Annotated in this window: 227 protein-coding genes, 9 tRNA genes, 1 other RNA gene, 1 pseudogene, 1 riboswitch and 1 other annotated feature (1 of these 240 only partly in view); of the genes and pseudogenes, 130 read left to right on the top strand and 108 right to left on the bottom strand. The window is 59.4% G+C overall.

Going from position 1 to position 223,315, the window contains the following annotated elements; genetic code table 11:
- The 8 genes from tig to SSARUM2_RS04780 all read left to right on the top strand — a co-directional run.
- A protein-coding gene (gene tig / locus SSARUM2_RS04745) for a trigger factor (protein ID WP_004940358.1) crosses the window boundary here: on the top strand, positions 1-3 show its 3' end. It extends 1,302 nt beyond the left edge of the window; the window shows 3 of its 1,305 coding nt (coding positions 1,303-1,305); the start codon falls outside the window, past its left edge; the stop codon is at positions 1-3.
- 438 nt (positions 4-441) lie between these two features.
- Positions 442-1,065, top strand: a complete 624-nt coding sequence (gene clpP, locus SSARUM2_RS04750) for an ATP-dependent Clp endopeptidase proteolytic subunit ClpP (RefSeq protein ID WP_016928858.1) — start codon at positions 442-444, stop codon at positions 1,063-1,065.
- 143 nt (positions 1,066-1,208) lie between these two features.
- The gene (gene clpX, locus SSARUM2_RS04755) at positions 1,209-2,480 is read left to right on the top strand and encodes an ATP-dependent protease ATP-binding subunit ClpX (protein ID WP_004940354.1); all 1,272 of its coding nucleotides are present in this window, start codon (positions 1,209-1,211) and stop codon (positions 2,478-2,480) included.
- 194 nt (positions 2,481-2,674) lie between these two features.
- Complete coding sequence (lon, locus tag SSARUM2_RS04760) at positions 2,675-5,029, top strand: endopeptidase La (protein ID WP_033653263.1); 2,355 nt, start codon at positions 2,675-2,677, stop codon at positions 5,027-5,029.
- 216 nt (positions 5,030-5,245) lie between these two features.
- Positions 5,246-5,518, top strand: coding sequence for a nucleoid-associated protein HU-beta (gene hupB / locus SSARUM2_RS04765; RefSeq protein ID WP_004940351.1), 273 nt, complete (start codon positions 5,246-5,248; stop codon positions 5,516-5,518).
- A gap of 178 nt (positions 5,519-5,696) precedes the next feature.
- Positions 5,697-7,580: a peptidylprolyl isomerase gene (ppiD, locus tag SSARUM2_RS04770; RefSeq protein WP_033637316.1), complete on the top strand. Its 1,884-nt coding sequence runs from the start codon at positions 5,697-5,699 to the stop codon at positions 7,578-7,580.
- Between the two features lie 138 nt (positions 7,581-7,718).
- A complete protein-coding gene (locus SSARUM2_RS04775; RefSeq protein ID WP_041033647.1) occupies positions 7,719-8,099 on the top strand; it encodes a helix-hairpin-helix domain-containing protein in 381 nt (126 codons plus the stop codon).
- A 154-nt stretch (positions 8,100-8,253) separates the two neighbouring features.
- Positions 8,254-8,667 (top strand): YbgC/FadM family acyl-CoA thioesterase, encoded by a 414-nt coding sequence (locus SSARUM2_RS04780; protein WP_033637318.1) that lies wholly within the window; start codon positions 8,254-8,256, stop codon positions 8,665-8,667.
- Positions 8,668-8,709: 42 nt separating this feature from the next.
- On the opposite strand, the gene queC is transcribed toward SSARUM2_RS04780, so the two are convergent.
- Entirely contained in the window at positions 8,710-9,408 is a 699-nt protein-coding gene (gene queC, locus SSARUM2_RS04785) for a 7-cyano-7-deazaguanine synthase QueC (RefSeq protein ID WP_004940343.1), read from the bottom strand.
- A gap of 114 nt (positions 9,409-9,522) precedes the next feature.
- On the bottom strand, positions 9,523-11,238 hold the full coding sequence (locus SSARUM2_RS04790; RefSeq protein WP_041033649.1) for an SgrR family transcriptional regulator: 1,716 nt from the start codon (positions 11,236-11,238) through the stop codon (positions 9,523-9,525).
- Positions 11,239-11,342: 104 nt separating this feature from the next.
- Here SSARUM2_RS04790 and cof point away from each other — a divergent pair, with 104 nt between their 5' ends.
- Positions 11,343-12,167 carry an HMP-PP phosphatase gene (gene cof, locus SSARUM2_RS04795; protein WP_033647299.1) on the top strand — a complete coding sequence of 275 codons (825 nt, stop codon included), beginning with the start codon at positions 11,343-11,345 and terminating at the stop codon, positions 12,165-12,167.
- A 60-nt stretch (positions 12,168-12,227) separates the two neighbouring features.
- Here cof and SSARUM2_RS04800 read toward each other — a convergent pair whose 3' ends face one another.
- Positions 12,228-13,268 (bottom strand): PLP-dependent cysteine synthase family protein, encoded by a 1,041-nt coding sequence (locus tag SSARUM2_RS04800; protein WP_060439022.1) that lies wholly within the window; start codon positions 13,266-13,268, stop codon positions 12,228-12,230.
- A gap of 122 nt (positions 13,269-13,390) precedes the next feature.
- Here SSARUM2_RS04800 and SSARUM2_RS04805 point away from each other — a divergent pair, with 122 nt between their 5' ends.
- The 5 genes from SSARUM2_RS04805 to amtB all read left to right on the top strand — a co-directional run bounded on the left by SSARUM2_RS04805 (position 13,391) and on the right by amtB (position 19,430).
- Positions 13,391-13,852, top strand: a complete 462-nt coding sequence (locus SSARUM2_RS04805; RefSeq protein ID WP_004940330.1) for an Lrp/AsnC family transcriptional regulator — start codon at positions 13,391-13,393, stop codon at positions 13,850-13,852.
- A 92-nt stretch (positions 13,853-13,944) separates the two neighbouring features.
- Positions 13,945-15,720, top strand: a complete 1,776-nt coding sequence (gene smdA, locus SSARUM2_RS04810; RefSeq protein ID WP_060439021.1) for a multidrug efflux ABC transporter permease/ATP-binding subunit SmdA — start codon at positions 13,945-13,947, stop codon at positions 15,718-15,720.
- A complete protein-coding gene (gene smdB / locus SSARUM2_RS04815; RefSeq protein WP_060420377.1) occupies positions 15,713-17,491 on the top strand; it encodes a multidrug efflux ABC transporter permease/ATP-binding subunit SmdB in 1,779 nt (592 codons plus the stop codon). Before smdA ends, smdB begins: the two co-directional genes overlap by 8 nt.
- Positions 17,492-17,769: 278 nt before the next feature.
- Positions 17,770-18,108, top strand: a complete 339-nt coding sequence (gene glnK, locus SSARUM2_RS04820; RefSeq protein WP_004940327.1) for a P-II family nitrogen regulator — start codon at positions 17,770-17,772, stop codon at positions 18,106-18,108.
- A gap of 35 nt (positions 18,109-18,143) precedes the next feature.
- On the top strand, positions 18,144-19,430 hold the full coding sequence (gene amtB, locus SSARUM2_RS04825) for an ammonium transporter AmtB (protein ID WP_004940322.1): 1,287 nt from the start codon (positions 18,144-18,146) through the stop codon (positions 19,428-19,430).
- Positions 19,431-19,520: 90 nt separating this feature from the next.
- On the opposite strand, the gene tesB is transcribed toward amtB, so the two are convergent.
- Positions 19,521-20,384, bottom strand: coding sequence for an acyl-CoA thioesterase II (gene tesB, locus SSARUM2_RS04830; RefSeq protein ID WP_004940320.1), 864 nt, complete (start codon positions 20,382-20,384; stop codon positions 19,521-19,523).
- A gap of 231 nt (positions 20,385-20,615) precedes the next feature.
- Here tesB and SSARUM2_RS04835 point away from each other — a divergent pair, with 231 nt between their 5' ends.
- Positions 20,616-21,107, top strand: coding sequence for a YbaY family lipoprotein (locus SSARUM2_RS04835; protein WP_016928846.1), 492 nt, complete (start codon positions 20,616-20,618; stop codon positions 21,105-21,107).
- Between the two features lie 64 nt (positions 21,108-21,171).
- Here SSARUM2_RS04835 and SSARUM2_RS04840 read toward each other — a convergent pair whose 3' ends face one another.
- Entirely contained in the window at positions 21,172-21,486 is a 315-nt protein-coding gene (locus SSARUM2_RS04840; protein WP_033647296.1) for an MGMT family protein, read from the bottom strand.
- A 156-nt stretch (positions 21,487-21,642) separates the two neighbouring features.
- On the opposite strand from SSARUM2_RS04840, the gene ffs reads away from it, so the two are divergent.
- From ffs to SSARUM2_RS04920, 16 genes are all read left to right on the top strand, one after another.
- An RNA gene (gene ffs / locus SSARUM2_RS04845) (signal recognition particle sRNA small type) lies at positions 21,643-21,739 on the top strand.
- Between the two features lie 368 nt (positions 21,740-22,107).
- Complete coding sequence (locus tag SSARUM2_RS04850; RefSeq protein WP_041033661.1) at positions 22,108-22,905, top strand: winged helix-turn-helix domain-containing protein; 798 nt, start codon at positions 22,108-22,110, stop codon at positions 22,903-22,905.
- The gene (locus SSARUM2_RS04855) at positions 22,890-23,384 is read left to right on the top strand and encodes a FidL-like protein (RefSeq protein WP_049235187.1); all 495 of its coding nucleotides are present in this window, start codon (positions 22,890-22,892) and stop codon (positions 23,382-23,384) included. The genes SSARUM2_RS04850 and SSARUM2_RS04855 overlap by 16 nt, the downstream gene beginning before the upstream one ends.
- A 400-nt stretch (positions 23,385-23,784) precedes the next feature.
- Positions 23,785-24,270, top strand: a complete 486-nt coding sequence (locus tag SSARUM2_RS04860; RefSeq protein ID WP_049235188.1) for a CadC family transcriptional regulator — start codon at positions 23,785-23,787, stop codon at positions 24,268-24,270.
- 30 nt (positions 24,271-24,300) lie between these two features.
- Positions 24,301-24,804, top strand: a complete 504-nt coding sequence (locus SSARUM2_RS04865; protein WP_065404218.1) for a type II secretion system protein N — start codon at positions 24,301-24,303, stop codon at positions 24,802-24,804.
- Between the two features lie 126 nt (positions 24,805-24,930).
- On the top strand, positions 24,931-26,820 hold the full coding sequence (gene gspD / locus SSARUM2_RS04870; protein ID WP_060439075.1) for a type II secretion system secretin GspD: 1,890 nt from the start codon (positions 24,931-24,933) through the stop codon (positions 26,818-26,820).
- The gene (gene gspE, locus SSARUM2_RS04875) at positions 26,817-28,313 is read left to right on the top strand and encodes a type II secretion system ATPase GspE (protein ID WP_060439020.1); all 1,497 of its coding nucleotides are present in this window, start codon (positions 26,817-26,819) and stop codon (positions 28,311-28,313) included. Before gspD ends, gspE begins: the two co-directional genes overlap by 4 nt.
- The gene (gspF, locus tag SSARUM2_RS04880; protein ID WP_060439019.1) at positions 28,303-29,514 is read left to right on the top strand and encodes a type II secretion system inner membrane protein GspF; all 1,212 of its coding nucleotides are present in this window, start codon (positions 28,303-28,305) and stop codon (positions 29,512-29,514) included. Before gspE ends, gspF begins: the two co-directional genes overlap by 11 nt.
- 11 nt (positions 29,515-29,525) lie before the next feature.
- Positions 29,526-29,990 (top strand): type II secretion system major pseudopilin GspG, encoded by a 465-nt coding sequence (gene gspG, locus SSARUM2_RS04885; protein ID WP_052475389.1) that lies wholly within the window; start codon positions 29,526-29,528, stop codon positions 29,988-29,990.
- Complete coding sequence (locus SSARUM2_RS04890) at positions 29,987-30,457, top strand: prepilin-type N-terminal cleavage/methylation domain-containing protein (protein WP_060439018.1); 471 nt, start codon at positions 29,987-29,989, stop codon at positions 30,455-30,457. The genes gspG and SSARUM2_RS04890 overlap by 4 nt, the downstream gene beginning before the upstream one ends.
- Positions 30,441-30,818, top strand: a complete 378-nt coding sequence (gspI, locus tag SSARUM2_RS04895; RefSeq protein WP_223307169.1) for a type II secretion system minor pseudopilin GspI — start codon at positions 30,441-30,443, stop codon at positions 30,816-30,818. The genes SSARUM2_RS04890 and gspI overlap by 17 nt, the downstream gene beginning before the upstream one ends.
- Entirely contained in the window at positions 30,815-31,426 is a 612-nt protein-coding gene (gene gspJ, locus SSARUM2_RS04900; protein ID WP_060439017.1) for a type II secretion system minor pseudopilin GspJ, read from the top strand. The genes gspI and gspJ overlap by 4 nt, the downstream gene beginning before the upstream one ends.
- The gene (gene gspK, locus SSARUM2_RS04905) at positions 31,423-32,325 is read left to right on the top strand and encodes a type II secretion system minor pseudopilin GspK (protein WP_060439016.1); all 903 of its coding nucleotides are present in this window, start codon (positions 31,423-31,425) and stop codon (positions 32,323-32,325) included. The genes gspJ and gspK overlap by 4 nt, the downstream gene beginning before the upstream one ends.
- A gap of 3 nt (positions 32,326-32,328) precedes the next feature.
- Positions 32,329-33,459 (top strand): type II secretion system protein GspL, encoded by a 1,131-nt coding sequence (gspL, locus tag SSARUM2_RS04910; protein WP_060439015.1) that lies wholly within the window; start codon positions 32,329-32,331, stop codon positions 33,457-33,459.
- A complete protein-coding gene (gspM, locus tag SSARUM2_RS04915; RefSeq protein ID WP_060439014.1) occupies positions 33,456-33,902 on the top strand; it encodes a type II secretion system protein GspM in 447 nt (148 codons plus the stop codon). Before gspL ends, gspM begins: the two co-directional genes overlap by 4 nt.
- Before the next feature lie 36 nt (positions 33,903-33,938).
- A complete protein-coding gene (locus SSARUM2_RS04920) occupies positions 33,939-34,754 on the top strand; it encodes an A24 family peptidase (protein WP_060439013.1) in 816 nt (271 codons plus the stop codon).
- Here the strand turns inward: SSARUM2_RS04920 and gspS are convergent.
- On the bottom strand, positions 34,751-35,113 hold the full coding sequence (gene gspS, locus SSARUM2_RS04925) for a type II secretion system pilot lipoprotein GspS (RefSeq protein WP_060452704.1): 363 nt from the start codon (positions 35,111-35,113) through the stop codon (positions 34,751-34,753). The two genes, SSARUM2_RS04920 and gspS, sit on opposite strands and share 4 nt — an antisense overlap.
- A 253-nt stretch (positions 35,114-35,366) precedes the next feature.
- Between gspS and gbpA the strand changes: the two genes are divergently transcribed.
- On the top strand, positions 35,367-36,797 hold the full coding sequence (gene gbpA / locus SSARUM2_RS04930) for an N-acetylglucosamine-binding protein GbpA (RefSeq protein ID WP_033637339.1): 1,431 nt from the start codon (positions 35,367-35,369) through the stop codon (positions 36,795-36,797).
- Between the two features lie 52 nt (positions 36,798-36,849).
- Positions 36,850-37,368: a cytochrome b/b6 domain-containing protein gene (locus SSARUM2_RS04935; protein ID WP_043146740.1), complete on the top strand. Its 519-nt coding sequence runs from the start codon at positions 36,850-36,852 to the stop codon at positions 37,366-37,368.
- Positions 37,369-37,664: 296 nt separating this feature from the next.
- On the opposite strand, the gene SSARUM2_RS04940 is transcribed toward SSARUM2_RS04935, so the two are convergent.
- The 3 genes from SSARUM2_RS04940 to SSARUM2_RS04950 all read right to left on the bottom strand — a co-directional run bounded on the left by SSARUM2_RS04940 (position 37,665) and on the right by SSARUM2_RS04950 (position 38,798).
- The gene (locus tag SSARUM2_RS04940) at positions 37,665-37,868 is read right to left on the bottom strand and encodes an HHA domain-containing protein (RefSeq protein WP_004940313.1); all 204 of its coding nucleotides are present in this window, start codon (positions 37,866-37,868) and stop codon (positions 37,665-37,667) included.
- Positions 37,869-37,917: 49 nt separating this feature from the next.
- On the bottom strand, positions 37,918-38,286 hold the full coding sequence (gene tomB, locus SSARUM2_RS04945; RefSeq protein WP_004940312.1) for an Hha toxicity modulator TomB: 369 nt from the start codon (positions 38,284-38,286) through the stop codon (positions 37,918-37,920).
- A 158-nt stretch (positions 38,287-38,444) separates the two neighbouring features.
- Positions 38,445-38,798, bottom strand: coding sequence for a hypothetical protein (locus SSARUM2_RS04950; RefSeq protein WP_033653245.1), 354 nt, complete (start codon positions 38,796-38,798; stop codon positions 38,445-38,447).
- Between the two features lie 407 nt (positions 38,799-39,205).
- On the opposite strand from SSARUM2_RS04950, the gene SSARUM2_RS04955 reads away from it, so the two are divergent.
- From SSARUM2_RS04955 to SSARUM2_RS04965, 3 genes are read left to right on the top strand one after another with little or no spacing between them, the layout of a single operon-like run.
- On the top strand, positions 39,206-39,919 hold the full coding sequence (locus SSARUM2_RS04955; RefSeq protein WP_033647273.1) for an ABC transporter ATP-binding protein: 714 nt from the start codon (positions 39,206-39,208) through the stop codon (positions 39,917-39,919).
- Entirely contained in the window at positions 39,916-40,773 is an 858-nt protein-coding gene (locus tag SSARUM2_RS04960) for a metal ABC transporter permease (protein ID WP_033637343.1), read from the top strand. The genes SSARUM2_RS04955 and SSARUM2_RS04960 overlap by 4 nt, the downstream gene beginning before the upstream one ends.
- Positions 40,774-40,798: 25 nt before the next feature.
- Entirely contained in the window at positions 40,799-41,677 is an 879-nt protein-coding gene (locus SSARUM2_RS04965; protein ID WP_041033680.1) for a metal ABC transporter substrate-binding protein, read from the top strand.
- A gap of 106 nt (positions 41,678-41,783) precedes the next feature.
- Here SSARUM2_RS04965 and ykgO read toward each other — a convergent pair whose 3' ends face one another.
- The 4 genes from ykgO to sdeX all read right to left on the bottom strand — a co-directional run bounded on the left by ykgO (position 41,784) and on the right by sdeX (position 46,729).
- Entirely contained in the window at positions 41,784-41,924 is a 141-nt protein-coding gene (ykgO, locus tag SSARUM2_RS04970; RefSeq protein WP_004940304.1) for a type B 50S ribosomal protein L36, read from the bottom strand.
- Between the two features lie 12 nt (positions 41,925-41,936).
- Entirely contained in the window at positions 41,937-42,191 is a 255-nt protein-coding gene (locus tag SSARUM2_RS04975) for a type B 50S ribosomal protein L31 (protein WP_004940303.1), read from the bottom strand.
- 186 nt (positions 42,192-42,377) lie between these two features.
- Positions 42,378-45,524 carry a multidrug efflux RND transporter permease subunit SdeY gene (gene sdeY / locus SSARUM2_RS04980; protein ID WP_033637346.1) on the bottom strand — a complete coding sequence of 1,049 codons (3,147 nt, stop codon included), beginning with the start codon at positions 45,522-45,524 and terminating at the stop codon, positions 42,378-42,380.
- Between the two features lie 17 nt (positions 45,525-45,541).
- Positions 45,542-46,729, bottom strand: coding sequence for a multidrug efflux RND transporter periplasmic adaptor subunit SdeX (sdeX, locus tag SSARUM2_RS04985; protein WP_033637347.1), 1,188 nt, complete (start codon positions 46,727-46,729; stop codon positions 45,542-45,544).
- A gap of 142 nt (positions 46,730-46,871) precedes the next feature.
- Here sdeX and acrR point away from each other — a divergent pair, with 142 nt between their 5' ends.
- Together acrR and SSARUM2_RS04995 are read left to right on the top strand one after the other, a co-directional pair.
- On the top strand, positions 46,872-47,546 hold the full coding sequence (gene acrR, locus SSARUM2_RS04990; protein ID WP_033653243.1) for a multidrug efflux transporter transcriptional repressor AcrR: 675 nt from the start codon (positions 46,872-46,874) through the stop codon (positions 47,544-47,546).
- An 11-nt stretch (positions 47,547-47,557) separates the two neighbouring features.
- Positions 47,558-47,911: a DsrE/DsrF/TusD sulfur relay family protein gene (locus SSARUM2_RS04995; protein ID WP_033647269.1), complete on the top strand. Its 354-nt coding sequence runs from the start codon at positions 47,558-47,560 to the stop codon at positions 47,909-47,911.
- Positions 47,912-48,187: 276 nt separating this feature from the next.
- On the opposite strand, the gene rsmS is transcribed toward SSARUM2_RS04995, so the two are convergent.
- Together rsmS and SSARUM2_RS05005 are read right to left on the bottom strand one after the other, a co-directional pair.
- Positions 48,188-48,367, bottom strand: coding sequence for a pleiotropic regulatory protein RsmS (rsmS, locus tag SSARUM2_RS05000; protein ID WP_016928837.1), 180 nt, complete (start codon positions 48,365-48,367; stop codon positions 48,188-48,190).
- A gap of 103 nt (positions 48,368-48,470) precedes the next feature.
- Positions 48,471-49,007, bottom strand: a complete 537-nt coding sequence (locus SSARUM2_RS05005; RefSeq protein ID WP_033653242.1) for a primosomal replication protein — start codon at positions 49,005-49,007, stop codon at positions 48,471-48,473.
- Between the two features lie 134 nt (positions 49,008-49,141).
- On the opposite strand from SSARUM2_RS05005, the gene SSARUM2_RS05010 reads away from it, so the two are divergent.
- The 12 genes from SSARUM2_RS05010 (at position 49,142) to SSARUM2_RS05065 (ending at position 62,569) form a co-directional block, all read left to right on the top strand.
- On the top strand, positions 49,142-49,522 hold the full coding sequence (locus SSARUM2_RS05010; protein WP_060452705.1) for a DUF454 family protein: 381 nt from the start codon (positions 49,142-49,144) through the stop codon (positions 49,520-49,522).
- A gap of 278 nt (positions 49,523-49,800) precedes the next feature.
- Positions 49,801-50,352 (top strand): adenine phosphoribosyltransferase, encoded by a 552-nt coding sequence (gene apt, locus SSARUM2_RS05015; protein WP_015376864.1) that lies wholly within the window; start codon positions 49,801-49,803, stop codon positions 50,350-50,352.
- 92 nt (positions 50,353-50,444) lie between these two features.
- Positions 50,445-52,403 (top strand): DNA polymerase III subunit gamma/tau, encoded by a 1,959-nt coding sequence (gene dnaX, locus SSARUM2_RS05020; protein WP_047568984.1) that lies wholly within the window; start codon positions 50,445-50,447, stop codon positions 52,401-52,403.
- Positions 51,736-51,800: a sequence feature (DnaX frameshifting element), on the top strand. (Overlaps the previous gene by 65 nt.)
- A 41-nt stretch (positions 52,404-52,444) precedes the next feature.
- Positions 52,445-52,774 (top strand): YbaB/EbfC family nucleoid-associated protein, encoded by a 330-nt coding sequence (locus tag SSARUM2_RS05025; protein WP_004940264.1) that lies wholly within the window; start codon positions 52,445-52,447, stop codon positions 52,772-52,774.
- The gene (recR, locus tag SSARUM2_RS05030) at positions 52,774-53,379 is read left to right on the top strand and encodes a recombination mediator RecR (RefSeq protein ID WP_004940263.1); all 606 of its coding nucleotides are present in this window, start codon (positions 52,774-52,776) and stop codon (positions 53,377-53,379) included. Before SSARUM2_RS05025 ends, recR begins: the two co-directional genes overlap by 1 nt.
- 144 nt (positions 53,380-53,523) lie before the next feature.
- Positions 53,524-55,389 carry a molecular chaperone HtpG gene (gene htpG / locus SSARUM2_RS05035; protein ID WP_033637352.1) on the top strand — a complete coding sequence of 622 codons (1,866 nt, stop codon included), beginning with the start codon at positions 53,524-53,526 and terminating at the stop codon, positions 55,387-55,389.
- Between the two features lie 202 nt (positions 55,390-55,591).
- Positions 55,592-56,236, top strand: a complete 645-nt coding sequence (adk, locus tag SSARUM2_RS05040; protein WP_004940261.1) for an adenylate kinase — start codon at positions 55,592-55,594, stop codon at positions 56,234-56,236.
- A gap of 164 nt (positions 56,237-56,400) precedes the next feature.
- A complete protein-coding gene (locus SSARUM2_RS05045; protein WP_039566980.1) occupies positions 56,401-57,534 on the top strand; it encodes a sugar diacid recognition domain-containing protein in 1,134 nt (377 codons plus the stop codon).
- Positions 57,535-57,653: 119 nt separating this feature from the next.
- Positions 57,654-58,919 (top strand): SLC13 family permease, encoded by a 1,266-nt coding sequence (locus SSARUM2_RS05050; protein WP_015376868.1) that lies wholly within the window; start codon positions 57,654-57,656, stop codon positions 58,917-58,919.
- Between the two features lie 9 nt (positions 58,920-58,928).
- Positions 58,929-60,092: a glycerate kinase gene (locus SSARUM2_RS05055; protein ID WP_033647266.1), complete on the top strand. Its 1,164-nt coding sequence runs from the start codon at positions 58,929-58,931 to the stop codon at positions 60,090-60,092.
- Between the two features lie 119 nt (positions 60,093-60,211).
- A complete protein-coding gene (hemH, locus tag SSARUM2_RS05060; protein WP_033637355.1) occupies positions 60,212-61,174 on the top strand; it encodes a ferrochelatase in 963 nt (320 codons plus the stop codon).
- A 90-nt stretch (positions 61,175-61,264) separates the two neighbouring features.
- Complete coding sequence (locus tag SSARUM2_RS05065; protein WP_060421981.1) at positions 61,265-62,569, top strand: inosine/guanosine kinase; 1,305 nt, start codon at positions 61,265-61,267, stop codon at positions 62,567-62,569.
- Between the two features lie 55 nt (positions 62,570-62,624).
- On the opposite strand, the gene ybaL is transcribed toward SSARUM2_RS05065, so the two are convergent.
- Together ybaL and SSARUM2_RS05075 are read right to left on the bottom strand one after the other, a co-directional pair.
- Complete coding sequence (gene ybaL, locus SSARUM2_RS05070; RefSeq protein WP_033637356.1) at positions 62,625-64,316, bottom strand: YbaL family putative K(+) efflux transporter; 1,692 nt, start codon at positions 64,314-64,316, stop codon at positions 62,625-62,627.
- 245 nt (positions 64,317-64,561) lie between these two features.
- A complete protein-coding gene (locus SSARUM2_RS05075; protein ID WP_033637357.1) occupies positions 64,562-65,782 on the bottom strand; it encodes an MFS transporter in 1,221 nt (406 codons plus the stop codon).
- Between the two features lie 178 nt (positions 65,783-65,960).
- On the opposite strand from SSARUM2_RS05075, the gene ushA reads away from it, so the two are divergent.
- Positions 65,961-67,613, top strand: coding sequence for a bifunctional UDP-sugar hydrolase/5'-nucleotidase UshA (ushA, locus tag SSARUM2_RS05080; protein ID WP_060452706.1), 1,653 nt, complete (start codon positions 65,961-65,963; stop codon positions 67,611-67,613).
- Positions 67,614-67,722: 109 nt separating this feature from the next.
- On the opposite strand, the gene SSARUM2_RS05085 is transcribed toward ushA, so the two are convergent.
- Positions 67,723-68,490 (bottom strand): helix-turn-helix transcriptional regulator, encoded by a 768-nt coding sequence (locus tag SSARUM2_RS05085; protein ID WP_060452707.1) that lies wholly within the window; start codon positions 68,488-68,490, stop codon positions 67,723-67,725.
- Between the two features lie 99 nt (positions 68,491-68,589).
- Here SSARUM2_RS05085 and SSARUM2_RS05090 point away from each other — a divergent pair, with 99 nt between their 5' ends.
- Positions 68,590-69,753: a multidrug effflux MFS transporter gene (locus SSARUM2_RS05090; RefSeq protein WP_047568972.1), complete on the top strand. Its 1,164-nt coding sequence runs from the start codon at positions 68,590-68,592 to the stop codon at positions 69,751-69,753.
- 3 nt (positions 69,754-69,756) lie between these two features.
- Here the strand turns inward: SSARUM2_RS05090 and SSARUM2_RS05095 are convergent, their stop codons facing one another.
- From SSARUM2_RS05095 to SSARUM2_RS05120, 6 genes are all read right to left on the bottom strand, one after another.
- Positions 69,757-70,524 carry an alpha/beta fold hydrolase gene (locus tag SSARUM2_RS05095; protein WP_060452708.1) on the bottom strand — a complete coding sequence of 256 codons (768 nt, stop codon included), beginning with the start codon at positions 70,522-70,524 and terminating at the stop codon, positions 69,757-69,759.
- Positions 70,525-70,590: 66 nt separating this feature from the next.
- A complete protein-coding gene (locus SSARUM2_RS05100) occupies positions 70,591-71,328 on the bottom strand; it encodes a tryptophan 2,3-dioxygenase family protein (RefSeq protein ID WP_033647260.1) in 738 nt (245 codons plus the stop codon).
- Positions 71,325-72,137, bottom strand: a complete 813-nt coding sequence (locus tag SSARUM2_RS05105) for a cyclase family protein (RefSeq protein ID WP_041033694.1) — start codon at positions 72,135-72,137, stop codon at positions 71,325-71,327. Before SSARUM2_RS05105 ends, SSARUM2_RS05100 begins: the two co-directional genes overlap by 4 nt.
- Positions 72,124-77,832: a non-ribosomal peptide synthetase gene (locus tag SSARUM2_RS05110; RefSeq protein ID WP_060452709.1), complete on the bottom strand. Its 5,709-nt coding sequence runs from the start codon at positions 77,830-77,832 to the stop codon at positions 72,124-72,126. Before SSARUM2_RS05110 ends, SSARUM2_RS05105 begins: the two co-directional genes overlap by 14 nt.
- A gap of 69 nt (positions 77,833-77,901) precedes the next feature.
- Positions 77,902-78,837, bottom strand: a complete 936-nt coding sequence (locus SSARUM2_RS05115; RefSeq protein WP_033647255.1) for a diiron oxygenase — start codon at positions 78,835-78,837, stop codon at positions 77,902-77,904.
- Positions 78,838-78,850: 13 nt separating this feature from the next.
- Positions 78,851-79,135: a 2Fe-2S iron-sulfur cluster binding domain-containing protein gene (locus tag SSARUM2_RS05120; protein ID WP_071883774.1), complete on the bottom strand. Its 285-nt coding sequence runs from the start codon at positions 79,133-79,135 to the stop codon at positions 78,851-78,853.
- A gap of 354 nt (positions 79,136-79,489) precedes the next feature.
- Between SSARUM2_RS05120 and dacB the strand changes: the two genes are divergently transcribed.
- Positions 79,490-80,959, top strand: a complete 1,470-nt coding sequence (gene dacB / locus SSARUM2_RS05125; RefSeq protein ID WP_041033700.1) for a D-alanyl-D-alanine carboxypeptidase/D-alanyl-D-alanine-endopeptidase — start codon at positions 79,490-79,492, stop codon at positions 80,957-80,959.
- Positions 80,960-80,969: 10 nt separating this feature from the next.
- On the opposite strand, the gene ybaK is transcribed toward dacB, so the two are convergent.
- The 3 genes from ybaK to copA all read right to left on the bottom strand — a co-directional run bounded on the left by ybaK (position 80,970) and on the right by copA (position 85,329).
- Positions 80,970-81,449 carry a Cys-tRNA(Pro)/Cys-tRNA(Cys) deacylase YbaK gene (gene ybaK, locus SSARUM2_RS05130; RefSeq protein WP_004940240.1) on the bottom strand — a complete coding sequence of 160 codons (480 nt, stop codon included), beginning with the start codon at positions 81,447-81,449 and terminating at the stop codon, positions 80,970-80,972.
- A gap of 228 nt (positions 81,450-81,677) precedes the next feature.
- Positions 81,678-82,484, bottom strand: a complete 807-nt coding sequence (locus tag SSARUM2_RS05135) for a TraB/GumN family protein (protein ID WP_043146751.1) — start codon at positions 82,482-82,484, stop codon at positions 81,678-81,680.
- Positions 82,485-82,617: 133 nt separating this feature from the next.
- Complete coding sequence (copA, locus tag SSARUM2_RS05140) at positions 82,618-85,329, bottom strand: copper-exporting P-type ATPase CopA (RefSeq protein ID WP_060452711.1); 2,712 nt, start codon at positions 85,327-85,329, stop codon at positions 82,618-82,620.
- A 108-nt stretch (positions 85,330-85,437) separates the two neighbouring features.
- Here copA and cueR point away from each other — a divergent pair, with 108 nt between their 5' ends.
- Entirely contained in the window at positions 85,438-85,839 is a 402-nt protein-coding gene (cueR, locus tag SSARUM2_RS05145; protein WP_033637368.1) for a Cu(I)-responsive transcriptional regulator, read from the top strand.
- On the opposite strand, the gene SSARUM2_RS05150 is transcribed toward cueR, so the two are convergent.
- From SSARUM2_RS05150 to allS, 3 genes are all read right to left on the bottom strand, one after another.
- The gene (locus tag SSARUM2_RS05150; protein WP_033637369.1) at positions 85,836-86,297 is read right to left on the bottom strand and encodes an NfeD family protein; all 462 of its coding nucleotides are present in this window, start codon (positions 86,295-86,297) and stop codon (positions 85,836-85,838) included. The genes cueR and SSARUM2_RS05150 overlap by 4 nt on opposite strands.
- A 2-nt stretch (positions 86,298-86,299) precedes the next feature.
- Entirely contained in the window at positions 86,300-87,205 is a 906-nt protein-coding gene (locus tag SSARUM2_RS05155; protein WP_004940203.1) for an SPFH domain-containing protein, read from the bottom strand.
- Between the two features lie 72 nt (positions 87,206-87,277).
- Positions 87,278-88,192, bottom strand: a complete 915-nt coding sequence (gene allS / locus SSARUM2_RS05160) for an HTH-type transcriptional activator AllS (RefSeq protein WP_033653232.1) — start codon at positions 88,190-88,192, stop codon at positions 87,278-87,280.
- Positions 88,193-88,545: 353 nt separating this feature from the next.
- Here allS and SSARUM2_RS05165 point away from each other — a divergent pair, with 353 nt between their 5' ends.
- The 7 genes from SSARUM2_RS05165 to SSARUM2_RS05195 all read left to right on the top strand — a co-directional run bounded on the left by SSARUM2_RS05165 (position 88,546) and on the right by SSARUM2_RS05195 (position 96,280).
- On the top strand, positions 88,546-89,031 hold the full coding sequence (locus SSARUM2_RS05165) for an ureidoglycolate lyase (protein ID WP_033653231.1): 486 nt from the start codon (positions 88,546-88,548) through the stop codon (positions 89,029-89,031).
- A gap of 70 nt (positions 89,032-89,101) precedes the next feature.
- Positions 89,102-89,917, top strand: coding sequence for an HTH-type transcriptional repressor AllR (gene allR, locus SSARUM2_RS05170; protein ID WP_015376892.1), 816 nt, complete (start codon positions 89,102-89,104; stop codon positions 89,915-89,917).
- A gap of 119 nt (positions 89,918-90,036) precedes the next feature.
- Positions 90,037-91,818 carry a glyoxylate carboligase gene (gcl, locus tag SSARUM2_RS05175; RefSeq protein ID WP_060452712.1) on the top strand — a complete coding sequence of 594 codons (1,782 nt, stop codon included), beginning with the start codon at positions 90,037-90,039 and terminating at the stop codon, positions 91,816-91,818.
- An 11-nt stretch (positions 91,819-91,829) separates the two neighbouring features.
- Positions 91,830-92,609, top strand: coding sequence for a hydroxypyruvate isomerase (gene hyi / locus SSARUM2_RS05180; protein WP_060452713.1), 780 nt, complete (start codon positions 91,830-91,832; stop codon positions 92,607-92,609).
- A gap of 10 nt (positions 92,610-92,619) precedes the next feature.
- The gene (gene glxR / locus SSARUM2_RS05185; protein WP_060452714.1) at positions 92,620-93,501 is read left to right on the top strand and encodes a 2-hydroxy-3-oxopropionate reductase; all 882 of its coding nucleotides are present in this window, start codon (positions 92,620-92,622) and stop codon (positions 93,499-93,501) included.
- Between the two features lie 254 nt (positions 93,502-93,755).
- Positions 93,756-95,009, top strand: coding sequence for an MFS transporter (locus SSARUM2_RS05190; RefSeq protein ID WP_223307168.1), 1,254 nt, complete (start codon positions 93,756-93,758; stop codon positions 95,007-95,009).
- 128 nt (positions 95,010-95,137) lie between these two features.
- Complete coding sequence (locus tag SSARUM2_RS05195) at positions 95,138-96,280, top strand: glycerate kinase (RefSeq protein ID WP_060452715.1); 1,143 nt, start codon at positions 95,138-95,140, stop codon at positions 96,278-96,280.
- Between the two features lie 53 nt (positions 96,281-96,333).
- On the opposite strand, the gene allE is transcribed toward SSARUM2_RS05195, so the two are convergent.
- The 4 genes from allE to allD all read right to left on the bottom strand — a co-directional run bounded on the left by allE (position 96,334) and on the right by allD (position 100,902).
- A complete protein-coding gene (gene allE / locus SSARUM2_RS05200; protein WP_033637377.1) occupies positions 96,334-97,119 on the bottom strand; it encodes a (S)-ureidoglycine aminohydrolase in 786 nt (261 codons plus the stop codon).
- Between the two features lie 57 nt (positions 97,120-97,176).
- Positions 97,177-98,436 (bottom strand): MFS transporter, encoded by a 1,260-nt coding sequence (locus SSARUM2_RS05205; protein ID WP_033653227.1) that lies wholly within the window; start codon positions 98,434-98,436, stop codon positions 97,177-97,179.
- The gene (gene allC, locus SSARUM2_RS05210) at positions 98,433-99,680 is read right to left on the bottom strand and encodes an allantoate deiminase (RefSeq protein WP_060452716.1); all 1,248 of its coding nucleotides are present in this window, start codon (positions 99,678-99,680) and stop codon (positions 98,433-98,435) included. The genes SSARUM2_RS05205 and allC overlap by 4 nt, the downstream gene beginning before the upstream one ends.
- A 172-nt stretch (positions 99,681-99,852) precedes the next feature.
- Complete coding sequence (gene allD / locus SSARUM2_RS05215; RefSeq protein ID WP_015376901.1) at positions 99,853-100,902, bottom strand: ureidoglycolate dehydrogenase; 1,050 nt, start codon at positions 100,900-100,902, stop codon at positions 99,853-99,855.
- 358 nt (positions 100,903-101,260) lie between these two features.
- Between allD and SSARUM2_RS05220 the strand changes: the two genes are divergently transcribed.
- The 5 genes from SSARUM2_RS05220 to cfa all read left to right on the top strand — a co-directional run bounded on the left by SSARUM2_RS05220 (position 101,261) and on the right by cfa (position 107,359).
- Positions 101,261-102,928, top strand: coding sequence for an acyl-CoA synthetase FdrA (locus SSARUM2_RS05220; RefSeq protein WP_060452717.1), 1,668 nt, complete (start codon positions 101,261-101,263; stop codon positions 102,926-102,928).
- Positions 102,929-102,937: 9 nt separating this feature from the next.
- On the top strand, positions 102,938-104,203 hold the full coding sequence (locus tag SSARUM2_RS05225; protein ID WP_041033722.1) for a DUF1116 domain-containing protein: 1,266 nt from the start codon (positions 102,938-102,940) through the stop codon (positions 104,201-104,203).
- Between the two features lie 16 nt (positions 104,204-104,219).
- Entirely contained in the window at positions 104,220-105,089 is an 870-nt protein-coding gene (locus SSARUM2_RS05230; protein ID WP_060452718.1) for a DUF2877 domain-containing protein, read from the top strand.
- Between the two features lie 21 nt (positions 105,090-105,110).
- A complete protein-coding gene (locus SSARUM2_RS05235) occupies positions 105,111-106,013 on the top strand; it encodes a carbamate kinase (protein WP_060452719.1) in 903 nt (300 codons plus the stop codon).
- Positions 106,014-106,207: 194 nt separating this feature from the next.
- Positions 106,208-107,359, top strand: coding sequence for a cyclopropane fatty acyl phospholipid synthase (cfa, locus tag SSARUM2_RS05240; RefSeq protein ID WP_033637384.1), 1,152 nt, complete (start codon positions 106,208-106,210; stop codon positions 107,357-107,359).
- Between the two features lie 283 nt (positions 107,360-107,642).
- On the opposite strand, the gene SSARUM2_RS05245 is transcribed toward cfa, so the two are convergent.
- The 3 genes from SSARUM2_RS05245 to tesA form a co-directional block, all read right to left on the bottom strand.
- Entirely contained in the window at positions 107,643-108,497 is an 855-nt protein-coding gene (locus SSARUM2_RS05245; RefSeq protein WP_033647233.1) for a co-chaperone YbbN, read from the bottom strand.
- Positions 108,498-108,574: 77 nt separating this feature from the next.
- Entirely contained in the window at positions 108,575-109,351 is a 777-nt protein-coding gene (locus SSARUM2_RS05250; protein ID WP_033637386.1) for an SDR family oxidoreductase, read from the bottom strand.
- 26 nt (positions 109,352-109,377) lie between these two features.
- Positions 109,378-110,016 carry a multifunctional acyl-CoA thioesterase I/protease I/lysophospholipase L1 gene (gene tesA / locus SSARUM2_RS05255; protein ID WP_185744069.1) on the bottom strand — a complete coding sequence of 213 codons (639 nt, stop codon included), beginning with the start codon at positions 110,014-110,016 and terminating at the stop codon, positions 109,378-109,380.
- Here tesA and ybbA point away from each other — a divergent pair.
- The 3 genes from ybbA (at position 109,987) to SSARUM2_RS05270 (ending at position 114,880) form a co-directional block, all read left to right on the top strand.
- Positions 109,987-110,673: a putative ABC transporter ATP-binding protein YbbA gene (gene ybbA, locus SSARUM2_RS05260; RefSeq protein WP_004940192.1), complete on the top strand. Its 687-nt coding sequence runs from the start codon at positions 109,987-109,989 to the stop codon at positions 110,671-110,673. The genes tesA and ybbA overlap by 30 nt on opposite strands.
- Positions 110,670-113,102 carry a putative ABC transporter permease subunit YbbP gene (gene ybbP, locus SSARUM2_RS05265; protein ID WP_060439001.1) on the top strand — a complete coding sequence of 811 codons (2,433 nt, stop codon included), beginning with the start codon at positions 110,670-110,672 and terminating at the stop codon, positions 113,100-113,102. The genes ybbA and ybbP overlap by 4 nt, the downstream gene beginning before the upstream one ends.
- 371 nt (positions 113,103-113,473) lie before the next feature.
- Entirely contained in the window at positions 113,474-114,880 is a 1,407-nt protein-coding gene (locus tag SSARUM2_RS05270) for a sugar porter family MFS transporter (RefSeq protein WP_033647230.1), read from the top strand.
- A 63-nt stretch (positions 114,881-114,943) separates the two neighbouring features.
- Here the strand turns inward: SSARUM2_RS05270 and purK are convergent, their stop codons facing one another.
- From purK to ppiB, 4 genes are all read right to left on the bottom strand, one after another.
- Positions 114,944-116,011, bottom strand: a complete 1,068-nt coding sequence (gene purK / locus SSARUM2_RS05275; RefSeq protein WP_060439000.1) for a 5-(carboxyamino)imidazole ribonucleotide synthase — start codon at positions 116,009-116,011, stop codon at positions 114,944-114,946.
- The gene (gene purE, locus SSARUM2_RS05280) at positions 116,008-116,532 is read right to left on the bottom strand and encodes a 5-(carboxyamino)imidazole ribonucleotide mutase (RefSeq protein WP_033653219.1); all 525 of its coding nucleotides are present in this window, start codon (positions 116,530-116,532) and stop codon (positions 116,008-116,010) included. Before purE ends, purK begins: the two co-directional genes overlap by 4 nt.
- Before the next feature lie 149 nt (positions 116,533-116,681).
- Entirely contained in the window at positions 116,682-117,404 is a 723-nt protein-coding gene (locus SSARUM2_RS05285) for a UDP-2,3-diacylglucosamine diphosphatase (protein WP_060387367.1), read from the bottom strand.
- Between the two features lie 10 nt (positions 117,405-117,414).
- Positions 117,415-117,909 carry a peptidylprolyl isomerase B gene (gene ppiB, locus SSARUM2_RS05290; protein ID WP_016928800.1) on the bottom strand — a complete coding sequence of 165 codons (495 nt, stop codon included), beginning with the start codon at positions 117,907-117,909 and terminating at the stop codon, positions 117,415-117,417.
- A 308-nt stretch (positions 117,910-118,217) separates the two neighbouring features.
- On the opposite strand from ppiB, the gene cysS reads away from it, so the two are divergent.
- The gene (cysS, locus tag SSARUM2_RS05295; RefSeq protein ID WP_033637393.1) at positions 118,218-119,603 is read left to right on the top strand and encodes a cysteine--tRNA ligase; all 1,386 of its coding nucleotides are present in this window, start codon (positions 118,218-118,220) and stop codon (positions 119,601-119,603) included.
- A 61-nt stretch (positions 119,604-119,664) separates the two neighbouring features.
- On the opposite strand, the gene ybcJ is transcribed toward cysS, so the two are convergent.
- Both ybcJ and folD read right to left on the bottom strand, forming a co-directional pair.
- Entirely contained in the window at positions 119,665-119,877 is a 213-nt protein-coding gene (gene ybcJ, locus SSARUM2_RS05300) for a ribosome-associated protein YbcJ (protein ID WP_033637394.1), read from the bottom strand.
- 10 nt (positions 119,878-119,887) lie between these two features.
- Entirely contained in the window at positions 119,888-120,754 is an 867-nt protein-coding gene (gene folD / locus SSARUM2_RS05305) for a bifunctional methylenetetrahydrofolate dehydrogenase/methenyltetrahydrofolate cyclohydrolase FolD (RefSeq protein WP_033637396.1), read from the bottom strand.
- A gap of 205 nt (positions 120,755-120,959) precedes the next feature.
- Between folD and SSARUM2_RS05310 the strand changes: the two genes are divergently transcribed.
- The 7 genes from SSARUM2_RS05310 to SSARUM2_RS05340 all read left to right on the top strand — a co-directional run bounded on the left by SSARUM2_RS05310 (position 120,960) and on the right by SSARUM2_RS05340 (position 125,448).
- A complete protein-coding gene (locus SSARUM2_RS05310) occupies positions 120,960-121,169 on the top strand; it encodes a hypothetical protein (protein ID WP_033637398.1) in 210 nt (69 codons plus the stop codon).
- The gene (locus SSARUM2_RS05315; RefSeq protein ID WP_125460786.1) at positions 121,148-121,486 is read left to right on the top strand and encodes a hypothetical protein; all 339 of its coding nucleotides are present in this window, start codon (positions 121,148-121,150) and stop codon (positions 121,484-121,486) included. The genes SSARUM2_RS05310 and SSARUM2_RS05315 overlap by 22 nt, the downstream gene beginning before the upstream one ends.
- A 96-nt stretch (positions 121,487-121,582) precedes the next feature.
- A tRNA-Arg gene (locus tag SSARUM2_RS05320) sits at positions 121,583-121,659 on the top strand.
- A gap of 132 nt (positions 121,660-121,791) precedes the next feature.
- On the top strand, positions 121,792-122,118 hold the full coding sequence (locus SSARUM2_RS05325; protein ID WP_033647222.1) for a gamma-glutamylcyclotransferase: 327 nt from the start codon (positions 121,792-121,794) through the stop codon (positions 122,116-122,118).
- Positions 122,119-122,227: 109 nt separating this feature from the next.
- Positions 122,228-122,371: a hypothetical protein gene (locus SSARUM2_RS05330; RefSeq protein WP_165877150.1), complete on the top strand. Its 144-nt coding sequence runs from the start codon at positions 122,228-122,230 to the stop codon at positions 122,369-122,371.
- Between the two features lie 446 nt (positions 122,372-122,817).
- Positions 122,818-123,369, top strand: a complete 552-nt coding sequence (locus tag SSARUM2_RS05335; protein ID WP_033653217.1) for a flavodoxin family protein — start codon at positions 122,818-122,820, stop codon at positions 123,367-123,369.
- 630 nt (positions 123,370-123,999) lie between these two features.
- Positions 124,000-125,448 (top strand): GGDEF domain-containing protein, encoded by a 1,449-nt coding sequence (locus tag SSARUM2_RS05340; protein WP_049235234.1) that lies wholly within the window; start codon positions 124,000-124,002, stop codon positions 125,446-125,448.
- A 24-nt stretch (positions 125,449-125,472) separates the two neighbouring features.
- On the opposite strand, the gene SSARUM2_RS05345 is transcribed toward SSARUM2_RS05340, so the two are convergent.
- Positions 125,473-125,952: a cold shock domain-containing protein gene (locus SSARUM2_RS05345; protein WP_033647218.1), complete on the bottom strand. Its 480-nt coding sequence runs from the start codon at positions 125,950-125,952 to the stop codon at positions 125,473-125,475.
- A gap of 165 nt (positions 125,953-126,117) precedes the next feature.
- Here SSARUM2_RS05345 and SSARUM2_RS05350 point away from each other — a divergent pair, with 165 nt between their 5' ends.
- Positions 126,118-126,627, top strand: a complete 510-nt coding sequence (locus tag SSARUM2_RS05350; protein ID WP_049235220.1) for a VOC family protein — start codon at positions 126,118-126,120, stop codon at positions 126,625-126,627.
- Between the two features lie 36 nt (positions 126,628-126,663).
- Here the strand turns inward: SSARUM2_RS05350 and SSARUM2_RS05355 are convergent, their stop codons facing one another.
- From SSARUM2_RS05355 to SSARUM2_RS05375, 5 genes and pseudogenes are all read right to left on the bottom strand, one after another.
- Entirely contained in the window at positions 126,664-127,491 is an 828-nt protein-coding gene (locus SSARUM2_RS05355) for an amino acid ABC transporter ATP-binding protein (RefSeq protein WP_041033838.1), read from the bottom strand.
- A 9-nt stretch (positions 127,492-127,500) separates the two neighbouring features.
- Positions 127,501-128,388 carry an amino acid ABC transporter permease gene (locus SSARUM2_RS05360; RefSeq protein ID WP_060438998.1) on the bottom strand — a complete coding sequence of 296 codons (888 nt, stop codon included), beginning with the start codon at positions 128,386-128,388 and terminating at the stop codon, positions 127,501-127,503.
- Between the two features lie 29 nt (positions 128,389-128,417).
- A complete protein-coding gene (locus SSARUM2_RS05365) occupies positions 128,418-128,945 on the bottom strand; it encodes a GNAT family N-acetyltransferase (protein ID WP_060438997.1) in 528 nt (175 codons plus the stop codon).
- A gap of 274 nt (positions 128,946-129,219) precedes the next feature.
- A pseudogene (locus SSARUM2_RS05370) lies at positions 129,220-130,515 on the bottom strand (LLM class flavin-dependent oxidoreductase); the annotation flags it as partial.
- Between the two features lie 188 nt (positions 130,516-130,703).
- Complete coding sequence (locus SSARUM2_RS05375; RefSeq protein WP_060438995.1) at positions 130,704-131,867, bottom strand: M20 peptidase aminoacylase family protein; 1,164 nt, start codon at positions 131,865-131,867, stop codon at positions 130,704-130,706.
- Positions 131,868-132,213: 346 nt separating this feature from the next.
- Here SSARUM2_RS05375 and cspE point away from each other — a divergent pair, with 346 nt between their 5' ends.
- Positions 132,214-132,423: a transcription antiterminator/RNA stability regulator CspE gene (cspE, locus tag SSARUM2_RS05380; RefSeq protein WP_004940030.1), complete on the top strand. Its 210-nt coding sequence runs from the start codon at positions 132,214-132,216 to the stop codon at positions 132,421-132,423.
- Positions 132,424-132,480: 57 nt separating this feature from the next.
- Here cspE and SSARUM2_RS05385 read toward each other — a convergent pair whose 3' ends face one another.
- The 4 genes from SSARUM2_RS05385 to SSARUM2_RS05400 form a co-directional block, all read right to left on the bottom strand.
- Positions 132,481-133,671 carry a multidrug effflux MFS transporter gene (locus SSARUM2_RS05385; protein ID WP_060445678.1) on the bottom strand — a complete coding sequence of 397 codons (1,191 nt, stop codon included), beginning with the start codon at positions 133,669-133,671 and terminating at the stop codon, positions 132,481-132,483.
- Positions 133,672-133,677: 6 nt separating this feature from the next.
- Complete coding sequence (locus tag SSARUM2_RS05390; protein ID WP_033637421.1) at positions 133,678-134,274, bottom strand: TetR/AcrR family transcriptional regulator; 597 nt, start codon at positions 134,272-134,274, stop codon at positions 133,678-133,680.
- Positions 134,275-134,562: 288 nt separating this feature from the next.
- A complete protein-coding gene (crcB, locus tag SSARUM2_RS05395; protein WP_060452722.1) occupies positions 134,563-134,946 on the bottom strand; it encodes a fluoride efflux transporter CrcB in 384 nt (127 codons plus the stop codon).
- A 79-nt stretch (positions 134,947-135,025) separates the two neighbouring features.
- Positions 135,026-135,088: riboswitch (Fluoride riboswitch) on the bottom strand.
- A gap of 255 nt (positions 135,089-135,343) precedes the next feature.
- Positions 135,344-136,411 (bottom strand): diguanylate cyclase, encoded by a 1,068-nt coding sequence (locus tag SSARUM2_RS05400; protein ID WP_060452723.1) that lies wholly within the window; start codon positions 136,409-136,411, stop codon positions 135,344-135,346.
- 218 nt (positions 136,412-136,629) lie between these two features.
- On the opposite strand from SSARUM2_RS05400, the gene tatA reads away from it, so the two are divergent.
- A complete protein-coding gene (gene tatA, locus SSARUM2_RS05405) occupies positions 136,630-136,845 on the top strand; it encodes a Sec-independent protein translocase subunit TatA (RefSeq protein ID WP_004940019.1) in 216 nt (71 codons plus the stop codon).
- 94 nt (positions 136,846-136,939) lie between these two features.
- On the opposite strand, the gene lipA is transcribed toward tatA, so the two are convergent.
- The 16 genes from lipA to SSARUM2_RS05485 form a co-directional block, all read right to left on the bottom strand.
- Positions 136,940-137,905 carry a lipoyl synthase gene (lipA, locus tag SSARUM2_RS05410; protein WP_025301835.1) on the bottom strand — a complete coding sequence of 322 codons (966 nt, stop codon included), beginning with the start codon at positions 137,903-137,905 and terminating at the stop codon, positions 136,940-136,942.
- A 101-nt stretch (positions 137,906-138,006) separates the two neighbouring features.
- Positions 138,007-139,092: a tyrosine-type recombinase/integrase gene (locus SSARUM2_RS05415; RefSeq protein ID WP_282488609.1), complete on the bottom strand. Its 1,086-nt coding sequence runs from the start codon at positions 139,090-139,092 to the stop codon at positions 138,007-138,009.
- Complete coding sequence (locus SSARUM2_RS05420; RefSeq protein WP_282488610.1) at positions 139,070-139,318, bottom strand: excisionase; 249 nt, start codon at positions 139,316-139,318, stop codon at positions 139,070-139,072. The genes SSARUM2_RS05415 and SSARUM2_RS05420 overlap by 23 nt, the downstream gene beginning before the upstream one ends.
- 45 nt (positions 139,319-139,363) lie before the next feature.
- A complete protein-coding gene (locus SSARUM2_RS05425) occupies positions 139,364-139,942 on the bottom strand; it encodes a 3'-5' exonuclease (protein WP_282488611.1) in 579 nt (192 codons plus the stop codon).
- On the bottom strand, positions 139,935-140,120 hold the full coding sequence (locus tag SSARUM2_RS05430) for a hypothetical protein (protein ID WP_282488612.1): 186 nt from the start codon (positions 140,118-140,120) through the stop codon (positions 139,935-139,937). The genes SSARUM2_RS05425 and SSARUM2_RS05430 overlap by 8 nt, the downstream gene beginning before the upstream one ends.
- A gap of 131 nt (positions 140,121-140,251) precedes the next feature.
- On the bottom strand, positions 140,252-140,584 hold the full coding sequence (locus tag SSARUM2_RS05435; RefSeq protein ID WP_282488613.1) for a hypothetical protein: 333 nt from the start codon (positions 140,582-140,584) through the stop codon (positions 140,252-140,254).
- A complete protein-coding gene (locus SSARUM2_RS05440; protein ID WP_048797345.1) occupies positions 140,584-140,898 on the bottom strand; it encodes a hypothetical protein in 315 nt (104 codons plus the stop codon). The genes SSARUM2_RS05435 and SSARUM2_RS05440 overlap by 1 nt, the downstream gene beginning before the upstream one ends.
- A complete protein-coding gene (locus SSARUM2_RS05445; protein ID WP_282488614.1) occupies positions 140,898-141,416 on the bottom strand; it encodes a hypothetical protein in 519 nt (172 codons plus the stop codon). Before SSARUM2_RS05445 ends, SSARUM2_RS05440 begins: the two co-directional genes overlap by 1 nt.
- Before the next feature lie 18 nt (positions 141,417-141,434).
- Complete coding sequence (locus tag SSARUM2_RS05450) at positions 141,435-141,695, bottom strand: hypothetical protein (RefSeq protein WP_060559504.1); 261 nt, start codon at positions 141,693-141,695, stop codon at positions 141,435-141,437.
- On the bottom strand, positions 141,688-142,173 hold the full coding sequence (locus SSARUM2_RS05455; protein ID WP_282488681.1) for a class I SAM-dependent methyltransferase: 486 nt from the start codon (positions 142,171-142,173) through the stop codon (positions 141,688-141,690). The genes SSARUM2_RS05450 and SSARUM2_RS05455 overlap by 8 nt, the downstream gene beginning before the upstream one ends.
- Positions 142,166-142,357 carry a DUF1482 family protein gene (locus SSARUM2_RS05460; protein ID WP_282488682.1) on the bottom strand — a complete coding sequence of 64 codons (192 nt, stop codon included), beginning with the start codon at positions 142,355-142,357 and terminating at the stop codon, positions 142,166-142,168. The genes SSARUM2_RS05455 and SSARUM2_RS05460 overlap by 8 nt, the downstream gene beginning before the upstream one ends.
- The gene (locus SSARUM2_RS05465; RefSeq protein ID WP_282488615.1) at positions 142,357-142,890 is read right to left on the bottom strand and encodes an HD family hydrolase; all 534 of its coding nucleotides are present in this window, start codon (positions 142,888-142,890) and stop codon (positions 142,357-142,359) included. The genes SSARUM2_RS05460 and SSARUM2_RS05465 overlap by 1 nt, the downstream gene beginning before the upstream one ends.
- An 85-nt stretch (positions 142,891-142,975) precedes the next feature.
- Positions 142,976-143,803, bottom strand: coding sequence for a DUF2303 family protein (locus SSARUM2_RS05470; protein WP_282488616.1), 828 nt, complete (start codon positions 143,801-143,803; stop codon positions 142,976-142,978).
- A 53-nt stretch (positions 143,804-143,856) separates the two neighbouring features.
- Positions 143,857-144,228, bottom strand: a complete 372-nt coding sequence (locus tag SSARUM2_RS05475; protein WP_049193629.1) for a hypothetical protein — start codon at positions 144,226-144,228, stop codon at positions 143,857-143,859.
- A 383-nt stretch (positions 144,229-144,611) separates the two neighbouring features.
- A complete protein-coding gene (locus SSARUM2_RS05480) occupies positions 144,612-145,145 on the bottom strand; it encodes a hypothetical protein (protein ID WP_282488617.1) in 534 nt (177 codons plus the stop codon).
- 242 nt (positions 145,146-145,387) lie between these two features.
- Positions 145,388-145,939, bottom strand: a complete 552-nt coding sequence (locus SSARUM2_RS05485) for a hypothetical protein (RefSeq protein WP_282488618.1) — start codon at positions 145,937-145,939, stop codon at positions 145,388-145,390.
- A 28-nt stretch (positions 145,940-145,967) separates the two neighbouring features.
- Here SSARUM2_RS05485 and SSARUM2_RS05490 point away from each other — a divergent pair, with 28 nt between their 5' ends.
- From SSARUM2_RS05490 to SSARUM2_RS05700, 43 genes are all read left to right on the top strand, one after another.
- Positions 145,968-146,219, top strand: coding sequence for a helix-turn-helix domain-containing protein (locus SSARUM2_RS05490; protein ID WP_282488619.1), 252 nt, complete (start codon positions 145,968-145,970; stop codon positions 146,217-146,219).
- 59 nt (positions 146,220-146,278) lie between these two features.
- Positions 146,279-146,752, top strand: coding sequence for a YmfL family putative regulatory protein (locus SSARUM2_RS05495; protein ID WP_025303602.1), 474 nt, complete (start codon positions 146,279-146,281; stop codon positions 146,750-146,752).
- Between the two features lie 250 nt (positions 146,753-147,002).
- Positions 147,003-147,824, top strand: a complete 822-nt coding sequence (locus SSARUM2_RS05500) for a hypothetical protein (protein ID WP_060559516.1) — start codon at positions 147,003-147,005, stop codon at positions 147,822-147,824.
- Positions 147,824-148,006 (top strand): DUF4222 domain-containing protein, encoded by a 183-nt coding sequence (locus SSARUM2_RS05505; protein WP_055312896.1) that lies wholly within the window; start codon positions 147,824-147,826, stop codon positions 148,004-148,006. Before SSARUM2_RS05500 ends, SSARUM2_RS05505 begins: the two co-directional genes overlap by 1 nt.
- Positions 148,003-148,191: a DUF4222 domain-containing protein gene (locus SSARUM2_RS05510; protein WP_055312899.1), complete on the top strand. Its 189-nt coding sequence runs from the start codon at positions 148,003-148,005 to the stop codon at positions 148,189-148,191. Before SSARUM2_RS05505 ends, SSARUM2_RS05510 begins: the two co-directional genes overlap by 4 nt.
- Positions 148,188-149,279, top strand: coding sequence for a conserved phage C-terminal domain-containing protein (locus tag SSARUM2_RS05515; protein ID WP_282488620.1), 1,092 nt, complete (start codon positions 148,188-148,190; stop codon positions 149,277-149,279). Before SSARUM2_RS05510 ends, SSARUM2_RS05515 begins: the two co-directional genes overlap by 4 nt.
- A complete protein-coding gene (locus SSARUM2_RS05520; RefSeq protein ID WP_282488621.1) occupies positions 149,276-149,518 on the top strand; it encodes a hypothetical protein in 243 nt (80 codons plus the stop codon). The genes SSARUM2_RS05515 and SSARUM2_RS05520 overlap by 4 nt, the downstream gene beginning before the upstream one ends.
- Positions 149,515-150,645 (top strand): site-specific DNA-methyltransferase, encoded by a 1,131-nt coding sequence (locus tag SSARUM2_RS05525; protein WP_282488622.1) that lies wholly within the window; start codon positions 149,515-149,517, stop codon positions 150,643-150,645. The genes SSARUM2_RS05520 and SSARUM2_RS05525 overlap by 4 nt, the downstream gene beginning before the upstream one ends.
- On the top strand, positions 150,642-151,679 hold the full coding sequence (locus SSARUM2_RS05530; protein WP_282488623.1) for a DUF968 domain-containing protein: 1,038 nt from the start codon (positions 150,642-150,644) through the stop codon (positions 151,677-151,679). The genes SSARUM2_RS05525 and SSARUM2_RS05530 overlap by 4 nt, the downstream gene beginning before the upstream one ends.
- Positions 151,676-152,497: an antitermination protein gene (locus SSARUM2_RS05535; RefSeq protein ID WP_282488624.1), complete on the top strand. Its 822-nt coding sequence runs from the start codon at positions 151,676-151,678 to the stop codon at positions 152,495-152,497. Before SSARUM2_RS05530 ends, SSARUM2_RS05535 begins: the two co-directional genes overlap by 4 nt.
- 175 nt (positions 152,498-152,672) lie before the next feature.
- Positions 152,673-152,749, top strand: a tRNA-Ile gene (locus SSARUM2_RS05540).
- A 2-nt stretch (positions 152,750-152,751) separates the two neighbouring features.
- Positions 152,752-152,826 (top strand) — tRNA-Gly (locus SSARUM2_RS05545).
- 346 nt (positions 152,827-153,172) lie between these two features.
- Positions 153,173-153,487: a phage holin family protein gene (locus SSARUM2_RS05550; protein WP_164057476.1), complete on the top strand. Its 315-nt coding sequence runs from the start codon at positions 153,173-153,175 to the stop codon at positions 153,485-153,487.
- Positions 153,471-153,905, top strand: a complete 435-nt coding sequence (locus tag SSARUM2_RS05555; RefSeq protein WP_282488625.1) for a lysozyme — start codon at positions 153,471-153,473, stop codon at positions 153,903-153,905. Before SSARUM2_RS05550 ends, SSARUM2_RS05555 begins: the two co-directional genes overlap by 17 nt.
- Complete coding sequence (locus tag SSARUM2_RS05560) at positions 153,902-154,438, top strand: hypothetical protein (RefSeq protein WP_282488626.1); 537 nt, start codon at positions 153,902-153,904, stop codon at positions 154,436-154,438. The genes SSARUM2_RS05555 and SSARUM2_RS05560 overlap by 4 nt, the downstream gene beginning before the upstream one ends.
- Positions 154,439-154,872: 434 nt before the next feature.
- Positions 154,873-155,421, top strand: coding sequence for a hypothetical protein (locus tag SSARUM2_RS05565; protein WP_282488627.1), 549 nt, complete (start codon positions 154,873-154,875; stop codon positions 155,419-155,421).
- A gap of 8 nt (positions 155,422-155,429) precedes the next feature.
- Complete coding sequence (locus SSARUM2_RS05570; RefSeq protein ID WP_282488628.1) at positions 155,430-156,302, top strand: hypothetical protein; 873 nt, start codon at positions 155,430-155,432, stop codon at positions 156,300-156,302.
- The gene (locus SSARUM2_RS05575) at positions 156,277-156,906 is read left to right on the top strand and encodes a methyltransferase domain-containing protein (RefSeq protein ID WP_282488629.1); all 630 of its coding nucleotides are present in this window, start codon (positions 156,277-156,279) and stop codon (positions 156,904-156,906) included. Before SSARUM2_RS05570 ends, SSARUM2_RS05575 begins: the two co-directional genes overlap by 26 nt.
- Complete coding sequence (locus SSARUM2_RS05580; protein ID WP_049193572.1) at positions 156,903-157,265, top strand: hypothetical protein; 363 nt, start codon at positions 156,903-156,905, stop codon at positions 157,263-157,265. Before SSARUM2_RS05575 ends, SSARUM2_RS05580 begins: the two co-directional genes overlap by 4 nt.
- Positions 157,246-157,602, top strand: coding sequence for an HNH endonuclease (locus SSARUM2_RS05585; RefSeq protein ID WP_282488630.1), 357 nt, complete (start codon positions 157,246-157,248; stop codon positions 157,600-157,602). Before SSARUM2_RS05580 ends, SSARUM2_RS05585 begins: the two co-directional genes overlap by 20 nt.
- A 95-nt stretch (positions 157,603-157,697) precedes the next feature.
- On the top strand, positions 157,698-158,192 hold the full coding sequence (locus SSARUM2_RS05590; protein WP_048796489.1) for a phage terminase small subunit P27 family: 495 nt from the start codon (positions 157,698-157,700) through the stop codon (positions 158,190-158,192).
- Positions 158,189-159,922: a terminase large subunit gene (locus tag SSARUM2_RS05595; RefSeq protein ID WP_049193569.1), complete on the top strand. Its 1,734-nt coding sequence runs from the start codon at positions 158,189-158,191 to the stop codon at positions 159,920-159,922. Before SSARUM2_RS05590 ends, SSARUM2_RS05595 begins: the two co-directional genes overlap by 4 nt.
- The gene (locus tag SSARUM2_RS05600) at positions 159,919-160,080 is read left to right on the top strand and encodes a hypothetical protein (RefSeq protein ID WP_025303584.1); all 162 of its coding nucleotides are present in this window, start codon (positions 159,919-159,921) and stop codon (positions 160,078-160,080) included. The genes SSARUM2_RS05595 and SSARUM2_RS05600 overlap by 4 nt, the downstream gene beginning before the upstream one ends.
- Positions 160,070-161,296 (top strand): phage portal protein, encoded by a 1,227-nt coding sequence (locus SSARUM2_RS05605; protein ID WP_025303583.1) that lies wholly within the window; start codon positions 160,070-160,072, stop codon positions 161,294-161,296. The genes SSARUM2_RS05600 and SSARUM2_RS05605 overlap by 11 nt, the downstream gene beginning before the upstream one ends.
- Positions 161,289-161,888: an HK97 family phage prohead protease gene (locus tag SSARUM2_RS05610; RefSeq protein ID WP_049193565.1), complete on the top strand. Its 600-nt coding sequence runs from the start codon at positions 161,289-161,291 to the stop codon at positions 161,886-161,888. The genes SSARUM2_RS05605 and SSARUM2_RS05610 overlap by 8 nt, the downstream gene beginning before the upstream one ends.
- A gap of 9 nt (positions 161,889-161,897) precedes the next feature.
- A complete protein-coding gene (locus SSARUM2_RS05615; protein WP_282488631.1) occupies positions 161,898-163,136 on the top strand; it encodes a phage major capsid protein in 1,239 nt (412 codons plus the stop codon).
- A gap of 80 nt (positions 163,137-163,216) precedes the next feature.
- A complete protein-coding gene (locus tag SSARUM2_RS05620) occupies positions 163,217-163,540 on the top strand; it encodes a head-tail connector protein (protein WP_025303580.1) in 324 nt (107 codons plus the stop codon).
- Positions 163,537-163,947: a phage head closure protein gene (locus SSARUM2_RS05625; RefSeq protein ID WP_282488632.1), complete on the top strand. Its 411-nt coding sequence runs from the start codon at positions 163,537-163,539 to the stop codon at positions 163,945-163,947. The genes SSARUM2_RS05620 and SSARUM2_RS05625 overlap by 4 nt, the downstream gene beginning before the upstream one ends.
- Entirely contained in the window at positions 163,919-164,437 is a 519-nt protein-coding gene (locus tag SSARUM2_RS05630) for a hypothetical protein (RefSeq protein ID WP_282488633.1), read from the top strand. The genes SSARUM2_RS05625 and SSARUM2_RS05630 overlap by 29 nt, the downstream gene beginning before the upstream one ends.
- Positions 164,434-164,994 carry a hypothetical protein gene (locus SSARUM2_RS05635; protein WP_055312934.1) on the top strand — a complete coding sequence of 187 codons (561 nt, stop codon included), beginning with the start codon at positions 164,434-164,436 and terminating at the stop codon, positions 164,992-164,994. The genes SSARUM2_RS05630 and SSARUM2_RS05635 overlap by 4 nt, the downstream gene beginning before the upstream one ends.
- A gap of 3 nt (positions 164,995-164,997) precedes the next feature.
- Positions 164,998-165,171: a DUF2635 domain-containing protein gene (locus SSARUM2_RS05640; protein ID WP_071826132.1), complete on the top strand. Its 174-nt coding sequence runs from the start codon at positions 164,998-165,000 to the stop codon at positions 165,169-165,171.
- Positions 165,168-166,685 carry a phage tail sheath subtilisin-like domain-containing protein gene (locus tag SSARUM2_RS05645; protein WP_282488635.1) on the top strand — a complete coding sequence of 506 codons (1,518 nt, stop codon included), beginning with the start codon at positions 165,168-165,170 and terminating at the stop codon, positions 166,683-166,685. Before SSARUM2_RS05640 ends, SSARUM2_RS05645 begins: the two co-directional genes overlap by 4 nt.
- Positions 166,685-167,041, top strand: coding sequence for a phage tail tube protein (locus tag SSARUM2_RS05650; protein WP_025303576.1), 357 nt, complete (start codon positions 166,685-166,687; stop codon positions 167,039-167,041). The genes SSARUM2_RS05645 and SSARUM2_RS05650 overlap by 1 nt, the downstream gene beginning before the upstream one ends.
- Complete coding sequence (locus SSARUM2_RS05655) at positions 167,038-167,361, top strand: phage tail assembly protein (protein WP_049193558.1); 324 nt, start codon at positions 167,038-167,040, stop codon at positions 167,359-167,361. Before SSARUM2_RS05650 ends, SSARUM2_RS05655 begins: the two co-directional genes overlap by 4 nt.
- Positions 167,362-167,445: 84 nt before the next feature.
- The gene (locus SSARUM2_RS05660; RefSeq protein ID WP_282488636.1) at positions 167,446-169,344 is read left to right on the top strand and encodes a phage tail tape measure protein; all 1,899 of its coding nucleotides are present in this window, start codon (positions 167,446-167,448) and stop codon (positions 169,342-169,344) included.
- A gap of 36 nt (positions 169,345-169,380) precedes the next feature.
- Positions 169,381-170,682, top strand: a complete 1,302-nt coding sequence (locus SSARUM2_RS05665; protein WP_282488637.1) for a DNA circularization N-terminal domain-containing protein — start codon at positions 169,381-169,383, stop codon at positions 170,680-170,682.
- Entirely contained in the window at positions 170,679-171,749 is a 1,071-nt protein-coding gene (locus SSARUM2_RS05670) for a phage baseplate assembly protein (protein WP_147095216.1), read from the top strand. Before SSARUM2_RS05665 ends, SSARUM2_RS05670 begins: the two co-directional genes overlap by 4 nt.
- Positions 171,749-172,285 (top strand): phage baseplate assembly protein V, encoded by a 537-nt coding sequence (locus tag SSARUM2_RS05675; protein ID WP_025303571.1) that lies wholly within the window; start codon positions 171,749-171,751, stop codon positions 172,283-172,285. The genes SSARUM2_RS05670 and SSARUM2_RS05675 overlap by 1 nt, the downstream gene beginning before the upstream one ends.
- Positions 172,285-172,698, top strand: coding sequence for a phage GP46 family protein (locus SSARUM2_RS05680; RefSeq protein WP_025303570.1), 414 nt, complete (start codon positions 172,285-172,287; stop codon positions 172,696-172,698). The genes SSARUM2_RS05675 and SSARUM2_RS05680 overlap by 1 nt, the downstream gene beginning before the upstream one ends.
- A complete protein-coding gene (locus SSARUM2_RS05685) occupies positions 172,691-173,764 on the top strand; it encodes a baseplate J/gp47 family protein (RefSeq protein ID WP_282488638.1) in 1,074 nt (357 codons plus the stop codon). Before SSARUM2_RS05680 ends, SSARUM2_RS05685 begins: the two co-directional genes overlap by 8 nt.
- Positions 173,765-173,767: 3 nt before the next feature.
- Positions 173,768-174,355 carry a putative phage tail protein gene (locus tag SSARUM2_RS05690; protein ID WP_282488639.1) on the top strand — a complete coding sequence of 196 codons (588 nt, stop codon included), beginning with the start codon at positions 173,768-173,770 and terminating at the stop codon, positions 174,353-174,355.
- Positions 174,342-175,616, top strand: coding sequence for a hypothetical protein (locus tag SSARUM2_RS05695; RefSeq protein ID WP_282488640.1), 1,275 nt, complete (start codon positions 174,342-174,344; stop codon positions 175,614-175,616). The genes SSARUM2_RS05690 and SSARUM2_RS05695 overlap by 14 nt, the downstream gene beginning before the upstream one ends.
- An 8-nt stretch (positions 175,617-175,624) precedes the next feature.
- The gene (locus SSARUM2_RS05700; RefSeq protein ID WP_282488641.1) at positions 175,625-176,056 is read left to right on the top strand and encodes a tail fiber assembly protein; all 432 of its coding nucleotides are present in this window, start codon (positions 175,625-175,627) and stop codon (positions 176,054-176,056) included.
- Between the two features lie 59 nt (positions 176,057-176,115).
- Here SSARUM2_RS05700 and SSARUM2_RS05705 read toward each other — a convergent pair whose 3' ends face one another.
- From SSARUM2_RS05705 to leuS, 13 genes are all read right to left on the bottom strand, one after another.
- Positions 176,116-177,108, bottom strand: a complete 993-nt coding sequence (locus tag SSARUM2_RS05705; protein ID WP_282488642.1) for an acyltransferase — start codon at positions 177,106-177,108, stop codon at positions 176,116-176,118.
- Positions 177,109-177,392: 284 nt separating this feature from the next.
- Positions 177,393-178,061 (bottom strand): lipoyl(octanoyl) transferase LipB, encoded by a 669-nt coding sequence (gene lipB / locus SSARUM2_RS05710; protein ID WP_282488643.1) that lies wholly within the window; start codon positions 178,059-178,061, stop codon positions 177,393-177,395.
- A gap of 134 nt (positions 178,062-178,195) precedes the next feature.
- Entirely contained in the window at positions 178,196-178,462 is a 267-nt protein-coding gene (gene ybeD, locus SSARUM2_RS05715; RefSeq protein WP_033637425.1) for a DUF493 family protein YbeD, read from the bottom strand.
- A 104-nt stretch (positions 178,463-178,566) separates the two neighbouring features.
- The gene (gene dacA / locus SSARUM2_RS05720) at positions 178,567-179,778 is read right to left on the bottom strand and encodes a D-alanyl-D-alanine carboxypeptidase DacA (RefSeq protein ID WP_033637426.1); all 1,212 of its coding nucleotides are present in this window, start codon (positions 179,776-179,778) and stop codon (positions 178,567-178,569) included.
- 180 nt (positions 179,779-179,958) lie between these two features.
- A complete protein-coding gene (gene rlpA / locus SSARUM2_RS05725) occupies positions 179,959-181,032 on the bottom strand; it encodes an endolytic peptidoglycan transglycosylase RlpA (protein ID WP_041033851.1) in 1,074 nt (357 codons plus the stop codon).
- 10 nt (positions 181,033-181,042) lie between these two features.
- Entirely contained in the window at positions 181,043-182,155 is a 1,113-nt protein-coding gene (gene mrdB, locus SSARUM2_RS05730) for a peptidoglycan glycosyltransferase MrdB (protein WP_004940006.1), read from the bottom strand.
- 8 nt (positions 182,156-182,163) lie between these two features.
- Positions 182,164-184,059: a peptidoglycan DD-transpeptidase MrdA gene (mrdA, locus tag SSARUM2_RS05735; protein WP_033637428.1), complete on the bottom strand. Its 1,896-nt coding sequence runs from the start codon at positions 184,057-184,059 to the stop codon at positions 182,164-182,166.
- Positions 184,060-184,097: 38 nt separating this feature from the next.
- Positions 184,098-184,568: a 23S rRNA (pseudouridine(1915)-N(3))-methyltransferase RlmH gene (gene rlmH / locus SSARUM2_RS05740; protein ID WP_004940002.1), complete on the bottom strand. Its 471-nt coding sequence runs from the start codon at positions 184,566-184,568 to the stop codon at positions 184,098-184,100.
- 3 nt (positions 184,569-184,571) lie between these two features.
- Positions 184,572-184,889 (bottom strand): ribosome silencing factor, encoded by a 318-nt coding sequence (gene rsfS / locus SSARUM2_RS05745; RefSeq protein WP_016928774.1) that lies wholly within the window; start codon positions 184,887-184,889, stop codon positions 184,572-184,574.
- A 194-nt stretch (positions 184,890-185,083) separates the two neighbouring features.
- Positions 185,084-185,746: a nicotinate-nucleotide adenylyltransferase gene (nadD, locus tag SSARUM2_RS05750; protein ID WP_041033853.1), complete on the bottom strand. Its 663-nt coding sequence runs from the start codon at positions 185,744-185,746 to the stop codon at positions 185,084-185,086.
- Positions 185,736-186,770, bottom strand: a complete 1,035-nt coding sequence (gene holA, locus SSARUM2_RS05755; protein WP_041033856.1) for a DNA polymerase III subunit delta — start codon at positions 186,768-186,770, stop codon at positions 185,736-185,738. The genes nadD and holA overlap by 11 nt, the downstream gene beginning before the upstream one ends.
- Positions 186,767-187,327, bottom strand: a complete 561-nt coding sequence (gene lptE, locus SSARUM2_RS05760) for an LPS assembly lipoprotein LptE (RefSeq protein ID WP_033637431.1) — start codon at positions 187,325-187,327, stop codon at positions 186,767-186,769. The genes holA and lptE overlap by 4 nt, the downstream gene beginning before the upstream one ends.
- Positions 187,328-187,341: 14 nt before the next feature.
- Complete coding sequence (gene leuS, locus SSARUM2_RS05765) at positions 187,342-189,924, bottom strand: leucine--tRNA ligase (protein ID WP_060452724.1); 2,583 nt, start codon at positions 189,922-189,924, stop codon at positions 187,342-187,344.
- Positions 189,925-190,209: 285 nt separating this feature from the next.
- On the opposite strand from leuS, the gene SSARUM2_RS05770 reads away from it, so the two are divergent.
- Positions 190,210-190,692 carry a zinc ribbon-containing protein gene (locus SSARUM2_RS05770; protein ID WP_025301844.1) on the top strand — a complete coding sequence of 161 codons (483 nt, stop codon included), beginning with the start codon at positions 190,210-190,212 and terminating at the stop codon, positions 190,690-190,692.
- Positions 190,693-190,732: 40 nt separating this feature from the next.
- Here the strand turns inward: SSARUM2_RS05770 and SSARUM2_RS05775 are convergent, their stop codons facing one another.
- The 12 genes from SSARUM2_RS05775 to miaB form a co-directional block, all read right to left on the bottom strand.
- Complete coding sequence (locus SSARUM2_RS05775) at positions 190,733-191,437, bottom strand: FMN-dependent NADH-azoreductase (RefSeq protein ID WP_049235225.1); 705 nt, start codon at positions 191,435-191,437, stop codon at positions 190,733-190,735.
- A 148-nt stretch (positions 191,438-191,585) separates the two neighbouring features.
- Positions 191,586-192,518: a pyrimidine-specific ribonucleoside hydrolase RihA gene (gene rihA / locus SSARUM2_RS05780; protein WP_049235226.1), complete on the bottom strand. Its 933-nt coding sequence runs from the start codon at positions 192,516-192,518 to the stop codon at positions 191,586-191,588.
- Positions 192,519-192,633: 115 nt separating this feature from the next.
- Positions 192,634-193,359 carry an amino acid ABC transporter ATP-binding protein gene (locus SSARUM2_RS05785; RefSeq protein WP_033637437.1) on the bottom strand — a complete coding sequence of 242 codons (726 nt, stop codon included), beginning with the start codon at positions 193,357-193,359 and terminating at the stop codon, positions 192,634-192,636.
- A complete protein-coding gene (gltK, locus tag SSARUM2_RS05790) occupies positions 193,359-194,033 on the bottom strand; it encodes a glutamate/aspartate ABC transporter permease GltK (protein ID WP_033637438.1) in 675 nt (224 codons plus the stop codon). The genes SSARUM2_RS05785 and gltK overlap by 1 nt, the downstream gene beginning before the upstream one ends.
- Complete coding sequence (locus SSARUM2_RS05795; RefSeq protein ID WP_033647195.1) at positions 194,033-194,773, bottom strand: amino acid ABC transporter permease; 741 nt, start codon at positions 194,771-194,773, stop codon at positions 194,033-194,035. The genes gltK and SSARUM2_RS05795 overlap by 1 nt, the downstream gene beginning before the upstream one ends.
- A 213-nt stretch (positions 194,774-194,986) precedes the next feature.
- Positions 194,987-195,883, bottom strand: coding sequence for an amino acid ABC transporter substrate-binding protein (locus SSARUM2_RS05800; protein ID WP_033637439.1), 897 nt, complete (start codon positions 195,881-195,883; stop codon positions 194,987-194,989).
- Positions 195,884-196,276: 393 nt separating this feature from the next.
- Complete coding sequence (lnt, locus tag SSARUM2_RS05805; RefSeq protein ID WP_033647194.1) at positions 196,277-197,806, bottom strand: apolipoprotein N-acyltransferase; 1,530 nt, start codon at positions 197,804-197,806, stop codon at positions 196,277-196,279.
- A 7-nt stretch (positions 197,807-197,813) separates the two neighbouring features.
- Positions 197,814-198,692 (bottom strand): CNNM family magnesium/cobalt transport protein CorC, encoded by an 879-nt coding sequence (gene corC, locus SSARUM2_RS05810; RefSeq protein WP_004939973.1) that lies wholly within the window; start codon positions 198,690-198,692, stop codon positions 197,814-197,816.
- A gap of 84 nt (positions 198,693-198,776) precedes the next feature.
- Positions 198,777-199,250, bottom strand: a complete 474-nt coding sequence (ybeY, locus tag SSARUM2_RS05815; RefSeq protein WP_033637441.1) for an rRNA maturation RNase YbeY — start codon at positions 199,248-199,250, stop codon at positions 198,777-198,779.
- Positions 199,247-200,302, bottom strand: a complete 1,056-nt coding sequence (locus SSARUM2_RS05820) for a PhoH family protein (protein ID WP_033637443.1) — start codon at positions 200,300-200,302, stop codon at positions 199,247-199,249. The genes ybeY and SSARUM2_RS05820 overlap by 4 nt, the downstream gene beginning before the upstream one ends.
- A gap of 234 nt (positions 200,303-200,536) precedes the next feature.
- On the bottom strand, positions 200,537-200,872 hold the full coding sequence (locus SSARUM2_RS05825) for a zinc ribbon domain-containing protein YjdM (RefSeq protein WP_049195580.1): 336 nt from the start codon (positions 200,870-200,872) through the stop codon (positions 200,537-200,539).
- Between the two features lie 118 nt (positions 200,873-200,990).
- Positions 200,991-202,415 (bottom strand): tRNA (N6-isopentenyl adenosine(37)-C2)-methylthiotransferase MiaB, encoded by a 1,425-nt coding sequence (gene miaB / locus SSARUM2_RS05830; protein WP_033633929.1) that lies wholly within the window; start codon positions 202,413-202,415, stop codon positions 200,991-200,993.
- Between the two features lie 197 nt (positions 202,416-202,612).
- On the opposite strand from miaB, the gene ubiF reads away from it, so the two are divergent.
- Positions 202,613-203,794: a 3-demethoxyubiquinol 3-hydroxylase gene (gene ubiF / locus SSARUM2_RS05835; RefSeq protein WP_060438991.1), complete on the top strand. Its 1,182-nt coding sequence runs from the start codon at positions 202,613-202,615 to the stop codon at positions 203,792-203,794.
- Positions 203,795-203,880: 86 nt separating this feature from the next.
- Here the strand turns inward: ubiF and SSARUM2_RS05840 are convergent.
- The 12 genes from SSARUM2_RS05840 to nagB form a co-directional block, all read right to left on the bottom strand.
- Positions 203,881-203,955 (bottom strand) — tRNA-Gln (locus SSARUM2_RS05840).
- Between the two features lie 4 nt (positions 203,956-203,959).
- A tRNA-Met gene (locus SSARUM2_RS05845) sits at positions 203,960-204,036 on the bottom strand.
- Between the two features lie 41 nt (positions 204,037-204,077).
- Positions 204,078-204,152 (bottom strand) — tRNA-Gln (locus SSARUM2_RS05850).
- A 44-nt stretch (positions 204,153-204,196) separates the two neighbouring features.
- A tRNA-Gln gene (locus SSARUM2_RS05855) sits at positions 204,197-204,271 on the bottom strand.
- Between the two features lie 30 nt (positions 204,272-204,301).
- Positions 204,302-204,386 (bottom strand) — tRNA-Leu (locus SSARUM2_RS05860).
- A 16-nt stretch (positions 204,387-204,402) separates the two neighbouring features.
- Positions 204,403-204,479 (bottom strand) — tRNA-Met (locus SSARUM2_RS05865).
- A gap of 219 nt (positions 204,480-204,698) precedes the next feature.
- Positions 204,699-206,363, bottom strand: a complete 1,665-nt coding sequence (asnB, locus tag SSARUM2_RS05870) for an asparagine synthase B (protein WP_033637446.1) — start codon at positions 206,361-206,363, stop codon at positions 204,699-204,701.
- Positions 206,364-206,637: 274 nt separating this feature from the next.
- A complete protein-coding gene (locus SSARUM2_RS05875) occupies positions 206,638-208,086 on the bottom strand; it encodes a glycosyl hydrolase family 18 protein (protein ID WP_060452725.1) in 1,449 nt (482 codons plus the stop codon).
- Positions 208,087-208,274: 188 nt separating this feature from the next.
- On the bottom strand, positions 208,275-209,027 hold the full coding sequence (locus tag SSARUM2_RS05880; RefSeq protein WP_004939957.1) for an HAD-IIA family hydrolase: 753 nt from the start codon (positions 209,025-209,027) through the stop codon (positions 208,275-208,277).
- Between the two features lie 67 nt (positions 209,028-209,094).
- Positions 209,095-210,315 (bottom strand): N-acetylglucosamine repressor, encoded by a 1,221-nt coding sequence (locus SSARUM2_RS05885; RefSeq protein WP_033637448.1) that lies wholly within the window; start codon positions 210,313-210,315, stop codon positions 209,095-209,097.
- A gap of 27 nt (positions 210,316-210,342) precedes the next feature.
- On the bottom strand, positions 210,343-211,482 hold the full coding sequence (nagA, locus tag SSARUM2_RS05890) for an N-acetylglucosamine-6-phosphate deacetylase (protein WP_033637449.1): 1,140 nt from the start codon (positions 211,480-211,482) through the stop codon (positions 210,343-210,345).
- Between the two features lie 18 nt (positions 211,483-211,500).
- Complete coding sequence (nagB, locus tag SSARUM2_RS05895) at positions 211,501-212,301, bottom strand: glucosamine-6-phosphate deaminase (protein ID WP_004939952.1); 801 nt, start codon at positions 212,299-212,301, stop codon at positions 211,501-211,503.
- Positions 212,302-212,635: 334 nt separating this feature from the next.
- On the opposite strand from nagB, the gene nagE reads away from it, so the two are divergent.
- The 5 genes from nagE (at position 212,636) to SSARUM2_RS05920 (ending at position 221,603) form a co-directional block, all read left to right on the top strand.
- Positions 212,636-214,672: an N-acetylglucosamine-specific PTS transporter subunit IIBC gene (gene nagE, locus SSARUM2_RS05900; protein ID WP_047568893.1), complete on the top strand. Its 2,037-nt coding sequence runs from the start codon at positions 212,636-212,638 to the stop codon at positions 214,670-214,672.
- 240 nt (positions 214,673-214,912) lie between these two features.
- The gene (gene glnS, locus SSARUM2_RS05905; RefSeq protein WP_033655303.1) at positions 214,913-216,577 is read left to right on the top strand and encodes a glutamine--tRNA ligase; all 1,665 of its coding nucleotides are present in this window, start codon (positions 214,913-214,915) and stop codon (positions 216,575-216,577) included.
- A gap of 578 nt (positions 216,578-217,155) precedes the next feature.
- Positions 217,156-218,559, top strand: a complete 1,404-nt coding sequence (locus tag SSARUM2_RS05910; RefSeq protein ID WP_047568891.1) for an OprD family outer membrane porin — start codon at positions 217,156-217,158, stop codon at positions 218,557-218,559.
- A 46-nt stretch (positions 218,560-218,605) separates the two neighbouring features.
- On the top strand, positions 218,606-218,932 hold the full coding sequence (gene chiQ / locus SSARUM2_RS05915) for a ChiQ/YbfN family lipoprotein (protein WP_004939944.1): 327 nt from the start codon (positions 218,606-218,608) through the stop codon (positions 218,930-218,932).
- A 13-nt stretch (positions 218,933-218,945) separates the two neighbouring features.
- The gene (locus SSARUM2_RS05920; protein WP_060452726.1) at positions 218,946-221,603 is read left to right on the top strand and encodes a beta-N-acetylhexosaminidase; all 2,658 of its coding nucleotides are present in this window, start codon (positions 218,946-218,948) and stop codon (positions 221,601-221,603) included.
- 246 nt (positions 221,604-221,849) lie between these two features.
- Here SSARUM2_RS05920 and fur read toward each other — a convergent pair whose 3' ends face one another.
- Complete coding sequence (gene fur, locus SSARUM2_RS05925) at positions 221,850-222,296, bottom strand: ferric iron uptake transcriptional regulator (protein WP_019454058.1); 447 nt, start codon at positions 222,294-222,296, stop codon at positions 221,850-221,852.
- Positions 222,297-222,625: 329 nt separating this feature from the next.
- Positions 222,626-223,165 (bottom strand): flavodoxin FldA, encoded by a 540-nt coding sequence (gene fldA, locus SSARUM2_RS05930; RefSeq protein WP_025301862.1) that lies wholly within the window; start codon positions 223,163-223,165, stop codon positions 222,626-222,628.
- Positions 223,166-223,315 lie beyond the last annotated feature (150 nt).

A 223,315-nucleotide genomic window follows, 5' to 3' on the forward strand; every position in this document is an offset into this window, starting at 1 on the left:
TAATGCCGGCGTGCCGGGCGCGATGAACGGCGCCCCCGGTTTCGCCTGGCGAACCGGCGCACGATGAAAAAGCCCGCAACCTCAGGTTGCGGGCTTTTCTTTTTGCCACGTTGCTGATTAATCTCAGGTTAAGCGGGGCAATATGCACTATATTTACCCTGTTGCCTGGGGAACTGGCTGGCATGATAACGGTCAGATTAACGGCATCGTTTTCGGCGCGCGGAGAAAATCGGCCTCTGGGCTTGAAATCGCGCCGGGATCCCCCAATCTGTAAAGAATAATTCTGGGGCTGTTTGCCAAAGTGCGCGGGATGAAATAACCGTCGGGTACGTGCGGCGCGGGTCGAATGCTTGAGCATAGTCATCATGGCCGTTCTCAAGTAGAATCGGCGTATTAGGGTGACACCCTGGCCGCCAAGGCAATTTCTATTAGGAGACGGTAATGTCATACAGTGGCGAACGAGATCAATTTGCACCGAACATGGCGCTGGTGCCGATGGTGGTAGAGCAGACTTCACGCGGGGAGCGTTCTTACGACATCTATTCCCGCCTGCTGAAAGAGCGCATCATTTTCCTGACCGGCCAGGTGGAAGATCACATGGCCAACCTGATCGTGGCGCAAATGCTGTTCCTCGAAGCGGAAAGCCCGGAAAAAGACATTTTCCTCTACATCAACTCGCCGGGCGGGGTGATCACCGCGGGCATGTCGATTTACGACACCATGAAGTTCATCAAGCCGGACGTCAGCACCATCTGTATGGGGCAGGCGTGCTCGATGGGCTCCTTCCTGCTGACCGCGGGCGCCAAAGGCAAACGTTTCTGCCTGCCGAACTCGCGCGTGATGATTCACCAGCCGCTGGGCGGCTACCAAGGCCAGGCGACGGACATCGAAATCCATGCGCGTGAAATCCTCAAGGTGAAAGCGCGCATGAACGAACTGATGGCGGAACATACCGGCCAGCCGCTGGAGCAGATCGAGCGCGACACCGAGCGCGATCGCTTTATGACCGCGGAAGAAGCCGTGGAATACGGCCTGGTTGACGGCATTCTGACACACCGCAGCTAGAACCACGCGGCGCCGATGGACTATAGTAATCAGAGTGGGCAGGGGCTCGCTCTGCTGTGGCCACTCGGCGTTCCCGATATGAGTTTGGGCGCACTGCCGCCGTGATTTTCCTGCGGGACAAGACTAAAGAAGAGGTTTGACTGATGACAGATAAGCGCAAAGACGGTTCAGGAAAGCTGCTGTACTGCTCTTTTTGCGGCAAAAGCCAGCATGAAGTGCGTAAGCTGATTGCCGGGCCGTCAGTGTATATCTGCGATGAATGTGTCGATCTGTGTAACGACATTATTCGCGAAGAGATTAAAGAAGTTGCCCCGCATCGTGAGCGCAGTGCGCTGCCGACGCCGCACGAGATCCGCCACCACCTGGATGACTACGTCATCGGCCAGGAGCAGGCGAAGAAAGTGCTGGCGGTTGCGGTGTACAACCACTACAAACGCCTGCGCAACGGCGATACCAGCAACGGTATCGAGTTGGGCAAGAGCAACATCTTGCTGATCGGCCCGACCGGCAGCGGCAAAACCCTGCTGGCGGAAACGCTGGCGCGCTTCCTGGACGTGCCGTTCACCATGGCCGACGCCACCACGCTGACCGAAGCCGGTTACGTGGGCGAGGACGTGGAAAATATTATCCAGAAGCTGTTGCAAAAATGTGACTATGACGTGCAGAAAGCGCAGCGCGGCATCGTTTATATCGATGAAATCGATAAGATTTCCCGCAAGTCCGACAACCCGTCGATCACGCGTGACGTCTCGGGTGAGGGCGTGCAGCAGGCGCTGCTGAAGCTGATTGAAGGCACCATCGCCGCGGTTCCGCCGCAGGGTGGGCGCAAGCATCCGCAACAGGAGTTCCTGCAGGTCGATACCTCCAAGATCCTGTTTATCTGCGGCGGCGCATTTGCGGGCCTGGATAAGGTGATCGGCCAGCGCGTCAACACCGGCTCCGGCATCGGCTTCGGCGCGACCGTCAAGGGCGAGTCCGAGAAGGCGACCGAAGGCGAACTGCTGCTGCAGGCCGAACCGGAAGACCTGATCAAGTTCGGCCTGATCCCTGAGTTCATCGGCCGTCTGCCGGTGGTGGCGACCCTGAGCGAGCTGAGCGAAGACGCGCTGATTCAGATCCTGAAAGAGCCGAAGAACGCCCTGACCAAGCAGTATCAGGCGCTGTTCAACCTGGAAGGCGTCGAGCTGGAGTTCCGCGACGAAGCGTTGAACGCCATCGCCAAGAAAGCCATGGCGCGCAAAACCGGCGCCCGCGGCCTGCGTTCCATCGTGGAAGGCGCGCTGCTCGACACCATGTACGATCTGCCGTCGATGGACAGCGTAGACAAAGTGGTGATCGACGAGTCGGTCATCGCCGGCCAATCCAAACCGCTGCTGATTTACGGCAAGCCGGAAGCTCAGGCGTCTGGCGAATAATTAGCCAGTCAAACCAGGGCGTTATCAGCAAAATGGGGGATTTTATCCCCCATTTCTTTTTCCTGCATTCTTGCCGTTGAATGTAAGAGATTCATCCCCATATACTCGTTAACCAGATTTTATGAAACGTTAGATGCTTGCGTCTCATGAGATTCCCCCTCAACCTGGCGGAAATTAAACTAAGAGAGAGCTCTATGAACCCTGAGCGTTCCGAACGCATTGAAATCCCCGTTCTGCCATTGCGCGACGTGGTGGTTTATCCGCACATGGTGATCCCGTTATTTGTTGGCCGGGAAAAATCGATTCGGTGCCTCGAAGCCGCAATGGATCACGATAAGAAGATCATGCTGGTGGCACAGAAAGAGGCCTCAACGGATGAACCTGGCATTAACGACTTGTTCTCGGTTGGCACCGTAGCGTCGATCCTGCAGATGCTGAAGCTGCCGGACGGCACGGTAAAAGTGCTGGTCGAGGGGCTGCAGCGCGCGCGCATCACTACGCTGTCCGACAGCGGTGAGCATTTCGCCGCGCAGGCGGAATACCTTGAGTCGCCGTCGATCGACGAGCGCGAGCAGGAAGTGCTGGTGCGCACCGCGATCAATCAGTTTGAAGGCTATATCAAGCTGAACAAAAAAATCCCGCCGGAGGTGCTGACTTCACTGAACAGCATCGACGACGCCGCGCGCCTGGCGGACACCATCGCCGCCCACATGCCGCTGAAACTCAGCGACAAGCAGTCGGTGCTCGAGATGTCCGACATCACCGAGCGCCTGGAATACCTGATGGCGATGATGGAATCGGAGATCGACCTGCTGCAGGTCGAGAAACGCATCCGCAACCGCGTCAAGAAGCAGATGGAGAAGAGCCAGCGCGAGTACTATCTGAATGAGCAGATGAAGGCGATTCAGAAAGAACTGGGCGAGATGGACGACGCGCCGGACGAGCACGAAGCGCTGAAGCGCAAGATCGATGCGGCGAAAATGCCGAAAGAGGCGCGCGAGAAAACCGAAGCGGAACTGCAAAAGCTGAAGATGATGTCGCCGATGTCGGCGGAAGCGACCGTGGTGCGCGGCTACATCGACTGGATGCTGCAGGTGCCGTGGAATGCGCGCAGCAAGGTGAAAAAAGACCTGAACAAGGCGCAGGAAGTGCTCGATACCGATCACTACGGCTTGGAGCGCGTCAAGGATCGCATTCTCGAGTACCTCGCGGTGCAGAGCCGCGTCAGCAAAATCAAGGGGCCGATCCTGTGTCTGGTGGGGCCGCCGGGCGTGGGTAAAACCTCGCTGGGGCAGTCGATCGCCAAAGCGACCGGCCGCCAGTACGTGCGCATGGCGCTGGGCGGCGTGCGTGACGAAGCGGAAATCCGCGGCCACCGTCGTACCTACATCGGTTCGATGCCGGGCAAACTGATCCAGAAGATGGCCAAGGTCGGGGTGAAGAACCCGCTGTTCCTGCTGGATGAGATCGACAAGATGTCTTCCGACATGCGCGGCGATCCGGCCTCCGCTCTGCTGGAGGTGCTGGATCCGGAACAGAACGTGGCGTTCAACGACCACTACCTGGAAGTGGATTACGATCTGTCCGACGTGATGTTCGTCGCCACCTCGAACTCGATGAACATTCCTGCGCCGCTGCTGGACCGTATGGAAGTGATCCGCCTGTCGGGTTACACCGAGGACGAGAAGCTCAACATCGCCAAGCAGCACCTGCTGCCGAAGCAGCTTGAGCGCAACGCGCTGAAAAAAGGCGAGCTGACGGTCGACGACAGCGCCATCATCGGCATCATTCGCTTCTACACCCGTGAAGCCGGGGTGCGCAGCCTAGAGCGTGAAATCTCCAAGCTGTGCCGTAAAGCGGTGAAAACGCTGCTGATGGACAAGAAGCTCAAGCATCTCGAGATCAACGGCGACAACCTGAAGGATTACCTGGGCGTGCAGCGCGTCGATTACGGCCGTGCGGATACCGAAAACCGCGTGGGCGAAGTCACCGGGCTGGCGTGGACGGAAGTGGGCGGCGATCTGCTGACCATCGAAACCGCCTGCGTGCCGGGCAAAGGCAAGCTGACCTACACCGGTTCCCTGGGGGAAGTGATGCAGGAATCGATTCAGGCGGCGCTGACCGTGGTGCGCGCGCGCGCGGAGAAATTGGGCATCAACGCCGATTTCTACGAGAAACGCGACATCCACGTGCACGTGCCGGAAGGGGCGACGCCGAAAGACGGCCCGAGCGCCGGTATTGCGATGTGCACCGCGCTGGTCTCCTGCCTGACCGGCAACCCGGTACGCGCCGATGTGGCGATGACCGGGGAGATCACGCTGCGCGGCCAGGTGTTGCCGATCGGCGGCCTGAAAGAGAAGCTGTTGGCGGCGCATCGCGGCGGCATCAAAACCGTGCTGATCCCTTACGAGAACAAGCGCGATCTGGAAGAGATTCCGGACAATGTTATCGCCGATCTGGAGATTCATCCGGTGCAGCGAATCGATGAAGTTTTGAACATTGCGTTGCAAAACCCGGCCTTCGGCGCACTGCCGGTAGCGGCAAAATAGTGACGAATCGCAAAAACCATTGATAAAACTTATACTGGCAAGCCATTTCGGACTTGCCAGTATTTTTTTGTACCGCTAAGTTAGATCTCTGTCGGCCCGCGTTTTGCCACGCAGTCGGTGGCTTGCCAAGGTTCGATGGGATTGATATAACAGCTGCGCTGTCGCAACCGTAGGGATTTTTCGGTGCGACGATAGAATTCTAGAGGGGATGATAGAGTGAATAAGTCACAACTGATCGACAAGATTGCCGCAGGTGCTGATATTTCCAAAGCGGCAGCGGGACGTGCTTTAGACGCAGTAATCGCTTCCGTTACCGACTCTCTGAAAGCAGGGGATGACGTGGCTCTGGTAGGTTTCGGTTCCTTCACCGTGCGTGAACGTTCGGCTCGTACCGGCCGCAACCCGCAGACCGGTAAAGAGATCAAAATCGCGGCAGCCAAAGTACCGGCCTTCCGTGCAGGGAAAGCGCTGAAAGACGCTGTAAACTGATTTAGCGTCTAACCGTTTAGCGTAACAGGGTTTTGTAATAAACAATCACCTGACGCAGCGGTGCTGGTAAGGTAAGATACAAGGCGCATCGGACTGATGCGCTTTTTTTATTTTTGTCGCAGGGAACGCGCCTGCACAAGGGTTGTTAATCCACATCACAGCGGAGTGTTGTCACACTATGATGGACAATTTACGCGCGGCTGCTAATCACGTCGTGCTCAAAATCATCCTGGCCCTGATCATCCTGTCATTCGTTCTGACCGGGGTGGGTAACTACCTGATCGGCGGCTCCGGCGATTATGCTGCGAAAGTAAATGGTCAGACGATCGAGCGCGCTCAGCTGGAACAGGCGTTCCAAAGCGAGCGTAGCCGCATGCAGCAGCAGCTGGGTGACCAGTTCTCCGCGCTGGCCGGCAACGAAGGCTATATGCAGCAGATGCGCCGTCAGGTGTTGTCCCAGTTGATCGACAACATGCTGCTCGACCAGTACGCCAAGAAGCTGGGCCTGGCGGTCAGCGACGATCAGATCAAGGACGCCATCCGCAAGGCGCCTTACTTCCAGACCAACGGCCAGTTCGATAACGCCAAATACCTCGACCTGATCGGCCGCATGGGCTACACCGCCGACAACTTCGCGCAGTCGATGCGCCAGCAGTTGGTCAATCAGCAGGTGATCCAGGCCTTCGGCGATTCCGGCTTCGTGCTGCCGTCTGAATCGCAAGCCATGGCGGCGTTGGTGCTGCAGGAGCGCGACGTGCGCTTGGCGACCATCGATTTGAAAGCGCTGCAGGCGAAACAGAGCGCCGGCGACGACGAACTGAAGGCGTATTACGATCAGAACAAGAACAGCTTCATCGCACCTGAGCAGGTGAAGGTGAGCTATATCCCGCTGGACGCTGCGTCCATGCAGGACAAGGTGAAAGTGAGCGAAGAAGACATCAGCGCTTACTACGACCAGCACAAGAGCAGCTACGGCCAGCCGGAGCGTAAAAACTACAGCGTGATCCAGCTGAAAACCGAGGCGGAAGCCAACGCGGCGCTGGACGAGCTGAAGAAGGGCGCCGATTTCGCCACGCTGGCGAAAGAGAAATCCACCGATATCATCTCACGCCGCACCGGCGGCGAGCTGGGTTGGCTGGAGCCGGAAACCACCGCCGACGAACTGAAGCAGGCTAACCTGACCGAGAAAGGGCAGCTGTCCGGCGTGGTGAAGTCTTCCGTCGGCTACCTGATCGTGCGTTTGAACGATATCGAACCTGAGAAAGTGAAGCCGCTGAGCGAAGTGCATGACGCCATCGCCAAGCAGGTGCAGCAGGAGAAAGCGGTAGACGCGTATTACGCGCTGCAGCAGAAGGTGAGCGAAGCGGCGACCAGCGACAACGAATCTCTGGCCTCGGCTGAAGAAGCGGCCGGCGTGAAAGCGGCGCAAAGCGACTGGTTCACCCGTGACAACATTCCTGCCGCGCTGAACTTCAAGCCGGTCGTGCAGGCGATCTTCGACGGCTCGCTGATCGGCGAGAACGGCGCGCCGGGCAGCAACTCCGACGTGATCACCGTAGACGGCGACCGCGCCTTCGTGGTGCGCGTGAGCGGCCACAAGCCGGAAGGCATCGAACCGTTCGACCAGGTGAAAGACCGCGTGGCGGAACTGGTGAAGCGCAACAAGGCGCTGCAGGCAGCGAAACTGCAGGGCGAGAAGCTGCTGGTTGAGCTGAAGCAGGGCAAGGGCGACGAGGCGATGAAAGCCGCCGGCCTGAGCTTTGGCGCCGTGCAGAAGATGGCGCGCGCGCCGGAAGACAGCCAGCTGGTAGAGAGCGTGTTCGCGCTGCCGCACCCGCAGGACGGTAAACCGGTATACGGCATGTCGCAGGATCGTCAGGACAACGTGGTGCTGATCGCGCTCGATGCGGTGAAGCCAGGCACGTTGCCGGAAGACGAAATGAAAACCTTCGTTGGCAAGATGGAAGAGGGCGCGACCGGCGTCTCCTTCGATTCGCTGCTGGCGAGCCTGCGTAAAGAAGCCGAGATCAAAATGGGCGCCGCTGAGCAACAGCCTCAGTAATCGCCGCATTTTTCTGCAACGCAGTGCAACAAACAAAGGCCGCTTTCGCGGCCTTTTCCACATCTGATATCCGCCGATTGCTGAATATCCGCCGCCGCGGCAAGGTAACCGTGCTGTCACACACAAGGAGGATACAGCATGCAACATTCAGAGAAAAAAGCGTTTTTCGGTTACCGTCGTCACGTTAACGCCGCGCTGACCGCGCTGTTGTTATGCCTGGCTGGGCCGGGCGCCGCGGCGGAAAAAACCGAGGCGCCGGCCCCCATGCTCTCAGCACCGGCGAGCAATGGCGGGCAACAGACGATGACCAGGGTGGCCGAAGAAACGGCGGTCAGCATCAATCAGGCTACCGCCGAACAGCTGGCCGCCGCCTTGAGCGGCGTCGGCCTGAAGAAGGCGGAAGGCATCGTGCGCTACCGCGAGCAGAATGGGCCATTCACCCAGGTTGAGCAGTTGCAGGAGGTGCCGGGCATCGGGCCGGCGCTGTTTGAGAAGAACCGCGCCCGGCTGAAAATGTGATCCCGGTCGCGGCTGCGTGGCAAAATGCCGCTGAGGCCGAAACTCCTCTGCTACATTTTACAGGTCTTACCAGTTTGGCGCGTTGACCAAGCGGGCGAGGGAGCCAGCGCGGCTCCCTCTTTCTGTAATCACCAGGCAGGAGCGATCGTTCCCTATGCAAACCTTTATCAAAGTTCGCGGTTATCATCTTGATGTTTACCAGCACGTTAACAATGCTCGCTATCTGGAGTTTCTGGAAGAGGCGCGTTGGGAGTGGCTGGAGAACGAGGCCGGGTTCCGCTGGATGACGGAAAACAACATCGCTTTCATCGTGGTGAACATCAATATCAATTACCGCAGCCCGGCAGTATTGGGGGATAAGCTGCGTATCGACAGCCAGATGGTGCAGCTCAACGGCAAGAGCGGCGTGCTGAGCCAAAAGGTGACGCAGGATCCGGCGGGGACGCCGGTGGCCGACGCGCTGCTGACTTTCGTGTGCGTCGATCTGAAAACGCAGCGTGCGCTGCCGCTCGAGGGGGAACTGCGTGCGCATCTGGAGGCGCTTGTGCCGCAGGAAAACTCACGGTAAACAGGGGGAGAACGGGCGGCAGAAGCTGCCGCCGTCACTGCCTCAGGCCAGACCGGCCTTTTGTTTCAACGCGGCCATCACTTCCGCCTGATTGGCGCGATACTGCGTCAGGCCATTGGCGCGCAGGTTGCAGGCGGCGCACTCGCCGCAGCCGTCACCCTTGATGCCGTTGTAGCAGGTCAGCGTATCCTGGCGCACGCGATCCAGCTGGTGGTAATAGTCCGCCAGCGCCCAGGTCTCGGCCTTGTTCAGCCACATCAGCGGCGTTTCGAAGCGGATATCGCGGGCGATGCCCAGCGTCACCGCCTTGTTCAACGCTTTAACGAACTCGTCGCGGCAATCGGGGTAGCCGGAGAAATCGGTTTCACACACGCCGGTGATCACCGCTTCCGCTTCCACCTGGTAGGCGTAGATCGCCGCCAGCGTCAGGAACAGGATGTTGCGGCCCGGCACGAAGGTGCTCGGCAGCGCATTTTTCTGATTGGGATCGTAGGCGGGAACCGGGATATTGTCACGCGTCAGGCTGCTGACGGCCAGCTCGTTGAGCAGCGTTACGTCCAGCACCTTGTGCGCCTTGGCGCCGAGGGCCACCGACAGCTCCTGAGCCACTTCAATCTCGGCGCGATGGCGCTGGCCGTAATCGAACGTGACGCAGTGAACTTCGTCATACTGTTGCAATGCCTGGATCAAGCAGGTCGTGGAGTCTTGTCCACCGCTGAAAACGACAACCGCGCGCTTCATAAAATCACCTTTTTGGGCTTTGGCCTCTCCCGATACACATTCGGGCGGCAGGATAAAATTGCGTTGCGGCGACAATAGTAGCAGAAAGGGCCGCCAGGCGCAGGGCGGTTCGGCTCAGGCCGGGGCGTCGTCCACCGGCGGCGGCAGCCACGCCTGGCAAAAATCGAACCAGCCGTGAGCGGTCAGCGTGACGCCATGCATGCGCGGCGGCGCGCTGATCTGATACTGGTAGTGAAACAGCGGCGTGATGATGGCGGCGGCCATCAGCCGTTGATAATAAGCCTGCAGTTGTGCGAAGCGCGGTTGCTGCGCCTGCAGCTGCTGGATCTGCCGCAGCGTGTCCTGTTGCTGTTGCCAGCGGCTTTCCGTCAGGATGCCGCGCCACAGCGTATCCTGCCGCAGCCAGCTCTCCAGCGTCGCCTCCGGCGCTTCGCCGATCAGGTTGTCCGCCAGCAGCAGGTCGGCCTGGGCGATCTGTTCCTCGCTTTGCCAGCGCTTGCCGGCGTAGTAGCGCACTTCCAGCTCGCAGCCGTGCTGCGCGAGCAGCCGCTGTAGCGCGGCCGTCACCGTTTCCAGCTCGACCGGCGGCCGATACAGCAGCGTCAGCCGGGCGGGCAGGGCGACGTCCTCTTCGACCTGTTGGCGGGGGATGCGCCAGCCGGGCAGCATTTCATGGCTGGGGGTGATCACGCTGTTGGGGATCGGCAGATGGCTCAGCAGGCCGGACTGCTGGATCAGCATCAGCAGCTTTTGCCCCTGGGCTTCGCTCAGCACGCCGTGGCGCAGGTTCAGCGCCAGATAACACCAGCCCAGGCTCATGCTGCGCTGCACCGGCCGGGCCTGCGCCAAATCGTCTTGTTGACCGATGGTGATGCGCACCGGATGCTGGCAGCTGGTGTAGGGGGCGGCGGTGGGCAGATCGGGAGTGATCCAGTATTCGATGGTGTCCAGATACGGATGCTGCAGGTGGTAACCGGCGTGCTGTTCCAGCCGCACCAGCTGCGGTTCATTCAGCGTCAGCTTGAACGGGCCGGCACCGATGGCCGGCAGCTCCGGGTGGGTCATCAGGCAAGGCAGTTCCGCCAGCCGGTGGGCCAGCCAGTAATCCGGCAGATGCAGATCGAACTGAACGCACAGCGGATGCGGCAGGCTGATGCGCGCGACGTTGGCCAGGCTCGGTTGGCTGCGCGGATGGTGTTGCAGTTTTTCCAGCGTTTGCAGCAGCTGGTGGCCGGTCAACGGTTCGCTGTTGTGCCAGCGCAGCTGGCTGCGCAGAAAGAAGCGCCAGCGCAGGCCGCGATCGCTAATCTGCCAATGGTGCGCCAGATCGGGCTGCGGTTCCGGGTTACCGGTCATCAGGCGCGTCAGCCCGGCGTGCAGGGTCGACACCAGGTGTTGCTCGGCGCGGCCGGTCAGCGTGAGCGGGTCGAGCGCTTCCAGCGTGCGGTAATAGGGAATGCGCAGCGTCGGGCTGCCGGCCTGCCATTGCCCGCCGAGGTGCGGGCTGAGCAGATCCTGCAGGTGCTGCGGATCGAGCTGCGCCATCTCCAGCGCCCCCTGATGGTTGCCCTGTTGCAGCAGCTGTTGCAACAGCTGAGCGCGCAGTTCATCCGGGGTTTTCAGGCAATGCAGGCGAGCGCGTTTGCCCCGGCCGGGCTGCGAATGCCAGCTCAGCCAGCCCTGATCCTGCAGCTGTTGCACCAGCGTGCGGGCGTGCCGCTCGCTGCAGTAGAACATCGCCGCCAGCTCGCCGATGGTCACGGCGACCGGCGCGCTGCCGAGCTGATGGTACAGGCGTTGATATTGGCTGAGGCGGTGAACCAGGCGCATGGGCAGAAATCCGGAACGGTTTTTTCAAATTGTTCACTATTACTTCCGCAAATACCATTCCATACTGCACGGATTGTAATCGCGTTCACATTCAAGAGGTCTTTATGTATCGCCTGGCAGCTTTCGATATGGACGGCACGCTGTTGATGCCGGATCACCGGGTTGGCCCGGAAACGCTGGCGGTGCTGAACCAGCTGGTAGAGCGGGAAATGGTGGTGACGTTCGCCACCGGGCGGCACTACCTCGACGCGCAGCCGATCATGGCGCAGCTGGGGCTGCAGGGGTACCTGATCACCGGCAACGGCACGCGAGTGTATGACAACCGCGGCCAACAGCTGCACGCCACCGATTTGCCGGCGGCGGTCGCCGAAGAGGTGCTGCATCATCATTGGCGCACCCGCGCCAGCATGCATGTGTTCCGCGACGAAGGCTGGCTGACCGAGTTTCCCGTGCCGGAAGAGATGCTGCGGGCGCACCACCTGAGCGGCTTTCGTTTTCAGCTGGCCGACGTGCGCCGCCTGCCGGCGTTCGGCAACAGCAAGGTGTGCTTTGTCGCGCCGCACGAGGAACTGCTGGCGTTGCAGGTGCAGCTGCGGGCGCAGTTGGGTGACGAGGCAGACCTGTGCTTTTCCGCCTACGACTGCCTGGAGGTGCTGCCGCTCGGTTGCAACAAAGGCACGGCGCTGGACCGGCTGAGCCGCCATCTGGGGCTGACGATGGCCGACTGCATGGCGTTCGGCGACGCGATGAACGACAAAGAGATGCTGGGGGCGGTGGGGCACGGCGTGGTGATGGGCAACGCCCTGCCGCAGCTGAAATCCCTGCTGCCGCAGCTACCGGTTATCGGCCATTGCCAGCAGCAGGCGGTGGCCCACTATTTACAACATTGGCTGCGTTCACCTTGCCTCACCTATTCCCCCGAAGAATGAGGTTCTCCTTACAGCCGGCCGGGTATGACTACCCGGCTTTTTTTTATCCGCAGCCTGGCGTTACAAATCCGCCAGCTGCGCCAGATACGGCTGCAGATCGCCGATGTTATTGCTGACCCATTCCGGGTTGTAATAGGTATCCAGATAACGCTCGCCGCTGTCGCACAGCAGGGTGACGATCGACCCTTGCTCGCCGTTTTCCCGCATCTGCTTCGCCAGCTGCAGCGCACCCCAGACGTTGGTGCCGGTGGAAGCGCCAACCTTGCGGCCGAGCACGCCTTCCAGCCAGTGAATGGTGGCGACGCTGGCGGCATCCGGCACCCGCAGCATGTTGTCGACCACCGACGGGATGAACGACGGCTCGGCGCGCGGGCGGCCGATGCCTTCGATACGGCTGCCGCAGTTGCCGATCAGGGTGCGATCGCCGTGGTGGAAGCAGTCATAGAACACCGAATTTTCCGGATCGACCACCGTCAATTGGGTGTCGTGCCCCTGATAGCGGATGTAGCGCCCCAGCGTAGCGGAGGTGCCGCCGGTGCCGGCGCTCATCACGATGTGTTTCGGCACCGGGAAAGGTTCGCGTGCCATCTGGCGGAAGATGCTGTCGGCGATGTTGTTGTTGCCGCGCCAGTCGGTGGCGCGTTCGGCATAGGTGAACTGATCCATATAGTGGCCGTTCAGCTCTTTCGCCAGCTGTTCGGAGGCGGCGTAGATCTGGGCGGCGTGATCGACGAAGTGACAGCGGCCGCCGTAAAAGGCGATCTGCTCCACCTTGCGGCGCGCGGTGCAGGATGGCATCACCGCGATGAACGGCAGGCCGATCAGACGAGCGAAGTAGGCTTCGGACACCGCGGTGCTGCCGGAAGAGGCCTCGATGATGGTGGTGTTCTCGGTGATCCAGCCGTTGCACAGGCCATAAAGGAACAGCGAGCGCGCCAGGCGGTGTTTCAGGCTGCCGGTCGGGTGGGTGCTCTCGTCCTTCAAATACAGGCAGATGCCTGGAAACGCCGGCAGGTTCAGGCGAATCAGGTGCGTATCGGCGGAGCGCTGAAAATCCGCTTCTATTTCACCGATAGCATATTTTACCCAAGAGTTTGTCATGATTTGGCCTCAGAATAGGGGGCTGGTTTATGGCGTAGCATAGCCTGTCGGCAGGAAAAAAGGATTGCCATTTTCCCTGTTTAATCGCCTAATGGGAGAAAATTTTTCTCCTGGTAGCCGCTATGTTAGATAAAACAGACCGTAAGCTGCTGTGCATGCTGCAGCAAGATTGCACCCAGTCGCTGCAGGCGCTGGCCGATGCGGTCAATTTGACCTCGACGCCGTGCTGGAAACGGCTGAAGCGCCTGGAAGACGAGGGCTATATCCGCGGCCGGGTGGCGCTGCTGGATAACGAAAAGCTCGGCCTGGGGCTGACGGCGTTTGTGCTGATCAAGACCCAGCAGCACAGCAGCGAGTGGTATCAGGCGTTTGTGCAGTTGACCAGCCAGATGCCCGAGGTGCTGGCGTTCTACCGCATGGCGGGGGAGTACGATTACCTGATGCAGGTCGAAGTGGCGGACATGAAAAGCTACGACGGCTTTTATAAGCGCCTGGTGAACGGCGTACCGGGCCTCATCGACGTCACCTCGAGCTTTGCCATGGAAAAAATCAAATACACCACTGCATTGCCGGTGCCGGAGTGAAAAGTTCACCGGACGGGCGGCTCAACGGTGGTATCCTGCTCCTCTGAAGCAGAAAAAGAGACAAATCCCATAAAATCCTGGAATCAAACTGCGTGAGATTATTTGCTCAAATCGGCTGGTACTTCCGCCGGGAGTGGCGCCGCTACCTCGGGGCGGTGGTGCTGCTGATCGTCATCGCCATCCTGCAACTGTTGCCGCCTAAGCTGGTCGGCATCATCGTGGACGGCGTCACCGAAAAACAAATGTCTACCGGCGTGCTGATGGCCTGGCTCGGGCTGATGATCGGCACCGCGATCGTCGTTTACCTGCTGCGCTATGTGTGGCGGGTATTGCTGTTCGGCGCGTCCTACCAGCTGGCGGTCGAGCTGCGCGAGAACTTTTACCGCCAGCTCAGCCGGCAAAACCCGGCGTTCTACCTGCGCCACCGCACCGGCGATCTGATGGCGCGCGCCACCAACGACGTGGACCGCGTGGTGTTCGCCGCCGGCGAAGGCGTGCTGACGCTGGTGGATTCGCTGGTGATGGGGTTGGTGGTGCTGGTGGTGATGAGCACCCAAATCAGCTGGCAGCTGACGGTGCTGGCGTTGATCCCGATGCCGCTGATGGCGATCGCCATCAAATATTACGGCGACCAGCTGCACCAGCGCTTTAAATCGGCGCAGGCGGCGTTTTCCAGCCTGAACGATCAGGCGCAGGAAAGCATGACCAGCATCCGCATGATCAAGGCCTTTGGGCTGGAAGATCACCAATCCAACCGCTTTGCCGACGTCGCGGCGCAGACCGGCGCCAAGAACATGCACGTGGCGCGGGTGGATGCGCGCTTCGATCCGACCATTTATATCGCCATCGGCGCCTCTAACCTGCTGGCCATCGGCGGCGGCAGCTGGATGGTGGTGAACGGGTCGCTGACGCTCGGGCAACTGACCAGCTTTGTGATGTACCTCGGCCTGATGATCTGGCCAATGCTGGCGCTGGCCTGGATGTTCAACATCGTCGAGCGCGGCAGCGCGGCCTACAGCCGCATCCGCAGCCTGCTCGACGAGGCGCCGGCGGTGCAGGACGGCCCGCAGGCGCTGCCGGCCGGGCGCGGCGTGCTGGATGCGGATATCCGCGCGTTCCACTACCCGGAAAATCCGCACCCGGCGCTGCATGATGTGGCGCTGACGCTGAAACCGGGGCAGATGCTGGGGCTGTGCGGGCCGACCGGCGCCGGCAAATCGACGCTGCTGTCGCTGATCCAGCGCCAGTTCGACGTCGGTCAAGGGCAGATCCGCTATCACGGCCTGCCGCTGCCGCAGGTCAAACTCGACGACTGGCGTTCGCGGCTGTCGGTGGTGAGCCAGACGCCGTTCCTGTTCTCCGATACCGTGGCGAACAACATCGCGCTGGGTCATCCGGGCGCGACGCAGGCGCAGATCGAACAGGCGGCGCGGTTGGCCAGCGTCCATGAGGACATTCTGCGGCTGCCGCAGGGCTATGACACCGAGGTGGGCGAACGCGGCGTGATGCTGTCGGGCGGGCAGAAACAGCGTATCTCCATTGCGCGCGCGCTGCTGCTGGATGCGGAGATCCTGATCCTCGACGACGCGCTGTCGGCGGTGGACGGCCGCACCGAACACCAGATCCTGCACAACCTGCGCAGCTGGGGGCAAGATCGCACGGTGATCATCAGCGCGCACCGGCTGTCGGCGTTGACCGAAGCCGGCGAGATCCTGGTGATGCAGCACGGTGGCGTGGCGCAGCGCGGCGATCATGCGGCGCTGGCGGCGCAGCCGGGCTGGTATCGCGATATGTACCGTTATCAGCAGCTGGAAGCGGCGCTGGACGAAGCGCCGGAAAACGGCGAGGAGGCGTTGGCCGATGAATAAAGTGCAAAAGCTGTGGCCGACGCTGAAGCGGCTGCTGGCCTACGGCTCGCCGTACCGCAAACCGCTGGGACTGGCGGTGCTGATGCTGTGGATCGCGGCGGCGGCGGAAGTCGCCGGGCCGATCCTGGTGAGCTATTTCATCGATAACTACGTCGCCAAAGGGCAGCTGCCGCTGACGATCGTCGGCGGGCTGGCGGCGGCTTACATTCTGCTGGAGCTGCTGGCGGCGGCGCTGCATTACTTCCAGGCGCTGCTGTTCAACCAGGCTGCGGTGGGCGTGGTGCAGCGGCTGCGCACCGACGTGATGGACGCCGCGCTGCGCCAGCCGCTCAGCGCCTTCGACACGCAGCCGGTCGGGCAATTGATCTCGCGCGTCACCAACGACACCGAGGTGATCAAGGATCTGTACGTGATGGTGGTCTCCACGGTGCTGAAAAGCGCCGCGCTGATCGGCGCCATGCTGGTGGCGATGTTCAGCCTCGACTGGCGCATGGCGCTGGTGGCGGTCTGCATCTTCCCGGCGGTGTTCGTGGTGATGGGCATCTATCAATACTACAGCACGCCGATCGTGCGCCGGGTGCGCAGCTATCTGGCGGACATCAACGACGGCTTCAACGAAGTGATCAACGGCATGGGCGTGATTCAGCAGTTCCGCCAGCAGGTGCGCTTCGGCGAGCGCATGAGCGCTGCCAGCCAGTCGCACTATCTGGCGCGTATGCAGACCCTGCGGCTCGACGGTTTTCTGCTGCGGCCGCTGCTCAGCCTGTTTTCGGCGCTGGTGCTGTGCGGCCTGCTGATGCTGTTCGGCTTCAGCGGCGAAGGCGTGATTGGCGTCGGCGTGCTCTACGCCTTCATCAATTACCTGGGGCGCCTAAACGAACCGCTGATCGAGCTGACTTCGCAGCAGTCGATCCTGCAGCAGGCGGTGGTGGCCGGCGAACGCATCTTCGAGCTGATGGATCGCAGCCAGCAGAGTTACGGCGCCGACGATCGTCCGTTGGCCGGTGGCCGCATCGACATCACCGATCTGAGCTTCGCCTACCGCGCGGACAAAAAGGTGCTGCAGCACATTTCGCTGGCGGTGCCGTCGCGCGGCTTCGTGGCGCTGGTCGGGCATACCGGCAGCGGCAAGAGCACCTTGGCCAACCTGCTGATGGGCTATTACCCGGTCAGCGAGGGGGAAGTGCGCCTCGATGGCCGCCCGATCTCCAGCCTGTCGCACCGCACGCTGCGCCAGGGGGTGGCGATGGTGCAGCAGGATCCGGTGGTGATCGCCGATTCGGTGCTGGCTAACGTCACGCTGGGGCGTAACATCGAGGAAGAGGCCGTGTGGCGGGCGCTGGAAACGGTGCAGCTGGCGGATCTGGTGCGCGGCTTCCCGCAGGGTATTCACACCCGGCTGGGGGAGCAGGGCAATAACCTGTCGGTCGGGCAGAAACAGCTGCTGGCGATGGCGCGAGTATTGGTGCAGGCGCCGCAGATCCTGATCCTCGACGAGGCGACCGCCAATATCGACTCGGGCACCGAACAGGCGATCCAGCGCGCGCTGCGTGCGATCCGCGAGCACACCACGCTGGTGGTGATCGCCCACCGATTGTCGACCATCGTCGATGCCGACTCCATTCTGGTGCTGCATCGCGGCCAGGCGGTGGAGCAGGGCAATCATCAGCAGCTGCTGGCGCAGCAGGGGCGCTACTACCAGATGTACCAGCTGCAGCTGGCGGGCGAGCAGTTGGCGGAAGCGGTGCGCGAGGAGAGCCAACCCGCCTGAACATGGGCCGCGATCGCGGCCCTTGTTTCTTTCCAACGCACCACAAGCAGGCACCCCGCCAGAGCTATGCCCCCTTTCTGCACTCTTTCGACGCGATGCGCACCAAATCAGTGCGCATTATTTAACCCATTCAAGGTATCGGTGCGGCGCTGCGTCGCGGGGGCGCCCGCGCGCCCGCTAATCCGCTGAATCGCCATGAAAAATTAAATTTGGCACAGCCCTTGCTACACAAGAGGCGTACCAGGGGTGAGTTTGGGCTTAATTCGTGGAGGGGCAATATGAAGCTGGTGACCGTGGTAATCAAACCGTTCAAGCTGGAGGACGTGCGCGAGGCCCTGTCCTCCGTGGGCATTCAGGGGTTGACCGTAACCGAAGTGAAGGGCTTTGGCCGCCAGAAGGGGCACGCCGAGCTGTATCGCGGCGCTGAATATAACGTCAACTTCCTGCCCAAGGTCAAAATCGACATCGCCATCGCCGACGATCAGTTGGATGAAGTGGTTGATGTAATTAGCAAAGCCGCCTACACCGGCAAAATCGGCGACGGCAAAATTTTCGTTGCCGAGTTGCAACGCGTGATCCGCATTCGCACCGGCGAAACCGACGAATCGGCACTGTAACCGCGAACTCAGTTAAGTGATGGGGATGATTGATAATGAAAAGACTGTTATCCATGTTGGGCCTGAGTTCGGTAACCCTGGTTCCTTCTTTGGCCCTGGCCGCTCCGGCGGTCGCTGATAAGGCCGACAACGCCTTTATGATGATCTGCACCGCGTTGGTGCTGTTCATGACGCTGCCCGGCATCGCGCTGTTTTACGGCGGCCTGCTGCGCGGCAAAAACGTGCTGTCGATGCTGACGCAGGTCACCGTCACCTTCGCGCTGGTTTGCGTGCTGTGGGTGCTGTATGGCTACAGCCTGGCGTTCAGCGAGGGCAATGCGGTGTTCGGCGGGTTCGAGACGGCGATGCTGAAAGGCATCGGTATCGACAGCGTCACCGGCAGCATCAGCCAGATGATCCACGTCGCCTTCCAGGCCTCCTTCGCCTGTATCACCGTGGCGCTGGTGGTGGGCGGCTTCGCCGAACGCATTCGCTTCTCGGCGGTGCTGATCTTCGCGATCCTGTGGTTCACGTTGTCTTACCTGCCGATCGCGCACATGGTGTGGGGCGGCGGCTACCTGGCCGCCGACGGCGCATTGGACTTCGCCGGCGGCACCGTGGTGCACATCAACGCCGCCAGCGCCGGGTTGATCGGCGCCTACCTGATCGGCAAGCGCGCCGGCTTCGGTAAAGAGGCCTTCAAACCGCACAACCTGCCGATGGTGTTTACCGGGGCGTCGATCCTGTATATCGGCTGGTTCGGCTTTAACGCCGGCTCCGCCAGCGCGGCCAACGGCATTGCGGCCCTGGCATTCCTCAACACCGTGGTTGCCACCGCGGGCGCCATTCTCTCCTGGACCTTCGCCGAATGGGTGCTGCGTGGCAAGCCTTCGCTGCTGGGCGCCTGCTCCGGCATGATCGCCGGGTTGGTTGCGGTGACGCCGGCGGCGGGCACCGTGGGCGTGGGCGGGGCGTTGATCATCGGCCTGGTGGGCGGCGTCGCCGGTCTGTGGGGCGTCGTAACGCTGAAAAAATGGCTGAAAGTGGACGACACCTGCGACGTATTCGGCGTGCACGGGGTGTGCGGCATCGTCGGCTGCCTGCTGACGGGCGTGTTCACCGCCTCTTCACTGGGCGGCACCGGCTACGCCGAAGGCGTGACGATGGGCCACCAGGTCTGGATCCAGCTGGTGAGCGTGCTGATCACGCTGGTGTGGTCGAGCGTCGCCGCCTTTATCGCCTTCAAGATCGCGGGCGCCATGGTGGGGCTGAGAGTGCCGGAAGAGCAGGAACGCGAGGGGCTGGATGTCAACAGCCACGGCGAGAGCGCCTACAACCAATAAGACTCGAAGCAGGGCAGTGCGCTAAAGACTAAAATAATGATGAAGCCAAAAGGGGCGATGGAAACATCGCCCCTTTCTTTATATTGCGGATCAGGCGTCGCGCTGGCGAATCACCCCTTCCTGCACGGTGGTGGCGACCAGTACGCCGTCGCGGGTATAGATCTGGCCGCGCACAAAGCCCCGTGCGCCGGAGGCGGAGGAGCTCTCCACCGCGTACAGCAGCCAGTCATCCATGCGGAACGGACGGTGGAACCACATCGAGTGGTCAATGGTGGCCACCTGCATGCCCGGCTCGAGGAAGCCGACGCCGTGCGGCTGCAGCGCCGTCGGCAGGAAGTTAAAGTCCGACGCGTAGCCCAGCAGATATTGGTGGATGCGTTGATCGTCCGGCATGCTGCCGTTGGCGCGGAACCACACGTAGCGATGCGGTTCTTCCACGCTGCCTTTCAGCGGGTTGTGGAATTTCACCGGGCGCATTTCGATCGGCTTCTGGCCGATAAATTTTTCGCGCACTTTTTCCGGCAGCATATGCGCCAGTTTCTGGGCGATCTCTGACTCGGACAGCAGCCCTTCCGGCGGCGGCACGTCCGGCATCAGGTTCTGATGCTCGAAACCCGCTTCCGGGCTCTGGAAGGAAGCGGTCATATAGAAGATAGGTTTGCCGTGCTGGATGGCGCTGACGCGGCGCGCGCTGAAACTGTTGCCGTCGCGCAGGGTTTCCACGTCGTAAACGATAGGCTTGCTGCTGTCGCCTGGGCGCAGGAAGTAACTGTGGAACGAATGCACGCTGCGTTCGTCCGGCACCGTCTGTTTGGCTGCGTACAGCGCCTGGCCGACCACTTGCCCGCCGAACACCTGGCGCAGCCCCAGATCTTCACTCTGGCCGCGGAACAGCCCTTCTTCGATTTTCTCCAGATCCAGCAGATCGAGGAGGTTTTGCAATGCCTGGCTCATAAAGTTATTACCTTTCTAATAATCATTTTGCGCAGTGTGCGGAATATCACGGCGCGGCGTCAACATTTTGCGTTAAAGGGCCGATGAGAATGCTCTTAATCGTGGACGCCTTGGGTTGTTTAAGTGATTAATAGGCGGGGCAAAGTGGATTTATCAGTGTTTTGTGCTAGGTTTAATAGGTGAGGTGGTGAAAGCCACCAACATGTTGATAATAAAAAAGGAGACCGATCCATGAAACTCTGGCAAATCGTAGGCGGTGCTGCGGCACTGACGATCACGCTGGCGGGATGCGCGCAAAAGAGTGCTGATGTGCCTACCCAGGCGGCCGGTAACCCGGCGGCTGCGCAAACGCAGATTCAGGGCCCGGCGGTGACAGGTTCGGTTAATATACGTCAGCGCATTGCGCTGCCGCCGGACGCCGTACTGACGGTCACCCTCTCTGATGCCTCGCTGGCAGATGCGCCGTCCAAAGTGATTGCACAGCGCGCGGTACGTACTGAAGGGCAGCAGGCGCCATTCAGCTTTACGCTGCCGTACAACCCGTCCGACATCCAACCGAATGCGCGTATCATTCTGAGCGCGGCGGTGACGGTCAACGGGCGACTGATGTTTATTACCGACACCATCCAGGAAGTGGTTAACCGCAACGGCACCCGTGCCGATCTGCTGCTGGTGCCGGTTCAGGGTGTGCCGATTCAGGCTGCGCCAACCGCCATGCAGTAAGCTTACTGCGGTACAGCAAGATGAAATCAGCAGCCTTTGCGCTTCGGCCAAAGGCTGTTTTGTTTTACCAGCGCCAGCCGTAGCGATCGAAATCGACCGTGCTGTGCGGGCCGAAAATAATCCCCTCCGCCAGCAATGCCTGCCGTTGCCGTTGAAAATCCTCCCCCTGCTGCGAGATCTGTCCGTGCCGGTTGATCACCCGGTGCCAGGGCAGCGTGCTGCCTTCCGGCAAACGCCGCAGCACGCCCCCGACCTGACGCGCGGCGCGCGGCGAGCCGGCCAGCCGGGCGACTTCGCCGTAGGTGGTGACTTTGCCGAACGGGATGGCGGCCACGATATGGAAAACCCGCTGGCTGAAAGAGGCGTCTTCTGGTTGCATATTGCTGTTCCTGCGTGACTCAAAACCCAGGCGAAGAGTGTGCCACAGCGCAGGTGGGTAAGAAAACAGCGGTTAACCCCGGTTGGCTTGCTATTTGATGGGGCATCGCCGATAATGCCCACCGCTTCGGAGTACAGAAGCCGTCAATGGGGGCCCTGTTGGTTCTCCCGCAACACTAACTTGTGAACTCGGTCAGGTCCGGAAGGAAGCAGCCGCAGCAGGTGACGTGTGTGCCGGGATGTAGCTGGCAGGGTCCCCACCCATTTTGCGGCCCGCAAAATGCTTATCCCCGTTATTCCTCATGTCGACAAGCTGCGCAAGCGTCATTTCGCACGCCGCGAGCGTGAATCTTTTCCTCTGCGCCGTTTTTGCCCTTCTCCTCCCGTGACCAAATGTATTGTTGCCAACAGATCCGATGACGGTGAAAAAATAGCGTTTATATCGTTATTTGTGGGACAAATAATGACGCAGGGATAGGGAAAATTCTTAAAGTTGCACGCCTGTTGGGATGGCGTTAGTATGGTTTATTCTCGTTGCGAAAAAACTATCCGCGCTTCGCGGCGGTCGACGAACTGGCTGAATAAGTTTAAATAATAACCCGTGTGCGCTGTCAGGCTGAACATGATTTATATCATTGATAAAGATATTACATTTAACACTGAAAACGGTTCATTGAAGAGTATAAAGAAGGGACGGGAAGTTTTCTTATCCAGCGTCAATTCGAGAGTATTCAAATGCTTGCTCGAGCATGGCCACGAGGCGGTAAGCCGGGAAACGCTGTTGCAACAGGTTTGGAGCGATCACGGCTTGAGCGCTTCTTCCGCGACGTTAAATCAATATATCAGCCTGACGCGGCGGGCCTTGACGTCTGTCGGTTTCAACGAGCGCCTGATCGTTACCCTCTCTAAAAAGGGGTATAGACTCAATAGAATAATATCGATAGAGCGGCTGCGGATTGATTTGCCTGAGCCTCCCCACGCCGCGGACGTTCCCACTACATCGCCCGCATCCGCCGCGGCGTCAAAAAATACCCACCATTATTTTTTTATTCTGCTGCGCAGCTTATCGATCGTCGTGCCATTATCTTTTCTGGCGCTGTGCTTCATCTATTACAAACATCATCGCGACAGTGAAAAGAAGCAGGTATTGTCTTACGTCGGTACGGTGAACGGCTGCCCGATCTACTATGCCGGCCATTTTTTGGAGAATCATCAGGACGACTATTTGCAGTTCTTGATCCGTAAGGATCTTTATGGCCAGCGTTGCCGCCCCGGTGAGATTATCATCACCAAGGTTAACCGTTCTCATAATGCCAGTGAAGACAGCGGACGCCAGTTTATCGCCAAATGCACGAAGGACAGTGCGGCCGTTTTGCATAATTGTGAGAGCGAGTACATCCGGGCATGGAAAAAAAGTTAAATATCTTGTCAGCCACGCTGGTCGGCCTGTGCGTGTTGACCGGCAGCGTGGTGTATTCCCTGGTGCGCAGCCATCATGGCTTCGGCGATTTGTCCTGCGAAGCGAACGCCACGTTTAATTATTTCAATTCGCTGGACGCGCAGGCGGCGCACGATGAAATCCAGCTGTCGCTAAAAATAAACTACATCTTTTTGTCCGGCGATAAGGGCGTGATGATGCTGTCGGGCCTGGCCAACGATGGCGAAGAGAAGTATTTCGTCAACCGACGGGTTAACTTCAGCTACGTCTCGCAAGGCAGTTTTTATCGCTTCCACTATGGCGAGGTGAATTATTCGCCGCGTGATACCTTGCCGGACGAGGTGTATACTTACTTTTTCAGCACTGAATCGACGTTTTATCATATTCGCAGCGTGGATAAGAATACGTTGATGTTTAGCGATGCCTACTCGCCGATGTTTTTATGCAATATTGAATCCTGATGTGCATGTTATTTTTATATGGGGTTAAGGTGTATTCTGGTTACCTTTTATATCCTCGGGCCCTGCCTTTTCCGCACACGGCTAATAACATGGGTTATTATGCGTGAATGCCTATTTTTTCATTGTTAATCAAATTTAATGGTGATCTAGCTATTTTATAAAAATGGCTATCATCATGTTTTTAAATGATTTAATGAATCTAAGGCGATGCGGTATGGCCATATTAATTTTATATTGTTTATTTTAAAGAAATAAGTTGCATGAATGTTTTTCGCATGATTAATTGAGGCCGCTCTTGAAACGGCGAACTATTAATTTTCATTGAAAATGCATCTCGCCGCATGCGTGCAAAGGTGATGGCACAAGAGTCTTTGGACTTCATTAAACTGATAGGCGAGAGATGGACATACATAACATTGCCCTGAACGAGACTCTGTTGGAAAATGAGTTGGTGATATTAAACAACAATGAAAAAACGCTGTTGTTTAAAAAAGAGAATGTGCTCATTGAAATGACCGAATTACAGCGGCGCTTCATGCTGTGCCTGTTGAGCGGTATTTATAAGAAGAACGACATTATTCGCGCGGTCTGGTTTTGCAATCATGAGACCATCAGCGACAACAATTATTATCAGATGATATTCCAATGCCGTTCTTTGCTCTCACGCCACGGTATTCCCGGCGAGGTGATCAAGACCATTCCCCGATTTGGCGTGATGCTGAGCTTTCAGGCCTGCGAGCGCGCGGCCGCTAATTTGCAGGAGGAATGCCCGTCGCCATCGGCTAATAAGCGCCGGCGAACGTGGTTGGACGCCGTGAATTATAAAGTGGCCCTGATCATCACGCTGCTGTTTTCTGTCGCGATGGTGGTCGGTATTTCCGCTTAGCGTTGACACCGTTGAATAACCGGGGGGCACGTGAGCAAGCGGTTGACAGACCTTCTTATTCTACTTTTCTGCCTGATAAATCTGGCATTCATGCTCCAGCTGGGATGGCGAATGGTGGCCGGGGATGGCGCGCCCGTTGAGCCGAGCCGTGAAAACGCGCGCGGGCCGGTGCGTCATAGTGTCTTTCCTCAGGAAGATGACATCGGAAAAATTAATGACGCGCACTGGTTTGGCAGCTATCAAGCGGCGAAAAACGGCGAAAAGGCGCACGGGTATAAAGTCGGCGAATGGGCGATCGGTGCCGAGCTGCTGGCTAACGCGCCGGAAGCCGCAGCGCTCGGCAAGATAGCCGGCCTGCTGTTCAGCGACAACGCCAAAAAAAGCCTGGTCATCGTCGAGCATGGCGGCAAGCAAACCGGTTATGGCGTTGGCGACCGTCTGGCCGGCAGCAATGCCGTTATCGTGCGGATAGTGAAAAATAAAATACTGCTCGATGAAAACGGCTATTACGCCACGCTGACGTTTAAAGAGTAGCCGGCGCGCCGTTTCGGCGCGGGGTGTTTCATAGCATAAGGCGACATTGTGATTACGCATTTCATTTATCGTTCTGGCCCAGGCTGGAGCGCCGGCTTATGGCGCGCATTAGCGGCGGCGGCCGTCATGATCGCGCTGGGCGGCGTGGCGCGCGCGGAGCAATTCTCTGCCAATTTCAAAGGCACGGACATTCAGGAATTTATCAATACGGTCAGTAAAAACCTGGGCAAAACCATCATTATCGATCCGGCGGTGAAAGGTAAGGTCACGGTGCGCAGCTACGAACAGCTCGACGAGAAACAGTATTACCAGTTCTTTCTCAACGTGCTGGACGTCCATGGCTATACGGTCATCGGCATGCCCAACAACGTCCTGAAGGTGATTGCCGCCAAAGAGGGAAAAAGAGCCGCGCTGGCGCAAAACGGCGCAGAGGCGATCGCCGAAGGGGATGAGGTGGTGATGCGCGTGGTGCCGCTGCGCAATATCGCGGCCAAGGACGTTTCGCCGATATTGCGCCAGCTTAACGACAGCATCGGCGTGGGCAGCGTGGCGCATTACGAGCAGGGCAACGCGCTGTTGATCACCGGGCGGGCCAGCGTGGTCAACGGCCTGCTCGAGCTGGTCAGGGAGATGGATCAGGACGACGGCAATCGGGTCGAGACCCTCGCGCTGAAGCATGCGGCGGCGCCGGAGATCGCGCGCATGGTGAATGAACTGTTTCGCGAAGAGGGCAAGCGGCGTACGGCCGGCGCGAGCTCGCTGCGGCTGGTGGCGGATGAGCGAACCAACAGCGTGATGATCGCCGGGGACGATCGGGCCCGCGAACACGCCAAAGAACTGATTGATCAGCTGGATAACAAGAGCGTCACCCAGGGCAATACCCAGGTTATTCCGCTCAAATACGCCAAGGCGCAGAGCCTGGTCGAGGTATTGACCGGCGTGAGTGCAGGCCTGCAAAACGAGAAAGAGAGCGCCGCCGCCAACGTGGCGCTGCTGAAAAACGTGGTGCTCAAGGCCGATGAGCAGACCAATGCGCTGATCATCACCGCCGCGCCGGACGTGATGCGCGATCTGGAGGCGGTGGTCGCCAAGCTCGACGTGCGCCGCGCGCAGGTGCTGGTCGAAGCGGTGATCGTCGAAGTGCAGGATGGGCAGGGGCTGAACATCGGCGTGCAGTGGGCCAACAAATACGGCGGCGGCACGCAGTTCGCCGGCTCGGCGCCCGGGGTGTCGGCGGGGTTCGAAAACGGCATGAGCGACGTGTTCGGCAAGGCCAACGGCCTGATGACCGGTTTCTACAGCGGTAACTGGGGCGTATTGCTGTCCGCCATCGCCAGCAACAACCAAAACAATATCCTGGCCACGCCGAGCATCGTCACGCTGGATAACGCCGAGGCGGAGTTCAGCGTCGGGCAGGATGTGCCGATCCTGACCGGTTCGCAAACCACCAACAGCGATAACGTCTTCAACACCGTGTCGCGCAAGACGGTGGGGATCAAACTCAAGGTCAAACCGCAGATTAACCAGGGCCAGTCCGTGTTGCTGCAGATCGAACAGGAGGTCTCCAGCGTTGCCGACAGCGCCGGCGCCACGCCGGATTCGCTGGGGGCGACCTTCAATATCCGCACGGTCAACAACACGGTGCTGGTGGACAGCGGCGAAACCGTGGTGGTGGGCGGCCTGTTGGACAAGTCCAACTCGGAGCTGGAGAGCAGCGTGCCGATCCTCGGCAAGATCCCGCTGGTGGGGGCGCTGTTTCGCTCGACCGCCACCAAAGCGAGCAAGCGCAATTTGATGCTGTTTATCCGCCCGACCATCATTCGCAGCACTGAGGGATATGCCCGGCAGAGCCAACGCAAGTTAGGCAAGTTCGACGCCGAGCAGCAGGACGATCGTGAGCTGAATGACGCGCTGCGCGGCGAGATCGCCGGCGATAAGAAGGCGCTCGACAATCGGGCGTTTCTCGCCACCGTTGCCAGTATCGACGCGTTTTATCCGCGGGGAGCCCGCCCGTGAAGCGCCATTCCGCGGGGCCGCTGCTGCCTTTCGCCTGGGCGCGCCAGCATGGCGTGCTGGCCGTCGATGGGCAGAGCGGCATCCAAATGTATTGCCACCCTGAAACGAGCCACGCAGGGTTGATGGAGGCCTACCGCTGCCTGCCCGGCGAGCCGGCGCTGGCCCGGCTGGAGGTGGAGGCTTTTGATCAACGGCTGGTGGCGCACTACCAGCAGGAAAGCGGCCAGGCGCAGAAAATGATCGACGACCTGGGCGGCGAACTGGATTTTTACGCGCTGGCCGAGGAGCTGCCGCAGCAGCAAGACCTGTTGGACGAACAGGACGATGCGCCGATTATCCGCCTGATCAACGCCTTACTGAGCGAGGCGATCAAAGAGCGCGCCTCCGATATCCACATCGAAACCTACGAGAGCGAGCTGGTGATCCGCTTTCGCATCGACGGCGCGCTGCGGCGGATTCTGGCGCCGCAGCGCAAGCTGGCGGCGCTGCTGGTGTCGCGCATCAAGGTGATGTCGAAGCTGGATATCGCCGAGAAGCGCGTGCCGCAGGACGGGCGCATGGCGCTGAAGGTCGGCGGGCGGGCGATCGACGTGCGGGTGTCGGTGATGCCGGCCAGCCACGGTGAGCGCGTGGTCATGCGCCTGTTGGACAAACAGGGCGTGCGGCTCGAACTGCCCAGCCTGGGTATGGCGCCGGCGCACCAGCAGGCGTTGCTGCGCCTGATCCGCCAGCCGCACGGCATCATTTTGGTCACCGGGCCGACCGGCTCCGGCAAGAGCACCACGCTCTATACCTTGCTGAGCCAGATCAACGATGAACAGCGCAACATCATGACGATCGAAGATCCCGTCGAGTATGAGTTGGCCGGCATTGCGCAGACGCAGGTGAATCCCAAGGTGGACATGACCTTCGCGCGCGGGCTGCGCGCGCTGTTGCGGCAGGATCCCGATGTGGTGCTGATCGGCGAGATCCGCGACGGCGAAACGGCGCAGATCGCGGTGCAGGCCTCATTGACCGGGCATTTGGTGCTGTCGACCCTGCATACCAACACGGCGATCGGCGCCGTGACCCGGCTGCGGGACATGGGGGTCGAACCGTTTCTGCTTTCGAGTTCGCTCAGCGGCGTGTTGGCGCAGCGCCTGGTGCGTCGGCTGTGCCCGCAGTGCCGCGAGCCCTATGCGCTGTCTGACGCGCAGCGGCGCCTGCTGGGGCTGCCACCGACGCAGGCGGTGACCTGCTGGCGCCCGTTGGGGTGCGAGGCCTGCGGCGGGCAGGGATATCACGGTCGAATCGGCTTGCACGAACTGTTGGTGCTGGATGAACCGATGCGCATGGCGATCCATCGCGGTGACGGCGAGCTGGACATCGCGAAACTGGCCGCCGAACGCTACCTGCCGCTGCGCCAGGATGGGATCGCCAAAATGCGCGCCGGGGAGACCAGCCTGGAGGAAGTGCTGCGGGTGACGCGCGAAGGGGACGGCGATGAAGTTTGATTATCGCGCCTGCGACCGAGAGGGGCGCGCCCAGCGCGGCGTGTTGGAGGCGGATTCTCTGCGCCACGCCCGCGATCGGCTGCGTGAAAAGGGGTGGCAGGTGCTGGCGGTGCAAGCGCGCGGGCGGCCCGCTTTCGCCGGCATGTTTGCCGGCCGCTGGATGAGCGGCGTGAGCAGCGGCGATGTGGCGCTGTTGACCCGGCAGCTGGCGACGCTGCTCTCCGCTGCGCTGCCGCTCGAGGAAGCGTTGATGGCGGTGGCGCGGCAAACGGAGAAAAAAGGCCTGCAGGCGGCGTTGGCTCAGGTGCGGCAGCGCATTCTGGAGGGCTTCCCGCTGGCGCAGGCTCTAGGGCAGCATCCGCGAATTTTTGACCGTCTCTACTGCGCCATGGTGGCGGCCGGTGAGATTTCCGGCCATCTGGCGCCGGTGCTGGAGCGGCTGGCCGACTACGTCGAACAGCGCCAGCAAATGAAGAACAAGATCGTGCAGGCGCTGGTGTACCCGATGGTGCTGACGGCGGTGGCGATCGGCGTGGTGGCGATCCTGTTGACGGCGGTGGTGCCGAAGGTGATCGAACAGTTTGTGCATATGAAACAGACCTTGCCGCTGTCGACCCGGATGCTGCTCGGCGCCAGCGACGGGCTGCGCCAATGGGGGGCATTGGCGCTGATGTTGGCGCTGGCGAGTCTCGGCGCTTTCCGCTATCGCCTGCGGGATCCGGCGCGGCGCGTGCGCTGGCATGCGTTCATCCTGCGGTTGCCGGTGGTCGGCAAGCTGTCGCTGGCGGTGAATACGGCGCGCTACGCCAAAACGCTGAGCATTTTGAACGCCAGCGCGGTGCCGTTGCTGGAGGCGATGCGCATCAGCGCCGGCGTGTTGGGCAACGACGCCGCCCGCGAACGGCTGCTGGCGGCGATGGAGCGGGTGCGGGAGGGCGAAGGGTTATCGCCGTCGCTCGAGGGCACCGCGCTGTTCTCGCCGATGATGCGGCACATGATCATGTCCGGCGAGCGCAGCGGTGAGCTGGACATGATGCTCGAGCGGGCGGCGGCTATGCAGCAGGAGGCCTTCAGCCGGCAAATCACGCTGGCGCTGGGGCTGTTCGAGCCTTTATTGGTGATCGCGATGGCCGGTTCGGTGCTGTTCATCATTTTGGCCATCCTGCAGCCGATATTGCAGCTCAATAATATGGTCGGCTAATCATGCCGTTAATGGAGAGTAAAGTGAGTCATATCAGCAAGATACGCAGGTCGCGGCAGCGAGGGTTTACGCTGCTGGAAATCATGGTGGTGATCGTCATTCTGGGGCTGTTGGCCAGCCTGACCATTCCAAGCCTGATGGGAAACAAAGAGAAGGCCGATCGGCAAAAGGCCGCCAGCGATATCGTGGCGCTGGAGAATGCGCTGGATATGTACAAGCTGGATAACGGGCGTTATCCCAGCGCGGAGCAGGGGCTGGCGGCGCTGGTGACCCGGCCGGTGCTGGCGCCGATCCCGAGGAATTATCCCGAAGACGGCTATATTCGCCGGTTGCCGCAAGATCCCTGGGGGCAGGAGTACCGTCTGCGCAACCCGGGGCGCCACGGCAAGCTGGACGTGTTTTCTCTGGGGCCGGACGGCGTTGCCGACACCGATGACGACATCGGCAACTGGGTGGCCGACGCCGACGCGCCATGAGGCGCATACGCGGCTTTACGCTGCTGGAGATCATGCTGGTATTGCTGTTGCTGGGAGTGACCAGCGGCCTGGTGATGCTGAGTTTTCCTGCGGATGAGAAGCCGCTGGCGCGGCAGGGGGAGCGGCTGAACCATTGGCTGTATGCCCTCGCCGAGCGGGCCGAACGTGAAGGGGTGAGTTATGGCGTGGCGTTCGCCAGCGGCGGTTGGCGCAGCGTCGTCGCCGAAGAGGGGCGGGATGAATACGTTTTGCCGGAGGGCATCGCGCTGCGGCTGAGCGTTGAAGGGCAAACCGTCACGCTTGACGACGCGGCGGCGCAGATGCCGCAGGTGTGGCTGTATCCGGGGGGCGAAACCACCGCGTTCAGCGTGGCGCTGTCGCAGGGCAAGTGCCAGTGGCGATTGCAGGCACCCGGTTACTTCGTATTTGAAACGACGGATATTCGTTGCGATGACGCGGAAAATTAAACGCCAGCGGGGTATGACGCTGCTGGAGGTAATGGTGGCCTTGATGATCTTCGCCATCGGCTGCCTGGCGCTGATCAACAGCACCGGCGGCCAGGTGCGCAGCCTGAGCGCGATCGAAGCCAAGACCGTTGCGCTGTGGGTGGCGGACAACCAGTTGACGCTGCTGCAGCTCGACCCGTATCCGCCGACGCTGGCCTGGCATTCGGGCACTGCGGCGATGGCCGGTGAAACCTGGCACTGGCGCTATCGCGGGCAGGAGACCAGCGACGCCGGAATGCGGGCGATCGCGATTGAAGTCCGGCGCGATCCGCAGGATCGCAACGCGCTGGTGGAGATGCTGGCCTACAGGGCACTGCCATGAAACGCGGTTCGCAATGCGGTTTTACGCTGGTGGAAATGCTGCTGGCCATCGCCCTGTTCGCCATGCTGTTGCTCACCGCGCTGGCGGTCTTTAGGGGCGTGCTGAAAAGCGATGAAATCACCCGGCGCAAATCGACGCAGCTGACCCAGCTGCAACGGGCGCTGGCGATCGTCGAACGCGATTTCACTCATGCGCAGGCGCGGGCGCCGATTGGCGATAAGCGCTTGCCGGCGGTGCCGGAGTTCGCGGTGCGGCAGACGGTGGGCGAGGACGCGGATATACAGCTGCTGCTGATCCGAAACGGCTGGCCGAATCCACACGCTCGGCTGCCGCGCGCCACGCTGGAGCGGGTGGTGTATCGCTACCGGCAGGGGCGGCTCGAGCGTCTCAGCTATCCGAGTTTGGACAGCCCGCAGGCGGCGGCGCGCAGCGTGCTGCTGCTGCCGGAGGTGACGCGGTTCCGCCTGCGTTTTTACCTGCAGGGCGAATGGTTGACGGCCTGGCGCGCCAGCGGGCTGCTGCCGCAGGCGGTGGAGATCGTCGTCGAAACCCCCGCGCTGGGGGAGGTGCGCCGCATCGTCACGGTGCCCGCCGCGAGGCCATCATGAAAAAACAACGCGGTATGGCGCTGTTGATGGTGCTGCTGCTGATGTCGCTGATGGCGATCGTGGCGATCAATATCAACGACAACTGGCAGCGTTCGCTGGCGCGCACCCAGTCTCAACAGGATCGGCTGAAGGCCAAATGGCTGCTGCTGGGCGGGGAGATCTACGCCCAACAGCGATTGCGTCAGGCGGGAGAGAAGCGCAAGGCCTGGGGAGCATCAGGAGCGGCGTTCAGTATGCGTACCGAAGAGGGGGAGGTGGCGATACGCCTGCGCCGCGTCGATGCCTGTTTCAACCTAAATGCCCTGATCCGCGCCGCCGGCCCAACGGAGGCCGGGGATAGCGAGGGGGTTCCCCCCAATAAGGAGAGGCGGATATTCATGCTGTTACTGAACAACCTGGGGATCGCCGACGCGCAGGCGGGCGCGATTGCCGAGGCCATCGTCGCCAGGGGCGATGACGAGGGGTATCTGATGGGGAATGTCAGCGAACTGCGGGAGCTGGCCGGCATCGATCGTGAGCTTTACCTGCGCCTGGCACCGCAGCTTTGTGCGGCGCCGGATGCCGAACTGCGCATCAACCCGGATGCCGTGAGCGAGGCGCAATTACCGCTGCTGCGGGCGATGCTGATGAACGCCCTGAGCGATGAACGGCTGCGGGCGCTGCTGGCGGCCCGTCCGCCGCAGGGCTGGCAGACGCTGGCGTTTTTGTCGCAGGAAAAAGCGCTGCAAGACTTGGGTGACGACGATCTCGGCGAGCGATTGACGTTCGACGATAGCCGCTGGATTGCGCAGCTGCAGCTGACGCTGAACGACGGGCGCTATCGGCTCGTCAGCGCGTTGCAACCGGGCCAGTCAGGCGTCACGGTCAGCGGACGCCTGTTCGACAGAGGGGAGGGGTAAAGGGTGGCGAATACAATCCTGCTTATCGCGCTGAGCGAGGACTTGATGGCCGATGTGCGCTGGGGCCGCGTCGGCGAGACGAGTTGCCGCTTTGGCGCCCACCTCGATCTGACCGAAGGCGGCGGCGAGTTGGCGGCCATGGCGCAGGGCAGCCGCGTCGTGGTGTTGGTGCCTGCCCGTCATGTGGCGCTGAGGCAAACGACATTCCAGGGCAAGGCCCGGCAGGCGACGCCGCTGGCGCTGGCCTTCGCCCATGAGGCCGGGTTATTGGCCGATGCTGAGCAGATGCACTGGGCGGTGCTGGACAAGGCGCAGCGCGATTTCACCCTCGCCGGCGTCGCGCTGACGCAGATGCAGGAATGGGTCGAGCGCCTGAGCGCCAGCGGCATTCGCGCCGATAAAATGCTGCCCGACGTGCTGGCATTGCCGCTGCCCGGCCAATGCAGCGCGCTGCATTGGCGCAACCACTGGTTGATCCGAACGGGAAGCGGGCAGGGAATGCAGCTGCCCGACGCCTGGCTGGGCTGCGCTTCACTGCCGACGCCGGACTGGTGTCTGCACCGCGGCGGGGAGGTTCCGGCGGGCTGGGAAGCGGCGCGCATTGACGAGGATCCGCTCTGGCGACTGGCGGAAGAGGCCTGGAACAGTACATTCACGCTGCTGCAGGGACGTTTCAAACCGAGCGTACGCTGGCCGCGCCGCCTGCCCGACAAGACCGCCTGCGCGCTGCTGTTGCTCAGCGGTTCGCTGCTGGTGGGCGGTTTGCATCACCAACAGATGGCCCGGCAGAACGAGAGCCAGATTGCGGCGCTCTCACGGCACCTGCTGCCGGGCCAGGCCGCGTCGGCGTTTGCCGAGCAGGCGGCGAAAGCGCGGGTGCGGCGTATGCAGGATGCCCTGAATGCGCCGCAGCTGTTCAGGCTGTTGCCCTACGCGGCCGGGGCGCTCGCGTTATGGGCGCCCCCGCAGCTGCAGGCACTGGCTTTCGACGCCGCCGACGATCGTCTGGTGGTGACGGTGAACAGAAACGACGTGCCGCTGCCGGCGCCGGTTAACGACGGCGAGGTCAGCATGGCGTTCAACGAAGGCGGTGCGTCCAACCAGGCGATCCTGACGGTGAGAGGTGAGCGATGAATATCGGGTGGCGCGATAAGGCGTTGCGGCGGGCGGTGCTGTTAAGCCTGTTGCTGCTGGCAGCCTGCGGCTACTGCCTGTATCAGTTTTCACAGGCGCAGAAAAGCGCACAGCGCCTGGCCGCGCTGCAGGGGCAGGCACGCGTCATCCAGCAACTGCAGGCGCGCTTGCCGCCGGATGCCGCTGCGCGCGAGCAACTGCCGGAGCGGCTGCGGCAGAGCGCGCAGGTGTTCCGCATCCCCATCGTCGCCCTGACGGAAAGTGATGCGCAGATGCAGGTGGGGCTGCCGCCCGTGCCGTTTGAAAGCCTGCTGTCGTGGCTGGCCGCCCTGCAGCGTGAGCATGGCATCCGCGTGCTGGCGCTCGCCGTGGAGCGCGCGGAGCAGGCGCCGGGCGTAGTGCAGGTCAACCTGCTGCGGGTAACGACGCAGCCGTCGATGTAACCAACGCGAAAGAATCATCAGGGATCAGAAAAAATCATGCTATTTGCTATAAACGCGGCGGCAGATGAACACTGGCTGTTATTTAGCGCCGTGTTGAGTCTGTGCGTCGGTAGTTTTATTAACGTAGTCGTTTATCGGCTGCCCATTATGCTTGAGCGCGAAATGGAAACGGCGCAGGCCGAGCGGTTCGATCTCTTTTGGCCGCGTTCATTCTGTCCGTCATGCACAAAAAAATTATCGGCGTTCGATAATATTCCTTTATTAAGTTGGCTGCTGTTGCGTGGCCGCTGTCGTTATTGCCGCCGTCCTATTGCCGTGCGTTATCCACTGCTGGAATTATTTCTGATGCTGATGGGGATAACGCTGGCCTGGCGGCTCGGCATCGGGGTGGATTGGTTTTTCATGCTGGCGTTGGTTGCGCTGTTGCTGGCGTTGGCGGCGATCGACAACCAATGTCAGCTGCTGCCGGATTGCCTGACGCTGTCGCTGCTGTGGATCGGCTTACTGTGGCATTGCCTGGCGCACCCGGCCTTTTTGCCGGCGGCGGTCATTGGCGCGATGGCGGGCTATCTGGCGCTCTGGCTATTGTATTGGGGATTTCGTTTGGCGACCGGCCGCGAGGGGCTGGGATACGGCGATTTCAAACTGTTGGCGGCGCTTGGCGCCTGGGGCGGTTATGCCGCTTTGCCGTCGATCCTGCTGTTCGCCTCCGCCGGCAGCCTGCTGTGGCTGTTGCTGCGCGCGTGGCGCGGCGGCGATGCGGTCCAACCCCTGCCCTTCGGGCCGGGGCTGGCGACGGCGGGCACCGGCGCGGTGGCCTGTCAGTGGCTTGCGCTGCCGATAGGGGGCTAACGCAGCTGGGCTAAAAAAGGCGCCAGCGAGCGGTTGAGTTCATGGCACTTTTCCTGCAGCGGCGTGGCGTCGGCCTCCAGCTGCGCGGCGACATGTTTACCCGCCGCAAGCAGTTGGGCGCGATTGAGCGCCGGCGTCCAATCTTTTTCCTTCGCTTCCTGCAGCGCCGCCGCCGCGAGCTTATCGCCGGCCGGAATATCGGTGCGGTTGCACCTGTCTCTTAGAAATTGACCGGCGCCGACCAGCGACGACAGCTGGTCGCGTTGGGTGGCGGCGTCAGGAGCCGATTTGGCGGCGTGCTGGCAGCCGGATAACAGCAGGGATGCCATGATCGCTGCGGCAATATTTTTCAATGTCACGTTATTTTCTCTGCGGTGTTGGTACGGTGTATTTATTTTCTTGCTCGGTGCTACGGTATTTCACGCTTTCCGGATTATTTTAAACGTTTGTCATGCCATTTAATATCATGACGATATTAGGTTTTATTATTTTAATGCATTCTAAGTGCCGGGCGTTCAGGGCTTCTACTTATTATTCCTCTCGCGGTATCGCCGCATCTCTTTGAGTTTCTTCTCACTCAGTTGGAATCCAATAAATTTAACTGGAGTCGTAATGAAATTATCCAAAATCGCCCTGATGATGGCAACGCTCGCGGCCTCCTCGGCCGCTTGGTCGCACGGTTATATCGAAGTGCCCGAGAGCCGCGCCTACAAGTGCAAGCTGGGCAGCAACACCGACTGCGGCCGGGCGCAGTGGGAACCGCAGAGCGTCGAGCAGGTTTCCGGCTTCCCTGGCGGCGCGACGCCGCTCGACGGCCAGCTGGCCAGCGGCGGGGTGAACGGCTTCGAGTCGTTGGATCGCCAGGGCGTCAACGTCTGGGCGTTGAATACCATGAAGCCGGGGCCACAGACGTTCACCTGGTACCACACCGCCAAGCACAAAACCAATAACTGGCGTTACTACATCACCAAACAAGACTGGGACGTGAACAAGCCGCTGTCGCGCGAGGCCTTCGAAAAAGAGCCGTTCTGCGAGATTGATGGCCATGCCAAGCCGCCAAAAGATCGCGAAGTGCACCAGTGCGTGGTGCCGGAGAGAACCGGCTATCAGGTGATTTACGGCGTGTGGGAAATCAATGACACGGTAAACAGTTTCTATCAGGTGGTTGACGTTAACTTCGAAGACGACGGCGTCGTGTCGGAATGGCGCAAGCAGCTGCAAGGTTCCCTCACCGGTAAAAACCTGCAGGTTGGCGACAAGGTGATCGCCCGCTTCTTCGATGCGGACGGTGAAGTGCTGACGATGAAAACCGAACTGGCGATCGACAGTGAGACGCTGACCGACAAAAACCGCTGGGGTCACGCGCTGGCCAGCAAGATCAACGCCGAACAGAAAGCGGTGCGTGCCGGGGTGAAAGACGGCAAAGGCAACGTCAATCCGGTGTTTGGCAACAACGCGGTCTACGCCAAGCAGGGCAGCACGATGAAGAGCGTGGTGATTTCCTATGAGGAAGAAACCCCGGCTATCACCGAAGAGATCCGCATCGGCAACCTGTCCAGCACCAAAATCAAGGACGGCAAAGCTCAGCTGACTTTCAATGCCGAGGTCAAAGGCAAACTGACGGTTGAAGCGCGCGTTTACGACCACGGCCAGACGGAAAAAGGCTATGTGAAAGCGACGCTGGAAGACGCCAGCCAGCCGCTGACTATGGCGCTGAGCAACGTCAGCGAAGGCCACCACATGCTGAAAGTGATCGCCAGCAACGACAACGGGCAGAGCATTCAGCCAGATATCGAAAACTTCAACCTGGAAGCGGAATCCACCGGCGGTGGCGGCGGCAACGGCGACTATAACTTCGTCTTCCCGAACGCGCTGAGTAAATACACTGCCGGCACCACAGTGCTGCAACCGAAAGACGGCAAGGTATATCAGTGCAAACCTTTCCCTTACAGCGGTTACTGCATGCAGTGGAACAGCGGCGCGACTCACTTTGAGCCGGGCGTGGGTTCCAACTGGCAGGATGCCTGGGTCGTGAAAAAGTAAGCGTAAATCGGATAGCCAAGCGGCCAGCGATGGCCGCTTTTAAAGGAGTTTTATGTCACACGAACCTGCCCGTTACGATCTTTTCAGTCGGTTACTGCATTGGGGTATTGCCGCCGTGATGATCTACGTAATGATCGTTGGTTATTCACTGCATTTTATGACGGATGCGCGCATCTTCGCCTTTTTCTCCGTGACCAATATGTCGCTGGCCTTGGTGCTGACACCGCTGATGGCGGCGCGCTTTATCTGGCGTTTTTTCCGGCCTAAGGTGCCCTATGGCGATATGCTGCAAGGGCACGAGAAGGGATTGGTGCATTTGCTGCACGAAATATTCTACCTGCTGATTTTCGTGGTGCTGCTCAGTGGATTCCTTATGCTGGAGCACGGCTTTGCCGTTTTCGGCGCGATCGACTTCCCTCGCCCGATAGCAAATCTCGACGTTAACCGCTTCTTTTTCGCCGTGCACCGTTATTCGTGCATCGCGCTGTCGGCCATGATCGTGCTGCACATAGCGGCGGTGATTAAACACCACTGCTTCGCCGGGCAGGCGATTTTGCGCCGCATGCTCTGATTTTACGGGGCGATCACGCCGCCCGGCGAGGCAGTGCGGCGGCGTGGCCGCGAAGGTAATAGGGAAGAGCGACGGCATGACCGTGACGCGTGTGGCCGATAAGCAGGGAGTGCGAGAGACAGCACGCGTTAATCGCGTTAAGGCGTAATACCCCGGACAGGAACAGAGAATTGTTTCTATTTATTATTAACGATAAAAATGAACGTAATTAACATTTCATTGTCAATAGGAAAAATACGTATTCAGTTTGAACATTGAAGCCGATAAAAGCATCGGCTCAACGCGTTGGGGGATGATTATCTGACATATTTCCAAACGGAGGTGGGGATTTTGTCATACAGTTTGTTCATGGTGAGCTCCGCCAGACGGTGATCGGCCGCTGAGTAAAACAGCTCCAGTTCATCATCGGAAAGCTCGTACTTATTTTTCTCAATAACACGTTCGAGAGTATCAATCGTGGTGCATTTACGTAAACGCATCAGATAGTCGGTTTTAGTCATGGTGGCCTTTAGTTTAATAACCGTAAAATAGCTCGGGAATAATTATCCCCTAAGTTTTCATTGTCGTACAGATGTCCTCTCCTGAGAACATTCTGAATAATCTCGCCTTGGTTTTTTGCCAGCGGCGCAGGTCGGAATCATTGATACCGTAGCTGCTGAACAGCGTATAGGTATCGTCGAGATATTCTTCGACTAACTCCGACAGGTCTGATTCGTCCATGTATTTAATTTTATAACTCATCACAAACGAAGCGATATGTTCGATCAACTCATTAAGCTGCAGGTTGACGGAGGACGTCGGATCGTTGACCCACCCATGGTGACTGTCTCCCAGGGTAGCGATACCTTCATCATACAAATTTTCGCACAAGAATTTGAGCTGAGCAATGTCGTGTCGCTTAGGCGAATACTCATCCATATCATCCCCTCCGTAAGTCTTAATTGCGGTGTGATAACACTATGTGAGTAAGCTGATTTACATCATGGACGGAGGCAGCTTAACGGTGGTTAAATAAACTTCCCGTAAAATGAATATAAATCATTTTTTCGCGTTTGGCCTGCAGTTATTACGTAAACTTACAATTCATCCGCAGTTGATGGCCGTGAGTTATCAATGATGTCGAAGATTAAACCCCGCTCCGTCACTCGGAACCGTACGCTGTCGTTGATGATATCTTCGCTGTTGATATCCAGACAGGCATTAAAAATGCCCCACTTATAGCGATAACTCATTGAATAATCGCCGTCACCTTGTCGTACTATATCAAGTATTTCTAATGAATCTTCGGCATAGCGTGCGCTTTCAGAATAAAAACTCAGTCCGCTGGTCAGCGCCGGCACTAACTCCGCTATATTGTCATTAATCACTTTCTTTAATTTTTTAACAGAAAGTGCGTTGACGTCCAGGTTACAGGCAAGGGTAACAAGCATTAATCTCGGCCAACAGCAATGTTATCTGCTTATCTTACTCCTTTTTCACTCACGCCGGTAAATTTTTCGATTTACCGCTGTTCTTTACCTTATGCCAACATTTCAACCGAATGGGAATATCCCTGGATTTGATAAGGAGGCTGCGGGGGGAAGCGCCGCTGCGCGAAGGACTGTTACGTTCCGTTGCATTATTGTCGCGCCATAGCTTGAGATGTGGTAGTGGGTGTGATGTTATATTATAACTATTAACCCATCATTTTGGTCACCACATTGACTCCCTCTTCACAACATGACGCCGCGCCGTCACTGAATTCGTTGTTTACCACCTCCGCCGCCGCGCGCTGTGCGGGGGCCGTTGCGCTGCTGGCCCTGCTGTGGCTCGGCATCTTCTGGGCGGTATCGCTGCCATGATCTCCTTGCGCCAACTGGCGATAGGCTATGGCGTCACGCCGCTTTTCCCGCCGCTGAGCGGGCAGTTCAGCGCCGGTTCGTTAACCGCGGTGGTGGGCGTCAACGGGGCCGGGAAATCGACGTTGCTGAAAACGCTCGCCGGATTGTTGCCGCCGCTGGGCGGCAGTCTGAGTTTTAGCGGCGGCAAGCCACCGCGCAGGGCTTATTTACCGCAGCAGGCCGAGTTGGATCGGCAATTCCCGATCGCGGTAAGCGATCTGGTGGCGATGGGCTGTTGGCCGCAAAGCGGCATGTTCGGCGGTATGAACAGGCGCGCGGCAAGCCAGGTCAATGAGGCGCTGGCGAACGTTGGCATGAGCGCGCTGGCGCGCAGCCCGGTGGGCGAACTGTCCGGCGGCCAGCTGCAGCGGGTGCTGTTTGCGCGCCTGCTGGTTCAACCGGCGCCGCTGATTTTGCTGGATGAACCTTTCACCGGCATCGACAGCGCCACCACGCAGATCCTGCTGCAGGCGATCGCGCAACTGCATCGGCAGGGGAAAACGGTGATCGCCGTGCTGCACGATATGTCGATGGTCGCCGAGCATTTTCCACAGGTGCTGTTGCTGACGCCGCAGGCTTGCCACTGGGGCGCGGCCGAGCGGGTATTGGAACAGGTGCCGAGGTATCACGCCGCCGAACGGCAGCCGGATCTGCGGGCGGTGGCGCCATGATGCTGTGGCATGGGCTTATCGATCCTTTTCTCTCTTTCGGTTTTATGCGCCGCGCGCTCATGGCGTGCCTGGCGTTGTCGCTCAGCGCCGCCCCGCTGGGCGTGTTTTTGCTGCTGCGCCGCATGAGTCTGGTGGGGGATGCCTTGTCCCACGCGGTGTTGCCGGGTGCGGCGATCGGCTATCTGATCTCTGGTATGTCGCTGGTGGCGATGGGGGTGGGCGGCTTTATCGCCGGGCTGGCGGTGGCGATGCTGTCCGGCCTGGTGAGCCGCCGCACGCCGCTGAAAGAGGACGCCAGCTTCGCCGGGTTCTATCTGGGCTCACTGGCGCTGGGGGTCACGCTGGTCTCGCTGCGCGGCTCCAGCGTGGATCTGCTGCACGTATTGTTCGGTTCGATCCTGGCGGTGGATGCGCAGGCGATGCTGATGGTCGGAGCGATCGCCTCGGTTTCGCTGCTGGCGCTGGCGGCGCTGTACCGTGCATTGGTGATCGAGTCCTTCGACGTCACGTTCCTGCGTGTCAACGCGCCGCGCCGGTTGGCGCTGATCCACGGCCTGTTTCTGGCGCTGGTGGTGGTCAATCTGGTGGCGGGATTCCAGATCCTCGGCACCCTGATGTCGGTGGGGCTGATGATGCTGCCCGCCGCCAGCGCGCGCTTCTGGGCGCGCAATCTGCCGCAGACGCTGGCGACGGCGATGGGCATCGGCGCGCTTTCCAGCCTGATTGGGTTGGTGTGGTCCTATTACGCTTCGCTGCCCGCCGGCCCGGCGATCGTGCTCAGCGCCAGCGTCATCTTTTTCGTCTCGATCCTGTTTGGAACGCGCGGAGGCATTTACGCCTTCGCGCGCCGTTGAGAAGTGCCATTTGCAAGGAGAAAGTATGAAACGTTTACCTATATCGCTGGCGGTCGCTGCGCTGCTGGCCAGCCCATTGGCGATGGCGAAGACCGTCGACGCCGTCGCCAGCTTTTCCATTCTGGGGGATATCGTCAAACAGGTGGGGGGCGATCACGTCAAGGTCAGCACGCTGGTGGGGCCGGATGGCGATCCGCACAGTTTCGAGCCTTCGCCGCAGGACGGCAAAAAGTTGGCTCAGGCTGATGTGGTATTCGTCAGCGGACTGGGGCTGGAAGGGTGGATCGATCGCCTGGTCAGCGCTTCGGGTTATAAAGGGCAGGTGATCACCGCTTCACAGGGCATCAGCACCCGCCAGATGGAGGAGGACGGCAAAGCGATTACCGATCCTCACGCCTGGAACAGCATGAAAAACGGCGTGCAGTACGCCACCAACGTGATGAACGCCCTGATTGCCGCCGATCCCGAGGATGCCAACTATTTTCGCCAGCGCGGGGCCGAATACATTCAGCAACTGCAAAAGCTGGACCTGTGGGCCAAAACCCAGTTCGCCGCAGTGCCGCCACAGAAACGTAAAGTGCTGACCAGCCATGATGCTTTTGGTTACTTTGGGCAAGAGTATGGCGTCACCTTCCTTGCCCCGGTCGGATTTTCCACCGAGGCCGAAGCCAGCGCCAGCGACGTGGCCGGCCTGATCAAGCAGATCAAACAGGAAAAGGTCAACGCTTACTTTATCGAGAATCAGACCGATCCGCGGTTGGTGAAACAGATTGCCGCCGCCACCGGCGCCAAGGCGGGCGGCGAGCTGTACCCTGAAGCGCTCTCCCGTACGGGCGGCCCGGCGGCCACCTATGAACAGGCGTTCAAACACAATGTCGACGCGCTGCTGAGTAGCATGAAGTAACCTCTGCCCCCGCCTGCCGGCGGGGGACAGCTTGCAGGCACTTTCTCGCCATAAAAAAAGCCCCGTTGAGCAGCAACGGGGCTTTGCGACAGATGACACTGGGGAGTTAACGCTTTTTCTTACGTCCCTGTACCGCTTTGAATCGCGGATTGCTTTTACAGATCACATAGATGCGGCCACGACGACGCACGACTTTGCAATCCGGGTGGCGATTTTTCGCCGAACGCAATGAACTCAATACCTGCATGGGATTTCCTTGTTACTTATTGCCGATAAAGCGGCCAAAGCGCTGCTGGAAGCGCGCCGTGCTGCCTTCTTTGGAATAGTCTTTCTGCTTGCCGGTGTAGTACGGATGCGAAGCGGAAGAGACGTCGAGGGTGACATACGGCCAGCTTTCGCCGTCCAGCTCGATGGTGCGATCGGTTTTGATGGTCGATCCCACTTTAAAGTAGGCGTTGGCGCTGACGTCGTGGAAGACCACGGTGCGGTAATCGGGATGGATGCCGGGTTTCATAATGGCCCTCTCGTGTAATGTTATACTATAACAATAATTATGCGCCGACCCGGCGTCGCGATCAAGCGTAAATTGCGCCCACGAGTGAATTAATGAGAACGGTTTGCATTAAGCAACTGAAGCAAAAGAAAAAGGCCGCATGTGCGGCCTTTTCGATTATCGGGTGAAGCTCATATCACTGAGCGATCAGTGGTGCTCTACCGGATGGCTGTGTTCCAGGTCTTCGTTCTTCTTGCTGAAGCGGCGGCGAACCACCACGAAGAACACCGGTACGAAGAAGATCGCCAAGACGGTGGCGGTGATCATCCCGCCCATTACGCCGGTACCTACCGCGTTCTGTGCGCCGGAGCCCGCACCGCTGCTGATAACCAGCGGCAGAACCCCGAGGATGAAGGCCAGAGACGTCATCAGGATTGGACGCAGACGCATACGCACCGCTTCCAACGTTGCTTCGATCAGGCCTTTGCCTTCTTTCTCCATCAGATCCTTGGCGAATTCCACGATCAGGATGGCGTTCTTCGCCGATAGACCGATGGTGGTCAGCAGCCCCACCTGGAAGTACACGTCGTTGTTCATGCCGCGCATCGTCGCGGCCAGCAACGCACCGATAACCCCCAGCGGCAATACCAGCATGACCGAGAACGGCACGGACCAGCTTTCATACAGCGCCGCCAGACACAGGAACACCACCAGAATCGAGATGGCGTACAGCGCCGGCGCCTGGTTACCCGACAGACGTTCCTGATAGGACATGCCGGTCCAGTCGTAACCGATGCCGCTTGGCAGTTTGGACGCCAGCTGTTCCATCAGGTTCATCGCTTCACCGGTACTCTTGCCCGGTGCGGCCTGGCCCAGAATTTCCATCGACGGCAAGCCGTTATAGCGTTCCAGGCGCGGTGAGCCGTATTCCCATTTCGCCGAAGAGAAGGCGGAGAATGGCACCATCTGGCCGCTCGTGCCGCGCACGTACCACTTGTTGATGTCTTCCGGCAGCATACGGAACGGCGCGTCGGCCTGTACGTATACCTTCTTCACACGACCGCGGTCGATGAAGTCGTTGACGTACGAGCCGCCCAGCGCGGTGCTCAGCGTGCTGTTGATGGTGGTGATGCTGACGCCCAGCGCCTTGGCTTTCTCCTGATCGACGATCAGTTTGAACTGCGGCGTATCTTCCAGGCCGTTCGGGCGCACGCCCACCAGCACGTCCGGATGTTGAGCAACCATGCCCAACAGCTGGTTACGCGCTTCGGTCAGTTTCTCGTGCCCCAGGCCGCCCTGGTCAATCAGCTCGAAGTCGAAGCCGGTGGCGGTACCGAGTTCGATGATCGCCGGCAGGTTGAACGGGAATACCAGGCCTTCTTTAATCTGCGAGAATGCGCCCATGGCGCGACCCGCGATCGCTTCGACCTTGTTCTCGCTCCCTGGACGCTCGCCCCAGTCTTTCAGGCTGACAAATGCCAGGCCGTTGTTCTGGCCGTTACCGTTGAAGCCGAAGCCCGCGACGGTAAACACCGAAACCACGTTGTCCTTTTCCTTGTTCAGGAAGTAGTCGGAGACTTCTTCCAGCACTTTGTTGGTGCGGGACTCGGTGGCGCCGGCAGGCAGCTGCACCATGGTTAACAGGATGCCCTGATCTTCGTCCGGCAGGAACGAGGAAGGCAGGCGCAGGAACAGCAGGCCCATGCCAACCACGATCAGCAGGTAGATGATCAGATAGCGACCGGTGCTGCGCAGGATGTTGCCCACGCTGTCGGTATAGTGATGCGTGCTTTTCTCGAACATGCGGTTAAACCAGCCGAAGAAGCCTGTTTTAACCCCGTGATCGCCTTTCGGGATCGGTTTGAGCATGGTGGCGCACAGCGCCGGCGTCAGGATCAAGGCCACCAGCACCGACAGCGCCATCGCGGACACGATGGTGATCGAGAACTGGCGATAGATGGCGCCGGTTGAACCGCCGAAGAACGCCATCGGCACGAATACCGCCGACAGCACCATGGCGATACCTACCAGCGCGCCCTGAATCTGGCCCATCGATTTACGGGTGGCTTCTTTCGGCGGCAGCCCCTCTTCGGCCATGACGCGCTCGACGTTTTCCACCACCACGATGGCGTCATCCACCAGCAGGCCGATCGCCAACACCATGCCGAACATCGTCAGGGTGTTTATCGAGAAGCCGAACGCCGCGAGTATCGCAAAGGTCCCCAGCAGCACCACCGGCACCGCGATGGTTGGGATCAGCGTCGCGCGGAAGTTCTGCAGGAACAGATACATCACCAGGAATACCAGGATGATGGCTTCGATCAGCGTTTTCACCACTTCGTTGATGGAGATCTTAACGAACGGGGTGGTGTCGTACGGATAAACCACTTTCATCCCTTGCGGGAAGAATGGCGTCATCTTGGCCAGCTCATCTTTCACACCTTTGGCGGTGTTCAAGGCGTTGGCGCCGGTTGCCAGTTTGATACCCAGACCGGCGGCAGGCTTACCGTTATAGCGAGCGGTAACGGCATAGCTTTCCGCGCCGCGCTCGATGTGAGCGACGTCGCGCAGGCGTACCTGGGAACCGTCGGTATTCACCTTCAGCAGGATCTTGCCGAACTCTTCCGGCGAAGTCAGACGGGTCTGCGCGATGATCGAGGCGTTCAACTGCTGCCCCGGTACCGGCGGCAGGCCGCCCAGCTGGCCTGCGGCGATCTGGTTGTTCTGCTCGGTGATGGCGGAGGTCACGTCCGTGGTCGTCAGCTGGTAGTTGTTCAGCTTGTTCGGATCCAGCCAGATACGCATCGCGTACTGGGCACCGAACAGCTGCACTTCACCCACGCCGGACGAACGGCTGATCGGATCCTTGATGTTGGACGCCACGTAGTCCGCAATATCGTCCTGAGTCATGTTCGGATCGTCGGAAACGAAGCCGGCCACCATCAGGAAGCTGCTGCTGGATTTTTCTACTTTCAGGCCCTGTTGCTGAACTTCTTGCGGCAGCAACGGGGTGGCCAACGACAGTTTGTTCTGGACCTGAACCTGCGCGATGTCAGGATCGGTGCCGGATTCAAACGTCAGGGTAATGGTGACGCTACCAGAGGAATCACTGGTGGAGGACATGTACATCAGGTTATCGATACCGTTCATGTTCTGTTCGATAATCTGCGTGACGGTATCCTGCACCGTTTTGGCATCTGCGCCCGGGTAGTTGGCGGAAATACTCACCGCCGGCGGTGCAATAGTGGGATACTGCGCGATCGGCAGTTTCATTATTGCAAGCACCCCCGCCAACATGACGATGATGGCGATTACCCAGGCGAAAATTGGGCGGTCTATAAAGAACTTAGCCATGTATTACAGGCTCCTTTTTATGACTTCTGCGCTTCAGACTGCGGCTGTTTTTGCGCCTGAGTGTCAACTTCCTGCACTTTTACCTGCGCGCCCGGATGCACTTTCATCAGGCCGGAGACGATCACGCGATCGCCGGCTTTCAGGCCATCGGTAACCAGCCATTTGTCGCCAATCGCCTGATCCGCCTTCAGCGTGCGCAGCTCAACTTTGTCGTCTGCCCCTACCACCAACGCCGTCGCTTCGCCGCGCGGGTTGCGGGTGACGCCTTGCTGAGGCACCAGCAGCGCATCGCTGCGCACGCCTTCGTCCAGACGGGCGCGCACGAACATGCCCGGCAGCAGCGTATCGTTCGGGTTAGGGAACAGGGCGCGAATGGTGATGGAGCCGGTGGTCTCGTCGACGGTGACGTCGGAGAATTCCAGCGTGCCTTCCTGCGCGTATTCGGTGCCGTTTTCCAACAGCAGTTTCACTTTAGCCTTGCCGTTTTCCTGCTTCAGCGCGCCGCTGGCCAACTCTTGCTTCAGGCGCAGGAAGTCGGTGCTCGACTGGGTGACGTCGACATACATCGGATCCAGCTGCTGCACGGTGGACAGGGCGGTCGCCTGGCCGTTGCTGACCAGCGCGCCTTCGGTCACGGCGGACTTGCCGATGCGGCCGGAGATCGGGGAGGTCACCTTGGTGTACGCCAGGTTGATGCGCGCGGTTTCCACGGCGGCCTTGGCGGCCACCACGGCGGCATCCGCCTGCTGCAGGGTGGAGACGGCGTTGTCGTAGTCCTGCTTGCTGATGTAGCTGGTACCCAGCAATGGCTTGTAGCGGTTTACCGTCACGCGTGCGATGGAAGCGCTGGCCTGTGCTTTGGCCAAATCGCCTTTCGCGCTGTCGTAGCTGGCTTGATAGGTGGCGGGATCGATTTGGTACAGAGACGTCCCGGCCTTGATATCGCTGCCTTCAACGAAGTTGCGCTTCAGGATGATGCCGCTGACCTGAGGGCGAACTTCGGCGATACGATACGCAGCGGTGCGGCCAGGAAGATCGGTAGTGATGTTGAGAGGCTCGGCCTTCAAGGTGACTACGCCCACTTCAGGCGCCTGTTGTTGGGCGCCTTGCTGTTGGGTTTCTTTATCGTTACATCCTGTTAGCACTAAGCTGCCTGAAAGCATCAGAACGGCCGCCAGAGGCGTTAACCCTCTGTTTTTGTTCATAGAAAAACCTCAAGTGTCCGATTTCAAAATGATCAATGGATCACAAGCTTTAAAACCCATTGCTGCGTTAATTATATGTGCGTGCTATGGTACATACATTCGCGAATGTATGTAAATCACACTCCCCCTAAATAACAATGCCATGGCACGAAAAACCAAACAGCAGGCGCAAGAAACCCGACAGCAAATCCTTGATGCTGCGGTGAGAGAGTTCTCTGAACGTGGCGTTGCTGCAACGTCACTGACAGATATTGCCACCGCTGCCGGGGTTACGCGTGGAGCCATTTACTGGCACTTCAAGAATAAGGTAGACCTGTTTAATGAAGTTTGGGAATCTACCGAGCCGAAAATTGACCAGCTCGAAACAGAGTATCAGGCAAAGTTTCCCGATAATCCACTGCGGGTTATCCGAGAAATTCTGATTTACATTCTGACGTCTACGGTTGAAGACGGCCGTAGGCGGGCGTTGATGGAAATTATATTCCACAAATGCGAGTTTGTCGGTGAAATGATGCCGCTGCTGGATTCGCGCAAGGTGCTGTATCTCGCCGGCTACGAACGCATCGAAGCGGTGCTGTATAACTGCATTCACCACGGGCAATTACCCGCCGATTTACATACCCGCCGCGCGGCGATCATCCTGCGCGGTTATATCACCGGCCTGATGGAAAACTGGCTGTTTATGCCGGAAAGTTTCGATCTGCGGGCCGAAGCCGAAGCGCTGGTGGACGCGTTTTTGGAAATGCTGCAGTTTTGCCCCACCTTGCGCCTCAAACCCGACGCGGCGACGCCTGACGCCGACCGCCTTCCTTTATAAGGAGAGATTTCATGTCATCCATTGTTCTCATCGCCAATGGCGCCGCCTATGGCCATGAATCCTTGTTCAATGCGCTGCGGCTGGCCATCGCCATGAAAGAGCAGCAGAGCAGTCTCGACCTGCGGCTGTTTCTGATGTCCGATGCGGTGGTGGCCGGGCTGGCCGGGCAGCAGCCGCACGAGGGATACCACCTGCAGCAGATGCTGGAGATCCTCACCGCGCAGCAGGTGCCGGTCAAGCTGTGCAAGACCTGTGCCGACGCGCGCGGCGTCAGCCGCTTGCCGCTGGCGGACGGCGTGGCGATCGGTACGTTGGTCGAGCTGGCGCAGTGGACGCTGGCGGCGGAAAAAGTGCTGACTTTCTGATTCCGCTGCAACGGGCCATCAGCTGCAACGCTTTTGTTGTTCGTTGCCCGCCGGTGGCCGTGACAATCTTCAGGCTTCTTAACCGATCCGAAGCTAAATCATGCAGCGCTGATTGATTCTGCCTTCTCTGGCGCCGCTCACGTTTGTCGGCGCATCGCCGCCGCGATACGCTTTTTTTTCCTTGTTTATTTGCGCGCTCAGCTCGCCGGACGAAGGCGGCCAGACGGCGGGCTGATGAGCGTTGAAAGACGAAAGGGACAGCGGCGCTGTCCCTGATTACTGTCCGGCAGGCAGATAGGGAGAGGTGACGCCGGCGCGCTGCAGTTTTTCCTGATAATCCCGTTTGACGATATCCAGCGCCGCCAGCGCGGTGGCCGGATCGATCTCGTTGCATTCCAGCAGGTAAATCAAGTCTACCGCCAGCTGCAGTTCGGGTGAGGCGTTTTCCAGAGACATAGCACCTGCGCTTAATTAATGGAATGAATAACTCGCGTACCGGCAGAGTATAGTGAACCCGGCGCGCAACCGGGAATAATCATTAAAATATTGTGATAAATCTTCAAAAACCGTTTTCTTTGCGCTCGATATTGCGCTCGATGCGCGCCAGCGCCTGGCGGCAGCGCATCAGGCGCCCCTCCAGCGCCGCCAGCTCGTGCTGCAGCTTTTGCTGTGCCGCCAGCGTGGTCTGGCGGCCGAGCAGGCTTTCCCGATCCTGAATCATGGCGATCAGCCGGCGTTCGTAGTCCTGATGCTCGGCCAGCTTGTGGTACAGATCGGCCTCGGGGGCTTCTTTCGGCTGGTTCTTGCGCCGCAGCGCCTGGGTGGCCAACTCGCGCTGCAGGGCAGCGATCTGAGCCACCAGTTTTTCGGCCAGAAAGGCCACCTGGCTGGTACGGCTGTCGTTGGCGGCGCTTTGCAGCTGGGCGAAATTCTTCTCCACCTCGGCCAGGTAGTCGCGCAGCCGCGTGCCGCGGTTGGCGAACAGGGCGGCGTCGAAGCGCGCCTGCGGGATCGGAACGTCGCCGCGCGGGGTCACTTCGGCCGCCAGCGCCGCGATCTGCTGTGCCAACACCTGTAATAGACGCTGAGTGCTCACATAAGCTCCCTCTTGATTTCAACAGGCGTAAGCTTGCCCGCGATCCTGCCGTGAAACAAGCGCTGCACGCATATTCCGCCGGCGCGGCGCCGATGCTACAGTAGGCGGCAACCGATTGAGGAGCGAAGAGCCGCATGACGCGTGGGGTATTGATCATTTTGGGCTGGCTGGCGGTGGTGCTGGCGACGTTGGGCGTGGTGCTGCCGCTGTTGCCGACCACGCCGTTTCTGCTGTTGGCCGCCTGGTGTTTCGCCCGCTCTTCGCCGCGCTTTCATCACTGGCTGCTGCACCGCTCCTGGTTCGGCCCCTACCTGCGCCACTGGCAACAGCATCGCGCGCTGCCGCCGGGAGCGAAGTGGAAGGCGGTGCTGGTGATCGTGCTCACCTTCGCCTGTTCGCTGTGGCTGGTGAAAATTTGGTGGGTGCGCGGGCTGTTGCTGCTGATGCTGGTCATTTTGCTGACCTTTATGCTGCGCCTGCCGGTTATTGACCTGCCGCAACAAAAACAGCGCTGATTGTCCCTTAAACTCCCCAATAGCTTTCAAGCCGCAGCTAGACGACAAACGCAGGCATCCCCGGGAGCTTACTTAGGTAAGTGACCGGGGGGAATGCGTGCAGTCAACAACGCTGCGGGTTGAAAGATGCAGGGGAGAGTTGCATTTGTCCGCCAGTTTGCATAGATTTGGGCGTTTTCGTGCGCGGATCGCCTGCCATTTCATCTCCGGTGTGTTTCACCCGGCGGCGGCGGGTGAGCGGCGCGCCGGTTTTCAGGCAGTTTTATCAGGCAACAATTATGACCGCTACTGCGCAGCAGCTTCAGTTTATTAAAGACAGTATCAAAACCATCCCGGATTATCCGAAGCCGGGCATCCTGTTCCGCGACGTGACCAGCCTGCTGGAAAACCCGTTGGCCTACGCCGCCAGCATCGAGCTGTTGGTTGAGCGCTATCGCGAAGCGGGCGTGACCAAGGTGGTGGGTACCGAAGCGCGTGGTTTCCTGTTCGGCGCGCCCGTCGCGCTGGCGTTGGGCGTCGGTTTCGTGCCGGTGCGCAAACCGGGCAAACTGCCGCGCGCCACGCTCAGCGAAAGCTATGAGCTGGAGTACGGCACCGACAAGCTGGAGATCCACACCGACGCCATCACCGCGGGTGACAAAGTGCTGGTGGTGGACGATCTGCTGGCGACCGGCGGCACCATCGAAGCGACCACCAAACTGATCCGCCGCCTGGGCGGTGAAGTGAACGACGCCGCATTCATCATCAACCTGCCGGATCTGGGCGGGGAAGCGCGTCTGAACAAGCTGGGCATCGACTGCTACTGCCTGGTGGACTTCGCCGGCCATTGATGCGGCATCGCCCCTTGGGCACAACGGCCTCGCGGATCGCCGCGGGGCTGTGTTAGCATGACCCTCCAGATTCCTCGACTTCTCCGGTATTAATGAGCTATCAGGTTCTCGCCCGTAAGTGGCGCCCTCAAACGTTCGCAGACGTGGTCGGCCAGGAACATGTCCTGACCGCGCTGGCCAACGGCCTCTCGCTGGGGCGGATCCATCACGCCTATCTGTTCTCGGGCACGCGCGGCGTGGGGAAAACCACCATCGCGCGCCTGCTGGCCAAAGGCCTGAACTGTGAAACCGGCATCACCGCCACGCCGTGCGGCCAATGCGACAACTGCCGCGAGATCGAGCAGGGGCGCTTCGTCGATCTGATCGAGATCGACGCCGCTTCCCGAACCAAGGTTGAAGATACCCGCGATCTGCTGGACAACGTTCAGTACGCGCCGGCGCGCGGCCGCTTCAAGGTCTACCTGATCGATGAAGTGCACATGCTCTCGCGCCACAGCTTCAACGCGTTGCTCAAGACGCTGGAAGAGCCGCCGCCGCACGTCAAATTCCTGTTGGCCACCACCGATCCGCAAAAGCTGCCGGTGACCATTCTCTCGCGCTGTCTGCAATTCCACCTCAAGGCGCTGGACGTCGATCAGATCCGCCAGCAGCTGGAAACGGTGCTGACGGCGGAGCAGATCACCAGCGACGCCCGCGCGCTGCAGCTGCTGGCGCGCGCCGCCGACGGCAGCATGCGCGATGCGCTGAGCCTGACCGATCAGGCGATCGCCATGGGGCAGGGGCAGGTGACCGCCGCCACCGTCAGCCAGATGCTCGGCACGCTCGATGATGAACAGCCGCTGGCGATCCTCGAAGCGCTGGTCAGCGCCGACGGCGAAAAGGTGATGGCTCAGGTCGCACAGGCCGCTTCGCGCGGCGTGGACTGGGAAAACCTGCTGGTGGAGACGCTGGCGCTGCTGCACCGCATTGCGATGGTGCAGCTGCTGCCTTCGATGCTCGACAATCAGTACGCCGCCGTGGAACAACGGCTGCGCGAGCTGGCGCGCACCCTGCCGCCGGCCGATGTGCAACTTTACTACCAGACGCTGTTGGTCGGCCGCAAAGAGCTGGCCTATGCGCCGGATCGCCGCATGGGGGTTGAGATGACCCTGCTGCGCGCGCTGGCGTTTCACCCGAAAGCGGTGATCCCGGAGCCGGTGGCGTTGGTGCAGACCGCGCCGGCGCCGATGGCGCAACCGCAGGCCGCCGCATCGCAACAGCCGCCGCAGTTTCAGGACGCGCCGCCGCCGCTAGGGCAGCCGGCCGCGCCGTCGCGGCAATCATCGACCCCATTACCGGATGCCACCGCCCAGCTGTTGAAAGCGCGGTCCCAGCTGCAGCGGCAGCAGGGAGCATCCACACCAAAAAAGAATGAGCCGGCGGCGCCAGGAATAGCGCGGCCGGCAAACTCGGCGCTGGGGCGTTTGGCTTCCGTGACCGAGCGTAGCCAGCAGCGTCTGGCGGAGAAGAAGGTGCCGGAAAAACCGGCCAAGCCGGAAGCCTATCGCTGGCGCGCGCAGACCGAGCCGGAAGCGGCACCGGAACCGCTGGCGACGCCGAAAGCGTTGCGCACGGCGTTGGAGCACGAGAAAACGCCGGAGCTGGCCGCCAAGCTGGTGGTGGAGTCGCTGGAGCGCGACGCCTGGGCGGCGGAAATCGACAGGCTGAAGATCCCGAAACTGGTGCAGCAGCTGGCGTTGAACGCCTTCAAGCAGCAGCCGGAAGCGGGCAAGATTTGCCTCCATCTGCGGTCTTCGCAGCGTCATCTGAATTCGCCTTCGGCGCAGAAGACGCTGGCCGAAGCGCTCGGCGAGCTGTACGGCAGCCCGATCGAGCTGACCGTGATAGAGGACGATAATCCGGCGGAGCGCACCCCGCTGGAGTGGCGACAAGCCATCTATGAAGAAAAGCTGGCGCAGGCGCGCCAGTCCATCGTTGCGGATACCCATATTCAGACGCTGTGCCGGTTCTTCGACGCGGATCTGGATGAAGAGAGTATTCGCCCCCTTTAAACGCCGCGCGAGGTGCGCGGCCCTAGCGACGAGAGACGACTATGTTTGGTAAAGGCGGTCTGGGCAACCTGATGAAGCAAGCCCAGCAAATGCAAGAAAAAATGCAGCAGATGCAGGAAGAAGTCGCCAAATTGGAAGTGACCGGCGAGTCTGGCGCGGGCCTGGTGAAGGTCACCATCAACGGCGCGCACAACTGCCGCCGCGTGGAGATCGATCCTAGCCTGATGGAAGACGACAAAGAGATGCTGGAAGATCTGATCGCCGCCGCGTTCAACGACGCCGCGCGCCGCATCGAAGAGACCCAGAAAGAGAAGATGGCCTCCGTCTCCAGCGGCATGCAGTTGCCGCCTGGCTTCAAGATGCCGTTCTGATGCAAACCAGCCCGCTCCTTGAATCCCTGATGGAGGCGCTGCGCTGCCTGCCGGGCGTCGGCCCGAAATCGGCGCAGCGCATGGCGTTTCAGCTGCTGCAGCGCGATCGCAGCGGCGGCATGCGCCTGGCGCAGGCGTTGACGCGCGCGATGTCGGAAATCGGCCACTGCGCCGACTGCCGCACCTTCACCGAGCAGGACGTCTGCACCATCTGCGCCAATCCGCGCCGTCAGCAAAACGGCCAGATTTGCGTGGTGGAAAGCCCGGCGGATATCCATGCCATCGAGCAGACCGGCCAGTTCGCCGGGCGCTACTTTGTGCTAATGGGGCATCTGTCGCCGCTGGACGGCATCGGGCCGGGCGATATCGGTCTGGATCGCCTGGAGCAACGGCTGGAAAAGGAGAGCATCACCGAAGTGATCCTCGCCACCAACCCGACGGTGGAAGGGGAAGCGACCGCCAACTACATCGCCGAGATGTGCGGCCAGTATGGCGTGCTCGCCAGCCGCATCGCCCACGGCGTGCCGGTGGGCGGCGAGCTGGAGATGGTCGACGGCACCACGCTGTCGCATTCGCTGGCCGGGCGTCACGCCATCAAGTTCTGATGTTTTCCCGGATGGGGCCGTTCGGCCCCGTCATTTTTTTGCCAAAAATCTCCCGCCGTCCGCTTGAAAAACAAGACCCTGACCCTCATCTGATCCTCATTGTTCGATTTTGGTAGCCATTGTCTTTTGAGGTAATCAATGAGTATGAAAGGTCAAGAAACCCGCGGGTTCCAGTCTGAAGTAAAACAGCTGCTTCATTTGATGATCCATTCGCTGTACTCCAACAAAGAAATTTTCCTGCGCGAGCTGATTTCCAACGCCTCTGACGCCGCCGACAAGCTGCGTTTCCGCGCCCTGTCCGCGCCAGAGCTGTACGCCGGCGACGGCGAGCTGCGCGTCCGCTTGTCCTTCGATAAAGAGCAGCGCACCCTGACCATCGCCGACAACGGCATCGGCATGCGCCGCGAAGAAGTGATCGAAAACCTCGGCACCATCGCCAAGTCCGGCACCAAAGCGTTCCTGGAATCCATCGGTTCCGACCAGGCGAAAGACAGCCAGCTGATCGGCCAGTTCGGCGTCGGTTTCTACTCGGCGTTCATCGTGGCGGACAAAGTGACCGTGCGCACCCGCGCCGCCGGCGCCGCCGATGACGAAGGCGTGTTCTGGGAGTCCGCCGGCGAAGGCGACTACACCATCGCCGACATCACCAAAGAGACGCGCGGTACCGAAATCACCCTGCATCTGCGCGAAGGCGAAGATGAATACCTCGACGCCTGGCGCCTGCGCTCGGTGATCGGCAAATATTCCGATCACATCGCCTTGCCGGTAGAGATCGAAAGCAAAAACGAAGAAGACGACACCGTCACCTGGGAGAAGATCAACAAGGCGCAGGCCCTGTGGACCCGCAGCAAGGCTGACGTGACCGACGAAGAGTACAAAGAGTTCTACAAGCACATCGCCCACGACTTCACCGATCCGCTGAGCTGGAGCCACAACCGGGTAGAAGGCAAGCAGGAGTACACCAGCCTGCTGTATATCCCGGCGCAGGCGCCGTGGGACATGTGGAACCGCGATCACAAGCATGGCTTGAAGCTGTACGTGCAGCGCGTGTTCATCATGGACGACGCCGAGCAGTTCATGCCGAACTACCTGCGCTTCGTGCGCGGCCTGATCGACTCCAACGATCTGCCGCTGAACGTGTCGCGCGAGATCCTGCAAGACAGCCGCGTGACGCAAAACCTGCGCGGCGCGCTGACCAAGCGCGTGCTGCAGATGCTGGATAAGCTGGCCAAAGATGACGCCGAAGGCTACCAGAAATTCTGGCAGCAGTTCGGTCTGGTGCTGAAAGAGGGCCCGGCGGAAGACCACGGCAACCAGGAAGCGATCGCCAAGCTGCTGCGCTTTGCCTCCACCCACGGCGACAGCTCGGCGCAGACCGTGTCGCTGGAAGAGTACGTCGGCCGCATGGCGGAAGGGCAGGAGAAGATTTACTACATCACCGCCGACAGCTACGCCGCCGCCAAGAGCAGCCCGCACCTGGAGCTGTTCCGCAAGAAAGGCATCGAAGTGCTGTTGCTGTCCGATCGCATCGACGAGTGGATGATGAGCTATCTGACCGAATTCGACGGCAAGCCGTTCCAGTCGGTTAGCAAAGCGGATGAAACGCTGGATAAACTGGCGGATGAAACCGAAGAGCAGAAGGCCGCCGAGAAGCAGCTGGAGCCGTTCATCGAACGCGTGAAAACCCTGCTGGGCGAGCGGGTGAAGGATGTGCGCCTGACGCACCGCCTGACCGATACGCCGGCGATCGTGGTGACCGACGCCGACGAAATGAGCACCCAGATGGCCAAGCTGTTCGCCGCCGCCGGCCAGCAGGCGCCGGAAGTGAAGTACATTTTCGAGCTTAATCCGGAGCATGCTCTGGTCAAACGCGCATCCGATGTGGGCGATAACGAACATTTCGCCGAATGGATCGACCTGTTATTGGATCAGGCGCTGCTGGCTGAACGCGGCACGCTGGAAGATCCGAACCTGTTCATCCGTCGCATGAACAAGTTGCTGTCCGCCTGAAACTGAAAATATGCGCCCTTAACGGCACCGTTAGGGGCGCATTGCCGATTTTTCCCCGCTTTTTCTCGCCTTTTGCTTGCCCGCTTTTTTGCACATTCCGCAATCGATTTCCTTCGCGCGCCTTGAGCCTGCCCCCCCTGAAATGGTATCGTTGAGCGTTTTCGCAATTTTATAAAAACTACATAGCAAGGGGATTTACGCAATGCGTATCATTCTGCTGGGCGCTCCGGGCGCTGGTAAAGGTACTCAGGCTCAATTCATCATGGAGAAATACGGCATTCCGCAAATCTCCACCGGTGATATGTTGCGCGCAGCCGTGAAGGCCGGCAGTGAACTGGGCAAGCAGGCGAAAGAGATCATGGACGCCGGCAAGCTGGTGACCGATGAGCTGGTGATCGCGCTGGTCAAAGAGCGCATCGCTCAGGAAGATTGCCGCAAGGGCTTCCTGCTGGACGGTTTCCCACGCACCATTCCGCAGGCTGACGCGATGAAAGAAGCCGGCATCAACGTGGACTTCGTGCTGGAGTTCGACGTGCCGGACGAGCTGATCGTTGACCGTATCGTTGGCCGCCGCGTGCACGCGCCGTCCGGCCGCGTATACCACGTGAAGTTCAACCCGCCGCAGGTGGAAGGCAAAGACGACGTGACCGGCGAAGAGCTGACCACGCGCAAGGACGATCAGGAAGAGACCGTGCGCAAGCGCCTGGTGGAATACCATCAGATGACCGCGCCGCTGATCTCTTACTACAGCAAAGAAGCGGCGGCGGGCAACACCCAATACCGCAAAATCGACGGCACCCGCAAGGTGGCCGAAGTGAGCGCAGAGCTGGCGACCATCCTCGGTTGATCGCAAGCACGTTGTGCATGACGCCGGGCCTGTGGCCCGGCGTTTTTTTTGCCGTTTTCCCGCCAAATTGTGATCGCGGCGGCTTGTTGCGGCCGAGCCCGTTAATCGCCCGCGCCAAATAGCGTATAACAAGCCTGCGTTTTCACCCTCAGCAGGGAGCGGGCATGCTCAGACAAACCAATCTTCTGGCGGAAGCCACCGCGCGCCAGATCGTCCAGCGGGCGATGGGCATCATCAGCCATTCCGTCAACGTGATGGACAGCAACGGCGTGATCATCGCCTCCGGCAACCCGCAGCGCCTGTTCCAGCGCCATGAAGGCGCCGTGCTGGCGCTGGCGGAAAATCGGGTGGTGGAAATCGACCGCGCCACCGCCGAACATCTGAAGGGCGTGCGGCCCGGCATCAACCTGCCGTTCAGCTTTCGCAACCAGCGGGTGGGGGTGATCGGCATCTCCGGCGAACCGGCCGAGGTGCGCGCCTACGCCGAGCTGGTGAAGATGGCGGCGGAGATGATGGTGGAGCAGGCGGCGCTGCTGGATCAGCACCAGTGGGAAAAACGCTACCGGGAAGAGCTGGCGAACCAGCTGCTGCAGCCCCAGCCGAACACCGCGTCGCTGGCGGCGATGGCGGCGTATTTGGGGTTGGATCTGCGCCAGGCGCGCATCGTGTGGATCGTCGAGCTGCAAGAGGCGCAGCCGCACCTGCTGCGCGAGCTGCTGGCGGAGCTGGAGGCCACCCAGCGCGACGCGTTGATCGCCATTACCGGCTTCAATGAAATGACCCTGCTGCGACCGGCCTGCATGGTGCAGGGCGAATGGAGCCTGAAGCTGGAGCGCCAACAGGCCCAGCGTTTGCAAAACCAACTCAAACACCGCTTCCGGGTGCGGCTGATCGTCGGCGGTTTTTATGACGATCCGCAAAGCGCCTATCGTTCCAGCCTGACGGCGCGCGCCACTCAGGCGATGGCGCAGCGCCTGAAACTGCGTCACGCCACGCTGTTCTACCACGACTACCCGCTGCCGTCGCTGTTGTGCGATCTGGGGGAGGATTGGCGCGCGCAGGAGCTGGGTCGCCCCTGGCGGACGCTGGGCGAACAGGACGAAAAAGGCGTGCTGCGCGGCACGCTGCGCCACTATTTTTCGCAGAATTGTGATCAGACGCAGACCGCCGCACAGCTGCATATCCACGTCAATACCCTGCGCTATCGCCTGCAGCGTATCGAAGCGATAACTGGCATGAAAATCAACCAATTAACCGACGCTCTGCGGTTATATATCGGCATGCTGATGCACGACTGAGTTGTGCCAACCCACAAATTCCACGCCGTTCCCCCGGCGATTTTTTGTTGTTTCCCCTCAGGCCAACGCCGGGTGCGCGGGATATGTTGGCCTGCACATCAACCACGGAGAAAACAACAATGACAACCGTATCCACTCTGGGGGCGCTGGTGGCGTTAGCCGTCGCCATCGTCCTGATTCTACGCAAGGTGCCGCCGGCTTACGGCATGATCGCCGGCGCGCTGGCGGGCGGGCTGTGCGGCGGCGCCGACCTGGTGCAGACCGTAACGCTGATGATCGGCGGGGCGCAGGGCATCACCAACGCCGTGATGCGCATCCTGGCGGCGGGGGTGCTGGCCGGGGTGCTGATCGAATCCGGCGCGGCGCATACCATCGCCGAAACTATCGTGCGCAAGGTGGGCGAAACCCGCGCGCTGCTGGCGCTGGCGGTGGCTACACTGATCCTGACGGCGGTGGGGGTATTTATCGACGTGGCGGTGATCACCGTCGCGCCGATCGCGCTGTCGATAGCCCAAAAGGCCGGCATTTCGCGCGCGGCGATCCTGCTGGCGATGATCGGCGGCGGCAAGGCCGGCAACGTGATGTCGCCCAACCCGAACACCATCGCGGCGGCGGACAATTTCCACGTGCCGCTCACCTCGGTAATGATGGCCGGCATCGTGCCGGGGCTGTGCGGCCTGGTGGTGGCCTATCTGCTGGCGCGCCGCCTGAGCGATAAAGGCAGCAAAGTGATGGCCGAAGAGCTGACTCAGCATGCCGAAGGGGCGCGGCCGGGCTTCGCTGCAGCGATCAGCGCGCCGCTGGTGGCGATCCTGCTGCTGTCGCTGCGGCCGATCGCCGGCATCGCCGTCGATCCGCTGATCGCGCTGCCGGCCGGCGGCTTGGCGGGCGCGCTGCTGATGGGGCGCATCCGCCAGTGCAATCAGTTTATGGTCTCCGGCCTGTCGCGCATGGCGCCGGTGGCGATCATGCTGCTCGGCACCGGCACGCTGGCGGGCATTATCGCCAACTCGGCGCTGAAGGATGTCTTGATTAACGGCTTAACGCACACCGGGCTGCCGGCCTGGCTGCTGGCGCCGCTGTCCGGCGCGCTGATGTCGATGGCGACCGCGTCGACCACCGCCGGCACCGCCGTGGCTTCCGGGGTGTTCAGCTCCACGCTGCTTGAGCTGGGCGTGAGCGGGCTGGCCGGCGCAGCGATGATCCATGCGGGCGCCACGGTGCTGGATCATCTGCCGCACGGCAGCTTCTTCCACGCCACCGGCGGCAGCGTCAATATGGCGGTGCACGAGCGGCTGAAGCTGCTGCCGTACGAAACGCTGGTGGGGTTCACCATTGCGGCAATCTCGGCGCTGATGTTTGGCGTATTTAACCTGGCGGGATAAGGAACAGTGATGAAAACGCTGAAAAAAGTGGTTATTGCCCCGGATTCTTTCAAAGAGAGCCTGAGCGCGCTCGGCGTCGCCGACGCCATCGAGCGGGGGTTCCGCCAAATTTACCCGCAGGCGCACTACGTGAAGCTGCCGATGGCGGACGGCGGCGAAGGCACGGTGGAGTCGATGGTGGCGGCCACCGGCGGTGAAATCGTCCAGGTGACGGTCACCGGGCCGCTGGGGGAGCCGGTGCAGGGGTTCTATGGCCTGCTGGGCGACGGCGAAACCGCGGTGATTGAAATGGCCGCCGCCTCAGGGCTGCACCTGGCGCCGCCCGGCCGGCGCGATCCGCGCATCACCACCAGCTACGGCACCGGCGAACTGATGCTGGCGGCGTTGGAACGCGGCGTGAAGGCGGTCATTCTCGGCATCGGCGGCAGCGCCACCAACGACGGCGGCGCCGGGATGATGCAGGCGCTGGGCGTGAAGTTGCTGGATAAGGCACGCCGGCCGCTGCCGGCGGGCGGAGCGGCGCTGGCGCAGCTGGCGCATCTCGATCTCGCCGGGCTGGATGCGCGTTGGCAACGGGTGAGCGTGACCGCCGCCTGCGACGTCGATAACCCGCTGTGCGGCGAAAAGGGCGCCTCGGCGGTGTTCGGGCCGCAGAAGGGAGCGACGCCGGAGATGGTGGCGCAGCTCGATGCGGCGCTGTATCACTATGGCGAGCTGCTGGAACGGGAAACCGGCCGCGCGGTGCTCACCCAGCCAGGGGCGGGCGCGGCGGGCGGCATGGGGGCGGCGCTGCTCGGCATGCTCAATGCGCGTTTGCGGCCGGGCATCGAGATCGTCACCGAAACCCTGCGCCTGGATGAGGCGGTGCGCGATGCCGATCTGGTGATCACCGGGGAAGGCCGGCTGGACAGCCAGTCGATCCACGGCAAAACGCCGATCGGCGTGGCGCGGGTGGCCAAGCGCCACGGCGTGCCGGTGATCGCCATCGCCGGCAGCCTGACGTCGGATTACCAGGTGGTGCATCAACACGGCATCGACGCGGCGTTTTCGGTGCTCGATGGCATCGTGACGCTGGAAGAAGCGCTGGCGGGCGCCGATCGCAATCTGCAGGTGACGGCGCGCAACGTGGCGGCGGTGTGGCGACTGGCGCAAGGGGGAGGCCCACAGGCATAGCCTGTTGCTGTTATCGGTTTCGATGCACGACTTTTCCGTTACAATAGCCGGCATTAATGGCTGCTGACATCCCGACCCAGAACGGAATGCCGGCCGGAAAGGAAATGAGGGGAACTGAGATGAAGCAAGAGAAACACGGCGTATTGCTGGTGAACCTGGGCACGCCAGATGCGCCGACCTCGTCGGCGGTCAAACGCTATCTGAAGGAATTCCTCAGTGACGATCGCGTGGTCGACACGGCGCCGCTGATCTGGTGGCCGATCCTCAACGGCGCGATCTTGCCGATCCGTTCGCCGCGCGTGGCGAAGCTCTATCAGTCGGTGTGGATGGAAGAAGGCTCGCCGCTGCTGGTGTACAGCCGCCGCCAACAGCGGGCGCTGGCGGCGCGCATGCCGAATACGCCGGTGGAGCTGGGCATGAGCTACGGCTCGCCGAGCCTGGCGGAAGCCATCGACAAGCTGCTGGCGCAGGGCGTGACCAACCTGGTGGTGCTGCCGCTCTATCCGCAATATTCCTGTTCCACCAGCGCGGCGGTATGGGATGGCGTAGCGCGGGTGCTGAAAGGCTATCGTCGCTTGCCTTCTGTGGCCTTCATCCGCGATTACGCCGAACACCCGGCCTACATCGCCGCGCTGCAGCAAAGCGTGGAGCGCTCGTTCGCCGAGCATGGCCAGCCGGATCGGTTGGTGCTGTCGTTCCACGGCATCCCCAAACGCTATGCGCGCCTGGGCGACGACTACCCGCAGCGCTGCGAGGATACGCTGCGAGCGCTGAGCGCCACGCTGCCGCTGGCGCCGGAGCGAGTGATGATGACGTACCAATCGCGCTTCGGCCGCGAGCCGTGGCTGACGCCGTACACCGATGAGACCCTGAAGGGGCTGCCGGCGCAGGGCGTGAAGCACATTCAGCTGATTTGCCCGGGTTTCTCGGCGGACTGCCTGGAAACGCTGGAAGAGATCAAGGAGCAGAACCGCGAGATCTTCCTCGAGGCCGGCGGCGAGAAGTTTGAGTATATCTCTGCGTTGAACGACGAGCCGGCGCATATCGATATGATGCAGCAGCTGGTGGCGCAGCGCCTCTAATCATCAATAATCTGTATATTAGAATCATCGTGATCGGGCGGGAATGTGTTAACATTCTCCGCTTGTTAAACCGCCACCACCGCCAATCACATGAAATTTCCTGGTAAACGCAAGTCCAAACACTATTTCCCGGTGAGCGCCCGCGATCCGCTTCTGCAGCAGGCCCAGCCCGAAAGTGAAATCAGCACCTCGTATATCGTCGGCATCGACCAGACGCTGGTGGATATCGAGGCGAAGGTGGACGACGTTTTTGTCCAGCGCTACGGCCTGAGCCTGGGCCACTCTCTGGTGATCGAAGACGACGTCGCCGAGGCGCTGTATCAGGAACTGAATGAAAACAACCTGGTTACCCATCAGTTCGCCGGCGGCACCATCGGCAATACCATGCACAACTATTCGGTGCTGGCGGACGATCGCTCGGTGCTGCTCGGCGTGATGTGCAGCAACGTGAAAATCGGCAGCTACGCCTACCGTTACCTGTGCAATACCTCCAGCCGTACCGATCTCAACTATCTGCAGGGCGTAGACGGCGCCATCGGCCGCTGTTTCACGCTGATTGGCGAAAGCGGCGAGCGCACCTTCGCCATCAACCCGGGCCAAATGAACCAGCTGCGCCCGGAAAGCATTCCTGAAGAGGTGATCGCCGGCGCGTCGGCACTGGTGCTGAGCTCTTATCTGGTGCGCTGCAAGGAAGGGGAGCCAATGAAGGCCGCCACCCTGCAGGCGATCGAATACGCCAAAAAGCACGACGTGCCGGTGGTGTTGACGCTGGGCACCAAGTACGTCATTGCCGACAACCCACAGTGGTGGCGCGACTTCCTGAAGGAAAACGTGACGATTCTGGCGATGAACGAAGACGAAGCGCTGGAGCTGACCGGGCTGAGCGATCCGCTGACCGCCTCGGACATGGCGCTGGAGTGGGTGGATCTGGTGCTGTGCACCGCCGGGCCGAACGGCCTGTATATGGCGGGTTACACCGAAGAGGCCAACAAGCGCCAGACCCAGCACCCGCTGCTGCCGGGGCATATCGCCGAGTTCAACCGCTACGAATTCAGCCGCGCCATGCGCCGCGAACACTGTGAAAATCCGCTGCGCGTTTATTCGCACATCGCGCCGTATATGGGCGGGCCGGAGAAGATCATGAACACCAACGGCGCCGGCGACGGCGCGCTGTCGGCGTTGCTGCACGATATCGCCGCCAACGGCTATCACCGCCACAACGTGCCGAACTCCAGCAAGCACGTGCGCAGCTACCTGACTTACTCCTCCCTGGCGCAGGTGTGCAAATACGCCAACCGCGTCAGCTACCAGGTGTTGAACCAGCATTCGCCGCGCCTCACTCGCGGCCTGCCGGAGCGGGAAGACAGCCTGGAAGAGTCTTACTGGGAGCGTTAACCCGCTGAAAAAGAAAAGGTCCGGCATGCCGGACCTTTTTTGCGCGCGTGGCGCTTCAGATAGGGCAGCCGCCCATTTTTTCTTCTTCGCTCAGGGTGTCCAGCTGCAGGATGTTCAGCATGCTGTTGGCGATCTCCCGTTCGCCCATCACCACCTGGTTGGCGCCGCGATCGGTGATGTAGGCCACCTCGTCGTCGTAGTGGGCGCGGGCAATGATCTCGATATTCGGCCGCTTGGCGCGCGCCGAGGCGACGATCTCGCCGGCCTCATAGCCGTTGGGGATGGTCAGCAGCAGCCAGCGCGCGCAGTCGAGCCGCGCCAGATCCATCACTTCCGGATTGGCGGCATTGCCCAGCACCGTCTTGATGCCCTGTTCGCGCAGCGCTTCCACCCGCGGGCGGGAGTTCTCGATCACCACCAGCGGGATGCCCGCTTCGGCCAGTTTGCCGCCCAGCAGGCTGCCGACGCGGCCATAGCCGACCACCAGCGCGTGATTGCACATATCCACCGGGATTTGCTTCTCTTCTTCCACCGCCTCTTCGAGGATTTGGTCTTCGATGGTTTCGGTCTTGGCCAGATAGCGTTCCAGCAGGGTGAACAACAGCGGATTGAGCATGATGGACAGAATGGCGCCGGCCAGTACCAGATTGCGGCCGTGTTCCGACATCATGCCGAGCGCAATGCCGAGGCCCGCCAGAATAAAGGCGAACTCGCCGATTTGCGCCAGGCTGGCGGAAATGGTCAGCGCGGTGCGCTTGGAGTGACCGAACATTTTCACCAGCAGGAACGCGGCGGCGGATTTGCCGAACACGATGATCGCCAGCGTCGCCAGCACCGCCAGCGGTTCGTTAATCACGATCATCGGATCGAACAGCATGCCGACCGAGACGAAGAACAGCACTGCGAATGCGTCGCGCAGCGGCAGGGTGTCGTGCGCCGCGCGGTGGCTCAGTTCGGACTCGTTCAGCACCATGCCGGCGAAGAAAGCGCCCAGCGCGAAGGAGACGTCGAACAGCTTCACCGCGCCGTAGGCGATGCCGAGCGCCAGCGCCAATACCGCCAGGGTGAACAGCTCGCGCGAGCCGGTGCTGGCGGTTTTTGACAGGATCCACGGCACCAGCCGGCGGCCGACCACGATCATCAGCGCGATAAAGGCGATGACCTTACCGATGGTCAGCGCCAGCTCCATCAGCAGCTGGCTGCTGCTGGCGTTGTCGTTGCCCAGCATGTTGCCGAAGGCCGGCAGCAATACCAGCGTCAGCACCATCGCCAAATCTTCGACGATCAGCCAGCCGATGGCGATTTGCCCGCGCTGGCTGTCGATCAGCTGCCGCTCCTCCAGCGCGCGCAGCAGCACCACGGTGCTGGCGGTGGAGAGGCAGAGGCCGAACACCAGGCCGGAGATCAGATCCCAGCCGAGCAGCTTGGACAGCCCCATGCCGAGCAGGGTGGCGACGGCTATTTGCGCTACGGCGCCGGGAATGGCGATAGATTTTACTGCGAGGAGGTCTTTCAAAGAGAAGTGCAGGCCAACACCGAACATCAACAGGATAACGCCGATTTCCGCCAGTTCCGGCGCCAATGAGGTATCGGCGACGAAACCGGGGGTGAACGGGCCGGCGAGCACGCCTGCGGCCAGATACCCCACCAGAGGGGAGATGCGCAGGCGGTTCGCCAGCATGCCGAGGAGGAAGGCGAGTACTAACCCTCCGACGATGGTGGTAATGAGCGGTGTTGAATTATGCATCCATACTCCTTCTGGTTATGCATCGCGGCACGGGAGAAACGCAACAAAGTTACGAAAAGATACATTTAGTTTATTGCATTTGTGCGCGACTTGCTTGGCTAATTTGGCCTTTTTTGTAAAAAGGCAGAGGATTTCACTTAAGGCGCGGCAATGAGGGGGTTTTGTGCCAGATATGGAAAATAACATTGATTTATCCGTAAGATAACCCGGACGAATAAGTAATTTCATCCGGGCTAGTCGCGGGGTTATTGCGGTTTATGCTCCATATTGGGCAGCAGTGCGGTGATAATGCCGATCAGCGGCAGGAAAGCACAGATTTGGTAGACCAGTTCGATACTGGTCAAATCCGCGACATAACCAAGAACTGCCGCGCCTAATCCGCCCATACCGAAAGCAAAACCGAAGAATAAGCCGGAAACCATGCCCACCTTGCCGGGGATCAGCTCCTGGGCGTAGACCAAAATGGCGGAGAACGCCGAGGCGAGAATAACCCCGATAATCACCGTTAAAATGCCGGTCCAATAGAGCGATGCATAAGGTAAAACAAGGGTAAACGGCGCAGCGCCGAGAATAGAGCCCCAAATAACGTATTTTCGTCCTATCTTGTCGCCGAGAGGCCCACCGATAATGGTGCCTGCCGCCACCGCGAACAGGAAGGCGAACAGGTGAATTTGCGCATTCTGCACCGAAACGCCGAATTTATGTATCAGATAAAAGGTGTAATAGCTGCTGATGCTGGCCAGATAGAAGTATTTAGAGAAAATCAGCACCAGCAGGATGCCCAGCGAGTAGACTACGGTACGTTTTGGCAGCGGTTTCAGCGTTGATGGGCTTTTCGGCTGCCCTTTAGTTGCCCGGTGCTGATGTTGATACCACTTGCTGACCTGCAGCAACACCACGATCGCCAGCAGCGCCGCCAGCGTGAACCAGGCGACGTTACCCTTGCCGTAAGGCGCGATGATCAGCGCAGCCAGCAGCGGGCCTAGCGAGCTGCCGAAGTTGCCGCCGACCTGGAACAGCGACTGCGCCAGGCCGTGCCGCCCGCCGGAGGCCATGCGCGCCACGCGCGAGGATTCCGGGTGGAACACCGATGAGCCGGTGCCCACCAGCGCCGCCGCCAGCAGCACCAGCGGGAAGGTGCTCGCCACCGACAGCAGCAGCAGGCCGGACAGGGTAAAGCCCATGCCGATCGGCAACGAATAAGGCTGCGGGTGTTTATCGGTGTAATAACCAATCAGCGGCTGCAGCAGCGAGGCCGTCAGCTGATAGGTCAGGGTGATCATGCCGATCTGCACGAAGCTGAGGTGAAAATCGGCTTGCAGGATCGGGTAAATCGCCAGAATCAGCGATTGGATCATATCGTTGAGCAGGTGAGACACGCTGATGGCGCCGAGGATGGAGAAGGCGGTGCCTTTCACCGCACTGCCCTTGGCGGGCGGCATCGCGCTTTGGCTACTGTCGGTCATATTATTATTAGCCTGATAAGTTGTTGAGCACAGAGAAGACATCTTAGGCAGGGTGCGCAATTTTTACCATATCTGAAATAATCAGACTCACATCGCAAAAATTTGAAATCAGCTGTCATTGATTCGCGCTACAATTTCGCCCTCATCATAAAAGCCATTTAATACACGGAGATCCGCCATGCGTTTTTCGCTGAAAACCACCGCATGTGCGTTGGCCGTTTCCCTGACGTTGCTGTCGGGGGCCGCCAGTGCCTGGGAAAAGGATAAGACCTACGCCATCACCATTCTGCATACCAACGACCATCACGGTCACTTCTGGCAGAACGATCATGGCGAATACGGCCTGGGCGCGCAGAAAACGTTGGTGGACGGCATTCGTCAGGAAGTGGCGGCGCAGGGCGGCAGCCTGCTGTTGCTGTCCGGCGGCGATATCAACACCGGCGTGCCGGAATCGGATTTGCAGGACGCCGAGCCGGACTTCCGCGGCATGAACCTGGTGGGTTACGACGCGATGGCGATCGGCAACCACGAATTCGACAACCCGCTGAGCGTGCTGCGGCAGCAGGAAAAATGGGCGACCTTCCCGCTGCTGTCCGCCAATATCTATCAGAAAAGCACCGGCCAGCGCCTGTTCAAGCCTTACGCCTTGTTCGACAAGCAGGGCATCAAGATTGCCGTGATCGGCCTGACGACCGACGACACCGCCAAGATAGGCAACCCGGAGTACTTCACCGACATGGAGTTCCGCGCGCCGGCTCAGGAGGCGAAGCAGGTGGTGGAGCAACTGCGTAAGGACGAGAAGCCGGACGTGATTATCGCCGCCACCCATATGGGGCACTACGACAACGGCGAACACGGCTCGAACGCGCCGGGCGACGTGGAAATGGCGCGCAGCCTGCCGGCCGGGTATCTCGACATGATTGTCGGCGGCCACTCGCAGGATCCGGTGTGCATGGCCGGCGGCAACCGCAAACAGGCAGATTACGTGCCGGGCACGCCGTGCTCGCCGGATCGCCAGAACGGCACCTGGATCGTGCAGGCGCACGAGTGGGGCAAATACGTGGGCCGCGCCGACTTCGAATTCCGCAACGGCGAGCTGAAGCTGGTGCATTATCAGCTGATCCCGGTAAACCTGAAGAAGAAGGTGGAGAAGGCGGACGGCACCAGCGAGCGGGTGTACTACACCCAGCAGATCGCGGAAGACCCGACCATGATGAAACTGTTGACGCCGTTCCAGGAGAAGGGCAAGGCGCAGTTGGGCGTGAAGATCGGCAGCGTTAACGGCAAGCTGGAGGGCGATCGCAGCAAGGTGCGCTTCGTGCAGACCAACCTGGCGCGGGTGATGCTGGCGGCGCAGAGGGAGCGCGCCGATGCCGACTTCGCGGTGATGAGCGGCGGCGGGGTGCGCGATTCGATTGAAAGCGGCGATATCACCTATAAGAACGTGCTCAAGGTACAGCCGTTCGGCAACACCCTGGTGCATGTCGATATGAAAGGCAGCGAGGTTGAGCAGTACCTGGCGGTGGTGGCCAACATGAAGCCGGATTCCGGCGCCTACGCCCAGTTCGCCAACGTCAGCCTGGTGGCGGACGGCAAGGGCGTCAGCGAGGTGAAGATCAACGGCCAGCCGCTGCAGGCGGATAAAACCTACCGCATGGCGACGCTGAACTTCAACGCGCTGGGCGGGGACGGTTATCCGAAGCTGGACGGGCTGCCGAGCTACGTCAACACCGGCTTTATCGACGCCGAGGTGCTGAAGCAATACATCGAGAAACATTCACCGCTGGATGCGGCGGCCTACGAGCCGAAGGGCGAGATCGTCTATCGATAAGGGCGTAGCGGAACGGCGTTTCTCGCTTGTCGCGGGGGCGCCGTTCCCGCCGTCGCTTTTTTCCTCCCCATCAACGCATTCTGTCGGCGTTGCCGTTTTAGACGGCCTCTTACTTTCTTCTCTCCATATACGCCCTCGGCGGGCAGCCCACCATATTCTTGAAAAAAGTGGCGAAGGCGCTGTCGCTGGAAAACGCCAGCCGACCGGCGACGTCGGATTGGCTCAGCCCTGCAGCCAGCATCTCTATTGCTTTGATCAGGCGCCATTGCTGACGCCACTGTTGATAACTGAGGCCGGTTTCACGGCGGAAAATCCGGCTGATGGTTTTCTCGGAAGCGCCGCTGTAGCGCGATAGCTCGTGCAGCGGCGGAAGCATGTCCAGATTGGCCAGATGGCGCAGGCGCCGGTCGCTGGGCAGCGGCAGCAACGTCAGTTCGCGCGGCGCGGCGGCGATCTCGTCCAGGCAGACCGCCAGAATATTGGCGTGAGGCCCATGCTGCCAGTCGGTGTCGAATGCGGCGAACGCGATGCGTTCCAACACCTCGCGCAGCAGCGGCGAGGCTGTCAGTACGGCAAGCTGCGCAGGCAGACAGGCATAGCGTTCGGCGTCGAGATAAAGCGAACGGTAACCGACTACGCCGTTGACCTGAACGCGGTGAGCCACTTGCGGCGGGATCCAGGCAACTCTGCCCGGCGGCAGCATACAGATGCTTTGGTTGAGCGTGATACGCATGCTGCCTTGCTGACAGAACAGCAACTGGCCTCTGTCATGCCAATGCGTGCCAGAGTCGTGCTGCGCCAGTTCGGCGGCGATCCCGAGCACGCCGTTGTCGAGCGTATCCGGATTAAAACTGTCCTGCGCCTGAAGCCACGCCATAGTATGTCCGATTTTGTAAATTTATTGTCTTTTATATTGTAATCGGCGCCGGGAGCAGATGCTACCTTGTGCAGCTTATTCTTGGCTACAGGATTTGTTATGCAACGTAAGCTGACTCTGACATTGGCGACGTCGATGATGATGTTTCCCCAGGTGGTGGAGACCATCTACAGCCCGGCATTGACGCACATTGCGCACGGTTTCCGGGTAAGTGCGGAAATGGCGGCGCAAACGCTCTCTTGCTACTTTTTCGCCTTTGCGCTGGGCGTGGTGGTTTGGGGGCGGATGTGCGACGTTATCGGACGCCGTCCCACCATTTTGGCCGGGCTGACGCTCTATCTGCTGGCTTCTATCGTCGCGCTGTTCAGCGGCAGCTTCAGCGTGCTGCTGGCGGCGCGGGTGCTGGCCGCCTTTGGCGCGGCGGTCGGTTCGGTCGGGACGCAAACGGCGATTCGCGATCGCTTCGACGGTTATGAGTTGGCGCGGGTGTTCTCGGTGATGGGGATCGCCATGGCGATCAGCCCGGCGGTTGGCGTATTGAGCGGCGCAGTGCTGACTCACTATTGGGGCTATCAGGGGGTGTTTGGCGGTTTGGCGCTGTTGGCGGCGCTGTTGCTGGGCTATGCCGGTTGGCAACTGCCGGAGACGCGTCCGCAACAGGTGGTGAGGCATTCATTTTTCGGCACGCTGGGGCGGATGATCAAGGACGGGGATATTTGGCTCAGTGCGCTGCTGGTGGCGTTGTTCAATATTTGCATGTTCAGCTATTACCAGCTGGCGCCATTCCACTTCGCGGCGTTGGAACTGCCGGCGCAGTGGTTCGGTTATACCGGTTTGGTGTTGGCGGCCGGGGTCGGTATCGGCGCGGCGATCAACAAGTTTTTGATCGGCAAACACTGGCTGTTCCCCGCGTTGCTGATGCTGGCCTGCGTTTTATCACTGGCCGGCGGCCTGCTGGTACTGCTGCTGGAAGGGAGCTTGTGGTTCGTTCTGCCGATGATGCTGGTGGTGATGGCGTACGGCATCGCCATTCCCAATATTCTGGCGCGCGCGCTGCGGCATTATAAAGACTGCATGGGCACCGCCGGCGCGATCCTTGGCCTGATGTATTACCTGATGCTTGGCGGTGGCTTGGTGCTGGCCGGGCTGTCGCAGCACCTGGGCGCCGTGCTGTCGCTCTGCAGCCTGTGCGTGCTGCTGTTGGCGTGGCGGGTGGTGCACAACGAGCGCCGTTTGGCGTTGCCTGAGCGTGAAAACGCCTGAGTGTTACCGGCTGGCCGGTTCGCTCAGGCGGCCCGCCAGCAACTGGTGAACGCCGGCTATCACCGCCTCGCGCTGCGTGGTGATATACATATGTCCGCCGGCAAAAGTGCGCTGCTGAAAATCGCCTTGCGCGATCCGGCGCCAGTCGAGCAAATCCTGCCGATCGATCAACTCGTCGTTTTCACCATAGAACATCGCCAGCGGGGCGTGGTAACCCGGTTGCGCAGGGAAAAGCAATTGGCTGGACAGCAACAGATCGGCACGGATCAGCGGCAGATAGTAATCGGCCAGCGCGCTGTCGCCGATGAGAGACTCATCCAGGCCCTCGCCGGCACAAAGTGCGTTCAGCAAAGCGGCACGAGGCATCCTCAGCAACTGGCTGTGGCGCGCCAGAAAGGGCGATGAACTGGCGGAAATGATCAACTGCAGCGGCGGTTGGGGCAGCGCCATCGCTAACGCCAGCGCAACCCGTCCGCCAAGACTGTGGCCGAAAAAGATCAGCGGTTTATCCTGCAGTGGCTGCAGTGCCGATATCAGTTGATTGATGAGCGATTGGGGTTGGCAGAGCGGCGCTTCGTGCGCCCGCTCCTCTCGACCGGGATATTGCACGGCATAGAGTTCGATGTCCTGATGCAACGCGGGGCTCCATCGCTGAAAGGCAGTGGCTCCGGCGCCGGCGTGGGGAAAAGCGATCAGCCGCAGGCTGCCCTGGCGACCCGGCGTCAGCGGTTTCAGGCCGAGGGGGGCGTTGGGGAAGTGGGTGCAATGCATGGCGAAAATCCGTATTTTCAGGGGTGCCAAGGAAGCCTGAGCTTCCTTGGCGTTAAGGGAATGCACTCAGTTGATGGCGTTCCACAATTCATCGAAGATCGGCGTGAACAGCGTAGATTTAAGATAGTCCGAACCCGATGAACCGCCGGTACCTTTCCGCTGCCCGATCGTACGCTCCACCAGTTTCACATGGCGGTAACGCCACTCTTGCAGCAGTGAATCCAAATCAAGCAGTTGGTTGAGCAGCAGCGACTCGCAGCCTGAACGCGTCAGCGATTGCCTGATGATGTCGTCGAAGCCTTGCGCCGCCTGATTGGGCTGGTCATTGAGACGCATCAGGTGGCCGCGTATCGCCTGCCATAGGGAAACCGGTTGGATAATAGCCGCCAATCGGCGCTGAGCCTCTTCATCACCTTGATACTGTTGTAGCTTCTTTGGGTTTTCCTTGCCGAGCAGCGCTTCTATGCCGGCAAACTGGTAGGATTGGAAACCGCTGGCGGTGCCGAGATAGCTGCGAAAACGCTGGAATTCATGAAACTTCAGCGTGCAAATCACGGCGATCTGATTCACCACGGTTTGGGTAATGGCATTGACGCGCGTCATCGTTTCGATCGCCGCCGGTATATCTCCTTCTTCGATCAGCGCAATCGCCAGATGAAGCTCATCGATCAACTGCTTGAACCAGAGCTCGTAGGTTTGATGAGTGATGATAAACAAGTTTTCATTGCGGTGTTCCGCAGACGGCGAGGCTGGCTGTTGCAGTGACAGCAGCTGGTTTAGCTGCAGATAGCTGGCGTAATTCATGATGTCACTTTCCCTGTAGAAAACGAAAATAGGACGGGCCGACTGGGAAGGGCATCCCCGCTCAGATCCGGCAGTTGAATGGTCAGAAAATAGTGTCCCGCCGCGGCGTGTGCGGGAACCTGAATCAGCTCGGTCACGGAGGCGTATTTGCGCCCGGAGTGCGGCCTGTCGGGGGCATCAAGCCCCCAAAAACGGCGATGGTTGTCCATGCGTCCGCCGTCGTATAGCCGGTCGATCGACGGAATATCCACCAACAGATGCTGGACGCCGAGTTCGACGATGCGCGCCAGAGCTTGATGGCTGAAGTAGGGCGCACAGGCTGCGGCGCGGAAATCGCTCGGCGTCTCGACCGCTATCACCAAAGCCTGCAGGTAGTCGCCCGACAACGGCGCCAGCGCGTCATCGAGCGCCGCCCGGGTAATCAGCCAATCTTCAGAGGCAGCGCTGGCGTTATAGCTCTCCGTGGTCCCGTCCGCGCGTTGCGGCCTGACGCGAATCAGGGTGGCGGCGATGAACGGTTCAAGCGGCAAATCCGCCACGTTGTGCGTTTCAGGAAGAATATGGCCGATGCATTCGGTGTGTGTGCCGTGGCAGTGTGGCACCAGGCTGATACGCTCGGCGTTGCAGACCCCGCCATGACGCACGCTGGCGACGGTATCGCCGTAACTCAGCGGCGCCGAATCGGCGGGGGCCACGCCATAAAGGTTGGTCGGGTTATCGGTGAAGTCCAGCCTGGCCGAGAGCCGCAGCGGCTCTCGGTAGTCAAGGTGATGACAACGTCCATGGTGGTACACCTCAATGCGTTTCATCGGCGACCCCGGCAGTTTTGCTCAAGGCCAGCGCGGTGAGTTCGCGGATCTGGCTGTGCATGATGAATTCGCGGATAGTCAGCGAGACGCCCATCTGTTGACGAATGGCGTGCAGCAGTTGCGGGATCTGCAGTGAATTTCCACCCAGGCTGAAGAAGCTGTCGCAGACGCTGATCTGCGTCTGCGACAAGACTTGTTGCCAGATATGCTGCATGGCGCTTTCCGCCTCGTTGGCCGCAGGCGTGTAGTCCGCTTCGGAAGCCGAGTAGCGGGTTTCCGGCGCCGGTAGCCGACGAATGTCGATTTTATTGTTGTTGGTGAGCGGGAAGGCCGACAGCACCACAAAACCGGACGGGATCATGATATTCGGCAAGCGAGCTTTCAGCGCCGTGCGCACCGCTTTTTCATTCAGCTCCTCTCCCGGCGTTAACTGCAGGTAGCTGACGATGCGGGCCTGCTGGCCTTCACCGACAATTAAGCTGAGCGACCGTTCGATATTGTCGAGAGAGGATAAACTGAGATCGATTTCGCTCAATTCGATGCGGTGGCCGCGAATTTTGACCTGGTGATCGTTCCGTCCGAGGTATTCCAGCTGCCCCTGACGATTAAACCGCACAATGTCGCCGGTGCGGTACATATAGCGCTCGGTGCCGAACGCCTGGCGCCGTAGAAAGACCTTATCGCTCAGCGTCGGGTTGCGCCAATACCCCGGTGATACCCCTGCGCCGCCCAGCCATAGCTCACCAAATGCGCCGCTTGGCATCGGGTTGCCGGCCTGATCCATGACCAGAACGTCAGTTGACTGTATCGGCGTGCCGATACAGTCGCTCGCGCCTTCGTGAGTCAGATCGGCGCAGGTCGACCAGATGGTGGTTTCCGTCGGGCCATACACCTGCAGCACCCGTGTCGCGATGCGTCGCAATTGCGTCAACAAGGCCGCCGGCATCTTCTCGCCGCCGCACAGCACGGTCAGGGGGCGCTGGCCCGCCGCCGGCAGATGGTGGACGATGGTGCTCCAGACGGTAGGTGTCGCTTGAATCACGCTGGGCTGCTGTCGCTCGATAAAGTGATACAACTTGACCGGATCCATGGCGGTTTCTCGTGGACACAGCGTGACGTGCGCGCCGCCGGCCAGCGAGCAGAACAGTTCCAACCCAAAAATATCGAAACTGATGCTGGTCAGGCTGAGCACCTTATCGCTCGCGCTCAGCGCCAGCCGCCCGACGAAGTCGTGGGTGAAATTGTTCAGGTTGCCGTGGGTGATCATCACGCCTTTGGGGTTACCGGTTGAGCCTGAGGTGTACATGATGTAGGCCAGCGTATCGTCGGCTGGGAACGGCAATGTGTCGGCCGCTGCAGGTTGAGAAAACAGCGAGTCGAAACCGACGGCGGGACTGGCCCAACGTTGTTCTGGCTCACCATCGGTCACCAGCAACCGGGCTTGCGCGTTCTCGATCATGTAACTCACGCGGTCGGCCGGGTAGTGTACGTCAATCGGCACGTAGTGTTTGCCGGCTCTCAGCACGCCGAGCAGGAGTACGGCGACGTGGCAACTTTTCTCCATCATGACGCCGACCGAAAAAGGCTTGCTGTCGATGCGCTGCAATGCATGCGCGATGCGCTCAGACTGCGCCCACAGCTGACGGTAGCTGTACTGTTGCCGTTCGCAGCTGACGGCGAGGCTGTCAGGCTGGGTTTGTGCCAAGCGAGCAATTTGCACCAGCAGCGAGTCACCTGAACCTGCGTCCGAGCTGACGGCCAACTGTTGCAGCCAATGTTGCTCCCGTTCGCATAGCGGGTTGAGGGCACGCTGCGCCGTGTTGGCCGGCAGGGTGAGCAGTTGCCGCAGCGTTTGCTGATAGTTGTCCAACAGCATCTGCATGCTGGCGGGATAAAACAGTTCGCTGGCGTAATCGAGTTCGATGGCGACGGTGTCCTGTTCCACACTAAAGTTCCAGGTCATATCGAACATCGAGAAGCCGGACGAAAGCGGCAAGCGATGCAGCGTGCAATCGTGCAGGTTTTGTTGGCATACGTCGCCGGCGTTCTGCAGGATCGCCATGATTTGGAATAACGGATTTTTGTTCGACATCCGCTCGTATTCGATCTGGTGCAAGATCCGGTCGAACGAGAGCTGCTGATGCTGATAGGCGCCGATACAGGTTTCCATCATGTTACCGATCAGCTCGGCCAGGGTGTCCTGTTCGCTCAGTTGGATACGCAGCGGTACGGTATTGACATGGAAGCCGCTGACCTGCGCCTGATCCAGGTTGTCCCGCGCTGCGATGGCGGTGCCGATGACGATATCCTGCTGCTGGGTATAACGGCTGAGCAGTAAACTTAATGCCGCGCAGAGCAAGGCGAAAGGCGTGGCGCCCAGCGCTTTGCCCCGTGACGCCAGCAGACCGGCCACGTCGGGCTGCAGCTGATAATGGATGCGTTCTCCGGCATGTGTCGGCATTAGCGGGCGTGGTTTATCCAGCGGGAAGTCCAGTTCGCGGCAGCCTTGCAGTTGCTGTTGCCAGTAAGCGACATCCGCCGGCGCAGGTGGTGCGATGCCGCTGTTGACGATGTCAATGGTTTGGATCTGCGGTTGCGGCGCGTCAAACCCATTGTGATCGTCGAGCTCGTTATAGCGCTGCCACAGATCGTTAAGGATCAGCTGTTCGCTCCAGGCGTCGGTAATTATGTTGTGTTTTACCCAAATCAAAACATGGTGCTGCTGATGATACTGTACCAGCCGAAGCACCAGCGGCGGCCGAGCGGTGATGTCGAAAGGCGTGGCACACAGTTGGCGCACCCACTTCTCTGCCGACAGCGTTTGGCCTTCCACCCAGTGGTCGGCAAGACGAATCGGGGTATGCGGTTCTGCCAACTGATAGGCGACACCGTCGGTTTCGGCGAAGCGAGTGCGCAGGCTTTCATGTTTTTCATAGATAAAATTGATCGCCTGTTCAAAGCGCGCCAGATCGAGCGAGCCCTGGATGTCTATCGCCAGCGGCAGGTTGTAACTGCAGTCGTCAGGATTCAATGCGCTCAGGTACCAGAGCAGGTTCTGCTGAGGGCTGAGCGGCGCGCGGCGTTCGTCGCAGATAGCGATGGCGCGCTCCGCGGCAACGGCCTTATTCTCGATATATTCGGCCAGTTTGCGTACCGTATTATGGCGGAACAGATCGGCGATGCTCAGGTGGCAGCAAAGATCGCGTGCGACGAGCGCGACGATTTTGCTCATTGTCAGCGAGTGTGCGCCCAGGTTGATGAACTCCTGTGTGACGTCGGCTTGCGGACAGCCGATGGCGTTGGCCACGATGCGCTCGAGAATGGCCTCAGTTTCTGTTTCCGGTGGCGTCAGGCGCTCATTTCGTTCATCCAGCGGCCAGTTTTCCAACTGTTGACGGGCGATCTTGCCATTGATGGTCAGCGGCAGCGCCGGCAAGAAAATAAAGACGCTGGGGATCGCGGCGGGGTGGAGCTGTGTGACCAACGCGTGACGCAGCGCGTCGATCGTCAGCTCAGGCGAAGCGGGTTGTACGAAGGCGGCGAGAATTTTGCCCGAGGGCTGGCTGCGAGCCACCACGCAGGCGCTTTCAACCAGGGGGTGACTGCGGACGGCGCTTTCCACTTCACCCATTTCGATGCGTACACCGCGTATCTTCACTTGGTGATCACGGCGGCCGACGAAAATAATGTTGCCCTGTTCGTCCCATTTGGCGATGTCACCGGTTTGATAAAGGCGCTCTTCGGCCGCCATATACGGTAGCCGACAGGTAATGAACTTCTCTGCGCTCAGCGCCTCTTGATGCAGGTAACCGTGCGCCAGGCCGCTGCCGGCGATGCACAGTTCGCCCTCAAAACCGACCGGCAGTGGATTGTGGTGGGGATCAAGGATGTGACAACGGTAGTTTTTCAGCGGTTTGCCAATGCAGTTCCAGGGAACGCCTGGACGATACTCGCACAGCGAAGTGGCAATGGAAGCCTCGGTCGGCCCGTAACCGTTGCACAATCGGGTGCGCTCGGCCCACCAGGTGACGACGTCCGCTGGCGGTGCGTCTCCCATGACGATCATTGTCCGCAGTCCCGGCCACATTTCGCGGGGCAACAATTCCAGAATTGCCGGTGTAATAGTGATATGGCCGATATCGTGTCGAGTCAGATAATCGTGCAGCGCGCCGACATCGGTATGCAGCTCCGAGGGCGCCAGATAAAGCGTCGCACCGCTGACCAACGCGCCATAGACGTCCCAGCCGAAGGCGTCGAAACCCAACGAGGCGATGGCCAGCACGCGACTGCCTTGCGCCAGGCCAATGAAATCGCGGTGGTTTTGCGCCACGTTGCTCAGGCCCTCACGCCCTATCATGACGCCTTTGGGTTTGCCGGTCGTCCCGGAGGTATAGCAGACGTAGGCCAGTGCGTCTCGCGATTGAGGGAGTTGCTCCGCATGGATGTTCAGCGAACGGTAGTCAATGCTTGATGGCGCAATGCACGGCGCGTCGCCGGAGTGCAACGGCGAGTCGGCCAAAATCAGCGCAGGCTGCACGTCGTCAAGAATGCTTTGATTGCGCGCCGCTGGCGCCTGCGGATCGAGCAGTACATAGGTTTTATTGCTTTTCAGTATCCCCAACAGCACGATCAGCAGCGTCGCTGACTTGTCCATCGAGACGGCGACGACCGAGCTGGCGGCCCCGCTGTGTTCAAGCAGCCAACAGGCAAACTGATCCGAGGCGCGATCGATCTCGCCATAGCTGTATATCTGGCCATCGGCATGCAGCGCGGCCTGTTGCGGATGAGCGGCGGCGGCGTGGCGGAACAAAGCGATGACGTCGTGCGCCAGCAGCTTGGCATCGTCGGTTGCGTTGAATTGGCTCAGGCGATGCAACGTTTGAGGTTGAGTAACAATGGGCGCGGCGACGGGATCGGCCGGATCTGCCAATAGCGCGTCAAGATAGTCGGTGAACGCGTTGAAACGCATGTCGTCGCCATACAGGGTAAGCTGAGTGCCGTCACCGCAAGCCGCTACGTCGACCATCGCTCGTGGCTGGGCATAGCGCCCCTGTTTGAGCGCGCCGGTTTCATTAAAGAAGAAATGTTGCAGCTGTGCGGGGGACGTGATGTCCGCCACCGGCAGCGTATGGAAGTCGGCGCCGGGTTGCCAGGTGAGATGGCAGAGATCGCTGCCGCAACGCCCCTGCATCTGATCGCCAAGGCGTTCCATCAGCAATGCGGTCAACTCGCGCATGCGCGTCGGTGATTCGGCATAGTATTTACGCGCCAAACGGTAGGGAGTGTCTTGCGCGTGCGGTAAGCCGCCACGCGAAAGCTCGACCACAATGTCGACAAGCTTTTCCTGCAGCAGGGGAAGTTGGGCGCCTGCGGCCATATCGGACAGCGCGTCGCACAGATAAGCGGTTTGGCCGGCGGAGCTAAAGTACAGAGAAAAGTGTTCTTGGTTTTGCAGGGTATCAATGTCACTAATATTTTTTTTATTGGTTACGATCGTCAGCAGATTTTTTCCCTGCTGTTGCAGCCGTCGTATTGTTTCAGCGTTATTTTCAGTGGTGATAATAAGATCGAATTTTTCGATTGGACGGCGTTCGAGACTGATAAAACTAACCTGATGGCCGTATTCCTGGATTTCGTCTGTTAATAATTTACCGCAGGCACTGTCGCCGAAATAGCCAATATGAAGTAATTCCATTTTTGCTTCCTGAGAATAATGATTTCCCTTGCGGAATATCAAAGGGTGCTGACTTTTTATGCCGGTTAATTAGATTTTTGCATGCAGCGCATCGGCGATAGGCAAATCGGCCAGAATGCCCGATTTATTCAGTGCCACCAGCATTTGTTCCGTGACGATATTATTGGTTTCCCACGGTTTAACATGCGTTGCTGGATAAGTATCTGCGATGATGTCGATAATTTCCGCTTCGGCCAGACCGAGTTGGCGCAACATGCAGGCGCTGAAATCTTTGGCGATAGCGTCGGTTGCGTAGCCTTCCAGGAAAGCCAAAATCGGTTGTTGCAACGCTTGCTTGGTCGCCGCGTCGCTGTGGCGCCAGATATGGCTTAGCACCTGCTGTGAGAAGCGGGCATGGCGGCCTTCATCCGCAACGTGATCTTTCATCACCAGATAGAAGGTCGGGAAAATATCTTCGTTGTTGATCACATCGATAAGATCGGTCGTCAGCGCCTGCTCCGACAGAGACACGCACACCAGTCGCAGCAGTTCGCGCAGCCGTTCGTCCCCCATTGCCAACGATTGCGCCAGGGCATAGGAAGCCTCGGTGTCTTTTGGCATCGGTAGCGGCGCAATGGACGTCATCTGCTCTACCTGATTGATCAGATCCAGCGCCACCAGGGCGTGATAGGACTCATCCACGACCACGGTCAGCGCGTCTAAGCGCATTTCAAGCGGAAAGTCTACGCCGACCGCGTTTTTGTAGAGCTTGTAACTGGAATCATTGATGATATCCAACTCGATGTTGGCGATGCCATTCAGGTAGTGGTAGAGGGTTTGCACCTGAATATAGCGCAATGCTTGTTCACCGAGCGCGGCAACGCGCGGATGGAGGCACAGCGGCAGACGTTCCAAGGGGAAGAAAAGGGTTGATTGGCTGTCCTGTTCGTTGAGAAGGCGACGAGGACGGGAGCGGACAATCGCGGCGCGATCCCATTTTTTCAACGTGGTTTCAATGAGGCTCATCGGTTAATCCTTATTAATAGAGTTCTATTTCAATATCCGATTGTGAATAGGCACAGCAGGCTAGAATAATATTCTCTTCTAACTCCTCTTCGCATAAGGCACTCTGTTTTTCATGGCGTATATTTCCGCTGATTAGAAGTAGTTTGCAACAGCCGCACCTCCCCTTTCGGCATAGGTTGGGGATGTCGATATTTAATCTTTCAAAGTTTTCAAGCAGCGACGTTTCAGGACAAAAGTCACCGATGCCCGCGCCATCAAAAATAACATGATGACCATCGGGCCCTGTTTTTGCAGACATGGCGTGTTATTCCCTATGGAAGTCAGTGAGTGAGATCACATTTTAAAATTCATATAAGTAAATTGTTATTAATAATAGGTTGTGGGTTTTAATGGGGAGTAACGATAGCTTTGGCTTTGTATATTGTCAACACGACACATTAAAAACATTAACATTATATTAAAGGTTGTTTCACATAATATAGTTCATATTCAAACTTTATTGCCTGGATTGTTTAGCAATTCTTATTATTGTTTGTTTTATAATATCAACAGGCAAAAATCTTTGTTCAGCGAATGGAAAACAGGACGTCGCCGCCTTCTAATGATAGCCTGAGCGGCAATTTGGTTTTGATAACGCAAGCAGGAAGATGACATGTTGAAAACCGCAGGCTGGCTGCTGCCCGCCATCCTGGCGCTGGCGGGGTGTTCGTCATCCGGCCAACGTCATGAGCAAACGCTTAGCCAGGCGCTGACGGCCCTCGGCCAGGACAAGGCGCTGATTGGAGCGTCGAACGGCGTGATGGTGCGCGACGCCGAGAGCGGCACCGTGCTGTATCAGGCGCACGCGCAGCAGCGTTTGGCGCCGGCTTCCAACATGAAGATGTTCACGTCTCTGGCGGCGTTCGGCGTGCTGGGGGCGGATTACCGGTTTGAAACCCGGCTGCTGACCACCGGCGAGCAGCGCGGCGACACTTTGCGGGGGGATCTCTATCTGCAGGGCAGCGGCGATCCGACGCTGCACCCGGACGATCTCGACACCTTTGCCGCCACGCTGGCGCAGCGCGGCATTCGCCATATCCATGGGCGGCTGATCCTGGACGCCAGCGCGTTCGATCAAACGCCATTCGGCGCCGGCTGGAGCTGGGACGATGAACCCTTCGCCTTCGCCGCGCCGATCTCGGCGCTGAACTACGCCTTTACCCCCGGCGGCGATATCAACGTGGTGCGGGTGGACGTGCAGCCGGGCGCCCGCGCCGGTGCGCCAGGGCGGGTGAGTTTCTATCCCGCCAATGACGCGGTGACGCTGGTCAACCGCACCACCACCACCGGCGGCGACACCGCACTGACGTTCGATCGCCAGCCGGGCAGCAACCGAATCGTGGTCAGCGGCACCGTCGCCGCGCAGGCGGAGGCCAGCTCACGCTTGATTACCGTCGATCAGCCCGCCCGTGTGGTTGGCGCCTTATTGCAAAATGCCCTGCGCGCGCACGGCATCACGCTGCGCGGCAATGCTGAAGAAGGCGTGACCCCTGCGGGCGCCCGGCTGCTGGCGGAAAAAACCTCGCCGCCGCTCTCCCGATTGGCCGTCACCTTCCTGAAAGTGTCCAACAATGGTTACGGCGAGGTATTGACCAAAGCGATGGGCCGCAAGACGCAGGGCAAGGGGGACTGGGCCGCCGGCCTGCAGGCGATCGGCCGGTTTGTGCAAAGCCAGGGCATCGAGGCCGGCGCGTACCGCCAGGTGGACGGTTCCGGGCTGTCGCGCATGAACCAGATCACGCCGCAGCAGCTGACGACGCTGCTGCTGGCGGCCAGAAAACAGCCGTGGTTCGCCGACTGGTATAACGCCTTGCCCATCGCGGGCCAGCCGGGGCTGCTGGTGGGCGGCACGCTGCGGAGCCGCATGGTGAAAAGCGCGGCTGCCGGCCGCGCCCACGCCAAGAGCGGTTCCATGACCGGGGTATCGTCGCTCAGCGGCTATGTCGACTCGGCGACCGGGCGGCCGCTGGCGTTCGCCATCATCAGCAACAACTATCTGGTGCCCGGCGCAGAGGTGAAAGCGCTGGAGGATCGCCTGGTCGAGACGCTGGCGGCCTGTGACGCCACGGTGGTGTGCCGCTGAGAAGGCGGCGTCAGTCGCGCTTGGCGATGTCGGCGAAGCTGCCGGCCAGCAGGCGGCACAGATCGGCGGCGGCCAGCTCGATGTCCAGCCCGCGTTTGCCGCCGGAAACGTAGATGGTGGCGAACGCTTGCGCCGGGCTGTCGATCACCGTCGGCAGCCGTTTTTTCTGCCCCAGCGGGCTGATGCCGCCCACCAGATACCCGGTGACGCGCTGGGCCAGCTGCGGATCGGCCATCTCGGCCTTTTTGGCGCCGAGCGCGCGGGCGACCTTTTTCAGATCCAACTGGGTGGCGACCGGCGTGACCGCCACCGCCAGATGTTTGGCGTCGCCGTTCAGCGCCACCAGCAGCGTTTTGTAAACCCGATCGGCATCCAGCCCCAGCTTTCTCACCGCTTCGTCGCCGAAGTTGGTTTCGTCGCTGTCGTGGTGATACGGATGAAGGGTGAAGGCGACCTTTTGTTTCTCGAGCAGAACGACTGCGGGCGTCATAATGTATTGTCCAAAATGTCCCTAACGGGGAAGGGGTGATAACCAGCCTTAAAAATACAAAAATCCAACCCGCCCGGCAACCTGAGCGGCTGTTACATAAAGCGGGTTGCCAAGATATTCACCAGGTTGCTACCCTGTTTGTTGTAACCGTTAACACGGTTGCTATGCGTATAACTACAATACAAGAAATTCCTCTTTGACTGGCCAATAGCGATATTGGCCTCTTTTTTAGCCCTGTGGCTGCAGCATCGCCGGCAGGTTATCCTCGCCGTACAGGTGCAATGCGCCAACCGCCACCACATAGTCACCCGCCGGCAGCGCCTCCAACTGATGCCGCCAGTCGCGATTGCGCTGATGCATCAGCACATCGTACAGCCCGGCGCTGAAGGTGGCGGGCAGGGTGTCCAGCGTGCCGCGCGGTTTGGCGTCCAGCCACCAGCTCACCATGGTTTGCAGCAGCCGCGCGTTGGTGTGCCAGTGCTCCAGCGTATCGCGCAGCAGCGCGATGCCGCCTTCCGGCAGCTGTTCCAGCATCGCCAACTGCTGCTGTGCCCCTTCCAGCTCGATCACCGGTTTGTCATGCGCGCGGGCGGCCTGCAGCAGCTGATAGTCCACGCCGTACTCCGCCCGTAGCCCCAGACGCTGAGCCTGGCGCGCCTGCATCATCAGCGCCACCTGCCAGCCGGGCAGGGTGGCGAAGGCGTGCGGATCGGCGCCCAGCTCGTGGCAAAGCGTCAGCAGCCGTTGATATTCTTCGGCGGACAGGCGCTGTTCCAGCGCCGGCTGCTGTTCTGCGTGGTCAAAAGGGGAGGCGGCGCCGGTGATATCGGCCTCGACGATCAGCGCGTCGGCCTGCTGCAGCCGGGCGGCCAGCCGCGCCGGCAGCGGCGACATATCGACGGTGCCCATATGGATGCTGCCCACCAGATGCAGCCGACGATCGCCCGGCAGAGTGATGTCCAGCGCCGGATAAGCGTATCGTTTGGGCGAGATCAGGCCGAGAAAGGCGGCGAGGCGGCGTAACAGTTGACCCATACGGCGTGGCTCCTGAATAACGGGTGCGCGTTTCAGCATGAAAGGCGAGGGAAAATCGTCATTCATGCTAAACGCTATCCGCCGCGCAGGAAAGCCCGGAAAACGGCGGGGCGCCATGACGGCGCCCCTGAGATCACTTCCTGGGTTTAAAACGCAGCAGCCGGTTGGCGTTGCTGACCACGGTAATCGACGACAGCGCCATCGCCGCGCCCGCCACCACCGGGCTGAGCAGCGTGCCGGTCAGCGGGTAGAGCACGCCGGCGGCGATCGGGATGCCCAGCGTATTGTAGATAAAGGCGCCGAACAGGTTCTGCTTCATGTTGCGCAGCGTGGCCTTCGACAGTTCCACCGCATCCGCCACGCCGTGCAGGCTGTGGCGCATCAGGGTGATGGCGGCGGTCTCGATGGCGATGTCGCTGCCGCCGCCCATCGCGATGCCCACGTCGGCCTGCGCCAGCGCCGGGGCGTCGTTGATGCCGTCGCCGACCATCGCCACGCGTTGGCCCTGCGCCTGCAGCTGTTTGATCGCCGCCGCTTTGCCGTCCGGCAGCACCCCGGCAATCACCCGATCGATACCGGCCTCTTTGGCGATGGCGTTGGCGGTCACCGGATTGTCGCCGGTCAGCATCACCAGCTGATACCCCTGCTGGTGCAGGCGCTGCAGCGCCGCGACGCTGTCCTCGCGCAGCGGATCGCGAATGGCGAACAGCGCGGCCGGTTTACCGTCAACGGCCAGCAGCACCGGCGTCACGCCGCGTTCGGCCTGGTCGCGCATCGGCGCTTCCAGTTCGGCGATCGCGACCTGATGCTGCTCCAGCAGCGCGGCGTTGCCCAGCAGCAACTGCACGCCGTCGATCTCCCCGCTGACGCCGGCGCCGCGCAGGGTGCGGAACTGCGCCACCTGCGGCAGCGTTTGCCCGGCGGCGCGTTCCATGATGGCGCGCGCCAGCGGGTGATTGGAGCCTTGCTCCAGCGCAGCGGCCCAGCCGATCGCCTGCCGTTCGCTGACCTGATTGAATGTCAGGATCTCCACCACCTGCGGTTTCCCTTCGGTCAGGGTGCCGGTTTTGTCGAACACCAGGGTGTCCAACTGGCTGGCCTGCTGCAGGGCGTCGGCGTCGCGTACCAGCACGCCAAACTCCGCCGCGCGGCCCACGCCGGAGATGATCGACATCGGCGTCGCCAATCCCAATGCGCACGGGCAGGCGATGATCAGCACCGTGGTGGCGATCACTAACGTGTAGACCAGCTGCGGCTGCGGGCCGAAGAAGTACCATATCGCCGCGCTGAACAGGGCGATCGCCACCACCGTCGGCACGAACACCGCCGAGACGCGGTCGGCCAGTTGGCCAATCGCCGGTTTACTGCTCTGCGCCTGGCGCACCAGTTTGATGATGCGCGCCAGCGTAGTTTGGCTGCCGATGGCGGCGGCGCGGAACAGCACGCTGCCGTCGTCGACCACCGTCCCGGCATGCACCGTATCGCCGGGGCCTTTCTGCTGCGGCACCGCTTCGCCGGTCAGCATCGCTTCATCGAGCCAGACTTCGCCCTGCACGATTTCACCGTCGACCGGCACGCGATCGCCGGTGGTCAGCCGCAGCGTCATGCCGAGCTGCACCTCCGCCAGCGGGATATCGCGCTCGCCGTCGTCGGTTACCAGCCGTGCGGTAGGCGGCGTCAGATCCAGCAGCCGCTCCAGCGCCTGCGAAGAACGCTGGCGAGCGCGCTGCTCCAGCGCATGGCCGAGGTTGATCAAACCGATGATCATCGCGCTGGCCTCGTAATAGAGGTGGCGCGCCTCCATCGGGAAGAAATCGGGCCAGATGTTGACGGCGATCGAATAGAGCCAGGCGGCGCCGGTGCCGAGCGCCACCAGGGTATCCATGGTGGCGCTGCCGTTCATCAGCGCGCGCCAGGCGTTGCGGTAGAAGTGCCCGCCGGCGAACACCATCACCGCCAGGGTGATGACGCCGACCAGCAGCCAGGGGCGCTGGGTTTCCGGCGTCAGCGTCATGCTGCCGCCGAACAGCCCCCAGGCCATCAGCGGGATACCCAACGCCAGACCCAGCGCCGCCTGCCAGCTAAAGCGCTTCATGTTGGCGCGTGCGGTCTGCTGTTGGCGCTCGCGGCGTTCGGTCTCGTCCTGAATCATCTCGGCGCCGTAGCCGGCTTTTTCCACCGCCGCCACCAGCGCCTGCGCATCGGCAGCGCCGGTCACCAGCGCGCTGCGCTCCGCCAGGTTGACGCGCGCGTGCTCAACGCCGGGAACGCTTTGCAGCGCCTGCTGCACTTTATTGACGCAGCTGGCGCAGGTCATGCCGCTGAGCAGCAGCTGTACGCTGTCGTCCGCGCCGTCGGTTGCCGGAAGGGGAGATTGCGCCGCTGGCTGAACGTCCGGCAACGAAGGTGTTGCGTCAGTCAACGGCTCAGTTTTTGGGGCGGCGGCGCCCGCTACGCCGGCGTGATAACCGGCATCTTCCACCGCGGCGATCAGCGCCTGCGGATCGGCATCGCCGTACACTTTCGCGCTGTCGATAGCGACGTCGGCGGCGAACACGCCCGGCACCGCTTCCAGCGCTTTGCGGGTGGTGCCGACGCAGTGCATGCAGCTCAGGCCGCTCAGCTGCAGTTCGGTATCGGCGCGCGGCGCGACTTCGGCCTGATAACCGGCGGCGATCACGCTGTCGATCAGCGCGCTGTCCGGTGCGTCGCCGGTCACTTTGGCGTAATGCACGTTAACGTCCGCCTGTTCGACATCGCTGCGGCTTTCCAGGGCTTTTTTCACCCGCTGCGCGCAGTTCATGCAGGACAGCCCCTGCAATGCCAGCATAGTGGTGTGTGACATGATTGAACTCCTTGCTTAAAAGGCGGTGTTTAAAGGTTGACCGCCGGACCTGTTTTCACTAAGAATGGAGCTTAAACCTTCCAGCAAGGGTAAGGTCAAGGAGGGAAAATGAATATTAGCGACGTCGCGAAAAAAACCGGGTTAACCAGCAAAACGATTCGTTTTTACGAAGAGAAAGCGCTGATTACCGCCCCGATCCGCAGCGATAACGGTTACCGCCATTATTCCGCCAGGCACGTTGAAGAGCTGACGCTGCTGCGCCAGGCGCGGCAGGTGGGCTTCAACCTGGACGAGTGCCGCGAGCTGGTGGCGTTGTTCAACGATCCGGCCCGCCACAGCGCCGACGTGAAGGCGCGCACGCTGCAGAAGGTGGCGGAGATCGACAGGCACATCAGCGAACTGGGCGAAATGCGCCAGCGCCTGGTGACGCTGGCCGATCAATGTCCGGGCGACGAGGGGGCGGAGTGCCCCATCATCAACAACCTGGCAGGATGCTGTCGTTCAAATTAGCGGCCGATGGCGCGGATCACCAGCGTGACGCCTTCCACCGCCACCACTTCCACTTCGGTGCCGGCGGGCAGATCTTCTGCCGCCTGCGCGCGCCAGCTGCTGTCGCCGATATTGATGCGCCCCATACCGTTGTGCATCGGCTCCGTCAGCGTGGCGCGGGTGCCGATCAACTGGCGGTTGCGCTGGTTGAGCACCGGCGAACCGCCGGATGCGGCCGCCGGGCGCCGGCGCAGCCAGTACCACCACAGATAGGCGACGACGACGGTCAGGACGGCGAAGATCATGCCCTGCCACGCCCAGGAAAGCGGCGGCAGCAGCCAGATCAGCACGCCGACCAACAGCGCCGCCACGCCGCTCCACAGCAGGTAGCCGCCGGCGCCGAGCATTTCCGCCGCCAGCAACACGCCCCCGAGGGAAAGCCAAAACCACAGCGGATTCGCCGCGATCAGTTCGAGCATGATTATTTGCCTTTGCTTTCTTTCAGCAGTTCGGTAATGCCGCCGATCGAGCCGAGCAGGCTGCTGGCGTCCAGCGGCATCATCACCACTTTGCTGTTGTTGGAGGAACCGATCTTCTGCAGCGCGTCGGTGTATTTCTGCGCCACGAAGTAGTTCACCGCCTGAATGTTGCCGCTGGCGATGGCGTCCGACACCAGCTGGGTGGCGCGCGCCTCGGCCTCGGCGGCGCGTTCACGCGCTTCCGCCTGCAGGAATGCCGACTGGCGTTCGCCCTCGGCCTTCAGGATCTGCGACTGTTTCTCCCCCTCGGCGCGCAGAATGGCCGCCTGACGCACCCCTTCCGCCTCCAGGATGTCGGCGCGCTTGGTCCGTTCGGCCTTCATCTGGGCGTTCATCGAGGCGATCAGTTCCGCCGGCGGCCGCACGTCGCGGATCTCGATACGGGTGATTTTCACCCCCCACGGATTGGTCGCTTCATCGACGATGTGCAGCAGGCGGCTGTTGATGCTGTCGCGCTGCGACAGCATTTCGTCCAGCTCCATCGAGCCGAGCACGGTGCGGAAGTTGGTCATGGTCAGGTTGACGATCGCCTGTTCGAGGTTGCTGACCTCGTAGGCGGCGCGGGCCGGATCGACCACCTGGATAAAGCACACCGCGTCGATGGCGACGTTGGCGTTATCGCGGGAAATCACCTCCTGTGAGGGAATGTCCAGCACCTGTTCCATCATGTTGATTTTACGGCCGATGCGGTCCATGAACGGCACCACTAGGTTCAGGCCCGGCATCAGCGTTTTGGTGTAGCGGCCGAAGCGTTCTACCGTCCATTGGAACCCCTGCGGCACAATTTTGACGCCGGCGAACACCACAATCAGCGCGACGACGATCACGATGGGGATAAAAGTAAGCATGCAAACCTCCTGTCAGACATATGTAAACAGATATTACGTCAGCGCCGGAAAAATGCCTACCGATACCGCGACTTAATCCAGAGCGCCGATCAAACCCGCGATCAGCGGATCCCGCGTCTGGAACAGGTTGATAAGGGTGCGCACTGCTTCGCCGCCGCGAGCATCGGACCAGGCCAGCGACAGGGGAGAAGACTGGCGCGGGTATTTGAGCTGTTTGGCCACCAACTCGCCGCTCTCCAGATAAGTTTGGCACAGCCGGCGCGGAAGGAAACCGATCCCGAGACCGCGCAGATGGCACTCCAGCTTGGTGCGCAGATCCGGCACCTTGATTTCCTGCTGGCCCGACAGCAGCCAGGCGGTGCGCTTGGCCAAATGGCGTGCGGTATCTTCGACGTTGATCGCGGCGTAAGGGCGCAGCTGCGTTTCGTTCAGCGGATCGGCGGCGGCGGCCAGCGGGTGCGTCGGCGCGATGGCGAACACCCACTCTATTTTGCCCAGCGGCAGCACCTTGATGCTGTTTTCCAGCGATTCATTGCCCGCCGCGCCGATCGCCAGATGGCAATCCTCATTCAGCAGCGCGTCCCACACGCCCATGTACACCTGGCGGGAAATGTGGAATTGGGTGAACGGGTATTTGTCGTGCAGGTGAGTTAACAGCCCGGCTACGGCGGCGGCGTCGTACAGCAGGTTGTTGATCACGATATTCACCTGATGCTCTACGCCGTCATTGATTTGCCGCAGCTCGCCCGGCATGGCGTCCAGCCAGGTGTGCCACTGGCGGCAGCGTTCCAGCAAATACTCTCCGGCCGGCGTCAGGTTGACGGTGCGGGTGGTGCGGATAAACAGCTGCGTGCCGATGCTCTCTTCCAGCGTTTTGATGCGGTAGCTGATGGTGGCGGTGGTTTTGTGCAGCAGCTCCGCCGCGCGGGAGAAACTTTGGCACTCGGCAACCTTGATAAACGAACGAATGGTTTCGTGATCCAGCATGAGGGGTCCTTGGCTGACACCGCCTTTTCGGTTATCGGTGAGAAGAATCTACTGATGTTGCGGCGCGATAGGCAGCGGCAAAGCGCAACCCCACGATCCCGGTCACAGAATCACCCGACAGCGATGAACGCGCGCCGCCCCATTTTGCCCGATGATGAATCAGGCGGTTTTTTAATTCATTGATTTAAGGCAACTAATATTACTCTTCGATCATAAAGTGTGCTGTCGATCTTATTGTGGAAAAATTTTCCAAAAAAATGCTGTCAAATTCACCACGCGCTGTCTAGAGTGAAGGCGTTGGGTGAAATATCGCCGTTCAATCGTCGTCTGGGTCATGCGCTTGGGAGAATCACATGGATTTAGTCATCGAAGAATTAACGCCGGCGGCCTTTGCGCCTTACGGCGATGTATTGCAGATAGAGGGCTCGCGTTTCTTTCATATCAATGACGGAAAAACCGAGCGTTATCACGATCTCGCCAGGATAGAGGTGTCCGACGGCAACCGGGTGCTGGCCAGCATCAACCGGGCGGAACCCTGCGATCTGCCGATGACCTTTTCCCTGTTGGAAAAGCATCCGCTCTCGTCGCAGGCCTTTGTGCCGATGAACGGCGAACGCTTCGTGGTGATCGTCGCCGAACCGGGCGAAACCATCCCCGTCGGCACCCTGCGCGCCTTTATCACCAACGGCAAACAGGGGATCAACTATCATCGCAATGTCTGGCACCACCCGCTGTTCGCCTATGCGAAGGTCACCGACTTTTTCACCATCGACCGCGCGGGCGCCGACAACTGCGTGGTCAGCCGCTTGCCGGAGCCGTATCGCATAGTTTTGGCATAGCGCTGGCCGCACGCCGCGCTGGGCGTTTATCATAGCGTCACCCATGCCGTCACTGACAAAGGAAGCTTGAATGACCGAATTACGCAGGAAAGGACGACCCGCCACCGAAGCCGGCGCCACCAAAGGAGCGCAGGCGTTGGATCGCGGGCTGGAGATCCTCCAGTACCTGGCCAACGCCGGGGGGAGTTCGTCGGTTTCCGTGCTGTCCGAAAAGCTGGAGCTGCCGCTTTCCACCACCTTCAGGTTGTTGAAAGTGCTGGAGAAATCGGAATTCGTCTTTCAGGATCCACAGCTGGGCTGGTGGCATATCGGCATTCAGTCGTTCACCGTCGGTTCCGCTTACATGAACGATCGCGACGTGGTATCGGTGGCCGGGCCGTTCATGCGCCGGCTGATGCTGCTGTCCGGCGAGACCGCCAACCTGGCGATCCGCAACAATTTCGACGCGGTGCTGATTCGCCAATGCGAGTGCCAGGCGATGGTGCGCATGTGCGCACCGCTGGGCAGCCGTTTGCCGCTGCACGCCTCGGGCGCTGGCAAGGCGCTGCTGTACCCGCTGGCGGAAGAGGAAATGCTGGATCTGATCGTGCGTTCGGGGCTGCAATCCTATACGCCGAAGACGCTGACCAGCGTGAACCTGCTGCGCAAGGATCTGCATCAGTCGCTGGAACAGGGCTACACCATCGACGATGAAGAGCACGCGCTCGGCCTGAACTGCCTGGCTTCGGCGATTTTCGATCGCAACAACAACGTGATCGCCGCCATCTCCATCTCCGGGCCCAGTTCGCGGGTCGGCAAGGAGCGGTTCAAGGAGCTGGGCGAACTGGTGGGTGAAGTGGCCAGAGACATCAGCGCCGCGCTGGGCGAATCGCGCAGCAAGGCGTAAACGTCGCGCGCCGGGCTGAACCGGTGCGGAGCAAGACTCCCCGTTTGATGAGCAAACGGGTTTTTTTGAGCGTAATTTTAATTTGGAAAAATTTTCCAATAAATTGAGGAGAGCATCACATGGCAATTATGCGAGCGGTAGACGCGGCAATGCACGTGCTGGAAAAAGAAGGGATCACCACCGCGTTCGGCGTGCCCGGCGCGGCGATCAACCCGTTCTACGATGCGATGCGGCGGCACGGCGGCATCAAACACTACCTGGCGCGGCACGTGGAAGGGGCCTCGCACATGGCGGAAGGCTACACCCGCGCCGCCGCCGGCAATATCGGCGTGTGCATCGGCACCTCCGGCCCGGCGGGCACCGACATGATCACCGGCCTTTACTCCGCCTCCGCCGACTCGATCCCGATCCTGTGCATCACCGGCCAGGCGCCGCGTGCGCGTTTGCACAAAGAAGATTTTCAGGCGGTAGACATCGAATCGATCGCCAAGCCGGTGACCAAGATGGCGGTCACCGTGCAGGAACCGGCGCTGGTGCCGCGCGTGCTGCAGCAGGCGTTCCACCTGATGCGCTCCGGCCGGCCGGGCCCGGTGCTGATCGACCTGCCTTTCGACGTGCAGATGGCGGAGATCGAGTTCGATCCGGACACCTACTCTTCGCTGCCCGCCTATAAGCCGGCGGCCACCCAGGCGCAGATCGACAAAGCGCTGGATCTGCTGTGCGCGGCGAAAAAACCGCTGATCATCGCCGGCGGCGGCATTCACAACGCCGACGCGGCGGATCTGCTGCAGCAGCTGGCGGAGATCTGCAACGTGCCGGTGATCCCGACGCTGATGGGCTGGGGCGCCATTCCGGACGATCACCCGCTGATGGCGGGCATGGCGGGCCTGCAAACCTCGCATCGCTACGGCAACGCCAACCTGCTGGATTCGGATCTGGTGTTCGGCATCGGCAACCGCTGGGCCAACCGCCACACCGGCTCGGTGAACAAGTACACCGCCGGGCGCAAGGTGGTGCACATCGATATCGAGCCGACGCAGATTGGCCGGGTGATCTGCCCGGATCTGGGCATCGTTTCCGACGCGCGCATCGCGCTGCAAATGCTGGTGGACACGGCAAAGCGCCGCTTCGAGCGCGGCGAGTTGCCGAATCGCGACGCCTGGTGCGCCGCCTGTCTGCAGCGCAAGCAAACGCTGCTGCGCAAGACCCACTTCGACGACGTGCCGGTCAAGCCGCAGCGGGTGTATGAAGAGATGAACCGTGCCTTCGGCCGCGACGCCTGCTACGTCACCACCATCGGGCTGTCGCAGATCGCCGCCGCGCAAATGCTGCACGTTTTCGAGCCGCGTCACTGGATCAACGCCGGCCAGGCCGGCCCGCTGGGCTGGACGTTGCCTGCGGCGCTGGGCGTGTGCGCCGCCGATCCGCAGCGCAAGGTGATCGCGCTGTCGGGCGACTATGATTTCCAGTTCATGATCGAAGAGCTGGCGGTCGGCGCGCAGTTCAAGCTGCCCTATATCCACGTGCTGGTGAACAACGCCTACCTGGGGCTGATCCGCCAGGCACAGCGCGGGTTCGATATGGATTACTGCGTGCAGCTGTCGTTTGAAAACATCAACAATGCGGAGATTGGCGAGTATGGCGTCGATCACGTCAAGGTGGCGGAAGGGCTGGGCTGCAAGGCGCTGCGGGTGTTCAAACCGGAAGAGATCGCGCCGGCGTTCCGTCAGGCCCAGGAACTGATGCAGCAGCACCGGGTGCCGGTGGTGGTGGAAATCATCCTGGAGCGCGTCACCAATATTTCCATGGGCACCGAGCTGGATAACGTCAACGAGTTCGAACCGGTGGCGGCAACGCCGGAAGACGCGCCGACCTCGGTCAACTTCTTTGATTACCGTTAAGGAGCCTTACCATGCCGAAATTTTCAGCCAACCTGTCCATGCTGTTCACCGAAGTCGATTTCATGCAGCGCTTCCGCCGAGCGAAGGAGCAGGGCTTCAGCGCGGTGGAATACATGTTTCCCTATGACTACCCGATCGCCGCGCTGCGCAGCGAACTGGAGACACATCGCCTGAGCCAGGTGCTGTTCAACCTGCCGGCCGGCGACTGGGCGGCGGGCGAACGGGGCATCGCCTGCTTGCCGGGGCGCGAAGCGGAGTTCCGCGACGGCGTCGGGCGCGCGATCGAGTATGCGCAGGCGCTGGGCTGCGATCGCATCAACTGCCTGATCGGCAATCCGGATCCCGCCTTCGGCCGCCACGCCACCGACGAACGGGTGAAAGAGAACCTGAGCTACGCCGCCGACGCTCTGGCGCGGCAGAATATCCGCCTGCTGATCGAACCGATCAACCGCTACGACATGCCGCAGTTCTACCTGCAAACCTCCCGGCAGGCGATCGAACTGATCGAAGCGATCGGCAGCCCCAACCTGTATCTGCAGTACGACCTTTACCACATGCAGCGCATGGAGGGAGAGCTGACGCAGACCCTTGAGCGCCTGCTGGCGAAGATCGACCACGTTCAGGTCGCCGACAACCCGGGGCGGCACGAGCCGGGCACCGGCGAAATCAACTGCGAGTTTATCTTCGCGCAGCTGGATCGCATGGGTTACCGCGGCTGGATCGGCTGTGAATACAAACCGCTCACCACCACGGAAAGCGGCCTGTCATGGATTAAAAAATACCTGTCTTGAGGAGATGAAAATGAAAGTGGGATTTATCGGTCTGGGCATCATGGGCGCGCCGATGGCGGAAAAGCTGCTGGCGGGCGGGCACACGCTTTACGCCCATACCCGGCATGAGGTGCCGGCGGCGCTGTTGCAGCAAGGGGCCATTTCCTGCGGCGATCCGCAGCAGGTGGCGGATGAGGCGGACGTGATCTTCATCATGGTGCCGGATACGCCGCAGGTGGAGGAGGTGCTGTTCGGTGAACGCGGCTGCGCCGCCGGCAAGCTGAACGGCAAAGTGGTGGTGGATATGAGCTCCATTTCACCGCTGGAGACCAAGCGGTTCGCGCAGCGCATCAACCAGCTGGGCGCCCAGTACCTGGACGCGCCGGTTTCCGGCGGCGAAGTGGGCGCCAAACAGGGCACGCTGACCATCATGGTGGGGGGCGAGGAAGCGACCTTCGAACGGGTGCAGCCGCTGCTGGCGCTGATGGGCAAGAACATCACGCTGATCGGCGGCAACGGCGACGGGCAAACCTGCAAGGTCGCCAACCAGATCATCGTGGCGTTGACCATCGAAGCGGTCTCCGAGGCGCTGGTCTTCGCCTCGCGCGCCGGCGCCGATCCGGCCCGGGTGCGCGAAGCCCTGATGGGCGGTTTCGCCTCGTCGCGCATTCTGGAGGTGCACGGCGAGCGGATGATCAAGCGGGCGTTCGCGCCGGGGTTCCGCATCTCGCTGCACCAGAAGGATCTTAATCTGGCGCTGCAGGGCGCAAAGGCGCTGGCGCTCAGCCTGCCGAATACCGCCACCTGCCAGGAGTTGTTCAACGTCTGCGCCGCCAATGGCGACGGCGAACTGGATCACTCCGCGCTGGTGCGGGCGCTGGAGATCATGGGCAACCACCGGGTGGCCGGCTAAGAGTACCCCCGGCATTTAATTCGCCGGCTTATCGTTAGAATCAGAGATGTTCGACATTAATAACGCCCTCTTTATGATAAATAAAGAGGGTCCCCGCCAATCCAATAAAAAATGATTCAGCACAATAAAAAGTAAAAAGCAGGATGCCAACCGAGGAGACACTGAATATGGCAACCGATAATGCTGTTATTGATAAAGATATTCTTACCGCCCCTGACAAAAACCGTTTATATCGAAAAATCGCCTGGCGCATTATGCCCATTTTATTAGTGAGCTATATCGTCGGTTATCTCGATCGGGTTGGCATTTCGTTTTCGAAATTTCAAATGATGCCCGATATTCTGAACGGCAATGTCTCGATGGCCGAAGCCGTTTACGGGCTGGGCGCCGGGGTGTTTTTCATCGGCTATATCATCGCCGGGGTACCCAGTAATATTCTGCTGAGCCGCTACGGCGCCAGAAAGATCATCGCGCTGCTGATGGTGGTGTGGGGGGCGATTTCGATGCTGAGCATCTTTATCACCAACCCCTGGCAATTCTACCTGGCGCGTTTCCTGCTGGGGCTGGCGGAGGCCGGCTTCTACCCCGGCGTGATCCTCTATCTGACGCTGTGGTTCCCGTCCAGCCAGCGCGCCAAGATGACCGCGTTGTTCGTGTGCGGCATCCCGGTCAGCAACATCATCGGCGGCCCGCTGTGCGGGTGGATCATCGAGCACATGAACGGCCTGATGAATCTCTCCGGCTGGCAGTGGCTGTTTTTCATCAGCGGCCCGCGCGCGCTGCTGATCGCCATCGTCATCTTCTGTTTCCTGGATAACACCTATCAGAGCGCCAAGTGGCTCAGCCCGCAGGAGAAGGCGCTGATCAAAGAGGATATGGCGCAGAGCGCGCCGCGCCAGGGCGCCGCCGGTGGGCAGGAGTGGACGATGAAAAGCATGCTGAGATCGTCCGCGTTCACCAAAATGTGGCTGATTTGCTTCTGCACCGTGATGGGCCAGGGCGGGCTGGCGTTTTGGGTGCCGACCATCATTCGCGACACCGGCGTGACCTCGGTGATGGATATCGGCCTGCTGACCATGCTGCCGTACATGCTGGCGGTGGTGGCGATGCTGGTGGCCGCGCGCAGTTCGGACAAGCATCGCGAGCGGCGCTGGCACATCATCGTGCCGTTCTGCATCGCCGCGGTGTCGCTGATCTTCATCGGCCTGTTCCCGGACAACAAGCACGTGGTGATGGCGGCGCTGTGCGTGGCGGTGGCGTCGAGCCTGGTGCCCTCGCCGCTGTTCTGGAGCCTGCCGAACGCCATCTTTACCGGCACTTGCGCCGCGGCGGGCATTGCGCTCATCAATTCCATCGCCAACATCGGCGGTTTTATTTCGCCTTATATCATCGGCTATTTCAAACAGCTGACCCACAGCAATTTGGCGGCGATGTGCGTCTTGTCGACGATGATGATACTGGGGGCGATATTAACCTACAGCGTGCCGGCGAAATGGGTCAATAAATAACGCTTTCCTTCATCTTCATTAAATAGTCGGCAACAGTTTTATTTTATTTCGCCATGCATTTCTCATCTGATTATTTCAGCGGGGGAAGGCATGGCCATTTTTATTTCGTCTCGAATAAAGGAGGCAGCATGAAAATTGTTATTGCACCGGATTCATTTAAAGAAAGCGTCAGCGCAGAACGGGCGGCGCGGGCGATCGCGCGCGGCTTCCACGAGGTTTATCCCGATGCCGAGTGCGTCTGCCTGCCGATCGCCGACGGCGGCGAAGGCACGGTGGACGCGCTGGTGGCCGCCACCGGCGGGCGCAAGGTGACGGTATCGGCGACGGGGCCGCTGGGGGAACGGGTGGCGGCGTTTTACGGCATCAGCGGCGACGGCAAGACGGCGGTGATCGAAATGGCGGCGGCCAGCGGATTGATGCTGACGCCGGCGGCGCGCCGTAACCCGCTGCTGGCGACCAGCTACGGCACCGGTGAACTGATCCGGCATGCGTTGGATCAGGGCATTCGCCACCTGATCCTCGGCATCGGCGGCAGCGCCACGGTGGATGGCGGCGTCGGCATGGTGCAGGCGCTGGGCGGGCGCTTCTACCGCCCGGACGGCAAGGCGCTGCCGTGGGGCGGCGGCGAGCTGGCGACGCTGAGCGGCGTCGATCTCGGCACGCTGGACGCACGCCTGCGGCAGTGCCGGATCGAGGTCGCCTGCGACGTAGACAATCCGCTGGTGGGGCCGCGCGGTGCGGCGGCGGTGTTTGGGCCGCAGAAGGGGGCGACGGCGGCGATGGTGGCGCAGTTGGAACAGGGCCTGACGCAGTATGCCGAGGTGATCCGCCAGAGCACCGGGCGCGACGTGCGGCACGTCGCCGGCGGCGGGGCGGCGGGCGGCATGGGGATCGCCTGCCAGGTGTTTCTCGGCGCAACGCTGAAGCCGGGTATCGAGATCGTGATGGCGGCGCTGGGCCTGGAGCAGGCGCTGGCGGAGGCCGATCTGCTGATCACCGGCGAAGGGCGCATCGACAGCCAAACGCTGGGCGGCAAGGCGCTGTCCGGCGTCGCCCGTCTGGCGCGGGCGCGCGGTTTGCCGGTCATCGCGCTGGCCGGCGTGGTGGAGGAAGGGGCGGAGGCGCTGCACGCGCAGGGAATAGACGCGATGTTCAGCATTCTGCCGCGCCTGAGTGCGCTGGAGATCGCGCTGTCGCAAGGGGAACTCAACCTGCAGCGCAGCGCCGCCAACGTCGCCCGCGCGATGCGCATCGGCCGGCGATTGGGATAAAAAAGAAGGCCACGCTGCGCGAGCAGGTGGCCTTGGTTTTGGCGGCGAAGCGCTTACGGCTCGACGTCGCGGTTGCAGTCCTTGGAGTAGATGTAGCTGAAGGTTTCCTGGCCCACCGCATAGCCTGCCTGCTGCACATAGGCACCCATGAAGATATAGTCGCCTTGCTTCACCGGCATCCATTCATTGTCCAGGTTGTACACGCCGGCGCCGCTGAGAATGTAGGCGCCATGCTCCTGCACGTGGGTCTCGATGTAGCCGTGGCTGGCGCCGGGGGCGAAGGAGAGGATGTGCATATTCATGTCGAAGCCCAGATCTTTCGGCAGCAGATCCTGCAGGATCACCTCGCTCATGCCTTCGTAGTGGATCTTTTCCAGGTTGGCGACGTTGTTGCTGACGACGTGCGCCTCGTAACCCTTGATGCGCTGGTAGCGGCGCTTGTAGAGGAACAGGCGGCTGGATTGGCCGCCGTTGGCGTTTTCCAGCCGCAGGGTGACGCCCGCCGGGCAGTAAAGGTAGCCGCCGGCGGTCAGCGGGTAGTCGGTGGCGTCGGCGGAAGCGGTGATGGCGCCGTCGATGACGTACACGAAGGTTTCGATCTCTTCGCCGCCAAAGCCTTTAGTGTTGCGGCCGCAGTCGTGCAGCGTTACCAGATAATCGACGAAGGTGGCGCCCAGTTTCGGCGTCGACAAGATGGTGACGTCGCAGTTTTCAAAACCGGGAATGACGTTGCGCACCAGGCCGTTCGGCGGGATCAGCGCATAGTTGCCGCGTTTGATGATGGCGCGCGTTGACAGAATGTCGGTTGGATATCCTGTTTGATTGTTGAAGTAACCCACGTTGATTCTCCTGATCGTTGAAAGGGCGCCGCGGCGGCGCCCGGTAAAAAAGCGCCGTCAGGCCTCGGTGGCCGTTCGGGTTGGCGTAGTGCGTTTCATCAAGACGTTGACGGTGAAGAAAATGGCGGTGCCCACCAGCAGGATGGCGGCGGAGATGTAAAACCCCATCACCTTGGAGCCGGTGCTGTCGGAGATCACGCCGGTCAGGAAGGGGGCGATCACCGACGAGGACATACCGAAGAAGTTGAACACGCCGAAGCTGGTGCCATAGCCTTTCTTCGGCGCGTTGTCGGCGACGAAGGAGATCATGATCGGATCGACCGCCAGCTTGCCCAGCAACCCGTACAGGATCAGGCTGATCAGCAGCATGGTGGAGTCCGGCGAAATGACGGTGCAAACCAGCATCACCGCCGCGCACAGCTCGAGGAAAATGATCAGCTGCACCTTCTTGTTGCGGAAACGGTCGGACATGCGGCTGAAGAACAGCGCGCCCGGCACCGAGGCGAACGCCACCAGGGCGGAGGAGAAGCCGATGGCCACCCCTTCAAAGCCGCGCTCTTGCTGCAGGAACGAGGGCAGCCAGGTGACTATCATGTAGTAGCCGTAGCAGGTGGCGAAGTACATCGCGTAGGCGGAGATCATGCGCAGGCTGAACAGGCCGCTGGGCTGGCCGTCCTCTTCGGGCTCGGCAGCCGTCGGCGCAACGGTCTGGCTGACGGCCGCCGCGGCTTGAGGCTGCGAGCCTTTGATGACCACGGCGAACACCAGCGTCATCACCACCAGCAGGCCGGTGATGATGAACAGCATGATCTGCCAGTTCATGTTGAAGCTTTTCACCAGCAGGCTGGAGGCGATCAGGCCGATGGCCATGCCGAGCGCCGAGCCGCTGTTGATCACCGCGGTTGCCAGGCCACGGCGTTCCAGCGGGATATTCTCCGACGACAGGGAGTAGGCCGAGCCGTAATAAGAGCCGCAGCCCATGCCCGCCAGCAGGCTGCCGGCATAGACCATGGTCAGGCTGGTGGCGTTGCCGATCAGCAGCGTGGCGATGATGAACAGGCAGAAGCCCGGGATCAGCACCACCTTCTTGCCGAATTTGTCCACCAGGATGCCCGCCGGGATCTGCATCCCGGTGTAGGCAAAGAAGTAGAAGCTGGCGATCAGCCCCATTTCCGCATTGGAGTGCGCGCCGATGGTTTGTTGGATCTCGGGGAAGATCGGCGTCAGGACGGTGCGATAGATCCAGATCACCGCCCAGCCCAGACAGAGCACGACGACGATCTTTTTCCAGTAGCGCGGGTCGATGTCGTTGCTCATGCCTCGGCCCCCTGTTCGGTGTAGGCCAGCTGATACAGCGTCTGCGCCAGGATTTTCACCCCTTCGTTCAAATCGGCGACGGCGGTTTTTTCCGCCGGGTTATGGCTGATGCCGGCGATGCTCGGTACGAACATCATCACCGTCGGCACGCGCGGGGCGAAGATTTGCGAGTCGTGTCCGGCGCCGCTGTGCATCATGCGGTAATTCAGCCGCTGCGTTTCGCACAGGCGGCTGACGCAGGCCACCAGCTGTTCGTTCATCGGGATCGGCGCTTCGTCCATCCACAGATCGATCTCGGCCTCGATGCCCATCTCGGCGCAGATGCGCTGGATATCCTGCTCGATCTCCTGCGTGAAGCGCAGCAGCGCGGCCTGATCGGTGTGGCGGCAGTCGAGGGTGAAGTGGGTGAAGCCCGGCACCACGTTGACGGTGTTCGGCTTCGGCTCCACCTTGCCGAAGGTCAGCACCAGCGGATCGCCCTCGGCGTGCGCCTTGGCGATCGATTCGCAGCAGATGCGGCTGAAGGCGTGCACGGTATCCCGGCGGTAGCTCATCGGGGTGGTGCCGGCGTGGTTGGCTTCGCCCTGCAGCCGCACGTCATAACGCCGTTGGCCAACGATGCTGGTCACCACGCCGATGGTTTTGCCTTCGGTTTCCAGCACCTTGCCCTGCTCGATATGGATCTCGACGAAGGCCGCGATGTCGCTGCGCAGCGGCTGATGCGGCGGGGGGAAATCGAAACCGGCGTCACGCATGGCGTTGACGAAGCCGACCCCCTTGGCGTCCGTAATGTGCTGCACGTCTTCCCGCCGGGCCAGGCCGACGATGTTCTTGCTTCCCCAGAACACATAAGGGAAGCGGCTGCCTTCTTCTTCCGCCAGCGCGATGACTTCCAGGCTGCGCAGCGGCGGACCGTAGGTGTCTTTGAGGTGTTTGATCGCCATGAAGGCGGCTTCGATACCGAACTGGCCGTCGAGGTTGCCGCCGTTGACCACCGTGTCGATGTGCGAACCGGAGAGAATCACCTGGTCGGGGTATTTGCTGCCCTCCAGTCGGCCGAACAGGTTGCCGACCGCATCAAAATGGGTGCTCAGCCCGGCGGCCTCGAAGGTGGTTTTCAGCGCGTGCTGCGCTTCGATCCATTCCGGGGTATAAAGCAGACGCGTCATGCCGCCGCTGGGGTCGGCGCCGATTTTCGATAACCAGCCGGAAATATCACGGATTTCTTGTTGGAAGTCTTTCATGTTTACCTGCCCGCATGTTGTGTCTCAGCGGCGATGCGGCCAGGGCGGAGGCTATTCGCCGCCGGCCGACCTATTGCGCTGAGCGCGCTGATGAAGGTTTTCTTTTTTCTCCCCGGCTCAGAAATATCAACCGCGAGCCGCGGCGTAAAAAGCCCACGATAATAAGAGTGCGTTAACTGGCGAAGGGATCTTTATGGTCGTAAGAACGCTGGTAAATAGCATTTGAAATTAAGTATTGATAAATGTCGTCGACGATTTCGATACCGTTTTTCTCGCTTTCCATTTCACGCGCATGGCTGTTCTGCCCCGGGTAAAGCACTTTGCTGACGCCCGGCGCCGGCTTAACGGCATTCAACTCTTTCATGACCTGGCTGATATTTTTACGGAACGCCGATTCGTTGGTGAAATAACCCGGATTCAGGACAATATGCAATTGGCCCAATTCCCGGCCGGCGCTGAGATCGTGATACATCGAGCTGACGTGTTTGCCGAACGGCAGGCCGAGCAAAATGCCCGACAGCACGTCGACCATCATCATCAGGCCGTAGCCTTTCGGCCCGGCGATCGGCAGCAGCCCGCTGACGGCGAACGGATCGGTGGTGTGCTTGCCCTCGGCGTCCACCGCCCAGGTGTCGGGGATGGCGGCGTTGCGCGAGCGGGCGTCCAGCACTTTGCCCCAGGCCTGCACGGTGGTGGCCATATCGAAGGTGATCAGCTCGTCGCCTTCGCCCGGCGCGGAGAAGGCGATGGGGTTGGTGCCGTAGTAGACCTCGGCGCCGCCGTACGGCACCACCATCGGATCGGACTGGCACAGCGAAATGCCGACCATGCCGGCGCGCGCCGCCTGCTGCACGAAGTAGGACAGCGCTCCACTGTGGCCGATGCGGCGCACGCCCACTACCGCCACGCCGTTCTCTTTCGCCATTTCAATGGCGCGATCCATGCTCAGCTTGGCCGCCACGTGCCCGGCGCCGTTGTCGCCGTCGAAAATGGCGCTGCAGGGGCCGGTTTTCTCAAAGGTGAAATGCGGGTGATTATTGGTGCCGCCTTTGCTGATGCGTTCGGAATAGTATTCGACCCTGACCGCACCGTGAGAATGAATGCCGCGCGCATCGGCATGAACCAGCACGTCGGCGACGATGCCGGCGTGTTCCTGGCTCAGGCCGGCGGCGTGAATTTTTTGCTGGATAAGCTGATGTAATTGTTGTTTAGAGACCTTCATATACAGTCCTTTTATCACTACGGTTTATTTAATTCGCCTCTGCGTTGTAATGTATAAATACCGGGGGGGAATAATGTGATCCAGATGCGTTTTATCCGATTGGATTAAAAATTCGTTGAATTAAATCGCCATTGTTAGAAGTTTTTTTATAAATGTTTTTTCCCTTCTGGATTAACTAATATTCAGGCGATTAAGTTATTTTTTCTAACAATGGATAAAGTGTGACCGTACTCACCTCGGGGCGCGGTTTTAATTTGTAGCTTGATAATTAACCTTTTCGCTGAATTCAATGCGTCGCCGTACCGCCGGTGCGGGAAATATTGCCGATATTATTAAATGCTGTCTTAAGGATATCACCATGATCCATGCTTTTATTAAAAAGGGGAGCTTTCAGGATTCCGTCAGCCTGATGTTGATCTCCCGCAAACTCAGTGAATCTCCCAAGGTCGAGGAAATATCCGTCATGATGGGGACACCGGCCAATAAATCCTTATTGGAGGTGACTGGTTTCTGGCACCCGCAGTTTAGCGAAGCGACGCCGAACGATATTTGCGTGGCGATCAAGGCGGAGTCCGCCGACGAGACGATCGCCGAGGAGATCGGCGCGGCGCTGGAGACGGCGCTCAAGGCGATTGCGCAGGGCAGCCAGGGCGGCAAAAAACTGCTGCGGGCGCGCAGCTGGCGCACCGCCAGGCAGAAGCTGCCCGCCGCCAATCTGGCGCTGATCTCGATCGCCGGCGAATATGCGGCGGAGCTGGCGGATAGCGCGCTGGAAGACGGCTGCAACGTGATGATGTTCTCCGACAACGTCAGCCCGGCGCAGGAAGTGGCGCTGAAAACCAAGGCGCGCGAACGCGGGCTGATCGTGATGGGGCCGGACTGCGGCACCGCCTGCATCGCCGGCGCGCCGCTGGCGTTCGCCAACGTGGCGCCCGCCGGATCTATCGGCGTAGTGGGCGCCTCCGGCACCGGCATTCAGGAGCTTATTTCGCAAATTATCCTGGCAGGCCAGGGCATCTCGCACGCCATTGGCCTCGGCGGGCGGGATTTGACGGCGGAGATCGGCGGCATCAGCGCCATCAGCGCGCTGCGCATGCTGGCGGCGGATCCGCAGAGTCTGGTGCTGGCGTTCGTGTCCAAACCGCCGGCGCCCGAGGTGCGCCAGCGGGTGATCGACGAGATGAAAGCGCTCGGTAAGCCGGTAGTGGCGCTGTTCCTCGGCGCGCAGTCCGCCGTGCGTCAGGAGGGCAACATCACGTTCGCCGCCACGCTGGATGAAGCGGCGCGGCTGGCGGCGATGCTGGGCTACGTGCAGCAACAGGCGGCGCAACAGCCCGCGGTGCCCGGCGGCAAAATCGCCGGGCTGTATGCCGGCGGCACGCTGGCGGCCGAATGCGCGATGTTGCTGGCGGAAAAACTGTCCCTGCCGGTGGATAGCGAGCACCCGCGCGGCGCCATGCTGGTGGCCGACGGCCATCGCATTATCGACATGGGCGATGACTTTTATACCCAGGGGCGACCGCACCCGATGATTGACCCGACCGCCCGCAATCAAGAAATCGCCCGCCTGGCGCAGCAGCCGCAGACCGGCGTGTTGCTGCTGGATGTGGTGATCGGCTTCGGCGCTCAGGACGATCCGGCGGCGTCGCTGGCGGCCGAGGTGGCCAACGTGCGTGCGGTGCGCGGCGCGGCCCACCCGCTGGCGGCGATCGCCACCGTCACCGGCACCGAACAGGATCCACAGCAGCGCTCGCGGCAAATCGCCACTCTGCAGGAAGCCGGCATCGCGGTGATGCCGTCGCTGCCGGCGGCGGTCGCGCTGGCGCACCAGCTGATTACCCCCGTCTTACCCGCACCTGAATGCGAACGGCCGGCCTTGCTGGACGGCGTCGCGGTGATCAACGCCGGGCTGCGCAGCTTCGCCGATGACCTGCAAACCAGCGACATTCCGGTGGTGCATTACCAGTGGGCGCCGGTGGCCGGTGGCGATCAACGATTAGCCAACATCTTGAAAAAATTAAAGTAAGGAACCGCTATGTACGCAACGATTGAGCAAGCAAACGCCGCCGTTATCGCCCGTATCCGCGAGGCGCGCCCGCACTGGCAGGATGTGGATCTGGCGCACCGTTTGATCCCGCAGCTGGCCGAAGGACGCAAGCTGCTGCACGCCGGCCCGCCGGTCACCTGGCAAGAGATGAGCGGCCCGGTGCGCGGCGCCTGCATCGGCGCCTGCCTGTTCGAAGGCTGGGCGCAGGATGAGCAGCAGGCGCTGGCGCTGCTGGAGCAGGGGGAGATCGAGTTCATCCCGTGCCACAGCGTGAGCGCGGTGGGGCCGATGGGCGGCATCACCTCGGCCCACATGCCGATGGTAGTGGTCAGGAACACCGTTCACGGCAACTACGCCTACTGCAACATGAACGAAGGCATCGGCAAGGTGATGCGCTTCGGCGCCTACGGCGAGGACGTGCAGCATCGCCTGCGCTGGATGCGCGACTCGCTGGCCCCGGTGTTGAAAGCGGTACTGGCGACGCTGGAGGAGGGGATCGATCTGACCGCGCTGATGGCGCAGGCGATCAGCATGGGGGACGAATTCCACCAGCGCAATATCGCGGCCTCGGCGCTGCTGATGCGCAGGCTGGCGCCGGAGATTAGCCTGCTGCCGCGCGATAAGGCGGAGCTGGCGCAGGTGATGCAGTTCCTCAGCATCACCGATCAGTTCTTCCTCAATCTGGCGATGGCCTACTGCAAGGCGGCGATGGACGCCGGGGCCGAGATTGAGCAGGGCACCATCGTCACGGTAATGACCCGCAACGGCAAGAACTTCGGTATCAAGATCAGCGGGATGGGCGATCGTTGGTTCACCGCCCCCGTCAATACGCCGGAAGGGCTGTTCTTCTCCGGCTTCAGCCAGGCGGACGCCAACCCGGACATCGGCGACAGCGCGATCACCGAAACCTTCGGCATTGGCGGCGCGGCGATGGTCGCGGCACCGGGCGTGACGCGCTTCGTCGGAGCTTCCGGCGGCATGAGCGCCGCCACCGACATCTCCGAGGAAATGGCGGAGATCTACCTCGAGCGCAACATGATGCTGCAGATCCCGACCTGGGACTTCCAGGGCGCCTGCCTGGGGCTGGATGCGCGGCGGGTGGTGGAAACCGGCATCACGCCGCTGATCAACACCGGCATCGCCCACCGCGAAGCCGGGGTCGGGCAAATTGGCGCCGGCACGGTGCGCGCGCCGCTCGGCTGCTTCGAGAAAGCGATCGAAGCGCTGGCCGATAAGCTCGGCATCACGGCGTAAGCGAACGGAGGGGCGTATGGACATTATCGCGTTGGCCAGCAGCCGCCATGCGACGCAAGACTACGGCGCGCTGCGCTGCGTCGGCAGCTTCAACAACGCGATCAATTTCCTGACGGAACGCGCGCGGCTGCTGACGCTGCACCGCGCCGGCAGCGGCCTGAGCCCGATGGGGTGGCAGCTCGGCGCGCGGGATTTCGATCGCGTGCGGCGTGCGGTGCCGTCCGTAGGGCGCTGCGCCTTCTCCGCCGCAGGCATCACGTTGGATGCGCTCCTGGTGCGGCCCGCCGCGGCGGCGCGGGATCTGGCGCTGACATCGCGCGCGGCCATTGCCGATCGGCCGCTGACGGCGGTATTGCAGCGCTGCACGGCGCAGTGCGGGTTACACGGCGAGCTGGGCCGATTGGTGAAGCGGCCGTTAACGCCGGAGCCGGCCGCGCTGGCGCGGGATTTTTCCCGTTGGCTGCGGGGCGACACGGTCGACTGGCGCCAGGCGCTGGGCAAGGGGCCGGGGCTGACGCCGAGCAACGACGACACCTTGCTCGGCCTGCTGCTGAGCGCGCACCTCGACAGCCGCATTCAGGTCGCCGGGCTGGCGCCGTTTTTCGCCCAGACGCCACCGCTGGACGCGCTGACCACGCTGGTGAGTGCGCACTACCTGCGTTACGCCGAACAGGGCGTGTTCGCCACGCCGCTGCATGCGTTGGCGCAGGGACTGCGGGCGCCTGAAGAGGTATCGGCGGCGGTGGAAGCGGTGCTGAGCCTGGGGCACTTTTCGGGAGCGGACACGCTGCTGGGCGTGTGGCTGGGGATGACGACGATTAACGCACTGTGCGGCGCGCGGTGTGAACACGAGGGCCGGATCGCGGATCCGGCCGGGACGGTATGATTTCAACTACGGGTGCAAACCATGAAAACCTTGGTCATTGCGTTGGGCGGCAACGCCCTGTTGCAGCGCGGAGCCGTGCTCTCTGCGGAAAATCAGTATAAGAGCATCGCCCTTATCGCCGACGCCATCGGCAAGCTGGCGCAGAAATACCGCATCGCCATCGTGCACGGCAACGGGCCGCAGGTGGGGCTGCTGGCGTTGCAGAACCTGGCGTACCGCGATGTGCCGCCCTATCCGCTGGATATTCTGGTGGCCGAAAGCCAGGGCATGATCGGCTATATGCTGGCGCAGCAGTTGAGCGCCAGCCATCCGCAGCAGCCGGTGTCCACGCTGCTGACGCGGGTGCTGGTGGATGCGCAGGATGCGGATTATCTGGCGCCGAGCAAGTTCATCGGGCCGGTGTATGCGCCGGAACAGCGGCAGGCGCTGGAGGCCAAATACGGCTGGACGCTGAAGGCGGACGGCAACTACATCCGCCGGGTGGTGCCTTCGCCGGCGCCGCAAAAGATCCTCGACATCGAGGCGATCACGCTGCTGCTGGCGCAGCGGCACATCGTGATCTGCAACGGCGGCGGCGGCATCCCGATGATCGCCGACGAGCATGGGCTGACGGGCAGCGAAGCGGTGATCGACAAAGATCTGGCGGCGGCGCTGTTGGCGGAGCAGGTGGGGGCCGATCATCTGGTGATCCTCACCGACGCCGACGCGGTGTACCAGGAGTGGGGCACGCCGCGCCAGCGCGCCATTCGGCGCGCCACCACGCAAGAGCTGGCGCCGATGGCGGTGGCGGACGGCGCCATGGGGCCGAAGATCATGGCGGTCAGCCGCTTCGTCGATCGCACCGGGCGGACGGCCCATATCGGTGGCCTGCAGGATATCGACGCGGTGCTGGCGGGCCAGGCCGGCACCTCTATTTTGCCTTAGCCGCCGTCGGTTTATCCGCGCCCGCGCTGGCGCGGATAAGTATGCCTAAATGGCATGATTTCAATAATTTTTATTCATTTCATGATGTTGCTCGCCTTGGCTAGAGTAAAAACACCCCGGTGTTTACCGTCAAAAATTTGTCATTTTTATTTGCGACTATGCTTTTTGAAATGACATTTCGGCCAAGGATTGTTATGGATTCGCTCAGTGTTGATGAACTCGCCCAGAAGAAGGATCGCTGGTATCGCATTGTGGAGGAGATGTTGGCGGAAGCCGGCGTCGCCATCAACGGCCCGCGCGCCTGGGATATCCGGGTGCACAACCCGGCGCTGTTCAAACGCATTTTGCAGGAAGGCTCGCTCGGTTTCGGCGAAGGCTATATGGACGGCTGGTGGGAGTGCGAACGGCTGGACATGCTGTTCACCCGCATTCTGCAGGCCGGCGTCGATGAGCGGCTGCCGAAAAGCCTGAGCGACATCGCGCGCATCGCCTATGCCCGGCTGTTCAACCGCCAATCGCGCAAGCGCGCCTGGCAGGTGGGCAAAGAGCACTACGACATCGGCAACGACCTGTTCCGGGCGATGCTCGATCCCTACATGCAATACTCCTGCGGTTACTGGAAAGAGGCGCAGACGCTCGAGCAGGCGCAGCAGGCCAAGCTGCGGATGATCTGCGAGAAACTGCAGCTGAAACCGGGCATGACGCTGCTGGATATCGGCTGCGGCTGGGGCGGGCTGGCGCAGTTTGCGGCGCAAAACTACGGCGTCTCGGTGCACGGCGTGACCATTTCGGCCGAGCAGCAGAAGCTGGCGCAGGCACGCTGCGCCGGGCTGGACGTCGAGATCTTGCTGCAGGATTACCGCGATCTGGATCGCCAGTTCGATCGCATCGTGTCGGTCGGCATGTTCGAGCACGTCGGGCCGAAAAACTACGAGACCTATTTCAGCGTCGCGGCGCGCAACCTGAAGCCCGACGGCCTGTTCCTGCTGCACACTATCGGTTCCAATCAGACCGATCTCAACGTCGACGCCTGGATAGACAAATACATCTTCCCCAACGGCTGCCTGCCTTCGGTGCGGCATATCGCCGAGGCCAGCGAAGGGCGTTTCGTGATGGAAGATTGGCACAACTTTGGCGCCGATTACGATCGCACGCTGATGGCCTGGCTGGAGAACTTCAAACGGGCGTGGCCAGAGTTGGCCGGCGGCTATTCCGAGCGCTTCGAACGCATGTTCACTTATTACCTGAACGCCTGCGCCGGCGCGTTCCGTTCGCGCAACATTCAGCTGTGGCAGGTGTTGTTCAGCCCGGCGGGCGTGGAAGGTGGGGTGCGGGTCTATCGCTGATATCCCCGTCATATTTCAAGCTGCATCTGTGTTGGCTGCGTTTGCGCGCCCCGGTCGCTTACTTGAGTAAGCTCCCGGGGACTTACAAACTTGCCGCCTTGATGCAACTCGAACTATTTAGGGGATACCCTTCAATATTTACTTTGGGACAACACATATACCCAATGGATTTCCAGTTGCGTCCAGGCGGCAAACGTGACAAACCCCAGGAGCTTAGATAACTAAGTGACTGGGGTTCGAACATGCAGCCAACAACGATGCGGCTGGAAAGAAGAAGGGTATATCAGTACAGCAGGGAGTACAGCTGGCGGCGATATTTAGCGGCCAGCGCGTCGCCGGTGCCGAGCGCGGCCAGAATGTCCATCAGGGTCTTGCGCGCGTTGCCGTTGGCGGCGGCCAGATCTTTCTTCAGATGCCCCATCAACAGTTCCAGCGCTTCTTCGTTACGCCCGACCTGATGCAGCTGCAGCGCCAGCTGCACCGCCAGCTCGACGTTGCCCGGCTGCTGCTGCACCTGCTGTTGCAGCTGTTGGATTTCCGGCGTGTCCGCCGCCTGCTTCAACAGTTCAATCTGCGCCACCAGGCCCTGATAGCGGGTATCGCGATCCTGCAGTGGAATGGTCGCCAGCACCGCTTCGGCGTCTTCGCTGCGGCTGAGCGCGATCTGAGTTTCGGCCAGGGTCAGGCCGATATCGCTGCGCTGTTGGCTGCTCTGCCAGGCGTCTTTCAGCAGCGGCAGCGCTTCGGCAGCGTTGCCGGCGGCCAGCAGTTCCTGCGCCTGCGCCAGTTTCAGATCTTCTTCCTTCGGCAGGAAACGCTGCAGCAAGTCGCGGATCGCTTCTTCCGGCTGCGGGCCCTGGAAGCCGTCGACCGGCTGACCGTCTTTGAACAGATAGACGGTCGGAATGGAGCGCAGCCCGAACTGGGAGGCGATCATCTGTTCGGCGTCGCAGTCCACCTTGGCCAGAATGAACTGGCCGGCGTATTCCGCCGCCAGTTTGTCGAGCACCGGCGTGAGCTGCAGGCAGTGTTGGCTGCGCTCGGACCAGAAGTAGAACAGCACCGGAATGGACATCGACTGTTCCAGCGTCTGGTGCAGGTTAGTTTCGTTAATATCAACAACAGCTTGAGCTAGCATCTTTTTTCTCTCTGATCGTGCGGAGCCATGGGGTGTAGATGGGGGCGCGCCGCCATTCTTCAACCCCGGCGGGCGAATTAAGCGTTGCTGCGCAGCAGCCAATCCAGACAGCGGCCCGGTAGAATGCGGCGCAGCACGCTCATCGCGTGCGCCAGCAGGGTCACCGGGTAGCGCAGTTTGGCGCGCGGGCTTTCCAGCGCGTGGCGCAGCTTGGGCAGAATGGCCTCCGGCGGCAGCGTCAGGCGCTTGGCGATGCCGGGGTTATGCACCGGTTTGTCGCTCTGCGTCTGATTGACGTTCTGGCTAAAGTGGGTGGAAATCGGCCCCGGTTCGATCAGGCTGACCTGAATGCCGCTGCCGTGCAGCTCCATGCGCAGCGCGTCCGACCAGGCTTCCAGCGCGAATTTGCTGGCGGCGTAGGCGCCGCGCCCGGCACTGGAGACCAGGCCCATCACCGAGCTGGTCTGGATAATGCGCCCTTCGCCGTGCGGCAACATCGCCGGCAGCAGCAACTGGGTCAACTGGTGGGTGCCGAACAGGTTGGTGGCGAACTGCCGCTCCAGCTGGCTGCGCGAGATGCCGCTGAGCGGGCCGTAAACGCCGAAGCCGCCGTTGTTGAACAGGCCATACAGGCGGCCGCCGGTCAGCGCGATCACCTCGGCGGCGGCGCGCTCGACGCTGGCGCTGTCGTCCAGATCCAGCTCGATGCCTTCCAGCCCGAGCTGGCGCATGTTTTCCACGTCCTGCGGCTTGCGGCAGGCGGCCAGCACCCGGTAGCCGCGGTTGCGCAGATCCTGCGCCGCAATCAATCCAATTCCGCTGGAGCAGCCGGTTATCAATACTGCTTTTTGCATAACTTTACCTAGTGTACGACCCTAATTTAGTTAGACTCATGTTTTACTAGCGGTTCCAGGCGCTCCGCCATCCAAGTGGCGATAAACGGCTGGGCGTCCCCATTGGGGTGCAATCCGTCATCCTGCATCCATTCCGGCTTCACCACCACCTGTTCCATATAGAACGGCAGCAGCGGAATGTTGAACTGCTTGGCCAGCGCCGGGTAGACGGCGCTGAACGCTTCGGTATAGCGGCGGCCGTAGTTCGGCGGGATGCGAATTTGCATCAGCAGCGGCTGTGCGCCGGCCTGCTGCACCCGCGTGATGATCTGGCCGAGATCGCGCTGCATGTCCGGCGCCGGGAAACCGCGCAGGCCGTCGTTGGCGCCCAGCTCGATCAGCACCCAGCGTGGCTGATGCTGTTTCAGCAGCGCGGGCAGACGCGCCAGCCCCTGTGCGGCGGTGTCGCCGCTGATGCTGGCGTTGACCAGCTGCGGCGCGCCCGGTTTTTTCTGCCACTGTTCGGCCAACAGCGTCGGCCAGGCCCGCTCGATCGGCAGGCGGTAGCCGGCGCTTAAACTGTCGCCCAAAATCAACAAGGTATCGGCGGCGACAGCGCGTAAACTGAATAATCCCAACAGCAAAAGGAAGGGAAGATGCCAGCGGAAAACGTTCTTGAAGTTCATCATCTTAGTAAACACGTTGGTCAGGGTGAGCATCAGCTCACCATCCTTACCGGAGTCGAGCTGCTTGTCAAACCCGCGCAGACGATCGCCCTGATCGGCGAATCCGGATCGGGGAAATCGACCCTGCTGGGCATTTTGGCCGGGCTGGATGACGGCAGCGAGGGCGAGGTGCGCCTGCTGGGCGAGTCGCTGACCGCGCTGGACGAAGAAGGCCGCGCCGCGCTGCGCGCCAGGAACGTCGGCTTCGTGTTTCAGTCGTTCATGCTGGTGCCGACGCTGAACGCGCTGGAAAACGTGCAGCTGCCGGCGCTGCTGCGCGGCGAGAGCGACAGGCAGAGCCGCGAGCAGGCGGTGCAACTGCTGGAACAGCTGGGATTGGGCAAACGGCTCGATCACCTGCCGGCGCAGCTGTCCGGCGGCGAGCAGCAGCGTGTGGCGCTGGCGCGCGCCTTCAGCGGCCGGCCGCGGGTGCTGTTCGCCGATGAACCGACCGGCAACCTCGATCGCCAGACCGGCGATCGCATCGCCGACCTGTTGTTCTCTCTCAACCGCGATTTTGACACCACCCTGATCCTGGTGACCCATGACGAAACCCTGGCGGCGCGTTGCCAGCGGCGGCTGCGGCTGCGTGAAGGCAAGCTGTGGGAGGAAGCATGATCTGGCGCTGGTTCTGGCGCGAATGGCGCTCGCCGTCGCTGCTGATCGTTTGGCTGGCGTTGACGCTCTCCGTGGCCTGCGTGCTGGCGCTGGGCAGCATCAGCGATCGCATGGACAAAGGGCTCAGCCAGCAGAGCCGCGATTTTATCGCCGGCGATCGGGTGCTGCGCAGCGCGCATCCGGTGCCGGAAGGCTGGCTGCTGGACGCGCAGCAGCAGGGGCTGACGCTGAGCCGCCAGCTGTCGTTCACCACCATGACCTATGCCGGCGACCGGCCGCAGCTGGCGGACGTGAAAGCCACCGATTTGGCCTATCCGCTGTATGGCAAGCTGGAAACGCGCCCGGCCAACATCAAGCCCGAACCGGGCAGCGTGCTGGTGGCGCCGCGTTTGCTGGCGCTGCTGAACGTGAAAGTGGGGGATTCGCTCGAGGTGGGCGACACCACGCTGCGCATCGCCGGTGAAATCATTCAGGAACCGGACGCCGGCTTCAACCCGTTCCAGACCGCGCCGCGCATCATGATCAACCTGGCGGACGTCGATAAGACCGGCGCGGTGCAGCCGGGCAGTCGCCTGACCTACCGCTACATGTTCGCCGGCGCCGAGCCGGATATTCAGCGTTACGAGGAGCGGCTGACGCCGCAGTTGACGCCGGATCAGCGCTGGTTCGGGCTGCAGGAGTCCGGCAGTGCGCTCGGCAAGTCGCTGCAGCGATCCCAACAGTTCCTGTTGCTGTCGGCCCTGCTGACGCTGCTGTTGTCGATCGCCGCCGTGGCGGTGGCGATGAGCCACTATTGCCGCAGCCGCTACGATCTGATCGCGGTGCTGAAAACCCTCGGCGCCGGGCGCGGCGCGCTGCGTAAACTGATCGTCGGCCAGTGGCTGGCGGTGATGGCGCTGGCGGCGGTGTGCGGCGGGGCGATCGGGCTGGCGTTCGAAGCGCTGTTGATTCGCCTGCTGAAGCCGGTGTTGCCGGCCGCGTTGCCCGCCGCCGGCGCCTGGCCGTGGCTGTGGGCGCTCGGCGCGCTGGTGCTGATTTCGCTGCTGGTCGGGCTGCGGCCGTACCGTCAGTTGCTGGCCACCCAACCGCTGCGGGTGCTGCGCCGCGATGTGGTGGCCAACGTCTGGCCGCTGCGCTACTTCCTGCCGGTGACGGCGGCGATCGTGGTGGCGCTGCTGGTGACGCTGATGGGGGCCAGCACGCTGCTGTGGGCGATCTTGGCGGGCATGGCGGTGCTGGCGTTGCTGCTGGGCGGCATCGGCTGGGGCAGCCTGCAGCTGCTGCGCCGCATCACGCTCAAGAGCCTGGCGCTGCGGCTGGCGGTCAACCGCCTGCTGCATCAGCCGTGGGTGACCATCAGCCAACTGGCGGCGTTCTCGCTGTCGTTTATGCTGCTGGCGCTGTTGCTGGTGCTGCGCGGCGATTTGCTCGACCGCTGGCAGCAACAGCTGCCGCCGGACAGCCCGAACTATTTCCTGCTCAACATGACCGAGGCGCAGGTGCCGCAGGTGAAAACCTTCCTGCAGCAGCACCAGATCAAGCCGGAAACCTATTATCCGATCGTCCGGGTGCGCCTGACCGAGATAAACCAGCAGGTGGCGACCGAGCGGGTGCATGAAGACGATCCGGGTGGCGAGGCGGTGAACCGCGAGCTGAACCTGACCTGGTTGGCCGATCTGCCGGATCACAATCCGCTGGTGGCGGGCAATTGGCCGCCGAAAACCGGTGAGGTTTCGATGGATGAAGGCATTGCCGGGCGGCTGAAGATCAAGTTGGGCGACACGCTGACCTTCAGCGGCGATACCCAGGCGTTCAGCGCCAAAGTCACCAGCCTGCGCCAGGTGGATTGGGAAAGCCTGAAGCCGAACTTTTACTTTATCTTCCCGCCGGGCGCGCTGGACGGCCAGCCGCAGACCTGGCTTACCAGCTTCCGCTACGACGGCGACGGTCAGATGCTGACCCAGCTCAACCGCCAGTTCCCGACGCTCAGCCTGATGGACATCGGCGCGATCCTGAAACAGGTCGGCGGCGTGCTGCAGCAGGTCAGTCGCGCGCTGGAGGTGATGGTGGTGCTGGTGGTGCTGTGCGGCGGCCTGCTGCTGCTGGCACAGGTGCAGGTCGGCATGCGTCAGCGCCGCCAGGAGCTGGTGGTGTATCGCACGCTGGGCGCCGGCAAACGGCTGCTGCGCCGCACGCTGTGGTGCGAGTTCGCCCTGCTGGGGCTGGTGGCGGGCATCGCGGCGGCGGTGGGCGCCGAGGCGGCGCTGTGGCTGCTGCAGAGCCGGGTGTTCGACTTCCCGTGGACGCCGACGCCGGTGCTGTGGTGGGCGTTGCCGCTGGCCAGCGCGCTGCTGCTGTCGCTGTGCGGCGGCTGGCTGGGCGTGCGCCTGCTGCGCGGCCGGGCGCTGTTCCGCAGTTATGATGGCTGATCTTGCTATCGCAGGTCCGTTGCCGCCAAGCGCGGCCGGGCCTGCCGATTTTCCGCCGCGCGTTACCGTGGCTTTTCTCCTTGTTCCCTTCCGCACGTCACGCTGATTTTTGTGAAATCGATTACATTTGTACTCTATCGATACAATGCGTATTGGCAATGCTCTTACCAAACTCAGGCCTTCACTTACTTTTTTATGCATATAAATAATGAGTTACACAGTAACCAAACGAGTTTGTCGTCTGTTGATGCGTAGAATTAAGGTTTAAAATTATGTAACCGCTTTCACTAATGTGATCGTACTCACTTATCTGCGACGCATTGCCTCCTATCATGTCGCACAACTGATGACCGTTTTCTCCTGGAGGCTGTATGAGCGCTACCGTTAAAGTTGCACCGGCGGAGAAAAGCCCGACCCATGTCGGCATGACTTTTTTCGTCTGTTTTTTGGCCGCCTTGGCCGGCCTGTTGTTTGGCTTGGATATCGGCGTAATCGCCGGCGCTCTGCCGTTTATTACCGACACTTTTCATATCACCAGCTCTCAGCAGGAGTGGGTGGTCAGCTCGATGATGTTTGGCGCCGCCGTCGGCGCCATCGGCAGCGGCTGGATGAACTTCCGGCTGGGGCGCAAATACAGTTTGATGATCGGCGCCATTCTGTTCGTCGCGGGATCGCTGTGTTCAGCGTTCGCCCCCAACGTGGAGGTGCTGATCGTTTCACGCATTCTGCTGGGATTGGCGGTGGGTATCGCTTCTTATACCGCGCCGATTTATCTTTCTGAAATCGCGCCGGAGAAAATCCGCGGCAGCATGATCTCGATGTATCAATTGATGATCACCATCGGTATTTTGGCGGCTTACCTGTCTGATACGGCATTCAGCTATACCGGCGCCTGGCGCTGGATGTTGGGCGTCATCACCATCCCGGCCGGGCTGTTGTTGGTTGGCGTGTTCTTTTTACCTGACAGCCCGCGCTGGCTGGCCTCGCGCAATCGTCATGAGCAGGCGCGCCAGGTGTTGGAGAAGCTGCGCGACAGCAGTGCCCAGGCGCAGCATGAGCTGAATGAAATTCGTGAAAGCCTCAAACTGAAGCAAAGCGGTTGGGCGTTGTTCAAAGGCAATAAAAATTTCCGCCGCGCGGTTTTCCTTGGCGTTCTTCTCCAGGTGATGCAGCAGTTCACCGGGATGAACGTCACCATGTATTACGCGCCGAAGATTTTCGGTCTGGCGGGCTTCGCCAGCACGGAACAGCAGATGTGGGGCACGGTGATCGTCGGTCTGGTCAACGTGCTGGCCACCTTTATCGCTATTGGGCTGGTCGATCGCTGGGGCCGCAAACCCACCTTGATCCTTGGGTTTATCGTGATGGCCGTCGGCATGGGGGCGCTGGGAACCATGATGAATATCGGCATGAACTCGGCGGTGGCGCAATATTTCGCTATCGTCATGCTGCTGATGTTTATCGTCGGCTTTGCCATGAGCGCCGGCCCGCTGATTTGGGTGCTGTGTTCAGAGATCCAGCCATTGAAAGGCCGCGATTTCGGCATCACCTGCTCCACCGCCACTAACTGGATCGCCAATATGATTGTGGGAGCGACGTTCCTGACCATGCTGAATTCGTTGGGTAGCGCGCACACCTTTTGGGTCTATGCAGGGCTTAACGTGCTGTTTGTTTTCATCACGTTGGCGCTGATCCCGGAAACCAAAAATATTTCTCTGGAACATATTGAACGTAATCTGATGGCCGGCAAACCGTTGCGTAACATCGGCTCGCGTTGATCTTTGCGGCAAAAAAAGGTTCAGCCTGGGCTGAACCTTCTTCTTTTTCGGCGGCTTAAACCGTTAAGCCAGCTTCTGCTGCGCCCAGGCCAGCCCGCTTTGGTACTCGCCCGGCAGCAGCGGCGCCAGCGCCTGCAGCGCCTGGCGCAGAACGGCGGCGCTCGGGTCGTTCAGATTGAGATGGCCGACCTTGCGGCCCGGGCGCACCTCTTTCTCATACCAGTGCAGATGCACCAGCGGCAGCGACAGCCACTGTTCGTTGACGGCGGTGCCGATCAGGTTGACCATCACCGACGGCGTGCTCACCACCGGCTGCGGCAGCGGCAGGCCGAGAATAGCGCGCAGGTGCAGCTCGAACTGGCTGATGGACGCGCCGTTTTGCGTCCAGTGGCCGCTGTTGTGCACGCGCGGCGCCAGCTCGTTGATCAGCAGCCGATCGCCGACGATAAAGCACTCCATCGCCATCACGCCGACGTAGTTCAGCTCGTTCAGGATCGCCGCCAGCATCTGCTCGGCCTGTTGCTGCAGCGCCGGGCTGGGCTGCGGCAGCGCCACGCTGGTGCGCAGGATGCCGTCTTCATGCAGGTTGTGGGTCAGCGGGTAGAATACCGAACGGCCGTCGTGGCCACGCGCGCCCACCAGCGACACTTCGCCGGAGAAATTGATGCCTTGCTCGACGATGCACTCGCCATAGGCATCGGCCGGCAGTTCGGCTTCCTGCCCCGGGCGCAAGCGCCACTGGCCGCGGCCGTCATAACCGCCGACCCGGCGTTTGACGATCGCCAGCTCGCCCAGCGAAGCGAATACCTGCGGCCATTCGGCGGCGCTCGCCAGCAGCTGCCACGGCGCGGTCGCCAGGCCGAGCTGATCGAGCAGCTGTTTTTGCGTCAGGCGATCCGCCAGGCGCGGGAAAATGTCGCGGTTGACGAAGGCGCTGTGGGTCGCCAGCTCGCGCGTCAGCGCGGTTTCCGGCCAGCGTTCGATCTCGGCGGTAATGACGCTATTCTGATACGGCACCGCTTCGGGCTCGGCATCGATGCCGACAGGGTAAACGGCGATGCCCAGCGGTTCGCCTGCCTGGCGCAGCATGCGCCCCAGCTGGCCATTGCCCAGTACGCAAACCGGCTTCATGCATCCTCCCGCGGATCGGGGTGGTTCAAGACGTCTTCGGTCTGCGCCTGACGCCAGTCCGCCAAACGCTGCGCCAGCGCGGCGTCGTGCAGCGCCAGGATCTGCATCGCCAACAGCCCGGCGTTGGCGGCGCCGGCTTTGCCGATCGCCAGCGTGCCCACCGGAATGCCGCGCGGCATCTGCACGATGGAGTACAGGCTGTCTACGCCGCTCAGCGCGGCGCTTTGCACCGGCACGCCCAGCACCGGCACCAGGGTTTTCGCCGCCAGCATGCCCGGCAGGTGCGCCGCACCGCCGGCGCCGGCGATGATCACGTCAAAACCGTTGGCGGTAGCCTGCTCGGCGAAGCTGAACAGCTTGTCCGGCGTGCGGTGGGCGGAAACGACTTCGACATGGAAGGGGACATCGAGCTGGGTCAGGACTTCGGCGGCGAACTGCATGGTGGCCCAGTCACTTTTCGATCCCATTACAATTGCGATTTTCGCCCCGGTAGTGGCGGCTGAAGCGGCGTTGGCTCCCATGGGTGTAAGGCTCCTGTGATTTGTCTGGCGTCGGCTGAGGGCCGAATGAGGGCGTAGAGCATACCATGAGCGCACGGCGAGGAAAACGGTTGCGTCGCCGGTTTTCACCGTCGAAAGCGCGAATTTTCACTCGCGCGCCAGTCCGGAATTCAGAATGGGAATTGGATCAGCTCGACGGCGTCGGCGCTGACTTTGATCATCGATCCTTCGACGTGCCAGGCGCCCAGTACCGCGCGATGGGCTTCGCCGTTGCTCAACGCCAGCCGGTGCACCGCCGGGCGATGGGTATGGCCGTGGATCATCCAGTGCACGTCGTGGCGCAGCATGCTTTGCTCGACCGCCTGCGGGTTGACGTCCATGATGGCTTCCGACTTGTCCTGGTTGGATTGCTGGCTGCGGGCGCGCATTTTGGCGGCGATCTTCAATCGCCAGCGCAGCGGCAGCGCCAGGAACAATTTTTGAATCAGCGGGTTGTGCACTTTACGGCGGAATTGCTGATAGGCGTGATCGTCGGTGCACAGGGTGTCGCCGTGCAGGATCAGGATCCTGCGGCCGTACAGCTCCAGCACTTTCTCTTCCGGCAGCAACTGCATGCCGCTGGCGCGGGCGAAGCGTTTGCCGAGCAGAAAATCGCGGTTGCCGTGGATGAAGTAGCAGGGCACGCCGGCCTGTTGCAGCGCTTTCAGCGCCGCGGCGATCTCCGCGTGCAGCGGCTCGGGATCGTCGTCGCCGATCCAGGCTTCAAACAGGTCGCCAAGGATGTACAGCGCGTCGGCGTGCACCGCTTCGTGCCGTAAAAAACGCAGAAAACCGGCAGTGATTGCCGGTTCCTGTGCGCACAAGTGCAGATCTGCGATGAACAGCGTACTCATGCAGCCGCGATTACTCGCTGACGGTCACGCTGTTGATCACCACGTCTTCTACCGGTACGTCCTGGTGCATGCCGCTGCGGCCGGTTTTCACGCCTTTGATCTTGTTGACCACGTCCATGCCTTCAACCACTTCAGCAAACACGCAGTAGCCCCAGCCCTGCACGTTTTCGCCGCGGAAGTTCAGGAAGTCGTTGTCAGCCACGTTGATGAAGAACTGTGCGGTGGCGGAGTGCGGATCGTTGGTGCGTGCCATTGCCAGGGTGCCGATGGTGTTTTTCAGACCGTTGTTGGCTTCGTTCTTGATGGCCGCGTTGGTCGCTTTCTGGTTCATGCCCGGCTCGAAACCGCCGCCCTGGATCATGAAGCCGTTGATCACACGGTGGAAGATGGTGTTGTCGTAGAAACCGGCGCGGCAGTAGTTCAGGAAGTTTTCAACGGTAACCGGCGCTTTGTCAGCAAAGGTCTTGATAACGATATCGCCGTGATTGGTGTGGAAAGTAACCATAGTTTTAATCCTAACAAGGTGAAGTGAGACGTCACGTAAAGCGAGTGAACATTCAGACCGCCCTTATAACATATCCGCCCCAGCGAGTCAGCAGCGGCTCAACCGCGCACTGTCTGTGGTAATCGCATTTGTGTTATATTATAACAATTGCGCCGGCCGCCGAATTTCGCGCATTTTATTCGCGTGAAATCAGCAAAGCATGGCCTTAACCTTGCAATAGATCAGGCTTCAGGTTTCAATACGCTACCGGGCGGAAACCTGAAGCCCGGTTATCTTTTTTGTTATCACGCACACCACGGAATCTCCCGATGCTAAAGATTTTTAATACCCTGAGTCGTCAAAAAGAGGAATTCAAACCCATTCATGCCGGGAAAGTGGGCATGTACGTGTGCGGGGTAACCATCTATGACCTGTGTCACATCGGGCACGGTCGTACCTTTGTCGCTTTCGACGTGGTGGCGCGTTACCTGCGCTACCTCGGCTATTCGCTGAACTACGTGCGCAACGTCACCGACGTGGACGACAAAATCATCCGCCGCGCGGCGGAAAATCATGAGACCTGCGACCAGCTGACCGAACGCATGCTGGCGGAAATGCACGCCGACTTCGACGCGCTGCTGATCGATCGCCCGGATCAAGAGCCGCGCGCGACTCAGCACATCGCCGAGATCATCGAGATCACCCAGCGCCTGATCGATCGCGATCACGCCTACGTGGCCAGCAACGGCGACGTGATGTTCTCCATCGACAGCGATCCGCAATACGGGCTGCTGTCGCGTCAGGATCTGGATCAGCTGCAGGCCGGCGCGCGCGTGGAGATCGACGACGTGAAGCGCAACCCGATGGACTTCGTGCTGTGGAAGATGTCCAAGCCGGGCGAGCCGAGCTGGCAGTCGCCGTGGGGGCCGGGCCGTCCGGGGTGGCACATCGAATGCTCCGCCATGAACTGCAAACAGCTGGGCACCCACTTCGACATTCACGGCGGCGGTTCCGATCTGATGTTCCCGCACCACGAGAACGAGATCGCACAGTCGAGCTGCGCCCACGACGGCCCGTACGTCAATTACTGGATGCACTCCGGCATGGTGATGATCGACAAAGAGAAGATGTCCAAATCGCTGGATAACTTCTTCACCATCCGCGACGTGCTCGGCCATTACGATGCGGAGACGGTGCGTTACTTCCTGATGTCCGGCCACTATCGCAGCCAGCTGAACTACAGCGAAGAGAACCTCAAACAGGCGCGTACCGCGCTGGAGCGCCTCTATACCGCGCTGCGCGGCACCGACGCCGACGCCGCGCCGGCCGGCGGCGAAGCGTTCGAAGCCCGCTTCCGCGAAGCGATGGACGACGACTTCAACACCCCGGAAGCCTACTCGGCGCTGTTCGATCTGGCGCGCGAGGTTAACCGCCTCAAGGGTGAAGATATGGCGGCGGCCAACGGCATGGCGGCGGAACTGCGCAAGCTGGCGAAGGTGCTCGGCCTGCTGCAGCAGGAGCCGGAGCAGTTCCTGCAAGGGGGCGCTCAGGTTGACGACGGCGAAGTGGCGGAGATCGAAGCGCTGATCAAACAGCGTAACGAAGCGCGCGCCGCGAAGGATTGGGCGCTGGCGGATGCCGCCCGCGATCGGTTGAACGAGATGAACATCGTGCTGGAAGACGGCCCGCAGGGCACCACCTGGCGCCGTAAGTAATCCGGCCGCAGGGAAAAACAAAAAAGGCGCTGAATTCAGCGCCTTTTTCTATGGCTGCGGGTCAGGGTTTAACCATGACCTTGCCGCCGTTGAACTCCACCACCTGATCGGCGACGATCTTGCAGCGCTTGCGGGTTTCGACCTTGCCGTCGACTTTCACCTGCCCTTCAGCGATGACTTCTTTGGCGGCGCCGCCGCTTTCACACCAGCCCTGGAACTTCAGCAGATCGCACAGTTCGACGTGGGGATGATTGTCCAGATTGAAAATTTCCATACTGCCTTACTTATTTAGGTTGAACGTCGTGATATTCCTCGCAGGCCTGCAAGGTATTTTGGATCAGTGTAGCAACGGTCATCGGGCCAACGCCACCCGGCACCGGGGTGATGTAGGCGGCGCGCTCGCTGGCGGCGTCGAAATCGACGTCGCCCACCACTTTACCGCTTTCCAAGCGGTTGATGCCGACGTCCACCACGATGGCGCCCGGTTTGATCCAGTCGCCCGGAATGAAGCCCGGCTTGCCGACCGCCACCACCAGCAGATCGGCGTTCTCGACGTGGTGACGCAGATTCTTGGTGAAGCGGTGGGTGACGGTGGTGGTGCAGCCGGCCAGCAGCAGCTCCATGCTCATCGGGCGGCCGACGATGTTGGAGGCGCCGACCACCACGGCGTTCAGGCCGTAGGTATCGATGTTATAACGCTCCAGCAGGGTGACGATGCCGCGCGGCGTGCACGGGCGCAGCTTGGGGGCGCGCTGGCACAGGCGGCCGACGTTGTACGGGTGGAAGCCGTCGACGTCTTTGTCCGGGTGGATGCGTTCCAGCACCTTGACGTTATCGATGCCGGCCGGCAGCGGCAGCTGCACCAGAATGCCGTCGATTTCCTGATCGGCATTCAGCTGGTCGATCAACGCCAGCAGCTCGGCTTCACTGGTGGCAGCGGGCAGGTCGTAGGAGCGGGAAAGGAAGCCGACTTCATCGCAGGCGCGGCGCTTGCTGGCGACGTAAATTTGCGAAGCCGGGTTCTCGCCGACCAGCACAACCGCCAGCCCTGGGGCGCGTTTGCCGGCCGCCAGACGTTGTTTCACTTGCTCAGCCACTTCGTTTCTAACCTGCTGCGCAATCGTTTTACCATCAATAATCTTTGCTGACATCAGTGTGGAAATCCATCAATTAAGAAAAGCGGGGATGCCGCTATTCTGGCAGAAGCTGAGCGCGCTGTCAGGCGCAGAATCACCCTCGCGGCCGTTGCCGACGCCGATTTACGCTTTTTTTATGCCGGCCTCAGGATCCTCTACGCCATTTTTACCGGCATTTGGATACGCTGGTGCGGTTCACAGGGCGAAAGAGGGCAGGATCATGAGGGCGATAACCCGGCTTTACCCGTTGCATCATCAGCCTGACGAGCAACCGGCGGAGCCTAAACGCATAGGGGAAACGGTGTTCGATTCTTCGCTGCATCCGGCGGACAGCGCGCAACTCACCGCGCTGCATCGGCTCGGCAAGCATGAAGGAGCGCCGTCGTGGCGGGCGCGCCTGAGTGCGCTGTGGCGGAAGTTATGCGCATGAAAGGCTCTGCCTGGGCAGGCTGCGCGCTGTTGCTGGTTTGGGCATCGGGGAGCCAGGCTTCTTTAAACAGCGCACGCCCCGACGCAACACTGGGGGAAAGGGGGGAGATGACCTGCAACGCGCGGGTGGTTGAGCATGCCGATTGGGGGGACATCGCCGCAGTGGTGCAGTCCGCCCGCCTTTGCCTGCGGCGGGGCGGTGGGCGGCAAGGGGCTGAGCGCGCGCCGATTTACGTAGGCCTCGGCCTGGCTCAGCATGGCGGCGCCCGGTTGACGGGAACCCTCGCCGCGCGGGCGCTGGCGGAAAAAACGCCATAAAGCACGGCCGCCGCCGTAACGTCATGAAAAGGCATTGACTCGCTAACCTCTGACCGTATAATCCCAACCCGCAGCCGCAGGTTGCCGCATCTCAATGCGCCCTTAGCTCAGTTGGATAGAGCAACGGCCTTCTAAGCCGTAGGTCATAGGTTCGAATCCTATAGGGCGTGCCATTACTCCCTTGATTTTCTTCCCCCTACTTGTTCCCTTGAAAACTCGACTGCGCTACCCGTACTCCCGTTGGCTCGCCGCTGAACGTCATGCTATGTTCATGCGTTAACTTTCAGTGAGTAGTAGAGAGAAAAATGCAAAGCTTATTCGTTTACGGCACCCTGGGGCCGGGCAGGCCCAACGCGCACATTATGGAAGCCATCGGCGGCAGTTGGGAAGAGGGTAGCGTCGGCGGCTCGCTGCTTAACGAAGGCTGGGGCGCCGAGATGGGCTACCCGGGCATCGTGCTGGATAACAGTGGCAATCGGGTGAACGGGTTTCTGTTCCGTTCAGCTAACCTCGTCAACCACTGGCCGACTCTCGATGCGTTTGAAGGTGAGGGTTATGAACGAGTGGCGGTCAGCGTCACCACCGCCGGCGGCGAAACCGTCGATTCGTTTATCTACATGCTGAAGAAATGATATGAAGCCGCCTCGCCGAGTGAGTGCGAGGCGCTTGACCCACCGGCAATTGAACCTACGTTTATTTTGCCGCGCTACAATAGGCGAAAATTTCTCCACGGAGCCTATCGTGCGCAAATCCAGATTCCTGCTCGTGACCTTGCTGTGCCTGTGCGCCGCCGCCGTGCTGTACGTTATGGCTTACCGGGCGTTGGGGCATTACCTCAGCGACGGCGAGCAAGCTTATCCCGATATCAACGTTGAAATCCGCTGAGGGCCGTGCGGCGCCGCGCTGATTGCGCCGATTTTCGAACTTCGGCCATTCGCCGCCGGGGGGGCAATACCGGCACCTTCAAGAGCGGCGGTTTCGAGTCGCGCCTGTTCGTGGTGCGTTGAGAAAAATGTCATATTTCCCATTCGGCGTTACATCTGGCCGAGCAAACTTACGCGGGGATGACAGTTCTATACATTGGGATTGGTACTGTAGCTCTACCCGATGATGTTGTGTGTTATCCATTCCCTGTAGTGTATTACCCCATCCCTGTTAAGTTTATCCCGCCTTGAGCGGGATTTTTTTTATCTGCGCATGCCTGGCGGAGGAACGCGATTTTTTTGAATAACACCGTCAGTTTTATTCGGTATTCAGCCGCTGCGCGCTTGATTAGATTGAACGCGAGAGGGGCGCCGTCGGCGCCTTTGTGCAATGAGTGGAGAATTTCTATGGCGAAGACAGTAGTGGTGTTTCATTCCGGCTACGGCCATACCGAGCGTTTGGCGAAAGTCGTGGCGGAAGGCGCCGGGGCGGAACTGATCGCCATCGATCAGAACGGCGATATCAGCGACGAAGCCTGGCAGACGCTGGATGAGGCGGACGCCATCATCTTTGGTTCGCCGACCTATATGGGCGGCCCGTCGTGGCAGTTCAAGAAATTCGCCGACGCCAGCTCCAAGGCCTGGTTCGGCCGCAAGTGGCAAGACAAAGTGTTCGGCGGCTTTACCAACAGCGCCAGCCTGAACGGCGACAAGCAGGTGACGTTGATCGCGCTGCAGACGCTGGCTTCACAACATGGCGGCCTGTGGGTCAGCCTGGGGCTGATGCCGGCCAACACCAAATCGGCGCAGCGCACCGACGTCAATAACCTGGGCGGTTCGGTGGGGCTGCTGGTGCAGACCCCGGCGGATGCCGGCGTGGATGAGATGCTGTCGGGCGATCTGGCGACCGCCAAGCTCTATGGGCAGCGCGTAGCAGGCTTTGCCGCCAAACTGGCGTAAGCCCTTCCGTGCAGAGAGGGCGGCGGTGCGGTTGAGCGGACGCCGCGTTCATTTTCTCTGCACAATTGGCGTGTAAGCTGCGAAATGTTATTAGCCTGCTTGGGCTAACACTGCATTTCGTACAAATATTCCCGGTTCCTAGGCCGGGTTTTTTGTTGCTAAGGTCTGCTTAAGCTTGCACCGCTATACTGCGCGGCAGCACGGGCATGCAAGGCATGGCCGTGTTGTAATTGTCGATTTGCTGTTGTTCAGGCAAGCCCGCGCTATGCGGGCTTTTTTGGGGTTGTTATTGCACGGGCGGCCCAGTTGCAGGAAAATAATCGCGCAGTTATTCAAACAGCATTCAACGACCAATAACCATAAACTTATTAATGTAATTAACGCCCTCGGCGGCCTATTACGCTATGCGCTATGCTGACAGCAGAGTGGGCATTATTTGCTGACGCTATGCGGGGGGAGTCCGCCGCAGGCGCATCAGGCTAAGAAAAGTCTGTTAATTAAATGTTAATGCTTTTTATTATTGATTTGTCTGGCTTTTTTGGTTGAAATTCGGATTGACTATCCCTCACTGGCCGGGCGAGAGAGTATGCACATTATTATTCTGGTTATTATCAAAATATGGGCGAGGCGATGAACGCCAGAATAAACGCCAGGCATGGCCTGCCGCTAACGGTTCAGCTGATCAATCTTTTCATGCTGGCCTTTTTACTTTCCCTGGTGGGTATTCTTAGCCGGCCGATTGGCTCGCTTTCCTTATTTTGGCCGGTGAATGCGATTCTGCTCGGCCTGCTGCTGCGAAAACCCGTTTACGCCACGCCGCTCGGCTGGTTCACCACCTATCTGGGCATGGTCGCCGCCGATCTCAGCACCGGCGAAGGCTGGTCTCTGGCGCTGTGGCTGAACGCCTGCAACATGTCGCTGATCGCCGTCGGTTACGGCATCATGCTGATGCTGCCCCAATCTCAACGGCGCATGGGCAAACCCCAGGCGATACTCTATATGTTCAGCGCCAGCCTGGCCGGTGCGGCGGTGGCGTCGACGCTGTCGGTGCTGCGCAACGACAGCCTGTACAACAACACGGTGGTGGTCGCCTGGCTGGCCTGGTTCAGCGAGCAGTTCTCGACGACCTTGCTGCTGTTGCCGGTGCTGATGGCGGCGCCGCGGTTGAAGCAGCTGCTGCGCATGCAGGTGCGTTGGCGCCTGAAGGGCTGCCTGCCGCTGCTGGCGCTGCTGCTGTCGCTGATATTCAGCGTCTATATCGGCGGGCCGGGCGCTATCGCCTTCCCGATCCCGGCGCTGCTGTGGTGCGCGGTGCGCTACCCGCTGTTCCCCGTGACGTTGCTGACGCTATTGACCGGCATGACCGAGATCAGCAGCATTTCCGCCAACCTGATGCTGTACGAAACGCCGAACAACCACAACGCCTTCCTCGATACCCTGATGTCCGCCCGCTTGGGCATCGCCATGCTGGTGATGGGGCCGCTGATCCTCGCCAGCTCCATCGCCGCCAACCGCAAGCTGATGCGGCGTCTGGAGCACAGCGCCAACCACGATTTTCTGACCGGGGTGCTGGCGCGCAGCGCGATGACGCGCAAAGCGGGCGAGCTGCTGGAGCATAAACACCGCTCCAAAGAGGCGGTGTCGCTACTACTGATCGACATCGACCATTTCAAGCAGATCAACGATACGCACGGCCACAGCGCCGGCGATCAGGTTTTGGCGTCGTTCGCGCACATCGTGCGTCGCGAACTGCGGCACGATCAGCTGTTCGGCCGCCTGGGCGGGGAAGAGTTCGCCATCATGCTGCCGCGCGCGCTGGCGGCGCAGGGCGTGGCGCTGGGGGAATATTTGCGCCGGCTGGTGGAGCAGGCGGAACTGCAGGCGGAAGGCAAACAGACGCTGAAAATCACCATCAGCGTCGGCGTCGCCAGCCTGGCGATGAATGAGGTGAAATCGCTGGAGCAACTGATGAATATGGCTGATATCGCGCTGTATCGCGCCAAATCGCAGGGGCGTAATCGGGTGGAGTCGTTCAACGTGGTGAGCGGCAACAGCGTCGAGCATATCCTGTTCCGCTAGGGCTCGACGCTGGGCAGCCGGCGCTTACAGGCTTTTCAGTGCCTTAATGGTCTCATCCATATCGATCTCGTGCTCGGAGAAAGTATGGGTGGTGTTCTGGAAGGTGGTAATGGTCAGCATGCGCAGCGTTTGCATGGTCTGCGCCTGATCTTCTGACTGCGGGCGAATGCGGTTCATCAGCAGGCCGACCGACAGCACGGTGTTCTCTTTATCCACGTCGGCTTTGGCCGGCACTTCCTTGGTGAAGGTATTGAAAGACTTGATGCTGGCGATCTTGATTCTTTCATTGGCGATGATGATGTATTTGCTGGGCGCCAACACTTTAACCGCATAAGCCGACGGGCCTTTGGTGTTGTTGGTCGGTTCGAAGGTCACCGCCGCGTTTTTCTTAATCAGCTCCGGGTTTTGCACTTTAATCACGTGAAAATAACGATTTTCTCCGTTCTCGTCGGTAATAAAGCCGAAGCCTTTGTCTTCAAAAAAAGTCGTTATCTTGCCGTTCATCGCTATTCTCACAAAAGGGTTCTATACAGCGCTTATGATAGCGCGGAATGCCTTGCAGCGACAGATTGCGCGGGCGGCATTTCGTCATGCGATAACGGCATTTAGCGGCTTTCCCCCCACATGCTATGTTCATGCTGACTTCATTCAATGCGTAAAGGAATAGCGATGGGCATCAAACGTCTCAATCACGCCGTGCTGTATGTCAGCGACGTGCGGCAGAGCGCCGACTTCTATCATCAGGTGTTGGGGTTCAAGCTCAAGCCGTCCGACAGCCCCGATCGGGCGGTGTTTACCCAGGCCGCCGATTCGGACAACGATCACGATTTGGCGCTGTTCAGCAAGAACCTGGGCCAGCAGCGCGCCGGGGTCTTTCGTGCCAACAACGAGCCGCCGGCGGAGCATGAGCCAGCGGCCGGGCTGTACCATCTGGCCTGGGAAGTGGACAGCCTGGAAGAGCTGGAGCGCATTCGTCACCAGCTGGCCGAACGCGGCATTCTCGGGCTGGAAGAGGATCACGGCGTGCACAAAAGCATTTATGGCCACGATCCGGACGGGCTGCTGTTTGAGGTGACCTGGTTTATTCCGCCGGCGTTGCTGACCGACGAGGACAAAAACCAGCAGGGGATCCGGCCGCTGGATTTCGCCGCCGAGAAGCGGCGCTTCGCCGGCCGGTAAGCAGCTCGGGTACGGGGCGCCGCGGCGCCCCGACGATCACAGCACTTTGTTGAGGAAGTTGACGGTGCGCGGATGCTGCGGCTGGGCCAGCACTTGCCTGGCGTCGCCCTGCTCGACGATCTGCCCATCGACCATAAACACCACCCGATCCGCCGCTTCGCGCGCAAAGCCGATTTCATGCGTGACCACCACCAGCGTGACGCCCAGATCCGCCAACCCCTTTATCACGTCCAGCACTTCGCCGACCAGCTCGGGATCGAGCGCGGAGGTCGGTTCATCGAACAGGATCACCTTCGGGTTCAGCGCCAGCGCGCGCGCGATGGCGATGCGCTGCTGTTGGCCGCCGGAGAGGTGGCGCGGGTAGGCGTCCGCCTTGTGGCGTAGCCCGACGGTATCCAGCAGTTCATAGGCCACCGCTTTCGCCCGTTCGCGAGAGTGGATCTTGTGCACCACCGGCGCTTCGATGATGTTTTCCAGCACCGTCAGGTGCGGGAACAGGTTGAAATTCTGGAATACGTAGCCGACGTTGATGCGTTGCCGAAGGATGGCCTTTTCCTTCAGCTCATACAGCCGGTTGCCTTTGCGGCGGTAGCCGACGTAGTCGCCGTCGATGCGGATAAAGCCTTGGTCCACGCGTTCCAGGTGGTTGATCGCCCGCAGCAGCGTCGATTTACCGGAGCCGGAAGGGCCGAGGATCACGGTGACGGTGCCCGGCTGCAGCGTCAGGCTGACGTCGTCCAGCGCCTTGTGCTTGCCGAAGAACTTGCTGACGTTGCTGATTTCGATCAGGCCGCGTGCCGGCACCGGGGTGAGATTGCGCGCCGGCTGTTCGGGCAAGGCATAATAATCAATGGCTTCAGACATGCGGGTCTCCTAACGTTTTAGCCAGCCGGCCAGTTTATGCCAGGGCGTCGGCGGCAGTTCGCGCACCGCGCCCCGGGCGAAATAGCGCTCGATGTAGTATTGGATCACCGACAGCGCGGTGGTGATGAACAGATACCAGACGGTGGCGACCATCAGCAGCGGTATCACCTGCTGGGTGCGGTTATAGATCACCTGAATGGTGTAAAACAGCTCCGGCAGCGCCAGCACGTAAACGATTGAGGTGCCTTTCGCCAGGCTGATGATCTCGTTGAAGCCGGTCGGAATAATGGAGCGCAGCGCCTGCGGCAGAATGATGCGGAAGGTGCGGCGATAGCCCGGCAACCCCAGCGCCGCCGCCGCTTCGTGCTGGCCGTAATCCACGCCCAGGATGCCGCCGCGGATGATCTCGGCGGTGTAGGCGGACTGCACCAGCGTCAGGCCCAGCACCGCCACGGCGAACTGGCCGAGAATGTCGATGGTCGGGTAGCTGGCGAACACCACGGAGGTGAAGGGAATGCCCAGCGAGATGGCGTCATACAGATAGGAAAAGTTGTACAGGATGATCAGCACCAGAATCAGCGGCAGCGAGCGAAACAGCCAGATATAACCCCAGGCCAGCGACGCCAGCAGGTAAGAGCGCGACAGCCGCGCCAGCGCCAGCAGGGTGCCGAACAGGATGCTGAACAGCGTGCCGAGCAGCGTCAGCAGCAGGGTTTGCCCCAGCCCTGCCAGCACCGCCGGCGCGAAGAACCACTCGGCGAACACGCCCCATTCCCAGCGCGCGTTGCCCGCCACCGATTGCACGATGGCGGCCAGAATAAACAGCGAAAACAGCGCGCCGATCAGCTGCAGCGGATAGCGGGCGGGCACCACTTTCAAGACGTCTTGTTTGGACATGTCATGTCTCCTGATACAGATAAAGGGCCTTAGGCGATTTTCCTTTCCGACGCGCAACAACATGCGTCCTCTGCAATCAGGCTTTTGCGGAACGGCAGGCGGCCATCGTAGGGTGGGCGGCTGTAAACCTCGCTGTCGACGGTGGGATCGAACTGCGGCTGATACCCGTTGCTCAGATACAGGCCCACCGCTTCGGGCTGGCGAAAGCCGGTGGTTAGATAGAGCCGGCGATATCCCTGCGCCAGCGCCAGCGTTTCCAACTGCTGCAGCACCCGCTGCGCCAGGCCCTGGCGGCGCAGGTCGCCCCGCGTCCAGATGCGCTTCAGCTCGGCGGTTAGCGCGTCATAGCGTTTGAAGGCGCCCATGGCGATCGGCGCACCGGCGCGCAGCAGCACGATGAAGGCTCCTTGCGGCGGCGCGTATAGATCCAGCGCTTCCGGTTCCTGGTCACCAAAATAGTCGCCGTAGCGCTGACGATATTCGCCGAACAGCCCTTCGATCACCGGGGCGATCAGCGGGTCGGTCGGCAGCGTCTGAATGAAGGTGTCTTGCGTCATCGCGCGCTCCTAATCGCCCTGGCCGGGCGGGTTGATTTCCGACTGCGCAAGGCGTTCGGCGCTCTCGCCCCAGCGGTTGACCATGGCGTTCGCCTGCGGGGTCTTCGGCGCGTGAATAGGGGGGCATAGGCCTGCAAATCGATGCCGGTGCCCGCCTGCGCGGCGCCGGTCAGGCTCGGCAAGGCCGCCACGAGGGCGGCGGTAACGGTTTTCTGCATAGCGGGTATCCCTGAAAGCGATCCTATTATTGGTTGAATCTGTTCAACGGGCGCTTCAGGCCTAGATGTTCACGCAGCGTGTCGCCGTGGTACGCCTGGCGGAACAGGCCACGTTGCTGCAGGACGGGCACCACCCGATCGACGAAGTGGCCGAAGGCGTTGGGCGTACCGCCGCTGATGATGAAACCGTCGGCGGCCTCGCCGTCAAACCAGCGTTGCAGGCCATCCGCCACCGCTTCCGGCGTGCCGCTGAACACCGGGCGCGGCGAGGCGGCTTCCAGCGCCACCTGGCGCAGCGTGAGGTTGCGCTCGCGGGCGCTGCGCTTGATGGCGTCGGTGGTGCTGCGGAAGCTGTTTTGCCCCAGATCGCCGATGTCCGGGAAGGGGGCGTCCAGCGGATGGCGGGCGAAATCGTAATGCTCGAAGTAGCGGCCGAGGTAGTTGAGGGCATTCTCGATGCTGACCAGGCGGGCGGTCTCCTGGTACTGGCGCTCGACGTCCGCGTCGTCGTCGCCGACGATTACGCTGACGCCCTGGAAGATGCGCAGATCGTCCGGTTCGCGCCCCTGTTCCACCAGCTGCCGCTTCACGTCCTGGTAGAAATCCTGCGCCTGCTCCAGCGTGTCGTGATGGGTGAAGATCGCATCGGCGTGTTGGGCCGCCAGCCGTTTGCCGTCTTCGGAGGCGCCGGCCTGGAACAGGATCGGGCGCCCCTGTGGCGTGCGGCCGATGTTCAGCGGCCCCTGTACCGAGAAGAATTCCCCCTGGTGATTGAGAGTGTGCAGTTTGCCGGCGCGGAAAAATTCGCCGCTGGCCTTATTACGCACGAAGGCGTCGTCTTCCCAGGAGTCCCACAGCCCTTTGGCAACGTCGAGAAACTCGCCGGCGATGCGATAACGCAGGCTGTGCTCCGGGTGTTCTTTGCGCGAGAAATTTTTGGCCGAGCCTTCCAGCGGCGAGGTCACCACGTTCCAGCCGGCGCGGCCGTTGCTCAGGTGATCGAGGCTGGCGAACTGGCGGGCGACGGTGAACGGATCGCTGTAGGAGGTGGAGAGGGTGCCCACCAGGCCGATTTTATCGGTGGCGGCGGACAACGCGGCCAGCAGGGTGAGCGGTTCGAAACGATTAAGAAAATGCGGAATGGACTTTTCGTTGATATATAGCCCATCGGCGACGAAGACGAAATCGAATTTCCCCTGTTCGGCTTTTTTCGCCGTGGCGATATTAAATTCGAGGTTGATGCTGGCGTCGGCGGTGGCGTCCGGGTGGCGCCAGGCGGACATATTTCCCGATGCGCCATGCAGAATGGCGCCCAGCCGCAATTGCCGTTGATTAGTCGCGTTGTCGCTCATCGTGATTATCCTGTCATGCGCCGCAGAGGCGCGCGGTGTCTGATGTGCCCACTATTGATGAGCGGCGGCGGGATGTAAAACAACAAAACAGCATATTCAAATGTTGAAAATTGCAAATATCACGGCGAGCGAAAAAATAATCCCCGACGCGGCATCCTCTGCGTCGGGGAAATACGCTTTACCGTTATTCAGGCGTTGCTGAGGGCTTTTTCCGGCGTGGTGGTTAATTGTTGCAGCGTGCGTTCCGCCAGCAGCGTGAAATATTGCGCGGCGGGGAACAGAGCGCGTTCATCGGGATTGAAACGCGGATGATGCAGGCCGAATTCGCTGGCGGAGCCGATGCTGACGAATACGCCCGGCACATGGTGCAGATACAGCGCGAAATCTTCACCGCCCATCTGCAGTTCCGCCTCTTCGACCCGGTAGCCGGCCTCGGCGGCGACGGTTTTGCTGAACGCCGCCCAATGCGGATCATTGATTACAGCCGGCGGCCCCGGCTGCCAGCGGAGTTCGGCCTGCGCGCCCAGCGCGGCGGCAACGCCGTCGATCACCTGGCGAATTTTGTCCGGTACCTGGCGGCGCACCGCGTCGCTGTGGGTGCGCACCGTGCCTTCCAGCTCCACGGTTTGCGGCAGCACGTTCCAGGTATTGCCGCCTTCGATGCGCGTTACGCTCACCACCAGCGATTCCAGCGAGCTGAAGCTGCGGCTGGGCAGCGTCTGCAGTGCGCCGACGATCTGGCTGGCGGTGACGATGGTGTCGACGCCCTGTTCCGGTTTGGCGGCGTGCGCGCCTTTGCCGGTGATGAGGATCTGGAAGCGATCGACGTTGGCGTAGAACGGCCCGGCGCGGGTGGCGAAGGTGCTGGTGGGCAGCTCCGGCGCGTTATGCAGGCCAAATACCGCCGCAACGTTATCCAGCGCGCCAGCGTCGATCAGATGTCGGGCACCGTTGAAGGTCTCTTCCGCCGGCTGGAAGAAGATGCGCACCGTGCCGGGCAGGTCGGCCTCACGCGCTTTGAGCAGGTGTGCGGCGCCGAGCATCACCGAGGTGTGAAAGTCGTGGCCGCAGGCGTGCATCACGCCGCGGTTTTGCGAGCTGAAGGGTACGTCGGCGATTTCGTCGATCGGCAGGGCATCAATGTCGCCGCGCAGCGCGATGATCGGCCCCTTGCCGCTGCCAATCTCCGCCACGACGCCGGTTTTCAGCGCCAACGGCAGCAGGCGAATGCCCGCCTCTTGCAGCCAGCGGGTCAGCCGGGCGGTGGTGGCGAATTCGTGATTGGAAAGCTCCGGGTTTTGGTGCAGCTCACGCCGATAGGCGATGATTTTGTCTGCCAACTGGCTGGTCATAGGCTTGGCTCACAGTGGGAAATAAACCCTAACCCTAGTGCAGCGGCCGCCGAAGCAAAAAGACCATCTGGTTATATTTCATAGCGATTGCGTCTGCATGGGGGCGTCAACGCTGGGGTAAGCGGGCGGGTTTGGCCGTTCGCGCATTGTTCGCCGGTGGGTGGAGAGGATTGACCTGGAACGGGAGCTTATCGCAACCGGTGCAATCCATTTACACCGGGCTACACGGATTTTTTCACTCTTTATCGGATTTCTGTGATCGCGGTGGTGGACAAAATCCTGCCTGCTTGCTGTACTGTAATCGACACAGGTTTTGTGTCTTTCATTCACGTTAAAGGTAAGTTTGATGTCTAAGATTAAAGGTAGCGTTAAGTGGTTTAATGAATCCAAAGGCTTCGGTTTCATTACTCCGGAAGATGGTAGCAAGGACGTTTTCGTTCACTTCTCTGCCATCGTTAGCAACGGTTTCAAAACGCTTGCTGAAGGCCAGCGTGTAGAGTTTGAAATCACGAACGGTGCCAAAGGCCCATCTGCCGCTAACGTTACTGCTATCTAAGCTGCGTAGCTGAATTTCTTAAAACCCGCTCATTGAGCGGGTTTTTTATTGGGCGCGTTATGCCTCGCTGCGGCGGCCTAATAGGCTGAACAGCAGGATAGCGATGGCGTAACAGCCGACGATGGTCAGCGCCATCGACAGGCCCGAGGTGCCCCCCAGCCCGGTGAGCGGCACGGCGCAGGCGCCGAGGGCGAACATGCACACGCCGATCAAGGCCGAGGCGCTGCCCGCTTTGTCTCCCTGGCTTTGCATCGCCAGCGAAGAGGCTGTCGGGCCGACGATGCCGATCACCGCCACCGAGAAGAACAGCGGCACCAGCAACAACACCAGCGGCGCATGCAGCGCGGCGGCCAACAGCAGCAGCAGCGACGCGACGGCCGCCAGCGTTAACCCGCTCTTCAATACCCGGCGCTCCCCCCAACGCGAACTGAGGCGGCTGGCCAGCTGCGCCGCAATGATCAGCCCGACGCCGTTAATGGCGAAGCACAGGCTGAACATCTGCGGGCTGAGGCCGTAGATCTGCTGCAAGACGAAAGGCGAGGCGCCGATATAGGCGAACATGCCGGCCATCACGAAGCCTTGCGTCAGGCACAGGCCCATGAAATAGCGTTGGGTCAGCAACCCGCCCAGCGACATCAGCATCGCCAGGATACCGCCCTGGCTGCGGCGTTCTACCGGCAGGGATTCGCGCAGCTTCAGCGCCGACAGGCTGAACAGCAGCACGGCGATGGCCGCCAGCACGCCGAAGATGCCGCGCCAGTTCATCACCTGCAGCATCACGCCGCCCAGCACCGGCGCGACGATCGGCGCCAGGCCGTTGACCAGCATCAGCAGGGCGAAGAAGCGGGTCAGCTCATGGCCGGCGTACAGATCGCGGGCAATGGCGCGGGAAATCACCGCGCCACCGGCGCCGGCGATGCCCTGCAGCAGACGGGCGATCAGCAACTGGTCGATGGTGGGTGCGAGGGCGCACCACAGCGAAGCGCCCAGCAGCAGGATCAGCGACAGCAACAGCGGGCGCATGCGGCCCAGTTTGTCGCTGTAAGGGCCGAAAATCAGCTGGCCGACGCCCAGGCCGAGCAGCCCGGCGGTCAGGCTGAGCTGTGCGGCGGCGGTGGAGGTATTCAGTTCGCCCGCCATTTCCGGCAGGGCGGGCAGATAGAGATCGGTGCACAGCGGCCCCAGCGCGGCCAACAGGCCAAGCACGACGGCGTACACCAGACGTTGTCTGGCTAAGTGTTTGGTCATGGGAGATTAGCGTTTCCTGAACAGGTGAGAAATGGCCTGCTGATACAGCTCGCGCAGCAGGGACGCATCGGCTTTTTGCGTGGTAAGGATGCGGTAACCGGTGCCTTCGCTCATGACGGCGATAAACTCCACCCGGGCGGCGATCTCTTCCGCGCTGAAATCGGGATACAGCCGCTGCAGGTTGTGGCACACGTGGCGAAACAGCCGCGCTTCCGCATCGCTGAGCATTTTGGCTACCACCGGGTTGCGCGTGGCCTCGGCGGTCACTTCCAGCATCAGCATGTGATCGGTTTCGCTCTCGCCCGGCTGCTGAAACAGCGTGCGCGCCGCCAGCGTGCCGGCGATCAGGTTGATGTGATCGCCAAGGTTTTCCAGCCGTTGCATCTTGCTGGCGATGATGCGGTTGACGATCTCTTCGATAATCGCGTCTTTATTGGCGAAATAGCGATAGATTTGCCCGACGCTGAGCTGCGAGCCCTGGGCGATCTCCGCCATGCTGGCGGCGTGGAAGCCGTGGCGGCGGAAGCTGGTTTTCGCCGCTTCGACGATCTGATCGCGGCGGGCCTGCACCTTGGCCTGTTTACTGTCGTTGGGGGAGAGCATCTGCCCGATCCTTTGCTACGCGTGAGCCGGGTTCACATTTTTGGGTGTGAACGTTCATTCTCAATTGTAGTGTAACCGGCGGGAAAGACGCAACATGAACGCGTGCTGCGGGAAAAAGCGCTTAAGCGAACAGGTAGGATTTGATAAAGGCGGCGACGATCAGCACGCACAGCGCAACGGCAATCGCTTCGGCGGCGGTTTTCGGCAGGCTAAACATAGCGGTTTCTCATCCAGTCAGGAGTACTGGATGAGATTATGCGCATGCAAGATTAAGGAAACATTAAGGGCTTAGCGCCCGTTGACCCACATCACCAGCATGAAAGCCAGCAGCGTCATCGCCAGCGAGCCGGCCAGGTTGAGCAGCATGTTGGCCAGCGCCCAGCCGAAGCGGCCATCCTGCATCAGGTACACCACCTCCAGCGAAAAGGTGGAGAAGGTGGTCAGGCCGCCGCAGAACCCGGTGGTGATCAGCAATTTCCAGGTGGGATCCAGATGCGTCATGCGGGTGAAAATCGCCATCGCCAAGCCGATGACAAAACCGCCGATCAGATTGACCATCAGCGTACCGAGCGGAATGTGGGCGTTCAGCGGGTTCATTTTCATGCTTACCGCCCAGCGCAAAACGCTGCCGACGCCGCCGCCGATAAATACGGCCAGTAAAGAGCTCAACATGGGGCAACTCCCTTTCAAACAGAGAAATTCACGGGACTCGGAAAGGGACAGGCGTAACGCTACGCGCCTCTCTCCGAGAGGTTACGTAGACATCATCAGCCTGTGAAGGCGGTTAGGGAGGAATGTCATCTCCAGCGTGCCGCACGGCCTTTTTCGCCGCACCGGATGGATGTTACACCTAACGCCACCTATTTTGTAGTATCGACAATCTGCGAGGTCACCCCATGAAAATCAGAACGGCGCGCCTGAGCGATCGCCGAATTAATGACGGCGCTGGATTATCCCGGCACCGAAGCGCTGCTGGTGGCGGTGGAAAGCGAGCGGGCGCATGCGTTTTACCGGCGTGAAGGCTTTGTCGAAGCGCCGAAGTATTTTGCCAAGTTATTAAACCAGTCAGTTAGTCGTCCGTCGGCGGCGCCGTTTCCAGGCGGTTACGGCCATTTTGCTTCGCCCGGTAAAGCGCGCCGTCGGCCGCTTTCAGCCAGTCCAGATAACCGCCCAGCGCGGGGTGGTAGTTGGCGATGCCGGCGCTGATCTGCAGCCGCAGCTGTGGCGCCTCTTTGAAGATGACGGCGTCCAGCCGCTGCTGGATGCGCCGCAGGACGGTTACCGCCTGTTCGGCGCTGGTGTTCGGCAGCACTGCGCCAAACTCGTCGCCGCCGTAGCGCCCGACGATATCCACGTTGCGCAAGCCGATCAGCAGCTCTTCCGCCAGCGCCGCCAGGGCCTCATCCCCTAAAGCGTGGCCGAAGGTGTCGTTGATGGTTTTGAAGCGATCGATATCCATCAGGATCAGCGTGGCGTTGTCCTGGTAGCGGCGGCAGCTGTCAAACTGGCGATGCAGCAGGTGCTCCCAGTGGCGGCGGTTGTACAAGCCGGTCAGCCCATCGCGAGTGCTGATGCGTTGCAGCTCCTGTTTCTTTTCCGCCAGCCGCTTGGCGGTGCGGTAGGTCACCAGCCCGAGCAGCGTCGGGTACAGGTAGATCATCGGCAGGCACAGATAGATTTGCAGCGGCGTGCTGTGCGGTTGAAACGGGAAGCCGAGCAGCGCGCCGGTCAGCGCCGCCGTGGCCAATTGAATCGCCAACCCTTTGACAAACAGCGCTTTGCCGGCGGAAGCGATGTTGTTCATGCTCATCATCGACAGGATGACGATCGCCGGCAGCGCATTGAACGCCATCATCGCGGCCCAGAAGCCACCGAAGGCGGAGTCGATCAGCAGGTTGCGGATCTCGGCTTTGAACGGATCTTTGGCGCGGCGGGCCAGGTGGTAGGCAAGATGCGGCCAGAGAAAGCCGTGAAAGGCCAGCAATAGCCAGACCGCCGTGGGCGGAGCCAAGGGGTAGAGCGCGGCGCAGACGCAGATAAAGCCGAGTCCCAGGCCGGCGACGCGGGGCAGATAGGTGCGTTTGGCGAAGCTGAGGCCGGATTTTCGGGCATCGAAAATGGGTGGAGCAATATACATCCGGCATCTCCCTGATAAGTATCACGGCAGCGTATCATGCGGGCGATAAACTAAGAATAGTCTGGAATCCGTGCCGTGCGGCCGCGTGGCATTCCTGCGACGGATCTCACTCTGTTACATGTTGCGGTTGTGCGAGCCGAAGGAAAGTCGCTAAATATTCGCAGGCAAGGTCAGTTTTTCTCGCTGTTCACGCAGCGCTCTATGATAAGAAGGTGAGTATGGAAGGTATCAGCATTACCAAACTTCTGGTGATTGCGGTGTTGGTGATTTTACTGTTCGGCACCAGCAAACTGCGTACGCTCGGCGCCGATCTTGGCGCGGCGCTGAAAGGCTTTAAAAAAGCCGTGGGCGACGACAGCACGCCGCCGGCCGCCGGCAACAACGCCGCTGAAAGCCAGTCCGCTCAGCAGAGCGTCGAAAAGAAAGACGTTTAACCCCGCCTGGTGGCGCGCAATAAAAAACGGATGCCTTGCGGACATCCGTTTTTTTGGCGTTTCCGCCGTCTTTAGCGTAACAAACTATTACGCGTTATTTCACTTCCATCCCTTTGGCCTGCAGATCGGCGTGGTAAGACGAACGCACGAACGGGCCGCAGGCGGCGTGGGTGAAGCCCATCGCCATCGCTTCTTCTTTCATCTCGTCGAACTCGGCCGGGCTGACGTAGCGCTGCACCGGCAGGTGGTGACGGCTCGGCTGCAGGTATTGCCCCAGCGTTAGCATGGTCACGCCGTGGCGGCGCAGATCGCGCATCACTTCGACGATTTCCGCGTTGGTTTCGCCCAGGCCGACCATCAGGCCGGATTTGGTCGGGATATCCGGGTGCGCTTCTTTAAAGCGCTCCAGCAGCTTCAGCGACCACTCGTAGTTGGCGCCCGGGCGCACCTGGCGATATACGCGCGGCACGTTTTCCAGGTTGTGGTTGAATACGTCCGGCGGCGTGGCGGTGAGGATTTCCAGCGCGCGATCCATACGGCCGCGGAAGTCCGGCACCAGCGTTTCAATTTTGATGTTCGGGCTCTTGGCGCGGATGGCCGAGATGCAGTCGGCAAAGTGTTGAGCTCCGCCGTCGCGCAGATCGTCGCGGTCAACCGAGGTGATCACCACATAACGCAGCGCCATGTCGGCGATGGTTTGCGCCAGCTTTTCCGGCTCGTTGGCGTCCGGCGCGATCGGGCGGCCGTGGGCCACGTCGCAGAACGGGCAGCGGCGGGTACAGATGGCGCCGAGGATCATGAAGGTGGCAGTGCCGTGGTTGAAACACTCGGACAGGTTAGGGCACGAAGCTTCCTCACAGACGGAGTGCAGGCCGTTTTTACGCATCGCGGCTTTGATGCCCTGAATGCGCGTTGAGTCGGCAGGCAGTTTGATCTTCATCCACTCGGGTTTACGCAACAGCTCCTGCCGTTCGGTGACCACCGTTTTGACCGGGATCAGCGCCATTTTGTCAGCATCGCGGTATTTGACGCCGCGTTCCATCTGAATTGGTTTACTCATAATCGTGCAGGTTCCAGTTACGAAGCTCGACTCTTTTTTTAATGATTTAAAATCAATAGGTTAGAATGTCGATGTAAAATGGTAGTAAAATTCTGGTAATACTATACCACCTTTACGGTGATCCATTCAGCCCCTCTTGTATCACGATAGAGGTCTGTCATGGCTGCTGTTTTATGCCCCATGATAGCCTGAGCCACCTCTTTTCCGTAAAGGTCGGTATACAAACGCGCTGATAAGCTGCGTATTTCATGGAGGCTTGGCTCGGTGCCTGGCCATCTTAAATCGGTTTTATCCCTTGCTGTGCTGAATCCCTTTGATAGAGTACCGGGCTTTAATCCAGACCCTTTTTTAGTACCCCTAACGGTGTGGAGTAAATATTTGCTTACGACACCAGATGTGCGGCATCTTGAAATTACCTCCTCCAACACCAACCCCTCGCTCGGAATAGAAAGGCTCAGTGGTAAAGAAACCCTTGCGCCGGTCTTGATCTGCTCTACCCACAAAAAACCATCACGTACGTCTTTAAATTTCATCTCGGCCAGATCCTCGCGCCGCTGGCCAGTGACAAGGGCTAGGTCGAACATATTTTTTACCCATTGTTCTTGATCACTGGTAGCGCTCAGTATTTGGTTGTACTCGGTCACTGTCAGGCGGCTTCTCAAGACCTTGTTTGCCGGTGCCTTCGTCGGTGTTACTGGGTTCTCTTTGATGTGGCCAGCGGCGATAGCTTCGTTGAACGCGTCATTCAATATCTGTCGCAGCTTGACTGCCGTGGCTTTTTTTCCCTGCTGAACATAACTATCCATCATACCCGCCACGTCTTTTGTCGTGACCCGAGAAAGCAGCAAGTCCCCGATATGGTCTTTGATATAACCAATTTGGAGCCCACGTTGACGAAGAGTGCCATCAGCTAATTCGCGCTTTTTGAGGATGCCCAAGAAGTTATCAAGATGGTTGCCAAGCGTCAGAATATCTGCACCTTGCAGCCTATCCGCCAGGCGCACTTTGTTCTGCAGGTTGTAGACCAGCAGATTGGCTTCTACAGCCTCGTTTATAGCATCAGTTTTATCGGTACCGAGGCCGTAGCGCTTCCCATCGCGGGGATCGCGCCACTGATAATTGCCGTTACTTTCGTACAGGTTGGGCGGCAGGTCTTTGTGTTTCCTACTTCTCGGTCTGGCGGCCATGAATACGCTCCGCTAATTTATATTTGTTAATGGGTTTGGCTTTTTTGGCTACATCCTTCGGGTTATGTGGATTTACATATTTCGCATTTGGATAAACCCACCAATTACGACCTATCTTTTCCGCCGGAGGATAGATGCGGCCTGTGCGGGCCCACATCCAAAGAGTGCCTCTTTTATAAGGCTGACTGAATTTATCTGCAGCCCATTCCACCAAAGTGATCTTCATGGCTTTCTCCACACGATAGAGGCCCGCTGCAACGGGCCGAGTTAATTACAGTTCTGTAGGTTGCTGATGGGGGGCCAGTAATCGCTGATGGATTGCCGAAACATACTGTGCCTGGTGTACCGCGTCTGCCAGTGCATTGTGGCGTTCACCGTCGAAAGGCAGGTCGCGTTTCGGGTCGAATCCGACACGCCGGCCGAGGTTCACCATGGTGCGCACGTCCAAATCGTTGAACCAGTTCCAACATGGCGCTTTACTGCAGCGCTCGTAGGCTTCACGCAGAATGACGTTGTCGAAGGCGGCACCGTTGCCCCAAACCTTCAGATACTTCGGCTGCTCGCAGCTGCGGGTGACGAAATTGGTCCTCGCATCGAGGGCTTCAGCGATGGGTTTTGCCTCGTCACTGGTGATCGCCGCTCGGGCCTCGCTACTTTGTTTTAGCCACCATTTGATGGTATCGCCATCGGGAACGGCGCCGGCGGCCAGTTCACTCGCCAGATTTACCGCGGTATAAAACTGCGGGCCCAACTCACCCGTCATAGGGTTAAAGAACACGGCGCCGATCGCCACGATTGGTGCATTTGGCTTGTTGCCCATGGTTTCCAGGTCAATCATCAGATCATTCATTGTTTTTACCTTGTGTTGGGACCGCTGCCAGCCATTGAAATAGTTTTTCCGCATCTGCTGCGTCGATCACGCGCTGGCCGTTGTCGAGAACATGAACTTTTACCTGCATCCCGGCGACTTCCATCGTTTCCTCTGCAACCGAGACTGGCAAATCAGATAACTCGCTCAGCTTATCCATGCTGGACTTCCGCATATCTGATCCGCCCGTAATACTTGCCAGAGCGAAAGCGATAATGTTTCTTGCATTGCCACATGTCACACTCTGTTGTTATCGCGATACCACGCACCAGGCGTGGTGAAAAATCATGCTTAGGCATGGGTGATCACCCCTCGGTGGCTGATACGATATACACGCTTAGGCATGCCGGCAGATTGGCGATTACCGCCGGTAAACTGTGCCCAGATATTCAGCTCATTGAGAAAACCACGCAGGCCCATTGCAGTACGACGACAACCGTTTTTATTTGCTTTACCGACAGAGCGCTTGGCTTTGCGGATTACTCTTCGGTTATGGGCGTTACAGACTTCAATCCAACGGTCATTTCCCCTGTTTTTGTAGGGGGCACGAGCGTTGCGATGACGGGAAGTTCTCTCGATACGGTATGCCTCGTTCAACTCGTCAAGATAGGTTGCTTTACTCATTACTCGTCTTCCTCATTGGCCATAACCAGCTGCGTATCGTCCGGTACTTCCATGGTCAGTTGGACGCTGTAACCTCGCTCATGCATGGAGTATGAGACAGGCCAAGCTGGCACCGGCACGTCTTCGCCAACCTGACAAAGCCCAATAGCCCAGCAACCTTCATCGGTGTAGGTTGCGACAATCAGCACTTCGCCTTCGGCAGATTTCAAGTGATAGATCCCCAGCTCGTTAAAGCAGCCGATCTCTTCACGTATTGCACCCTCAACCTCAAACAGATCATCGCTGGCGCCATAAAAATTTAGTGTCTTGCTCATCAGTAACCCCTGCAGCGCGTGGCCAGCCGAATACGTTGATAAATTTCACCTGCGTTGCTGCGCTCTTCTCCCAGTTCGCAGGCACAGAAATAGGCATAGGCTGCTTTTTCACATGCTTGGTGAGCGTCGATAAACTCCCGCTTCAAAGCTTCGGTGTGGTGCTTTGCAACCAGATTCTTTAAGGCCTCTGGATCCTCTTCAATAGGGCGCAGCCAGTAACAAACTGGCCCATCTTCGGTATCGTGGATTGAACCGATAAACCAGCCATCGCCCGCCGGCGGGGTGGGCTCCCACTGGCTAATATCGCCGTCCCCGGATTCATAGGCATCGATCTGTTCGGCTGTGGCATGATTTTCCATCCACTGCAGCGCGCCAGTGACGCGGTTTGCTTCCTTCCACGCCTCAAATTCGCCAGGCGCGCCATATTCCGCGCCATTGGCCGGCGTAAAGTAATGTGGGTGCGTCCAATAGCCGTACTGGTCGCGTTGTGGTTCAACTGCGGTGATCAATTTGCTCATGCTGTTTCCTTCTGGGCTTTAGCCCGATTGTTTTGGCTGATAGAACGCATCCATCAGGAAGCGTTTGCCGAGTTTGGTTAATTTCCCGTGCAGCTTCTTCGTGAAGCCGATTTCCACCATGATGGTAGAGAGGGTGTGGCCAGACCATGAATCACACGCAGCTTTAAGGCACCCTTGCTCTAACATTTTCCGTTTGTTAACGGGGCCAAAGTTGGTGCCGTCGAACGCTTGCTCAATATACTCATCTGTGATGTGGTCGCAGTTAACCGGTTTAGCCATTGCCATCCCCCTTCACGAAGATGATCCAGTGCGTTTTGTCGTTCTTTCCGGTGCGCTGCCAGATCGCCGGTTTTTCGTCTGTGAGGGCGATGATCTGGCTAACCGGTATCTGGGTTTCGTTCCATTTGAAGATCAGCACGCCGTGTGGCCGCAGCACGCGGAAAGCCTCGGTGAACCCGGATCGCAGTTCATCGCGCCATGTTTCACGGTCGAGCTTCCCGTACTTCTTGCCCTGCCAGCCATTGGGACCTACGCGCTCCAGGTGCGGTGGGTCGAACACGACAACAGAGAAACTACCGTCTGCAAACGGCAGCGCTGTGAAGTCGGCGATCAGGTCCGGGGAGATAACCAGCTTTCTACCATCGCAAAGGGTGTGGCTCTCGCAGCGCTTGTCGCTGAATACAGCGCGCTCGTCCTCTTTGTCGAACCAGAACATGCGCGGTCCGCAGCACATATCGAGGATTGTTTTCTCAGTCAGCATCTTCGGCCTCCTGGCGTTGCGCCGGGATCACTCCATCAACCGGCATACACTCGTATTGCGAGGGTAATTTCTGCTGGTGGATATCCGCCAGGCAGTTACTTTTGTCTGGATATACCCAGCCTTGCGGCACAAATTCGCAGGGCTGATAGGTGTAGCAGACGAGCAGGAACAGGCCGAACATCACGCAGCCCTCTCGCTGGCCAGCTGGTTATAACGCTGCATGAACATCGCCCTGGCCTGTACTGGATTGACTGGTGAAACGAAAATGTCTTCCGAAGGGCGGATCCCGTTGAGCATTGGCCAAGGTGTCCCATCGTCAATGTCGAGATCGCGGCGTTCGGTGGCCAGCATCACCAGATCGGCATGCTTGACGATCTGGCTGGTGGTGGGTGGAAGGCCGAATTTATAACGAATAACAAAATCAATATTATTTTCGATGCCGCGATAGTCGGGAATTAACTTTTTAAGCGGTGATGGAATATCTTTGCAATATGCTTCGTGCGCGTCATGCAGTAATGCTTCAAAAGCAAAACTAGGCGGGACGATTTTACTGGCAATGACACAATGCTGCGCCACGCTATAGAATTCAGGAATGTGACCATTGAAGCGGCATTCATGAGATAAGGCTTGCGCTATATCTTCAATGCAAATAGCGTCAACGGTTGGCGCTTCGTAATCAAAGCGTTTACCCGTAAAGGTTAAAATCCAAGACATAATTATTCTCCACACAGTTTTTGGCAACACTTCACCAAATACCCCATCGCTGGGGTATTTGAGGCTGTATTACTTATTTAAAAAATCAGGCTTTAAAATTACCGATGAAGGTTTCTACTGAGCCGCCATCGAATTTATCGATCAGCAGATCGCGAAACTCGTTGGCAATTGCCTCTTCCTGCGCTTCAAGTTGAACAATGCGCAAGACGAAAAGCGGCTCGTCACTTTTCAGCAGGCTATTGCGAAGGCTGAACTTGCGTTCCCCGAGGCCTTCATACGGGGTGCAGCTGAATTCGAATGCAACCGGCATCACGTCTTTGCTACTGGCTTCAATGCTTTGCATGAGTGATTTTTTACCGCTGAAATCACCGTCTTCATGATCTGCTTCTGACATTTGCTTAATGCTCACGCGGCGAACGGCACCGGCAGCCTGCGAGATAGACATTGCTTTACCCTCGGCATCAAATGCTTCCAGATAGTCGCTCCAGTCTTCCAGCCATTCGGCAATATTTTTCTGGCGCAGGCGATCGCCATCAATTGCCAGCAATGCACGGTATGGTGCGGTTTTCTTGAGTTTGATCGAGGCGACGTTATCTGCATGGCCTGGGTTCTCAAGGGAACCGATATTGAACACTGACCGTGCACTCATGTTGTCGGCGTCAATGAAGCAGCGTGCTGGCTCTTCCGCTTTGGCATAGCCAGTGGAGTAGCGAACAAAATCGGCAATGCTGGTTGTTTCCATGGCACCGCGGAAGCGGAAGCGTTCTAAGCCGAATCGCTCAAGGCTTTCAACGCCAACACCTTCAGGTAAAATTGCTGTCGGGCAGGCTAACCCTTCGATATCACGAAGGTGATAACCAGAAATCACCAGGTCTTTAACTTGTTGAATTGCTCCGCCATCTAATTGAGACATAAAATAATCCTTTGGGTTAATTAAATATAGCGTTTATGAATAAGGGCGCGTTATTACTTAGCGACCCGTAATTTACCGTCAGTGCCGCCATCTACTGTAAATAGCTGGCCTTGGTCTTCTTGCAGAATTGTTAACTTACCGCCTTTGCCAACGTACATTGGCGTTTCGGTGGTATCTTCTTCTGAAACTTTCCCGCGTGGTGTTGGGGTTACAAATTTCAGTTGATGTTTAATGCTGACGCGCTTTTCTTCAACCGAATTGCTTAAACGGTCAATGTCGAGGGTAATAACGACTTTACCTTTACCGCCATTATTAAGAACGCCCAGCGCAGTAGCGTTTAAGGCTGCTGAAAATTTATTTTCAAACACGCCGGCATCCAGTTCACCCAGAAAGTCCGGCACATTGGTTTTGCGGTCTTCACTCATAAAATAGTCCTCACACGAAGCGGCGATCGCCGCGGTTTTCTCCACACACCAGGTGGCGCACCGCGCCGGGCTATACTGTGTAGAAATAAAAAAGAAAACCGGCACAGTACGCCACCTGATGTGTAAAAAGGGCGGCCAGCCTATGAACATTATCTTCATCCTCCTGGTGTTGGTGGGTTGAAGTTCGGCGTGGCCGCCAAAGACTACACACAGCAATTCATCGGTTGTAGTGGCCGGCGGACAACGCCCCTGAAGTCCACCAGCCAGATCCACAACGGTATGCTCACTCATGAGTCAAGATCCTCCACCGCTCCCAGAATTAAGGGAAAGGGCGAGTGAGCATGCCGTTGTGCGCCCCGTAGGGCGCGGTGGGTGTTAGTCGATCAGCGGGGTTCAATTAGTTGCGTTACTCTGTCATTGCCTTGGAAATTCCATTCTCTGCCAGGGCCGAAGTAGCCCGGTTCAATTCTGCCGGATACCCATTCAGCAATATTTGCCGCTACATCTTTTCCGTCAGTTCCCGCCCCGGGGAAACTGAGTACTTTTATCACTTTAAAGACCGCACCATGCGCGTGAACAATGTCACCGATAATAACTTCTGTGTTTAAAACTCTTTGTAATTCCATCATTTTACCCTTTGTAGCCCCGCCGCTTTGGCGGTCGGTACTACGCCAAATCCCGGAACAAACAAAATCGGTGAAATGTTGCTGGTTAACTATGGTTTGTCCCGCAGTCAGCATGTCAGGGTGGGCTGTTTGATAGTCAGCTTTCCGATCAGCAATGAACGAAACCATGTCAGCGCCACGACGATTCACGTTAAAGTTTCCTGTGTGAACCAACATCGCCGCAAAACGTTGCTGAACGTTGAATTCAACAGCCGTTTCATATGCGTCTTTACTGAATTTCTCGTTAGTCATCGTGTAACCCTCTGCTGTAAGTCTGGCTCAGCGAATCATCCCGATCTTCATGCGCCTCGGGCGGCTACTTCATGGGCGTCCTGCCTGTTCGCTGTTGATGTAACTAATATAGCGAAACGCAAAAAACAAAATCAAGGATTATTTTGCGAAACGCGAAATTGCGGCATAAAAAAACTCCCACCGAAGCGGGAGTTTGTATGAATATCAATCAATTAATGAGCTTTCCATCAGACCAGACTAACTTAAGCTTTGATTTTCTTTGGTTGCTTTAATCTGCTACCTCCTTCGAGCCATTTTTTTGCTTTTGATTCCAGAGAATCAGCATAGGCTCTTGCATCACTATCGATCCACTCAGGGGGGGCATCACTCGATCTGGATAGAAAATAACGAGCTACCGCTTGCTGTTCTGGAAGCGCGCTTGCAAACAATTCATTAATTTCTATGAATTTTTCCTGTTCATTGGGTATTGAATAGGAGTGGTCTACGTCTAACCATCCCTCTGGTTTTCCAGCCGCTTCCTCAATACGCCTGGCGGTACTTTTACGCATACCTCTTGGCTTACCAGTCTTCGAGTCTTTTGCGCCTGTTTTTAAGTTGGCGAATTGTGCGGGCGACATGCCAACACGGTTAGCGGCCTCGGTTGGGCCGCCTAACTCCGTCTCCAAAAGACGCATGTTGTCTCGTCGAATTTCATCAATGTCTTTCATGCCGAAATTACATAGCAAAACGCAAAAATCGTATATGCGCGTAACGCTTAAATCCTTGCTTGTAATTTCGCGTTTCGCTATATTCATTTCGTAACTTTCAACAAAGTGAGCACCTATGAACTTAAAAAGTTTTACTGAGCAACGTCGAGGCTTGGCCACTCAACTGGGCAAGTCCATTGGCGTCAATGCCTCATTAATTTCTCAATGGGCGAATGGCATTCGTCAGATACCAGCAGAGCGTTGCCTTGAAATTGAAAAAGCAACTTCGGGTTTAGTTACCTGCGAAGAGCTACGGCCAGATGTTGATTGGACTTACCTGCGCGGTACGCGTCCTTGCTCTTCAGGTCAGGAAACAAGCGCAGCCTGAAATGCATACGGAGTCTACCGCCCCGGCGGGATAACAGTAACTACCAAAGGAAAAACAACATGGTAGAGCCAAATTTGAAAGATGTAGTGAAAGGCATGTGTAAGGCGGTTGCTGGTGGCCGATCCGCGATGGCCGGCGCACTGGGCATGTCGGAGACGGCGTTCAACAACAACCTCTACGAGAAGAACGGCTGCCGCTTCTTCGAGATCGGCGAACTGGAAGCGATGGAGGATATCTCAGGCACCAACCTGCTGACCGAATATTTCGCCCGGCGCCGGGGTTTGCTCGTGGTGGAGATCCCCGCTCTGGACGAATTGGACCAGGTGGAATTGTTCAGCAAAAGCATTCGCACCGCCGCACACCGTGGGCATGTGGATCAGATCATTCAGGAGTCGCTCGCTGATGGCGTCATTGATGAGAAAGAGGCTGCCGAGATCATGCGTTATCACCGTAAGCACCTGCAGGCTCGTGATGCAGAGGTTAGGGCGGTGCTGGCGCTGTTTGGCAAAAAGGCCAAGTGCCAGAAAGGGTAACGCCCAGAGGTTGCAGCCCCTGGGCGTCGGTGCGAGTAAATCAGTGTGTGGAGAAATAATCGCATGAGCAATTTAACCAGAAATTCTATGGTGCCGCAAATCCGCTGCCGCGCAATGACTGGCGGTAATTCTGCGTCGCCGTTCCGGTATGAGGTCAATGTACTGGGTCGGTGGATTGCCAGCAACTACCAGTTTGCCCGATGGGTGGTAGATGGCGGTGCCTGGTTGTCACGACACAGCGAGGTGAAGCATGACTAATCTACCAGCGACCGGTATCACTATGACCAGCCTGGAGCTGGTGGACTACATCAACGCTGAGCGTGAGTCGAAAGCGATCGCCGCCGGCGCCTCGTTCCCGAGCAAGGGCCATACCCGTTTGCGCCACGCTGATTTTATGGCGAAGGCGCCGCGCGTATTGGGTGAAAACCACTCAACGAAATTTTTCGCTCAGTACACCGACCCGACCGGGCGCGAGCTTCCATGTCTGCACTTACCCAAGCGCGAAGCCTGCCTGATGGCCATGAGTTACAGCTACGAGATACAGGCGAAGGTGTTCGACCGCATGACAGCGCTGGAGCAAGCCAACGTACCGGCGCCACAGCTGCCGGCGACCAAGACAGACCAGATCCAGGCCGGGTTGTTGATCGTGGAGTCCGCTACCAAGCTGCTGAACCTCTCTCAGTCGTCACGTCTGGGGGCATTGCAGAAGCTGCAAGAGCTGGCTGGCCTGCCGGCACTGATGCCGGTATACGCCATTGATGCGCCATCGGATGCCGTTGACGGCTCCAGCCGGCCGACAGCGGCGATCACCACTCTGTTGAAGCTGAACAGCAGCACGATGAGCACGCCGGTGGCATATCGCATTCTGGAGCGGTTGCGGATAGTCGAGCGCAAAAGCCGCCCCAGCCGGCGCCACGGTGAAAAACATTTCTGGTCGATCACCGCCACTGGTCTGCGGTTCGGGAAAAACATCACCTCACCGAATAACCCGCGGGAAACCCAGCCCCATTTCTATGAATCGCGCTTCCCAGAGTTGCTGCAGCGCATCTACGACGAGTGGAGGCGCGGCTAATGGAAACGGAAGTTATCAAGCCCTGGGTCGAGAACTATCGAGATACCTATGGTGTGGTTGTCCGCACAGTCGGCGTCGACGTAGTGAATCAGCGGGTGATCTTCATGCGTCCGAACTACGACAAGGAATGCGTCCAACCACGGCGGGAGTGGGGCCGTAAGTTTGTGAAGGTGGATGAATGACGATACGAACTAATAGCGGCATTCAGGCCGGCAGCCTTTACCGCGATCGTAATTTTGTGGTGGTGCGGGTGCATAGCACTGATATGGACCGCGGGACGGTCACCTACAGCCCTGTAGGGCAGGAATGGGCGATCACCACAGCAATGATTATTTTTCAGTCACGTTTTATCAGGTTTGACGTATGAGCAGAATATTTGAAGTTGTTCAGGCCATGTCTGGGCAGAAGAACTGCATAGTGATCCCCGGCCCTTACCTGGATTATTTTGCCGGTGATCAGCAGTCCTTTGCTCTGGCCGCTGTGCTGAATCAGCTGGTGTTCTGGACAGGGAAGTCGTCACAGGATGATGGCTGGTTTTACAAGACACATGAAGAACTTGCGGGTGAATTACGCGGTGTCAGTGAAGACCAGGTGCAGCGCGTTGTGAGCAAGCTTCGTAAGAAGTATTTGCCGGGTGTTATTGAAGTATCTACCCGTAAGGTAAATGGCACCCCGAAGAATCATTATCGTATCGATGGCGATAAGCTAATTGCTCTGATTTTCCCGCCAGTAGTGGACTCCGCAGAATCGCGGAATGGAAAACGTGAAACTACGGAATCGACTACGCAGAATCACGGAATGGAAAACGCAGAAGTGCGGGAACAACGCCGCGATTCTGCGGAATCCTATCTCTATACAGATCACTACACAGATCACCACAAACAGATCCAAAACACTTTTGGTCAACCGCCGGCGGCGGCAGACCAGGGGGATGTTGTTTCTGAAGAAATTCACATCACTGACCAGGCCATTCTGGTGCTGAAACACCTGAACCAACTGACGGGCGCCAAATACACCACGGCCAAATCCACCCTGCAGAACATCCGGGCTCGGCTGGTGGACGGACACACGCTGGAGGAACTCAAGCTGGTGGTGGAATTCCTCGTCCAGCGTTGGCTGGGGACTGAATACGCCAAGTACCTGAACCCGGAAGCGATGTTCAAGCCGGTCAAGTTCCCGGGCAACCTGCTGGCGGCTACAGCCTGGCATGACGGCGGGCGCAAGCCAGAGCAAGTCCGTTCGGCGCCGGCGGCCTGCGCAGAGCGTGACGCGGCCTATCGACGTTTCATCGGTAACAGTCTGCCGCTTCAAAACCCGGGCGAGCTGGAGACGTTGGCGAGAACTGAGGCCAGCAAAGCCGGCGTGCGCACCATGCAGCCGAGTTACGCGGTGCCGGCATGGAACCGCATTTGGACTGATTGTGCCCAGCGCCTGGATGGGAGGGCACCCGCATGAAACCAGTAACCAAACAAATTTGTGGCGTTACCGTCTTCCCGCTGGTGGTTGTACTGCAGCAGGTTTGCCGCTGGTGGTCTATCCGAGGGCTGCGAATCCATTGGGCTGATGGTCAGGGCGTGCGCCGCATTGCTCGTGAGCGTGATTGGCAAGGCGTTTTGGTATGTTTCAATATCGAGCAAAACTATAGCTTTATCAAATTGTTGGCAAAGGCAGAGCAGCAAAGGGGGATCCTGTGACATATCAACTTAACGTTGGCCGCTGTGAAGAGGTCCTGCGCGGCATGGCCGATAACTCTGTTGACGCCATAGTAACCGATCCTCCTTACGGCCTGAGCTTCATGGGGCATAAGTGGGATTACCAAGTGCCTACGGTAGATCAGTGGGCAGAATGCCTGCGGGTGCTCAAGCCTGGCGGCCATCTGCTTGCCTTCGGTGGCGCTCGTACCTATCACCGCCTGGTGGTAAATATCGAGGATGCCGGCTTTGAAATTCGTGATCAGCTGATGTGGATTTATGGCAGCGGGTTCCCGAAATCGAAGAACCTGACTGGTGAGCACCAAGGCAAAGGCACGGCCTTGAAACCCGCGCATGAGCCGATTGTTATGGCCCGTAAGCCGCTGCTGGGTACGGTGGAGGGGAATGTGCTGCAGTTCGGAACCGGGGCATTAAACATCGATATTTGCCGGGTACCGACACAGGAAGCATTAAGCGGTGGCACCGGTGGCCTACTGTCTCATGTTCGTGATGAGAAAACCCCCGATGGTGGGGAATGGAAATCAGATCAGCTTGGCCGATGGCCAGCCAATGTTTTGCATGATGGAAGCGAAGAAGTGATCGGCGAGTTTCCTCAAAATTCGGGCGCTCGTTCGCCAGTCAAGGGGACGGAACCAACGGCGAATGGGTTTAGCGGCGCGGTAGAGTTTGGCGGCATGATCAATCGCGTGCCTGGTGCGTTCCACAACGACCAGGGGAGCGCGGCACGTTTCTTCTACTGCGCGAAGGTCTGCAAATCGGAACGCGATGAAGGGATGGATCGTTTCCTTCCGTTCACCGCCAGCGACATGACCGGCGGAAGAAAAGAGGGGAGCGTTGGCCTTAACGATCCACGCGCAGGCGCAGGACGTACTGGCGGGGCCAGGAATAACCACCCGACAGTGAAACCTGTTGAGTTGATGCGCTACCTTTGCCGTTTGGTTACACCTGCTGGTGGCGTAGTTCTCGATCCATTCATGGGCTCAGGTTCAACAGGTAAAGCGGCTCTGCTTGAGGGCTATAGCTTTATTGGCGTTGAGTTGGATCCTGACCATTTAACCACTGCCGCCGCGCGCATTGCACACTCGGCTAAGGCGGTAAGCGGATCATGAGGATGTTATTAACCCCTTACCTACAGCGTGATCTGGGCGTGGTGCTGCTGCGCCCCGGTCGTGAGCTGCTGCATTATTTCAGCGGCCAGCGCCGGCTGCTGATTGCCAACGAGCCAGAAGAGCTAAAACCACTCCCATCGGGTTTGCTGCCGGTAGCCGATCAGGGGCTGGCCAATGATCCGCGGTTGTCGCCATTCTTTCTGCATGAGCGAGTTATCGGCGCCGCTGGTGGTGTTGTTGCTCTGCGTGAGTGGCTGAGCCGCGGCACCGAGTGCCAGTGGCCACATGGCGACGGTTATCACAATCACAACATGGATATTCTGGATTATGACGGCTTGCCTGTCCGTTTGTGCTGGCACCATGAACACTTGCTGCGGGAGCAAACTCACACCACGCTTGACGCTTTGGCAAAGCAGAATGTTGCGGATTGGCTGGTGTACCGGGTCCGAGTGCACTTTCATTTTCGGGAAGACCACGAGCTGAGTCTGCCGGAATTATGCTGGTGGGCCGTGCTAAATGGTGTTTCCGATCTGCTGCCTGATTCGGTGGCGCGCTCGGCATTGCGCCTTCCACCAGCACCGGACGAAACAGGCACGCGTAAAGAGTCGGATATCGTCTGGGAGAAAGCGCCGAAGGCGATCATCAATGAGCGCGTGGAGAAGGTTAAGCCGGCGTTGCTCGTTGATGTGGCCCCGGCGCCGCCGGCGGGCTTTATGTTGCGGCCAAAATTAACGCGCTGGGAATGCGAAAAGTACACCCAGTGGGTGAAGTCGCAGCCGTGCTGCTGTGGTTGTGGCCTGCCGGCAGACGACCCGCATCACATCATCGATCACGGCCTGGGCGGTACTGGCACCAAGCCTCACGACATTTTCACCATTCCTCTGACCCGCAAATGTCATAACGAACTGCATGATGATGTAGCGGCATGGGAGGCCAAGCACGGCAGCCAGCTGTTCCACCTGTTGCGCACGCTGAATAAGGCATTTGGGATTGGGGCGATCACCACGGCAAACAAACTCGGGGTAAAGGCATGAATATTGAAACGGCATTGAAACACTTTAGCCCGAAAAGTTTGCATATCTCTGACACCTCCCGAGCTACTGCAAGTGAAGATTTAACGGGCACTGATATTATGGCTGCGCTTGGAATGGTAGAGGCGAAAGCTGCATTTGGGATGGCGCTGTGCTTGGGTAAATATGGCGTCAGCAAAGAAGACCGGGATTGCTCGGTCGATATGCTAACGCAATTTGCCAGCCAAAAGGCGCCCAGGGCGATTAAGCGAGCCGCCGGCGCCAAATTAGGCCGTTGTCTGCGCATCATGGCTGCCATGGCCTACGGTGAATTTTGCCGGTCTGCGTTATCAGCAGAATCCTGCTCGTGTTGCCAGGGCCGGGGGCTGGTTCGCAAAACCCAGATAAATCGTAACGAGCTGGCGATCCTATGGGAAGAAAATAAATTCAGAATTAAGAATGGGTTGTGGATGTTGAAGGAAAGCAGCCAGCCACCAGCAAAGACTGTATGGGAAGATGTCGCCATGGTGGTCTGTCCAGTATGTAGCGGTAAAGGCAAGGTTAGCGCTCGTTGCCGTTGCCAGGGGACCGGTACCGTTCTGGATAAAAAGGCGAGTGAACTTCAAGGTGTTCCGGTCATGAAGGAATGCCCGAAATGTAAGGGTAGGGGATTTAAACGGGTTCAACCGTCAGTCATACACCATGCGGTTAAAAAGCTGATCCCTGAACTGCCTGAGCGTACATGGCGTTATAGCTGGAAACCGTTTTACGAATCGCTGCTTACCAAATGCTACCAGGAAGAGAGCGAATTGGAGCGTATTTTCAGTAAGGTCACCCGGTGAAAAACTGGCCGCTTGCAAAAGTTGCCGTTTTTTCCTAATATCAAACCTAACGATGGGGTTTGTACGCCCGTTAAAGAAAAGTCCGCCAGCGCGCGGGCTTTTTTTGTGCGCGAATGTAAAGATAACCATATGGTATTGTGTGGTTAATGGGGAATGTTTTAGAATTCGCCACCTTGGCCCTTTAGCTCAGTTGGTTAGAGCAGTCGGCTCATAACTGATTGGTCGCTGGTTCAAGTCCAGCAAGGGCCACCAACGCGGTCATTGTATAATGGCTATTACCTCAGCCTTCCAAGCTGATGATGCGGGTTCGATTCCCGCTGACCGCTCCAGAAAATGCTTTTCAGCCTGCGATGAAGGGATCCCCGGAGTGGCTGGGAAGCGCCTCAGAAAGGCGCATTCAGTTTGATATGCACTATCGAATCCTTCACCTGGGATTTTGAGTGCGCCCCTCTGATGTGAAGTGACAGTCGGGAAAGACCGGCACCTATTTTGACCCTGGCTTAACACGCCGGGGTTTTTTGCGTTTTGGTGGGTCAGATTTCAGCCGCTGGTGGTGTTTTCCATCGGCAGTGATCAACCAGCGACAATTCGCGTCAATTACAGGCTGCCATTTGGCGGCCTTTTTCTTTTTATCACCGGTGTATCCGGTCAATCCCACAAAGGCAGGGTGGCAGCATGCCGGATAAAGAAATCAACCACATTTTCTCCAGCCTATGGGTGGTGTTCATCCTCATTGCCGGCTGGGGTGGTGTTGTGAGGTATCTCATGGATATCAAGCGGAATAAGGCAGCGTGGAGCTGGGTGAATGCCTTGGCTCAGATTGTTGTATCCAGTTTCACAGGGTTAATCGGGGGCATCGTCAGCATGGAGACGGGGCTATCGGTCAATATGGCGTTCGTTGGCGCAGGTCTCTGCGGTGCTATGGGTAGCGTGGCGCTGACGTACTTCTGGGAGCGTTTCTTCGGGGGTGTCAATGAAAACCAGCGCTAAGGGCAGGGAGTTCATTAAAGGTTTTGAGCAGCTTCGCTTGAAGGCATACCCAGATCCCGGCACCGGCGGTAAGCCCTGGACAATTGGCTGGGGTCACACCAAAGGCGTCAAACCCGGTGACCGCATCACGCAGGAGCAGGCAGAAGCGTTCTTCTCCGAGGATTTGGCCGTGTTTGAGCTGACGGTCAACAGCGCGATTAAGCGGACGATGACGCAGAACCAGTTCGACGCGATGGTATCGCTGGCATTCAACATCGGCGGGCCCGCTTTTGCTGGTTCAACTCTGGTGAAGAATTTCAATGCTGGTGACGCCCATGAGGCGGCGGACGAATTCCCCAAATGGCGCAACTCGGCAGGTAAGGTGATGCCGGGTCTGGTCAAGCGTCGTGCAGCAGAGCGCGAGATGTTTTTGTCATGAACACCTCATTCAGCGTTCGGACGATGATTATCGGTCTGTTGGCGGTGGCGCTGATTGTCGCCGGCAGGCTGGCGTTTTACTTCCACAGCAACGCAGTAAAGGCTGGTGAGCAGGTTAAGCAGTTGCAGAGAGATAACAACCTACAGACGACGACGATCGCCACTCAGGCGCTTCACTTCCAGCGCGCCAACGAAATCAGCGCCGCAGCGACTCAGTACGGCATCAACACTGACGCGGCCACGCAGGGGAAAGAAATTGAATACCGGACGATCCTCAAGAAACAGCCGACGTGTGATCTGGCTGTGCCTGCCGCTGTTGCTGGTGGGCTGCTCGACTACACGCACCGTCTACGTTCCCGCGCAATGTCAGCCGATACCATCGTCGCTGACGCAACCGGTGCTGGTGCCACTGCCTCCGGCACCATGACATACTGCCAGGCTGTGCTGTGGATTGATCCGCTGCTGGCGGCGCTCGACAAAGCGAATAACCAACTGCTGGCGATACGCCGGCTCGACGAAGAGAAAAACCGATGAAATTAGAGGCGAGCGGGTTATCGACCAAGGCAGCAATAATCATTGCATTCACCTGTCTGGCATTTTGCTGCGGACTAAGTCTGTTTATTTGCTGGGGCGCGCTCAGCGCATGGAACCTATTGGCTTCTTCGGCAGGCTGGTCCTACGTTATTCCGATTAGCTGGGGAACGGTATGCGGGCTTTGGCTGGTAATCATTTTCGTGAACCTAGTGTTCAGGCGAAAGAAAGAGTGATTTATAAAATTCTGCAAAAGGCATTCACTGAGTGCCTTTGACAGAATAAATGCGTTGAATTCTTGGCTGGTTGTGTGCTGCGCCACCGGGTTTATATTCAGCAAACCAGCAGAAGATTCTATCGATAACCAAGCCGTCACCCTGCACCTACCGCGCACCCTGCGCATTGGCAGGCTGGTGGCTTTTTTTTCGGGGCTGTGAATGGATTGGCATACGGTTTTTTGCATCGCCAGCGGTCCATCGTTGACTGCAGCGGATTGCGCGCTGGTGGAGGCATCAGGTTTGCCGGCGATCGCGGTCAACAACAGTTGGCGCCTGATCCCGGCATGTGCCGTCATTTATGCCGCTGATTGCTGCTGGTGGGAGTTATATCACGCAGAGATAACGTGTGGTGCCGATCGTTGGTGCAGCGACCCGTTCACCGCTGACCGGTTCAATTTGGCGCAGTTTGATAGCCAGTTGCCAGGCAGTTTTAATTCTGGCCAACGTGCTATTGAGCTTGCCATCTATCGCGGTGCCCGGCGGGTGTTGCTGGTGGGATATGACTGTTCAATTCGCGACGGTTCTCACTGGCATGGAGCCCACGCTGGCCTCGCCAATCCTGACGCCATGAGTGTAGCCCGTTGGCATGATGAGTTTTGCCAATTACGTGATTGGGCGGCAGGTGTCGAGATCGTTAACTGTTCGCGGCGTACTCGCTTGCGATGTTTCCAGAGGCAGTCTCTTGAGGCTGCGCTCTCTTCTATTTAAAGGTTTTCATGTCGATAAAGCGGAACATCTACATCCGTGGGATGTATGGCCTGGGCGACAGCATCTACCAGCGGGCATTTGTTCGGCAATTCCCCGGGGCTTACATTCGCACCCCCTGGCCGGAGTTGTATGCGGATCTTGATGTGAAATTCGTCAAATCCAACACGTTGCTGCGCACCCAGCGGAAAAACGAAGATCGCACCTGGTTGAGGTATGTGCCTGAACCGACGAAAGCCGAAGTTTTCTCGGTTTTCTATGGGGCCGACGAGCTGGCGCGAGGATCTATTGTCGATGCTATGACCCTGCAATTCTGCAAGGTGGCGTCCCAGTTTGACTTGCCTTCCTATGGGCCGTCGCCGGTGATCAGTGATAAGCCCATTGCGGTTATTCGTCCGGCCACGGTTCGGCGCGAGTGGGCCAATCCTGCACGTAACCCTGACCCCAAATACATCAACGAGGCGTCAGCGCTGCTGAAAAAGCATTTTTATGTGGTCAGTCTGGCGGATCTGGAAGAGGGCGAAGAGTGGCTTGTGGGCGATGCGCCGGCGGCCGATCTACAGCTGCACGCCGGTGAGTTGTCTGTAACCCAGATACTGGCGTTGGTTGAGCATGCTGCTGTGGTGGTCTCTGGCCTGGGTTGGGCGCTTCCTGCCGCCATCTGCTACAAAACACCGGTTTTCATCATCCAGGGTGGCTGTGGCGGGCATAACGCGCCACATATTGTTACCGATCCGGAGATGGACCTTTCCCGCGTAGGTTGGGCGCAGCCTGATAATTACTGCATGTGTGGCCAGATGGACCATGCGTGCTCCAAACACATTACCGGCTTTGGCCAACAATTTAAGGACTGGCTCAATGAAATCGTTCTCTCAACATCTTGAGTCTGGGTTGGTCTTCGTCCCGGCGCTGGGCATTGGTCGTGATCCCGTCCCTGTGAACCAACGGCCGTATGACGACAGCTATTTTCACAAATACCAGCTGATGGCTGATACCCCTATGGGGCACGCGCTGACGAAATCGCGCGTTGCGTTGGTGGAGCGCCATCACGGCGATGGAATGGTGCTCGATGTGGGGATCGGTGCCGGGCAGTTTGTGGAGGCGCGCCCTCAGACATGGGGCTATGACGTCAATCCGGTAGGCGTTCAATGGTTAAAGCTGCGCGGGCGCTGGGCCGATCTGTATACGGCTGACGCGTTCCCGGCGTTGACGTTCTGGGACAGCCTGGAGCATATAGACAAGCCCGAACTGGCGGTAGCGAAAGCCCGGCGGTGGGTGTTTGTGTCGATCCCCATCTTCGCCGGGGGCGATGCCATCATGGTTTCACATCACTATCGGCCGAACGAGCACATTTGGTATTTCACGCATGATGGGCTGCTGCGGTGGTTTGCTGAACAGGGCTTTACCTGCGTTGAGAGTAACACGATTGAATCAGACCTGGGCCGCGTTGGCATTGGGTCTTATGCCTTCAAGAGGACTGCGGTATGAAAGAGCGGAATTATGATGCCATTGGCCGTTGCATTGTGGCGAAGAGAACCATTGAGCAGCTGATTGACGAGCTGTCACACCTTCGCCACCTGGCGATTCGGGATAGCGTTTTCCTCCTGGAAGATGAGCTCTCTATGCATGACTCGATGGTTGAGTGTGCGGCAACATTGGCCACGGAAACTCGTCGCATCTATGACGAAATTTACAGTCAGGCGTTAGAGTATAACCGCTGGGCTCCACTGGCAGCCGCCCCGCTGATATCGATTACGCGTCACCCCCTGCCGCATACGGATTTAGTGCAAAAGGAATTGGTCTCCATGACCAACAAGGTCCCGGGCCATGCCGCCCCGCACGCCTAAAGCCTGCCGTAAACGCGGCTGCCGCAATACAACGACTGATCCCAGCGGATTCTGTAGTGAGCATCGAGGTGAAGGGTGGCGCAATTATAAGCCTGGTCAGAGTCGGCATCAGCGCGGTTACGGCAGCCGTTGGGATGTGATTAAGCTGCGGATCCTCAAGCGGGATAAGGGGTTGTGTCAGGAGTGTCTGCGCCGGGGTGCGATAACCGAGGCCGATTGTGTTGACCACATCGTGCCTCTCGCGCACGGTGGAGACGATAGCGAGGCCAACTTGCAAAGCCTATGCACCCCCTGTCATAGGGCGAAGACCGCGAGAGAGCGGCGCTCAGGCCGGTAGGGGGAGGGAAAATCTCTACGGCTTTGCCTCTTCCGTACTGCCCGCCCCGTCATGTTTTTACACCCGCGAAAAATGAAATTTAATCTGGAGCGCATATGGCCGGAACGGCAGGCCGATCCGGGCGGCGCCCAAAGCCGACCGCCCGCAAGGAATTGGCCGGCAACCCCGGTAAACGAGCCCTGAATAAGGACGAGCCGGTATTCACCCCGATAAAGGGCGCGGAGCCGCCGGCATGGTTTGAAGAAGAGGGGCTCCACCTGGCAACGGTAATGTGGCAAATGACCACCAAAGAGCTTTGCGGCCAGGGCATTCTGTGCATCACGGATCTGGCGGTGCTGGAGCGGTGGTGCGTGGCGTACGAGTTTTGGCGCCGTGCAGTCAAGAACATCGCCAAGCAGGGCAACGTGGTTACCGGTGCCACCGGCGGCCCGATAAAGAACCCGCAATTGACGGCAAAAAAAGAACAGGAAACGGAGATGAGCAGCACCGGCGCCATGCTGGGGCTCGATCCGGGAAGCCGCCAACGGCTGATAGGGCTCGCCGGCCAGAAAAAAACGGATAACCCATTCATTAAGTTGATCACATCATGAAGAGAAAATCTTACCCCAACGTGAATGCTGCCAATCAGTATGCGCGTGATGTGGTGCGCGGCAAGATAGTGGCCTGCCAGTATGTGGTAAGCAGCTGCCAGCGGCATCTTGATGATCTGGCCGAAGAAAAGGGGCGAAAGTTTCGCTACCGCTTTGACAGGGACCTTGCAGAGCAGGCCGCGCGATTCATCCAGCTATTACCGCACACCAAGGGCGAATGGGCATACAAACGGATGCCGATCACCCTGGAGCCGTGGCAGCTGTTTATCGTCTGTGCCGTCTTTGGCTGGGTGCATAAAGGCACCAAGCTACGGCGCTTTCGCGAGGTCTACACCGAGATCCCCCGCAAGAACGGCAAATCGGCCATCTCGGCCGGCGTGGCGCTCTACGGGTTTACCTGCGACGGTGAGTTCGGTGCCGAGGTGTATTCCGGTGCGACCACCGAAAAGCAGGCCTGGGAAGTGTTTCGCCCGGCCCGGCTGATGTGCAAGCGTACGCCGATGCTGATGGAGGCTTTCGGTATTGAGGTCAATGCGTCCAACCTCAACCGCCCGGAGGACGGCGCCCGCTTTGAACCGCTGATCGGCAACCCGGGCGACGGTTCATCGCCCAGCCTGGCGGTAGTGGATGAATACCATGAACATCAAACCGATGCGCTCTATACCACCATGTTGACCGGCATGGGCGCCCGCCGGCAACCGCTGATGTGGGCGATCACCACGGCCGGCTACAACATCGAGGGGCCGTGCTACGACAAGCGCCGTGAAGTGGTGGAGATGCTGAGCGGCACCGTGCCGAACGATGAGCTGTTCGGCATCATCTATACCATCGACGAAGGCGACGACTGGACAAAACCGGAGGCGTTGGTCAAGGCCAACCCCAATATGGGCGTCTCGGTTTACAAAGACTTCCTGCTCAGCCAGCAGCAGCGGGCGATCAACAACGCCCGCCACGCCGGTACATTCAAGACCAAACACCTCAATATCTGGGTCGCGGCGCGGGATGCCTTCTATAACCTGGTGAGCCTGAAGCGCTGTGAAGATACCACGCTGACGCTCGAGCAGTTTGAAGGGCAGCCCTGCATTTTGGCGTTTGACCTGGCGCGCAAGCTGGACATGAACAGCATGGGGCGGCTGTTTACGCGGGACATTGACGGCAAGCGCCATTATTACAGCATCGCGCCGCGGTTCTGGGTGCCGTATGACACGGTCTACAGCGTTGAACGCAGCGAGGATCGGCGTACGGCGGAGCGCTTCCAGAAGTGGGTAGAAATGGGATTACTGACGGTTACGGACGGCGCGGAGATCGATTACCGCTACATCATGGAAGAGGCCCGGGCAGCCAACCGGCTTAACCCGGTAGAGGAATCGCCCATCGACCCCTTCGGCGCCACCGGCATATCGCACGAGCTGGCCGATGAAAACATGTCGCCCATTACGATCATCCAGAATTACACCAACATGTCCGACCCGATGAAAGAGCTGGAGGCCGCTATCGAGTCTGGCCGGTTCCACCACGACGGCAACCCCATCATGGTCTGGTGTCTCAGCAACGTGATCGGCAAGTATTTGCCGGGGAACGATGATGTGGTTCGGCCAATCAAGGAGCAGGCCGAGAACAAGATTGACGGTGCCGTCACGCTGATTATGGCCATCGGTCGCGCCATGCTGAATGAGCCGGGCGATTTCCTTTCCAATATCGATCCAGACGAAGACCTCTTATATCTATGAAAACATTGATTATCGATGCTATCGGTCTGGCCGGTTTCGGTCTGCTGGTGGCGGGCATCTACCTGCAGTTTGGCACCGCCATTGCGCTTCAGAGCGCCGGCGGCGGTTTGCTGGCATTCGCGCTGATCGCGGCCAGAAGGGGGAAACGTGTTACTTGATGCGCTATTTCGCAGTGAGCCGCTGGAAAATCCGGCCAATCCGGTCACCGCCGAAATGGCGGAAATGGACGGTTTGCTCCAGGCGGACGTGTACGTCAGCCCGGAAACATCGATGAAGCTGGCCGCGGTTTATTCGTGCATTTACGTGTTGGCGTCCAACGTGGCCCAGATGCCGCTGCATGTGATGCGGAAAACGGAAAAAGGCGTGAATGTGGCGCGTGATCACCCGGTTTTTTATCTGGTGCATGACGAGCCCAACGACTGGCAGACCAGCTATAAATGGCGCGAGCTGAAGCAGAGGCACATTCTCGGCTGGGGTAACGGGTTTACCCGGGTGCACCGGACGCGCCGCGGCGAGGTCAGCGGGCTTGAGGCGTGTATGCCGTGGGAAACCACGCTGCTGAATACCGGCGGCCGCTATACCTATGGCGTCTATAACGAGTTGGGCAGCTTCGCCATCAGCCCTGATGACATGATCCACATCCGTGCGCTGGGCAATAACCAGAAAATGGGACTCAGCCCCATCATGCAGCACGCCGAGACGATCGGCATGGGCATGAGCGGACAGAAATACACCAGTTCCTTTTTCAGTGGTAATGCGCGGCCGGCGGGCATTGTGTCCGTGAAGGGGGAGATCCAGGACAAGGGCTGGGAGCGGTTGAAGAAAGTCTGGCAAAAGGCGTCGCTGGCGCTGCGTGGCCAGGAGAATAAAACCCTGCTGTTACCCGCAGAACTTGATTACAGGGCGCTGTCAGTGTCCCCGGTAGACGCCCAGATCATCGACATGATGAAGCTGAACCGTTCGATGATTGCCGGCATATTCAACGTGCCGGCGCACATGATTAACGATCTGGAAAAAGCCACCTTCAGCAATATCACCGAGCAGGCCATTCAGTTTGTCCGCTATACCATCATGCCCTGGGTTGCCAACTGGGAGCAGGAGCTTAACCGCCGACTGTTCACCCGGGCGGAGCGGGCGGCGGGGTATTACGTCCGCTTTAACCTGGCAGGGCTGATGCGCGGCACGCCGAAAGAGCGCGCCCAGTTCTACCACTACGCCATCATTGACGGCTGGATGAGCCGCAACGAGGCCCGCGCCTTCGAGGATATGAATCCGGTAGACGGGCTGGATGAAATGCTGGTCAGCGTGAATGCGGCCAACCCAACCAAAAACGTAATCGACGACAAAACCAAAGAGGAAGACGCCGATGAGTGACAGAGAAACGCGCTGTTACAGCGGTGAAGTGCGCGCGCAGCAGCAGGAAGACCAGCCGACGCGGATTATCGGTTACGGCTCGGTGTTCAATATCCGTTCTGAACCGCTGTGGGGCTTTCGCGAGATAATCAAGCCAGGCGCCTTCGATGATGTACTGAATGATGATGTGCGCGGGCTGTTTAACCACGATCCCAACTTCATTCTGGGCCGGAGTACCTCGGGAACGCTCAAGGTTTCCGTAGATGAGCGTGGTCTGCAGTATGACATTGAGGCGCCGGATACCCAGACGATCCGCGATCTGGTGCTGGCGCCGATGCAACGCGGTGACATTAACCAATCGTCCTTTGCGTTCCGCGTCGCCCGCGACGGCGATCGCTGGTACGAGGACGAGGAAGGCGTGGTTATTCGCGAAATCCACAAATTCTCCCGGCTGTATGACGTCAGTCCGGTGACGTATCCGGCCTATCAGGCGGCTGATTCTGCCGTCCGTTCTTTGAAAGCCTGGCAGGAGGCGCGCGAAAGTGGCGCGATCACCAATGCCGTAAACCAACGAATGGCGCGTGAGCGCCTCCTGACTTTACTTAATGTGTAAGGAAAAACTATGTCTGCGTCCAAATTGCATGAACTGAAGCAAAAACGAAACACCATCGCCACCGACATGCGCGCCTTGCATGACAAAATTGGTGATAACGCCTGGACCGATGAGCAGCGCACCGAGTGGAAGAAGGCTCAGGGCGAGCTGCAGGCCATCGATGATAAAATCGAACGGGAAGAGTCCTTGCGCTCGCTGGATCAGTCGTTTATCGAGCAGCAGGAAGAGGAGCAACGCCAAAAGCAGAATAAAGACCCGAAAGGTGAAGATCCTGAGCAGCGCGTTGCCGTGTTTGATAAATGGATGCGTCACGGCGCGGCCGAGCTGACCGCCGAAGAGCGCCAGGCATTGCGTGAGCTGCGCGCGCAGGGCATTGCGCCGGATGAGAAGGGGGGGTATACCGTACCAAAAACCTTCCTGGCGAAAGTGGTTGAGCAGATGAAAGCCTATGGCGGCATCGCCGGTGTGGCGCAGATCCTGACCACCTCTGACGGCCGAACCATGGAGTGGGCGACGGCTGACGGCACGGATGAGGTGGGTGTGCTGCTGGGCGAAAACGAAGAAGCCGGCGAAGAAGATACCGAATTCGGCATGGACAGCCTGGGCGCGTTGAAGTTGACATCAAAAATCATTCGCGTGTCCAACGAGCTGCTGCAGGATAGCGCGATTGATATGGAAGCCTACCTTGCCCGCCGGATCGCCGAGCGTATCGGCCGCGGTGAGGCGCGTTACCTGATCCGTGGTACCGGCACCGGTACACCGAAACAGCCGAAAGGTCTGGCGGCTTCCGTGGATAAAACTACCGCGACCGCGTCGGCAACAGCGGTGAACTGGAAAGAGGTCCTGGCGCTGAAACACTCCATCGACCCGGCATACCGTCGCGGCGACCGTTTCCGCCTGGCCTTTAACGATAATACGCTGAAATTGATCAGTGAAATGGAAGACGGCCAGGGACGCCCACTGTGGCTGCCGGATATTGTCGGCGTGGCGCCGGCGTCGGTGCTGAACGTGCCGTACGTGATTGATCAGGAGATCGATGATATTGGTGCCGGCAAGAAGTTCATGTTCTGCGGCGATTTCAATCGCTTCATCATCCGCCGCGTCAATTACATGATCCTCAAGCGTCTGGTTGAGCGTTATGCCGAGTTCGATCAGACCGGCTTCGTCGCTTTCCATCGCTTCGATTGCATCCTGGAAGATACCTCCGCCATCAAGGCGCTGGTGGGTAAAGGATCGGCCAGCAGCTGATAGCGACGCCAACCAAAGTTCAACATGCCGCGTAAAGCGGTTTTTTTGTGCCCGCCGTTTGGCGGGCACCGGAGAAAGCTATGTTGCTGAAACTCGAAGAAATCAAGGCACAATGCAAGTTGGAGCCTGATTTTACTGAGGAAGATGCATTGCTAGAACTGATTGGCCGGGCGGTTCAGACGCGTACCGAGACGTTTCTTAATCGAAAACTCTATGCACCCGACAGCGAGATCCCCGAGTCCGATCCGGATGGTCTGCACCTTCCCGACGATATCAAGATTGGCATGCTGCTGTTGGCGACTCACTACTATGAGAACCGATCGGCGGTGTCGGACTTTGAAAAGGCCAGCCTGCCGATGGGCTTTCTGTGGAACGTGCAACCCTACAGGTATATCCCGCTATGAAAATCCGTCAGGCGCAGACCAGTGCCAGCTATTTGCTGCCCGACCCGGGCGAGCTGGATAAACGGATTGTTATCCGGCGGCGTGTAGACGAGCCGACAGACAGTTTCGGTTTGGCGTCGACTTTTCCCGAGTCGTTCCGTGCCTGGGCCAAGATGGCGCAGGTGGGGGCGGCCACTTATCAGGCGTCGGTCCAGACGGAGACGACCGTCACCCATTACTTCACCTTGCGTTACCGCTCTGGCATTACCGCCGATCACGAGGTCGTATTGTCCGGCCAGGTTTACCGGGTGCGGCGTGTACGCGATCTGAACAGTAAAGGGCGCTTCCTGTTGCTGGAATGCGAAGAGCTGGGCAGCGAAACCCGAAGGAGTGAACGGCATGGCGGCGAAAGCGTCTTTACACGTTGATTTTCAGCAGCCGACAGAGTTGGTCTTCAACCGTGCCCGCCTTCGGCGTGCTTTTGTGCGCATCGGTCAGATCCACATGCGCGATGCGCGACGGTTGGTGATGCATCGTGGCCGCTCGGCACCGGGGGAGAACCCGGCCTTCCGAACCGGTCGCCTTGCGCGTTCTATCGGTTACTACGTCCCGCGGGCCTCCAAGCGGCGCCCAGGCTTGATGGTGAAGATCTCTCCCAATCAGAAGAACGGCGAGGGCAACCGCCATATTAACGGGGCTTTTTACCCTGCGTTTCTGTTCTACGGGGTTCGCCGTGGGGCGAAGCGTCAGAAAAAACATCATCGTGGCGCCTCGGGGGGCACCGAGTGGCGGATTGCTCCGCGTAATAACTTCATGGTGGAGGTATTGGAGCGCCGGCGCAGCTGGACCCGATACACCCTTTCGCGTGAATTGCGTAAATCGCTGCGGCCACAGCGCCGCAAAAGGAAAACAGTGTGAAATTAACCCACATTATTGCTGCACTGCGTGCCCGCTGCCCGCGGTTTGAAAACCGGGTCGGAGGCGCGGCGCAGTTCAAGGCTATCCCAGATGTCGGGAAACTGCTGCTCCCGGCGGCGTATGTTGTGCCGGCCGATGATACGCCCAGCGAGCAGAAGAGCCAGACGGACTATTGGCAGGATTTGACCGAAGGGTTTTCGGTCATTGTGGTGCTGAGCAACGGGCGCGATGAGCGTGGGCAGTGGGCGTCTTTTGACGCGGTGCACGATGTGCGGGCCGAGGTTTGGAAAGCCTTGCTGGGCTGGGAGCCTGATCCGGATGCCGGCCCCATTTGCTATGCCGGTGGCACGGTGCTCGATTTGAACCGCGCCGAACTTTATTACCAGTTCGATTTTACGGTAGACCGGGAGATAACCGAGGAAGACACCCGCCAACAGGACGATTTGGACGCGCTGGACGAGTTCAAAACCTTGTCGATTGATGTGGATTACATCGACCCTGGCGCCGGCCCCGACGGGAAGATCGAGCACCATACCGAAATACATTTCAGCGAGTAACCCATGTATCTGATCCCCAACAAAGGGCGAACCGTTCCCGACCCGGCGCGTGGCGATGTTTTGCCACCAGGCGGAAGGAATGTTGAACCCAGCACGTATTGGATGCGTCGGCTGGCGGCCGGCGATGTTCGACAACAAGACAATTCACCGGCCAAACCGAGAGGTAACACACAATGACCGTGAGCTTTAATAACATCCCGGCGGATGTTCGGGTTCCGCTGTTTTATGCGGAAATGGACAACAGCGCCGCAAATACGGCGCAGGATAACGCCCCGTCGCTGCTGTTTGGCATGGCGCTGCCTGATTCGGAGATAGCGGCAAACGAACTGGTTATCATGCCTTCCGCGGATCTGGCGGGGAAATTGGCCGGCCGTGGCAGTCAACTGGCGCGAATGGTCGCGGCTTACCGTAAGGTTGACCCCTTTGGTGAGCTGTGGGTGATTGCGTTGCCTGATGGTTCGGGAACCGCCGCCAAGGGCACAGTGACCCTTTCCGGCACGGCGACGGCCGCCGGCAGCATCAGCCTGTATATCGGTACCACCCGGGTGCAGGCAGTGGTGGCAACTGAAGATAAGGCCAAGGCTGTTGCCACAACACTCGCCGCCGCTATCAATGCGCGTCCGGATCTGCCCGTAAAGGCAGAAGTTTTGGCAACGTCTGGCGGCGATGTGCAGGGGGTAGTGACGCTGACGGCGGTCAACAAAGGGGTATCGGGTAACGATATTCCGCTGGCGGTGAACTATTACGGCAGCGTGGGTGGTGAAGAGGTGCCGGCCGGGCTGACTGCTCAGATTGGCGTCATGAAGGGCGGGGCGGGTTCCCCTGATATGGCGCCGGCGGTGGCAGCCATGGGCGATGCGCCGTTTGACTATATCGGACTCCCCTTCAGTGATATGCCGTCCCTGCAGCTGATGGCGATGGAAATGAACGACAGCAGCGGCCGCTGGAGCTATATGCGGCAGCTGTATGGCCATGTGTATATCGCTAAGGTGGGCGATTTGTCCGAGCTGGTGGCTTTCGGTGACGGACTCAATAACCAGCATATTACCGTTGCCGGCTATGAGCCGGATTGCCAGACGCCGCTGGATGAGTTGGTCGCCGGCCGCCTTGCGCGCGCGGCGGTATTCCTGCGTATTGATCCCGCACGGCCGACGCAGACCGGAGAGTTGACGGGCGCAATGCCGGCCCCGGTGGGTAAGCGCTTCATTATGACGGAGCAGCAGTCCTTGCTGACCCATGGTATCGCGACCGCGTATGCGGAAGGCGGCAGCCTGCGGATCCAGCGTGATATCACCACGTACAAGAAAAATGCCTACGGCGTGGCAGATAACAGCTATCTGGACAGCGAAACGCTGCATACCAGCGCTTATGTTCTGCGTCGTCTCAAGTCGGTGATCACCTCGAAGTATGGGCGCCACAAGCTGGCCAATGATGGCACACGCTTTGGCCCGGGTCAGGCCATTGTGACGCCGGCGGTGATCCGCGGTGAGCTTTGCGCGACCTATCGCCAGCTTGAGCGCGAGGGCATTGTTGAAAACTTCGAGCTGTTCCAGAAATACCTGATTGTTGAGCGTAACGCCAATGACCCGAGCCGCCTGGATGTCCTGTTCCCACCGGATTACGTCAATCAGCTGCGTGTCTTTGCTCTGCTCAACCAATTCCGTCTGCAGTACAACGAGGAGGCCGCCTGATGGCTAAGATCGCCGGTACCTGTTACCTAAAAATTGACGGTCAGCAACTGTCGCTCACCGGTGGCATTGAAGTGCCGATGAACACCGTGGTGCGCGATGATGTGATTGGCCTGGCAGGGGACGTGGATCACAAAGAAACCCACCGCGCCCCTTATGTGAAAGGCACCTTTAAGGTGCCGAAGGCGTTCCCCATCAACAAGCTGGTGTCGTCTACGGCCATGACCATCACCGCCGAGCTGGCAAATGGGATGGTGTATGTGCTGGGCAGCGCCTGGTTGCACGGCGAGGCCAATCATAACCCCGAGGAAGGCACCGCCGATCTGGAATTCCACGGTGAAGAAGGATTCTATCAATGAAAGAAATCACCCTGAGTAAGCCGATCACGGCGCACGGCGAGACGCTGCATGTCATTGAGCTGCAGGAGCCCACGTATGACCAGGTGGCGAAATTTGGTATGCCGTTCTCGCTGACGGAGTCCGGCGGCGTCAAGCTGGATTCCGCCGCGGCGTTGGCCTATATCCCGGAGCTTGCCGGCATTCCGCTTTCCTCCGCCAGGCAGTTGGCGCTGTTTGATGTTTTTGCTATCTCAATGTCTATTCTCGGTTTTTTTACGGCGTCGAAAACCCCGGGGAACTCCGAAAGCGGCTCTACAACACTGCCTATTTCTGGCGATTGAACCCGCTTGATCTGCGCCGGCTCGCACTGAGCCGGTTTTTTGAGCTGGAGGCTGAGGCCATCCGCATCAATGAGGAGATGAACCGTGGCTGACAGCTTTCAGTTAAAGGCGATCATTACGGCGGTTGATCAGCTGTCCGAACCCATGAAGAAGATGCAGCGCAACGTCAAGGGGTTCGGTAAAGAGTTTTCCTCCATTATGACCGGCGCTGCGGCGGTGGGTGCCGGTATCGTTGGGGCGCTGACATTGCCGATAAATCAGGCCATTGAGTTTGAATCGGTGATGGCCGATGTGCGCAAGGTCGTGGATTTTGATACCCCGGCACAGTTCAAGCAGATGAGCGACGATGTGCTGAACCTGTCTACACGGTTGCCGATGGCCGCCGAGGGGATTGGGCAGATTGTTGCGGCCGGCGGCCAGGCGGGCATCGCCAAAGAAGAGCTGCTTTCCTTTGCCGAGTCTGCCGTAAAAATGGGCGTGGCATTCGACCAGACCGCGGAAGAGTCCGGCCAGATGATGGCGCAGTGGCGTACGGCCTTCAAAATGACCCAGACAGACGTAGTCGGGTTGGCGGATAAGATCAACTACCTGGGGAACACTGGCCCGGCAAACGCTGCCAAAATATCTGACATCGTGACGCGCCTTGGTCCGCTGGGTGGCGTTGCCGGTGTGGCATCGGGTGAAATTGCGGCGATGGGGGCCACTATTGCCGGCATGGGGGTAGAGTCGGAGGTGGCGGCGACAGGGATAAAGAACTTCATGCTGTCGTTAACCGCCGGCAGCGCGGCGACCAAATCGCAAAAAGAGGTGATGCGAAAACTGCGCATATCGCCGAAGAAATTGGCGGCGGCAATGCAGAAGGATTCCAAGGCCGCGATGTTGCTGGTGCTGGATTCAGTGGCGAAATTACCGAAGGCAGAGCAGTCGTCGGCGCTGATCAGGCTGTTTGGTAAAGAGTCATCGGGGGCAATTGCGCCTTTGCTGGCAAACCTTGATCTGCTACGTACCAATTTTGACCGCGTATCGGACCGGCAGAAGTATGCGGGCTCAATGGAGAAGGAGTACGCCGCGCGCGCCGCCACGACAGCGAATGCCATTCAACTGCTTAAAAACCAGGTATCGGCCGTTGGCGTGACGGTTGGCGAGTTATTCCTTCCTGCGATTGTTGAAGCGGCGAAAAAACTACAACCGTTCGTCGAACAGCTGCGTGATTGGGTGAAGGCAAATCCTGAGCTCATCAAATCCGTTGCGAAGTTTGGCGGCGCGTTGATTGGGTTGGGTGTGGCCGTTGGTAGCCTTTCGCGCGCATTCAAAATGTTGAATGCCGTCATGAACCTTTCGCCGGCGAAATTGGCAGTGGCGGCGCTGGCCGCGGGTGCTTTTTTGATCATTGAGAATTGGGATCAGGTTGGCCCGGTTATCAAGGACGTGTGGCAACAGGTCGATAAAGTCGCTCAGGCGATGGGAGGGTGGGAAACCGTCCTTGGGGGGATTGGGCTGTATATGACGGGCGCTTTTACCGTTAACACCATCGGTTCATTGAAAACGGCGCTCACGGTGGCCACGCAGCTTTCTGGTGTATTGGGCAAGATCGCCTCCCTGGGGGTCGCAACCATCCAGATTGCAGTGGCTATCTATATGTTTGAGCAGCTCAAAGAAATTGCCGATGCAGCCAAGCAGGCAGACCATACGGATTCATTCTGGGATTCGCTTAAAAACCGCTGGAATGCGGGCGGCTGGTATAACAATAAGGAGCAGGTTAACCAGCGGCAGGAAGAAGGAAAACCAACAGGTTATCCGTCAGCAGTCTCTCTGAGCCGGTCCAATCAGCTGCTCAAACCGGCCGGTTCGGCACAGCCGCAAGAAGGGGAATTGGTCGTCAGATTTGAAAACTCTCCGCCGGGAATGCGTGTGTCACCGACACAGGATTCTTCACCCGGTATTTCCTACGATGTCGGCTATAACCGATTTGCCAAACCCTGACCCGCGCCGCGGGTTTTTTTTACGTCTGGAGTCATTATGGCTGGATGGAAAAGCAGGCTGCAGCCCGCGTCGTTCCGTGGTGTGCCTTTCAGTGTTGAAAGTGACGAAGGCACATTCGGCCGCCGGGTGCAGACGCATGAATATCCCAATCGGGATAAGCCCTATACCGAAGATCTCGGGCGGGCAACGCGGCGATTCACGATCAGCGCCTACCTGATCGGGGATGATTATATTGACCAGCGAGATCGGCTTATTGCGGCTGTAGATACCCCGGGGCTGGGAACACTGGTACACCCCAACTACGGTGAAATGGCCATCTGCGTTGATGGTGAAGTGCGCGTCAGTCACAGCAACAACGAAGGGCGCATGTGCCGGATCAGCTTCAGTTTCGTTGAAGCGGGGGAATTGTCGTTTCCGACTTCAGGCGTGGCGACAGGGCAAGTGCTGGTCTCGTCCTGCTCGGCCCTTGACGACAGTATTGGCGACGCTTTCTCCAGTTTTGGCCTGGGCGGACTGTCGGATTTTATTCAAAGTGATGTGCTTGATCAGGCCACAGCGATGATCAATAACGTGGCGGATGCGTTCACCATGGTGGATGAGGGGATCGCCGCGGCGGCGCGTTTACTGCAGGGTGATTTGTCGGTACTGCTGATGCCGCCGTCTTCTGGCATGAACTTTGTCAATGCCCTACAAAAAATGTGGCGCGCCGGCAATCGTCTGAGCGGTGATGCATCGGATCTGGTTACCCTGATCGATACGCTTTCCGGTGTGACGCTGGGGCATGATTTGGCGCCGCGGGGGGTATGGAATACTGACAGTACGACAACCCAGGTTGTGAAGACGCAGCAGAACTACGTTGCCGAAGCCATTCGTACCACGGCCATCAGCGAAGCCGCCTATACGGTGACGCTGCTTCCTCAGCCCAAAACGCCAGTCAACCAGCGATCACCTGAGAGCGCAACGCCCATTGTGTCACATCCGGCGCTCAATGATGCCGGCATGGATAATCCTGTGCCGGCGCCCGTAACCTGGGACGATTTGATCGCCGTACGCGCCGGGCTAAATCATGTCATTGATACCGAGCTGCAGCGCACGGCCGATGATGGCCTCTTCCTTTCCCTTAACCGGGTTCGCACGGATACCAACCGGGATATTTCGACACGCCTGGCGCAGGTGGAAAAAACGGTGACCCGTACACCACCAGACGTGTTGCCGGCGCTGGTGCTTGCCGCCACCTGGTATGACAACGCCGCCCGCGAAACCGACATTACGGGGCGTAATGCCGTGAAGCATCCCGGCTTTATTCCCGTTCAGCCATTGAGGGTCCCCGTTCGATGAATAATACCGTCACGCTGAGAGTGAACGGCCGCGAGTGGGGCGGCTGGACTACCGTCAAGATCGCGGCCGGCATTGAGCGTCTGGCCAGGGATTTTAACGTGCAGATAACCCGCCAGTGGCCGGGGGAGTCGGGCAGTGTCCCGCTCGCCCCGCGGGTTAAGAAGGGCGATGCCGTCGAAGTCTCGATCGGTGATGACCTGGTGATCACCGGCTGGGTAGAGGCCACGCCGGTACGTTACGACGCGCGGGGCATTACCTTTGGGATCACCGGCCGGAGTAAAACGGCGGATCTGATTGACTGCACCGCGGCGCCCACACAATTTGCCGGCCGGACATTGGCGCAGATTGCCACGCAGCTTGCCAAGCCGTTCAACCTTACCGTTGTTGATGCCGGCGCCCCGGCGGGCTCACTGCAGGGAGTTCAGGCGGATCACGGTGAAACGGTCCATGAGGTGTTGAACAAATTGCTGGGCCAGCAGCAGGCACTGGCCTATGACGATCCGCAAGGGCGGTTGGTGGTGGGTGCCATTGGCAGTGCGCACGCCACGACCGCGCTGGTCTTCGGCGAGAACGTGCTGAGTTGCGATACCGAACAGAGCATTCGCGATCGCTTTTCTGATTATCAGGTTTCTGGCCAGCGCGCCGGCGGTGACGATGATTTTGGCGAGGCGACGATCTCTGCCATTCGTTCGACCGCGAAGGATAGCGGCGTCAAACGCTATCGCCCGCACTACATCCAGCAGACGGGCAATGCGACCGGCACTACCTGTCAGGCGAGATGTGAGTTTGAGGCACGGCAGCGCGCGGCCCGGACGGACGAAACCACCTATACGGTGCAGGGCTGGCGCCAGGGAGACGGGCAGCTATGGCAGCCGAACCAGCGTGTGATTGTGTTTGATCCGTTGCTGGACTTTAACAACCGGGAAATGGTGATCGCCGAGGTGACGTATTCCCAGGATGAGGGGGGCACGGTGACCGAATTACGCGTGGGGCCGGAGGATGCGTACCTGCCAGAGCCACAGAAACCCGGGAAGCGGAAAAAGGCCAAACAAGAGGATGATTTCTGATGCGTAATCCGATGGAGGCCATACAGCGAGGCCTGTCTAACTTGCTTGCCCGCGCGGTGGTGCGGGGGCTGAACAGTGCAGCCAAATGCCAGACGGTGGATGTCGCGCTGGTGGCCGGTGACCCCAAATCCAGCGTTGAGCATCTGGAACCCTACGGCTTTACGGCCGCGGCACATCCCGGGGCAGAAGCGGTGGCGTTGTTTTTGTCGGGAGACCGTTCGCACGGTGTGGTGATCACCGTGGCCGATCGGCGGTACCGACTGAGCGGCCTGCAGAGTGGTGAGGTGGCGTTGTACTCCGATGAAGGCGACAGCATTGTTCTGCGCCGGGGCAATCGGGTAGAGGTGAACACCAAACACTATGTTGTCAATGCTGAGGAGAAAGCCACCTTTAACACGCCGCTGGTTGAAGTGCCCAATGGTGAGATTGCCGATAAAACCAGCACGCTGAGCAAAATGCGTGAACAGTATAACGGGCATGACCACGACGATACTCACGGTGGCCAGACCGGCAAACCGAACCAGGAGATGAAATGATGATCCTGACCGTCAATGGCGTGCGTTACCCCGGAAACGCGCCGCTAGATCGGCTGACGCGATCGGTTGTGATATCGCTCTTCTCCTGGCGCCGGGCTGAGCCGGACGATAACGCGCAGCAGCCGATGGGCTGGTGGGGCGATACCTGGCCAACGGTACAAAATGATCGCATAGGCTCCCGGCTATACCTGCTCCGCCGAACGACCCTGACCAATCAGACGCCGCCTCTGGCGAGAACGTATATTAACCAGGCGCTGGCCTGGATGATTGACGATGGCGTTGCCGCGCGGATTGATACGCGAGTGGAGCGTACCGGCATCGATATGCTGGCAGCCGCGATCACACTGTGGCAGCGAGACGGCACCCGCCACACGATTACATTTGACGATTTATGGAGTGAACTCAATGGCTGACAGTGGTTTCAGCAGGCCGCCCCTGCCGCAACTTATCGCGACGATCAGAAGCGATTTGCTCACGCGGTTCAATGAAGATGTGGTGCTGCGTCGTCTGGATGCGGAGGTGTATGCGCGCGTGCAGGCGGCGGCCGTTCATACGCTATATGGCTACATCGACTATCTTGCTCGGAACATGTTACCGGACCAGGCGGATCCTGATTGGTTGGTGCGGCATGGCGTGATGAAGCGTTGCCCCCGGAAACCGCCAACGGCTGCGGCAGGCTTTGTCCGCTGGCAGGATGTTAGCGGCACACCTGAATTGCCGGCCGGCACGGTGTTGCAGCGCGATGATCAGCAGACGTACACCACCACCGAAGCCGCCAGGGCGGTCGGCGGTGTATTGCGTGCCCCGATACTGGCTGATGTCGCCGGACGAGAGGGTAACGCTGATGATGGCATTGCCTTGCGCCTGGTGACGCCTGTCGGGGGGCTATCGTCCACGGGCTATGCCGATGATTTGGCGGGCGGGGAAGATATCGAGCCGCTTGAAACCTGGCGTGGCCGCATCATGGAGCGGTGGTTCTACACCCCACAGGGTGGCGCTGATCATGATTATGTGATCTGGGCGAAAGAGGTGGCCGGCATTAGCCGCGCCTGGACGTTCCGCCATTACAAGGGGATCGGCACGGTTGGGGTGATGGTCGCCAGTGGTGATGCCACCCATCCCGCGCCGCCGGCTGAAACGGTGACCGACGTACGGGATCGCATCTTACCGCTGGCACCGGTTGCGGGCGGCGGATTGTTTGTGTTCCCTGCCACCGAGAAGGTGATCCCCATGACGATTGCCCTGGCAAAGGACACGCCGGAGATCCGGGCGGCCGTCATTGCTGAGCTTAATTCGCTGTTTTTGCGTGACGGCATTCCTTCGGGAACGATACACCTGTCGCGCATCAGCGAAGCCATCAGCATCGCCACCGGCGAATATGCTCACCGGCTGGATGCGCCGACCGCCAATATCGTGTTGGGTAACGTAGAGCTACCCGTTTTGGGAACGGTCACCTGGTCAAACTACAGCGCGGGGTAACGCATGTCACTTGAAGATGATTACACCCGGCTGCTTTATCATTTGCTGCCGCCGGGGCCGGCCTGGGAAGGAGACAACCCGCTGTTGAACGGTCTGGCACCTTCTTTGGCCGCCGTTCACCAGCGTGGTGAAGACCTGATGCGTGAGATTGACCCGGCTCAGACTGTTGAGCTGATCGGCCGTTACGAAACGCTCTGTGGGCTGCCCGATTCCTGCGCGCCGGCCGGCGTGCAAACACTGCGTCAACGCCAGCAGCGACTTGACGCAAAAATTAATATACCGGGCGGGATTAACGAACGGTTTTACCGCCAACAGTTGGATGCGCTGGGTTATCACACGGCGACCATTGAACAATTTCAGAATCTGGATGCGACCCCGGATCCGGAGTGGGGAGATAAGTGGCGTTATTACTGGCGCGTGAATATTCCCTCTGATGCCACCGTAGCCTGGCAAACCTGCACCAGCGCGTGCAATAGCGCCATTCGTACCTGGGGCGATACGGTGGTGGAATGCGTTATCGACAAATTGTCCCCATCCCACACCGTGGTGGTCTTTGCCTATCCTGAAGGAGAAAACGATGCATCGAATTGATACACCTACGGCGCAAATTGATAAGTTTGGGCCGGGGAAGAACGGTTTTACCAATGGCGATCCGGCTACCGGGCGCCGCGCTACCGACCTTAACAGCGATATGTGGGACGCAGTGCAGGAAGAGATGGCCAACGCCATCGAGGGTAACGGTATTGTGCTGGACAAGTCGAAACACAACCAGCTTTATCTGGCGATACAGAAGGCGATCACCGATCCGGGCTTTTTGAAAAAAGCAAATAACCTTTCCGATGTTGCCGATGTGTCGGAGGCGCGCGGTAATCTTGGCCTTGGCACGGCAGCAACAAAGAAAGTCGGTACTGGCAACGGTAACGTGATGGCTGTTGGGGCTTTTGGCCTTGGCGCTGGCGCCCGGCATCGCGATGATGCATATACAACAATTGCAGAGATTTATCGCGTAAATAACGCCTCAAACAATCGACCTGGCAATGGCGTGTTTGGTGTTTTGAGCTTGCCATGCGACGGCGGCCCAACAAGTGGTTACATTGCTGTTTCGAATGCTGGGGCGGGATATGTCGGAAGTTCACAACCTAATTCTGCGCTTGTTTGGGCAAGGCTCTATACCACTGCATTCAAGCCAACGGCTGCTGATGTTGGAGCTGTGCAGCAGGGCGGTGGCCAGGGGATGTTGACCAATAAAGTCTATATCGGCTGGAATTCGACTGGAAAGCTAATTGCACAAGTCGATAACACATTGTTGGGCGAGTTTTATTATAAAAACAATCCCCCGTCAGCATCTGATGTTGGTTTGGGCAATGTCGGAAACTTCATGGCTGTGCAACAAGGCGGCGGCGTAGGGCAAACGAACAGCAAGGTTTATATCGGTTGGGGGTATGATGGAATTCTTCGCTGTACTGTTGATACTACAGATTTAGGGCAGATATATACTACGAAAAGCCCACAGCCAATACCAGTTACTAGTGTGAATGGTAGGACTGGTGCCGTTTCTTTAAATGATGGATTCTCTACTGATGGTTCAGGGATGTGGTGGGATGCATTTAGTTCGCAATTGCGTATGCAAATAGGTACGTGGTCGATTGGTGCGCAGGCTGGTGCGACAACGACGGTAGCTTTTCCTAAAGCCTTCCCTAATTTATGTTTGATAGCGATTCCAATACCTAATGGCACATCGGCAAAAGAGCAGATTGGTGCAGGTAATTTTACTGCAACAACAGCGACGTTCTCGAAAGGGATTGGTGATGAATATGCTCGCTCTGGCAAGTACTTAGCTATTGGATATTGAGGTGTAATATGGTAGAAGAGTATTTTTTTAGCGCTAAAATGAATGGTTTCTATCTGGGGTCAGAACGAAAAACATATGAATCGTCATCTAACGGATGGCCAGACGATGCGCTACCAATTAGCAGCGATGTTTATCGGAGTCTTTTTGAAGGACAAGAACAGGGAAAGGTAATAACAGCTGATGGCAGTGGACGACCGGTCTTGTCAGAACCACCGGAACCTACGCATGATGAGCTTGTAGCAAATGCCGATGTCATGCGGTCCAAATTGATGGCTGAGGCAACTGAGATAATAGCCCCATTACAAGACGCTGTTGATATCAACATTGCCACGAAACAAGAGCAAAGCAAGCTGGTTGAATGGAAGAAGTATCGAGTTCTGTTGAATAGGATCGACGTTAGTCTAATGCCTGATATCACTTGGCCGGAAAAACCATCGTAAGGAATTGGAATCAATCCCTAGCCGCAGTGATGAGCTTAATGCGGCTAGGGTTCGGGTGGTTATCCAATAGTTTGATTTATGGTTTTGCTTCTCACTCTGATTCTTAACCTCTTCTCTACCAACTCATAGCACATCAATCCAGCCAGCAACGACAGTATAATTGATAATGCGACGAATAGCAGTGAAACAGATAGTAGATTTACCTTACGCAATAGCAGGACGGTTATTGATATTGAGAATATGTGCGTCAGGTAAATGGAATAAGATGCATCACCTATGTAAGCGAGAGCTTTAAGTGGTTTTAGTTTTAATATCCCATCATCATTTTTTATAGATGCAACCCCAAGAAAAATGAACAGCATGGGAACACCATAGCCAATGTATCGATGCTCTAGTCCGATATTGAAAGAATTGAGCGCATAAAAAGCCAACACGCCGATCATGATGCACGCTAAAGAGTTCAATTTTGTATTTCTTAATATGAAGAAGGCAGCCATTCCATAAATGAACTCAAGAATGATTGGGTTTGAGAAAAAACTTATGATGTAATTATCATGATCTTTAATCCCAAGAAGTGCAAGTGCAATTATAGTAAGTGATACTAATATATACCTTTTATTAAGATATGGAAGGAATGCCGAAAATATAAAGTAGAATAGAAATTCATACTGTAATGTCCATGCTACAGCTAACAACATGACTTTTCCACTAACCGGGAACAACGTAAACGATCCTACAACGGTTGTTTCACCGTTATTGGCGTTAACTAATGATGGTTGCAGGATGAATACAACAGCAGCGACAAGGGTTAGAATCCAGTATAAAGGAACTATCCGGGCAACTCTTTTCTTGAGAAAATAGCTGGTGCTATAAGTTTTTCCGAATGTAATGTAAACCATAATAAACCCGGATATTATGAAGAATAGGTCAACACCTGCAGCACCCAATGAAAACGAAGTCGCGGTTAAACCAAGAAGCTGGGCTTTAAGTAGTACATGGTAGACGACAACCATCATTACAGCTATAGCCCGAAGCCACTGAACAGAAATCATTTGACACCTTGTATGAAATTGTTGGTCAGCGAATTTTAAAAGCCTCTTACGAGGCTTAACGATTTTCTCTACTTATCACTTTATCAGCAGCAACACGCGAGAGAAAGCCAGAACGTCTACCGTACTCAGGATGCGCGGCGGCAAACTGATCGATACGGTGGTTTACATTCGGTTAATAAAAAACCAGCATGCAACTATTTGATTTTGTTAGGTCACAATTGCTGGTTTTTGATGTGACTATAAATGGCAAAAATATCAATTAACTCAATGAAAACATTAGGTTTTTATAAGTATTCGTGGACATTCCAGTTACGAAGCTCGACCGTCTGGTAGCCGAGTAAATGAACAAATTCCTGTACCAGGATTGGGTGTATGTCTTCAATGCCAACGCCGGGCGCCAGCGCGCTGACCTGCGTCATCTGCATGCCGGCGTAACCGCAAGGGTTGATGCGTTGGAAGGGGCTGAGATCCATCGCCACATTCAGGGCCAGGCCGTGGAATGAGCTGCCTTTGCGGATCCGCAAACCCAACGAACAGATTTTCTGCTCCCCCACGTACACGCCCGGCGCATCCGGACGGGCGCGCGATTCGAGGCGGAAGTGGGCGAGGGTGTTGATAACCGTATCTTCTATCGCCGTGACCAATTGGCGTACGCCGACCTTGTTGCGTTTCAGATCGACCATCACGTACATCACCTGCTGGCCCGGCCCGTGGTAGGTCACCTGGCCGCCGCGATCGCTCTGAATCACCGGGATATCGCCGGGCATCAGCACATGCTCGGCTTTGCCGGCCTGGCCCTGGGTGAACACCGGGTGATGCTGCACCAGCCACAGCTCGTCCGGCGTGGTCTCGGTACGACTGTCGGTGAAGTTATGCATGGCTTGGGATACAGGCGCGTAGGGCTGCAACCCCAGCTGACGCAAAATGATCTTGTCTGGTTGCAAAAGAGTCATCGTCAGGTTACAGAAGTGGTAAAGCCATTATACCGGGCGCTCCGGTCTGCGGCCAGCCTTTCGCTGACCAAAAATGCGCAACCCGGGAAGACGCTGCGCCATCCCGGGTTGATAAGCAGGGGTTTATGCTGGAATTACAGCACCATGCGAACAATTTCAATGTTACCCAACTCTTCGTACAGGGTTTCGACCTGCTCGATGTGAGTGGCGTTGATGGTGATGGAGACCGAGTGGTAGTTGCCTTTGCTGCTCGGCTTGACCTGCGGGTTGTAGTCGCCCGGCGCATGGCGCTGCACCACTTCAACTACCTGGTCAACCAGCTCAGGCTGCGCCAGGCCCATCACCTTGTAGGTAAACGGGCAAGGGAATTCGAGCAGTTCGTTCAGTTTAGTTTTTTGCATGTGCGTGCGCTCCAGAGTGCTAGCTAATCTATAAAGTATAACTCCCGCCGGGGCGGGAGTTAGTGTTATTCACTATATGGGGGCAATTTCGCCCGTTTCAACCGTTAACCGAACCAGTGGTGGAACATCAGTTTGATGTAGTCCACGATGCGGCTGAAGAAACCGCCTTCTTTCACTTCGTTCATCACCACCAGCGGACGCTGGTCGATGGTTTTGCCGTCCAGCTGGAAGTTGATGCTGCCGACCACCTGGTTTTTCGCCAGCGGCGCGTGAATTTCCGGCGTGTTCAGCACATAGCTGGCCTTCAGATCTTTCATGCGGCCGCGCGGGATGGTCAGGTAGACGTCTTTGTCCACGCCCAGTTCAACGCGGTCGGCATCGCCGAACCAGACCGGCTCGGAAGCGAACTCTTTACCGACCTTCAGCGGCGCCACGGTTTCGAAGAAGCGGAAGCCCCAGGTCAGCAGTTTCTTGCTCTCGGCTTCGCGGCCTTTGTAGGTGCGGCCGCCCATCACTGCGGAGATCAGGCGCATCTGGCCTTCGGTCGCCGAAGCCACCAGGTTGTAACCCGCCGCGTCGGTGTGGCCGGTTTTGATGCCGTCGACGTTCAGGCTGTTATCCCACAGCAGACCGTTGCGGTTCATCTGGCGGATATTGTTGAAGGTGAACTCTTTTTCTTTGTAAATCGCGTACTCGTCCGGCACGTCGCGGATCAGCGCCTGGCCGATCAGCGCCATGTCACGCGCCGAGCTGTACTGGCCCTGGGCATCCAGGCCGTGTACCGTCTGGAAGTGGGTGTTCTGCAGGCCCAGCTTGCTGACGTAGGTGTTCATCAGGTTAACGAACGCGTCCTGGCTGCCGGCGACGTAGTCGGCCATCGCCACGCAGGCGTCGTTACCGGATTGCAGGTTGATGCCGCGGGTCAGCTTGGAGACCGGCACGCGATCGCCTGGCTTCAGGAACATCAGCGAGGAGCCTTTGAACACCGGGTTGCCGGTCGCCCAGGCGTCCTGACCGACGGTCACCAGATCGTCCTGGCCGATTTTACCCGCTTTCAGCGCCTGGCCGATGACGTAGCTGGTCATCATTTTGGTCAGGCTGGCCGGATCGCGACGCGCGTCGGCGTTCATCTCGGCCAGCACCTTGCCGGAGTTGTAATCAATCAGGATGTACGCTTCCGCATCGATCTGCGGGACACCTGGGATCATGGTTTTGATGTTAACGTCATCGGCATGTGCAACGGAGGCTGCGCTCATTGCGATAACGGTGCCGAGTGCGATGCTTTTGATTAAGCGAAAAGAAGTTACTTGTTTCATGATCGGGACTACAACATCCGTGAAAGTAAAGTTAAAAAACGAGCCACACTATAGCAGATGCGATCCCGGCAGGCATTATCCATTCATCTGACTAATTGCGGTTAAAGACCTTTTAGCTGCAAGAAAATGTTTCAGCTAAATAACCGCTTATCAGCCGCGAATGCCCGCCGGGCATAACGCTTAGGGTGCAGCAGTAACGAAAGACTGTTGTTGCGCTTCGCTGGCCAGGCGTTGCTGCAGCTGGGCCGCCTGCTGACGGCTGCTGAATGGGCCGAGCTGGACGCGATAAACGTTGCCGTTGGCTGCCACTTTGCCCGGCACGCCAAACTGTTGGCTCAGGCTTTGCTGCCAGCTCTGGGCGCGCTCGGCGCTGCTCAGCGCACCGACCTGCACCACGTAACCGCCGGAGGAAGAAGCGGCCGCCATGCCGGCCGCCGCAGCGCCGGCCGCAACCGGAGCGGCCACGGCGGCGGCTTCAGGTTCGGAACCTTCCAGCACGCCGGCCGGTACTGCGCTTGGCGCGCCGAGGAAACCGCTGCGGCCGTTGCCGGCGTTTGCCGGAGCGCCATCGTCGGTGCGCAGGGTGCTGTTATCGATCGGGCGCACCGCCGCGCCGCCGGCGACCGGCACGTCCTGTTGGATCGGGGTGCCCATGCCGCTGGCGCCGAGATCCGGGCGTGCCGGCAGGGCGTAACTCTGTTTCGCCACGATGGTGCCGATGGTGCCCGGGCCGCTCAGCGTGCCGTCCGGCGCCACGTTGATGAAATCGACTTTGACCTTGGTGTTGTTGGACAGGTTGAGGCGGTCGGCGGCGGCTTTCGACAGATCGATGATGCGGCCCTTGGTGTATGGCCCGCGATCGTTGACGCGCACCACCAACTGACGGCCGTTGGCCAGGTTGGTGACGCGCACATAGCTTGGGATTGGCAGCGTTGGGTGCGCCGCGGTCAGGCCGTTGGGATCGAACTGCTCACCCAGCGCCGTGGTGTTGCCGTTGGCCTCTTCGCCATACCAGGACGCCAGGCCGGTCTGCGAGAAGTTCTGCGGATCTTTTACGATGCGGTAAGTATCGCCATTAACCTTATAATCCTGCATGTTGTTAGGGTTATAGGGTTCATATTGAGGCTCGACGCCACCGATTTCCACCACCGGGCCGTTGTACGGCTGCTGTGGCGCCTGCTGTTCCGTGGTCGGGGCGGTACAGGCGGAGAGCAACACCGCCGCGACGCCGATCCAAAGCCATTCCTTACGCATTACTCACCTCTTATAAACTTTTAGACAGCATTTTCCGATGCGTGTGGATCGACATGATGATGCCGAAACCGGCCATCAACACTATCAGCGCCGAACCCCCGTAACTGACCAGAGGCAAAGGTACGCCAACTACCGGCAAAATGCCACTGACCATACCGATGTTAACAAAGACATAAACGAACAAAATCAGCATCAAGCCGCCAACCATCACGCGGCCGAAGGTGGTTTGCGCCTTGGCGGCGATCATCAGCCCGCGAATGATCACCAGCAGGTAGAGCGCCAGCAGCACCAATACCCCGATCAGCCCCAGCTCTTCGGCCAACACGGCAAAGATAAAGTCGGTATGGCGTTCCGGCAGGAACTCCAGCTGCGACTGGGTGCCGTGCAGCCAGCCCTTGCCGGACAGGCCACCGGAGCCGATGGCGATCTTCGACTGAATGATGTGGTAGCCGGCGCCGAGCGGGTCGCTTTCCGGATCGAGCAGCATCATGACGCGGTCGCGTTGATAACCGTGCATCAGGAAGAACCACAGCACCGGGATAAAGGCCGCCAGCGCGACGGCGGCGACGGCGATCAGTTTCCAGCTCATGCCCGACAGGAACAGCACGAACAACCCGGAGGCGGCGATCAGGATCGAGGTGCCCAGATCCGGCTGTGCGGCCACCAGCAGCGTCGGCAGGAAGATCAGCACCAGCGCGATGGCGGTGTTTTTCAGCGAAGGCGGGCAGACGTCGCGGTTCATAAAGCGCGCCACCATCAGCGGCACGGCGATCTTGGCGATTTCCGACGGCTGGAAGCGCACTACGCCCAGATCCAGCCAGCGCTGCGCGCCTTTACTGATCTGCCCGAAGGCGTCTACCAGGATCAGCAAAATCACGCAGAAGATATAGAGATAGGGCGCCCAGCTTTCGTACACGCGCGGCGGGATTTGCGCCATGACGGCCATCACGATCAGCCCCATGACGATCTGCCCGATCTTGCGCTCCATCATGCCGATGTCCTGGCCGCTGGCGCTCCACATCACGAAGGCGCTGTAGACCAGCAGGGCCAGGATCAGCAGCAGGAACGTCGGGTCGATGTGGATTTTGGTCCAGATCGAGCCTTTTTGTTGGCTTTCAGTCATGTTCTACCTTAGTCACCTTCTACGCCAGGCGGCAGCGGGGCCTCGCTTGGCAATTGCGTATTGTTGTCGCCCAGCATGATATGGTCGAGGATCTGGCGGGTGATGGTGCCCACCGCCGGACCGGAGCCGCCGTTTTCCAGAATGATGGCGACCGACACCGTCGGGTTGTTGAACGGCGCGAAGGCGGTCATCAGCTTGTGATCGCGCAGGTGCTCCGCCAGTTTGTGGGCGTTGTAGGTTTCGTAGCCGAATACCTGTGCGGTACCCGATTTCGCCGCGGCTTTATAAGGTGCGTCCGCAAAGTACTTGCGCGCCGTCCCGTTCGGACGGTTGGCCACCCCGTACATGCCGTCTTTGGCGATTTCCCAGAAGCCGGAGTGAATATCGCCGATCTGCGTGCTCTCTTCCTGTTTGAACGGCACCAGCGCGCCGTTGACGCGGGTGCTCTGCAGCAGGTGCGGCGTTTTGACGGTGCCGTCGTTGATCAGGGTGTTCAGCGCCTTGGCCATCTGGATCGGCGTGGCGGTCCAGTAGCCCTGGCCGATGCCCACCGGAATGGTGTCGCCCTGATACCACGGTTTTTTATAGCGTTTCAGCTTCCATTCGCGCGTCGGCATCAGGCCGGAACGCTCTTCGGCCAGATCGATGCCGGTGTACTGGCCATAACCGAATTTGGTCAGCCAGCTCGACAGCCGATCGATCCCCATGTCATAGGCGACCTGATAGAAGTAGGTATCCGCGGACTCTTCCAGCGCCTTGGTGACGTTCAGGCGGCCGTGGCCCCATTTTTTCCAGTCGCGGAAGCGTTTTTCCGAGCCGGGCAGCTGCCACCAGCCGGGATCGAACACCACGGTGTTCTTGGTGATCACGCCGGCGCTGAGTGCCGACACCGCGATATAAGGTTTCACCGTCGACGCGGGTGGGTAAACCCCCTGCGTGGCGCGGTTGATCAGCGGGCGATTCGGATCGTTCAGCAACCCCTGATAATCCTTGCTGGAAATGCCGTCCACGAACAGGTTCGGATCGTAGCTCGGGTTGGACACCATCGCCAGGATGGCGCCGGTGCGCGGATCGCTCACCACCACCGCGGCGCGGCTGCCCACCAGCAGCTGCTCGATGTAGCGCTGCAGCTCAAGATCGAGCGTCAGGTAGACGTCCTGACCGGCGGAAGGCGGCTGCTCGTGCAATTGGCGGATCACCCGGCCGCGGTTGTTGACTTCAACCTCTTCGTAACCGGTTTTGCCGTGCAGCGTGTCTTCGTAATAGCGTTCGATGCCCAGTTTGCCGATATCGTGGGTGGCGGCGTAGTTGGCCAGTTTGCCGTCTTTGTCCAGGCGTTCGACGTCGCGGTCGTTGATCTTCGACACGTAGCCGGTGACGTGGGTGAGGGCGGAGCCGTAAGGATAGTAGCGGCGCTGGTAACCTTTCACTTCCACGCCGGGGAAGCGGAACTGATTGACCGCAAAGCGGGCGACCTGCACCTCGGTCAGCGCGGTTTTCACCGGAATGGAGACGAAGCGGCGCGAACGCTTGCGCTCTTTTTCGAAATTGGTGATGTCGTCGTCGGTCAGGTCGACCACCGTGCGCAGCGCCTGCAGCGTGGCCTTGAGATCGTCGACCTTCTCCGGCATCAGCTCCAGCTGATAAATGGTGCGGTTGAGCGCCAGCGGGGTGCCGTTGCGATCGTAGATAATGCCGCGGCTGGGCGCGATGGGCACCAGCTTGATGCGGTTTTCGTTGGAGCGGGTGCGGTAATCCTCGACGCGGAGCACTTGCAGATTATACAGGTTGGCGATCAGGATGCCGGACAGCACCAGGATGCCCAGAAACGCCACCAGGGCGCGGCGTACAAACAGGGCGGATTCAGCCGTATAGTCGCGAAAAGGGTTACGTTCTATTTTCATCCCGCTGCTTTATTTCACTCTGTCACGGTCACCACCGGCTATTCCCGGTGGTAAGGATGATTTGTAGTAATACTCCAGGCGCGGTAGAGGCTTTCGGCCACCAGGACGCGCACCAAAGGATGCGGCAGCGTCAGCGGAGACAGTGACCAGCTTTGCTCGGCAGCGGCTTTGCAGGCGGGCGCCAGCCCTTCCGGGCCGCCGATCAGTAAGCTGACGTTGCGGCCATCCTGCTTCCAGCGTTCAAGCTGCTGCGCCAGCTGCGGCGTTTCCCACGGCGTGCCTGGGATATCCAGCGTAACGATGCGGTTGCCTTTGCCCACCGCCGCCAGCATCTGTTCGCCTTCCTTGTCCAGAATGCGCTTGATGTCGGCGTTTTTGCCGCGTTTGCCCGCCGGGATCTCGGTCAGCTCAAACGGCATATCTTTGGGAAAGCGGTGCAGGTAATCCATAAAGCCGGTTTGCACCCAGTCTGGCATTTTGGTGCCGACCGCCACCAATTGCAGTTTCACCGCTTAACTCCAGAGTTTTTCCAGCTCGTACAGGCGACGGCTCTCTTCCTGCATCACGTGCACGATCACTTCGCCCAGATCGACCACGATCCAGTCGGAGGCTTCCTGGCCTTTCATGCCGTACAGCTCCATGCCCGCGGCACGGGATTCCTGCACCACGTGGCTGGCGATCGACATCACGTGGCGAGTCGAGGTGCCGGTGCAGATGATCATGCAATCGGTGATGCTGGATTTGCCCTGGACGTCCAGAGCGATAATGTCTTGGCCTTTCAGATCATCGATTTTATCGATGACGAAATCTTGGAGCGCTTTACCTTGCAAAGGTTCCCCCTCGGGTGTGTTCTGTTCAGTCGGCTGCGGCGGGCAAAATGCGCGCGCCGCGGCGTAACCGGATAATGGTTTCGGCAGGCTGCCGCTGAAAGCCAGCTAACTGGTGACTGCCCGGCCAGCTAAGGTTTCCGGGGTTTTCAGCGGATACCTGAAAAATAGCGGCGCAGTATATCACGCACCTTTCGCTAGCGATATAAACCCTGCAACTCGATATAGCGCTGCACCGGGCGTGGCAGCAGGTCGTCGCAGTTGAGGCCCTGATGGCGGCGCTGACGGATCTCGGTGGCGGAAATTTCCAGCTCCGGCGTATCGGCCAAATAGATATGGCCGTGCGGGCGACGGCTGAGCAGCGCCGGCTCGGCGGTGCGATGGCGTTCCAGCCACTGCTGCAGTTCCGGCGTGTCCATGCGATCGTTATAGCCCGGGCGCGCCAGCACCAGCAGATGACACACGTCCAGCAGCGCCTGCCAGCGGTGCCACTTATGCAGCGTCAGCAGCGAGTCCTGACCAATGATAAACGCCAGCGGCTGGGCGGCGCCACGCTCTTTACGAATCGTTTCCAACGTCTCGATGGTGTAGGAGGGGGTGGTGCGGTGCAGTTCGCGATCGTCGACGGCAAACAGCGGATTGCCGGCGATCGCCAGCTCGACCATCTTCAGGCGCTGCTGCGCATTGGCCTCCGGCTGCGGGCGGTGCGGCGGCACGTGGTTAGGCAGCAGCGTGACGCGATTCAGGCCCACTTCGGCGGCCAACGCTTCCACCGGCCGCAGGTGGCCGTAGTGGATCGGGTCAAAGGTGCCGCCGAACAGCGCGTGCAAAACGGTGGGGTGTTCCGGGTTAGTGGGCATCGGTAAAACTCGTGGCCAGGGGTTTGCCGCACAGCAGCATCGACAGGGTTTCCAGTTCCGGCCAGACCGACTGGCCATAGTCCTGCTTGAGGGTCAGCTCGATTTGCGTCAGCAGCTGTACCGCCTGCTGCAGCTGGGGGCCGGACAGGCGTTGCAGCGCCTGGGTCACCAGCGGGCGGCGGTTCTGCCAGACCTTGTGCTGATCGAACAGCGTGCGCAGCGGCGCGGAAGTCATGTGGCGCTGCAGCGTCAGCAGCAGCAGCAGTTCGCGCTGCAGGGTGCGCAGCAGGATCACCGGCTCCACGTCTTCTTGCTGCAGCTGCTGCAAAATATGCCAGGCGCGCTTGCTCTTGCCGGCCAGCAGGGCATCCAGCCAGTGGAACGGCGTGAAGTGGGCGGCGTCGTTCACCGCCTGTTCGACGCGCGGCAGCGTGAGCTTGCCGTCCGGGTGCAGCAGCGACAGCCGCTCCAGCGCCTGCGACAGCGCCAGCAGGTTGCCTTCATAGCAGTAGCACAGCAGCTGATTGGCGGCGTCGTCCAACTCCAGCTTCATCGCCTTGGCGCGCGTGGCGACCCAGCGCGGCAGCTGCGCCTGTTCCGGCGTCTGGCAACTGACGAGGGCGCCGTGCGGGCTGAGCGCCTTGAACCAGGCGCTGTTTTCCTGCGCTTTGGTGAGGCGCGGGCCGCGCAGGATCAGCAGGATATCCTCGTGCAGCAGCGTGGCGAGCTTGGTCAGCTGTTCGCCGATCGGCGCCGTCGGGCCGTTTTCGGGGAAGATCAGCAGCAGCGTCTGGCGGCTGGCGAACAGGCTCATCGCCTGGCAGATGCCGAAGATGGCGTCCCAGTCGGTATGGGCGTCGAGGGAAATGCTGTAGTGCTCGCTGAACTGCTGCTGTTGCGCGGCCTGCCGGAGCAAATCCTGGCTCTCCTGCAGCAGCAGCGGTTCATTGCCGCTCAATAAATAACAAGCGCGCAGCCCCTCTCGGAGCTGCGCGGCAAGTTGTTCCGGATAAATGCGGATCATTGTGCGGTTTGGCTTGCCGCTCGTTCACCGGCGGCAGCGGCTTTCTGCCGGTTATCTTCTTCCGCCGCATGCACGGCCAGCAGTTTGCGCACCAGCTGTTGCGCCGCCTGCTCACGCATTTCCTGGCGAATGATCTCCTGTTCGGAGTCCTTGGCCAGCGCGGTCAACGGGTTGTCGAAGAAGGAACGGAACACTTTCACCGACAGCGGATACAGGTCATGGCCCGGGATCAGCACTTGCGCCTGCACGGTCAGCACCATCTGGTACTCGGCGGTTTTACCGTCCTGGAAGATCGAAGCGGTATCCTGGCTTTCCGTCGCGCCGACAATGCGCAGGGAAGGCACGTCTTTACGCTTCGGATCGCTGACGATAGTCACGTCGTTCAGACGCAGCTGTTCGCGCACCGAGCGCGTCAACGGGCCGTAAGGGTCAGCGCTGTCCAGGATCAGCGTTTTCATTTCATTAGGCACCTGCGTGGTGCCGCGCAGGTGAAAACCGCAGCCGGCGGTGACCAGCACCGCCAACCCCAGCAACAGCGTCAGAATGCGTTGTCGCACAATTCCTCCTTGTGTTAACCCACAACCAGGTTAAGCAGTTTGCCCGGAACGTAGATCACTTTGCGAATCGTGACGCCGTCCAGATATTTAGCCACCAGATGCTCTTCGGCAGCGCGCGCGCGCACCTGCTCTTCGGTCGCATCGGCGGATACGGTGATTTTAGCGCGAACCTTGCCGTTCACCTGCACCACCACCAGTTTGGAGTCTTCGACCATCGCCTGCTCGTCGGCAACCGGCCATGGCGCAGTGTCCACGTCGCCTTCGCCGCCCAGCGCCTGCCACAGCGTGAAGCACACGTGCGGGGTGAACGGATACAGCATGCGAACCACGGCCAGCAGCGCTTCCTGCAGCAGCGCGCGATCCTGCTCGCTCTCCTGCGGTGCGCGGGCCAGCTTGTTCATCAGCTCCATCACGGCGGCGATCGCGGTGTTGAAGGTCTGACGGCGGCCGATGTCATCGGTCACCTTGGCGATGGTTTTGTGCAGATCGCGGCGCAGCGCTTTCTGATCTTCGTTCAGCGCCGCTACGTCGAGCGGCTGCACCGCGCCTTTTTCCACGTGATCGTAGGCCATTTTCCACACGCGTTTCAGGAAGCGGTTAGCCCCTTCCACGCCGGATTCCTGCCACTCCAGCGTCATTTCTGCCGGTGAAGCGAACATCATGAACAGACGCACGGTGTCCGCGCCGTATTTTTCCACCATCTCCTGCGGGTCGATGCCGTTGTTTTTCGACTTCGACATTTTGCTCATGCCAGCATAGACCAGTTCACGGCCTTGCGGATCGGTGGCCTTGATGATGCGGCCCTTGTCGTCGCGCTCGACGGTGGCGTCAACCGGGGACACCCAGACGCGCTCGCCGCTGTTGCCGGTGTAGTAGAAGGCGTCGGCCAGCACCATGCCCTGACACAGCAGGCGCTTGGCCGGCTCGTCGGAATCCACCAGGCCCGCATCGCGCATCAGCTTGTGGAAGAAGCGGAAGTACATCAGGTGCATGATGGCGTGTTCGATGCCGCCGATATATTGATCGACCGGCAGCCAGTAGTTGGCGGCGGCCGGATCCAGCATGCCTTGGTCATACTGCGGGCAGGTGTAGCGCGCGTAGTACCAGGAAGACTCCATAAAGGTGTCGAAAGTATCGGTTTCACGCAGCGCCGGCTGGCCGTCGACGGTGGTCTTCGCCCACTCAGGATCGGCCTTGATCGGGCTGGTGATGCCGTCCATGACCACGTCTTCCGGCAGGATCACCGGCAACTGGTCTTCCGGCGTCGGCATCACGGTGCCGTCTTCCAGCGTCACCATCGGGATTGGCGCGCCCCAGTAACGCTGACGGGAAACGCCCCAGTCGCGCAGACGGTAGTTGACCTTGCGCTGGCCTACGCCCTTGGCGACCAGTTTGTCGGCGATGGCGTTGAAGCCCGCTTCATTGTCCAGGCCGTCGAACTCGCCGGAGTTGAACAGCGCGCCTTTGTCGGTCATCGCTTCGGCGCTCACGTCAGGCTGGCTGCCGTCGAGGTTCAGGATCACCGGTTTGATCGGCAAATCGTATTTGGTGGCGAATTCCCAGTCGCGCTGGTCGTGCGCCGGTACCGCCATCACGGCGCCGGTGCCGTATTCCATCAGCACGAAGTTGGCGACCCACACCGGCAGCTTCTCGCCGCTCAGCGGGTGGACAACGAACAGGCCGGTCGGCATGCCTTTCTTCTCCATCGTCGCCATTTCGGCTTCGGCAACTTTGGTGTTGCGGCATTCGTCGATGAAGTCGGTCAGCGCCGGGTTGTTGCGCGCGCCCTGTTGCGCCAGCGGGTGGCCCGCGGCGACCGCCACGTAGGTGGCGCCCATGAAGGTGTCGGGACGGGTGGTGTAAACCGTCAGCTTCTCTTCGCTGTCCGCCACGTCGAAGGTGATTTCCACGCCTTCGGAGCGGCCAATCCAGTTACGCTGCATGGTTTTCACCTGCTCCGGCCAGCTTTCAAGCGTGTCCAGATCGTTCAGCAGCTGATCGGCGTAGGCGGTGATTTTGATGAACCACTGCGGGATCTCTTTACGCTCGACCTTGGTGTCGCAGCGCCAGCAGCAGCCGTCGATAACCTGTTCGTTGGCCAGCACGGTCAGATCGTGCGGGCACCAGTTCACCGCCGAGGTCTTCTTGTAGACCAGGCCTTTTTCATACAGCTTGGTGAAGAACCACTGTTCCCAGCGGTAGTATTCCGGCTGGCAGGTGGCGATTTCGCGATCCCAGTCGTAGCCGAAGCCCAGCAATTTCAGCTGGTTCTTCATGTATTCGATGTTGTCGTAGGTCCACGGGGCCGGTGCGGTGTTGTTTTTCACCGCCGCGCCTTCCGCCGGCAGGCCGAACGCATCCCAGCCGATCGGCTGCAGCACGTTTTTGCCCAGCATGCGCTGATAGCGCGAGATCACGTCGCCGATAGTGTAGTTACGAACGTGGCCCATGTGCAGTCGGCCGGACGGGTAAGGCAGCATGGATAGGCAGTAGTACTTTTCCTTGCTGTCGTCTTCGGTAACTTTGAAAGTCTGCTTCTCTTGCCAGTGAAGCTGTACGTTCGATTCTATGTCTTCTGGACGGTATTGCTCTTGCATGGCGGCCGGTGGTCCTGTAGGTGTAAACCGTTGCCCCGGTCAGAGGCAACGCAATGAACATTTAGTATTCGTAGATCCGCATAGCATAGCTGATAAGACCTCCCGGCAACAACTCCAAGCGCCTGACTCGGCGCATTTAAAAAAAGCGTCGTCATGACGCGGCTCACAACCTGCGGATCCCGCGTCTTGCCAAGTGACATCAGTCATTTACGGCTAAAATAAGAACAAGTAGCTTAGGGGTATCCCTACAGCCAAGTCCGGCGCAGCGTTTATCGAGGAGAGTCTATGAACAAGGTTGCTCAGTATTACCGCGAATTGGTGGCATCGCTGACCGAACGCCTGAAAAACGGTGAACGCGATATCGACGAACTGGTGGCCAGCGCGGAGCGGCGGTTGAACGAGGCCGAGGATCTGACCCGCGATGAGGTGCGGCAGGTGACGCAGGCGGTGCGGCGCGATCTGGAAGAGTTCGCCCGCAGCTATCAGGAGAGCCGGGACGAGTTTACCGACAGCGTGTTTATGCGGGTGATCAAAGAGAGCCTGTGGCAGGAACTGGCGGATATCACCGACAAAACCCAGCTGGAATGGCGCGAGGTGTTCAAGGATGTCAGCCACCACGGCGTTTACCACAGCGGTGAAGTGGTGGGGCTGGGCAATCTGGTGTGCGAGCAGTGTCACTACCACCTGGCGTTCTACACGCCGGAGGTGCTGCCGCTGTGCCCGAAATGCGGCCACGACCAGTTCCAGCGGCGGCCGTTTGAACCTTGATGGCGTTCCCCGGCAGGGCGGGGAACGCTAAGGCCGGCGTTTAGCGGAACAGTTTCTTCAGCAGGTTGCTGAGGAAACCGCCGCTGACGGTGGCCGGGGCGCCTTGCGCCTGCGCCGGTGCGCTGGCCGGTACGGCGACGCCGGCCGGGATTTTCTGCGCGACCGCGATGCGGCTGTCCTGGGCGGCTTTCTCCGCCGCTTCCGGGCCGTAGGCGAAGCCTTCCGCCAGCACGAATTCAACGTCGGTGATGCCGATAAAGCCCAGGAACAGCTTCACGTACGGCGTGATCAGATCCGTCGGCGTGTCGGCGTGGATGCCGCCGCGGCTGGAGATGACGATCGCTTTCTTGCCTGTCACCAACCCTTCGGCGCCGGCGGAAGTATAGCGGAACGTCTGACCGGCGCGGGCAATCAGATCGAAGTAGATCTTCAGCTGCGTCGGGATGTTGAAGTTGTACATCGGGGCGCTGATGATCAGCGTGTCGTGCGACTTCAGCTCGGCAATCAGCTCATCGGACAGCGCCAGGGTGCTTTGCTGGTGCGGCGTCAGCGGTTTATCGCCGGCGGTAAAACCGGCCATCACTTCACCATCCAGCTCCGGCAGCGTCGGGTTGGCCAAATCGCGCACGGTGAACCTGTCTTCAGGGTGATTTTCACGCCATTGTTCAACAAAAAAATCGACTAATTTTCCAGACTGGGAATATTCACCCAGAATACTTGATTTCAGGACCAGTACACGGCTCATTGGCTTATCTCCAGGCGAAGTCTAATCGGTGACGATGTCAGTCGGTGTAAACGCATGGTAGAGGCAAGCCAGGAACAGTGATAGCGCAAAAATTCGCTGAGTTAAATCAAAAAAATTGAACTAGGGGCGCGAATGCGCCCCGATGGGATCAATAACGCGCTACGCGCTCGGCCAGCAGATCGATAAAGCCTTCGCGGTTGATGCCGGTCAGCACTTCCACGTTGGCCGCGTTGCCGGTTTGCTGGAAATAGTCCACCACCGTCATGCCGGCGGTGTATTCCCCCTTGGTTTCCACCCCCACCCAGCGCTCTACGCCGGTAAACAGCTGCGGCGCCAGCAGCCAGGCGATGGTGCAGGGATCGTGCATCGCCGCGCCGGGCAGGCCGCGCGGGTGGCTGAGATACAGCGGCAGGTAAAAATCGAGCATCTCCGCGACCGCCTGCGCGACCGGATTGGCTATCTGACGAATGCGTTCGATATCCTGCGGCAACACCAGCGCCTGATGGGTGACGTTCAGCCCGGCCATGGTCAGCGGCACGCCGGATTTCAGCACCATTTCTGCGGCTTCGGGATCGACGAAGATGTTGAACTCCGCGACCGGCGTGGTATTGCCGGCGTTCATGCCGCCGCCCATGAATACGATGCGCTCGATGCGGCTTTTCAGCTCGGCATGCTGGGCCAGCAGCAGGGCGATGTTGGTCATCGGGCCGGTCACCACCAGGGTTATCGGCTGCGGGCTGGCGCGCAGCAGGTCGGCGATCAGCTCGACGGCGCCGCGGGGATCGGGTTTGAGGGTCGGCGCCGGCAGGTGGGTGTTGCCCATGCCGGTTTTGCCGTGGACATAGTCGGCGATCACCAGCTCGCGCATCAGCGGGCCGCCGGCGCCGGCGGCGACCGGTATGTCCTCGCGCCCCATCAGGGTCAACAGGCCCAGCGCGTTACGCAGGGTTTTCTCCGGCGTCTGGTTGCCGGCGGAGGTGGTGATGGCTTTGACGTCCAGCTCCGGCGAACGCAGCGCCATGGCCAGCGCGATGGCGTCGTCGAGGCCGGGATCGCAATCGATGATAATAGGGCGGGGCATGTTCTTTCTCCTCTGTTTGTTATCCAGCGAGCATCGGATCAAAACCGGGGAGAAACAAGCGCTTTTAGTGCCGGGAGAAAAGATGCGCCCCTGGCGGGGCGCATGGATGGCGTATTTAGTGCAGGATCTTGGCCAGGAAGTCCTTGGCGCGATCGGATTCAGGGTTGTTGAAGAAATCGTCTTTGTTGCGGTCTTCGACGATTTTGCCTTCGTCCATAAAGATCACGCGATTCGCCACCTTGCGGGCGAAGCCCATTTCGTGGGTCACCACCATCATGGTCATGCCTTCGTTCGCCAGTTCGACCATTACGTCCAGCACTTCGTTGATCATTTCCGGATCGAGCGCCGAGGTCGGCTCATCGAACAGCATGGCGATCGGATCCATGCACAGCGCGCGGGCGATGGCGACGCGCTGCTGCTGGCCGCCGGACAGCTGACCGGGGAACTTGTTGGCATGGGCGGTGAGGCCGACGCGCTCCAGCAGCTTCAGGCCCTTCTCGCGCGAGGCGGTCTTATCGCGCTTGAGCACTTTTACCTGCGCCAGCGTCAGGTTGTCGATGATGGACAGGTGCGGGAACAGTTCAAAGTGTTGGAACACCATGCCGACCTTGGCGCGCAGCTGCGCCAGGTTGGTTTTCTTGTCGTTGACCGGCGTGCCGTTCACCAGGATGCTTCCCTGCTGGATCGGCTCCAGGCCGTTGACGGTTTTGATCAGGGTGGACTTGCCGGAACCTGAAGGACCGCAGACGACGACCACTTCGCCTTTTTTCACTTCGGTGGTGCAATCGGTCAACACTTGAAAGTGACCGTACCACTTGGAAACATTTTTCAGGGATATCATCAAACAGTCCTTTTCTTCAAATAGCTTACCAGCGCCGAGGCGGCGAGGCTGATAACAAAATAGACAAAGCCGGCGAACAGGATCATTTCAACCTGGGTGCCGTCGCGTTCGCCGATGGTCGACGCGGTGCGGAAGAAGTCGGCCAGGCTCAGTACGTAAACCAGCGAGGTATCCTGGAACAGCACGATGCCCTGGGTCAGCAGCAGCGGCACCATGGCGCGGAACGCCTGCGGCAGGATCACCAGCCGCATGGATTGCCAGTGGGTCATGCCCAGCGCCAGCGCGGCGGAAGATTGGCCGCGCGAGATGCTGATAATGCCGGCGCGGATGATTTCCGAATAATAAGCCGCTTCAAACAGGGAAAAGGCTACCATAGCCGAGATCAGGCGAATATCGGTTTTCGGCGACAGCCCTAGAACCTGTTGTAATAAGCTTGGAACCACCAGATAGAACCACAGCAGCACCATCACCAGCGGCACCGAACGGAACAGGTTGACGTACAGGGTGGCGAACCAGCTGATCGGTTTGAACGGCGACAGGCGCATCACCGCCAGCACGGTGCCCCACAGGATGCCGACCACGACGGCGGTCACGGTGATCTTCAGCGTGATCACCATGCCCTGCAGCAGATAAGGGAAGCTTGGGACGATCGACGCCCAGTCAAATTCGTACATTATTTACTCCCCAGGTTGCCAGGCAACTGCACTTTCTTTTCGACCAGACGCATAAACAGCATGATAACGGCGTTGATGCCGATATAAGCCAGCGTGATGGCGGTAAAGGATTCATAGGCGTGTGCGGAGTAATCCAACAGCTTGCCGGCCTGCGCGGCCATGTCCACCAGCCCGATGGTGGAGGCGATGGCGGAGTTTTTGACTAGGTTGAGCATCTCCGAGGTCATCGGCGGCACGATCACCCGGTAGGCGTTCGGCAACAGCACGTAGCGGTAGGTTTGCGGCAGCGTCAGGCCCATCGCCAGCCCGGCGGCTTTCTGGCCGCGCGGCAGGGATTGAATGGCGGCGCGCACCTGCTCGCAAACGCGGGCGGCGGTAAACAGCCCCAGACAAAGCATGGAAGAGACGAAGAACTGCACGTTGGGATCCAGCTCGGTCTTGAACCAGGTGCCGATATTGACCGGCAGCAGCTCGGGGATCACCAGATACCAGGTAAAGAATTGCACGATCAGCGGCACGTTGCGGAACAGTTCGACGTAACAGGTGCCGAGAGTGGAAAGAAAGCGGTTGGGCACGGTACGCAAGATACCGAACAGCGAACCGACGAAGAAAGCGATAATCCATGCACAGACGGAGAGGGCCACCGTGACCTGAAAGCCGGACCAGATCCAGCCGAGGTAAGTGGTGTTCCCAAACGGGGCCTGCTGCAGGAAGATACCCCAGTTCCAATCTATTGACATAACAAACTCCGATAAACGGGCGCAGGGCGCCGAAGATTGATGACTTGATGAGCGCCGATCGCCGCGCGGCCAGTCTGGCTGGCTTGTTGTGTACGGATGTCGGTGGCGCGCCTTGGGGAAAATGAGGGAGGGGAACGGCCCCCCTCATTCCTGTCTGTCCCAGTCATCAACTGGGCCGGTTTGGCCTGGCGGCCGCCCCGGCTTTTGTTCTATTTAGTTCAACGCTTTGTCGTTAGGCTCTTTGAACAGTTGCTTCATATCGTCCGACAGTTCGAAGTTCATGTTGAGCTGTTTTGGTGGGATAGGCTGTTTGAACCATTTGTCAAACCACTTGGCCGCCTCACCGGAAGTTTGCGCCTGGGCGATGGTGTCATCGACCAGTTTTTTGAACTCAGGGTCGTCTTTACGCAGCATGCAGCCGTAGGCCTCTTTCGACTGCGGCGTGCCGATGATTTCCCACTGATCCGGTTTCTTGGCCTTGGCGCGCTCGCCCGCCAGCAGGGCGTCATCCATCATGAAGGCCACGGCGCGGCCGCTTTCCAGAGTGCGGAAGGAATCGCCGTGATCTTTGGCGCTGATGATGCGCATGTTCATCTTGCCGCTGTCGTTCAGCTTGTTCAGCAGCACTTCGGAGGTGGTGCCGGAGGTGACCACCACCGGTTTGCCTGCCAGGTCTTTAAAGTCTTTGATGTCGGAGCCTTTTTTCACCAGCAAGCGGGTGCCGACCACGAAAATGGTGTCGGAGAAGGCGGCCTGTTTCTGGCGCTCGAGGTTATTGGTGGTGGAGCCGCACTCGAAATCATAGGTGCCGTTTTGCAGCAGCGGGATGCGGTTCTGCGAGGTAATCGGCAGCATTTTCACCTGCAGATTCGGTGCATTCAGCTTTTTCTTAACGGCTTCAACGATTTGGTTGGAGTAGTCCTGAGAGTAGCCCACAACTTTTTGTTGGTTGTCGTAGTAGGAGAACGGCACTGACGATTCGCGGTGGCCGACAACGATCACGCCATTGTCTTTGATTTTCTTCAGCGTACCGGTCAGGTCTTCCGCATGCGCCACGCTACCTGCCATACCGAGCAGCAGTAACGATAACGCCAATTTACGCATTTGCATGGTCCAACTCCTTTGCTGTTGTGGTGGCTCTGACTAAAGAGCGTCAGGTTAAACCGACTATTTATTGCTCAAGTTATAAAGATAGTCTTAGAACGGATAGCCGTTAAAAAATAACCGATTGTGAATATCTTGAAACTAAAATGTTTCATTTTTTGAGACGCCGCGCGCACCAAATCAATGCAACAAAACGCTGACGCACTCGTGCGGTGCGCTCGACGCACCCAAAATGTGCGCAGGTGCGACAAAACGTCAGCAAAAGTAAACCGGCGCGCGAGGTCGCCATAGATAAAAGCAAGGAGTGTGCCAGCCGCGTTGATTTAACGGCATTTTCTGACTGAGGTGGGGATATTGACGGGAAAGTGGGGCGCGGCGGGCGCGCCCCGACGGAGAGGATTATTTGCGGCGCAGGCCCAACATCAGCGCCCAGCCGCCCAGCAGCAGGGTAATCACCCACAGCGGCGTGGCGCCGAACCGCGCATAAGGCGTGACGCCGGTGGTCGGCGTGACCTTCACTTCGAGCACCTGACGGGTGAACTGCGGGATCTCGGCGATCACCTCGCCGTTCGCGTCCACCGCGGCGGTGACGCCGTTATTGGTGCTGCGTAGCAGCGGCCGGCCGAGCTCCAGCGCCCGCATGCGCGCCATCTGGAAGTGTTGCCACGGGCCGATGGAGTGGCCGAACCAGGCATCGTTGGAGATGGTCAGCAGGAAGTTGGTGTCCGGGCGGAAGTTATCGCGCACCTGCTGGCCCAGCACGATTTCGTAGCAGATGGCCGCCGTCAGGTTGTACCCGCGCACGCTGAGCTGCGGCTGCACATAGTCGCCGCGGCTGAAGGAAGACATCGGCAGATCGAAGAACGGCGCCAGCGGCCGCAGCAGCGTCTCCAGCGGCACGAATTCGCCGAACGGCACCAGGTGGTGCTTGTTGTAGCGATTCTTGTCCGGGTAGCTGTACGGCGTCGGCTCGCCGAGCACGATGGCGCTGTTGTAGATCTGCTGGCCCTGTGGCGTGGCGCGCACGTCGACGATGCCGGTGATCAGGCTGCTGTTCTTCGCCCGCATCAGGTCGTCCATCATGGTCAGGAAGCCGTTCTGGTTGGCTTCATAATCCGGGATGGCGGACTCCGGCCAGATGACGATCGGCGCCTTGCCCACGTACGGACGGGTTTCGTCCAGATAGGTTTGCAGCGTGCTGACCAGCGCTTTCGGATCCCATTTCATCGATTGGGCGATGTTGCCTTGCACCATGGCGACGTTCACCGCTTTCTCCGGCTGCGGGGTAAACCACTGCAGCTGGCGCAGCGGCCACGGCAACAGCAGCAGCGCGGCGGCGATGACTGCAGCCGACAGGCGGCGCTGATTGACCGCGTACACCAGCAGGCCGGCGATGGCCATCAGCACAAAGGTGATGGCGTCGACGCCCAGCAGCGGCGCGATGCCCTTCAGCGGGCCGTTGATCTGGCTGTAGCCGAACTGCAGCCAGGGGAAGCCGGTCAGCACCCAGCCGCGCAGGAATTCGGTCACCTGCCACAGCGCCGGCGCGGCGATGGCCAGCCGCCACCAGCGGGTGGCCGGGCACAGGCGCGTCAACAGCCCGGCGAACAGCCCGGTATACAGCGACAGGTAAGCGGCGAGCAGCACCACCAGGAAGACGTTGACGGCGAAAGGCATGCCGCCGAAATCGGCGATGCTGACATACACCCAGTTGATGCCGCTGCCGAACAGCCCGAAGCCCCAGACAAAGCCGAGCAGGGCAGACTGTTTGGCGGTGCGATTGAGGGTGACGGCCAGCAGGCCGAATAGGGAGACGATGGCCGCGGGCCAGAAGTCGTAGGGCGAGAACGCCAGCGTCCCGCCGGCACCTGACAACAGCGCCAGCAGGGCGCGAACCCGCTGGCGTTCAAGTAATGAGGCTTTAGCCATGTTGGATTTAATCTTCCAGTTTCGGTGGTGGAGAATCGTCCGGAATTTTTACATGAACCTGGATAATACGTCGACTGTCGGCCATGGCAACTTTAAATAGGTAACCTTCGATTTCAATGGTTTCCCCGCGCGCCGGCAGGTGGCCGAAGGCCTGCATCACCAGACCGCCAATGGTATCGACCTCGTCGTCGCTGAAATGGGTGCCGAAGGCTTCGTTGAAGTCTTCGATCGGGGCCAATGCGCGCACGGTGTACATGTGGCGGCTGAGCTGGCGGATATCCAGATCGTCTTCGTCGTCGTATTCGTCTTCGATCTCGCCGACGATCAGTTCCAGAATGTCTTCGATGGTGACCAGGCCGGACACGCCGCCGAATTCGTCAATGACAATCGCCATGTGATAGCGCTGGGAGCGGAACTCTTTCAGCATCCGGTCGACGCGCTTGCTTTCCGGCACTACCACCGCGGTGCGCAGCACCTTGTCGATGCTGAACGGCTCGGAGTCTGCGCGCATGAACGGCAGCAGATCCTTGGCCATCAGGATACCTTCGATGTGATCTTTGTCTTCGCTGATCACCGGGAAGCGCGAGTGGGCGGAGTCGATAATCACGTCCAGGCACTCTTCCAGCGTCTGGTTGCGCTTGAGCGTCACCATCTGGGAGCGGGGGATCATGATGTCGCGCACGCGCTGCTCGGCGATATCCATCACGCCTTCCAGCATGTCGCGGGTATCGGGATCGATCAGGTCGTTTTGTTCGGAATCACGGATCAGCTCGACCAGATCGCCACGGTTTTTAGGCTCGCCGTGGAACAGCTGGTTAAGGATAAGAGTAAAGAACCCCTTCTTGGGACTGGGGCTGTCATTGCTTTGTGAATGGTCGTCGCTCATGGCGTTTTCGTTACTGTCACTCATGTCAGAGTTAAGGGGCGTCAGCGACAGCCCCGCAGGGGGCTGTAGGGTAAACGGCTGACGTCAGACGGGGTCTTTTTCCGCCAGGTACGGATCAGGATAGCCCAGTCCGTGCATGATTTCGGTTTCCAAAGACTCCATTTCTTCGGCTTCATCGTCTTCGATGTGGTCATACCCTAGCAGATGAAGACTGCCGTGGACAACCATATGCGCCCAGTGGGCCTCCAGCGCCTTGCCTTGCTCAATCGCTTCCTGTTCAACCACCTGGCGGCAGATGATCAGATCGCCGAGCAGCGGCAGCTCGATGCCCGGCGGGGCCTCGAACGGGAAAGAGAGCACGTTGGTCGGCTTGTCTTTGCCGCGGTAGGTCAGGTTCAGCTCGTGGCTTTCCGCTTCGTCAACCAGACGCACGGTCACCTCGGCCTCTTCCTGAAATTGCGGCAGCACGCCTTCCAGCCAGCGCTGGAAGGTGGCCTCATCCGGCAGGCCGTCGCCGCTTTCACAGGCAATCTGCAGATCCAAAATCACCTGGCTCATGGTGTCTCCTGCTCGGAGGCGGCGAGCGCCTCGCGCTTACGTTGTTCGGCAATCGCGTCTTTGCGTTTCTGTTCGGCCGCTTCCCAGGCCTCATAGGCGATGACCACGCGGGCCACCACCGGGTGGCGCACCACGTCTTCGCTGTGGAAGAAGTTGAAGCTCAGTTCTTCCACGTCCGACAGCACTTCCACCGCGTGGCGCAGGCCGGATTTCTGGTTGCGCGGCAGGTCGATCTGGGTGACGTCGCCGGTGATGACCGCCTTCGAGTTGAAGCCGATGCGCGTCAGGAACATCTTCATCTGTTCGATGGTGGTGTTCTGGCTCTCATCCAGAATGATAAAGGCGTCGTTCAGCGTGCGGCCGCGCATATAGGCCAGCGGCGCGACTTCGATCACGTTGCGCTCGATGAGCTTCTCCACGCGCTCGAAGCCCAACATTTCGAACAGGGCGTCGTACAGCGGGCGCAGATAGGGATCGACCTTCTGGCTCAGATCACCCGGCAGGAAGCCCAGCTTTTCACCGGCTTCGACCGCGGGACGGGTCAGCAGAATGCGGCGAATTTCCTGGCGCTCCAGCGCATCTACCGCGGCGGCGACCGCCAGGTAGGTCTTGCCGGTGCCCGCCGGGCCGATCCCGAAGGTGATGTCGTGATCGAGAATGTTGGCGATGTACTGCGCCTGGTTGGGCGTGCGCGGTTTCACCATGCCGCGCTTGGTTTTGATGGTGACCGCCTTGCCGTAATCCGGCACGCTGTCGGCCACCTGTTCCAGCACCCGGCTCTCTTTGATGGCCAGATGGATTTGCTCCGGATCGATATCCGGGATCACGCCGCGAATCGGCGCGGTATCCACGTACAGATGGCGCAGGATATCGGCGGCGGCGGCCACGCACAGGTTTTTGCCGACCAGCTTGAAACGGTTGTCGCGGCGATTGATTTCGATGCCCAATCGGCGCTCGAGTTGTTTGATGTTGTCATCAAACGGGCCGCACAGGCTGAGCAAACGCTTGTTGTCTGCGGGCTCTAACAAAATTTCTTGTGTTGCGACGTTCAAACTATTCCTCTAGGTCACATCGGGCCTGGTTGATGTCACATAGCGCGTCCGGGACGCGCGCGTTCAGGACGAGCCTGAATACTCTCTTTCTTGAATTATTCATGGTGCGCCGCAACGGCGCAAGTTTACCGCTGATCTATCTGTGCGCCGTCGGCGAAATTCAAGGGAAGATAAGGAAAAAACGCGGCGGGGCGCAAAGCCCGCCGCGTCATCACAGAACAAGGCCGCTGGGAATCAGTTCTTTTTCACGAACTCGGATTTCAGCTTCATCGGGCCGAAGCCATCGATTTTGCAGTCGATGTTGTGATCGCCTTCGACCAGGCGAATGTTTTTCACCTTGGTGCCGATCTTGAGCATCGAGGAGCTGCCTTTGACCTTCAGGTCTTTGATCACGGTGACCGCATCGCCGTCCGCCAGCAGGTTGCCGTTGGCGTCTTTGACGATCAGCGTGTCCTGATCTTCCGCCGGGGCGCTGTCGCTCCACTCGTGGGCGCACTCAGGGCAGATGAACAGGGCATTGTCCTGGTAGGTGTATTCGGAGTTGCACTTCGGGCAGTGTGGGAGTTGCATGTTATGTCGCCTCTTCAACAATAAAAAAATAAAAAAGCAAATCACCGGGCGCGGACGCCCGGCGGAGAAACGGTAAGGAGTAGCGCGAATGGGCGGCGATAAGGCGGCCGCCGCGGCGTCAGGGCTGGTAAATGCCGACGCCCAGCGCGTTTTCTTTGCGGGTACGGGCGATCACCGACTGCGGGGATTCATGTACGCGCAGATCCATCTGCTGTTCGGTGCGCACCACTGCGCCACGCAGGGTGTTGGTCAGCACCTCGGTAATTTCCACGTCGACGAACTGGCCGATCATGTCGGGCGTGCCCTCGAAGTTTACCACACGGTTGCACTCCGTGCGCCCGGCCAGCTCCATCACGCTTTTGCGCGAGGTGCCCTCCACCAGAATGCGCTGGACGGTGCCGAGCATGCGGCGGCTGAACTGCAGCGCCTGCTGGTTGATGCGGTCCTGCAGAATATACAGCCGCTGTTTTTTCTCTTCTTCGCTGACGTCGTCGACCATGTCCGCCGCCGGGGTGCCCGGGCGCGACGAATAGATGAAGCTGAAGCTGACGTCGAAATTGACGTCGGCGATCAGGTTCATGGTCTGTTCGAAATCGGCCTGGCTTTCGCCCGGGAAACCGACGATGAAATCGGAGCTGAGCTGGATGTTCGGGCGCGCCTTGCGCAGCTTGCGGATAATCGCCTTATACTCCAGCGCGGTGTGCGCGCGTTTCATCATGGTCAGGATGCGATCCGAACCGCTCTGCACCGGCAGATGCAGGAAGCTGACCAGCTCCGGCGTGTCTTCGTACACCGCGATGATATCATCGGTGAACTCGATCGGGTGGCTGGTGGTGAAGCGAATGCGATCGATGCCGTCGATGGCCGCCACCAGGCGCAGCAGTTCGGCGAACGAGCAGATATCGCCGTCATGCGTGGCGCCGCGGTAAGCGTTGACGTTTTGGCCGAGCAGGTTGACCTCGCGTACGCCCTGCGCCGCCAGTTGGGCGATTTCGAACAGCACGTCGTCGCTCGGGCGGCTCACTTCCTCGCCGCGGGTGTAAGGCACCACGCAGAAGGTGCAGTATTTGTTGCAGCCTTCCATGATCGACACGAATGCGGTCGGGCCTTCGGCGCGCGGCTCCGGCAGACGGTCGAACTTTTCGATCTCCGGGAAGCTGATGTCGACCACCGGGCTGCGGGTGCCCTGGACGTGGTTGATCATTTCCGGCAGGCGGTGCAGGGTCTGCGGGCCGAATACCACGTCAACGCAGGGCGCGCGGCTGCGGATCAGTTCACCTTCTTGCGAGGCCACGCAACCGCCGACGCCGATGATCACCGACGGGTTCTTTTCTTTCAGCAAGCGCCAGCGCCCCAGCATGGCGAAAACTTTCTCCTGCGCCTTTTCACGGATCGAGCAGGTGTTCAGCAGCAGCACGTCCGCCTCTTCGGCGTTTTCGGTCCACTCGAAGCCGTGCGTGCTGTTCAACAGGTCGGCCATTTTCGATGAATCGTACTCATTCATCTGGCAGCCCCAGGTTTTGATATGTAGTTTTTTCGTCATTGACTTGCCATTACTCAGTGCGGAGCGAAAGTTGCGTTACGCGACATGCAGGGCGCGTATTGTAATCATTTGCCGCCGTTGTGACCAGCGCGGGGGAAAATGGCACGCAACCTGAAGCCGGAGCGAAAATCCGGTACACTGCGCAAAACGCCATACCGGGTGGGATGGCGAGCATTCACACAGAAAACATAGCCAATATGAAGACATCTCAAAATCGGTATGACGCGGTGGTGGTCGGCGGCGGCATGGTCGGCGCGGCGGCGGCCCTGGGGCTGGCGCAGGCGGGCTGGTCGGTGGCGTTGCTGGAACATCAGGTGCCGCAGGCGTTCGAGGCGCAAAGCCCGCCGGATCTGCGCATTTCCGCTATCGGCTGCACCTCGGTGGGGCTGCTGAAAAAGCTCGGCGCCTGGCAGGCCGTGACGGCGATGCGCACGGCGCCGTATCGCCGGCTGGAGACCTGGGAGTGGGCGTCGTCGCGCGTGGCGTTCGACGCGGTGTCCCTGGGGCTGCCGGAGCTGGGCTTTATGGTGGAAAACCGCATTCTGCAGCTGGCGCTGTGGCAGCAGTTCGCGCAGTGCGCCAATTTGACGCTGCTGTGCCCCGCCAGGCTGCAATCGCTGCAGCGGGCGGACAATGCCTGGCAACTTACGCTGGACGGCGGTGAGACGCTGCAGACGCGTTTGGTTGTCGGCGCCGACGGCGCCAACTCGCAGGTGCGCAAGCTGGCGGCGATCGGCACCAACGGCTGGCAGTATCGTCAGGCGTGCATGTTGATCACCGTCGATACCGGCGCGCCGCAGCAGGATGTGACCTGGCAGCGCTTCTTCCCATCCGGGCCGCGTGCCTTCCTGCCGCTGTACGACAGTTGGGCGTCGCTGGTGTGGTATGACAGCCCGCAGCGCATTCGCCAGCTGCAGGCGATGCCGCCGGCGCAACTGGAGCGCGAGATCGCCGCCGCTTTCCCGGCGCGACTGGGCCCGGTTAAGGTGCACGCCGCCGGTTCGTTCCCGCTGACGCGGCGTCATGCGCAGCGCTACGTGTTGCCGGGGCTGGCGCTATTGGGTGATGCGGCGCATACCATCAATCCGCTGGCCGGGCAGGGCGTCAATCTGGGGTATCGCGACGTGGATGCCTTGCTGAACGTATTAAGCGATGCGCGGGAGCAGGGAGAGGACTGGAGCAGCGAGGCGGTACTGCTGCGCTATCAGCGCCGCCGCCGTACCGACAATCTGCTGATGCAGAGCGGCATGGATCTGTTCTATACCGCTTTCAGCAATAACCTGGCGCCGCTGAACGTGGCGCGCAATCTGGCGCTGATGGCCGCGCAGCGGGCGGGCAAGCTGAAAGAGCATGCGTTGAAGTACGCATTGGGATTGTAACCGACAGGGCTCGGCTGCGGCTGGGCTCGTTAGGATTGGCCGAGCGCCGGAAAGCAAAAAGCCCGCCGAAGCGGGCTTTCTAAATATGGCTGGGGTGCCAGGATTCGAACCTGGGTATGCTGGTATCAGAAACCAGAGCCTTACCGCTTGGCGACACCCCAATTATGGTGGCTACGACGGGATTTGAACCTGTGACCCCATCATTATGAGTGATGTGCTCTAACCAGCTGAGCTACGTAGCCGATGGTACTTTTTACTTCTTTGATTTGCAAGCAGTTTGTTATGGCTGGGGTACCTGGATTCGAACCAGGGAATGCCGGTATCAAAAACCGGTGCCTTACCGCTTGGCGATACCCCACCTGCAAACAAATCTTATGTTGAAACCCCATTCCCGAAGGAATATGGCTGGGGTACCTGGATTCGAACCAGGGAATGCCGGTATCAAAAACCGGTGCCTTACCGCTTGGCGATACCCCATCAACATACTGCGCCGACGATGAAGAGAAATGGTGCGGGAGGCGAGACTTGAACTCGCACACCTTGCGGCGCCAGAACCTAAATCTGGTGCGTCTACCAATTTCGCCACTCCCGCAAATGCAAAAAAGAGATGGTGGCTACGACGGGATTCGAACCTGTGACCCCATCATTATGAGTGATGTGCTCTAACCAGCTGAGCTACGTAGCCCTCTTTTTTTGCTTTGCCTTCATCGGCGTTGCGGGGCGCATTATGCGTATATGACCGATTTGCGTCAACAAGTTTTTTCCCGAAAAAGTGCCCGGAAGCGCCGTTTGTCTGGGTTGTGAACATTATGGCGATAAAATCGGCAATTCAGGCAGTTGGCGGGGGGAAAAGGCAACAAAAAGGCGGGCCAAAAGGCCCGCCCCGAGGGAAAGCGCCGCGCGATTATTTATAGGCGGCCTGGTGTACGCCGACGGCGCGGCCGGAAGGATCGTCCATCTTCTTGAACGATTCGTCCCATTCGATGGCCTTGGCGGACGAGCAGGCGACGGACGGGCCGCCCGGCACGCATTCGGCGGCGCTTGGCAGTGGGAACAGCTCCTCGAAGATTTCGCGGTACAGGTAGCCTTCTTTCGAAGTCGGCGTGTTGTACGGGAAGCGGAAACGCGCGGTTTCGAGCTGTTGATCGCTGATTTGCTGCGCAGCGACCTCTTTTAGCGTGTCGATCCAGCTGTAGCCGACGCCGTCGGAGAACTGCTCTTTCTGGCGCCAGGCCACGCTGGCCGGCAAATAGGACTCGAAACATTCGCGGACGATGTGTTTTTCCATTTTGCCGTTGCCGCACATTTTATCTTTCGGGTTGATGCGCATCGCCACGTCGAGGAATTTCTTGTCCAGGAACGGCACGCGGGCTTCGACGCCCCAGGCGGACATCGCCTTGTTGGCGCGCGCGCAGTCGAACATATGCAGCGCCAGCAGCTTGCGCACGGTCTCTTCGTGGAATTCGCGGGCGTCCGGCGCCTTATGGAAGTAGAGGTAGCCGCCGAACACTTCGTCCGCGCCTTCGCCGGAGAGCACCATCTTGATGCCCATCGCCTTGATTTTGCGCGACATCAGGTACATCGGCGTCGAGGCGCGGATGGTGGTGACGTCGTAGGTTTCGATGTGGTAAATCACGTCGCGGATGGCGTCCAGGCCTTCCTGCACGGTGAAGTGGATTTCATGGTGTACGGTGCCCAGATGGTTGGCCACCTCCTGCGCGGCGCGCAGATCCGGCGAGCCTTCCAGGCCGACGGCGAAGGAGTGCAGCTGCGGCCACCAGGCTTCGCTGCGTTCCTGATCTTCCACGCGGCGCGCGGCGTACTTCTTGGTGATCGCCGAGATGACCGAGGAATCCAGCCCGCCCGACAGCAGCACGCCGTAAGGCACGTCGGACATCAGGTGGCTTTTCACCGACTCTTCCAGCGCGGTTCGCAGGGCGGTGGCGTCGGTCACGTTGTCTTTGACGCTGTCGTAATCGAACCAGTCGCGGCGATAGTATTCGCGGATCTCACCGTCCTGGCTCCACAGGTAGCTGCCGGCCGGAAATTCCTTGATGGTGCGGCACACCGGCACCAGCGCTTTCATTTCCGAGGCGACGTACAGGTTGCCGTGCTCGTCGTGGCCCATGTACAGCGGGATGATGCCCAGATGATCGCGGCCGATCAGGTAGGCGTCTTTTTCGGTGTCGTACAGGGCGAAGGCGAACATGCCTTGCAGATCGTCGAGGAAGTCCGGGCCTTTCTCCTGATACAGCGCCAGGATCACTTCACAGTCGGAACCGGTCTGGAACGCGTAGCGGTCGCTCAGCTGTTGGCGCAGCGCCTGGTGGTTGTAAATTTCGCCGTTGACCGCCAAAACGTGGGTGTGCGCAGCGTTGTACAGCGGTTGAGCGCCGTTGTTGACGTCGACGATCGACAGGCGTTCGTGGGCCAAAATGGCTTTGTCGCTGGCGTAAACGCCGGACCAATCCGGGCCGCGGTGGCGCATCAGGCGCGACAGCTCCAGCGCTTTCTTACGCAGTTCAACGGGATCGGACTTCAGATCGAGCACACCGAAAATAGAACACATACAACTCTCCTAACGGGCTTTTATGACTGTGATGTTGTTATGGGCAGCATTGCCGATTCATCAGCGATAACGCGGTTTTGCTGCGCTGTGGTTATGAAAATGCGCCTAAAGCTGCATGAGATGCAAGCGTTTTAGCCATACGCTGAGAAATAGTTGTTTGCCTGGGCGCGATTTTTGACGGATTTTCAGTTATCGGCGGGGAAAATTAGCGATTATGCAATTTTTAGCGTAATGACGGGATTGCCGGCCGGTTTGACCGGCAATCGATTAGCGATTAGGCGATGAGCTGCCACAGGGTGAAGGCGGCGTCCGGCGTCCAGGCGGCGTTGGAGGTGTGCGCCTGAATACAGGTGTATTTCTTGCCTTTATAACTCACCACGTCGCCGGCTTGGTAGCTGTGGTTGTTCTGCCACTTGGGCGCGCTCGGATCGGGCGGCGTGCCGTCGTTGGCGGTTTTGACCGCCAGCGCGCTGCTCGGCAGCGAGGTATTGCCCTGGCTGTCGGTTGCGGTAACGAAGTAGCTGTACTGAGTGGCCGGAGCCAGGCCGTTGTCGGCCAATGACAGGCCGGCAGTCTGGCCGATCGGGTTGCCGTTGCGGTAAACGGTGTAACTGGCGATCGGTAAGGCGCCGGTGGCGGCGGCCCAGCTCAGCTTCAGCGAGGTGGCGCCCAACTCGGAGACCGTCAGCGCCGTCGGCGCATTAGGCTTTCCCGGCGGCGGGGTGACTCCGCCCTGAATCAGCGGCGCGTAGCGGGTTTTGAACTCCCAGCTGTAGGCCACGCCGGCTTTGCTCTTGCCGTTGTCCCAGTTGATTGACCAGGTCATCAGGCCCTTGATCGACAGGTTTTTGGCGTCGAGACGCGAGAAGGCGTTATACACCGCCTGTTTGTCGATCACGTAGCCGGTGGCGGCGGCATCGTTGTTGCTCGGCAGGCCGATAACGAATTTACTGGCTGGAATTCGGATAAATCCGCGGGTGCCGGTGACCAGACTTTCCGTCAGGTAATAGAGGAAGTCTTCTTTCATGGCGTCGTTGTTTTGGGCAATCCAGGCACCGGCACCGTTATTGGCCTCGGGAACCCAGATGCCGTCGCCACCCTGGTTATAATATTGCGGCGCGATAAAGTCATAATAGCCATCTAACGCATTAATATAATCGCCATAGCTGCCGTTAGCCTGCAGATAAGGGAATTCCGGCGCCATGCTGATAATAAAGTTTTTCCCCTGCGCGGCGTAATGGTCTTTTACTTTTTTCAGCGCCGCAGGCAAGACGGTTTTATTATTGGCGGCGCCGATCGCCGCCTGTTCCAGATCGATATCCAGGCCGTCGAAGCCGTAGACTTCCACCAGGCGAATAATCTCGTCTTTCAGCCGGTCTTCGTCGCCGGTTTTCAGTTCGATGTGCGCGTCTGCGCCGCCGAGGGAGATCAGCACCGCGCGGCCCTGGCTGTTCAGCACGCCCACCTGGCGGCGGAACTCGGCGTCGGACAGGTTGTAAGGCTTGAAGGTCGGGATTCCCTGGCCTTTCATAAAGGCGACGGCCACCACGTTATATTCGGCGGGAATGTCGGTCAGGTTCATATTGGCGAACTGGCCTTGTTGATAACCGTCACTGGCGCCGGCGGCCCAGTTGTGCCAGAAACCCATCAGGATTTTTTTATTGGCGATAGTCGGCATAATGGCTGCGTCATCGGCGGCATTAATAATGTTATTTGTGCTCATGGTAGCCTCATTAATTAGGGTAAGGGATTTTCGCCTGCCGGCAATATCAGCTATTGGCGGGGCGTAAGGTTATAATGAGGGTTTTTAGCGCGGGCAGGCTGAAACCTTTTGCGGCCATGAACGAATTAAATTCAAACTGTAGTCAGGAAGAGGGAAATAATGGCGGCCGGGCAGCCGCCATAAATGCATCAGAAAATAGTGATATCGGCAACGGAAGGGTAGACGTAGCTCGGGCGGAACGGCATGGTTTCGATGTCGCTCAGCGTGGAGACGCCGGACAGCACCAGCACGGTTTCCAGGCCGGCCTGGAAGCCCGCCAGAATGTCGGTGCGCAGGTTGTCGCCGACGATCACCGTCTCTTCCGAGTGCGCCTGCATTTTGTTCAATGCGGCGCGAATGATCCATGGGCTGGGCTTGCCGACGTAAAACGGCTTGCGGCCGGTGATCTTCTCGATGGGGGCGCACAGCGCGCCGCAGGCCGGCGAGAAGCCGTGGCCGTGGCTATCCGGGTTGGTGGCGATAAAGCGCGCGCCGTTACTGACGAAGTAGGCGGCCTTGTGCATCATGTCCCAGTTGTAAGAGCGGGTTTCCCCGACGATCACGAAATCCGGGTTGATGTCGGTGATGGTGAAACCGGCTTTGTACAGCTCATGGATCAGCGCGCCTTCGCCCACCACATAGGCCTTCTTGCCTTCCTGGCGGCGCAGGAAATCGGCGGTGGCCATCGCCGAGGTATAGAACGCGCTCTCCGGCACTTCCAGCCCGGCGGCGGCGAAGCGGTTCGCCAGATCCTGCGCGGTCTGTGACGGGTAGTTGGTCAGCACCACCAGCGGCATGCCTTGTTCCTGGATGCGCGCCAGGAACAGATCGGCGCCGGGCACCGGCGTATTGTCATGCAGCAGCACGCCGTCGATATCGCATATAACGTTTTTGATTTTCATTTGTCGCTGTTTCTCATGATTACGGCAGGCAAGGGGTGACGATAACACACCTGCCAGAAGCGGCGGATCAGCTTTCCAGCAATCGCTGCAAGAGCACGCCGTTGAGCATCGCGCGTTTGGCCAGGGCGAAAGCGCCGATCGCCGAGCGATGATTGAGTTCGGAGGTCACCACTGGCAGATTCTTGCGGAAGTCCTTCAGCACCTGGGTATTGATGCAGCTCTGGATCGCCGGCAGCAGCACTTTGTCCGCTTCGGTGATCTCACCGGCGATCACCACCTTCTGCGGATTGAACAGGTTGATGGCGATGGCCACCGCCTTGCCCAGATAGCGGCCGACGTGTTCGATCACTTCGCTGGCCAGCAGATCGCCGCGGTTGGCGGCCTTGCAGATGGCGTTGATGCCGCAGTCTTCCAGCGTCAGTTTGCTCGGGTAGCCCTGGCTCAGCAGCTGGCGCACGCGCTGTTCGATCGCCGCGTTGGCGGCCACCGTTTCCAGGCAGCCGAAGTTGCCGCAGTGGCAGCGTTCGCCGAGCGGATCGATCTGGATATGGCCGATCTCGCCGACGTTGCCGTTGTTGCCGAGAAAAATCTGCCCGTTGACGATGATGCCGGCGCCGGTGCCGCGGTGCAGGCGCACCAGAATCGAGTCTTCGCAGTCGCGGGTGGCGCCGAAGTAGTGCTCCGCCAGCGCCAGGCTGCGGATGTCGTGGCCGACGAAGCTGGTGACGTTGAAACGTTGCTGCAGGTTGTCCACCAGCGCCCAGTTGCTGACGCTGATGTGCGGCATGTAGCGCACCACGCCCAGCGCCGGATCCACCAGGCCGGGCAGGATCACCGCGATGGCGATCAGCTCGCGCAGGCGGCGCTGATTCGCTTCGATGAATTGGGCGATGGCGGCGAACAGCGCATTCTCCAGCGTTTCCTGGGTGCGTTCCGGCAGCGGATAGTGTTCTTCGCCGAGCGATTTGCCGCTCATGTCATACAGGGTGATGGTGGCGTCGTGGCGGCCGAGACGCACCGCGACGGTATGGAAATGACGGGTTTCCGACACGATGGAGATCGCGCGGCGGCCGCCGGTGGAGGCTTGCTGATCGACTTCTTTGATCAGCCCGCGCTCCAGCAGCTGGCGAGTAATTTTGGTGACGCTGGCGGGGGCAAGCTGGCTGAGTTCGGCAATTTGAATGCGCGAGATCGGGCCCTGCTGGTCGATCAGGCGGTAAACTGCCGCGCCGTTAAGTTGTTTGACTAAGTCAACGTTCCCTATTTGTGCTTGTCCGCCGGTGCTCATCAATAATGTTACTCGCTGTTCATTGAATTAAACCTCGTTACCGTTAACGAGCGTTTTGGTGATTTTAAAATCACGGGTGAAGGCGGTCAGGTTAGCCACCTTGCCGGCTTCGATGGTGCCCAGACGGTGCTCGACGCCGATGGCGCGCGCCGGGTACAGCGTCGCCATGCGCAGCGCTTCGTCCAGCGCGATGCCGATATGTTCGACGCTGTTTTGCACCGCTTCGATCATGGTCAGCGCGGAACCGCTCAGGGTGCCGTTCTCATCCACGCACAGCCCATCCCGATAGTATATTGTTTTACCGGCGAAAATAAATTGGTCAATATCTGCACCTGCCGGTGCGGTCGCGTCGGTGACCAATACCAATTTATCACCTTTCAGGCGTTTGGCGTTACGGATACTCGCCCAGGCCACGTGATGGCCGTCGGCGATGATGCCGGTATAGACCTCCGGCGTGTCGAAGATCGCTCCCATCAGCCCCGGTTCGCGGCCGGTGATATACGGCATGGCGTTGTACAGGTGGGTGGCAAAGCTGATGCCGGCGGCGAAGCCGGTGCGCGCCTGATCGTAGGTGGCGTTCGAGTGGCCGGCGGAGACCACGATGCCGGCCTCGGTCAGCTGCTTGATAACGTGTGGCTCAACCATCTCCGGCGCCAGCGTCACCTTGGTGATCACGTCGGCGTTGGCGCACAGGTAATCGATCATGTCCTGCGTTGGCTTGCGAATGAACGCCGGGTTATGGGTGCCTTTTTTCACCGGGCTGAGGTACGGCCCTTCCAGGTGCAGGCCCAGCGCCTGGTTTTGGTGCTTTTTCAGATAGGCGCGCATCACCTCGACGCTGTGCTTCATGAATTCGTCGCTGCTGGTGATCAGCGTCGGCAGATAGCTGGTGCAGCCGGATTTCTCGTTGGCGTGCTGCATGATCTCCAGCGTTTCTTCCGAAATCGCTTCCAGCGAATCGTTGAACTGTACGCCGCCGCAGCCGTTCAGCTGCACGTCGATAAGCCCGGGGGCCAGGATGGCGCCACCCAGGTCGCGCGTTTCGATGCCGGCGGGCAATTCAGCCGCCGGGCAGACTCTCTCGATCAGCCCATCAGCGATAATGACTGCATGGTCATCAAGTACGTCGTGGCCGGTATAGATTCGGCCGTGGGTTAAAGCGAACATCGTAGCCCCCTGCAAAGATTAAAGACTTTTCACGCTTTCCGCTTCTAACTCGCGGAAATATTTGACGGTTTTGACTTTCAGTTCCATGGTGGCCGGCTCGTCGCACACCACCACCGCTTTGGCGTGTAGCTGCAGGCAGCTGATGGTCCACATGTGGTTGATGTTGCCTTCCACCGCGGCCTCCAGCGCCTGCGCCTTGGCGTGGCCGGTCACCAGGATCATTACTTCTTCCGCGTCCAGCAGCGTACCCACGCCGACGGTCAGCGCATATTTCGGCACCAGGCTGACGTCGCCGCCGAAGAAGCGCGAGTTGGCGATGCGGGTGTCTTCGGTCAGCGTTTTGATGCGGGTGCGCGAAGCCAGGGACGAAGCCGGTTCGTTGAACGCGATATGGCCGTCGATGCCCACGCCGCCCATGAACAGGTTAATTTTGCCGTAAGACTTGATCTTCTCTTCGTACTGGCGGCACTCGGCATCGACATCCGCGGCGTTGCCGTTCAGCAGGTTGATATTTTCACGAGGGATATCAACGTGATCAAAGAAGTTGCGGTACATGAAGGTGTGGTAGCTTTCCGGGTGTTCCTGCGGCAGGCCAACGTACTCGTCCATGTTGAAAGTCACAACATGCTTAAAGCTTACTTCACCTGCTTTGTGCATCGCAATCAGATGTTTGTAGGCTTCCAGCGGCGTGCCGCCGGTAGGCAGGCCGAGGACAAACGGGCGCTCTGCGGTTGGCTTGAATGCGTTGATGCGTTGAACGATATGACGCGCGGCCCATTTGCCGACTTGTGCGGTATCTTTCAGTGGGATAAGTCTCATCTAACACCTCTTGGGATAAGTAAACTAAAGCTATACTGTACGGGCCTGCGGGAGTCCTAAGCGTAACCCAGCTTTATGATTCTCGCGTGAATCGTCCGTCCGGTTGATTTTTTGAATGATAAAATAAGTTTTGTGTGATGGCCAGCAATCCGGGAGGGAAAGACTACTTTTTGGTGATATTTATCACAAAAAGGGAGGTTTTAATTTGCGATACAAAATAAATTTTTTACACTCGGCATGAGTGATACGTGCCATGCGTTGTTTCTAAAAAGGTAGTGAGAGCTCCAAATAAACTACTAATAGGGTCCGTCCGCGGACAACATAGGGGGAAAAGGTGAACATTCTTAGTTATTTGCAAAAGGTGGGACGGGCGCTGATGGTGCCGGTCGCCACGCTGCCCGCCGCCGCCATCTTGATGGGCGTCGGGTACTGGATTGACCCTGTTGGTTGGGGCGGCGACAACGCGCTCGCCGCTTTCTTCATTAAATCCGGCTCCGCTATCATCGACAACATGTCGGTGTTGTTCGCTATCGGCGTGGCCTACGGCATGTCCAAAGACAAGGACGGCGCCGCCGCGTTAACCGGCTTCGTCGGCTTCCTGGTGCTGACCACCCTCTGTTCACCGGCCGCCGTGTCGATGATTCAGAAGATCCCGCTCGATCAGGTGCCTGCCGCGTTCGGCAAGATCCAGAACCAGTTCGTCGGTATTCTGGTGGGTATCATCTCCGCCGAAGTGTACAACCGCTTCAGCGGCGTCGAGCTGCCTAAGGCGCTGTCGTTCTTCAGCGGCCGCCGCCTGGTGCCGATCCTCATTTCCTTCCTGATGATCCTGGTCGCTTTCATTCTGATGTACATCTGGCCGGTGATCTTCAACGGTCTGGTGAACTTCGGTGAACACATTCAGAAAATGGGTTCGGTCGGCGCCGGCATTTACGCCTTCTTCAACCGTTTGCTGATCCCGGTCGGCCTGCACCACGCGCTGAACTCGGTATTCTGGTTCGACGTGGCCGGCATCAACGATATTCCTAACTTCCTCGGCGGCCAGCAGTCAATCGAAGCCGGTAAAGCGGTTGTTGGCATCACCGGCCGTTATCAGGCGGGCTTCTTCCCGATCATGATGTTCGGTCTGCCGGGGGCAGCGCTGGCCATCTATCACTGCGCGCGTCCTGAAAACAAAGCCAAAGTGGCGGGCATCATGCTGGCGGCCGCGTTCGCCGCCTTCTTTACCGGCATCACCGAACCGCTGGAGTTCTCCTTCATGTTCGTGGCGCCGGTACTGTACGTGATCCACGCCGTGCTGACCGGTATCTCGGTGTTCATCGCCGCCAGCATGCACTGGATCGCCGGTTTCGGCTTCAGCGCCGGGCTGGTGGATATGGTGCTGTCGTCCCGCAACCCGCTGGCGACCCACTGGTACATGCTGATCCCGCAAGGCCTGGTGTTCTTCGTCATCTACTACGTGGTGTTCCGCTTCACCATCAAGAAATTCAACCTGATGACCCCGGGCCGCGAACTGGCGGTTGCCGGTGACGAAACCGACGGTTATGACGTCAACGTCGACAGCAACGCCGGTAAAGACGAAAACGAAACCACCACGCTGGCCCGTCGCTACGTCGGCGCGATCGGCGGTTCCGACAACCTGACCGGCATCGATGCCTGCATCACCCGCCTGCGTCTGAACGTGAAAGACTCCGCGCTGGTGAACGACGCCTTGGCGAAACGCCTCGGCGCATCCGGCGTTATCCGCCTGAACAAGCAGAGCGTGCAAGTGATCGTCGGCACCCGTGCTGAACTTATCGCCAGCGCAATGCGCAACGTGATTGCAGCCGGCCCGGTAGCGGCAGCGGCGGCCCCGGCGGCGGCCCCTGCCGCGGAAGCCAAACCGCAGGCGGTGCCGAACGCGCCGAAAGCCGCGTTTGAAACGCTGGTAGCGCCGGTGACCGGTGAAGTCGTGGCGCTCGATCAGGTGCCGGACGAAGCTTTCGCCAGCAAGGCGGTAGGCGACGGCCTGGCGATTCGCCCGACCGACAACATCGTCGTGGCGCCGGCGGACGGCACCGTGGTGAAAATCTTCAATACCAACCACGCGTTCTGCCTGGAAACCGACAAGGGCGCCGAGATCGTGGTGCACATGGGGATCGACACCGTCGCGCTGGAAGGCCAGGGCTTCAAACGCCTGGTGGAAGAGGGCGCGGAAGTGAAAGCCGGTCAACCGATCCTGGAACTGGATCTGGATTATCTCAACGCCAACGCGCGTTCGATGATAAGCCCGGTGGTGGTCAGCAACTCTGACGACTACGCCGGCCTGGCGGCGCTGGCCAGCGGATCGGTGGTCGCCGGTCAGACCAAGCTGTACGAGATCCAAAAGTAAGGCCGTTTTTACCTGAGTAGTACCGGGGGCCGGCCACGCATCATGGCGGAGTTTGCCCCGATTTGGCGGGAAGAGAGCGATCTCTTCCCGCTTTTTTTATCCCGTTTCGCCCCACGGCGGTGCGCTGCGCGCCGAGGGGGCAACGCGCCGCATTTTTCGTGCAACAAACGGTTGTTTCCAGACGTGGCTTGTTGGATCATAGGCGGTTATGTGTAGCGCTTTGCATTGAGGAACAGTGAAATGAGTGAGGCTGAAGCCCGCCCAACCAATTTTATCCGTCAGATCGTCGATGAAGATCTGGCGTCGGGGAAACACACGTCGGTACATACCCGCTTCCCGCCGGAGCCTAACGGCTATCTGCATATCGGCCACGCCAAGTCCATCTGCCTGAACTTCGGCATCGCCAAGGACTATCAGGGCCAGTGCAACCTGCGTTTCGATGACACCAACCCGGTGAAAGAAGACATCGAGTTCGTGGAGTCAATCAAGCACGACGTGGAGTGGCTGGGCTTTGAGTGGAGCGGCAACGTTCGTTACTCCTCAGACTATTTCGATCAGCTGCACCAGTATGCGGTCGAGCTGATCACCAAGGGGCTGGCCTACGTCGATGAGCTGTCGCCGGAGCAGATCCGTGAATATCGCGGCACCCTGACCGCGCCGGGCAAAGACAGCCCGTACCGCGATCGCAGCGTGGAAGAGAACCTGGCGCTGTTCGAGAAGATGCGCAACGGCGAGTTCGCCGAAGGCGCCGCCTGCCTGCGCGCCAAGATCGATATGGCTTCGCCGTTTATCGTGATGCGCGATCCGGTGCTGTACCGCATCAAGTTCGCCGAACACCACCAGACCGGCAATAAATGGTGCATCTACCCGATGTACGATTTCACCCACTGCATTTCCGATGCGCTGGAAGGGATCACCCATTCGCTGTGTACCCTGGAATTCCAGGATAACCGCCGTCTGTATGACTGGGTGTTGGATAACATCACCATTCCTTGCCACCCGCGTCAGTACGAGTTTTCGCGTCTCAACCTCGAATACGCCATCATGTCGAAGCGCAAGCTGAACCAGTTGGTGACCGAGAAGATCGTCGAAGGCTGGGACGACCCGCGGATGCCAACCGTCTCCGGTCTGCGCCGCCGCGGTTATACCGCCGCCTCGATTCGCGAGTTCTGCCTGCGCATCGGCGTGACCAAGCAAGACAACAACGTCGAGATGGTGGCGCTGGAATCCTGCATCCGCGACGATCTGAACGAGAACGCGCCGCGCGCCATGGCGGTGCTGGATCCGGTGAAAATCGTCATCGAGAACATGGGCGATGCGGTGGAAATGGTCACCATGCCTAACCACCCGAACAAGCCGGAAATGGGCAGCCGCGATGTGCCGTTCAGCCGCGAGATCTATATCGATCGCGCCGACTTCCGCGAAGAAGCCAACAAGCAGTACAAGCGCTTGGTTCTGGGCAAGGAAGTGCGTCTGCGCAATGCGTACGTGATCAAGGCCGAGCGCGTCGAGAAGGACGAAGCGGGCGAGATCGTCACCATCTTCTGCAGCTACGATGCGGAAACGTTGAGCAAAGATCCTGCAGACGGCCGCAAGGTGAAGGGCGTGATCCACTGGGTGTCCGCGGCGCACGCGCTGCCGGCGGAAATTCGCCTGTACGATCGCCTGTTCAGCGTGCCTAACCCGGGCGCGGCGGAAGATTTCCTCTCCACCATCAACCCGGAATCGCTGGTGATCAAGCACGGCTTCGTCGAGCCGAGCCTGGCGGCCGCACAGCCGGAGAAAGCCTATCAGTTCGAGCGTGAAGGTTACTTCTGCGCCGACAGTCGCTATTCGTCGGCCGAGCATCTGGTGTTTAACCGCACCGTCGGCCTGCGCGACACCTGGGCGAAAATCGAGGGCTAATCTTATTCGCCTAGAAAATTAATGAATCAGCGCGGCTTAGGCCGCGCTTTTTTTTGCCTATGGTTTCACCTGCGATCTATTCCTCTCTGATTTTAACCGGAGCGCGTTTAATTAATCACGGCGCATTAACCCATAAGCTTTCTGATATTGGCCTTGTTAGTCTTAATATTTGCTTATATATTCGTGATGCGAATTAATTTCATTTAGAGAGCGCTTTCAATTTTTATCGCCTGACTGACGGATTTAGTCAGGCTGAAACCATTAATCGTCTCTGGTTGACCTGGTATCTCAATTTATTCTGATTTAATTGAATTTTTTATTCGACACCTTCCATGATCACCGGCGTAACAAAATCTCACTGATATGTGCTCCTTGTCATACTTTGACAAATCTCCCGCATTTTTCATTTGATAATTCGCGTCGCGAAAAATAGTCTGTCTGTAGCAATTAGTGCTGTGGGAATAACATCTCGTCGGCAATATTTTTTACCCGTTCGGGTTTTTTATTGGCAGTCGTGCAGGGCAGTGGTGAACACAGGCGGCTGCAACTTTTAAGTTAAGTCAAAGAGGAATTTCAATATGGGTACGCACGGTGCTCAGCGTAAAACGCTGGCGCTCGCAGTCGCGGGCGCGCTGTTGGGAACAGGGTTTGCCATGGCGCCTGAGGCGAAAGCCGCAGGGTTTATCGATGATTCCACGCTGACCGGCGGCATCTATTACTGGCAACGTGAGCGCGACCGTAAAGATCTCAATCCGGACAGCAAGGACTACAACCAATATACCACCAACCTGTCGCACTCCACCGCCAACCTGAGCCTGGATTTCGCTTCGGGCTACGCCTGGGATATGTTCGGTCTGGACGTCGGTGCCTTCACCGCTATCGAGCTGGCGGAATCCAGCGCCAGCGGCCACCCGAACGAGATCGCGTTTTCCTCGAAAAACCGGACCTACGACGAAGACTATTCCGGTGACAAGGGCGGCATCAGCCTGTACAAAGCCGCCGCCAAATTCAAATACGGCCCGGTCTGGGCGCGCGCCGGCTATATTCAGCCGAGCGGCCAAACCCTGCTGGCGCCACACTGGAGCTTTATGCCGGGCACCTATCAGGGGGCCGAAGCCGGCGCCAAGTTCGACTACGGCGATGCCGGCGCGTTGAGCTTCTCCTACATGTGGGCCGACAAATACAAGGCACCGTGGCATATCGAGGTGGACGACTTCCGCCAGAACGACAGGAAAACCCGCGTCTCCTACCTGCACTCGCTGGGCGCCAAATACGATTTCAAAAACGATCTGGTGCTGGAAGCCGCCTTCGGCCAGGCGCAGGGATACGTGAATCAATACTTCACTAAAGCGTCTTACAAATTCGATGTGCTGGGCAACCCGCTGACCACCAGTTACCAGTTCTACGGTGCGGAAGACCGCATCAGCGACAAGAACGATCCAAACAGCATCTACGACGGCCTGGCCTGGCTGCAGGCGCTGACCTTCGGTTACACCACCGGGCAGTTCAACTGGCGTCTGGAAGGCACCATGGTCAAGGCGGAAGGCAACCAGGGCTTCTTCCTGCAGCGCATGACCCCAACCTACGCCTCGTCCAACGGTCGTCTGGACGTGTGGTGGGACAACCGCTCCGACTTTAACGCCAACGGCGAGAAAGCGGTGTACGCCGGAGTGATGTATGACCTCAGCAACTGGAACCTGCCGGGCATGGCGGTCGGCGGCTCCTACGTTTACGCCTGGGACGCCAAGCCGAGCACCAACCCGATCTACGATCAAAGCCAGCGCCTGAAAGAGAGCGCCTGGAGCCTGGACGCGATGTACACCATCCAGGAAGGGCGCGCCAAGGGCACGCTGATCAAGCTGCACTACACCCAGTATGACAACCACACCAACATCCCGAGCTGGGGCGGCGGTTACGGCAACATCTTCCAGGACGAGAAAGACGTCAAGTTCATGGTCATCGCGCCATTCACCATCTTCTGATGCGTTCCCCGGCCTCGCCGCCGGGGGCAGTTAAGGGAATTCAACGATGAAAAAAATCATGCTGATGTTGGCGGCCGCCGCGGCCTTGAGCGCCTGCGCGCAACCCGCCGCGCCGCCGGAAGACGCCAAATTGAAGCAGGCTTACAGCGCCTGCATCAACACCGCCGAAGGTTCACCGGAGCGTCTGCAGCCCTGCAAGGCGGTGCTGAACGTGCTGAAGCAAGAGAAGCAGCACCAGCAGTTCGCCGCGCAGGAAACGGTGCGGGTGATGGATTATCAGAACTGCATTATGGCGGTTCACAGCGGCAACGGTCAGGCTTACGACGCCAAGTGCGGCAAGCTGTGGCAAGAAATTCGCGATAACAATAATTAAGAAGGACAAGAACATGAACGCATTCAAACTGAGCGCATTAGCCGCTTTGACGGCAACGATGGGATTCCTGGGCGGCATGGGAAACGCCATGGCTGATCAACAGCTGGTGGATCAACTGAGTCAGCTGAAGCTGAACGTGAAAATGCTGGATAACCGCGCCGGCGAAAACGGCGTGGATTGCGCGGCGCTGGGCGCCGACTGGGCCTCTTGCAACCGGGTGTTGTTCACCCTCAGCAACGACGGCCAGGCGATCGACGGCAAAGACTGGGTCATCTATTTCCACAGCCCGCGCCAGACTCTGCGGGTGGACAACGACCAGTTCAAGATCGCTCACCTCACCGGCGATCTGTACAAGCTGGAGCCGACCGCCAAATTCAGCGGTTTCCCGGCCGGTAAGGCGGTGGAAATTCCAGTGGTGGCCGAATACTGGCAGTTGTTCAGAAACGACTTCCTGCCGCGCTGGTATGCCACGTCCGGCGACGCCAAGCCGAAAATGCTGGCGAATACCGATACCGAAAATCTGGATCAGTTCGTGGCGCCGTTCACCGGCGACCAGTGGAAGCGCACCAAGGACGACAAAAACATTCTGATGACGCCGGCTTCGCGCTTTGTCAGCAATGCCGATCTGCAGACGCTGCCTGCCGGCGCGCTGCGCGGCCAGATCGTGCCGACGCCGATGCAGGTGAAATTGCACGCGCAGGATGCCGATCTGCGTAACGGCGTGGCACCGGATCTGAGCACGCTGGTCAAGCCGGCGGCGGACGCCGTCAACCAGCGCTTTGCGCTGCTGGGCGTGCCGGTTCAGGCCAACGGCTATCCTATCAAGACCGACATTCAGCCGGGCAAGTTTAAAGGCGCGATGGCGGTGTCAGGCGCCTATGAGTTGAAAATCGGCAAGAAAGAGGCGCGAGTGATCGGTTTCGATCAGGCCGGGGTGTTCTACGGGCTGCAGTCGATCCTGTCGTTAGTGCCGAGCGACGGCAGCGGCAAGATCGCCACGCTGGACGCCAGCGATGCACCGCGCTTCGAGTATCGCGGCATTTTCCTCGACGTGGCGCGCAACTTCCATAAGAAGGACGCGGTGCTGCGCCTGCTGGATCAGATGGCGGCCTACAAGCTCAACAAATTCCACTTCCACCTGAGCGATGACGAAGGCTGGCGCATCGAGATCCCCGGTTTGCCTGAGCTGACGGAAGTCGGCGGCCAGCGCTGCCACGATCTGAGCGAAACCACCTGCCTGCTGCCGCAGTACGGCCAGGGGCCGGACGTCTACGGCGGCTTCTTCAGCCGTCAGGACTATATCGACATCATCAAATACGCCCAGGCGCGCCAGATTGAAGTGATCCCGGAGATCGACATGCCGGCGCACGCCCGCGCCGCGGTGGTCTCGATGGAAGCGCGCTATAAAAAGCTGCATGCCGCCGGGAAAGAGCAGGAGGCCAACGAATTCCGCCTGGTGGATCCGACCGATACCTCCAACACCACCTCCGTGCAGTTCTTTAACCGCCAGAGCTACCTGAACCCGTGCCTGGACTCTTCCCAGCGCTTTGTCGACAAGGTGATCGGCGAAATCGCCCAGATGCATAAAGAAGCCGGCCAGCCGATCAAGACCTGGCACTTCGGCGGCGACGAAGCGAAAAACATTCGCCTGGGCGCCGGCTATACCGACAAGGCGAAACCGGAGCCGGGCAAAGGCATCATCGATCAGAGCAACGAAGACAAGCCGTGGGCCAAGTCGCAGGTGTGCCAGACGATGATCAAAGAAGGCAAGGTGGCCGACATGGAGCACCTGCCGAGCTACTTCGGCCAAGAGGTCAGCAAGCTGGTGAAGGCGCACGGCATCGACAGAATGCAGGCCTGGCAGGACGGCCTGAAAGACGCCGAGAGCGCGAAGGCGTTCGCCACCTCGCGCGTGGGCGTCAACTTCTGGGATACCCTGTACTGGGGCGGTTTCGATAGCGTCAACGACTGGGCCAACAAAGGGTATGAAGTGGTGGTTTCCAACCCGGACTACGTCTATATGGACTTCCCTTACGAGGTGAACCCGGACGAGCGCGGTTACTACTGGGGCACCCGCTTCAGCGACGAGCGCAAGGTGTTCAGCTTCGCGCCGGACAACATGCCGCAGAACGCGGAAACCTCGGTCGACCGCGACGGCAACCCCTTCAGCGCTAAGAGTGACAAGCCGTGGCCGGGCGCCTACGGGCTGTCCGCTCAGCTGTGGAGCGAAACCCAGCGCACCGATCCGCAGATGGAATACATGATCTTCCCACGCGCGCTGTCGGTGGCGGAACGCGCCTGGCACCGCGCCGGTTGGGAGCAGGACTATCGCGCCGGCCGCGAATACAAAGGCGGGGAAACCCACTTTGTCGATACCAAGGCGCTGGAGAAAGACTGGCTGCGCTTCGCCAATATTCTGGGCCAGCGTGAACTGGCCAAGCTGGACAAAGGCGGCGTCGCTTACCGTCTGCCGGTGCCGGGCGCGCGCGTAGCGGGCGGCAAGCTGGAGGCGAATATCGCGCTGCCGGGATTGGGCATCGAGTATTCCACCGACGGCGGCAAGCAGTGGCAGCGCTATGACGCCAAGGCCAAACCGGCGGTTTCCGGTGACGTTCAGGTGCGTTCGGTCAGCCCGGACGGTAAACGCTACAGCCGCGCCGAGAAGGTTTAAGCCCGGTGCAACGGCCTGCTGCCCGGCGGCAGGCCGTATAACGAAGGGGGAATGCGTCTGCCTTCGCGCGTGTCGGCGCGGGGCGGACGTTGAAGTGAGAGTAGTACGTGGAGTCGCAGTGCCGCTGTAATTGTGATATTTCATGACATGATTTTCCCCGGCTGGTCCGGGGATTTTTTTGCCCGTTGCACGGCGGGCATAAAAAAACCGCCTCGGTGTGAGGCGGTTTTTCATAGCCGGTCAGGCTTATTTCTTGTCGTGCAGCGTTTCGTCTTCACGACAGTCACCGGTTTCGCAGTGGCCGTACAGGTACAGGCTGTGGTTGGTGAGCTTGATGCCGTGCTGCTTGGCGATATCACGCTGGCGAACTTCGATGGATTCGTCGCTGAATTCAATCACTTTGCCGCAGTCCAGGCAAATCAGGTGATCGTGGTGATGCTGTTGGGTCAGCTCGAACACGGACTTGCCGCCTTCGAAATTGTGACGTGTCACAATGCCCGCATCGTCAAACTGGTTCAGTACGCGATAAACCGTTGCCAGCCCGATCTCTTCGCCCATATCAATCAGTTTTTTGTACAAATCTTCCGCACTGACGTGATGGCATTCCGGATTTTGCAGTACTTCCAGGATTTTGAGTCGCGGAAGCGTGACTTTTAAGCCGGCCTTCTTCAGTGCGATGTTGTTGTCGGTCATGCGAATTCAGTCCTGTTACTATGCTAATCAAGTTGAGGCGTACTCGCCTGTGGCATCGGTCGGCACAAAGAGTTAATGCGTCTCATTATAGAACCGGTTGTACTAAATAGAAACCGCCGGTTGTTAACAAAGATATAATTGCACTATTGCATGTTTTGCATGCAACGCCTTGATGGATGGGATAAACCGATATCTCAGTCTACCGTGACGGGGTGGGAAGTTACAAATCTGTAGCTTCTATCGCAGCAATCCCTGCTGCCGATGACGGCCCTGTGGGCACACTATGCACTTTACAGGGCCTTTGTTCAACCTTTCGCCAGCACCGGGGCTTAGCCGACGATATCGGCCAGGCTCAGCTCTTCGACGATCTGTTTGACCCAGGCGTCCACGCGTTCGTTGGTCAGCTCCGGCTGGCGGTCTTCGTCGATCGCCAAACCAATGAAGTGATCGTCGTCCGCCAGGCCTTTGGAGGCCTCGAAGTGGTAGCCTTTGGTCGGCCAGTGGCCCACGATGGCCGCGCCGCGCGGTTCGATGATGTCGCGGATGGTGCCCATCGCGTCACAGAAGTATTCCGCGTAGTCTTCCTGGTCGCCGCAGCCGAACAGCGCCACCAGTTTGCCGTTGAAGTCGACTTCTTCCAGCGTCGGGAAGAAATCATCCCAGTCACACTGTGCTTCACCGTAGTACCAGGTCGGGATACCCAGCAGCAGGATATCGAACCCTTCCAGGTCTTCTTTGCTGCTTTTAGCGATGTCATGCACTTCAGAGACGTCGTCGCCAAACTGTTTCTGGAGAATTTTCTGGATCATTTTGGCAATGTTTTCGGTATTGCCAGTGTCGCTGCCAAAGAAAATGCCTACAGTAGCCATATCGCGTATAACCTTTAAATTCAAGTAATTGCATTACTCGACGCCGGCACTGCCGCCGCTGACGCCGATTAAAATGATGCCATGGCAAGAGCCTTTCGCCTCCGGGGCGGGCGCCGACAGGCGCAGTCTCTAGCCGGTAAATGCGTATCA

It is taken from the genome of Serratia sp. K-E0102, from assembly GCF_029962625.1.
GTDB lineage: Bacteria > Pseudomonadota > Gammaproteobacteria > Enterobacterales > Enterobacteriaceae > Serratia > Serratia sarumanii.

Bases quoted from the DNA above. Each gene is read 5' to 3' on its own strand.
- clpP (WP_016928858.1), top strand. From the start codon at position 442: ATGTCATACAGTGGCGAACGAGATCAATTTGCACCGAACATGGCGCTG.
- clpX (WP_004940354.1), top strand. From the start codon at position 1,209: ATGACAGATAAGCGCAAAGACGGTTCAGGAAAGCTGCTGTACTGCTCT.
- lon (WP_033653263.1), top strand. From the start codon at position 2,675: ATGAACCCTGAGCGTTCCGAACGCATTGAAATCCCCGTTCTGCCATTG.
- ppiD (WP_033637316.1), top strand. From the start codon at position 5,697: ATGATGGACAATTTACGCGCGGCTGCTAATCACGTCGTGCTCAAAATC.
- SSARUM2_RS04775 (WP_041033647.1), top strand. From the start codon at position 7,719: ATGCAACATTCAGAGAAAAAAGCGTTTTTCGGTTACCGTCGTCACGTT.
- SSARUM2_RS04780 (WP_033637318.1), top strand. From the start codon at position 8,254: ATGCAAACCTTTATCAAAGTTCGCGGTTATCATCTTGATGTTTACCAG.
- queC (WP_004940343.1), bottom strand. From the start codon at position 9,408: ATGAAGCGCGCGGTTGTCGTTTTCAGCGGTGGACAAGACTCCACGACC.
- SSARUM2_RS04790 (WP_041033649.1), bottom strand. From the start codon at position 11,238: ATGCGCCTGGTTCACCGCCTCAGCCAATATCAACGCCTGTACCATCAG.
- cof (WP_033647299.1), top strand. From the start codon at position 11,343: ATGTATCGCCTGGCAGCTTTCGATATGGACGGCACGCTGTTGATGCCG.
- SSARUM2_RS04800 (WP_060439022.1), bottom strand. From the start codon at position 13,268: ATGACAAACTCTTGGGTAAAATATGCTATCGGTGAAATAGAAGCGGAT.
- SSARUM2_RS04805 (WP_004940330.1), top strand. From the start codon at position 13,391: ATGTTAGATAAAACAGACCGTAAGCTGCTGTGCATGCTGCAGCAAGAT.
- smdB (WP_060420377.1), top strand. From the start codon at position 15,713: ATGAATAAAGTGCAAAAGCTGTGGCCGACGCTGAAGCGGCTGCTGGCC.
- glnK (WP_004940327.1), top strand. From the start codon at position 17,770: ATGAAGCTGGTGACCGTGGTAATCAAACCGTTCAAGCTGGAGGACGTG.
- amtB (WP_004940322.1), top strand. From the start codon at position 18,144: ATGAAAAGACTGTTATCCATGTTGGGCCTGAGTTCGGTAACCCTGGTT.
- tesB (WP_004940320.1), bottom strand. From the start codon at position 20,384: ATGAGCCAGGCATTGCAAAACCTCCTCGATCTGCTGGATCTGGAGAAA.
- SSARUM2_RS04835 (WP_016928846.1), top strand. From the start codon at position 20,616: ATGAAACTCTGGCAAATCGTAGGCGGTGCTGCGGCACTGACGATCACG.
- SSARUM2_RS04840 (WP_033647296.1), bottom strand. From the start codon at position 21,486: ATGCAACCAGAAGACGCCTCTTTCAGCCAGCGGGTTTTCCATATCGTG.
- SSARUM2_RS04850 (WP_041033661.1), top strand. From the start codon at position 22,108: ATGATTTATATCATTGATAAAGATATTACATTTAACACTGAAAACGGT.
- SSARUM2_RS04855 (WP_049235187.1), top strand. From the start codon at position 22,890: ATGGAAAAAAAGTTAAATATCTTGTCAGCCACGCTGGTCGGCCTGTGC.
- SSARUM2_RS04860 (WP_049235188.1), top strand. From the start codon at position 23,785: ATGGACATACATAACATTGCCCTGAACGAGACTCTGTTGGAAAATGAG.
- gspD (WP_060439075.1), top strand. From the start codon at position 24,931: ATGATCGCGCTGGGCGGCGTGGCGCGCGCGGAGCAATTCTCTGCCAAT.
- gspF (WP_060439019.1), top strand. From the start codon at position 28,303: ATGAAGTTTGATTATCGCGCCTGCGACCGAGAGGGGCGCGCCCAGCGC.
- gspG (WP_052475389.1), top strand. From the start codon at position 29,526: ATGGAGAGTAAAGTGAGTCATATCAGCAAGATACGCAGGTCGCGGCAG.
- SSARUM2_RS04890 (WP_060439018.1), top strand. From the start codon at position 29,987: ATGAGGCGCATACGCGGCTTTACGCTGCTGGAGATCATGCTGGTATTG.
- gspI (WP_223307169.1), top strand. From the start codon at position 30,441: ATGACGCGGAAAATTAAACGCCAGCGGGGTATGACGCTGCTGGAGGTA.
- gspJ (WP_060439017.1), top strand. From the start codon at position 30,815: ATGAAACGCGGTTCGCAATGCGGTTTTACGCTGGTGGAAATGCTGCTG.
- gspK (WP_060439016.1), top strand. From the start codon at position 31,423: ATGAAAAAACAACGCGGTATGGCGCTGTTGATGGTGCTGCTGCTGATG.
- gspM (WP_060439014.1), top strand. From the start codon at position 33,456: ATGAATATCGGGTGGCGCGATAAGGCGTTGCGGCGGGCGGTGCTGTTA.
- SSARUM2_RS04920 (WP_060439013.1), top strand. From the start codon at position 33,939: ATGCTATTTGCTATAAACGCGGCGGCAGATGAACACTGGCTGTTATTT.
- gbpA (WP_033637339.1), top strand. From the start codon at position 35,367: ATGAAATTATCCAAAATCGCCCTGATGATGGCAACGCTCGCGGCCTCC.
- SSARUM2_RS04935 (WP_043146740.1), top strand. From the start codon at position 36,850: ATGTCACACGAACCTGCCCGTTACGATCTTTTCAGTCGGTTACTGCAT.
- SSARUM2_RS04940 (WP_004940313.1), bottom strand. From the start codon at position 37,868: ATGACTAAAACCGACTATCTGATGCGTTTACGTAAATGCACCACGATT.
- tomB (WP_004940312.1), bottom strand. From the start codon at position 38,286: ATGGATGAGTATTCGCCTAAGCGACACGACATTGCTCAGCTCAAATTC.
- SSARUM2_RS04950 (WP_033653245.1), bottom strand. From the start codon at position 38,798: ATGCTTGTTACCCTTGCCTGTAACCTGGACGTCAACGCACTTTCTGTT.
- SSARUM2_RS04955 (WP_033647273.1), top strand. From the start codon at position 39,206: ATGATCTCCTTGCGCCAACTGGCGATAGGCTATGGCGTCACGCCGCTT.
- SSARUM2_RS04960 (WP_033637343.1), top strand. From the start codon at position 39,916: ATGATGCTGTGGCATGGGCTTATCGATCCTTTTCTCTCTTTCGGTTTT.
- SSARUM2_RS04965 (WP_041033680.1), top strand. From the start codon at position 40,799: ATGAAACGTTTACCTATATCGCTGGCGGTCGCTGCGCTGCTGGCCAGC.
- ykgO (WP_004940304.1), bottom strand. From the start codon at position 41,924: ATGCAGGTATTGAGTTCATTGCGTTCGGCGAAAAATCGCCACCCGGAT.
- SSARUM2_RS04975 (WP_004940303.1), bottom strand. From the start codon at position 42,191: ATGAAACCCGGCATCCATCCCGATTACCGCACCGTGGTCTTCCACGAC.
- sdeY (WP_033637346.1), bottom strand. From the start codon at position 45,524: ATGGCTAAGTTCTTTATAGACCGCCCAATTTTCGCCTGGGTAATCGCC.
- sdeX (WP_033637347.1), bottom strand. From the start codon at position 46,729: ATGAACAAAAACAGAGGGTTAACGCCTCTGGCGGCCGTTCTGATGCTT.
- acrR (WP_033653243.1), top strand. From the start codon at position 46,872: ATGGCACGAAAAACCAAACAGCAGGCGCAAGAAACCCGACAGCAAATC.
- SSARUM2_RS04995 (WP_033647269.1), top strand. From the start codon at position 47,558: ATGTCATCCATTGTTCTCATCGCCAATGGCGCCGCCTATGGCCATGAA.
- rsmS (WP_016928837.1), bottom strand. From the start codon at position 48,367: ATGTCTCTGGAAAACGCCTCACCCGAACTGCAGCTGGCGGTAGACTTG.
- SSARUM2_RS05010 (WP_060452705.1), top strand. From the start codon at position 49,142: ATGACGCGTGGGGTATTGATCATTTTGGGCTGGCTGGCGGTGGTGCTG.
- apt (WP_015376864.1), top strand. From the start codon at position 49,801: ATGACCGCTACTGCGCAGCAGCTTCAGTTTATTAAAGACAGTATCAAA.
- dnaX (WP_047568984.1), top strand. From the start codon at position 50,445: ATGAGCTATCAGGTTCTCGCCCGTAAGTGGCGCCCTCAAACGTTCGCA.
- SSARUM2_RS05025 (WP_004940264.1), top strand. From the start codon at position 52,445: ATGTTTGGTAAAGGCGGTCTGGGCAACCTGATGAAGCAAGCCCAGCAA.
- recR (WP_004940263.1), top strand. From the start codon at position 52,774: ATGCAAACCAGCCCGCTCCTTGAATCCCTGATGGAGGCGCTGCGCTGC.
- htpG (WP_033637352.1), top strand. From the start codon at position 53,524: ATGAAAGGTCAAGAAACCCGCGGGTTCCAGTCTGAAGTAAAACAGCTG.
- adk (WP_004940261.1), top strand. From the start codon at position 55,592: ATGCGTATCATTCTGCTGGGCGCTCCGGGCGCTGGTAAAGGTACTCAG.
- SSARUM2_RS05045 (WP_039566980.1), top strand. From the start codon at position 56,401: ATGCTCAGACAAACCAATCTTCTGGCGGAAGCCACCGCGCGCCAGATC.
- SSARUM2_RS05050 (WP_015376868.1), top strand. From the start codon at position 57,654: ATGACAACCGTATCCACTCTGGGGGCGCTGGTGGCGTTAGCCGTCGCC.
- SSARUM2_RS05055 (WP_033647266.1), top strand. From the start codon at position 58,929: ATGAAAACGCTGAAAAAAGTGGTTATTGCCCCGGATTCTTTCAAAGAG.
- hemH (WP_033637355.1), top strand. From the start codon at position 60,212: ATGAAGCAAGAGAAACACGGCGTATTGCTGGTGAACCTGGGCACGCCA.
- SSARUM2_RS05065 (WP_060421981.1), top strand. From the start codon at position 61,265: ATGAAATTTCCTGGTAAACGCAAGTCCAAACACTATTTCCCGGTGAGC.
- ybaL (WP_033637356.1), bottom strand. From the start codon at position 64,316: ATGCATAATTCAACACCGCTCATTACCACCATCGTCGGAGGGTTAGTA.
- SSARUM2_RS05075 (WP_033637357.1), bottom strand. From the start codon at position 65,782: ATGACCGACAGTAGCCAAAGCGCGATGCCGCCCGCCAAGGGCAGTGCG.
- ushA (WP_060452706.1), top strand. From the start codon at position 65,961: ATGCGTTTTTCGCTGAAAACCACCGCATGTGCGTTGGCCGTTTCCCTG.
- SSARUM2_RS05085 (WP_060452707.1), bottom strand. From the start codon at position 68,490: ATGGCGTGGCTTCAGGCGCAGGACAGTTTTAATCCGGATACGCTCGAC.
- SSARUM2_RS05090 (WP_047568972.1), top strand. From the start codon at position 68,590: ATGCAACGTAAGCTGACTCTGACATTGGCGACGTCGATGATGATGTTT.
- SSARUM2_RS05095 (WP_060452708.1), bottom strand. From the start codon at position 70,524: ATGCATTGCACCCACTTCCCCAACGCCCCCCTCGGCCTGAAACCGCTG.
- SSARUM2_RS05100 (WP_033647260.1), bottom strand. From the start codon at position 71,328: ATGAATTACGCCAGCTATCTGCAGCTAAACCAGCTGCTGTCACTGCAA.
- SSARUM2_RS05105 (WP_041033694.1), bottom strand. From the start codon at position 72,137: ATGAAACGCATTGAGGTGTACCACCATGGACGTTGTCATCACCTTGAC.
- SSARUM2_RS05110 (WP_060452709.1), bottom strand. From the start codon at position 77,832: ATGGAATTACTTCATATTGGCTATTTCGGCGACAGTGCCTGCGGTAAA.
- SSARUM2_RS05115 (WP_033647255.1), bottom strand. From the start codon at position 78,837: ATGAGCCTCATTGAAACCACGTTGAAAAAATGGGATCGCGCCGCGATT.
- SSARUM2_RS05120 (WP_071883774.1), bottom strand. From the start codon at position 79,135: ATGTCTGCAAAAACAGGGCCCGATGGTCATCATGTTATTTTTGATGGC.
- dacB (WP_041033700.1), top strand. From the start codon at position 79,490: ATGTTGAAAACCGCAGGCTGGCTGCTGCCCGCCATCCTGGCGCTGGCG.
- ybaK (WP_004940240.1), bottom strand. From the start codon at position 81,449: ATGACGCCCGCAGTCGTTCTGCTCGAGAAACAAAAGGTCGCCTTCACC.
- SSARUM2_RS05135 (WP_043146751.1), bottom strand. From the start codon at position 82,484: ATGGGTCAACTGTTACGCCGCCTCGCCGCCTTTCTCGGCCTGATCTCG.
- copA (WP_060452711.1), bottom strand. From the start codon at position 85,329: ATGTCACACACCACTATGCTGGCATTGCAGGGGCTGTCCTGCATGAAC.
- cueR (WP_033637368.1), top strand. From the start codon at position 85,438: ATGAATATTAGCGACGTCGCGAAAAAAACCGGGTTAACCAGCAAAACG.
- SSARUM2_RS05150 (WP_033637369.1), bottom strand. From the start codon at position 86,297: ATGCTCGAACTGATCGCGGCGAATCCGCTGTGGTTTTGGCTTTCCCTC.
- SSARUM2_RS05155 (WP_004940203.1), bottom strand. From the start codon at position 87,205: ATGCTTACTTTTATCCCCATCGTGATCGTCGTCGCGCTGATTGTGGTG.
- allS (WP_033653232.1), bottom strand. From the start codon at position 88,192: ATGCTGGATCACGAAACCATTCGTTCGTTTATCAAGGTTGCCGAGTGC.
- SSARUM2_RS05165 (WP_033653231.1), top strand. From the start codon at position 88,546: ATGGATTTAGTCATCGAAGAATTAACGCCGGCGGCCTTTGCGCCTTAC.
- allR (WP_015376892.1), top strand. From the start codon at position 89,102: ATGACCGAATTACGCAGGAAAGGACGACCCGCCACCGAAGCCGGCGCC.
- gcl (WP_060452712.1), top strand. From the start codon at position 90,037: ATGGCAATTATGCGAGCGGTAGACGCGGCAATGCACGTGCTGGAAAAA.
- hyi (WP_060452713.1), top strand. From the start codon at position 91,830: ATGCCGAAATTTTCAGCCAACCTGTCCATGCTGTTCACCGAAGTCGAT.
- glxR (WP_060452714.1), top strand. From the start codon at position 92,620: ATGAAAGTGGGATTTATCGGTCTGGGCATCATGGGCGCGCCGATGGCG.
- SSARUM2_RS05190 (WP_223307168.1), top strand. From the start codon at position 93,756: ATGCCCATTTTATTAGTGAGCTATATCGTCGGTTATCTCGATCGGGTT.
- SSARUM2_RS05195 (WP_060452715.1), top strand. From the start codon at position 95,138: ATGAAAATTGTTATTGCACCGGATTCATTTAAAGAAAGCGTCAGCGCA.
- SSARUM2_RS05205 (WP_033653227.1), bottom strand. From the start codon at position 98,436: ATGAGCAACGACATCGACCCGCGCTACTGGAAAAAGATCGTCGTCGTG.
- allC (WP_060452716.1), bottom strand. From the start codon at position 99,680: ATGAAAGACTTCCAACAAGAAATCCGTGATATTTCCGGCTGGTTATCG.
- allD (WP_015376901.1), bottom strand. From the start codon at position 100,902: ATGAAGGTCTCTAAACAACAATTACATCAGCTTATCCAGCAAAAAATT.
- SSARUM2_RS05220 (WP_060452717.1), top strand. From the start codon at position 101,261: ATGATCCATGCTTTTATTAAAAAGGGGAGCTTTCAGGATTCCGTCAGC.
- SSARUM2_RS05225 (WP_041033722.1), top strand. From the start codon at position 102,938: ATGTACGCAACGATTGAGCAAGCAAACGCCGCCGTTATCGCCCGTATC.
- SSARUM2_RS05230 (WP_060452718.1), top strand. From the start codon at position 104,220: ATGGACATTATCGCGTTGGCCAGCAGCCGCCATGCGACGCAAGACTAC.
- SSARUM2_RS05235 (WP_060452719.1), top strand. From the start codon at position 105,111: ATGAAAACCTTGGTCATTGCGTTGGGCGGCAACGCCCTGTTGCAGCGC.
- cfa (WP_033637384.1), top strand. From the start codon at position 106,208: ATGGATTCGCTCAGTGTTGATGAACTCGCCCAGAAGAAGGATCGCTGG.
- SSARUM2_RS05245 (WP_033647233.1), bottom strand. From the start codon at position 108,497: ATGCTAGCTCAAGCTGTTGTTGATATTAACGAAACTAACCTGCACCAG.
- SSARUM2_RS05250 (WP_033637386.1), bottom strand. From the start codon at position 109,351: ATGCAAAAAGCAGTATTGATAACCGGCTGCTCCAGCGGAATTGGATTG.
- ybbA (WP_004940192.1), top strand. From the start codon at position 109,987: ATGCCAGCGGAAAACGTTCTTGAAGTTCATCATCTTAGTAAACACGTT.
- tesA (WP_185744069.1), bottom strand. From the start codon at position 110,016: ATGAACTTCAAGAACGTTTTCCGCTGGCATCTTCCCTTCCTTTTGCTG.
- ybbP (WP_060439001.1), top strand. From the start codon at position 110,670: ATGATCTGGCGCTGGTTCTGGCGCGAATGGCGCTCGCCGTCGCTGCTG.
- SSARUM2_RS05270 (WP_033647230.1), top strand. From the start codon at position 113,474: ATGAGCGCTACCGTTAAAGTTGCACCGGCGGAGAAAAGCCCGACCCAT.
- purK (WP_060439000.1), bottom strand. From the start codon at position 116,011: ATGAAGCCGGTTTGCGTACTGGGCAATGGCCAGCTGGGGCGCATGCTG.
- purE (WP_033653219.1), bottom strand. From the start codon at position 116,532: ATGGGAGCCAACGCCGCTTCAGCCGCCACTACCGGGGCGAAAATCGCA.
- SSARUM2_RS05285 (WP_060387367.1), bottom strand. From the start codon at position 117,404: ATGAGTACGCTGTTCATCGCAGATCTGCACTTGTGCGCACAGGAACCG.
- ppiB (WP_016928800.1), bottom strand. From the start codon at position 117,909: ATGGTTACTTTCCACACCAATCACGGCGATATCGTTATCAAGACCTTT.
- cysS (WP_033637393.1), top strand. From the start codon at position 118,218: ATGCTAAAGATTTTTAATACCCTGAGTCGTCAAAAAGAGGAATTCAAA.
- ybcJ (WP_033637394.1), bottom strand. From the start codon at position 119,877: ATGGAAATTTTCAATCTGGACAATCATCCCCACGTCGAACTGTGCGAT.
- folD (WP_033637396.1), bottom strand. From the start codon at position 120,754: ATGTCAGCAAAGATTATTGATGGTAAAACGATTGCGCAGCAGGTTAGA.
- SSARUM2_RS05310 (WP_033637398.1), top strand. From the start codon at position 120,960: ATGAGGGCGATAACCCGGCTTTACCCGTTGCATCATCAGCCTGACGAG.
- SSARUM2_RS05325 (WP_033647222.1), top strand. From the start codon at position 121,792: ATGCAAAGCTTATTCGTTTACGGCACCCTGGGGCCGGGCAGGCCCAAC.
- SSARUM2_RS05335 (WP_033653217.1), top strand. From the start codon at position 122,818: ATGGCGAAGACAGTAGTGGTGTTTCATTCCGGCTACGGCCATACCGAG.
- SSARUM2_RS05340 (WP_049235234.1), top strand. From the start codon at position 124,000: ATGAACGCCAGAATAAACGCCAGGCATGGCCTGCCGCTAACGGTTCAG.
- SSARUM2_RS05345 (WP_033647218.1), bottom strand. From the start codon at position 125,952: ATGAACGGCAAGATAACGACTTTTTTTGAAGACAAAGGCTTCGGCTTT.
- SSARUM2_RS05350 (WP_049235220.1), top strand. From the start codon at position 126,118: ATGGGCATCAAACGTCTCAATCACGCCGTGCTGTATGTCAGCGACGTG.
- SSARUM2_RS05355 (WP_041033838.1), bottom strand. From the start codon at position 127,491: ATGTCTGAAGCCATTGATTATTATGCCTTGCCCGAACAGCCGGCGCGC.
- SSARUM2_RS05360 (WP_060438998.1), bottom strand. From the start codon at position 128,388: ATGTCCAAACAAGACGTCTTGAAAGTGGTGCCCGCCCGCTATCCGCTG.
- SSARUM2_RS05365 (WP_060438997.1), bottom strand. From the start codon at position 128,945: ATGACGCAAGACACCTTCATTCAGACGCTGCCGACCGACCCGCTGATC.
- SSARUM2_RS05375 (WP_060438995.1), bottom strand. From the start codon at position 131,867: ATGACCAGCCAGTTGGCAGACAAAATCATCGCCTATCGGCGTGAGCTG.
- cspE (WP_004940030.1), top strand. From the start codon at position 132,214: ATGTCTAAGATTAAAGGTAGCGTTAAGTGGTTTAATGAATCCAAAGGC.
- SSARUM2_RS05385 (WP_060445678.1), bottom strand. From the start codon at position 133,671: ATGACCAAACACTTAGCCAGACAACGTCTGGTGTACGCCGTCGTGCTT.
- SSARUM2_RS05390 (WP_033637421.1), bottom strand. From the start codon at position 134,274: ATGCTCTCCCCCAACGACAGTAAACAGGCCAAGGTGCAGGCCCGCCGC.
- crcB (WP_060452722.1), bottom strand. From the start codon at position 134,946: ATGTTGAGCTCTTTACTGGCCGTATTTATCGGCGGCGGCGTCGGCAGC.
- SSARUM2_RS05400 (WP_060452723.1), bottom strand. From the start codon at position 136,411: ATGTATATTGCTCCACCCATTTTCGATGCCCGAAAATCCGGCCTCAGC.
- tatA (WP_004940019.1), top strand. From the start codon at position 136,630: ATGGAAGGTATCAGCATTACCAAACTTCTGGTGATTGCGGTGTTGGTG.
- lipA (WP_025301835.1), bottom strand. From the start codon at position 137,905: ATGAGTAAACCAATTCAGATGGAACGCGGCGTCAAATACCGCGATGCT.
- SSARUM2_RS05415 (WP_282488609.1), bottom strand. From the start codon at position 139,092: ATGGCCGCCAGACCGAGAAGTAGGAAACACAAAGACCTGCCGCCCAAC.
- SSARUM2_RS05420 (WP_282488610.1), bottom strand. From the start codon at position 139,318: ATGAAGATCACTTTGGTGGAATGGGCTGCAGATAAATTCAGTCAGCCT.
- SSARUM2_RS05425 (WP_282488611.1), bottom strand. From the start codon at position 139,942: ATGAATGATCTGATGATTGACCTGGAAACCATGGGCAACAAGCCAAAT.
- SSARUM2_RS05430 (WP_282488612.1), bottom strand. From the start codon at position 140,120: ATGGATAAGCTGAGCGAGTTATCTGATTTGCCAGTCTCGGTTGCAGAG.
- SSARUM2_RS05435 (WP_282488613.1), bottom strand. From the start codon at position 140,584: ATGAGTAAAGCAACCTATCTTGACGAGTTGAACGAGGCATACCGTATC.
- SSARUM2_RS05440 (WP_048797345.1), bottom strand. From the start codon at position 140,898: ATGAGCAAGACACTAAATTTTTATGGCGCCAGCGATGATCTGTTTGAG.
- SSARUM2_RS05445 (WP_282488614.1), bottom strand. From the start codon at position 141,416: ATGAGCAAATTGATCACCGCAGTTGAACCACAACGCGACCAGTACGGC.
- SSARUM2_RS05450 (WP_060559504.1), bottom strand. From the start codon at position 141,695: ATGGCTAAACCGGTTAACTGCGACCACATCACAGATGAGTATATTGAG.
- SSARUM2_RS05460 (WP_282488682.1), bottom strand. From the start codon at position 142,357: ATGTTCGGCCTGTTCCTGCTCGTCTGCTACACCTATCAGCCCTGCGAA.
- SSARUM2_RS05465 (WP_282488615.1), bottom strand. From the start codon at position 142,890: ATGTCTTGGATTTTAACCTTTACGGGTAAACGCTTTGATTACGAAGCG.
- SSARUM2_RS05470 (WP_282488616.1), bottom strand. From the start codon at position 143,803: ATGTCTCAATTAGATGGCGGAGCAATTCAACAAGTTAAAGACCTGGTG.
- SSARUM2_RS05475 (WP_049193629.1), bottom strand. From the start codon at position 144,228: ATGAGTGAAGACCGCAAAACCAATGTGCCGGACTTTCTGGGTGAACTG.
- SSARUM2_RS05480 (WP_282488617.1), bottom strand. From the start codon at position 145,145: ATGACTAACGAGAAATTCAGTAAAGACGCATATGAAACGGCTGTTGAA.
- SSARUM2_RS05485 (WP_282488618.1), bottom strand. From the start codon at position 145,939: ATGAATATAGCGAAACGCGAAATTACAAGCAAGGATTTAAGCGTTACG.
- SSARUM2_RS05490 (WP_282488619.1), top strand. From the start codon at position 145,968: ATGAACTTAAAAAGTTTTACTGAGCAACGTCGAGGCTTGGCCACTCAA.
- SSARUM2_RS05495 (WP_025303602.1), top strand. From the start codon at position 146,279: ATGGTAGAGCCAAATTTGAAAGATGTAGTGAAAGGCATGTGTAAGGCG.
- SSARUM2_RS05500 (WP_060559516.1), top strand. From the start codon at position 147,003: ATGACTAATCTACCAGCGACCGGTATCACTATGACCAGCCTGGAGCTG.
- SSARUM2_RS05505 (WP_055312896.1), top strand. From the start codon at position 147,824: ATGGAAACGGAAGTTATCAAGCCCTGGGTCGAGAACTATCGAGATACC.
- SSARUM2_RS05510 (WP_055312899.1), top strand. From the start codon at position 148,003: ATGACGATACGAACTAATAGCGGCATTCAGGCCGGCAGCCTTTACCGC.
- SSARUM2_RS05515 (WP_282488620.1), top strand. From the start codon at position 148,188: ATGAGCAGAATATTTGAAGTTGTTCAGGCCATGTCTGGGCAGAAGAAC.
- SSARUM2_RS05520 (WP_282488621.1), top strand. From the start codon at position 149,276: ATGAAACCAGTAACCAAACAAATTTGTGGCGTTACCGTCTTCCCGCTG.
- SSARUM2_RS05530 (WP_282488623.1), top strand. From the start codon at position 150,642: ATGAGGATGTTATTAACCCCTTACCTACAGCGTGATCTGGGCGTGGTG.
- SSARUM2_RS05535 (WP_282488624.1), top strand. From the start codon at position 151,676: ATGAATATTGAAACGGCATTGAAACACTTTAGCCCGAAAAGTTTGCAT.
- SSARUM2_RS05550 (WP_164057476.1), top strand. From the start codon at position 153,173: ATGCCGGATAAAGAAATCAACCACATTTTCTCCAGCCTATGGGTGGTG.
- SSARUM2_RS05555 (WP_282488625.1), top strand. From the start codon at position 153,471: ATGAAAACCAGCGCTAAGGGCAGGGAGTTCATTAAAGGTTTTGAGCAG.
- SSARUM2_RS05560 (WP_282488626.1), top strand. From the start codon at position 153,902: ATGAACACCTCATTCAGCGTTCGGACGATGATTATCGGTCTGTTGGCG.
- SSARUM2_RS05565 (WP_282488627.1), top strand. From the start codon at position 154,873: ATGGATTGGCATACGGTTTTTTGCATCGCCAGCGGTCCATCGTTGACT.
- SSARUM2_RS05570 (WP_282488628.1), top strand. From the start codon at position 155,430: ATGTCGATAAAGCGGAACATCTACATCCGTGGGATGTATGGCCTGGGC.
- SSARUM2_RS05575 (WP_282488629.1), top strand. From the start codon at position 156,277: ATGAAATCGTTCTCTCAACATCTTGAGTCTGGGTTGGTCTTCGTCCCG.
- SSARUM2_RS05580 (WP_049193572.1), top strand. From the start codon at position 156,903: ATGAAAGAGCGGAATTATGATGCCATTGGCCGTTGCATTGTGGCGAAG.
- SSARUM2_RS05585 (WP_282488630.1), top strand. From the start codon at position 157,246: ATGCCGCCCCGCACGCCTAAAGCCTGCCGTAAACGCGGCTGCCGCAAT.
- SSARUM2_RS05590 (WP_048796489.1), top strand. From the start codon at position 157,698: ATGGCCGGAACGGCAGGCCGATCCGGGCGGCGCCCAAAGCCGACCGCC.
- SSARUM2_RS05595 (WP_049193569.1), top strand. From the start codon at position 158,189: ATGAAGAGAAAATCTTACCCCAACGTGAATGCTGCCAATCAGTATGCG.
- SSARUM2_RS05600 (WP_025303584.1), top strand. From the start codon at position 159,919: ATGAAAACATTGATTATCGATGCTATCGGTCTGGCCGGTTTCGGTCTG.
- SSARUM2_RS05610 (WP_049193565.1), top strand. From the start codon at position 161,289: ATGAGTGACAGAGAAACGCGCTGTTACAGCGGTGAAGTGCGCGCGCAG.
- SSARUM2_RS05615 (WP_282488631.1), top strand. From the start codon at position 161,898: ATGTCTGCGTCCAAATTGCATGAACTGAAGCAAAAACGAAACACCATC.
- SSARUM2_RS05620 (WP_025303580.1), top strand. From the start codon at position 163,217: ATGTTGCTGAAACTCGAAGAAATCAAGGCACAATGCAAGTTGGAGCCT.
- SSARUM2_RS05625 (WP_282488632.1), top strand. From the start codon at position 163,537: ATGAAAATCCGTCAGGCGCAGACCAGTGCCAGCTATTTGCTGCCCGAC.
- SSARUM2_RS05630 (WP_282488633.1), top strand. From the start codon at position 163,919: ATGGCGGCGAAAGCGTCTTTACACGTTGATTTTCAGCAGCCGACAGAG.
- SSARUM2_RS05640 (WP_071826132.1), top strand. From the start codon at position 164,998: ATGTATCTGATCCCCAACAAAGGGCGAACCGTTCCCGACCCGGCGCGT.
- SSARUM2_RS05645 (WP_282488635.1), top strand. From the start codon at position 165,168: ATGACCGTGAGCTTTAATAACATCCCGGCGGATGTTCGGGTTCCGCTG.
- SSARUM2_RS05650 (WP_025303576.1), top strand. From the start codon at position 166,685: ATGGCTAAGATCGCCGGTACCTGTTACCTAAAAATTGACGGTCAGCAA.
- SSARUM2_RS05655 (WP_049193558.1), top strand. From the start codon at position 167,038: ATGAAAGAAATCACCCTGAGTAAGCCGATCACGGCGCACGGCGAGACG.
- SSARUM2_RS05665 (WP_282488637.1), top strand. From the start codon at position 169,381: ATGGCTGGATGGAAAAGCAGGCTGCAGCCCGCGTCGTTCCGTGGTGTG.
- SSARUM2_RS05670 (WP_147095216.1), top strand. From the start codon at position 170,679: ATGAATAATACCGTCACGCTGAGAGTGAACGGCCGCGAGTGGGGCGGC.
- SSARUM2_RS05675 (WP_025303571.1), top strand. From the start codon at position 171,749: ATGCGTAATCCGATGGAGGCCATACAGCGAGGCCTGTCTAACTTGCTT.
- SSARUM2_RS05680 (WP_025303570.1), top strand. From the start codon at position 172,285: ATGATCCTGACCGTCAATGGCGTGCGTTACCCCGGAAACGCGCCGCTA.
- SSARUM2_RS05685 (WP_282488638.1), top strand. From the start codon at position 172,691: ATGGCTGACAGTGGTTTCAGCAGGCCGCCCCTGCCGCAACTTATCGCG.
- SSARUM2_RS05690 (WP_282488639.1), top strand. From the start codon at position 173,768: ATGTCACTTGAAGATGATTACACCCGGCTGCTTTATCATTTGCTGCCG.
- SSARUM2_RS05695 (WP_282488640.1), top strand. From the start codon at position 174,342: ATGCATCGAATTGATACACCTACGGCGCAAATTGATAAGTTTGGGCCG.
- SSARUM2_RS05700 (WP_282488641.1), top strand. From the start codon at position 175,625: ATGGTAGAAGAGTATTTTTTTAGCGCTAAAATGAATGGTTTCTATCTG.
- SSARUM2_RS05705 (WP_282488642.1), bottom strand. From the start codon at position 177,108: ATGATTTCTGTTCAGTGGCTTCGGGCTATAGCTGTAATGATGGTTGTC.
- lipB (WP_282488643.1), bottom strand. From the start codon at position 178,061: ATGACTCTTTTGCAACCAGACAAGATCATTTTGCGTCAGCTGGGGTTG.
- ybeD (WP_033637425.1), bottom strand. From the start codon at position 178,462: ATGCAAAAAACTAAACTGAACGAACTGCTCGAATTCCCTTGCCCGTTT.
- dacA (WP_033637426.1), bottom strand. From the start codon at position 179,778: ATGAAACAAGTAACTTCTTTTCGCTTAATCAAAAGCATCGCACTCGGC.
- rlpA (WP_041033851.1), bottom strand. From the start codon at position 181,032: ATGCGTAAGGAATGGCTTTGGATCGGCGTCGCGGCGGTGTTGCTCTCC.
- mrdB (WP_004940006.1), bottom strand. From the start codon at position 182,155: ATGACTGAAAGCCAACAAAAAGGCTCGATCTGGACCAAAATCCACATC.
- mrdA (WP_033637428.1), bottom strand. From the start codon at position 184,059: ATGAAAATAGAACGTAACCCTTTTCGCGACTATACGGCTGAATCCGCC.
- nadD (WP_041033853.1), bottom strand. From the start codon at position 185,746: ATGCCCACTAACCCGGAACACCCCACCGTTTTGCACGCGCTGTTCGGC.
- holA (WP_041033856.1), bottom strand. From the start codon at position 186,770: ATGATCCGCATTTATCCGGAACAACTTGCCGCGCAGCTCCGAGAGGGG.
- leuS (WP_060452724.1), bottom strand. From the start codon at position 189,924: ATGCAAGAGCAATACCGTCCAGAAGACATAGAATCGAACGTACAGCTT.
- SSARUM2_RS05770 (WP_025301844.1), top strand. From the start codon at position 190,210: ATGAACAAGGTTGCTCAGTATTACCGCGAATTGGTGGCATCGCTGACC.
- SSARUM2_RS05775 (WP_049235225.1), bottom strand. From the start codon at position 191,437: ATGAGCCGTGTACTGGTCCTGAAATCAAGTATTCTGGGTGAATATTCC.
- rihA (WP_049235226.1), bottom strand. From the start codon at position 192,518: ATGCCCCGCCCTATTATCATCGATTGCGATCCCGGCCTCGACGACGCC.
- SSARUM2_RS05785 (WP_033637437.1), bottom strand. From the start codon at position 193,359: ATGATATCCCTGAAAAATGTTTCCAAGTGGTACGGTCACTTTCAAGTG.
- gltK (WP_033637438.1), bottom strand. From the start codon at position 194,033: ATGTACGAATTTGACTGGGCGTCGATCGTCCCAAGCTTCCCTTATCTG.
- SSARUM2_RS05795 (WP_033647195.1), bottom strand. From the start codon at position 194,773: ATGTCAATAGATTGGAACTGGGGTATCTTCCTGCAGCAGGCCCCGTTT.
- SSARUM2_RS05800 (WP_033637439.1), bottom strand. From the start codon at position 195,883: ATGCAAATGCGTAAATTGGCGTTATCGTTACTGCTGCTCGGTATGGCA.
- lnt (WP_033647194.1), bottom strand. From the start codon at position 197,806: ATGGCTAAAGCCTCATTACTTGAACGCCAGCGGGTTCGCGCCCTGCTG.
- corC (WP_004939973.1), bottom strand. From the start codon at position 198,692: ATGAGCGACGACCATTCACAAAGCAATGACAGCCCCAGTCCCAAGAAG.
- ybeY (WP_033637441.1), bottom strand. From the start codon at position 199,250: ATGAGCCAGGTGATTTTGGATCTGCAGATTGCCTGTGAAAGCGGCGAC.
- SSARUM2_RS05825 (WP_049195580.1), bottom strand. From the start codon at position 200,872: ATGCAACTCCCACACTGCCCGAAGTGCAACTCCGAATACACCTACCAG.
- miaB (WP_033633929.1), bottom strand. From the start codon at position 202,415: ATGACGAAAAAACTACATATCAAAACCTGGGGCTGCCAGATGAATGAG.
- ubiF (WP_060438991.1), top strand. From the start codon at position 202,613: ATGAAGACATCTCAAAATCGGTATGACGCGGTGGTGGTCGGCGGCGGC.
- asnB (WP_033637446.1), bottom strand. From the start codon at position 206,363: ATGTGTTCTATTTTCGGTGTGCTCGATCTGAAGTCCGATCCCGTTGAA.
- SSARUM2_RS05875 (WP_060452725.1), bottom strand. From the start codon at position 208,086: ATGAGCACAAATAACATTATTAATGCCGCCGATGACGCAGCCATTATG.
- SSARUM2_RS05880 (WP_004939957.1), bottom strand. From the start codon at position 209,027: ATGAAAATCAAAAACGTTATATGCGATATCGACGGCGTGCTGCTGCAT.
- SSARUM2_RS05885 (WP_033637448.1), bottom strand. From the start codon at position 210,315: ATGAGCACCGGCGGACAAGCACAAATAGGGAACGTTGACTTAGTCAAA.
- nagA (WP_033637449.1), bottom strand. From the start codon at position 211,482: ATGTTCGCTTTAACCCACGGCCGAATCTATACCGGCCACGACGTACTT.
- nagB (WP_004939952.1), bottom strand. From the start codon at position 212,301: ATGAGACTTATCCCACTGAAAGATACCGCACAAGTCGGCAAATGGGCC.
- glnS (WP_033655303.1), top strand. From the start codon at position 214,913: ATGAGTGAGGCTGAAGCCCGCCCAACCAATTTTATCCGTCAGATCGTC.
- SSARUM2_RS05910 (WP_047568891.1), top strand. From the start codon at position 217,156: ATGGGTACGCACGGTGCTCAGCGTAAAACGCTGGCGCTCGCAGTCGCG.
- chiQ (WP_004939944.1), top strand. From the start codon at position 218,606: ATGAAAAAAATCATGCTGATGTTGGCGGCCGCCGCGGCCTTGAGCGCC.
- SSARUM2_RS05920 (WP_060452726.1), top strand. From the start codon at position 218,946: ATGAACGCATTCAAACTGAGCGCATTAGCCGCTTTGACGGCAACGATG.
- fur (WP_019454058.1), bottom strand. From the start codon at position 222,296: ATGACCGACAACAACATCGCACTGAAGAAGGCCGGCTTAAAAGTCACG.
- fldA (WP_025301862.1), bottom strand. From the start codon at position 223,165: ATGGCTACTGTAGGCATTTTCTTTGGCAGCGACACTGGCAATACCGAA.